The sequence below is a fragment of the Myxococcus sp. CA056 genome (assembly GCF_013336715.1).
Classification (GTDB): domain Bacteria; phylum Myxococcota; class Myxococcia; order Myxococcales; family Myxococcaceae; genus Myxococcus; species Myxococcus llanfairpwllgwyngyllgogerychwyrndrobwllllantysiliogogogochensis.
The window spans coordinates 113,275-306,865 of record NZ_JABUMT010000012.1; the positions used below are offsets into that span (position 1 = coordinate 113,275).

General features: G+C 69.2%; 174 protein-coding genes and 1 pseudogene (1 of these 175 cut by a window edge). 93 read left to right on the forward strand and 82 right to left on the reverse strand.

From position 1 onward, the window contains the following. Both HUA76_RS34000 and HUA76_RS34005 read left to right on the forward strand, forming a co-directional pair. Positions 1–502, forward strand: the 3' portion of a protein-coding gene (locus HUA76_RS34000; protein ID WP_174457610.1) for an ABC transporter substrate-binding protein. Its footprint begins 362 nt before the window's first position; the window shows 502 of its 864 coding nt (coding positions 363–864); its start codon lies beyond the left edge, outside the window; its stop codon occupies positions 500–502. 128 nt (positions 503–630) lie between these two features. Next, a complete protein-coding gene (locus HUA76_RS34005; protein ID WP_174457609.1) occupies positions 631–1,080 on the forward strand; it encodes an OsmC family protein in 450 nt (149 codons plus the stop codon). A 37-nt stretch (positions 1,081–1,117) separates the two neighbouring features. Here the strand turns inward: HUA76_RS34005 and HUA76_RS34010 are convergent, their stop codons facing one another. Next, positions 1,118–1,588, reverse strand: coding sequence for a helix-turn-helix domain-containing protein (locus tag HUA76_RS34010; protein ID WP_174463183.1), 471 nt, complete (start codon positions 1,586–1,588; stop codon positions 1,118–1,120). A gap of 118 nt (positions 1,589–1,706) precedes the next feature. Here HUA76_RS34010 and HUA76_RS34015 point away from each other — a divergent pair, with 118 nt between their 5' ends. Then, positions 1,707–2,927: an MFS transporter gene (locus HUA76_RS34015; RefSeq protein ID WP_371823554.1), complete on the forward strand. Its 1,221-nt coding sequence runs from the start codon at positions 1,707–1,709 to the stop codon at positions 2,925–2,927. A gap of 81 nt (positions 2,928–3,008) precedes the next feature. On the opposite strand, the gene HUA76_RS34020 is transcribed toward HUA76_RS34015, so the two are convergent. The 3 genes from HUA76_RS34020 to HUA76_RS34030 form a co-directional block, all read right to left on the reverse strand. Beyond that, positions 3,009–3,368: a DUF3703 domain-containing protein gene (locus HUA76_RS34020; RefSeq protein WP_174457607.1), complete on the reverse strand. Its 360-nt coding sequence runs from the start codon at positions 3,366–3,368 to the stop codon at positions 3,009–3,011. Positions 3,369–3,384: 16 nt separating this feature from the next. After that, positions 3,385–4,299 (reverse strand): cation diffusion facilitator family transporter, encoded by a 915-nt coding sequence (locus HUA76_RS34025; RefSeq protein ID WP_174463185.1) that lies wholly within the window; start codon positions 4,297–4,299, stop codon positions 3,385–3,387. A 383-nt stretch (positions 4,300–4,682) separates the two neighbouring features. Next, positions 4,683–5,255 (reverse strand): hypothetical protein, encoded by a 573-nt coding sequence (locus HUA76_RS34030; protein WP_174463186.1) that lies wholly within the window; start codon positions 5,253–5,255, stop codon positions 4,683–4,685. Between the two features lie 95 nt (positions 5,256–5,350). Here HUA76_RS34030 and HUA76_RS34035 point away from each other — a divergent pair, with 95 nt between their 5' ends. Beyond that, positions 5,351–7,222, forward strand: coding sequence for a BamA/TamA family outer membrane protein (locus HUA76_RS34035; RefSeq protein ID WP_174463187.1), 1,872 nt, complete (start codon positions 5,351–5,353; stop codon positions 7,220–7,222). 277 nt (positions 7,223–7,499) lie between these two features. Here the strand turns inward: HUA76_RS34035 and HUA76_RS34040 are convergent, their stop codons facing one another. After that, the gene (locus HUA76_RS34040; RefSeq protein ID WP_141648867.1) at positions 7,500–8,276 is read right to left on the reverse strand and encodes a UPF0489 family protein; all 777 of its coding nucleotides are present in this window, start codon (positions 8,274–8,276) and stop codon (positions 7,500–7,502) included. A 117-nt stretch (positions 8,277–8,393) separates the two neighbouring features. On the opposite strand from HUA76_RS34040, the gene HUA76_RS34045 reads away from it, so the two are divergent. After that, the gene (locus tag HUA76_RS34045; protein WP_174457603.1) at positions 8,394–10,601 is read left to right on the forward strand and encodes a S9 family peptidase; all 2,208 of its coding nucleotides are present in this window, start codon (positions 8,394–8,396) and stop codon (positions 10,599–10,601) included. Positions 10,602–10,743: 142 nt separating this feature from the next. Here HUA76_RS34045 and HUA76_RS34050 read toward each other — a convergent pair whose 3' ends face one another. From HUA76_RS34050 to HUA76_RS34060, 3 genes are all read right to left on the reverse strand, one after another. Further along, positions 10,744–10,947, reverse strand: a complete 204-nt coding sequence (locus HUA76_RS34050; protein WP_015352191.1) for a cold-shock protein — start codon at positions 10,945–10,947, stop codon at positions 10,744–10,746. 189 nt (positions 10,948–11,136) lie between these two features. After that, positions 11,137–12,354 (reverse strand): 2-oxoglutarate dehydrogenase complex dihydrolipoyllysine-residue succinyltransferase, encoded by a 1,218-nt coding sequence (gene odhB / locus HUA76_RS34055; RefSeq protein WP_174457602.1) that lies wholly within the window; start codon positions 12,352–12,354, stop codon positions 11,137–11,139. Further along, on the reverse strand, positions 12,344–15,232 hold the full coding sequence (locus HUA76_RS34060; RefSeq protein WP_174457601.1) for a 2-oxoglutarate dehydrogenase E1 component: 2,889 nt from the start codon (positions 15,230–15,232) through the stop codon (positions 12,344–12,346). The genes odhB and HUA76_RS34060 overlap by 11 nt, the downstream gene beginning before the upstream one ends. A gap of 295 nt (positions 15,233–15,527) precedes the next feature. On the opposite strand from HUA76_RS34060, the gene fabI reads away from it, so the two are divergent. The 8 genes from fabI (at position 15,528) to HUA76_RS34100 (ending at position 24,484) form a co-directional block, all read left to right on the forward strand. Next, entirely contained in the window at positions 15,528–16,361 is an 834-nt protein-coding gene (gene fabI / locus HUA76_RS34065) for an enoyl-ACP reductase FabI (RefSeq protein WP_141645697.1), read from the forward strand. Between the two features lie 164 nt (positions 16,362–16,525). After that, positions 16,526–16,912: a response regulator gene (locus HUA76_RS34070; protein WP_141645696.1), complete on the forward strand. Its 387-nt coding sequence runs from the start codon at positions 16,526–16,528 to the stop codon at positions 16,910–16,912. Between the two features lie 4 nt (positions 16,913–16,916). Further along, entirely contained in the window at positions 16,917–17,783 is an 867-nt protein-coding gene (locus tag HUA76_RS34075) for a response regulator (RefSeq protein WP_141645695.1), read from the forward strand. Further along, a complete protein-coding gene (locus HUA76_RS34080; RefSeq protein ID WP_174463188.1) occupies positions 17,780–19,009 on the forward strand; it encodes a protein-glutamate O-methyltransferase CheR in 1,230 nt (409 codons plus the stop codon). Before HUA76_RS34075 ends, HUA76_RS34080 begins: the two co-directional genes overlap by 4 nt. Then, positions 19,006–19,551, forward strand: coding sequence for a chemotaxis protein CheW (locus HUA76_RS34085; protein WP_141645693.1), 546 nt, complete (start codon positions 19,006–19,008; stop codon positions 19,549–19,551). The genes HUA76_RS34080 and HUA76_RS34085 overlap by 4 nt, the downstream gene beginning before the upstream one ends. Further along, positions 19,541–21,712, forward strand: coding sequence for a response regulator (locus HUA76_RS34090; RefSeq protein WP_174463189.1), 2,172 nt, complete (start codon positions 19,541–19,543; stop codon positions 21,710–21,712). The genes HUA76_RS34085 and HUA76_RS34090 overlap by 11 nt, the downstream gene beginning before the upstream one ends. Then, on the forward strand, positions 21,709–22,779 hold the full coding sequence (locus HUA76_RS34095) for a chemotaxis protein CheB (protein WP_174457598.1): 1,071 nt from the start codon (positions 21,709–21,711) through the stop codon (positions 22,777–22,779). Before HUA76_RS34090 ends, HUA76_RS34095 begins: the two co-directional genes overlap by 4 nt. Before the next feature lie 88 nt (positions 22,780–22,867). Next, positions 22,868–24,484 (forward strand): methyl-accepting chemotaxis protein, encoded by a 1,617-nt coding sequence (locus HUA76_RS34100; RefSeq protein ID WP_174457597.1) that lies wholly within the window; start codon positions 22,868–22,870, stop codon positions 24,482–24,484. A gap of 93 nt (positions 24,485–24,577) precedes the next feature. Here HUA76_RS34100 and clpA read toward each other — a convergent pair whose 3' ends face one another. From clpA to HUA76_RS34125, 5 genes are all read right to left on the reverse strand, one after another. Continuing rightward, positions 24,578–26,893, reverse strand: coding sequence for an ATP-dependent Clp protease ATP-binding subunit ClpA (gene clpA / locus HUA76_RS34105; RefSeq protein WP_174457596.1), 2,316 nt, complete (start codon positions 26,891–26,893; stop codon positions 24,578–24,580). Positions 26,894–26,896: 3 nt separating this feature from the next. After that, entirely contained in the window at positions 26,897–27,220 is a 324-nt protein-coding gene (locus HUA76_RS34110; RefSeq protein WP_141645688.1) for an ATP-dependent Clp protease adaptor ClpS, read from the reverse strand. Between the two features lie 43 nt (positions 27,221–27,263). After that, complete coding sequence (locus HUA76_RS34115; RefSeq protein WP_174463190.1) at positions 27,264–28,424, reverse strand: GNAT family N-acetyltransferase; 1,161 nt, start codon at positions 28,422–28,424, stop codon at positions 27,264–27,266. 76 nt (positions 28,425–28,500) lie between these two features. Continuing rightward, on the reverse strand, positions 28,501–28,941 hold the full coding sequence (locus HUA76_RS34120) for a hypothetical protein (RefSeq protein ID WP_141645686.1): 441 nt from the start codon (positions 28,939–28,941) through the stop codon (positions 28,501–28,503). 39 nt (positions 28,942–28,980) lie between these two features. After that, positions 28,981–29,553, reverse strand: a complete 573-nt coding sequence (locus HUA76_RS34125) for a DUF2378 family protein (RefSeq protein WP_141645685.1) — start codon at positions 29,551–29,553, stop codon at positions 28,981–28,983. A gap of 197 nt (positions 29,554–29,750) precedes the next feature. Between HUA76_RS34125 and HUA76_RS34130 the strand changes: the two genes are divergently transcribed. Beyond that, positions 29,751–30,317, forward strand: coding sequence for a NifU family protein (locus HUA76_RS34130; RefSeq protein WP_141645684.1), 567 nt, complete (start codon positions 29,751–29,753; stop codon positions 30,315–30,317). A 17-nt stretch (positions 30,318–30,334) separates the two neighbouring features. Here HUA76_RS34130 and HUA76_RS46160 read toward each other — a convergent pair whose 3' ends face one another. After that, positions 30,335–30,457: a hypothetical protein gene (locus HUA76_RS46160; protein WP_256433652.1), complete on the reverse strand. Its 123-nt coding sequence runs from the start codon at positions 30,455–30,457 to the stop codon at positions 30,335–30,337. A 3-nt stretch (positions 30,458–30,460) separates the two neighbouring features. Between HUA76_RS46160 and HUA76_RS34135 the strand changes: the two genes are divergently transcribed. The 3 genes from HUA76_RS34135 to HUA76_RS34145 all read left to right on the forward strand — a co-directional run bounded on the left by HUA76_RS34135 (position 30,461) and on the right by HUA76_RS34145 (position 33,099). After that, a complete protein-coding gene (locus HUA76_RS34135) occupies positions 30,461–31,243 on the forward strand; it encodes an SAM-dependent methyltransferase (protein ID WP_254614663.1) in 783 nt (260 codons plus the stop codon). 186 nt (positions 31,244–31,429) lie between these two features. Further along, positions 31,430–31,981: a TetR/AcrR family transcriptional regulator gene (locus HUA76_RS34140; RefSeq protein WP_174463191.1), complete on the forward strand. Its 552-nt coding sequence runs from the start codon at positions 31,430–31,432 to the stop codon at positions 31,979–31,981. Next, positions 31,978–33,099 (forward strand): DUF418 domain-containing protein, encoded by a 1,122-nt coding sequence (locus HUA76_RS34145; RefSeq protein ID WP_174463192.1) that lies wholly within the window; start codon positions 31,978–31,980, stop codon positions 33,097–33,099. Before HUA76_RS34140 ends, HUA76_RS34145 begins: the two co-directional genes overlap by 4 nt. Position 33,100: 1 nt before the next feature. On the opposite strand, the gene HUA76_RS34150 is transcribed toward HUA76_RS34145, so the two are convergent. The 4 genes from HUA76_RS34150 to HUA76_RS34165 all read right to left on the reverse strand — a co-directional run bounded on the left by HUA76_RS34150 (position 33,101) and on the right by HUA76_RS34165 (position 38,396). Beyond that, positions 33,101–34,942 (reverse strand): pseudouridine synthase, encoded by a 1,842-nt coding sequence (locus HUA76_RS34150; protein WP_371823555.1) that lies wholly within the window; start codon positions 34,940–34,942, stop codon positions 33,101–33,103. A 66-nt stretch (positions 34,943–35,008) separates the two neighbouring features. After that, entirely contained in the window at positions 35,009–36,286 is a 1,278-nt protein-coding gene (locus tag HUA76_RS34155) for an APC family permease (RefSeq protein WP_217440586.1), read from the reverse strand. Positions 36,287–36,465: 179 nt separating this feature from the next. Further along, positions 36,466–37,602 (reverse strand): class I SAM-dependent RNA methyltransferase, encoded by a 1,137-nt coding sequence (locus tag HUA76_RS34160; RefSeq protein WP_174463193.1) that lies wholly within the window; start codon positions 37,600–37,602, stop codon positions 36,466–36,468. 41 nt (positions 37,603–37,643) lie between these two features. Beyond that, entirely contained in the window at positions 37,644–38,396 is a 753-nt protein-coding gene (locus HUA76_RS34165) for a lysophospholipid acyltransferase family protein (protein ID WP_174463194.1), read from the reverse strand. A 302-nt stretch (positions 38,397–38,698) separates the two neighbouring features. Between HUA76_RS34165 and HUA76_RS34170 the strand changes: the two genes are divergently transcribed. Beyond that, the gene (locus tag HUA76_RS34170) at positions 38,699–39,589 is read left to right on the forward strand and encodes an oxidoreductase (protein WP_141645678.1); all 891 of its coding nucleotides are present in this window, start codon (positions 38,699–38,701) and stop codon (positions 39,587–39,589) included. Here the strand turns inward: HUA76_RS34170 and HUA76_RS34175 are convergent. The 3 genes from HUA76_RS34175 to HUA76_RS34185 form a co-directional block, all read right to left on the reverse strand. Next, complete coding sequence (locus HUA76_RS34175) at positions 39,567–41,207, reverse strand: ATP-binding protein (RefSeq protein ID WP_174463195.1); 1,641 nt, start codon at positions 41,205–41,207, stop codon at positions 39,567–39,569. The two genes, HUA76_RS34170 and HUA76_RS34175, sit on opposite strands and share 23 nt — an antisense overlap. Before the next feature lie 234 nt (positions 41,208–41,441). Next, entirely contained in the window at positions 41,442–42,611 is a 1,170-nt protein-coding gene (locus tag HUA76_RS45770; protein ID WP_174463196.1) for a TIGR02266 family protein, read from the reverse strand. 16 nt (positions 42,612–42,627) lie between these two features. Beyond that, positions 42,628–43,002, reverse strand: coding sequence for a response regulator (locus tag HUA76_RS34185; RefSeq protein ID WP_141645963.1), 375 nt, complete (start codon positions 43,000–43,002; stop codon positions 42,628–42,630). An 82-nt stretch (positions 43,003–43,084) separates the two neighbouring features. Here HUA76_RS34185 and HUA76_RS34190 point away from each other — a divergent pair, with 82 nt between their 5' ends. Then, complete coding sequence (locus HUA76_RS34190; protein ID WP_174463197.1) at positions 43,085–44,476, forward strand: M20/M25/M40 family metallo-hydrolase; 1,392 nt, start codon at positions 43,085–43,087, stop codon at positions 44,474–44,476. 33 nt (positions 44,477–44,509) lie between these two features. Here the strand turns inward: HUA76_RS34190 and HUA76_RS34195 are convergent, their stop codons facing one another. Both HUA76_RS34195 and HUA76_RS34200 read right to left on the reverse strand, forming a co-directional pair. Next, positions 44,510–44,977, reverse strand: a complete 468-nt coding sequence (locus HUA76_RS34195; protein WP_174463198.1) for an NUDIX hydrolase — start codon at positions 44,975–44,977, stop codon at positions 44,510–44,512. After that, complete coding sequence (locus tag HUA76_RS34200; RefSeq protein WP_371823556.1) at positions 44,974–46,407, reverse strand: DUF2380 domain-containing protein; 1,434 nt, start codon at positions 46,405–46,407, stop codon at positions 44,974–44,976. Before HUA76_RS34200 ends, HUA76_RS34195 begins: the two co-directional genes overlap by 4 nt. Positions 46,408–46,878: 471 nt before the next feature. Here HUA76_RS34200 and lepB point away from each other — a divergent pair, with 471 nt between their 5' ends. Continuing rightward, positions 46,879–47,382: a signal peptidase I gene (gene lepB / locus HUA76_RS34205; protein ID WP_174475831.1), complete on the forward strand. Its 504-nt coding sequence runs from the start codon at positions 46,879–46,881 to the stop codon at positions 47,380–47,382. A 197-nt stretch (positions 47,383–47,579) separates the two neighbouring features. Here the strand turns inward: lepB and HUA76_RS34210 are convergent, their stop codons facing one another. Then, a complete protein-coding gene (locus tag HUA76_RS34210) occupies positions 47,580–48,023 on the reverse strand; it encodes a DUF697 domain-containing protein (RefSeq protein ID WP_141645958.1) in 444 nt (147 codons plus the stop codon). A gap of 90 nt (positions 48,024–48,113) precedes the next feature. Here HUA76_RS34210 and HUA76_RS34215 point away from each other — a divergent pair, with 90 nt between their 5' ends. Continuing rightward, a complete protein-coding gene (locus HUA76_RS34215; protein WP_174463199.1) occupies positions 48,114–48,569 on the forward strand; it encodes a MarR family winged helix-turn-helix transcriptional regulator in 456 nt (151 codons plus the stop codon). A gap of 56 nt (positions 48,570–48,625) precedes the next feature. Continuing rightward, positions 48,626–49,510: a CPBP family intramembrane glutamic endopeptidase gene (locus HUA76_RS34220; RefSeq protein ID WP_174463200.1), complete on the forward strand. Its 885-nt coding sequence runs from the start codon at positions 48,626–48,628 to the stop codon at positions 49,508–49,510. Positions 49,511–49,525: 15 nt separating this feature from the next. Here the strand turns inward: HUA76_RS34220 and pip are convergent, their stop codons facing one another. Beyond that, the gene (gene pip / locus HUA76_RS34225) at positions 49,526–50,494 is read right to left on the reverse strand and encodes a prolyl aminopeptidase (protein WP_174457584.1); all 969 of its coding nucleotides are present in this window, start codon (positions 50,492–50,494) and stop codon (positions 49,526–49,528) included. Between the two features lie 252 nt (positions 50,495–50,746). On the opposite strand from pip, the gene HUA76_RS34230 reads away from it, so the two are divergent. After that, a complete protein-coding gene (locus HUA76_RS34230; RefSeq protein ID WP_141645954.1) occupies positions 50,747–50,938 on the forward strand; it encodes a hypothetical protein in 192 nt (63 codons plus the stop codon). A gap of 190 nt (positions 50,939–51,128) precedes the next feature. On the opposite strand, the gene HUA76_RS34235 is transcribed toward HUA76_RS34230, so the two are convergent. After that, positions 51,129–52,343 carry a small ribosomal subunit Rsm22 family protein gene (locus HUA76_RS34235; protein WP_141645953.1) on the reverse strand — a complete coding sequence of 405 codons (1,215 nt, stop codon included), beginning with the start codon at positions 52,341–52,343 and terminating at the stop codon, positions 51,129–51,131. A gap of 124 nt (positions 52,344–52,467) precedes the next feature. On the opposite strand from HUA76_RS34235, the gene HUA76_RS34240 reads away from it, so the two are divergent. From HUA76_RS34240 to HUA76_RS34255, 4 genes are all read left to right on the forward strand, one after another. After that, positions 52,468–53,475, forward strand: a complete 1,008-nt coding sequence (locus tag HUA76_RS34240) for an ATP-binding cassette domain-containing protein (RefSeq protein ID WP_141645952.1) — start codon at positions 52,468–52,470, stop codon at positions 53,473–53,475. Beyond that, a complete protein-coding gene (locus HUA76_RS34245; RefSeq protein WP_141645951.1) occupies positions 53,472–54,278 on the forward strand; it encodes an ABC-2 family transporter protein in 807 nt (268 codons plus the stop codon). Before HUA76_RS34240 ends, HUA76_RS34245 begins: the two co-directional genes overlap by 4 nt. Positions 54,279–54,282: 4 nt before the next feature. Then, entirely contained in the window at positions 54,283–55,086 is an 804-nt protein-coding gene (locus tag HUA76_RS34250; protein WP_174463201.1) for an ABC transporter permease, read from the forward strand. 346 nt (positions 55,087–55,432) lie between these two features. Beyond that, complete coding sequence (locus tag HUA76_RS34255) at positions 55,433–57,460, forward strand: kelch repeat-containing protein (protein WP_254614664.1); 2,028 nt, start codon at positions 55,433–55,435, stop codon at positions 57,458–57,460. Positions 57,461–57,512: 52 nt separating this feature from the next. Here HUA76_RS34255 and HUA76_RS34260 read toward each other — a convergent pair whose 3' ends face one another. The 5 genes from HUA76_RS34260 to HUA76_RS34280 all read right to left on the reverse strand — a co-directional run bounded on the left by HUA76_RS34260 (position 57,513) and on the right by HUA76_RS34280 (position 60,711). Then, positions 57,513–58,247 carry a double-CXXCG motif protein gene (locus tag HUA76_RS34260; RefSeq protein ID WP_174463203.1) on the reverse strand — a complete coding sequence of 245 codons (735 nt, stop codon included), beginning with the start codon at positions 58,245–58,247 and terminating at the stop codon, positions 57,513–57,515. Positions 58,248–58,260: 13 nt separating this feature from the next. Then, positions 58,261–58,929 carry a TIGR02269 family lipoprotein gene (locus HUA76_RS34265; RefSeq protein WP_174457580.1) on the reverse strand — a complete coding sequence of 223 codons (669 nt, stop codon included), beginning with the start codon at positions 58,927–58,929 and terminating at the stop codon, positions 58,261–58,263. Positions 58,930–59,020: 91 nt separating this feature from the next. Next, positions 59,021–59,251 carry an addiction module protein gene (locus tag HUA76_RS34270; protein WP_174457579.1) on the reverse strand — a complete coding sequence of 77 codons (231 nt, stop codon included), beginning with the start codon at positions 59,249–59,251 and terminating at the stop codon, positions 59,021–59,023. Positions 59,252–59,318: 67 nt separating this feature from the next. Next, a complete protein-coding gene (locus HUA76_RS34275) occupies positions 59,319–60,221 on the reverse strand; it encodes a helix-hairpin-helix domain-containing protein (RefSeq protein ID WP_174463204.1) in 903 nt (300 codons plus the stop codon). 82 nt (positions 60,222–60,303) lie between these two features. After that, entirely contained in the window at positions 60,304–60,711 is a 408-nt protein-coding gene (locus HUA76_RS34280; protein ID WP_174457577.1) for a RidA family protein, read from the reverse strand. 116 nt (positions 60,712–60,827) lie between these two features. On the opposite strand from HUA76_RS34280, the gene HUA76_RS34285 reads away from it, so the two are divergent. Next, positions 60,828–62,453, forward strand: a complete 1,626-nt coding sequence (locus HUA76_RS34285) for a peptide chain release factor 3 (protein ID WP_141645946.1) — start codon at positions 60,828–60,830, stop codon at positions 62,451–62,453. Between the two features lie 3 nt (positions 62,454–62,456). On the opposite strand, the gene HUA76_RS34290 is transcribed toward HUA76_RS34285, so the two are convergent. After that, entirely contained in the window at positions 62,457–62,999 is a 543-nt protein-coding gene (locus HUA76_RS34290; protein WP_141645945.1) for a hypothetical protein, read from the reverse strand. A 68-nt stretch (positions 63,000–63,067) separates the two neighbouring features. Here HUA76_RS34290 and HUA76_RS34295 point away from each other — a divergent pair, with 68 nt between their 5' ends. After that, on the forward strand, positions 63,068–64,561 hold the full coding sequence (locus tag HUA76_RS34295) for a carboxypeptidase M32 (protein ID WP_174463205.1): 1,494 nt from the start codon (positions 63,068–63,070) through the stop codon (positions 64,559–64,561). Positions 64,562–64,584: 23 nt separating this feature from the next. Here the strand turns inward: HUA76_RS34295 and HUA76_RS34300 are convergent, their stop codons facing one another. Beyond that, entirely contained in the window at positions 64,585–64,941 is a 357-nt protein-coding gene (locus HUA76_RS34300) for a hypothetical protein (protein ID WP_141645943.1), read from the reverse strand. Positions 64,942–65,035: 94 nt separating this feature from the next. Between HUA76_RS34300 and HUA76_RS34305 the strand changes: the two genes are divergently transcribed. Then, positions 65,036–65,677, forward strand: coding sequence for a class I SAM-dependent methyltransferase (locus HUA76_RS34305; protein WP_174457575.1), 642 nt, complete (start codon positions 65,036–65,038; stop codon positions 65,675–65,677). A 1-nt stretch (position 65,678) separates the two neighbouring features. Here the strand turns inward: HUA76_RS34305 and HUA76_RS34310 are convergent, their stop codons facing one another. Both HUA76_RS34310 and HUA76_RS34315 read right to left on the reverse strand, forming a co-directional pair. Continuing rightward, entirely contained in the window at positions 65,679–68,408 is a 2,730-nt protein-coding gene (locus HUA76_RS34310; RefSeq protein WP_174463206.1) for a M1 family metallopeptidase, read from the reverse strand. Between the two features lie 122 nt (positions 68,409–68,530). Further along, on the reverse strand, positions 68,531–69,697 hold the full coding sequence (locus HUA76_RS34315; protein ID WP_141645940.1) for a ribonuclease D: 1,167 nt from the start codon (positions 69,695–69,697) through the stop codon (positions 68,531–68,533). Between the two features lie 65 nt (positions 69,698–69,762). Between HUA76_RS34315 and ttcA the strand changes: the two genes are divergently transcribed. The 4 genes from ttcA to HUA76_RS34335 all read left to right on the forward strand — a co-directional run bounded on the left by ttcA (position 69,763) and on the right by HUA76_RS34335 (position 72,750). Next, positions 69,763–70,626, forward strand: a complete 864-nt coding sequence (gene ttcA, locus HUA76_RS34320) for a tRNA 2-thiocytidine(32) synthetase TtcA (RefSeq protein WP_174457573.1) — start codon at positions 69,763–69,765, stop codon at positions 70,624–70,626. Beyond that, positions 70,605–71,429, forward strand: coding sequence for a TerB family tellurite resistance protein (locus HUA76_RS34325; protein WP_141645938.1), 825 nt, complete (start codon positions 70,605–70,607; stop codon positions 71,427–71,429). Before ttcA ends, HUA76_RS34325 begins: the two co-directional genes overlap by 22 nt. A 12-nt stretch (positions 71,430–71,441) precedes the next feature. Further along, entirely contained in the window at positions 71,442–72,266 is an 825-nt protein-coding gene (locus tag HUA76_RS34330) for a phosphate/phosphite/phosphonate ABC transporter substrate-binding protein (protein WP_174457572.1), read from the forward strand. Between the two features lie 121 nt (positions 72,267–72,387). Beyond that, positions 72,388–72,750, forward strand: a complete 363-nt coding sequence (locus tag HUA76_RS34335) for a GFA family protein (RefSeq protein WP_174457571.1) — start codon at positions 72,388–72,390, stop codon at positions 72,748–72,750. 113 nt (positions 72,751–72,863) lie between these two features. On the opposite strand, the gene HUA76_RS34340 is transcribed toward HUA76_RS34335, so the two are convergent. The 6 genes from HUA76_RS34340 to HUA76_RS34365 form a co-directional block, all read right to left on the reverse strand. After that, complete coding sequence (locus HUA76_RS34340) at positions 72,864–74,231, reverse strand: serine/threonine protein kinase (RefSeq protein WP_371745503.1); 1,368 nt, start codon at positions 74,229–74,231, stop codon at positions 72,864–72,866. A 106-nt stretch (positions 74,232–74,337) separates the two neighbouring features. Then, on the reverse strand, positions 74,338–77,346 hold the full coding sequence (locus HUA76_RS34345; protein WP_174463207.1) for a choice-of-anchor D domain-containing protein: 3,009 nt from the start codon (positions 77,344–77,346) through the stop codon (positions 74,338–74,340). A gap of 221 nt (positions 77,347–77,567) precedes the next feature. Next, entirely contained in the window at positions 77,568–78,425 is an 858-nt protein-coding gene (locus HUA76_RS34350; RefSeq protein ID WP_174463208.1) for an alpha/beta fold hydrolase, read from the reverse strand. 43 nt (positions 78,426–78,468) lie between these two features. Then, complete coding sequence (locus tag HUA76_RS34355) at positions 78,469–78,648, reverse strand: hypothetical protein (RefSeq protein ID WP_141647550.1); 180 nt, start codon at positions 78,646–78,648, stop codon at positions 78,469–78,471. Between the two features lie 224 nt (positions 78,649–78,872). Further along, the gene (locus HUA76_RS34360; protein WP_174463209.1) at positions 78,873–80,786 is read right to left on the reverse strand and encodes an AAA domain-containing protein; all 1,914 of its coding nucleotides are present in this window, start codon (positions 80,784–80,786) and stop codon (positions 78,873–78,875) included. A 120-nt stretch (positions 80,787–80,906) separates the two neighbouring features. Further along, entirely contained in the window at positions 80,907–83,228 is a 2,322-nt protein-coding gene (locus tag HUA76_RS34365; protein ID WP_174463210.1) for a S8 family serine peptidase, read from the reverse strand. A gap of 303 nt (positions 83,229–83,531) precedes the next feature. On the opposite strand from HUA76_RS34365, the gene HUA76_RS34370 reads away from it, so the two are divergent. Both HUA76_RS34370 and HUA76_RS34375 read left to right on the forward strand, forming a co-directional pair. Next, a complete protein-coding gene (locus HUA76_RS34370; protein ID WP_174463211.1) occupies positions 83,532–84,008 on the forward strand; it encodes an ATP-binding protein in 477 nt (158 codons plus the stop codon). Then, the gene (locus tag HUA76_RS34375) at positions 83,992–84,762 is read left to right on the forward strand and encodes a tRNA(His) guanylyltransferase Thg1 family protein (protein WP_174463212.1); all 771 of its coding nucleotides are present in this window, start codon (positions 83,992–83,994) and stop codon (positions 84,760–84,762) included. Before HUA76_RS34370 ends, HUA76_RS34375 begins: the two co-directional genes overlap by 17 nt. On the opposite strand, the gene HUA76_RS34380 is transcribed toward HUA76_RS34375, so the two are convergent. From HUA76_RS34380 to HUA76_RS34400, 4 genes are all read right to left on the reverse strand, one after another. Further along, positions 84,759–85,631 carry a transglutaminase-like domain-containing protein gene (locus tag HUA76_RS34380; RefSeq protein WP_254614665.1) on the reverse strand — a complete coding sequence of 291 codons (873 nt, stop codon included), beginning with the start codon at positions 85,629–85,631 and terminating at the stop codon, positions 84,759–84,761. The genes HUA76_RS34375 and HUA76_RS34380 overlap by 4 nt on opposite strands. A 21-nt stretch (positions 85,632–85,652) precedes the next feature. Then, positions 85,653–86,195 carry a DUF350 domain-containing protein gene (locus HUA76_RS34385; protein WP_141647555.1) on the reverse strand — a complete coding sequence of 181 codons (543 nt, stop codon included), beginning with the start codon at positions 86,193–86,195 and terminating at the stop codon, positions 85,653–85,655. Positions 86,196–86,257: 62 nt separating this feature from the next. Further along, complete coding sequence (locus HUA76_RS46340) at positions 86,258–86,956, reverse strand: peptidoglycan-binding protein (RefSeq protein ID WP_217440590.1); 699 nt, start codon at positions 86,954–86,956, stop codon at positions 86,258–86,260. 85 nt (positions 86,957–87,041) lie between these two features. After that, positions 87,042–88,412, reverse strand: a complete 1,371-nt coding sequence (locus tag HUA76_RS34400) for a glycosyltransferase family 39 protein (RefSeq protein WP_174463213.1) — start codon at positions 88,410–88,412, stop codon at positions 87,042–87,044. Between the two features lie 124 nt (positions 88,413–88,536). On the opposite strand from HUA76_RS34400, the gene HUA76_RS46345 reads away from it, so the two are divergent. After that, positions 88,537–90,630, forward strand: a complete 2,094-nt coding sequence (locus tag HUA76_RS46345) for a thioredoxin domain-containing protein (protein WP_174463214.1) — start codon at positions 88,537–88,539, stop codon at positions 90,628–90,630. Positions 90,631–90,756: 126 nt separating this feature from the next. Here HUA76_RS46345 and HUA76_RS34410 read toward each other — a convergent pair whose 3' ends face one another. From HUA76_RS34410 to HUA76_RS34420, 3 genes are all read right to left on the reverse strand, one after another. Further along, a complete protein-coding gene (locus tag HUA76_RS34410; RefSeq protein ID WP_174457562.1) occupies positions 90,757–92,247 on the reverse strand; it encodes a transglutaminase family protein in 1,491 nt (496 codons plus the stop codon). Positions 92,248–92,310: 63 nt separating this feature from the next. Further along, a complete protein-coding gene (locus HUA76_RS34415) occupies positions 92,311–92,778 on the reverse strand; it encodes a GNAT family N-acetyltransferase (protein WP_141646654.1) in 468 nt (155 codons plus the stop codon). Beyond that, positions 92,690–93,769, reverse strand: coding sequence for an ATP-grasp domain-containing protein (locus HUA76_RS34420; RefSeq protein ID WP_174463215.1), 1,080 nt, complete (start codon positions 93,767–93,769; stop codon positions 92,690–92,692). Before HUA76_RS34420 ends, HUA76_RS34415 begins: the two co-directional genes overlap by 89 nt. A 148-nt stretch (positions 93,770–93,917) precedes the next feature. Here HUA76_RS34420 and HUA76_RS34425 point away from each other — a divergent pair, with 148 nt between their 5' ends. Together HUA76_RS34425 and HUA76_RS34430 are read left to right on the forward strand one after the other, a co-directional pair. Beyond that, on the forward strand, positions 93,918–95,213 hold the full coding sequence (locus HUA76_RS34425) for an HD domain-containing protein (RefSeq protein WP_141646656.1): 1,296 nt from the start codon (positions 93,918–93,920) through the stop codon (positions 95,211–95,213). Further along, entirely contained in the window at positions 95,210–96,742 is a 1,533-nt protein-coding gene (locus tag HUA76_RS34430; RefSeq protein ID WP_174463216.1) for an MBL fold metallo-hydrolase, read from the forward strand. The genes HUA76_RS34425 and HUA76_RS34430 overlap by 4 nt, the downstream gene beginning before the upstream one ends. A 16-nt stretch (positions 96,743–96,758) precedes the next feature. Here HUA76_RS34430 and HUA76_RS34435 read toward each other — a convergent pair whose 3' ends face one another. The 5 genes from HUA76_RS34435 to HUA76_RS34455 form a co-directional block, all read right to left on the reverse strand. After that, a complete protein-coding gene (locus HUA76_RS34435) occupies positions 96,759–97,520 on the reverse strand; it encodes a GlsB/YeaQ/YmgE family stress response membrane protein (RefSeq protein ID WP_174463217.1) in 762 nt (253 codons plus the stop codon). 37 nt (positions 97,521–97,557) lie between these two features. Beyond that, on the reverse strand, positions 97,558–99,411 hold the full coding sequence (locus HUA76_RS34440) for an FTR1 family protein (protein WP_174463218.1): 1,854 nt from the start codon (positions 99,409–99,411) through the stop codon (positions 97,558–97,560). A 64-nt stretch (positions 99,412–99,475) separates the two neighbouring features. Next, entirely contained in the window at positions 99,476–99,892 is a 417-nt protein-coding gene (locus tag HUA76_RS44955) for a hypothetical protein (protein ID WP_217440592.1), read from the reverse strand. A 76-nt stretch (positions 99,893–99,968) separates the two neighbouring features. Continuing rightward, entirely contained in the window at positions 99,969–100,448 is a 480-nt protein-coding gene (locus tag HUA76_RS34450) for a dihydrofolate reductase (protein WP_174457558.1), read from the reverse strand. Continuing rightward, positions 100,445–101,239: a thymidylate synthase gene (locus HUA76_RS34455; protein WP_174463219.1), complete on the reverse strand. Its 795-nt coding sequence runs from the start codon at positions 101,237–101,239 to the stop codon at positions 100,445–100,447. Before HUA76_RS34455 ends, HUA76_RS34450 begins: the two co-directional genes overlap by 4 nt. Positions 101,240–101,393: 154 nt before the next feature. Between HUA76_RS34455 and HUA76_RS34460 the strand changes: the two genes are divergently transcribed. Genes HUA76_RS34460 through HUA76_RS34470 form a run of 3 tightly spaced genes read left to right on the forward strand, consistent with a single transcriptional unit; the run spans position 101,394 to position 103,928 of the window. Next, a complete protein-coding gene (locus HUA76_RS34460) occupies positions 101,394–101,957 on the forward strand; it encodes a cob(I)yrinic acid a,c-diamide adenosyltransferase (protein WP_141646662.1) in 564 nt (187 codons plus the stop codon). A 19-nt stretch (positions 101,958–101,976) separates the two neighbouring features. Next, positions 101,977–102,990 carry a tRNA epoxyqueuosine(34) reductase QueG gene (queG, locus tag HUA76_RS34465; RefSeq protein ID WP_174463220.1) on the forward strand — a complete coding sequence of 338 codons (1,014 nt, stop codon included), beginning with the start codon at positions 101,977–101,979 and terminating at the stop codon, positions 102,988–102,990. Next, the gene (locus HUA76_RS34470) at positions 102,963–103,928 is read left to right on the forward strand and encodes a DMT family transporter (RefSeq protein ID WP_174457556.1); all 966 of its coding nucleotides are present in this window, start codon (positions 102,963–102,965) and stop codon (positions 103,926–103,928) included. The genes queG and HUA76_RS34470 overlap by 28 nt, the downstream gene beginning before the upstream one ends. Before the next feature lie 4 nt (positions 103,929–103,932). On the opposite strand, the gene HUA76_RS34475 is transcribed toward HUA76_RS34470, so the two are convergent. Beyond that, complete coding sequence (locus HUA76_RS34475; RefSeq protein WP_174463221.1) at positions 103,933–105,432, reverse strand: endo alpha-1,4 polygalactosaminidase; 1,500 nt, start codon at positions 105,430–105,432, stop codon at positions 103,933–103,935. Positions 105,433–105,658: 226 nt separating this feature from the next. Between HUA76_RS34475 and HUA76_RS34480 the strand changes: the two genes are divergently transcribed. Next, positions 105,659–106,498, forward strand: a complete 840-nt coding sequence (locus tag HUA76_RS34480) for an ATP-grasp domain-containing protein (RefSeq protein ID WP_174457554.1) — start codon at positions 105,659–105,661, stop codon at positions 106,496–106,498. Between the two features lie 12 nt (positions 106,499–106,510). Here the strand turns inward: HUA76_RS34480 and HUA76_RS34485 are convergent, their stop codons facing one another. Beyond that, positions 106,511–107,380, reverse strand: a complete 870-nt coding sequence (locus HUA76_RS34485) for a hypothetical protein (protein ID WP_174457553.1) — start codon at positions 107,378–107,380, stop codon at positions 106,511–106,513. A 93-nt stretch (positions 107,381–107,473) separates the two neighbouring features. Between HUA76_RS34485 and HUA76_RS34490 the strand changes: the two genes are divergently transcribed. Together HUA76_RS34490 and HUA76_RS34495 are read left to right on the forward strand one after the other, a co-directional pair. Then, positions 107,474–108,361, forward strand: coding sequence for an MTAP family purine nucleoside phosphorylase (locus tag HUA76_RS34490; RefSeq protein WP_174457552.1), 888 nt, complete (start codon positions 107,474–107,476; stop codon positions 108,359–108,361). Positions 108,362–108,451: 90 nt separating this feature from the next. Further along, the gene (locus HUA76_RS34495; protein ID WP_174457551.1) at positions 108,452–109,501 is read left to right on the forward strand and encodes a YihY/virulence factor BrkB family protein; all 1,050 of its coding nucleotides are present in this window, start codon (positions 108,452–108,454) and stop codon (positions 109,499–109,501) included. 15 nt (positions 109,502–109,516) lie between these two features. Here HUA76_RS34495 and HUA76_RS34500 read toward each other — a convergent pair whose 3' ends face one another. Further along, positions 109,517–110,341, reverse strand: coding sequence for a M48 family metallopeptidase (locus HUA76_RS34500; RefSeq protein WP_141646670.1), 825 nt, complete (start codon positions 110,339–110,341; stop codon positions 109,517–109,519). Between the two features lie 255 nt (positions 110,342–110,596). On the opposite strand from HUA76_RS34500, the gene HUA76_RS34505 reads away from it, so the two are divergent. The 10 genes from HUA76_RS34505 to HUA76_RS34550 all read left to right on the forward strand — a co-directional run bounded on the left by HUA76_RS34505 (position 110,597) and on the right by HUA76_RS34550 (position 120,503). Beyond that, positions 110,597–111,544, forward strand: coding sequence for a Ku protein (locus HUA76_RS34505; protein ID WP_174463222.1), 948 nt, complete (start codon positions 110,597–110,599; stop codon positions 111,542–111,544). A 312-nt stretch (positions 111,545–111,856) separates the two neighbouring features. Next, positions 111,857–112,678 carry a bifunctional DNA-formamidopyrimidine glycosylase/DNA-(apurinic or apyrimidinic site) lyase gene (gene mutM, locus HUA76_RS34510; RefSeq protein ID WP_141649521.1) on the forward strand — a complete coding sequence of 274 codons (822 nt, stop codon included), beginning with the start codon at positions 111,857–111,859 and terminating at the stop codon, positions 112,676–112,678. Between the two features lie 128 nt (positions 112,679–112,806). After that, positions 112,807–114,618, forward strand: a complete 1,812-nt coding sequence (locus HUA76_RS34515) for a TIGR04551 family protein (protein WP_254614666.1) — start codon at positions 112,807–112,809, stop codon at positions 114,616–114,618. A 2-nt stretch (positions 114,619–114,620) separates the two neighbouring features. Beyond that, positions 114,621–114,860 (forward strand): hypothetical protein, encoded by a 240-nt coding sequence (locus tag HUA76_RS34520; protein WP_246137320.1) that lies wholly within the window; start codon positions 114,621–114,623, stop codon positions 114,858–114,860. Next, complete coding sequence (gene lysA / locus HUA76_RS34525) at positions 114,857–116,098, forward strand: diaminopimelate decarboxylase (RefSeq protein WP_141644308.1); 1,242 nt, start codon at positions 114,857–114,859, stop codon at positions 116,096–116,098. Before HUA76_RS34520 ends, lysA begins: the two co-directional genes overlap by 4 nt. 16 nt (positions 116,099–116,114) lie before the next feature. Beyond that, the gene (dapA, locus tag HUA76_RS34530; protein WP_141644307.1) at positions 116,115–117,002 is read left to right on the forward strand and encodes a 4-hydroxy-tetrahydrodipicolinate synthase; all 888 of its coding nucleotides are present in this window, start codon (positions 116,115–116,117) and stop codon (positions 117,000–117,002) included. A gap of 33 nt (positions 117,003–117,035) precedes the next feature. Next, the gene (gene dapB / locus HUA76_RS34535; RefSeq protein WP_174457548.1) at positions 117,036–117,851 is read left to right on the forward strand and encodes a 4-hydroxy-tetrahydrodipicolinate reductase; all 816 of its coding nucleotides are present in this window, start codon (positions 117,036–117,038) and stop codon (positions 117,849–117,851) included. After that, a complete protein-coding gene (locus HUA76_RS34540) occupies positions 117,848–118,621 on the forward strand; it encodes a fumarylacetoacetate hydrolase family protein (RefSeq protein WP_141644305.1) in 774 nt (257 codons plus the stop codon). Before dapB ends, HUA76_RS34540 begins: the two co-directional genes overlap by 4 nt. Continuing rightward, on the forward strand, positions 118,618–119,142 hold the full coding sequence (folK, locus tag HUA76_RS34545; RefSeq protein ID WP_141644304.1) for a 2-amino-4-hydroxy-6-hydroxymethyldihydropteridine diphosphokinase: 525 nt from the start codon (positions 118,618–118,620) through the stop codon (positions 119,140–119,142). Before HUA76_RS34540 ends, folK begins: the two co-directional genes overlap by 4 nt. Beyond that, on the forward strand, positions 119,139–120,503 hold the full coding sequence (locus HUA76_RS34550) for a hypothetical protein (RefSeq protein ID WP_174463224.1): 1,365 nt from the start codon (positions 119,139–119,141) through the stop codon (positions 120,501–120,503). The genes folK and HUA76_RS34550 overlap by 4 nt, the downstream gene beginning before the upstream one ends. A 234-nt stretch (positions 120,504–120,737) precedes the next feature. Here HUA76_RS34550 and HUA76_RS34555 read toward each other — a convergent pair whose 3' ends face one another. Next, positions 120,738–121,802: an SIS domain-containing protein gene (locus HUA76_RS34555; RefSeq protein WP_141644302.1), complete on the reverse strand. Its 1,065-nt coding sequence runs from the start codon at positions 121,800–121,802 to the stop codon at positions 120,738–120,740. Between the two features lie 145 nt (positions 121,803–121,947). Between HUA76_RS34555 and fsa the strand changes: the two genes are divergently transcribed. The 4 genes from fsa to HUA76_RS34575 all read left to right on the forward strand — a co-directional run bounded on the left by fsa (position 121,948) and on the right by HUA76_RS34575 (position 125,837). Beyond that, positions 121,948–122,601 (forward strand): fructose-6-phosphate aldolase, encoded by a 654-nt coding sequence (gene fsa / locus HUA76_RS34560; RefSeq protein WP_174457545.1) that lies wholly within the window; start codon positions 121,948–121,950, stop codon positions 122,599–122,601. Positions 122,602–122,757: 156 nt separating this feature from the next. Beyond that, the gene (locus HUA76_RS34565) at positions 122,758–123,894 is read left to right on the forward strand and encodes an acyl-CoA dehydrogenase family protein (protein ID WP_174463225.1); all 1,137 of its coding nucleotides are present in this window, start codon (positions 122,758–122,760) and stop codon (positions 123,892–123,894) included. A gap of 151 nt (positions 123,895–124,045) precedes the next feature. Then, positions 124,046–124,843 (forward strand): electron transfer flavoprotein subunit beta/FixA family protein, encoded by a 798-nt coding sequence (locus tag HUA76_RS34570; protein WP_141644299.1) that lies wholly within the window; start codon positions 124,046–124,048, stop codon positions 124,841–124,843. Positions 124,844–124,871: 28 nt separating this feature from the next. Continuing rightward, positions 124,872–125,837 (forward strand): electron transfer flavoprotein subunit alpha/FixB family protein, encoded by a 966-nt coding sequence (locus tag HUA76_RS34575; protein ID WP_141644298.1) that lies wholly within the window; start codon positions 124,872–124,874, stop codon positions 125,835–125,837. 86 nt (positions 125,838–125,923) lie between these two features. On the opposite strand, the gene HUA76_RS34580 is transcribed toward HUA76_RS34575, so the two are convergent. After that, the gene (locus tag HUA76_RS34580) at positions 125,924–126,484 is read right to left on the reverse strand and encodes a cytochrome c oxidase assembly factor Coa1 family protein (protein WP_174463226.1); all 561 of its coding nucleotides are present in this window, start codon (positions 126,482–126,484) and stop codon (positions 125,924–125,926) included. Between the two features lie 192 nt (positions 126,485–126,676). Here HUA76_RS34580 and HUA76_RS34585 point away from each other — a divergent pair, with 192 nt between their 5' ends. From HUA76_RS34585 to HUA76_RS34600, 4 genes are all read left to right on the forward strand, one after another. After that, entirely contained in the window at positions 126,677–127,660 is a 984-nt protein-coding gene (locus HUA76_RS34585; protein ID WP_174457543.1) for a GNAT family N-acetyltransferase, read from the forward strand. A gap of 75 nt (positions 127,661–127,735) precedes the next feature. Continuing rightward, positions 127,736–128,689 (forward strand): DMT family transporter, encoded by a 954-nt coding sequence (locus HUA76_RS34590; protein WP_371817333.1) that lies wholly within the window; start codon positions 127,736–127,738, stop codon positions 128,687–128,689. Positions 128,690–128,779: 90 nt separating this feature from the next. Then, a complete protein-coding gene (locus HUA76_RS34595) occupies positions 128,780–129,757 on the forward strand; it encodes an MBL fold metallo-hydrolase (protein WP_174463227.1) in 978 nt (325 codons plus the stop codon). Positions 129,758–129,792: 35 nt separating this feature from the next. Continuing rightward, complete coding sequence (locus tag HUA76_RS34600; protein ID WP_174463228.1) at positions 129,793–130,374, forward strand: MOSC domain-containing protein; 582 nt, start codon at positions 129,793–129,795, stop codon at positions 130,372–130,374. Here the strand turns inward: HUA76_RS34600 and HUA76_RS34605 are convergent. Then, positions 130,371–130,703 carry a hypothetical protein gene (locus HUA76_RS34605; RefSeq protein WP_174463229.1) on the reverse strand — a complete coding sequence of 111 codons (333 nt, stop codon included), beginning with the start codon at positions 130,701–130,703 and terminating at the stop codon, positions 130,371–130,373. The genes HUA76_RS34600 and HUA76_RS34605 overlap by 4 nt on opposite strands. Positions 130,704–131,550: 847 nt before the next feature. Between HUA76_RS34605 and HUA76_RS34610 the strand changes: the two genes are divergently transcribed. Further along, positions 131,551–132,462 (forward strand): hypothetical protein, encoded by a 912-nt coding sequence (locus HUA76_RS34610; RefSeq protein WP_174463230.1) that lies wholly within the window; start codon positions 131,551–131,553, stop codon positions 132,460–132,462. Positions 132,463–132,541: 79 nt separating this feature from the next. Then, a complete protein-coding gene (locus HUA76_RS34615; protein ID WP_174463231.1) occupies positions 132,542–133,138 on the forward strand; it encodes a hypothetical protein in 597 nt (198 codons plus the stop codon). Here HUA76_RS34615 and HUA76_RS34620 read toward each other — a convergent pair. The 3 genes from HUA76_RS34620 to HUA76_RS34630 all read right to left on the reverse strand — a co-directional run bounded on the left by HUA76_RS34620 (position 133,131) and on the right by HUA76_RS34630 (position 136,502). Beyond that, a complete protein-coding gene (locus HUA76_RS34620) occupies positions 133,131–134,030 on the reverse strand; it encodes an alpha/beta fold hydrolase (RefSeq protein ID WP_174463232.1) in 900 nt (299 codons plus the stop codon). The genes HUA76_RS34615 and HUA76_RS34620 overlap by 8 nt on opposite strands. A 229-nt stretch (positions 134,031–134,259) precedes the next feature. Next, the gene (locus tag HUA76_RS34625; RefSeq protein ID WP_174463233.1) at positions 134,260–134,895 is read right to left on the reverse strand and encodes a hypothetical protein; all 636 of its coding nucleotides are present in this window, start codon (positions 134,893–134,895) and stop codon (positions 134,260–134,262) included. 140 nt (positions 134,896–135,035) lie between these two features. After that, positions 135,036–136,502, reverse strand: coding sequence for a pentapeptide repeat-containing protein (locus HUA76_RS34630; RefSeq protein WP_174457538.1), 1,467 nt, complete (start codon positions 136,500–136,502; stop codon positions 135,036–135,038). A gap of 44 nt (positions 136,503–136,546) precedes the next feature. On the opposite strand from HUA76_RS34630, the gene HUA76_RS34635 reads away from it, so the two are divergent. Together HUA76_RS34635 and HUA76_RS34640 are read left to right on the forward strand one after the other, a co-directional pair. After that, positions 136,547–137,503 carry an RluA family pseudouridine synthase gene (locus HUA76_RS34635; protein WP_141644288.1) on the forward strand — a complete coding sequence of 319 codons (957 nt, stop codon included), beginning with the start codon at positions 136,547–136,549 and terminating at the stop codon, positions 137,501–137,503. Between the two features lie 32 nt (positions 137,504–137,535). Continuing rightward, positions 137,536–140,106, forward strand: a complete 2,571-nt coding sequence (locus HUA76_RS34640) for a penicillin-binding protein 1A (protein ID WP_174463234.1) — start codon at positions 137,536–137,538, stop codon at positions 140,104–140,106. A gap of 141 nt (positions 140,107–140,247) precedes the next feature. On the opposite strand, the gene pyrF is transcribed toward HUA76_RS34640, so the two are convergent. Next, complete coding sequence (gene pyrF, locus HUA76_RS34645) at positions 140,248–141,102, reverse strand: orotidine-5'-phosphate decarboxylase (protein WP_174463235.1); 855 nt, start codon at positions 141,100–141,102, stop codon at positions 140,248–140,250. Between the two features lie 28 nt (positions 141,103–141,130). Further along, positions 141,131–141,892, reverse strand: coding sequence for an SDR family NAD(P)-dependent oxidoreductase (locus HUA76_RS34650; protein ID WP_141644285.1), 762 nt, complete (start codon positions 141,890–141,892; stop codon positions 141,131–141,133). A gap of 243 nt (positions 141,893–142,135) precedes the next feature. Between HUA76_RS34650 and HUA76_RS34655 the strand changes: the two genes are divergently transcribed. After that, positions 142,136–142,531 (forward strand): response regulator, encoded by a 396-nt coding sequence (locus HUA76_RS34655; RefSeq protein ID WP_141644284.1) that lies wholly within the window; start codon positions 142,136–142,138, stop codon positions 142,529–142,531. 50 nt (positions 142,532–142,581) lie between these two features. Here HUA76_RS34655 and HUA76_RS34660 read toward each other — a convergent pair whose 3' ends face one another. Then, on the reverse strand, positions 142,582–144,084 hold the full coding sequence (locus HUA76_RS34660; RefSeq protein WP_174463236.1) for an arylsulfatase: 1,503 nt from the start codon (positions 144,082–144,084) through the stop codon (positions 142,582–142,584). 245 nt (positions 144,085–144,329) lie between these two features. Here HUA76_RS34660 and HUA76_RS34665 point away from each other — a divergent pair, with 245 nt between their 5' ends. Then, positions 144,330–145,712: a hypothetical protein gene (locus HUA76_RS34665; RefSeq protein ID WP_174463237.1), complete on the forward strand. Its 1,383-nt coding sequence runs from the start codon at positions 144,330–144,332 to the stop codon at positions 145,710–145,712. A 152-nt stretch (positions 145,713–145,864) separates the two neighbouring features. Continuing rightward, positions 145,865–147,157: a threonine/serine exporter ThrE family protein gene (locus HUA76_RS34670; protein WP_174463238.1), complete on the forward strand. Its 1,293-nt coding sequence runs from the start codon at positions 145,865–145,867 to the stop codon at positions 147,155–147,157. A gap of 17 nt (positions 147,158–147,174) precedes the next feature. Here HUA76_RS34670 and HUA76_RS34675 read toward each other — a convergent pair whose 3' ends face one another. Both HUA76_RS34675 and HUA76_RS34680 read right to left on the reverse strand, forming a co-directional pair. Continuing rightward, complete coding sequence (locus HUA76_RS34675) at positions 147,175–149,004, reverse strand: hypothetical protein (RefSeq protein ID WP_174463239.1); 1,830 nt, start codon at positions 149,002–149,004, stop codon at positions 147,175–147,177. A gap of 93 nt (positions 149,005–149,097) precedes the next feature. Then, positions 149,098–150,126 (reverse strand): histone deacetylase, encoded by a 1,029-nt coding sequence (locus tag HUA76_RS34680; RefSeq protein ID WP_174463240.1) that lies wholly within the window; start codon positions 150,124–150,126, stop codon positions 149,098–149,100. A 120-nt stretch (positions 150,127–150,246) separates the two neighbouring features. On the opposite strand from HUA76_RS34680, the gene HUA76_RS34685 reads away from it, so the two are divergent. The 5 genes from HUA76_RS34685 (at position 150,247) to HUA76_RS34705 (ending at position 156,665) form a co-directional block, all read left to right on the forward strand. Beyond that, a complete protein-coding gene (locus HUA76_RS34685; protein ID WP_174463241.1) occupies positions 150,247–152,304 on the forward strand; it encodes a methyl-accepting chemotaxis protein in 2,058 nt (685 codons plus the stop codon). Between the two features lie 43 nt (positions 152,305–152,347). Next, positions 152,348–153,631 carry an MFS transporter gene (locus HUA76_RS34690; protein ID WP_141644277.1) on the forward strand — a complete coding sequence of 428 codons (1,284 nt, stop codon included), beginning with the start codon at positions 152,348–152,350 and terminating at the stop codon, positions 153,629–153,631. A gap of 131 nt (positions 153,632–153,762) precedes the next feature. After that, positions 153,763–154,314 carry a twin-arginine translocase TatA/TatE family subunit gene (locus tag HUA76_RS34695; protein ID WP_174463242.1) on the forward strand — a complete coding sequence of 184 codons (552 nt, stop codon included), beginning with the start codon at positions 153,763–153,765 and terminating at the stop codon, positions 154,312–154,314. Positions 154,315–154,353: 39 nt separating this feature from the next. Further along, positions 154,354–155,559: a twin-arginine translocase subunit TatC gene (locus HUA76_RS34700; RefSeq protein WP_174457530.1), complete on the forward strand. Its 1,206-nt coding sequence runs from the start codon at positions 154,354–154,356 to the stop codon at positions 155,557–155,559. 14 nt (positions 155,560–155,573) lie between these two features. Then, positions 155,574–156,665, forward strand: coding sequence for a TrkA family potassium uptake protein (locus HUA76_RS34705; protein ID WP_174463243.1), 1,092 nt, complete (start codon positions 155,574–155,576; stop codon positions 156,663–156,665). A gap of 9 nt (positions 156,666–156,674) precedes the next feature. Here the strand turns inward: HUA76_RS34705 and HUA76_RS34710 are convergent, their stop codons facing one another. Continuing rightward, positions 156,675–157,988: an alpha/beta fold hydrolase gene (locus tag HUA76_RS34710; RefSeq protein ID WP_174463244.1), complete on the reverse strand. Its 1,314-nt coding sequence runs from the start codon at positions 157,986–157,988 to the stop codon at positions 156,675–156,677. A gap of 397 nt (positions 157,989–158,385) precedes the next feature. After that, positions 158,386–159,018, reverse strand: coding sequence for a glutathione S-transferase family protein (locus HUA76_RS34715; RefSeq protein ID WP_174463245.1), 633 nt, complete (start codon positions 159,016–159,018; stop codon positions 158,386–158,388). A gap of 173 nt (positions 159,019–159,191) precedes the next feature. Between HUA76_RS34715 and HUA76_RS34720 the strand changes: the two genes are divergently transcribed. Next, the gene (locus HUA76_RS34720) at positions 159,192–160,082 is read left to right on the forward strand and encodes a bifunctional transcriptional activator/DNA repair enzyme AdaA (protein WP_174463246.1); all 891 of its coding nucleotides are present in this window, start codon (positions 159,192–159,194) and stop codon (positions 160,080–160,082) included. 12 nt (positions 160,083–160,094) lie between these two features. Here HUA76_RS34720 and HUA76_RS34725 read toward each other — a convergent pair whose 3' ends face one another. Genes HUA76_RS34725 through HUA76_RS34735 form a run of 3 tightly spaced genes read right to left on the reverse strand, consistent with a single transcriptional unit; the run spans position 160,095 to position 162,641 of the window. After that, on the reverse strand, positions 160,095–160,619 hold the full coding sequence (locus HUA76_RS34725) for a hypothetical protein (protein WP_141640749.1): 525 nt from the start codon (positions 160,617–160,619) through the stop codon (positions 160,095–160,097). 31 nt (positions 160,620–160,650) lie between these two features. Further along, positions 160,651–162,231, reverse strand: a complete 1,581-nt coding sequence (locus HUA76_RS34730) for a hypothetical protein (protein WP_174463247.1) — start codon at positions 162,229–162,231, stop codon at positions 160,651–160,653. Positions 162,232–162,251: 20 nt separating this feature from the next. Beyond that, positions 162,252–162,641, reverse strand: coding sequence for a hypothetical protein (locus HUA76_RS34735; protein ID WP_174457524.1), 390 nt, complete (start codon positions 162,639–162,641; stop codon positions 162,252–162,254). A 258-nt stretch (positions 162,642–162,899) separates the two neighbouring features. On the opposite strand from HUA76_RS34735, the gene HUA76_RS34740 reads away from it, so the two are divergent. Beyond that, positions 162,900–163,724, forward strand: coding sequence for a helix-turn-helix domain-containing protein (locus HUA76_RS34740; RefSeq protein ID WP_174457523.1), 825 nt, complete (start codon positions 162,900–162,902; stop codon positions 163,722–163,724). 115 nt (positions 163,725–163,839) lie between these two features. After that, positions 163,840–164,571: a dienelactone hydrolase family protein gene (locus HUA76_RS34745; protein WP_174463248.1), complete on the forward strand. Its 732-nt coding sequence runs from the start codon at positions 163,840–163,842 to the stop codon at positions 164,569–164,571. Positions 164,572–164,699: 128 nt separating this feature from the next. Here HUA76_RS34745 and HUA76_RS34750 read toward each other — a convergent pair whose 3' ends face one another. Genes HUA76_RS34750 through HUA76_RS34765 form a run of 4 tightly spaced genes read right to left on the reverse strand, consistent with a single transcriptional unit; the run spans position 164,700 to position 168,474 of the window. Continuing rightward, on the reverse strand, positions 164,700–165,446 hold the full coding sequence (locus HUA76_RS34750) for an SDR family oxidoreductase (protein ID WP_174463249.1): 747 nt from the start codon (positions 165,444–165,446) through the stop codon (positions 164,700–164,702). A gap of 11 nt (positions 165,447–165,457) precedes the next feature. Beyond that, entirely contained in the window at positions 165,458–166,147 is a 690-nt protein-coding gene (locus HUA76_RS34755; protein WP_174463250.1) for a histidine phosphatase family protein, read from the reverse strand. Continuing rightward, complete coding sequence (locus HUA76_RS34760; RefSeq protein ID WP_174463251.1) at positions 166,147–167,232, reverse strand: phosphotransferase family protein; 1,086 nt, start codon at positions 167,230–167,232, stop codon at positions 166,147–166,149. Before HUA76_RS34760 ends, HUA76_RS34755 begins: the two co-directional genes overlap by 1 nt. Before the next feature lie 6 nt (positions 167,233–167,238). Next, complete coding sequence (locus HUA76_RS34765; protein ID WP_371745502.1) at positions 167,239–168,474, reverse strand: acyl-CoA dehydrogenase family protein; 1,236 nt, start codon at positions 168,472–168,474, stop codon at positions 167,239–167,241. 82 nt (positions 168,475–168,556) lie between these two features. Between HUA76_RS34765 and HUA76_RS34770 the strand changes: the two genes are divergently transcribed. After that, positions 168,557–169,492, forward strand: coding sequence for a LysR family transcriptional regulator (locus HUA76_RS34770; protein ID WP_174463253.1), 936 nt, complete (start codon positions 168,557–168,559; stop codon positions 169,490–169,492). Between the two features lie 12 nt (positions 169,493–169,504). On the opposite strand, the gene HUA76_RS34775 is transcribed toward HUA76_RS34770, so the two are convergent. From HUA76_RS34775 to pruA, 3 genes are all read right to left on the reverse strand, one after another. Beyond that, entirely contained in the window at positions 169,505–170,716 is a 1,212-nt protein-coding gene (locus HUA76_RS34775; protein WP_174463254.1) for a DUF1444 domain-containing protein, read from the reverse strand. A 514-nt stretch (positions 170,717–171,230) separates the two neighbouring features. Then, entirely contained in the window at positions 171,231–172,079 is an 849-nt protein-coding gene (locus tag HUA76_RS34780) for an aldose epimerase (RefSeq protein WP_174463255.1), read from the reverse strand. Positions 172,080–172,085: 6 nt separating this feature from the next. Continuing rightward, complete coding sequence (gene pruA / locus HUA76_RS34785) at positions 172,086–173,741, reverse strand: L-glutamate gamma-semialdehyde dehydrogenase (protein WP_141640760.1); 1,656 nt, start codon at positions 173,739–173,741, stop codon at positions 172,086–172,088. A 215-nt stretch (positions 173,742–173,956) separates the two neighbouring features. Between pruA and HUA76_RS34790 the strand changes: the two genes are divergently transcribed. The 5 genes from HUA76_RS34790 to uraH are packed head-to-tail and all read left to right on the forward strand — an operon-like array spanning position 173,957 to position 178,657. Beyond that, the gene (locus HUA76_RS34790) at positions 173,957–175,402 is read left to right on the forward strand and encodes an FAD/NAD(P)-binding protein (protein WP_174463256.1); all 1,446 of its coding nucleotides are present in this window, start codon (positions 173,957–173,959) and stop codon (positions 175,400–175,402) included. Continuing rightward, positions 175,399–176,766, forward strand: coding sequence for an allantoinase AllB (allB, locus tag HUA76_RS34795; protein WP_174463257.1), 1,368 nt, complete (start codon positions 175,399–175,401; stop codon positions 176,764–176,766). Before HUA76_RS34790 ends, allB begins: the two co-directional genes overlap by 4 nt. Before the next feature lie 21 nt (positions 176,767–176,787). Further along, positions 176,788–177,810 carry an allantoicase gene (gene alc, locus HUA76_RS34800; RefSeq protein WP_141640737.1) on the forward strand — a complete coding sequence of 341 codons (1,023 nt, stop codon included), beginning with the start codon at positions 176,788–176,790 and terminating at the stop codon, positions 177,808–177,810. After that, positions 177,807–178,316, forward strand: a complete 510-nt coding sequence (uraD, locus tag HUA76_RS34805; RefSeq protein WP_174457514.1) for a 2-oxo-4-hydroxy-4-carboxy-5-ureidoimidazoline decarboxylase — start codon at positions 177,807–177,809, stop codon at positions 178,314–178,316. Before alc ends, uraD begins: the two co-directional genes overlap by 4 nt. Continuing rightward, positions 178,313–178,657, forward strand: a complete 345-nt coding sequence (gene uraH / locus HUA76_RS34810) for a hydroxyisourate hydrolase (protein ID WP_174463258.1) — start codon at positions 178,313–178,315, stop codon at positions 178,655–178,657. Before uraD ends, uraH begins: the two co-directional genes overlap by 4 nt. Before the next feature lie 6 nt (positions 178,658–178,663). Here uraH and HUA76_RS34815 read toward each other — a convergent pair whose 3' ends face one another. Continuing rightward, a complete protein-coding gene (locus HUA76_RS34815) occupies positions 178,664–179,077 on the reverse strand; it encodes a response regulator (protein ID WP_141640734.1) in 414 nt (137 codons plus the stop codon). Positions 179,078–179,752: 675 nt separating this feature from the next. Here HUA76_RS34815 and HUA76_RS34820 point away from each other — a divergent pair. From HUA76_RS34820 to HUA76_RS34850, 7 genes are all read left to right on the forward strand, one after another. Further along, the gene (locus HUA76_RS34820; protein WP_217440634.1) at positions 179,753–183,331 is read left to right on the forward strand and encodes a protein kinase; all 3,579 of its coding nucleotides are present in this window, start codon (positions 179,753–179,755) and stop codon (positions 183,329–183,331) included. 477 nt (positions 183,332–183,808) lie between these two features. Continuing rightward, positions 183,809–184,465: a 2-hydroxychromene-2-carboxylate isomerase gene (locus HUA76_RS34825; protein WP_174463259.1), complete on the forward strand. Its 657-nt coding sequence runs from the start codon at positions 183,809–183,811 to the stop codon at positions 184,463–184,465. A gap of 88 nt (positions 184,466–184,553) precedes the next feature. Further along, positions 184,554–185,201 carry a hypothetical protein gene (locus tag HUA76_RS34830; protein ID WP_174463260.1) on the forward strand — a complete coding sequence of 216 codons (648 nt, stop codon included), beginning with the start codon at positions 184,554–184,556 and terminating at the stop codon, positions 185,199–185,201. Between the two features lie 65 nt (positions 185,202–185,266). Further along, positions 185,267–186,463 carry an acetyl-CoA C-acetyltransferase gene (locus HUA76_RS34835; protein ID WP_174457510.1) on the forward strand — a complete coding sequence of 399 codons (1,197 nt, stop codon included), beginning with the start codon at positions 185,267–185,269 and terminating at the stop codon, positions 186,461–186,463. A 32-nt stretch (positions 186,464–186,495) separates the two neighbouring features. Then, on the forward strand, positions 186,496–186,711 hold the full coding sequence (locus HUA76_RS34840) for a hypothetical protein (protein ID WP_141640758.1): 216 nt from the start codon (positions 186,496–186,498) through the stop codon (positions 186,709–186,711). Positions 186,712–186,930: 219 nt separating this feature from the next. Further along, positions 186,931–187,131 (forward strand): hypothetical protein, encoded by a 201-nt coding sequence (locus tag HUA76_RS34845; RefSeq protein ID WP_141640730.1) that lies wholly within the window; start codon positions 186,931–186,933, stop codon positions 187,129–187,131. 142 nt (positions 187,132–187,273) lie between these two features. After that, positions 187,274–188,014, forward strand: coding sequence for a DUF1751 domain-containing protein (locus HUA76_RS34850; protein WP_141640729.1), 741 nt, complete (start codon positions 187,274–187,276; stop codon positions 188,012–188,014). A 19-nt stretch (positions 188,015–188,033) separates the two neighbouring features. Here the strand turns inward: HUA76_RS34850 and HUA76_RS34855 are convergent, their stop codons facing one another. Beyond that, a complete protein-coding gene (locus tag HUA76_RS34855) occupies positions 188,034–189,674 on the reverse strand; it encodes a sigma-54-dependent Fis family transcriptional regulator (protein WP_141640728.1) in 1,641 nt (546 codons plus the stop codon). A 143-nt stretch (positions 189,675–189,817) separates the two neighbouring features. Here HUA76_RS34855 and HUA76_RS34860 point away from each other — a divergent pair, with 143 nt between their 5' ends. Continuing rightward, a complete protein-coding gene (locus tag HUA76_RS34860; protein ID WP_174457508.1) occupies positions 189,818–190,687 on the forward strand; it encodes a dioxygenase in 870 nt (289 codons plus the stop codon). A gap of 29 nt (positions 190,688–190,716) precedes the next feature. Further along, positions 190,717–191,337, forward strand: a complete 621-nt coding sequence (locus HUA76_RS34865; protein ID WP_141640726.1) for a YceI family protein — start codon at positions 190,717–190,719, stop codon at positions 191,335–191,337. A gap of 100 nt (positions 191,338–191,437) precedes the next feature. On the opposite strand, the pseudogene HUA76_RS34870 reads toward HUA76_RS34865, so the two are convergent. Further along, a pseudogene (locus HUA76_RS34870) lies at positions 191,438–193,591 on the reverse strand (hypothetical protein); the annotation flags it as partial.

Sequence of the window (193,591 nt, forward strand, 5' to 3'; positions counted from 1 at the left end):
GCGCGCGGAGGCGGCGGAGAAGCTGGCCGCCGAGCTGACGGCGAACCTCACGCGACACGCGGAGGCGGCGCAGAAGCTGCCGCGACGGCCGCGCATCTTCTTCGAGGAGTGGCACGAGCCGCTCATCTCCGGCATCCGCTGGTGCTCGGAGCTGGTGGAGCTGGTGGGCGGCGAGGACATCTGCCGCGAGTCGCGGGCGTCGCAAGGCGCGAAGGGCCGCATCTTCGAGCCGGAAGAGGTGGCGCGGCGCAACCCGGACGGCGTCATCGCGAGCTGGTGTGGACGCAAGGCGAAGCGGGACAAGATCGCCGCGCGGCCGGGCTGGGCCCAGGTGCGCGCGGTGCTGGATGACCAGCTCTACGAGGTGAAGAGCAGCCTCATCCTCCAGCCGGGGCCGGCGGCGCTGTCGGACGGCGTGGAGCGCCTGGCGCGCATCGTCGCGGCCGTGGCCCGGGGCGAGAAGCTGCCCGTGCCAAAGGGCGCGGACCTGCGCGGGGCGTGAGTCGCGGGCTCGGACCTGTCGTGACGAAGCGCTCCCTCGATGGAGGGAGTGACACGCGGAAGGCGCCTTCGCGCTCACGTCGAGCGCCTATGCTGGATGCCACAGGACACGCGACTCGGAGGTGTGACGTGGAAGGGTTTCCGCTGCGGCTCAAGTGGCAGGGTTCAACCGCGGGCGAGTACAGCCGCGATGCGGTGGCTGGCACGGACGGCAAGCCGGACCTGCTCGTGAGCTCGGGTACGAATTACGGAGGCAATGACGCGCGCTGGAATCCGGAGGACCTGTTGGGCGCGTCGGTGGCGCAGTGCCACCTGCTCACGTTCCTCGCGCTGGCGAAGAAGCTGCGGCTGGACGTGCGCTCCTACGAGGACCAGGTGACGGTGTTCCTGGACACGGTGGAGAAGGTGAAGCGCGTGAACAAGGTGCGGCTCGCGCCGCTCATCCGTGTGGCGCCCGGCACGGACGTGGAGAAGGTGCGTGAGATGTTCGTGAAGGCGCACAAGTACTGCTTCATCGGGCAGAGCATCACCGCCGAGGTGGTGATGGAGCCGACCATCGAAGTGCAGTCGGAGGGGTAGGGCGTGTCGCGGGCCGTGGCTCCGAGAGGGCCACGGCTCACCGCTTCGCGCGAGGCTTCTTCTCCGCGACCTTCTTCACGACGGTATCGGTCGACGTCACGGGGCGGCCACTCTCCGAGCGCACTTCCAAGGCGCGCACCGGTCGTCCCTGCTCCGTGTCCACCAGGACGGAGTGGGCCTCGTCCGGCTGGAAGCAGTGGTGTTCACCCCACTGCCTCAGTCCGACGAGCACCTGGAACAGGTCCCGCCCCTTCCTCGTCAGGACGTACTCGTGGAACGCGCTGCCGTCCGAGGCGGGAACGACCTCCAGGATGCCGTGCGTGACGAGGTGGCGCAGCCGGGTGGAGAGGATGTTCTTCGCCATGCCCAGGCTCTTCTGGAACTCGCCGAATCGGCGCACGCCGTCGAACGCGTCGCGGATGACCAGCAGCGACCACTCGTCGCCGATGATGTCCACGGACCGCTCGACAGGGCACTCCGCCCGACTGGGAGGCTTCTTCTTCGCCATGTCGGGTTGAAATATCAAAACCCCGTCGCTAATTCCGGGTGGTTTCATTTTGAAACCATATTGCGGCGGGTGGTTCATGCGGAGTGGGGCGGAGGCGCGGAGCGCCGAGGGTGGAGGCGTGCGTCCGGTGGAGGAGGTGGCTGCTCGGTCGGAGGGTGACGCCGCGCCCCCGCTGTCGAGTGCCGTGATGGCGTTGTTCGCGGTGGCTTGCGGGTTGGCGGTCGCCAACGTCTATTTCGCCCAGCCGTTGTTGGATTCGATGGCGCGGGACCTGGGGTTGCGTCCGGCCCTGGTGGGCATCGTGGTGACTGTCACGCAGGTGGGGTACGGCCTGGGGTTGTTGCTGGTGGTGCCGCTGGGAGACCTGGTGGAGCGTCGCCGGCTCGTCGCGGTGCAGATGTCCTTGTCCGTGTTGGCGCTCGTCGTCGTGGGACTCGCGCCCACGGGGGCGGTGTTGCTCACGGGGCTGGCGGTGGTGGGCCTGCTCGCGGTCGTCATCCAGGTGCTGGTGGCCTTCGCCGCGACGCTGGCCGCACCCGCCGAGCGAGGCCGCGTCGTCGGGCTGGTGACGAGCGGTGTGGTGATTGGCATCCTCATGGCGCGCACCGTGGCGGGGTTCCTGTCGGACCTCGCGGGCTGGCGTTCGGTCTATCTGGTCTCGGCGGGGGTCACGCTGTTGCTCGTCGTCGCGCTGGTCCGTGTCCTGCCTCGCGAGCGCGTGAGCACACACCTGTCCTATTCGGCGCTGCTGCGCTCGGTGTTCACGTTGTTCGTGGAGGAGCCCGTCTTGCGTGTGCGGGCGGTGCTCGCGCTGTTGATGTTCGCCTCGTTCAGCACCTTGTGGACGCCGATGGTGTTGCTGCTCGGAGCGCCTCCGTTCTCGCTCTCGCATTCGCAGGTCGGCCTGTTCGGCCTCGTGGGCGTGGCGGGCGCGCTGGGGGCGTCACGGGCGGGGCGACTGGCCGACCGGGGCTGGGGAAACTGGACCACCAGCGTCGGACTCGTCGTCTTGCTGGTCTCGTGGTGGCCCGTCTCGCTGGCGCCGAAGTCACTGTGGGCGCTGGGCGTGGGCATCGTCGCCCTGGACCTCGCCATCCAGGCCTTGCACGTCACCAACCAGAGCGAGCTGTACGCCGTGCGTCCGGAGGCGCGCAGTCGGCTGGTGGCCGGCTACATGGTCTTCTATTCCATCGGCAGTGGCGCCGGGTCCATCACCTCGACCCTGGTGTTCGCGCACGCGGGCTGGAGCGGCGTGTGCGTCCAGGGCGCGGCCATCGCCGCCGTGGCCCTGCTGTTCTGGGGGCTCACACGCTTCAGGGCGAAGGAGCCTGCTCGCTGAACCGGTGCCCCGCGCCTGGGGCGTCCCGCGTCTGTCTCATCGAGGTGGAGGCCGATGGTTCGTTCGCGGGGCACGTTCACCTCACGGGGCGGGAGGAGCTTCGTGACGCAGCATGTCCTGGAGGTCCTCCGGAACGGGCAGGGGCGTGAAGATGCCCACGTTCGCGCCCCCGGTGTTTCCCCGCGGCGCGCGTCCGAGCCAGGACCCGGGCGCAGCCAGCAACAAGCGGGGGAGTTGTCCGAACAGCTCCCGGACGTCACCGTGCCGCCAGGCCCAGACGAACATGGCGCCATGCACCTGGAGGTGGGGCCATGCATGGGCCTGGCTCAGGACATGGGCACGTTCCAGGAAGTGCCACGCCGCCTGGAAGTCGCCCCGGGTCTGGGACTCGGAGGCGCTTTGGAGTTCGTGGTCGAAATGGGCTCGGAGGGTGGGGTGCATGGGGAGCTGGCGTCGTTCACAGGCAGGGGGAGACAGCGTCGTTGGATGCGAGCAGGCGGCAATCCCGGGCCGCGACCGATTCGAGCTGCAGGGTGACGTGCTCGATGCCGAACCGGTCATGGAGCAGGCGCTTGAGGTGGCTCAGGCGCGAGTCGTCCATCGGTTGCTCTGTCACGACGAGATGCGCCGTGAGCGCCGCTTCGGTGGTGCTCATGGCCCAGACGTGGAGGTCATGCACCTCGGCGACGCCGGGTGACTGGGTCAGCTGAAGCCGCACGGAAGGCATGTCGATGTTCGCGGGAACGGCATGCAGGGCCAGGTTGACGGAGTCCCGGAGCAGCCCCCAGGTCCCCACGAGGATGAGGAGCGCGATGCCGAGCGTCACCCCGGAGTCCAACCACATCCAGCCGGTGAAGGAGATGAGGGCGCCGGCCAGGACGACGCCGAGCGACACGCCCGCGTCGGCGGCCATGTGCAGGAAGGCGCCTCGGATGTTGAGGTCGCTCTGGCGCCCCTTCCAGAACAGCAGCGCGGTGGCGGTGTTGATGAGCGTACCCACTCCCGCCACGAGCATGACGGTACCCGTGGCGATGGGAGCGGGTTGCCCCAATCGTTGCACCGCTTCCCAGCCGATGGCGCCCACCGCGACGAGCAGGAGCAGCGCATTGAGGAGCGCGGCCAGGATGGACGCGCCGCGCAGTCCGTAGGTGTAACGCTCCGTGGGCTCGCGACGGGCCAGTAAGCTGACGCCCCAGGCGAGCACCAGCCCGAGCACATCGCTCAGGTTGTGTCCGGCGTCGGCGAGCAATGCAAGCGAGCCCGAAATGAAACCGAAGGTGGCCTCGACGGCGACGAAGGCCAGGTTGAGGCCGATGCCCAGCGCGAAGGCCCGGCCAGGTGTCGAAGGAGTGTGTTGGTGGGAGCCGGACATGGGTGACGACGCCTCCAAGGCTGAGTGCTCGTGGCGGGCCCGCCCTTCGTGATGAGAGGGGCTGTCCGCCTTCACCCAGGAAGACGCCCGCTCCTGGTCGGGATTACACCCGGGTTTTTCGGTGGGGACCTTTCGCCGCGGAAGAGGCGACGCCGCACTCCAGGGACTGCCACTCCGAGCGGCCCGACGAGCGACCGACGGCCGAGCCGGCCCGTGGCTCGGCTTCCTCGTGGACAGGACGCACGAGAGGTTCACTGAGGCGCCATGACGGAGCCGTGGGCCGTGGCTCGGGCAAAGAGGACGCGCGAGGTTCACTGAGGCGCCATGACGGAGCCTCGGGCCGTCGAGGAGCCTCATGGGAGGGCGCGCGGCCCGGGACAGGGTCAGGTGCGGGGGATGTTGTCCTGGAGGTGTTCGAGCGCCGCGTGCCAGCGTGTGAGCTGCTCCGGGGACACGTCGAGTCGCGCGAGCCACGCCTGGAAATAGCGCTCCAGCTCGGCGGACCTGGGATGGCTGCCTCGGTGATGGCGGATGAAGTCCTTGTAGTTCTGGACCTTGTCGGCGCGGAGCATGTCGTTGACCTCGGGCTCGGCGCTGAGCGCGATGTCGTCGGGCCCCTTCAGGTCCGGTCGATGGGACAGCGCGGCATTGGCGGTCTCCCGGTAGTCCAGCGCGAGCGCGAGGACACGCGGCTCATCGCTCACACCGTCGACGGGAGGCCCGGAGAGGTCCGCCCCGGTGGCGAGCGCGTGGGCCCAGGCGGCGGCTCGTACGTCATCCTCCTGAACCAGCGGGTGCAGGCAGTACGCGCGTTGGGCGTGTTCGCTCGCGCCCAGGGCTCGGAGGACCCACAGGCCCTCGTCGATGTGGTGCAGGTATGGGATGCCGGAGCGTCGAGCGCGGCGCTGTCCGTAGAACGTCTGAATCGCGCGGTACTCGCGGGCATCCGCGTCCATCGGGCGAGGATGACAGTCGGCGCTCCACGCCGCAATCCGGAGGACCGTGCGATGAAGATGCTCACGCGGAAGGCCGCGCATGCCAGGATGGCGGCGTGGCGCTCCCGCTGCTCGTGCTCATCGTCGTTCCTCTCACCCTGTCCTCGTTCCAGGCGGAGCCCGTTCCCGAGACGCCGGCTCCCGCCGTCGCGTCTCCTGCTCCATCGCCAGGCGAGGCCCGTGCGACGGAAGAAGGGGAGAAGGCTCCGGCAGGGACCTCCGTGGAGCCCGCGCCAGCGCGTCCCCAGGGCCTCTCCCAGGAGAACTACGAGGAAGCCCTCATCGTCGAGGCGCTGACGCGTCACGGCCGTCAACTGGAGCCGTCACCCGAGGGCATGCCGCTGGCCGAGGTGCTCGTCGACACCGAGGAAGTGGTCGCGGAGAGCGACCCGTATCCGAACTTCCTCAACATCTTCCACATCCGTACCCGCGAGGAGGTCGTCCGACGCGAGGTGTTGCTCCCACCGGGGCAGCCGTATTCCACGCGGCTCGCGGACGAGACGGCGCGCAACCTGCGGGGGCTGCGGTTGTTCTCCGTGGTGCGAGTCGTCCCGGTGAAAGGGAAGGTGCCCGGGACGGTGGCGCTGCTCGTCGTCACCAAGGACATCTGGTCGCTGCGCCTCAACAGTGACTTTTCCGCGGTGGGCTCTCTGCTGCAGTACCTGCGGCTCCAGGGCACGGAGCAGAACTTCCTGGGCCGAGGCAAGAAGCTGGCGCTGGACTTCACCCTCCGCCTGGACACGCTGAGCTTCGGACAGAGCTACACCGACCCGCGCGTGCTGGGCAGCCGCTGGTCCTTGAGTGAGTCCGCCGCGCTCATCATCGGACGCGAGAGCGGCAAGGCCGAGGGCTCGCGGGGAAGTCTCTCCGTCAGCCGTCCGCTCTATTCGTTGTCCACGCCGTGGAGCGTGAGCACGTCCGTCGCGTGGAACGTGGAGACCAATCGCATCTACCGGGGCGCGGAGATATGGCAGCTCCCGTATCCCGACGGCCCGACGGTGCCCTACGTGTACCGGACGGAGGAGGTCGCTGGCGCGGCCTCGTACACGCGCTCGTATGGCCTGCGCTACAAGTGGAACGTGAGTGGCTCGCTGGGCGCGTACCACTACTCCTACGACCCGCCTTCCTCGTCGATGCTGACGGAGGGTCAGTCCGACTGGTTCCGCCGCAACTACCTGCCGCGCGTGGAGGACGCGGGCTACGCCTCGTTGTCCCTGCGTGCCTTCGAGGCGCGGTACGAGGTGCTGCGCGACGTGGACTCGTACGTGCTCTCGGAGGACTACCAGATGGGGCACTGGGTCTCCGCGACGGTGCGCTATGCGCCTCCTGTCTTCGGGGGCGACAACCACTTCACGGAGGCGGGGCTCGCGGCGCGCTACCGCCTTCGCTGGGGCGAGGCGCTCACCACCATGTCCGCGTCAGGCGCCATCCGTCGGCAGCTCGGTGAGGGCGCGACGTGGAACAACCGCCACTGGGCCGCGGAGCTGGCGCAGGTGTCGCCCAAGATTCTCGGGGGACGCTTCGTCGCGCGCGGCCTGCTGGATGTGAACATCGATGACCTGTTCGACCGAATCACGCTGCTGGGCGGTGGCAACGGGCTTCGCGGCGCACCGGCGGATGAGTACTCCGGCAAGCGGATGCTGCTGGTGAACGTGGAGTACCGCACCGCGCCCGTCGTCATCAAAACGGTGCACGTGGGCGGGGTGCTCTTCCTGGACTCGGGCAGCGCGTTCAACGACAGGCCGGACATGGTGACGTCGGTGGGCGTGGGCCTGCGCGTGCTGTTCCCCCAGTTCAACGTCGTGCCGTTCCGCCTCGACTTCGGCTACGTGCTCAACGGAGACCGTCCTCCCGTGGGCAGCCGCTTCTCGCTCGCGGGCGGTCAGGTCACGGACCTGCGACCGAGCTTCCTCGACTCGCCGCTGTAGCGCTTCCAGCGGTGCTGCTCCCGCTCACAGCGGCTCGCTCAGCTTGTCGTGGTAGCGCTGAGTCGCCACGAACGGGTGCCGGCTCGCTCACAGCGGCTCGCTCAGCTTGTCGTTGTCGCGCTGAGTCGCCACGAACGGGTGCCGGCTCGCTCACGGCGGCTCGTTCCGCTTGTCGTTGTAGCGCTGAGTCGCCACGAACGGGTGCCGGCTCGCTCACAGTGGCTCGTTCAGCTCGCCACGTTCGCGCGGAGTCACTCCGAACCGGCGCCGCCGTGCCTCACGGCGGCTCGACGCGCAGTAGCTCGCGGAACAGAACCTCCGCCGCATCGCGGAACAACTCACCGGAGGCGAGCAATCCACCGCAGTGATGCGGCTCGCGCGCCAGCGTCATCGCCACCGTGCGCTTCAGCACCGCGTCCCAGAAATCCTCGGAGCCCTCGGGCAGGAGGAACTCGCGGATGATGGCGCGAGGCCACGGAATCACCGTCGTCGGGTCCGCGTCGCTCAGCGACGTGAAGCAGTCCAGGTCGATGTCGAGCAACACCTGGTCCGCGCGCTCCAGGACATCTCGCACCGCGTCACCGGGCGCGGGGTGATTCCACGCCTCGGACGCGCGGTCCACGGTGGGCACCACCACCAGTCGGTGCGAGCGACCCTTCGTGTCCACGTAGGTCTCGCCCGCGAAGGAGCCCCGGGGCCGAGTCCTGGCCACCAGCAAGGCATCCCCCACCAGCCCCGCCTCCATGGCCGCGAGGATGTGGTCGTAGTTGCGCACGTCCAGCGACCACCGGGCGTGCTCGTCCAGCGCGCGCAGTCCCGCCGAGCGGTCGGGCACCTTCCCGGGCTCTCGCGGCACCACCACGTCCAGGTGCCTGTCGAGCGTCACCAGGAGGGCAGGGGAGCCCGACTCCCCGAGCGCGCACGCCCACGAAGGGAGCGCCAGCCGATGGGGGTCGAAGACATAGGCGTCCGAGGGCCCTCGCCCGCCTCCCAGCCCCAGTCGGATGATGCCCGCCAGCCTCAGGTGCCGCGGGGCGTCGTCTTCGGTCTGCATCCCTCGGGAATCCTCACGTCCGTTGTGGGTTTGCTCAGCTTGCGCGGCGGCCGAGTGTAGGCTCCCCCGCACCTTTCCGTGAAAGGAGCCCCGCCACCGGCGGGATTTCGACGACCCATGCGCCAGGTACTTACCGCCGCGCTCCTCTTCGTGAGCACGTCCGCACTCGCCCAGGAGATGAAGCCCCTACCCATGTCCCAGACGGAGCGGAAGCAAGACACCTTCCTGCGACAGCTCACGGAGACCCGCAACTTCTCGAGCGGTCGCCCGGTGAGCATCAAAATCACCCCCGACGAGAAGCAGGTCCTCTTCCTTCGCACCCAGCCCACCTCCAACGTGCAGACGCTCTACGCGTTCGACGTGGCGTCCGGGCAGACGAAGGAGGTCCTCACTCCCGAGGCGATTCTCAAGGGCTCCGACGAGACGCTCACCCCCGAGGAGAAGGCCCGCCGCGAGCGCATGCGCGTCAGCGCCCGAGGCTTCACCTCGTACCAGGTTTCGGATGACGGCACGCGCCTGCTCGTCCCCTTGTCCGGCCGCCTCTACGTGGTGGAGCGCGCCAGCGGCAAGGTGACGGAGCTCAAGACGGGCCCCGGCGTGCTGGACCCGCGCTTCTCCCTGGACGGCAAGCAGGTGGCCTATGTCCGGGACAATGACGTCTACCGAATCGACGTCGCCGCGAACAAGGAACAGCGGGTCACCAAGGGCGGCTCCGACGCGAAGTCGCACGGCGTGGCCGAGTTCGTCGCCCAGGAGGAGATGAGCCGCTTCTCCGGTTACTGGTGGAGCCCGGACGCGAAGTCGGTGGCCTACACCGAGTCCGATACCGCCGAGGTGGAGAAGCTCACCATCGTCGATGTGATGCACCCCGAGCGCGGCGGCGAAATCTTCGCGTACCCGCGCCCCGGCAAGCCCAACGCCAAGGTGCGCCTGGGTGTCACCCCCGTCACCGGCGGCAAGACGACCTGGGTCCAGTGGGATGCGGCGAAGTACCCGTACCTGGCCACCGTGACGTGGGCGAAGGGCGCCCCGCTCACCATCCTCGTGCAGAACCGGGTGCAGACCGAGCAGCAGCTGCTCGCGGTGGACCCCGCCACGGGCAAGACGCGCGAGCTGCTGGTGGAGAAGGATTCCGCCTGGCTCAACCTGGAGCAGGACTTCCCGCTGTGGCTCGAGGATGGCAGTGGCTTCCTCTGGTACACCGAGCGCAACGGCGGCCCCGAGGTGGAGCAGCGCAAGGCGGACGGCTCGCTGGAGCGCAGCGTGGTGAAGCCGGACGCGGGCTTCCGCGGCATGACGCGCTTCGTCCAGAAGGACCACACCCTGTACTTCAACGGCGGCCCCAACCCCACGCAGAGCGCGCTGTGGCGCGTGAAGGCGGGCGGCGCGCCGGAGCGCGTGACGGGCAACAAGGACGGCGTCGAAGGCGGCTCCGCCTCACGCGACGGCAACGTGCTCGTCGTCAACGGCTCCAGCCTGAAGAGCATGAGCCGCACCCAGGTGCTGCGCGCGGATGGGACGAAGCTGGGCGAGCTGCCCGAAGTCGCGCAGGAGCCGCCCTTCATCCCCAACACCGAGGTGCGGCAGGTGGGCCCCAAGGGCTTCTGGGCCTCCATCACCCGCCCGCGTGACTTCAAGGCGGGCAAGAAGCTGCCCGTCATCGTGGAGGTCTACGGCGGCCCCACCACCACCGTCGTCCACCACAGCATGGCGGCGCACCTGATGCCGCAGTGGATGGCGGACCACGGCTTCATCGTCGTGAAGTTCGACGGGCGCGGCACCCCGCTGCGCGGCGCCGCGTGGGAGCGCGAGGTGAAGTACGACTTCGCCACCATCACGATTGAAGACCAGGCCGCCGCCATCCAGGAGCTGGCGAAGGTGCTGCCGGAAATCGACATCAACCGCGTGGGCATCGAGGGCTGGAGCTTCGGCGGCTACATGGCCGCGCTCGCCGCCCTCCAGCGCCCAGACGTCTTCAAGGCCGCGGTGGCCGGCGCCCCGGTGGTGGACTGGCTCGACTACGACACCCACTACACCGAGCGCTACCTGGGCCTGCCCCAGGAGCACCCGGAGGCGTACGAGAAGAGCTCGCTGCTCACCTACGCGAAGACGGACAAGCCCATTGGCAAGCTGCTGCTCATCCACGGCACCGCGGATGACAACGTGTACTTCTTCCACACGCTCAAGCTCAGCGATGCGCTCTTCCGCGCCGGCAAGCCCCATGAACTCCTGCCGCTCAGCGGCCTGACGCACATGGTGCCGGACCCGCTGGTGAAGGAGCGCCAGTGGGAGCGCGTCATGGAGCACTTCAAGAAGAACCTGTGATGTGATTCCGGGCTCCGGGCGTTCGCGCCCGGGGCCTGTCCCCGTACCCCGCAAAAGCAAGAGGCCCGGTTCCCTCAACTCCAGGGGCGGGCCTCCGTTCATCGGCCCTCCGCGCGGAAGGGCCAGGACCTACGACGACGTTTCAGCCCGCGCGAACGTTCTGCGCCTGCAGACCCTTGGGGCCGCGCGTCACCTCGAACTCCACCTTCTGACCCTCGGCGAGGGTGCGGAAGCCATCCATGTTGATGGCGGTGTGGTGGCAGAAAACGTCCTCACCTCCGCCGTCCTGGGTGATGAAGCCGAAGCCCTTCGCGTCGTTGAACCACTTCACGGTACCGGTTGCCATTGCACTTCCTTCAGTCTCGCGGGGCGACGTGTGAGAGCCGCCCGTTCTTCCCGCCCCCCGACGACCGGGAGACAATGTCCAGTTGTAGTGAAACGCCTGCCTGGAAGTCCAGCCAGCGGCCTGGAATGCCCGAGTTGCACTGAGCTCGGGCCTCCCTGGTAAGTCGCGGCGCGGCGCGTCACCTACAACTCAGACGTCGAGGAGAAGGCGCTCCGGGTCCTCGATGCACTCCTTCACGCGCACGAGGAACTGGACGGCCTCGCGGCCATCGATGAGCCGGTGGTCGTAGGTGAGTGCGACATACATGATGGGGCGGATGACAATCTGCCCGTCGCGGACGACGGCGCGGTCCACGATGTTGTGCATGCCCAGGATGCCCGTCTGCGGCGGGTTGATGATGGGCGTGGACAGCATGGAACCGAAGATGCCGCCGTTGGTGATGGTGAAGGTGCCGCCCTGGAGGTCGGCCAGGCCCAGCTTGTCGTTGCGAGCCCGGGTGCCCAGGTCCGCGACGCCCTTCTCCAGCTCCGCCAGGGACAGCTTGTCCGCGTTGCGCAGGACGGGGACGACGAGGCCGCGGCTGCCGCTCACCGCCACGCCGATGTCGTAGTAGTGCTTGAAGATGACGTCTTCGCCGTCAATCTCCGCGTTGACCTGGGGGAAGGCCTTGAGGGCTTCAATCGACGCGCGGACGAAGAAGCTCATGAAGCCCAGCTTCACGCCGTGCTTCGCCTGGAACTTCTCGTTGTACTTCTTGCGCAGCGCCATCACCTCGCCCATGTCCACCTCGTTGAAGGTGGTGAGCAGGGCGGCGTTGGACTGGGCCTGGATGAGGCGCTCCGCCACGCGCTTGCGCAGGGGCGTCATGCGGACGCGCTCCTCGCGGGCGGCGTTGGGGCGGGGGCCCGAGGGCTGGGCGGGGGCGGCGGGCTGGGAAGGCGCGGCCGGGCGGTTGAGCTGACCGAGCACGTCCTCCTTGGTGATGCGGCCGGCGGTGCCGCTGCCCTTGAGCTGGGTGACGTCCAGCTTGTTGTCCTCCGCCATCTTCCGGGCGGTGGGCGTCATCCGCGCGTCCGCGCCAGCGTCGGCGGGGGCGGCGGCGACAGGGGCCGGGGCAGCAGCCGCGGCGGGAGCCGGAGCGGCGGCGGGCTTCGCGGCGGGAGCGCCGGCACCCGCCTCGATGAGGCCGAGCACGTCACCCACGCGCACCTTGTCGCCCTCCTTGAAGGCGACGCTGGCCAGGGAGCCGGCCGAGGGCGAGGGCACGTCGATGGTGACCTTGTCGGTCTCCAGGACGACGAGCGGCTCGTCCGCGGACACCGCGTCACCCTGCTTCTTGTTCCACTTGCCGACGACTGCTTCGGTGATGGACTCGCCCAGCGGGGGCACTTTCAGTTCAACGGCCATTCTTGGTCCCTCGGAAGATGGCTTCCTCGATGATGAGCTGTTGCTCGATTTCGTGAGTCTTGGGGAAGCCGGTTGCGGGGCTGGCGGCCTCCGCGCGGCCGATGTAGCCCAACTTCACCTGCTGCTGCGAGCGCGACGAAGCCAGGTCGTGCAGTCGCGGGAACATGAAGTGCCACGCGCCGGCGTTCCGGGGCTCCTCCTGCACCCAGAAGATCTCCGCGAGCTTCGGCAGCTTGCCGACCAGGTTGGCCAGCTCGTCGAAGGGGAACGGGTAGAGCTGCTCCAGCCGGACGATGGCGATGCTGTCGTCCTTGCGCTCGTCGCGCGCCTTCACCAGGTCGTAATAGACCTTGCCGCTGCAGAGCAGCAGCCGCGTCACGCCTTCCGGGGCGACCTTGTCCAGGATGACCTCCTGGAAGGAGCCCGTGGCCAGCTCGTCCAGCTTGCTGGTGGCCTCCGGCCGGCGCAGCAGGCTCTTGGGCGACATGATGACCAGGGGCTTGCGCACCGGGCGCAGCACCTGACGGCGCAGGAGGTGGAAGATCTGCGCGGGCGTGGTGGGGTAGCAGACCTGGATGTTGTCCTCGGCGGACAAATCCAGGAAGCGCTCCAGGCGAGCGCTCGAGTGCTCGGGGCCCTGGCCCTCGTAGCTGTGCGGCAAGAGCAGGGTGATGCCGCTGAGCCGGCGCCACTTGCTCTCCGCCGCCGCGATGAACTGGTCGATGATGATTTGCGCGCCGTTGGCGAAGTCACCGAACTGGGCTTCCCAGATGGTGAGGCCGTCCGGCACGTCCAGGCTGTAGCCGTACTCGAAGCCCAACACGCCCATCTCCGACAGGGCGCTGTTGACGACCTGGAAGCTGGCGCGGCCGGTGGCGAACTGCTTGAGCGGCGTGTACTCCTCGCCCGTCTGCACGTCGTGCAGCACCGCGTGGCGGTGGCTGAACGTGCCGCGCTCGCAGTCCTGACCGGACAGGCGCACCGGGTGGCCCTCGGAGAGCAGGGTGGCGTAGGCGAGCGTCTCGCCCTCGCTCCACTGCAGTTCCTCGCTGTCCAGCATGCCCAGGCGCTTCTTGATGACGGTGCGCTCCACGTCGCGGTGGACATGGAAGCCCTCGGGCACCGTGCTCAGTTGCTGGAGCGCGCCGCGCAGCTTCGCCTTGTCCACGCGGGTGGCGACCTGGGGCGCGTTCTTCACCGAGCCGCCCTGGTAGGGCTTCCACAGGCCCTCCAACGCGCTGGGCTCCTTGAACTGGCTCTCCTGCCGTGCGCGGACGAGCGCCGCGTCGAACTCCTGGAGGCAGCGCTGCTTGATGGCCTCCGAGTCCTCCGCGGAGATGCGCGACTGCTCCGCCAGCGCCTTCGCGTAGAGCGTGCGCACCGTCGGGTGCTTGCGGATGAGCTCGTACATCGCCGGCTGGGTGAAGGACGGGTCGTCACCCTCGTTGTGGCCGTAGCGCCGGTAGCAGATGAGGTCGATGACCACGTCGCTGTGGAACGTCTGCCGGTACTCGGCCGCCAGCCGCGCCACGTGGACGCACGCCTCCGGGTCATCCCCGTTCACATGGAAGATGGGGATGTCCAGCATCTGCGCGATGGCCGTGGCGTAGATGGAGGAGCGGGAGTCATGCGGGTCGGTGGTGAAGCCGACCTGGTTGTTGATGACGACGTGGATGGTGCCGCCCGTCGCGTAGCCCTTGAGGCCGGACAGGTTGAGCGTCTCCGCGACGACGCCCTGGCCCATGAAGGCCGCGTCGCCGTGGATGAGCAGGGGCATGACGCCCACGCGCTCGGTGTCCCCGCCGCGCTCCTGCTTGGCGCGCACGCGGCCCTCCACCACTGGATTGACGGCCTCCAGATGGCTGGGATTGAAGGCCAGCGACAGGTGCACGTTCTTGCCCTGGCGCGTGGTGTGGTCCGACGAGAAGCCCATGTGGTACTTCACGTCGCCGCGACCCAGGTACGCCTTGGGGTCCTTGGGGCCGTCGAACTCGCTGAAGATCTGGCTGGGCTGCTTGCCCAGGATGTTCGTCAGCACGTTGAGGCGGCCGCGGTGGGCCATGCCGATGACGATCTCCTTCAGGCCCATGCCCGAGCCGACCTCGGCGATGGCATCCAGCATGGGGATGAGCGCCTCGCCACCGTCCAGGCTGAAGCGCTTGGCGCCCACGTACTTGGTGTGGAGGAAGTTCTCGAAGCCCTCCGCGTAGGAGAGCTTGGTGAGCAGGTGGCGCTGATCCTCCACGGTGAAGTCCGTGCGGTTCTCGCTGTGCTCCATCCGCTGCATCAGCCAGCGGCGGCGCTGGCTGTCGAGGATCTGCATCACCTCCACGCCGATGCTGCCGGTGTAGGTCCTGTGCAGGCGCGTCAGGAGGTCGCCAAGCTTCACGCGCTGCTGCGGGAAGGTGTTGCTGCTCTCCACCTCCTGCTCACGCTCGCGCGCGGAGAAGTGGCTGTCGTCCACCATGCCCACGTCCGCGACGTGCTCCAGCGCGGGGCGCGGGCGGCCGAGCGGATCCAGGTTCGCGCGCAGGTGGCCGCGCAGGCGGAAGGCGAACAGCGCCTGGTCCACCTTCGACTGCAGCTCCAGCGCCTGGGCCTGGGCCGTGCTGGCGGGAGCCACGGGGGCAGCGGCGGCGGGCGCGGGCGTCTGGGCCGCGGCCGGAGCCTTGCCATTGGCCTTGGCCGCGGGTGCGGCCGGCGTGGGGGCCTCCAGCAGCTTCGCGTTGAAGATGGGACGGCCGGCACCATCGTTTCGCTCGAACACCTCGCGCCAGCTTGAATCCACGCTGGCGGGGTCCTCGAGATAGCGGGCGTAGAGCCCCTCGATGAAGTCGATGTTGGCGCCGGAAAGGAACGTGTCCTGGAAGTTCGCCATGGCGGTGTCGTCTTTTACTGGAAGGGCGCCCCGTTGGGGGTTTTTCGCGGCATCTTTGTTGAGCCTCGGGGGGCACCCCAGGGGTATGGCCGCTTCAGGGGAGCAGGAGGATTCATGCCCCTGTTGAGCGCAGCTTCACCCTTGGAATTCCCACGGACCGAAACCCTGCTTCCTCCCCGGGATGGGAAGACCCGGACACCCGGGGACTCCCATCGCCCGTTTCGTCCCGTTTCGGGCGAAAGGAGTGCTAGACAGCCCGCTCCCCACCCCTTCCTCTCCCACGAGGCCGCCGCACATGCTGCTCCAGGGTAAGAAGCTGCTCATCACCGGGGTCCTCACTCCCCAGTCCCTCGCCTTCGGCATCGCCGAGCACGCGCTCGCGCAGGGCGCGGACATCGTCCTGACCGGCTTTGGCCGGGCCAAGTCGCTCACCGAGCGCAGCGCCAAGCGCCTCAAGGCGGGCACCGAGGTGTTGGAGCTGGACGTGACGAACCCCGCCCACTTCACGGCGCTCACGGAGTCGCTCAAGCAGCGCTGGGGCCGGGTGGACGGGGTGCTGCACAGCATCGGCTATGCCCCGGACGACGCGCTGGGCGGCAACTTCCTCAACACGCCCTGGGAGAGTGTCCAGACGGCGTTCCGCATCTCCGCGTTCTCCCTGAAGGAGCTCGCCGTGGCGTGCATGCCGCTGATGCCCCCGGGCGGCTCCATCGTCGCGCTGGACTTCGACAACCAGAACGTGGCGTGGCCCATCTACGACTGGATGGGCGTGTGCAAGGCCGCGCTGGAGTCCACCGCGCGCTACCTGGCGCGCGATTTGGGCCCCAAGGGCATCCGGGTGAACATCCTGGCCGCGGGGCCGCTGGCCACCATGGCGGCGAAGGGCATCCCCGGCTTCAAGGCGCTGGAGCAGGGCTGGGGCAAGCAGGCCCCCCTGGGCTGGAACTCCAAGGACAGCCACGACATGGTCTCCAAGACCGCGTGCGCCTTGTTGTCCGACTGGCTGCCCTCCACCACGGGCGAAATGATCCACGTGGACGGTGGCTACCACGCGATTGGCGCACCGCCGGTGGACCTCAAGGCGGACGAGGGGGCACAGCCCGCAGCATCCAAGCCGGCGAGCGAGTAGGCCGGAGGGGGCGAACCCCGAGGTCATCCGACACCTGCCCGCCCGCTGTCACGGCGGGCGGACCCCCCCGCTATCTACCGTGTGAGGCCTCACGGTAGAGTCTCCAACGTTTCGCAGGGGTATCCCGCCGCGTGGGCGAGCCTTTGCGCAGGAGCCGTGGCACCGTGAGCACCAACAGCACCAAGGTCTTGCTGGTGGACGACAGCCCGACCGTTCGGAACATCGTCAAGATCTACCTCATGAACCTCCGGGTGGAGGCGCTGGAGGCGGACGATGCGACACGCGCACTGAAGATCCTCCAGCTCGTCCCGGTGAACCTGGTCATCGCGGACATCAACATGCCAGGGATGGATGGCATCACCTTCGTCAAGGAGGTGAGGGCCAGCCGCAACGCGCAGCTGCGCACGGTGCCCATCCTGCTGTTGACGGCGGAGAAGAGCGTGGACCTGCGCCAGCGCGGCACGGAGGCGGGCGCCAACGCCTTCATCCAGAAGCCGGTGTCCCACCACGAGCTGACGGAGACCGTCCGTCAGTTCCTGTCCAAGGCCTGATGCCGTGAGCCTGCCGTCCCTGCTGCTCGTCGACGACAGCGACGCCATCCTGGCGCTCGAGCGCGCCATCCTCTCCGGCCACTACACCATCCACACGGCGAGCAACGGCCGCGAGGCGTTGGAGAAGGTCTCCCGCCTGCGGCCCGCCGCGGTGTTGCTGGACCTGTCCATGCCGGAGATGGACGGCGACGAGGTCCTCCAGCGGATGAAGTCCGACTCCGCCACGGTGGACATCCCCGTCATCATCATCTCCTCGGAGAAGTCTCGCGCGGAGGCGTGCATCGGGTTGGGGGCGGAGACGTTCCTGGCCAAGCCCTTCCGCGCCGACGAGCTCCTGCTCGCGGTGGGAGAGGCGCTGGCCAACTCGCGGCGGCGCGCGCGCACCGGCTCGCTGCTGGTGCTGCGGGTGACGGTGGGCACGCTGGAGTTCGCCATTCCCCTGGACTCGGTGCGCGAGGTGCTGCTGCACCCGGCGACGCGGCCGTTGCCCACGGCGCCTTCGTACCTGCGTGAATACGTGGAGGTGCGGGGCGAGGCGCTGTGCGTGCTGGACGTGGCGCGGCGGCTGAGCGTGGAGCACTCGATGCCGCGCGTGGAGCGCATGCTGGTGGTCATCCAGGTGGACGGGGTGGCGCTGGCGCTCGCGGTGGACACGGTGAAGGACCCGGAGGAGTACGCGGCGGCGGACATCGACCGGCGCGAGCGTGTGGGCGGCGCGGACCACGGCCCGCTGCGCGAGGGGCTCATCGGCATGTTGCGCTCGGGTGGCCACCTGCTGCCCATCCTGGACCCGCGGGTGTTCGTCGCGCGCGGCCTGCTGCGGGAGCTGCCTCGGATGGTCGAGGCCGCGGAGGCCAGGCGGAGCGCATGAGCGCAGAGCTCGACCCGCGGCTTTTGACCCGAGCGCGGGAGGTGGTGTCATCCATCACCGGCTTCCGCGACGACGCCATCGCCAACGAGGCGATGGAGCGCGTCGTGCGTGGAGAGCTGGCGCGCGGACGCTCGTCGGCGGACCTGCTGGGGGAGATGCTCTTTCCCCAGTCGACGCTGTCCGGCACGCTGGTGCGCGCGGCCCTGGTGGGGGAGACGTACTTCTTCCGCCAGCCCGAGCACTTCCGCTACCTCTCCCAGGTCGGCGTGCCCGCGGCCCTGCGCCGGGGCTCGCTGGCGCTGCGCGGCTGGAGCGCGGGCTGCGCCACGGGCGAGGAGGCGTACTCGCTGGCCGCCGCGCTGCAAGCCTCCGTGCCCCACGGCTTCCCGGTGGAGGTGCTGGGCACGGACCTGCACGAGGCCAGCCTGGAGACGGCGCGGCGTGCCTCGTACGGCACCTGGTCCCGGCGCGAGTCGGCGCCCCGCCTCTTCCCGCTCTATCTGGACGGCGTGGACCGACAGGTCACCATCCTCCCCGTCGTCCGGCGCATCACCTCCTTCGCGCAGTCCAACCTGCTGGCGCCGCTGCCCGAGCGCTTTGGCCGCTTCGACTTCATCTTCTGCCGCAACGTGCTCACCTACTTCTCCCTGTCCGCGCGGGAAGCGGCCATCGCCCTGCTGGCCCGGGCGCTCAATCCGGGCGGGTTGCTCTTCCTGGGCGCCGTGGAAGCGGACCGGGTGCCCGCGGGCATGGTTCGCGAGGGCACGCCGGAGCTCCAGACGTTCCGTCTGCTGGGGCCGGGCGAGTCCGCCTCGCCCACGCCCGTGCCCCGCTTCGTGGAGCGCGCCGCGCCGCCCGCGCCCCTCATCCGTCGTCCCATGGCCACGCCCGCGCCCGTGCGCGCGCAGGTGACGCCGCCGCCGCCGCCCGCGCGACTCCACCTGGAGGCGCTGGAGCGAATCGAAGGGGGCGACGTGGACGGTGCGTCGGCGGTGCTGGAGTCGCTGGTGCGTCAGGCGCCCGACTATCTGCCGGGCCTGCTGGAGCTGGCGCTCCTGCGCGAGCGCTCCGGGGCTCGCGAGGCGGCGGTGCCGCTGATGCGGGCTCTGCGCATGCGCGCGGAGAGACTTCCTCCGGACCAGCTCGTGGACGGGCCCGAAGCCCTTCCGGCGCGGTTCTATCAGGCGTCCGCTGACGCCTACCTCAACCTGGGGGCGCTCGAATGAAAATCCTTCCTCGGAGCATGGAGGAGGCTCAGGAGCAGGAGGCGGTGGAGCTCCTGGAGCGGCGCGCGTCCCGGCTGCGTGAGCAGGCGGAGACAACCGTCGAGGAGGCGGTGCATTGGATCGCCGAGTTCCCCCTGGGCGAGGAGCGCTACGCGCTCTCCCTGGAGATGCTCCGCGCGGCGCTGCCGCTGCGCATGGTGACGCCGGTGCCGCTGTCCGCCCCCCATGTCGTCGGGGTGCTGCGCTTCCAGGGCCAGGTGCTCTCCGCGCTCAGCCTCGCGTCCATGCTGGGAGGCCATGGCTGGCGGCAGGACCCGGCGGTGCTGCTGGTGGTGGACCGAGGCGACGGCGAGCTGTGCGCGCTGGACTGTGAGGCCATTCCCCGGCCCACCACCCTGCCCATGAGCGTGGTGGAGGCCGCGCGCGTGCGCGCCGAGGGGCCGGTGATGGAGGTCTTCACCCAGGACCGCCAGCTCATCCACCTCATCGACCTCAAGCGCCTGTTCACCACGCGCTCGACGGGAGGACGCAATGCCCGTTGACCCGATGCTGCAGGGGCTCGTCACGGGCTTCGCCGTGGAGGCCCAGGAAGTCATCCAGAAGGTCACCATGGACCTGCTGGAGCTGGAGCGAGAGGGCCTGGATGCGGGCGCGCTCGCCAGGCTCTACGTCCGGCTGGGCCGGCACCTGCACACCCTCAAGGGCAGTGCCTCCAGCCTGGGCCTTCAGGATTTGGGCGACATCGCCCACAAGCTGGAGGACGCGCTGGCTCCGCTGAAGGCGAGCACGCGCAAGATGCCCCGGTCCGTGGTGGACGTGCTGCTGCACGGCCTGGACCTCTTCATGCTGCGCGCCCAGGCCCACGCGGATGGGCGGGGTGACGCGCTGCCCGACCCGGCCGCCGCGCTGGCGCAGTTGGTGGCCGAAGGGCCCCCGCCCGAGACGGTGGGGGCGCTGCTGGCGGGCGCGGCCACCGCGTCGGCCCCCGTCGAGGCCTCCGCGACGCCCGAGGAGAACGCGCTGGTCGAGGCCGCGTCGGCGCTCAATCCGCAGGACGCGGTGCCAGAGTCGGCGGACACGGGCTGGCGGGTCAGCGTGCGGCAGGTGACGTCGCTGATGCGCGAGGTGGAGCGCCTGCGCGAGGTGCGCCTGCGGGTGGAGGAGCGAGGCCGCGAGCTGGACCGCGTGGTGACGGTGCTGGCCAAGCAGGGGCTGCTGGCGGAGACGGCCGAGGCGCGCACGCTGCTGTCCGGCACGTCGCGCTCGCTGCGCACCGATGGCGAGGAGACGAGCGACATCGTCGACGCGCTGGAGGATGGCCTGAAGGCCATCACCACGCGCCCGGTGCGCACGATTCTGGACCCGCTCCAGCGCATGGTGCGAGACCTCTCGCGCCAGCTCGGCAAGGAGGCCCGGCTGTCCGTCGTGGGCTCGGAGCTGTCGCTGGACAGGCGCCTGTTGGAGAAGCTCCAGGGCGCGCTGGTGCACCTGCTGCGAAACGCGGTGGACCACGGCCTGGAGATGCCGTCCCAACGCGAGAAGGCGGGCAAGCACCACGAGGGCGCGCTCACGCTGCGCATCGAGCAGCAGGGCAACCTGCTCTTCCTGGAGTGCTCGGACGACGGCGCGGGCATCGACGTGATTCGCGTGCGCAAGGTGGCCGAGTCGCGCGGGGTCGTCACCTCCGACGAGGCGGAGCGGCTCAACGAGAACCAGGTGCGGGACCTCATCTTCCGCCCCGGCTTCAGCACCCGCTCCGACGTGACGGACACCTCCGGCCGCGGCGTGGGACTGGATGCGGTGCGCGCGTCGGTGGAGGGGCTGCAGGGCCGCATCGAGGTGAACAGCACGCCGGGCCAGGGCACGCGCTTCGTGATGACGCTGCCGGTGGACCTGGGCAGCTCGCCGGTGCTGGTGGTGCGCGCGCTCGAGCAGCTGGTGGGCCTGCCGATGCTGGCGGTGGAGGCCACGCAGCTGGCGCGCGCGGACTCGCTGCGCATCGGCAAGCGCAAGGCGCACCTGGAATACCAGGGGCAGTTGTTGCCGGTGGTGGACCTGGGAGCGCGGCTGGGCCTGCGGGCCCTGGCGCCTCCGGTGGAGGGACAGCCGCTGCTCATCGTCCAGAGTGGCGGCAAGCGCGTGGCGCTGGGCGTGGACGCCGTGGTGGGAGACCGGGACCTGGTCATCCGTCCGCTGCCGTCCGAGGTGCGGGACGTGCCCGCCTGGCAGGGCGCGGCGACGCTGAGCCGGGGTGAGCTGTTGCTCATCTGCCGGCCGGACTGGCTGGTGACGGAGTCGGGGCAGGCCGCGGTGGCCGCGCAGCGCCGGGCGCTGGTGGTGGACGACTCGCTCACCGCGCGCGCGCTGCACCGGGCCATGCTGGAGGCGGGTGGCTTCAGCGTGCATCTGGCGGCCAGTGGCGCACGCGCCCTGGACCGGCTGGCGACGGACACGTACGACGTCGTCATCTGCGACCTGGACATGGAGGAGATGGACGGAACGCAGCTCATCGCCCGCCTGCGCGAGAAGAAGGAGACGTCGTCCTTGCCCGTCATCCTCGTCTCCGCGCATGACAGTGCCGCCGCGCGGGAGCGGGGCATGGCGGCGGGCGCGGATGGCTATCTCAGCAAGCGCGAGTGTGCCGCGGGTCGGCTCCTCGCCGAGGTGCTCGACGTGATGAGTCGCAGGGGAGGGCGCGCATGAACACCCGTCGCCCGATTCGCGTGCTGGTGGTGGACGACTCGCCCACCATGGCCAATACGCTCACGGCCCTGCTCACCGAGGACTCTCGCATCGAGGTCGTCGGTCGGGCTGGGGATGGCAACCGGGCCGTGCAGCTCGCGCGCCTGCTCCGTCCAGACGTCATCACCATGGACCTGCTGTTGCCGGGCCTGGACGGGCCGGCGGCCATCGCGGCCATCATGTCCCAGTCCCCCGCGCGGGTGCTGGTGGTGAGCGCCGTGGCGGAGCAGCGCGGCGTGGACCTGGGCTTCCAGGCGATGAGCGCCGGCGCGCTGGAGCTCATCGGCAAGCCCAACGTCACCAACGTGGAGGAGCTGCGCCGGTGGGGGCGCGACCTGGCCCACTCGGTGTGCCTCATGGCGGAGGTGCCCGTCATCTCCCGCCGCCAGCGCGCCAACTCCGTGACGCCGCCGCCCATCGGCGCGCGGGTGGACGTCTTCGGCGTGGTGGCCTCCACCGGAGGCCCGCCCGCGCTGGCGGAGCTGTTGTCCAAGCTGCCCCGGGACCTGCCGGTGCCGCTGCTCATCGCCCAGCACATCACCGTGGGCTTCACCCAGGGCATGGTGCGCTGGTTGTCCCAGGTGACGCCGCTGACGGTGGACGTGGCCCGGGACGGCGAGCGGCTGGAGCCGGGCAGGGTGTACTTCCCCCAGGATGGGCAGGACTTGCTGGTGGACTCCGCGGGCCTCGCGCGCATGCAGCGCAGCCGGGGAGGGCCCTGTCCCAACGGCGATGTGCTGCTGTCGTCGCTGGCCTCGGCGTTCGGCCGGCGCAGCGGTGGCGTGGTGCTCACGGGCATGGGCGAGGACGGCGCGCGGGGCCTGTTGGCCATCCGCAACGCCGGGGGTGTCACCTTCTCCCAGGACGAGGCCACGTCCGTCGTCTACGGCATGCCGCGCGCGGCGCTGGAGTTGCGCGCCACGGACCAGGGCGTGCCGCTGGCCTCCGTGCCGGACCTCATCCTCCAGAGCTGCATCCCTCCCAACTTCCGCTCCGGTGGGCGCGGAGAGGGCGGAGTGGGCCGATGACCTCGCCCGTGCATGCTAGTCCCGAGTCGTTCGCATTCGCCCCGCGCTCGCGCGGGCGTCGTCCCGAAGTTTTCCGGGTGGTGATGCCGTGAGCACCGAACAGACCTCGTTCACCACGCAGCTTGGCCAGCAGTTCCGTCAGTCGCTCGGACTGGCGCCGAAGCTCGTCCTCGTCACCACGCTCGTCAGCGCCACGGTGGCCGCCATCCTCACCGGCATCGCCACGCGGCGGCTGGAGAGCGACCTCATCGACAGCCACATGGGAGAGGGGCAGCTCTTGTCCCGCAGCCTGGCGGTGGCCGCCGAGCAGGGTGTGACGGCGGGTATCGCCGCGCTCCAGCCCATGCTGGACGTGTCGCGCACCAGCGAGGACATCACGTACGTCTTCCTGGCGGACGCCACCGGCAACGTCCTGGCGCACAGCCTCCCCGGCGCCTTTCCGCAAGCGCTGAAGGAGGCGACGGCGGCGCAGGGCGAGGTGAGCGCGGAGACGGGCTGGGGCGCCGTGCTGGAGGTCGAATCCGAGGGGAAGACGCTCCACGCGATGAACGTGTCGGCGCCAGTGGCCGGTGGCCGGCTGGGCGCGGTGCACGTGGGCATCTCCCGGGACCACATCGACGACCTGGTGTCCGCGCTGCGCTGGCGGATGATGGGCTTCGCGCTCCTCCTGGTCGCCCTGGGCGTGGCGGTGGCGGCGGCCTTCGGGCGCAGCATCGTCCGGCCCATGCGTGAGCTGACGGAGGTCGCCGGCCACATCGTCGAGTCCGGAGACCTCACCCGTCCCATCCAGGTGAAGAGCGGCGACGAGGTGGGCCGGCTGGCCAACTCCTTCGCGCAGATGGTGGCCCGGCTGCGCGAGGTGACGCTCAACCTCCAGCAGGCCGCGCAGGCGCTCACGCAGTCCACCGAGCACCTCAACACCTCCTCCACGGACCAGGCGCAGACCATCTCCCGTCAGGCCGCCGCGCTCCAGGAGACGCAAGTCACGGCGCAGGAAATCAAGCAGACCTCCATGCTGGCCGCGCAGAAGGCGGAGAGCGTGTTGTCCGTGGCGGAGCGCGCGGACGCGCTGGCCCGCTCGGGCGAGGCCGCGATTGAGCAGACGATGGCGGGCCTCAACGACATCCGCGTCCAGGTGGGCGAGATTGCCCAGAAGATTCTCGAGCTGGGCGAGCGCACGCAGCAGATTGGCGGCATCACCCAGACGGTGAAGGACCTGGCGGACCAGTCCAACATGCTCGCGCTCAACGCGGCGATTGAGTCGGTGCGCTCGGGGGAACACGGCAAGGGCTTCGGCGTGGTGGCGCGAGAAATCCGCGCGCTGGCGGACCAGTCCATCCAGGCGACCACGCGGGTGCGCGAGCTCCTGGACGACATCGCCAACTCGGTGACGGCCGCGGTGCGAATCACCGAGCGCGGCGCCGAGCGCATGGAGGCGGGCCTGGCCCAGGTGCGCACCAGCGGGCAGAACCTGCGCGAGCTGTCGTCCATCGTCCAGGACAACGCCGCCGCCGTCCGTCAGATTGCCGCCGCAGTGAGCCAGCAGAACGTGGGCATCAACCAAATCACCCTGGCCGTGAATGACCTCTCCAAGATGATGGATGAGACGGTGGCCCGCATCGGCTCCACGGGTGAGGCGGCCACCACGCTGCAAATCATCTCCGAGCAGCTCTCCAGCGCGGTGAAAATCTACCGCGTCGAGTAGCGCCGCCCGGCGGCACCCTGGATGCGAAGAGGCCCCGACTCCCTCACCTGGGAATCGGGGCCTCTTCATTTCCGGACGTCCGCGCGCGGGCTGCTACGCCAGCGCGGGCTCGGGCTGCACCGCAATCGCCTGGAGCTTGAGCCCCTCGCCACCCGGGTCCACGTCGTAGCGGGCGGTGCCGCCGTTCTTCAGGTCACCGAAGAGCAGCGCCTCCGCGAGGAGCTTCTTTAGCGCGTTGTCCACGAGGCGCGCCATGGGCCGGGCACCGAAGGCCGGGTCATAGCCATGCTCGGCCAGCCACGCGCGGGCGGCCGGCGTCAGCTCCAGCTTCACCTTCTTCTCATCCAGCATCTTCTGGAGGAGGCGGACTTCCTTGTCGACCACCTTGAGGATGATTTCAGGCGGCAGACCGGAGAAGAGAATCCACCCGTCCAGCCGGTTGCGGAACTCCGGCGTGAAGGTGCGCTCAATCGCCTTCTTCGCGCGCATCGCGTCGGCCGGCTTCGTCAAATCGCCGAAGCCGATGGACTTGGTGCTCATCTCCTGGGCACCCGCGTTGGTGGTGAGGATGAGGACGATGTTGCGGAAGTCGGCCTTGCGACCGTTGTTGTCCGTCAGCGTCGCGTGGTCCATCACCTGGAGCAGGATGTTGAAGAGGTCCGGGTGGGCCTTCTCGATTTCATCCAGCACCACCACTGCGTACGGATGCTTGCGCACCGCGTCCGTGAGCAGGCCGCCCTGGTCGAACCCGACGTAGCCCGGAGGCGCGCCGATGAGCCGGCTCACCGTGTGCTTCTCCGAGTACTCGCTCATGTCGTAGCGCAGGAACTCCACGCCCAACGTCTGCGCGAGCTGCTTGGCCAGTTCCGTCTTGCCCACGCCCGTGGGGCCCGAGAAGAGGAACGAGCCGATGGGCTTCTCCGGCGCACGCAGACCCGAGCGCGCCAGTTTGATGGCGCCGACCAGGTCCTTGATGGCGCTGTCCTGCCCGAAGATGACCGCCTGCAGCTCCTTCTCCAGATTCTGGAGCTGGACGCCTTCGCTGGCGGACACGCTCTTGGCGGGAATCTTCGCCATCTTCGCGACGACTGCCTCCACGTCCGCGCCGGTGACGGTGTTGGTGCGCACGCCCTCCGGCTTGAGCTTCTCCGCCGCGCCCGTCTCGTCGATGACGTCGATGGCCTTGTCCGGCAGGAACCGGTCATTGATGTGCTTGGCCGCCAGCTCCGCCGCCGCGCGAATCGCCTCCGGCGTGTACTTCACGCCGTGGTGCTCCTCGTAGCGGCTCTTCAGTCCCTCCAGGATGAGGACGGTGTCCTCGACGGAGGGCTCGGCGACCTCAATCTTCTGGAAGCGCCGCGACAGCGCGCGGTCCTTCTCGAAGGACGACTTGAACTCCTGGTACGTCGTCGAGCCGATGCAGCGCAGCTTCCCGCTCGCGAGCGCCGGCTTGAGGATGTTGGACGCATCCATGGAGCCGCCACTGGTGGCGCCCGCGCCGACAATCGTGTGGATTTCGTCGATGAAGAGGATGGCGTCCTTCTGCTCCTGGAGCGCCTTGAGCACGCCCTTGAGCCGCTCCTCGAACTGGCCGCGGAACTTGGTGCCCGCGAGCAGCGAGCCCATGTCCAGCGAGTAGACGACGGCGTTCTTCAGGGGCTCCGGGACGCGGCCCTCGTGGATGTAGAGCGCCAGGCCTTCGGCGATGGCCGTCTTGCCCACGCCCGCCTCGCCCACGTAGAGCGGGTTGTTCTTCCGGCGGCGGCTGAGCACCTGGATGGTGCGCTCCAGCTCCTTGTCGCGGCCGATGAGCGGGTCGATTCGCCCCTCCTTGGCCTCGATGTTGAGCTGGGTGGTGTACACCTCCAGCGGGTTCTTGCGCGGGGACTCCCCTTCGTCGTCGTCACCCGCGGGCGCGTTTCCGCCCGGGGCGGCCTCGGACGCGTCGTCGTCGCCGGCCTCCTCGTCCTTGGAGATGCCGTGGGAGATGTAGTTGAGCAAATCCAGCCGGGTGACTCCCTCCTGCTGGAGCAGGTAGAGGGCCTGGCTCTCCTCCTCACGGAAGAGGGCCACCAGCACGTCGCCCCCGTCGATGAGCTTCTGCTCGGCGGACAGGGCGTGCATGGCGGCGCGGTGGAGCACGCGCTCCACGCCAATCGTCTGCTGCGGCTCGGCCTCCACCCCGTCCGGCAGGCGTTCGACCGTCTCCTCCAGGAAGGAGACGAGCCGCTCCTGGAGGCGCTTCACGTTGGCCCCACACGCCTTCAGGACCTCGCGCGTGCGCGAGTCCTTGGTGAGCGCGAGGAGCAGGTGTTCCAGCGTCAGGTACTCGTGGCTCATCTTCCGCGCCTCTTCCAGGGCGGTGCGGAAGCTGGCCTGCAACTCTTTGGCAATCAGCGGTCCTGCCACGGTTCAACCTTCCTCGGGTTCCATGGAGAGCCGCAGCGGGAACCCATTGTCCCGAGCCGCGGCCTCCACCGTCTTGAGCTTCGTCTCGGCGACCTCGAACGTATAGACGCCGGCCACTCCGACTCCGTTGTAATGAACGTGCAGCATGATCTGCACGGCATCCGACTCCGACTTGTGGAAGACCTCCCTCAGGACGGCCACCACGAACTCACGCGTCGTGTAATTGTCGTTGTGCAGAAGCACTTTGTAGAGCGTCGGTTTCTTGAGCTTCTGCTTGGGTACGGTCTCCGTGACGACGGAGCTATCGTGCTCGTCCTTCTGCGCCATAGGTTCTTCGGACTCCCTTTGATGACCGCGGAAGCGGGCCGTTTCAGGCCTCTCCCTTGAAACCTGTCTCCGCCCGCCACTGAGGCAGCCCTCCCCGGACGGCTGCCCGCTCGTGCTCCAGGAAGCCACGCACCGCCCGCTCCAGCCCGGGGTGGAGGAGCAGGTGGGCACTGTACGTGAGGCGAGGCTCGAAACCCCGGGTGAGCTTGTGCTCACCCCCCGCGCCAGGTTCGAAACGCGTCAGCCCCTGTCCAATCGCCTCCGTCACGGGGTGGTAGAGGCAGACGTTGAAGTGCAGGAACGGATGCTCCTCGAAGCAGCCCCAATAACGGCCGTAGAGGACCTGTGGCGCCCTGAAGTTGAACGCGCCGGCCACCAGCGCCCCTTCCCTCCGGACCTCCACCAGTTCGCAGCGGTGCCGGAAGTTGGAGAGCATCCGCGCGAAGAAGTCGCGCGTGAGGAAGCGCGCGCCCCACGGGTACTTGTCCACCGTGGAGACGTAGAGGCGGTACAGCGTGTCCACGTCCACCGACTGGAGGGCCTCGCCTCGCAGGGTGCGCAGCGTCAGGCCCTGTTCGGCGGGGGCGCGCATCTCCCGCCGCAGCTGGTTGCGCCGCTTGGAGTGGAAGCGGGCGAGGAAGTCCTCCATCGACTGGTAGCCGGCGTTGCGCCACTGGTACTGGACGCCCAGCCGCAGGGCGAAGCCCTGGGCCTCCAGCGTGGGCAGCTCCTCCTCGGTGGGAAAGAGGACGTGGATGCCGGAGAGGTGCTCGGCGCGGGCGAACTCCAGGGCGCCGGCATACAGCTCCGCCTCGCGGGCCGCGCGGTCCTCGCCGGGCGCCACCAGCACGCGCCGGCCGGTGGCGGGAGTGAAGGGGACGGTGAAGACGAGCTTCGGGTAGTAGCGCAGGCCCGCGCGCTCGGCGGCGGTGGCCCAGGGCGCGTCGAAGATGAACTCCCCCTGGCTGTCGTCCTTGAGGTACGCGGGCGCGGCGGCGACGAGGCGCGAACCCCTCCACAGCGTCAGGTGCCGGGGGTGCCAGCCGCGCTCCGGCACCGCGCTGCCGCTGTCCTCGAGCGCGGCCAGGAAGGCCCACTCCAGGAAGGGCAGGGCCGCCTCGTCCACGAGCCCGTTCCACAGGGACGCGGGCACCTCGTGGATGGAGGGCAGGATGCGCAGGGTGGTGGGCAGCGGGGTGGACATCGGCGTCGGCGCACGGTGGGTTCGTGGGGTCAGCCTATAACGACGGCGGGCCCCCCTTGCCACGGCCGGCCGGCCCCTACTTCCCGCGTGTCAATTCGGCGGCAAGGAAGCGGCCTGCTTCGGCCAGGCCAGCGTCGCCTCGTCGACGTCCCTCCTCGGTCTCCATGACCCGGCGGGCCGCGTCGCTGGCGGTGCCGGCCTCCAGGTCCGCCAGGACGAGGAACGCGCTCCATGCGGGTGACGCGGGCGCCACGCGGCCCGGGCGGGTGGGGCGGTCCGACAGGGTGGTGGCGACCTTCTCCAAGAGCCCGTCGTCATTGAGCCGCTTCGCGGTGCCCTTCATGGAGGCCCACGCGGACTCCAGCAGCGCGGGCAGCATCCTCCCGGCGAGGGCGGCGGACAGCCGCTGTCCGGCCTCCTCCTCGTCGATTTGATGCGCCTGGGCGTAGGTGGGGGCCAGCTTGGCGATCACCACCGCACGGGTGGCGAGATGGGCAAGTCGGGGAGGGTAGGACATGGGCGCTCCAGTGGGCGCCGTCGACGACCCGGGCGCGAGTTACCAGCGGACCAGCAGACGGTAACCGTCCGCGCTGCGCTCCTCTACCGTGATTCGCGGCTGGGCGTTGGCCAACTCCAACATCCGCTCCAGGCCACCGGCCATCAGGTCCGGTCTGTTGTAGCGGTCGGTGATGTGCAGCCGCCGGCCTCGCTCGCCCACCTGGGACATGGTGATTTCGATGTCCGCGCGGCCCATCATCGCCAGGTAGCGGGGGATGCGCTCCGCGGCGCGGGCGGGGCCAATCATGGGCAGGGCCACCGCCGCCACGCGCCCCACCAGCGTCTCCGCGAAGCCGTTGACGAGCGTGCGGCCGACCTGCCGGTAGCCCTCCTCGTCATTCAGCTCTCCGAAGGCCTCCTGCCGGGCGAGGGCCGCCGCGCGCTGCCAGACCTGGACGGGGTAGTCCATCTCCGGCCGCTTGATGTCGTAACCCAGCGCGGCCAGCTCCTCCACCAGCCGTCCCGAGGCCTTCAGGCCCCGCACGAACAGGCCCTCCAGCACGCTTCCGGGGATGCGGGGCGGCGGAGGCTGGACCTGCTCGACGGGTCGGCGCAGCGGACTGATGGCCATGTGAAGCTCCCAGGGGAGCAGAGGTCCGTCCACCATAGTGGAGTTCCGTTTCTGCCGCGAATTCGGGCTGTTCTTTTATTTCCCGATGAGTCACGGGAAGCGGACGTGGCGGGGAGGGGAGCGTCGGTTTGATTCCCCGAGGGTCGGGTTGCTATGGGGCCGCGAGCGCCTTAGAGGAGAGGACCGAGGAGAACTGCATGTCGGTGAACATCCAGCTGGAATGGACCCCCAACCCGAGCACGCTGAAGTACGTGGTGGATCGGCGACTGTTGGCGGGCGGCGCGGTGAGTATCACGAATCCCCAGGATGCCCAGGCGAAGTCGCCCCTGGCGCGCAAGCTCATGGACGTGCGCGGCGTCACGGCGGTGATGATTGGCACCAACTTCGTGACGGTGACGAAGGGTGACGAGGGTGAGTGGGACGAACTGAATGACCAGGTGATGGAGACGCTGGATACGCACCTCACGGCGAACGAGCCGGTGGTGGACGAGGAAGCCATCGCGGCGGCGCGTCAGGCGACCGCGAGCGACGGTGGCGGTTCGGTGGAGGCCCGCATCCGGGACATTCTGGACGCGGAGATTCGTCCGGCGGTCGCGATGGATGGTGGCGACATCACGTTGGACCGCTTCGAGGACGGCATCGTCTACCTGCACATGAAGGGCTCGTGCGCGGGTTGTCCGTCGTCGACGGCGACGCTGAAGATGGGCATCGAGGGGCGCCTTCGGGAAATCATTCCCGAGGTCCTCGAGGTGGTGTCCATCTGAGGCGCAACGTCAAGGCTTCACAGGTCCGGCGGGAGCTCCTGCCGGACCAGTCGCAGGCGCTTCTGCGTGAGCTGCACCTGCTCACGCGCGAGGGTCACCTCAACGCGGATGCGCTGCGCAAGCTCAAGCAGGTCAACCACCTGATGGGCTTGTTGCGTCCGGCGGTGGAGGACGTGAAGGCGCGTCATCCCGAGTCCTCCGTGTTCGTGGACGCGGGCAGCGGCAACGCGTACCTGGGGTTCGTGCTCTACGAGCTGTTCCTGAAGGACGCGGCCACGGGCACGTTGCTGTCGGTGGAGGGGCGGCCGGAGCTGACCGAGCGCGCGAAGGGGCGCGCCGAGCGGCTGGGCTTCTCACGGATGCAGTTCCAGACGGCGCACATCGACCAGGCGGCGTATCCGGAGCGCGTCCATCTGGTGATGGCGCTGCATGCGTGTGACACGGCCACGGACGACGCGCTCATCGCGGCGGTCCGGCATGGCGCGGACCACGTCGCGGTGGTGCCGTGCTGTCAGGCGGAGGTCGCCGCGCAGCTGAAGGAGCACCGGCAGGCGGCCCACGGGAGCATGGGCCTCCTGTACGCGCATGCGTGGCACCGGCGCGAGTTCGGCTCGCACCTGACGAACGTCATCCGCGCGCTGACGCTGGAGTCGTTCGGTTATCAGGTGACGGTGACGGAGCTGACGGGCTGGGAGCACTCGTTGAAGAACGAGTTGATCCTCGCCAGGCGTGTGCACCGGGACAACCGGCGAGCGCGCATCCAGCTCGAGCGACTGCTGGCGGAGACGGGCGTGAATCCGAAGCTGACGCGGGAGCTGGGCGTGAAGCCCGCCGCGTCGGTGGGCGCGGCGTTGCCCGCCGAACCGCTGCCCGAGGCGCCGCAGGCGGTGTCCTCCGAGGAAGCCGCACAGACCGCTGAGAGCTGAGCGTGTGACGAGGAGGCTCGTGAAGGGCCTCCTCGTGGCACGTGGCCGCCGCGCACGGGTGTAGAGCGTGCGCGGGCCCGAGGTTTGCCTCGTGCCTCATGTGAGACTAAGTTGTCTCACATGAGACGGACAAGAGCCGGCGCCCCTCCCTCCGTAGCGTCTGGCTCGGATACTCGAGCGAGCATCTTGAGCGCGGCGGCTCGTGCGTTCGCGGTGGACCCCTCCGCGTCACTCGTCGATGTGGCCCGGTCCGCGGGAGTCGGACGGGCGACGCTTCACCGGTACTTCAGCTCCCGCGAGGAGCTCATCCGCGAGGCGGGGTTGGACTCCCTGGTGCAGCTCGAAAAGGCGTTGAAGGCGCACCGGTTCGAGCGGCTGGCTCCCGATGTGGCCCTGGAGTCCCTGGTGGGCGCGCTGACCCCCTGGGGCGACAGGCTCCGGTTCCTCCTGGTCGTCTCCGAGCTGAGTCAGGAGCCTTCGCTCAAGGCCGCTGAAGCCCGGGTGGACGAACAACTCATGCGCATCCTGCTTCGCGCCAGGGACGAAGGCGTGCTGCGCCAGGACCTGCCGAGTGCGTGGTTGTTCGCCACCTTCGAGGCGCTTCTGTATGCGGCCTGGACGTCGGTCGCCCAGGGTGACCTCGCCGCGAACGATGCCGCTCGAACACTTCACGAGACGCTGCTCCACGGCCATGGCACCGGGCGCCCCGCTGGCGCCAGGAAGGCGCGCCCACGATGACCCCGAATCCCACGGAGCGGCTTCGCGGCATCGATATCGCTCGTGCATGCGCCATCTTCGGGATGTTCGTGGTGCATGCGTTCCTCGTTCTCGGGCCTCCCAGTTCCGGCCTTTCGGGCTGGGAGCGCATCGTGTTCAACCTGACCGAAGGGCGCGCCGCCGCCACCTTCGTCCTCCTGGCGGGCCTGGGGGTGGGCCAGCTTCTCTCGCGACGGGAAACCACCGACTCACGTCGCGTGCTGTGGCGTCGAGCCCTCTTCCTGGGGGGGCTGGGAGTGCTCAACCTCATCGTGTGGCCTGGCGACATCTTGCGGCTCTACGGCGTCGCGCTCTTCGCCGCGCCGTGGTTGCACCGCTGGTCATCCAAGGCCCTCTCGGGGCTCGTGGCCGCGCTCATCCTCGTCTTTCCGCTCGCGGCCTTCCTCGTGGACTGGGATGCCCGTTGGGACTGGGCCACGCTCACCTACCGGGGCCTCTGGACTCCTTCCGGCTTTGTCCTCAACCTGGGGGTCGATGGCTTTCGTCCCTTGCTCCCCTGGTTGGCGTTCTTCGTCCTGGGCCTGCGGCTGGCCCGGCTCGACTGGCGCGACAGGGCCACGCAGCGGCGAATGCTGTGGGCGGGCATCTGGCTGTTCGTCCTGGCGGAGTTCGCCTCGGCGGGGCTGGTGAAGCTCGCGATTCAAAGCGCGATGGGTGAGCGGTTGGGGGCACAAATCGTGACGGCGCTCCTCGGTACGCACTCCATTCCGCCCATGCCGTTGTTCATGCTCTCCGCGCTGGGCATCGCCTGCCTGGTCCTGGGTGGCGGCTTCGTGCTGGGGGACCACCTCCCGCGACGCCTTCAGGAGGCGCTGGTGTCCACGGGGCGCCTGGCGTTGACCTGGTATCTGGGCCATGTGCTGCTGCTGGTGGGGCTCGCCCTCGCTGGATACGGCAACCGCCTCTCCGCGCTTGCCGCCATGGGGGTGGCGTTCGCTGGGTTCGCGGGTGTCGTCGCCGTGTCGACCTTGCGAAGCGGAGCACCCATGTTGCTGGAGCGAATGCTCCGGCGCTTCTCCACACCGAGCCCCCGTGCTGACAAGGCGATGGAGTCACCGCCCGAATCGCCTCGCGAATGAGTCAGAAGGGCGCGGGGCAGTCGAAGGTGATGCTTGCCCCTGTCCCTGGATGTTGGAGGGTGAGCGACTCCGCGTGGAGCATGAGTCGCGCTCCCCCGCGTCCGTAGAGCCGGTCGCCGACGATGGGCGCACCGAGCCCGAGCGGATGCGAGGCATGGACCCGGAGCTGATGAGTCCTTCCCGTGAGCGGAAAGAAGGCCACGCGGGTTCGCCCGTCGCGCCGTTCGAGGACTCGCCACTCCGTCACGGCGGACTTGCCGTGGACGGTGTCGTGAATCTGTCGAGGGCGGTCATTCAGGTCGACGCGCATCGGGAAGTCGATGCGGCCCTGGTCCTCCTGGATGAGTCCCTCCACCCACGCGACGTAGCGCTTGCGCACTTCACGGTGCACGAACTGGCTCTGCAGTGCCGCATGCGTGCGTGAGTCGAGCGCCGCGACAATCAGGCCCGACGTGTCCAGGTCCAGTCGGTGTACCAGGAGCGGGCCGGTGGTCTCGGGATGACGCGCTCGAAGCCGCGTGAGCACGGAGTCCGTGAGCGACTCTTCGCGCCCAGGCACGGACAGCAGCCCATGGGGCTTGTCGATGACAACGAGCCACGGGTCCTCGAACAGGACGGTCAGCGCGTCAGGGGCCGCGGGTGGCGGCACGAAGGTGCGTGGCGGCGCGACCTGAAGTCCTTCCAACATGAAGGGGAGCAGGGGACCGCACTTGTCGCGACAGGCGGCGTAGTACGCGCCAGAGACACGTCCTCCCGCTGGAGGCGGTGCGCCCCACCAGAACTCCGCGAGCGCGATGGGGCGCAGCCCGTGAGCATGCGCGTATGCGAGCAACTTGGGGGCGGCGCAGTCGGCGGCACCGGAAGGCGGCTGGCCGCGCTCGTAGAGGGCTCTCAGGAGGCGACGCTCACCGCGCGCGCTGGTGATGGCGTAGGTGTCGTGGATGCGCCGCATGAGCGCGCGACTCACCATGTGGCGCAGGCGCTCCAGGGCGCGGAGTCGTCGTTCCCGTCGCGCGAGCTGCGGCTCGATTCGCTGTCGCTCCTCCGCGTGGGTGGCTTCCAGACGGCGTCGCTCGGCTTTGTCCCCTCGACTCTCCTGGTCGAGCGTATGGAGCGCGGCGCGTTGCGCGGCCTCGTCCCGCGTATCCGGTGCGTTGGTGTCCATCGAATCGGCTGAACCCCGCCGCTCCCGCGCGGCCGTCTCATCCCGAGCGGGCCACTCGAGAGGCCGCGCTGATTCGGCCGGGCCTCCTCGCTCCCCAGGGGGATGGGAGTCCATGGGAACTCCTGGATGCTCGGGAGATGGCCGCGTCCTCGTGAGCTCCGCCCGACGTGCATGACGCTGCTTTCGACGCGCCTCGTGACGCTCACGCAGCGCCGTGAGCTCCGCGGTGTGTCGAGCCGACTGGGCCTCATGTGCGGCCCGAAGCGCGATGAACTCGGGCTCGGACCCCAGGGCTTCGGAGCGAGCCAGCAGTGCCTTCACCGTCGCCTCGCCCTCGGGCTCCAGGCGTGCTCGGGCCTCACGGTCGAACAGCGGTGGAACGAAGCCCTCGAGGTCCCAGCGTCCGGCGAGCATCCCCGAGAAGGCTCGCAGGAACCCGACGCGTCCATCGGGCCGGCGCACCACCAGCACGCCGAACATCTTCCCGCCTTCGGGACTCTCCAGCAGGGACAGCGGCACGTCCGCGGCGAGGTGCCGCGAGCGGAGCTCCGCCTGGAGGACCTCCGCGGCCTGCCGCGCGAGCGCCGAGGGCCCCAGCTCATCGAAGGGGCTCGGGAAACTTCCCGGTTCATCGGGAAGCTTCGTCCGGGGCTCGAAGAGGGTGACACGCGGGTCCACGTGTCCACCGCTAACATGAAACCCGGGCCCACTGCGAACGGGCCCGGGAGCCGAGCGCTCCCTGCGTTACTGGAGAGCGACCTTCCCATCCGGCTTGCGCTGGAAGCGATACAGCACGAAGCCGACAGCGAGCGCGATGGCACCCGCGATGAGGTTCTTCCGCTGGGCGCTCAGCGCGAACACGACACACAGCGAGGCGGCGGCGATGGGAATCACCGGTCCTCCCGGGATGCGGAACGCATTGGCCGGCTGCTGGAGCTTGCGCCGCAGCACGGGCACGGCCACCGCGGTGCCGAAGTACGTCGCCAGCCGGGCCACCACGGAGAGCGTGGCGAGGAACTCGAACGAACCGGTGAAGGCCAGTGGGAGCGCGATGGCGGTCTGGGTCACGATGGCGACCATCGGCGTGCGGTAGCGCGGGTGCAGCGTGGCGAGCGCCGCCGGACCGAAGCCATCCTGCGCCAGCGCGTAGAGATAGCGAGGCCCCGCGAGCACCGTGTTGCTGTTGGTGCCGAGGATGGACAGCACTCCACCCACCGTCATCAGGAGCCCGCCTCCGTTGCCCAGGAAGCGCGCGGCGGCGTCCGCCAACGGCGTCTTCGAGTCCACGACGCCCGGCAGCGTCCCCAGGGCGACCCACTGCACCGCCGTGTAGATGAGCGTGACGACGCCAATCTGGACGATGAGCGCGAAGGGCACGTCCCGGCGCGGATTCTTGAACTCACCGGCCGGCGCTGCGGTGTTCTCGAAGCCCGCGTAGGCGAACAGGAGCAGCAACACGGCGGCGCCCAGGTCGCCGTCACTCTTCGCCACCACCGAGGTGGCCAGCGGCGCCGACACGAAGAAGATGCCCACGGTGATGAAGACGAGCAGCGGCACCGTCTTGGTGATGGCCAAGAAGACGGCGGTGCGTGCGCCGCCCTTCACGCCGACGACGTTGATGGCGGTGAGCGCGAGCAGGGGTATCGCGATGGCCAGGCCCTGCCCCACGCCCTCGTTGGCTCCAGGCCACAGGTAGCCGAGCGCGCGGGAGAAGCCGACGGACAGCGAGGCCACCGAGGAGACTCGGGCGAGCCACGTCATCCACCCCACCTGGAAGCCCACCAGCTCACCGAAGGCCTCGCGCGTGTAGAGGTACGCGCTGCCGGGCTTGTCGAAGTAGCTGGCGGCTTCCGCGAAACACAGCACGAGCAGCAGCACGGCCAGTCCGGCCACCACCACCGCGCCCGTGCTGGCGGAGCCGAGGTTGGCGGCGGCGGCGGCGGGCAGGAGATATACCCCGCTGCCGATGACGTCGTTGATGGAGAAGCCCACCAGCTCCCAGCGGGAGACAGCGCGCTTCATTCCAAGGTCTTGGGGAGTCGAATCGCTACCAGTCGTCATGGTGGGGTGGGGGAGGCCGGGGTGGACCTGACAGGGAGGACCACTGGAGCATATGCGGGGAGAAACCGCGAATTCAGGGACTCCCGAGCCCCACGCGAGCCGTGACTCCGGCGCGCGAACCTCACCCCTTCAAATACGACTCACGCCGTCAGCAGCAGGCGACACCTCAGCCCGCCATTGCGCACGGGCAGACTGCGCGCGCCGGGCAGCTCCAGCGCCTTCACCAGGGCGGAGTCCTCCGGAACCAGCAGCGCCGCGCGCCAGCCCGCGAAGCCCTTGCGAACCAGGGTGCCGAGCGCGCGGTAGAGGCCGGGCAGGTCCTCCCCTTCGCCCAGGCGCTTGCCATAGGGCGGATTCGCGACCAGCAACCCGGGCCCACCCGGGGGCGCGGTCAACGTGCGCAGGTCCTTGCGCTCCAGCGCGAGCGTCATGCCCGCGCGCCGAGCGTTCCTGCGCGCCGTGCCCAGCGAGCCCGCGTTGATGTCATAGCCATACACGGCCGCGCGCGGTGCCGTCAGCGTCTCCGCCTCCGCGCGCGCCTTGCGAGTGGCCCAGGCGCTCGCGTCGAAGCCCGGGAAGGACTCGAAGGCGAAGCCATGCAGCAACCCTGGCGCGCGACGCATGGACATCCACGCGCCTTCCACCAGGAAGGTGCCCGAGCCGCACATCGGGTCCACCAGTGGCTCCGTGCCGTCATACCCGGCCAGCATCAGGATGCCCGCCGCGAGCGTCTCCCGCAGGGGCGCGCGGCTCACCTCTTGTCGATAACCCCGGCGATGCAGCGGCTCCCCGCTGGTGTCCGCGCTCACGGTGAAGTCATTGCCCTCCACTCGGACCAGCAAGGTGAGCCCCGGACCGCCTTCGTCGTCGAGCGGACCCGCCCGGCCCACCTCGGCCAGTCCCCATGCCTTCGATGCCGCCGAGAAAACAACGCCCTGGCTCGGGACACCCGCGCGGTGCAGCGTCACCGAGAGCCGGGGCGGCGCGCCCCTGTCCCACGTGCGTGACAAATCCAACGCGCGCAGCCCTCGAATCAGCGCGCCCTCGTCACTCGCGTGGAAGGAGCCCAGCCGCAACAGCACCCGGCTCGCGGTGCGCAGGCGCAGGTTGGCTTCCTGATGCAGCCCCGTGGGCCCCTCGAGCTCCACCCCGCCTTCGACGAGGGAGGGCTTCCAGCCCAGCGCGGAGCACTCCGCCTCCAGCGCGGTCTCCAGTCCGGGAAGGGTGGACACGTAGACTTGTTCTTCGGCGCGGGCGGTCGTCACGGGAGGCTCCATTGTCCGTGCTCCTGCGGCGACCGCAACGCTTCATTGCGGAATCACGGCGGTGATGCGGCCGGCGACTCGGACTCCAACGGCCTGGGCACCCGGGGCGGGTCGTCCGCGTAGACGCCCCGATACTCGGGAGGCAGCAGCTTCGCCACCCGGCGCATCATCGCGTCCACCAGCGCCTGCCGCGTGTCCTCCGCGCCAGCGACCTCCGCCTCCAGGTCCTCCATCCGGAACGCGGGGCCCACCCGCACGCGGACGTGGGCGTGGTACAGCCGCTCGCCGCCCATGTCGGAGTCGTTGATGGGCATCAGCTTCTCCGTCCCCATCAACGCGACCGGTACCACCGGCGCACCTCCGCGCTTGGCGATGAGCGCCACGCCCTTCTTCGCCTGGTGCAGCGCCCCATTCCGGCTGCGCGCGCCCTCCGGGAAGATGAGCACCGAGTCGCCGCCCTTGAGCGTCTCCACCGCCCGGCGCACCGCCTCGATGTCCGGCGAGTTGGGCTTGATGGCGATGGTGTCCATCACCTCCGAGGCCAGCCGCGTCATCACCGTGCTCTGCAGCTTCACGCCCGCCAGGAAGTACAGCCGCCGAGGACGGAACGCGCGGAACAGCGTGAAGCCGTCCGCATTGGACAGGTGGTTGCAGATGTAGAGACAGGGCTCGTCGGGGATGTTGCCCCGGCCCTCCACGACTTCGTCGGCCAGCGCATCCCACACGCCGTCCATCAGGGTGCGGACCACATGTCGCCGGACACCTTCCGGCAGTCGGGCCATCAGGGAAAAGAGAATGCGGAGCACGCGTCGGTCGCCTCCACCTCGGGACGGCCCGAGAGCATGGTCCGGTCGGAGCCCACGCGTCCGACCGTTACCGCCAGGGCTTCAGCACCGCCACTGGCCACCAGAAGATGTAGTCCTGTGGGGGCTCCAGGTCAGTGCTCGCGAGGAGTCCGCTTCCTGCCCGCAAGCCGTCCCGTCGTGCAGCCAACGCTCCGGACCGACTCCGGGACGGGGCAAAACCGTCCATGTCACCCACCCGTGACCCCCTGGGCGTGCGCGAACCCATCGGCGAGCACCCCGGGTTTGCGCTAAGGGAGGAAGCCATGAGCGCCGCCGAATCCACCCTCTCGCGCAGCAGGAAGCCCGTGGAGTACGAGGTCACCGTCGCCCACGTGCGGATGGACACGCACGACACCGCGACACTCTTCCTCGACTTCGGCGAGCCCCGTCCGGACTACAAGGCCGGCCAGTTCATCAACATCGACCCGCACCAGTTCCACGCGCTCGGGCGCCTGTCCGCCTACCTGCAGGAACAAAAGGGGCGCAAGGAGCCCCAGCGCTCGTACTCGCTGGCCTCCGCGCCCCATGAGCCCCACGTGGCCATCACCGTGAAGGACGAGGAGTTCATCCCCGGCCTCACCCGCTACCCGCCGCTCCTGTCCCCGTTCCTCGTCCACGGCCGGCTCACCGGCGCGCGACTCAAGGTGCTCGGCTTCATGGGCCCCTATGTGCTGCCGGACGACGTGGACCAGCGCACGGACCACGTCGTCCACATGGTGGCCGGCTCCGGCGCGGTGCCCAACTTCGGCATCATCAAGGATGCGCTCCACCGGAATCTCAAGGTGCGCCACACCTTGCTCATGTCCAACAAGACTTGGAGCGACGTGCTCTACCGGGACGAACTGGAGGCGCTGGAGCGCCAGCACCCGGACCGCGTCCGGCTGGTGCACACCCTCACCCGTGAGCTGGACGAGTCGCGCTTCGGCGCCAACGTGCGCAAGGGCCGCGTCCACCAGGCCCTGCTGGAAGAGCTCATCCCGGACCGGGCCACATGCCTGGTCTACGCGTGTGGCCCCGCGATTACGCCGTGGGACCGCCGCAAGGCGCTGGAGACGCGCACTCCGGCCACGCCGCGCTTCATGGAGACGGTGCTCGGACACCTGCACGCGCTCGGCATCGACGACAAGCGCATCAGGCGGGAAACGTACGGGTAGGCCCCAGCGGGAGCACCACCTCGAAGCGAGCGCCCCGCTTGGGCCGGCCGCTTGCGCGCACCTGCCCACCGTGTGCGAGCACCACGCGCTTGACGATGGCCAGCCCCAGGCCCCGTCCGTTGGCGCGCGTGAGGAAGAAAGGCTCGAAGACGCGGCGCGGGTCCACGTCGGGAATGCCCGGGCCCTCGTCCTCCACCACCAGTCGCACGCCGCCCTCCACGGGCTCCACGTTCAGCCGCACGCGCCCGCCCGGCGGTGAGGCCTGCACCGCGTTGCGCACCAGGTGCGTCGCCGCGAGTTGGAGCAGCGTCTCATCGCCCATGATTTCGGGCACGTCCGGCGCCTCGTCCACGGTGAAGCGCAGCGTGGGCGCATCCGGTGGACCATGTAGCTGGCCCAGCGCGCGCCGCACCAGCTCACCCAGGTGCACCAGCCGCGGGCGCGGCTCCAGCGGACGCACCACGTCCAGCAAATCCCTGACGATGTCCTCCAGCCGGATGGCCTCTTCCTCCAGCATGCCCACCGCGGCCTGTCCCGTGGGGCCCAGGTGCGCCTCGCGGCGCAGCACCGCCACCGCGTTGAGGATGGCGCCCAACGGATTGCGCACCTCGTGCGCCACCACTCCCGCCGCCTCGCCCAGCACCGTCAGCCGCTCGTGCGCGACCAGCTCCTCCTGGAGCCGGGTCACTTCGACCAGTCGCTCCGCCGCCACGCGGTGGTGACGCACGTTCTCCAACGCGCCACCGAGCAACTGCGCGAAGAGCTCCAGCGTGCCCGCGGCGGCCGGCGTGAGGTCCAGGCCCTGTGCGGAGAGGATGCCGAAGGGCTGGCCCTCCACGAAGATGGGCGCATCCAGGGCGCGGATGCCGGGAGGGTAGGCGCGCTGGATGTCCTCGAAGACCTCGCTCGTGTGGACGCGATGGGCCGCGCCGAGCGCGTCCTGATGGAAGGCCGCCTTGCGCCGCGCGAGCACCTCCGCCAGGTGGGGCAGGGTGCCAAGGGGAAGGCGGACCTCGGAGATGGGCATGCCGTACTTGCGCTCGGCCAGCGCGACGATGGCGGGCTCCTGCCGCATGGGGCCGTGCCGGAACGTGTCTCCTTCGACCAGGAGGATGGCCGAATAGAAGCCCTGCCGGTGGACGGCGTCGATGGCCGTCTCGAGGACCTCCTGCTCGTCGCGCGCGCGCAGCATGTCCGCGGCGGCCGCGCCCAGCGCCTCGGTGAGCCGGCGGGTGGTGTCCACGCCTTCGGCGTCGTGCAGCAGCACCACCGTCTCTTCCGCCGTGGCGCCCGGTGCATAGGTCGCCGCCACCGTGCGCTCCTTCCCGTCGGCTCTCCGGATGCGCAGCCACAGCGGGTGCTCCGGCCGGGTGCCGTCCCGGGTGAGGGCCTCGTGGAAGGCCTCCACCCAGCCGCGCTCGGCGGGGATGAAGCGGGCGATGAGCGCGGTGACGGGCGTGGCCTTCAGCTCGTCGAGGGGAATTCCCAGCAGCGAAGCCAGGGCCGCGTTGGCGACCACCACCTGATCGCCTCGGGTGACCGCCGCGGGAGTGGGCAGCCCGGCAAGCAACCAGTAGTCAGAAGGGGCGGCGGAGGCGTCGGGAGGCACGGAAGTCATCCTGGCGGACGGCGCGAGGGGGCCGGGAGGGGGATGCAATCGATTTCGGGGTGTCCCGTAGGAAAGGGGGAGGGGACACAACGAAGGATGGACACCATGAACTTCATGAACGTGATGGGCCGCGATGACCTGGAGCTCAAGGCGGTGATGGCGGTGATGGCGGCCTTCGTCATGACCGGGGCCGTGTTCCTCGGTCAGCTGCTGTAGCAAGCCACCCCGAGCGGGCTCACCCGCTCAGGGCTTCTTCGGAGGCTTGCGGCTCACGAACTGCTGGATGAACTCCCGCTCCTCCTTGCGGAGGCTGCTGAGCCGCAACCCATAACCTCGCGGGTTCTTGCCGTCCTCCAGCGAATTCTCCCAGATGACGGAGCTTCGCAGCGTCATCACGCGCGAAGGGTCATCGAACCGCAACGTCAGCTCCACCAGGGTGCCCAGCCGCAGCGGCTTGTCCGTGGCGATGAAGAGGCCGCCGGAGGAGAGGTTGATGATGCGGTGGTCCGTGAAGATGCCGGTGTTCTGCATCGACACCTTCACGTCCGCGTGGATGCGATCATCCGCGCGGCGCTCCAGTCCCACGAACTCCGCGCTGGAATAGGTGGGCGCGGCGACGGCCTTGCGCAGCGGCACCGCGGGCGGCGGTGGCGCGGGCGGCGGCAGCGTGTGCGTGCGCTGCACTGGCGGCGACACAGGCGCGCGCGCGGCGACGGGCGCGGACGTCGCATGCATCACCGGCGGCGGAGGCCGGGCGGGCATCACCGGCTGCGGCGGTGGCGCGACGGGCGGCGCGATGACGGCCACGGGCGGCGGCGCGACGGTGGGAACGCGCGCGGCCACGGGCGGCACCACGGCGGGCGCCACCGAGGCCACGGGCGGAGGAGGCGGGGGCGGCAGCGGCCCGTCCATGTCCAGCCGGGGAGGCAGCGGCCGGGCCTGCTGGTAGGCGCCCTGCGCGTACAACACCTCCACCTCGCGCATGCAGCGCGACAGGAAGTCGAAGATCTCCGCCGACACCTTGCGCAGCTCCGGATGCGTCTCCGGCGACAGGTGCTCGGGCGAGAAGCGCTTGGCCATGCGGAAGAAGGCCAGGCGCACTTCGTCCAGGCTCGCGTTCGGCTTGGCGCCGAACACCTCGTGGGGCGGCAGGTTCTGAAGACCCCGGAGCTGGGTGCGCAGGCGCTCGGCCTGCTGCTGCTCCACCGAGGGCGAGGGCCGGGTGGCCGCGAACAAGTCACGCAGCTCGGGCAGCTCCTGGACGGCCACCCATTGGGTGCCGTCGCGGGAGGCGCGCACGGCGGCCTTCAGCCTCCCGGAGGAGATCAGCTCTCGAAGGGCCTGGAGGGCGAGGGGGCCCAACACGCGGCCCAGGTTGTCCGCTACCCAGTAACCGACAGCAGGAGACGACACGCAGACACCTCTGAAGTCAGTGAGCGAGCGCCTGGCGCACGGCCGAGGCGATTTCCAGCGGATGGAAGGGCTTTCCCACGAAGCCCACCGCGCCCGCGGCCATGGCCTGCTCCACGACGGGCTCCGCATCCATGCTGCTGATGACGAGCACCCGCGTGTTGGGCGACACCTGCTTGATGGCGCCGAGGACTTCCAGCCCGCTCTTCTTCGGCATGAAGAGGTCCAGGAACATCACCGCGGGCTGCTCGCGCGCTGCCACCGCGAGGCCTTCCTCTCCGTCCGCGGCTTCGAGCAACCGCAGCTCGATGCCCGTGTCGGCGATGACGTCCTTGAGGATGCGGCGCACGAAGCTGTCGTCGTCGACGAGCAGCAGTGTCGGGGTGTCGGACATGGCGCCGCATGATACTTGGACCGCGCAACATCCGCGCGAGGACCTGGAGCGCCTGCCTGCCTTTTTAGGTTAAGGGGTGAGCATGCCCATCGCCCAGGCTCTCTCTCACTTCGAGTCCCAGAAGACCGCCTACCTCGAGGACCTCATGGCCCTCGTGCGCATACCCAGCGTCTCGTTTCCTGGCTTCGACTCCGCCCGGGTGCGTCAGAGCGCTGAGGCGACTTCTCGACTCTTGGGAGACCGTGGGTTTGAAAACATCCAGCTACTCGAAATCGAGGGCGCCCACCCCTACGTCTACGGCGAGGTGTTGCGGGCTCCAGGCGCACCCACGTTGCTGTTGTATGCCCATCACGATGTGCAGCCAGCGGGCGACGAGTCGCTGTGGAAGAGCCCCCCGTTCGAGCCACAACTGCGGGATGGCCGGCTGTACGGGCGTGGCACGGCGGACGACAAGGCGGGCATCGTGGTGCACACGTCGGCGGTGGACGCGTGGCTGAAGGGCTCCGGTCGGCTGCCGCTCAACGTGAAGGTCATCATCGAGGGTGAGGAGGAGATTGGCAGCGGGCATCTGTCCGCATTCCTGCAGAAGCACTCGGCGCTGTTGAAGGCGGACGCCATCGTCCTGACGGACACGGCGAACTTCGACACGGGGCTGCCGTCCATCACCACCGCGCTGCGGGGGCTCGTCACGGTGGACGTGGAGGTGCGCGCGTTGAAGCAGGCGGTGCACTCCGGCATGTGGGGTGGTCCGGTGCCGGACCCGGTGATGGCGCTGTGCAGGATGCTGGCGACGTTGACCCACGCGGACGGCTCCATCGCGATTGAAGGGCTGCGAGAGCAGGTGAAGCCGCTCACGCCGGGCGAGCGCGAGAGCATCCAGTCCCTGCCGGGGAACGAGGCGTCCTTCCGCGAGCAGGTGGGGCTGTTGCCGGGCGTCCAGGTGTTGGGAGGACGGCACCCGTTTGAGATGAACTGGCGGCAGCCGAGCATCGCCATCAACGCCATCCAGGCGAGTACTCGCAAGGACGCGCGCAACATCATCTGCGACGCGGCGTGGGCGCGCGTGGGCATCCGCATCGTCCCGGACCTGGAGGCACAGGACGTGGAGCGGCGGCTGAAGGAGCACCTGAGCAAGGTGTGTCCGTGGGGGCTGGAGGTGAGCTTCCACACGGAGGGGGCTTCGGGGTGGTGGTACACGGACCCGTCGCACCCGGCGTTCCAGGCGGCCTTCCGTGCGCTGGAGAAGGGCTATGGGACGAAGGCGGTGGCCATCGGCTGCGGCGCGTCCATTCCCTTCGTGGAGCCCTTCGCGAAGGAGCTGGGCGGAGTGCCCGCGCTGCTCATCGGCGTGGAGGACCCGTACACGTACGCCCACTCGGAGAACGAGAGCCTGCACGTGGGGGACTGGGAGAAGTCCATCCGCAGCGCCATCCATTTGTACGAGGAGCTGGCGAGCGCGCTCACCGCGCGGTGAGTGGTGGCCTTTCGCTCGGTGGCGTTGGGTGGGTCAGGCTTCGTCGTCGGGCAAGAGCGTGCGGAGCAGTTCGTCGTCGGGACCGAGCGGGCGCCATCCAACAGGAGGCGGCGACACGCGAAGCGCTGCCCTGGCCTGCCTGACCCGCTCCTTGTGCGTATCAGGGGAGTAGGAAGTCCACGAGCCGAGCGCCAGGGCAATTTCACCACGGATTGCGTCGTCCAATGCGTCCGGCCAGCCATTCGGAAATCGTTCGGACAGCTCGCGCACGAGCACGTCGCGCACAAAGCGCGTGACTTGCTTGTGCTGCTCCGCCTCGTTCAGCAAGCCGCTCAACACCTGCACTGCGGCAATGTCATCTCCAAGCTCGTCGGCCAGCGCGTATAGCGGGACAGCAGGGCGCGCAGCGGCAAAGGCAGTGAGCGAGTCGTAGCCGCATGCGCGGACTCGTTCGTACAGGCGTACCCTGATGTTGCCCCGCCAGGCGTCTCCGCCGCTCATCGTTTTCTCCCAGAGGTGAAGCTCATCGGGATTCTGTAGTCCCGCATACGCTTTGCGACTTCTTTCAAGATCTCATTCCGCGTCAACATGCGTCCAGCTTCGACCTCCGCCTCTCGCAGTACCTCCATGAGCCGCTGGTTCCACTCACCGGGCCACGTGCGCCCCAGCTTCCAGTTCCCGCCTCCGTGAATCGACTCGTGGTGGGCTCGCTCCAGCCTCACGCAAAAATGGTCGATGTCCATGGCGCCCGTGAAGCCGCGCTGCTCGAACCATTTACGATGCTCTCGTGGCAGGACATGGTGCTTCGGAGCCTCCGCCATGCCTGCCCCGGCCCTGCCTGTCTCGTGCATTCCGCGCACCTCGGGGCTGTCACCCAGGGCCTCGCGTACGCCCTTGGGCAAGTCCCGGTGCGACTGCGCCATCAGCACCTGTCCAGCGTGGACACGGACAGCCGCGCTAGCGACTGGCATGGAAATGACTCCTGCCTGTACGAGCTGTCGCATCATCTCCACCCACTCCGCGGAGACAACGAGGTGCGAGCCCGCCATCACTCCACCTGGACCCACAGCGAGGCGCGCGCCCACGAGGACGGGCCCTGAGGGAGGCAGCCGGGGGAGTGACACGCGCAGCGTCGAAACCAGGGCCACCATTTCGATGAACTGCGCCGCCGCGATGACTTGCCCTGTACGCTCCATTGCCACGCGCGCACCCTCGCGAATGGTGCTGAACTCCTGGGTCAGTTTCCCCATCAGCTCAGGCATCGCAGCCGCCGTGGCCTCCACGCGTCCTGGCTCCAGGGAGGAGAGCGCCGTCATCGCCGGCCCCAGGCGCTTCTGTACGCGGTCCATGTCCGTGAGCAGTTGCTCCACGCTGTAGTAAGGGCACTGCTGGAGCACGGCATCGGCGAGCTGGAGGACGTCGAACCAGGTCGCCAACAACATGGCGCCAGCCATGGCCGCCTGGAGGCGAGGCCCTGTCATCCTGAGCAGGCCCACCGCCATGTCCGGGTCGTCCACCGACTCGGAGACCTCCACGAGCGTGGCCGTTCCTCGGAGTGCGTCACGAAGCCAGGGCATCTGGTTCGAGCCGTAGTCGAAGTAACGCGTGAAGAGGTCGGCGTTTCCACCAAGGCCCCGCGTGTGAGCCGCGAGCCTGGGGATGGCACTGGAGAGCTCCTCCGTGGAGCCCTTCACTTTGTCCACCGCCGCCACGACTGCTTGCCGGGTCTGTATGGCTCGCTGCTGGCTGTCCGCGATGGCCTCTGCCTCATTCTCGCGAGGGCGGTCGCGTCGTTCCCGTGTGCCAGAGTGGCGCGGACTGGAGTCGTCAGCCAGGCCGTCCCGCTGCGAATAGCGCAGGGGCCTGCCCGCTCCGGAGGCAGGCGACTGGGAGGCACAGCCCGTCACCAGCATCACCAGACTCAACAGCACGGCATGCGTACGCAGGGCCCACCTCCAGCGCCACTTTCCTCATGCGTCCCGGGGGGGCATCTTCCAATGACAACGAGCCGGGGACCTTGCCGTCCCCAGCCCGTCGTCGCTTCAGGTGCCCCTCAGGGCCTCGGCGCTCAGCAGCTCGGGCTACAAATCCGCCAGCAGCGGAGGTCATTATCATCACAGCTCGAGCAGCACGGAGCGGCGACCGTCTCCTCGCTTCCCAACGTCGCGGAACCCACGGCCACAGCAGCTCCCAGCACGAATCCGATGAGCCCCATCTTCAAGGTCTTCTTCATCCGACCTCCTGTGTTGTGCGGTTGTTTGACATGGGGCGGTCCGAAGCCCGTCCCATCCGATAGTGTATAGAGTTCGAGAGGCCCTTGAAAGGGTAGACCCAGACGAATGAGCAATCATTGCCAGGACGCGCCTGCTCACACACAGAAAAAGTGGAAGATTCCGTGGAGGATGGTCATCGGGGTGGGCGCGCTGGTGCTGCTGGCGGTGCTCCTTCGCGGCTTCGTCGTGCACCCGAGGCTCATCGTCTCGGGCTCGATGGAGCCGACGCTGGCAGTGGGTGACCGGCTGGTGGTGGATACCCTGTCCTACCGCGTCCATCCGCCCCAGGCCGGGGACGTCGTCGTCTTCGAGCCGCCTCCCGAGCTCGTGCGCTCCGGTGACCTGCGCCAGCACATCGCCATCAAGCGGGTGATTGCCCTGCCGGGTCAGGAGGTGCGGGTGCGCGACGGGCAGGTGTTCGTGGATGGACGGCTCCTCCAGGAGCCCTACGTCGCGGCGGCGCCCACCTACCAGTGGGGCCCCGCGCGCGTGCCCGAGGACAGGCTCTTCGTCCTGGGTGACAACCGGAACGCCAGCAGCGACTCACATGTCTGGGGTCCCCTGCCGCGACGCTCCGTCACTGGCAAGGCCTGGTTGCGCTTCTGGCCGCCGGAGCGCGCGGGAGCACTGTGACGGGAGCCGGCCTTGCCCCGGTCGGGGGGGCGCCGGCGCCTCAGCCAGACGCGCCCCAATGGAGTCCCTTGTCTGCCTTTGCCAGAGGCCGCTTGAGAGGCTTCATCACCAGACTCAACAACAGGAGATGCCGTTTCCAACGCCGAAGGCGTCTACGAGGACGCCCGCGTGTCGTGGACCCGTGCCTTCCGCCTCGGCTACTTCTTGACGCCGAGCTGCGCGAGCGCGGCCTTCACCCAGTCCTTGATGGACAGGGTGTCGAACGGAATCGCATCGCGGCCCGGGTACTTCTTCTCGAAGTACGTCACCGCCGCCACGCCCATGGCGAACGCGGTGCCACCGCTGGCGGCACCCTTGAGCAGCCAGCCCGCGATGGGAATCCATCCCACCGTCTCTCCGACGATGCTGCTGGCCGCCTTGCGCGCGACGATGCCCGCGCCCAGCGTGGGCACCAGGCCGAGCGCCTCACCGAGGCTGAGCTTCTCTCCGTAGATGCCCGCCACGTGGTAGATCATGTACGCCTCGATGGCGGACGTGAGCGCAGTGTGCGCACCCGGCACCGGGATGGGAATCGCGGCGGCACCCGCGGCGCGCAGGGCGCTCTCCTCGACCCAGCTTCGCGCGGCCTTCTCTGCGGACATGGATGTTCTCCCAATCAGTCGTTCGTTCCCACCTTAAGGACTCCGACCGGGGTTCGAAAGAGGGCGCACCACCGGGGTCTTGGAACGCAGTTGCGACACCTGCTCGAGCTTCTCGACGGAGCGGTCGGCCGGGTCTACGAGGAAGAGGGCTTCGCCTACCGTCCTCGCTACACGCCGTTGGTGCGGGCGCTGATGCAAGACGAGCCGATGACCATCGGTCAGCTCGCCGAGGCGTCCGACACCACCCAGCCCGCCACCACGCAGACGCTGGCGTTGATGGTGAAGGACGGGCTCGTGCTCTCGGAGCCAGGGCCAGTGGATGGGCGTCAGCGGTGGATTCGCCTCAGTCCGTCGGGACGGGCGCTGCTCCCGCGACTCCAGTCGTGTTGGAAGGCCACCGCGAGCGCCGCTGCCAGCCTGGATGCTGAGCTTCCCGTGCCGCTCTCCGAGGTGCTCGAGCGCGCCATCCAAGCCCTCGAAACGAAGTCCTTCGACGAGCGAATCGCCAGTGCGCGGGGACGGCAATCGAAGCGCCGTGGCGCGTAGGTATGATGTCCCCTTGCAGCGCGGAAGAGTCATCTCCGACCGAGAGAAGCAGACCCATGAAATCCATCTTCATCAACAGCGAGCAGCGTCTCCGTAATGGTTGGAAGGTGCTGGGCTCCGTCGCGTTGAGCGTGGCCCTGATACTGGGCCTCGTCCTCCTCCAGAAGCAGCTGCCTGTCGAGCTGCGGCGAATCGTCTCGGGGCCGCTCTGCGCCTTTTTCGGCGTCCTCCTTTCGAGCTGGCTATGCCTTCGACTCGAGCGTGAGCCCCTGTCCTCGCTCGGAATCCTCCCGGCGCGGCGCTCGGCCCGTGACTTCGGGCTCGGGCTCTTGGGCGGCACGGCGCTGGTGGGAGCGGTGGGCGCGGTCGTCTTCGCGCTGGATGGCTTCCATCTGGAGCGAGCCGCGAGCAACGGAGCCGCCGTCATCTTCAAGATCTCCTGGTTCATGCTCTGCGTGGCCCTGTTCGAGGAGACGCTGTTCCACGGCTATGCCTTCCAGCGCGCCATCCGGGGGATGGGTCCCAGGTGGACGCAGCTCGTGTTCGCGGCCGTCTTCAGTCTGGCCCATGCCTTCAATCCCGGCATGGACGGAGGGGCACGCACGGTGGCTTTGACCGCCACCTTCCTGGCCGGATGGATGCTGGGGCTCTGCTACCTGCGCACGGGAGGACTGGCGCTTCCCGTGGGTGTGCACCTGGGCTGGAACGGGTTGCTGGGCCTGCTGGGCTTCGGCGTGAGTGGCGAGGAGTTCAAGGGGATGTGGATGCCTGTCTTCCACGGCCAGCCCGAGTGGCTCACCGGAGGCCGCTACGGGCTGGAGGCCTCCGTCGTCACCCTCGTGGTGCTGGGCTTGTTCATCCTCGCCCTGTCGCGCTGGAAGGGAACGCGACAGAGCGAGGCGCCCACCCCGCTGACAGGCGCACAAGGCCAGGGAGCCTGAGGACCACGCCCTGGCTCACCGCGGACGGAACCGGTCCGTGGCCTCCACGAGCGCGGACGTGGTGCCTGGCTCGTTCGCCGAATGCCCCGCATCCGGAACGATGACCAGCTCCGCCTCCGGCCACGCTTGATGCAGCGCCCACGCGCTCTCCGGCGGGCACACCACGTCGTAGCGTCCCTGGACGATGACCGCGGGGAGATGACGGATGCGCGGCACGTCATCGAGGAGCTGCGTGTCCGAGCGCAGGAACCCGCGGTTGAAGAAGTAGTGGCACTCGATGCGCGCGAAGGCGAGGGCGAAGTCGTCCGCGCTGTTGCGTGCCACCAGCTCCAGGTTCGGATGCAGATAGCTGGTTCGCGCCTCCCACACGCTCCAGGCTCGCGCGGCCTCCTGTCGCGTCGCCGCGTCCGCGCTCGTCAGGCGTCGGTGATACGCGCCGAGCAAGTCCCGTTGCTCCTCCAGGGGGATGGGCGCCAGGTAGTGCTCCCACGCGTCGGGGAACAGGGCGCTGGCGCCGCGCTGGTAGAACCAGTCCAGTTCCTGTTTGCGCAAGAGGAAGATGCCGCGCAGCACCAGCTCCGTGACGCGCTCCGGATGGGCCTGCGCGTAGGCCAGTGACAGCGTGCTGCCCCAGGAGCCGCCAAAGAGCTGCCAGCGCTCGATGCCCAGGTGCTCGCGCAGACGCTCCATGTCGGCCACCAGGTCCCAGGTGGTGTTCTCCTCCAGGCTCGCGTGCGGAGTGCTCCGGCCGCAGCCGCGCTGGTCGAAGAGGACGATGCGATAGGCCGCCGGGTCGAAGAACCGCCGCTGCTTCGCGTCCGTGCCTCCCCCTGGGCCACCATGGACGAAGACCACGGGCTTGCCCTTCGGGTTGCCACACTCCTCGAAGTAGAGCTCGTGGAGCGAGGAGACCCGCAAGCGGCCCATGCGATAGGGCTCCAGCGGGGGGTACAGCATCCGCGACGGCGGGGACTGAACGGACATGCGCCTTCCTGGACAACGAGAGAGTTGCTCACGCTAGCAGACCGGTTCTTCATCGCCGGCCGGCCCGTGTGTCACCGTCCGGAGGTGTTCGCGTGTCCCCTTGCCTGGGGTGGGGACTGTCGGGCAGGGCACATGCCGCACGCCGCGGCCGCGCCCTGAACGCGATGTGACGGCGATGTTGCCCGCGCGCGACGTGGAGGTTGCGGGAGCGGTGGATGCTGCTTCCCGTCTCCTCACACCCCGGAGCGTTCCATGAATCTCGCTTCCCTGATGACGCCCCCTCGGAAGAACGAAGACCACGCCGCGCCCCGTCGCCTCCAGCTGGTTCGAATCCAGGCCACCGTCCTGCTTCAAGGCGCGGTGAGCGCGGCGCAGGACAGCGTGAAGTCCTTCCGCCACATGCGCGACGTGCTCACGGGGGCTTACTCGCAAGCCCGCGCTTGAGCGACGCGAGGACCCGTGGAGCGGGCCTCACTGGGCGCTCACAGGCCCTCGCTCGCCGGCGTGAACCACCGCGCACCGCAGGGTCGCGCGGAGGCGGCATATCGCGGGCCACGCCGAGGCCCGCGCGACGCGGAGTTCACGCGGGGCACTGTGTCGCGGGCCGTGTCGGAGCCCGCGACCTCTCCGCGTGTCAGGAGGGCGCGCCGGGGTTCGGGCTGGTTCCCGGATTCACGGGCGCGTCCTCCTTCGGAGGCGGCGGTGGCACGCCCTTGCCCGCGGGCGCCACCATCCTCACCTCGGAGGCATCGCTCATCGCCAGACCGTCGCCCTTGGGCTCCGTCTCCGTCACCGCGATGACGTCACCTCGGTGCAACTGGAGGAAACGCTCGTTCTTCTCCGTGCGGTGACGCTCCTGCATCGCCAGTCCCACGCGGCCTTCCGGCCCGCAGCCGATGTAGCGGTGCCGTCCCTTGCCCTCCAGCGGCTCGGAGACGATGCGGAACAGCCGACCCGGCGGAAGCTCCGGCCACTCCTCGCCCTTGGGCGCCAGCAGCAGGTAGCTCATCTTCAACGCTTCCTTGTGCAGGCTCGCAGCGCGCGCCAGCTCCTCCACGACGCGAGGCATCGGCCAGGGCCGCTCCGCGTGGCACCAGTCCGTCTCCTTCACCAACGCCGGACACGCACCCCGGTACATGCACGGCGCACGCACCGCATAGCCGCGCGCCACCATCGCATCGCGCACGTGCAGCAGGCCGCGGCTCGTCTCCCGCAGCGCGGGTTCCATCACCAGCAGGCTGCCGCCGCGCTTCACCTTCGCCAGCGCCGCCTCGAGCAGCGCCGCCCGAGGCGTCGTCGCGCTGTCCCCCGTGCCGTACAGCTCGTTGATGACGTGGCCCATCGTAATCAGGTCGTACTGCCCCTCCGGCAGCACGGCGGCCTTCTTCGTCGGGTCCCACTCCCGGGTGGCCAGCGCCTCGCCGGCCTCTGTCGCCAGCGCGCGCGCGAGGTTCAGCGCGGCCTTGCTGCGGTCCGCCGCCGTCACTTCCTTCCCGCCCGCGTCCATCGCCGCGAAGGCCACCGGACCCGGGCCGCTGCCCAAATCCAGCACCTGTCGGGGACGGTTCGGCAGCTCCCCCAGCACCTGCCGGGCCTGCGCATACGAGACCGGCCAGTAGAAGAGGAGGTAGGCGCCCAAAAGCTTCGGGTCGTCCATGTAGCGCGCCCCCGCGAGCTGACGCTCCCGCGTCAGGCCCAGCGAGAGCTGGCGCACGCCGGCGCCCACTTCCTTCACTTCCTGGGGCGTCAGCCGCCCCTCCGGCCCGTCACCCTTGCCGCGTGACGCGCGCCACACGGCGATGAGCCGCGGCATCCACCGCTCCAGGTCCTTGCTGTATCCGTTGCTCATCCCGCCAAGCCTTCGACCGAGGGGCCGCTCCCGGAAGCCGCCCATGTCAACCCGTTGTCACCCCGCCACTTGCTCAACTCCACGGTCGCCACCCGGGGGCGTCCGCGTTAAACCCTTGTCGCACATGATCTCCGTCCACGGGCTGCGCAAGCACTACAAAGTCCACAAGCGCCCGCCAGGCCTCAAGGCGGCCCTCCGCTCGCTCTTCCATCGCACCTACACCTCCGTGAAGGCGGTGGACGGCATCTCCTTCGACATACGTCCGGGAGAGCGCGTGGGCTTCCTGGGCCCCAATGGCGCCGGCAAGACGACAACGCTCAAGGTCCTCTCCGGCCTCCTGCACCCCTCCGAGGGCGAGGTCCGCGTCGACGGGCACGTGCCGCGCCTGCGCGAGGAGGCGTTCCTCAAGAAAATCATGCTCGTCATGGGGCAGAAGCAGCAGCTCCTATGGGACTTGCCTCCGGCGGAGACCTTCGAGCTCAACCGCGCCATCTACGACGTGCCCACGTTGCAATACAAGCAGACGTTGGACGAGCTGGTGGGGCTCCTGGAGATTGGCGACCTCATCGGCAAGCCGACGCGCCAGCTTTCCCTGGGCGAGCGGATGAAGTGCGAGCTGGCGGCGGCCCTCATCCACCGGCCCCGCGTGCTGTTCCTGGACGAGCCCACCATCGGCCTGGACGTGTCCATGCAGGCCACCATGCGCACGTTCATCAAGGACTACAACGAGAAGTACGGCGCCACGCTCATCCTCACCAGCCACTACATGGACGACGTGGCGGCGCTCTGCCCGCGCGTCATCGTCATCGACAAGGGCCTGTTGTCCTACGACGGAAGCCTGGAGGCGCTGGTGCAGCGCGTGCGCCCGGAGAAGCGCGTGGTGCTGCGGCTGTCCGAGCAGGTTGACGCCTCGCGCCTGGAGCCCCTGGGCAAGCTGGTGACGCACGAGGCGGGCACCGCCGTGCTCCAGGTGAAGCAGGACGCGGTCAACGCCACCATCTCCCGCGCCCTGTCCGGACTGCCGGTGACAGACCTCACCGTGGAGAACGCGCCGCTGGAAGAGGTCATGAGCGAGCTCTTCGCGGAGAACAAGGCCCGCAGGCTGCAGGCCGCCGAGTCGGTGACGGCATGAATGCCCGAGGTCTGCTGCGGGCCCTTCCCACCATGCTGCGCGTGAGCTTCGCGGAGTCGGTGGCCTACCGGGCGGAGATGTTCGTCTGGGTGCTGTCCACCACCATGCCGCTGGTCAACATGGTGCTGTGGATGGCGGTGGCCAAGAGCGCCCCGGTGGGCAACTTCGGCCAGGCGGACTTCGTGGGCTACTTCCTGGCCACCTTCGCGGTGCGTCAGCTCACCAGCGCGTGGGCCGCGTGGCTCATCAACTGGGAGGTGAAGCAGGGCACGCTGGCGATGCGGCTCCTACGTCCCATCTCTCCCTTGTGGGGCTACGCGTCCGACAACGTGGCGGGCTTCCCCATGCGCGTCGTGGTGGCCCTGCCCGTGGTGCTCCTGAGCATCGCCCTGGTGGGCGCGGACAAGGCGGTGCCGCAGCATGCGTGGCAGTGGGCGCTGTTCATCCTCGCGGTGCTGGGCGGCTGGGCCATCACCTTCCTGGCCAACGTGGCCATCGGCGCGCTGAGCCTCTTCCTCGACAGCAGCCAGAAGATGATGGAGGTGTGGATGGTCCTCTTCTTCGTCTGCTCCGGCTACATGTACCCGGTGGAGTTCCTACCCGAGGGCCTGCGCACCGTCATCGACTGGCTGCCCTTCCGCTACCAGATGGGGCTGCCAGTGGAGTTGATGACGAACGCGCATGACCTGCCCACCGCGCTGGGGCTCCTGGCGAGGCAGTGGGCGTGGGTGCTGGGCATGGGCGCGCTCGCGGTGGGGCTCTGGAAGCAGGGCGTGAAGCGCTTCGCGGCGTTCGGAGGGTAGGGGCATGGTGCGGCGATATCTGCGACTGCTGACAGTGCAGCTCAAGGCGTCCGGCCTCCAGGCGCTCCAGTACCGGGCGGACTTCTTCACCGATGGCTTCACGTCGCTGTGCTGGGTCTTCACCGCGCTGGCGCCGCTGTTCGTCGTCTACGGCAGCCGGCCGGAAGTCGAGGGCTGGAGCTTCGGCGAGGCGCTGCTCGTGGTGGGCTGGTTCACCCTGCTGCAAGGCATCCTCGAGGGCGCCATCAACCCGAGCCTCACCGGCGTGGTGGAGCACATCCGCAAGGGCACGCTGGACTTCGTGCTGCTCAAGCCCGCGGATGCGCAGTTCCTCGTGTCGACGCAGCGCTTCCTGCCGTGGCGCGCGTTCAACGTGCTCACCGGCCTGGGGCTCTTCCTCTACGCCTTCATGCTGCTGGGACGCGGGCCGTCTCCCTTGGGGCTCCTGACGTCCGTGCTGCTCCTGGGCACCAGCACGCTGCTCTTGTATTCGCTGTGGATATTGACGGTGAGCGCCGCGTTCTTCGTCGTCCGGGTGGACAACCTCACCTACCTCTTCACGTCCATCTTTGACTTCGCGCGTTGGCCTTCATCCGTGTTCAAGGGCGTGGCGAAGGGGGCGTTGACCCTGGTCTTCACCTACGTGATTCCCCTCGCCTTGATGACCACCTTCCCGGCGGAGGCCATGCTGGGCCGGCTGCCAGCGCAGTCCCTGGTGGGGGCGGTGGTGGGCTCGGCCATCTTCGCGTGGGTGGCGCGGCGCGTCTGGATTCGCTCCATCGGCCACTACACCTCCGCCAGCAGCTAATCCCTTTCATCTCGACCGAGTCTTTCGAGCCGGCGAGCGCTCGCTGACTCGGTGGTGGGGTGTATCAACCCCACCTGTCTCATCTGGTGTCGACACATCTTTTCAAGGGCGGAATTGGCCTCCTTCCTCGGGACTGGGGTAAGGGCCGCCGCGTGCGGCTCGTCGGGCGCACACCCCAAGGAAAGGACCCCCACCCATGAATCGATGTATCGGGCTCGGCCGACTGGCCGCGCTTGTGTCGGCGCTTGTCCTAGCGGGATGCTCACACGAGGAATTTGCAGAAACGTCGGAAGCACAGGCGACTGCGGGCTTGGAGGCGAGCCAGGGTTGGACGCCCACGCCGAGCATGTTGCTCCAGCGGATGGACCACACGGCGACGTTGCTGCGCACCGGGCAGGTGCTGGTGGTGGGTGGGCAGTCCTCGTCGAGCGCGGAGCTGTACGACCCGAAGGGCGTGCGTTGGCTGCCCGGGGGCTCGCTGGGCGCCGCGCGGCGTCGACACAGCGCGACACTCCTGAACAACGGCAAGGTGCTCGTCGCTGGCGGTGACTCCGGCGCGTCGTCCACGGGCACCGCGGAGCTGTATGACCCCACCGCAGGGACCTGGGTCGCGACGGGGAATCTGGACTCGCTGCGCTCCGGCCACACGGCGACGTTGCTGTCGAGCGGGAAGGTGCTGGTGGTGGGCGGAGAGAACGGCGCGGGCGCGGGGCTGGCCACTGCCCAGCTCTATGACCCGGCCACGGGGACGTGGTCCGCCACGGGTGCGCTGCGCAGGGCGCGCGTGGGACACACGGCGACGCTCCTGGGCAATGGACGGGTGATGGTCACCGGGGGGCGAGTCGGACCGCGAGGCTCGTTCGTGAATGACGTGGAGCTGTACGAGCCGAGCACGGGGCTCTGGACCCTCGCAGCGGGGATGCTCGGAGTGCGCTCGGGGCACAGCGCGACGCGGCTGCTGTCCGGCAAGGTGCTGGTGGCGGGAGGCTTCATCGATGAACTCACGGCCTCGCGGACCTCGGAGCTGTTCGACCCGGGGACGGGCACCTGGACTTCGGTGGCGCAGGGACTGCCAGGAGAGCGGGCGCAGCACACGGCCACGCTGCTGCACTCGGGCGAGGTGCTCGTCAGTGGTGGCACGGATGGCAACAGCCCGTATCTGCAGAGCGCGGCCATCTTCGACCCGGCGCTGGTGCGCTGGAGCGTGACGTCTTCGATGAGCACGAGTCGGCTGGGGCACACGGCCACACTGTTGCCCCAGGGCGACGTGTTCGTCGCGGGAGGAAGCGCGGAGGGAACGCAGGGGGCCTCGTCGGCCGAGCGCTTCTCGGTGCCCACGCCGCCCTGGCGCCCGACGGCCGTCATGTCGTCGGCGCGGTATCACCACTCGGTGACGTTGCTCGACTCCGGCAAGGTGCTGGTGGCGGGAGGCACGAGCACCGGCGGCAGCGGGCTGTCGGGCGCGGAGCTGTACGACGAGCACCTGGTGACGTGGACGCAGACGGGGAGCCTGGTCGCGCCGCGCTTCCTGCATGGGGCGGCCGAGCTTCCCTCGGGCAACGTGCTGGTCGCTGGCGGGCAGGCCAGTTCCTCGTCCTATCTGTCGTCCGCGGAGGTGTATGACCTGGCCACGGGGCAGTGGAGCAGCACCGGCGCGCTGGCGGGGGCCCGTTCGCGGCACACCACCACGTTGCTGGAGTCGGGGCAGGTGTTGGTGACGGGAGGGCGGATGTCCTCCAGCTTCAGCAGCATCCTCGCCACGGCGGAGTTGTATGACCCGCCTTCCGGCACCTGGCGCACGACGGGCGCGATGAACGTGCGTCGCGTCAACCACACCGCGACGATGCTGTTGTCCGGGCAGGTGCTGGTGGTGGGCGGCACGACGCCCACGGGCGACACGGCCACCGCCGAGCTCTACAACATGCACACGGGCCAGTGGACGCAGACGGGCTCCATGTCGGGCACGCGTTATGGACACATCGCGGTGGCGCTCCCCGGAGGCAAGGTGCTGGTGGCGGGCGGCTGGGGCCTGGGCGGCGCGCTGGCCACGGCGGAAATCTATGACCCGGCGCAGGGCGGCTGGACGACGGTGGCGCCCATGACGAGCAGCCGCTACGGCGCGCTGGCGTCGGTGTTGTCCTCGGGCCGCGTGCTGGTGCTGGGCGGGGACGCCGGGGCGGGCACGGGCCTGTTGTCCACGACGGAGGTGTTCGACCCGGCGCTCGGTCAGTGGACGTCCGCGGGCACCATGTCCAACGCGCTGTCGAGCGGCACGGTGACTCGGCTGGCCATCTCCGGGCGACTGCTCGTCGCGGGAGGATTGGGGACCAGCGGAGCGCTGTCCTCGGCGGAGCTGTACACGCCAGCGCTCTGACGATGAGGCTCCTGTCGCCCGCGTCCCGGTGTGGACGCGGGCGGCAGGGGCATCAGCTCACGGCGGAGCGGACTGGCAGCTCGTGGAAGGCGATTCCTGGGAGTTCCATGAGGCGCACTGCCTCCATGAGGCGCTGAGTGCCGATGAGCATCGTCGCGAAGTTTCCGACCCGGAACAGGTCCACGTCTGAGGGCATGGAGTCCGCATCAAGGACGGGCGCATCGGGTCGCGAGAGCGCGAAGCGGCCACACGTCGGGCAGGGTGGAGGCACATCCGGTGGGACACAGTCGGGATGGAGTCGACCGCGTGGCTCGATTTGAAGGTCGAGCAGCTCGGGCGCGGTCTTCTGGCGAAACCGCAGCTCTGTCCGGCACCCTGTCAATCCACGGAGGCCCTGCGCCTGGAGTTGCTCCAGTGCGTCGCGGCGAACGAGCAGAATCGAAGTCCCTTGCCAGGTGAACGGTCCGAAAGCTCCCGAGGCTCGGCCGACCCTGGGGCCAAACTCGGTGCCAGGTGGCAGCTCGGAGTTCGCTGGGGCCAGGGGGCGCACCAGAGCCCGCAGACGTGCGAACTCGGTGAAGGGCTCGGGGCGGGGCTGCTCGAAGAGAGCGTGCTCGGGCAGCGAGGATAGGTCCACGCAAGGATAGTGGTGACCCCACGAGCTCCAGGTCACGCCGCACTCCGAGCACTTCGCACCGGGCAGGGCCCACTTGAGAGCCCCGTCGAACGAGCCGCTGAAGGCGCTCGTCGCGGCCTCGTCCTCCCGCAGCCAGAAGTACCGAGTCATGTGTTCGAAGCCCTCATGCTCCCGGGCGAGAATAGTAGGGTTGAACGGGGCCACCGATGAGCTGGAATCGGTGGATGAGTTCGCCCGCGTGTTTGTAGATGTCCTCGGGACTCGCGCTCTGATTCAGGTCTCGATACTGGCGCCAGGCCTTGTTCCACGGGCCTCCGCGACCGTCATTCCCATGAATGCGGCGATGGAGGTCGCGGGGGATGGGCATCGTGTAGTCGTGGATCTTCACGCCCTGGCGCTCGAACCATCTCGCGAGGTCCTCTGCCTGGGGAAAAATGTGGTGCTTCTCCCAACGCCCTGGCGTGAGCTGGTGCGAAGGAGGAATGACTCGCTCGGGCGCGCCATTCCAGTGCGGGAAGACCATGATGGCCCCGCGAGGGAGGCCCTGGCGACCGCCCCAGTTCCTCCGGGGACCACTTCCCGGTGCGGCAGCGGCGGCAGGGGGACGTGCCGGAGGAAAACGCACCCGCTCAACCTCGCTGGGCAGGTCCTCGCAACGATAGAGGCCGCACATGTCATCCGAACACAGGACCGTGACGCAGCGGTCCTCCTCGGGGCGAGCGCACTCCACCTCGGCTTCATCCCAAGCGGGATGAATCGGGTGCTGTGCAGCGGAAGCGCAGCCCAGCACGTGGACGACCCATAAAAGCCAGAGCCCTCGCAGAATTCGCATGCGCCGCGAAGCCTAGCACTCAGAATTGCCGGAGTTTTACGTGCAGTTGCGCCTGGGCTTCCTCGTGATGAGAGGCCGATGCTACGCGTCGCTACTTCAGGCGAGCAACAACCTGACGCTCCACGTCCTCCCAGGGGACTGTCTCCACGCGGCCTTCGCGGATGTCCGTGGCGCGACGCTCCAGCTCTTGTGCCCACTCTGAACCGGAAGCTTCCTGTGCGGGCTCGTCGTCGAGACTGAGCAGGAGCTTGTGCGCGACCTCGGCGCGCTCCTCGGGAGGAAGGCTCAGGACCCGTGTGAGCAAATCGTCCTTGGTGGCCATGAGGTGAATCCTACTCGTCGGCGTCGTTGTTGGCGGCAGGGACTGTTTCCGACTCGACCTCCTGTTTTCACGCCCCGGGCTGATGCGCCTCCGCCTCCTCGGACTCCACGCCGTAATAGGCCAGGCACTCCACCTCGCGACCTCTCACCACGCGCCGACCGTCCAGCGGTCCACCGTGCGCGGTGACGATGGTGCACTGTCCCTCGTCGCCTTCCTGGTCGAAGTACAGCACCACCCAGTCGTGCGTCGCTTTCTGCTGATGTGCCATCGCTGTGTTGGAGAACAGCGCCCGCACGTTCCACCCGTCCAGCTTGCGCCGCATCACCGGCAACCACGCCTCACCCGATGGATTGAACCGCCGAGGCGCGATGGTCCGCAGCTCTCCCGTGTCCGCCTTCCGGCGGTACTCCTCATCCACCTGGAGCAACACCCCCACGTCGGGCCGAGGCCCTTCATCCTGGCTCTCGCGCTTGCGCGCCGCTCCTCGCCGGTTCCGCCCCAGCCGCGCCTCGAGCAGGTCCCGCACCTGCTGCCCGCGTCGCGGTCCAAAGCCCTCCACCGCTTCGAGCCTGCCGTCGTGCGCCGCCTGCTCCAACTCCTCCAGCGAGCGCACACCCAGCTCTTCATGAATCCGCCGCGCCAGCTCCGGACCGATGCCCGGCACACTGGCAAGCAACTGCTCGGGCGACGACTCATCCTCCAGCCGCTGCAACAACCCGAGCTGCCCCGTGCGCACCAGCTCCGCTACCGCCGCGGCGATGCTCTTGCCCACCCCGGGCAGCTCCCGCAGCCCCGCCTCGCCCTTCGACGCCAGCAGCTCCGCCACGGACTCCGGCCATTGGCCAATCGACCCCGCCGCCTTGCGGTAGGCCGTCACCCGGAAGGGCATCGCGTCCTGCTCCTCCAGCAGGTCCGCCACCCGCTCCAGCGCATCCGCGATGCCGATGTTGTCCTTCCATTCGACGCCCATGGCTCCCTCGAACTTGGAGCGTCGGGCGCGAGGCGACCACCCCCGGCGATGCAATCCAAGCGGGCAGGGGGGCCCTCGTTCCTCAGGGTGCCTTGTCGAGCGCGTCCGCGACGATGGCGTCCGCCTCGATTTCCACCAGAATCTCCGGGGAGATGAGCTTGCTCACCTCCACCATCGACGTCACCGGACGGATGCTGGCGAAGAACTCCCCATGCGCCCGGCCCACCTGCTCCCAGCGGGAGATGTCCGTGACGTACATCCGCGTGCGCACCACGTCCTTCAGGCCCGCGCCCACGGCCAGGAGCGCGGATTCGATGTTCCGGAGCGCCTGGACGGCCTGCAGGTAGGCATCCCCGGCCCCGACAATCTGCCCCGACGCGTCGGTGGCCGTGGTGCCCGAGATGGAGACGAAGGGCCCCACCCGCACCGCGCGCGAGTAGCCCACGACGGGCTCCCAGGGGGTACCCGTGGAGTGATGGGTCCGCTGCATGGCTGCCTCCGAAGGCGAAAAAGTGTGAGCAGACCCTCCCACGGGCCTCGGGCGAACCGCCAGGGGCTCCTTGTTGGCTGCAAGGAAACACGGCCCGTGGTAGTTGGCCCCGGGTCATGACGAACGAGCTCGACAGGGAGGTCGCCCGGCGGCGCACCTTCGCGATCATCTCCCACCCCGACGCGGGCAAGACGACGCTGACGGAGAAGCTGCTGCTTTACGGCGGCGCCATCCATCTGGCCGGCAGCGTCAAGGCCAAGCGCGCGCGGCGCCACGCCACCAGCGACTGGATGGAGCTGGAGAAGGAGCGCGGCATCTCCGTCACCTCGTCCGTCCTCCAGTTCGTGTACCGGGACCACGCCGTCAACCTGCTGGACACCCCGGGCCACCAGGACTTCTCCGAGGACACCTACCGCACCCTGGCCGCGGCCGACGCGGCGGTGATGCTCATCGACGCCGCCAAGGGCGTCGAGCCCCAGACGAAGAAGCTCTTCAAGGTGTGCCGCCTGCGCGGCATCCCCATCTTCACCTTCGTCAACAAGCTGGACCGCTACGGCCGCGAGCCGCTCGAACTCATGAACGAGCTGGAGCAGGTGCTCGGCATCCGCTCCTATCCGATGAACTGGCCCATTGGCATGGGGCCGGAGTTCCGTGGCGTCTACGACCGGCAGGCCCGCGTCGTCCACGTCTTCTCCGCCGAGGGCACCCACGGCGAGTCGGAGGTCGGCGAGCGCTCGGTCTCCATCGACTCGGAGGACATCAAGTCGGTGCTCACCGAGTCGGAGCTGGCCAAGCTCCACGAGGACATCGAGCTGCTCGACATCGGAGGTGACGAGTTCACCCGCGAGAAGAGCGACTCGGGCCAGCTGACGCCCATGTTCTTCGGCAGCGCGATGACGAACTTCGGCGTGCGCCCGTTCCTCGATGCCTTCCTGGACCTGGCCCCCGCGCCCACCTCGCGTCTGACGACGCTGGGCCCGCGCGAGCCCAACAACCCCAAGTTCGCCGGCTTCGTGTTCAAGATTCAGGCGAACATGGACCCCGCCCACAGAGACCGCATCGCCTTCATGCGCGTGGTGAGCGGCCGGTACGTGAAGGGCATGAACGCGTTCCACTCGCGCCTGGGCAAGGAAGTGCGTCTGGCCAAGCCGAGCCAGTTCATGGCCGCCGAACGCACCGCGATTGAAGACGCCTGGCCCGGAGACGTCATCGGCTTGTTCGACCCGGGGCAGTACCGCATCGGCGACACGCTGGCGGAGGGCACCGACGTGGAGTTCGAGGGCGTGCCGCGCTTCAGCCCCGAATACTTCGCGGTGGTGCGCTCCAAGGACCCCTTGCGCCGCAAGCAGATGGAGAAGGGCCTGGAGCAGCTCTCGGAAGAGGGCACCGTGCAAATCTTCCAGCAGCTCAGCATGGGCATGAAGGACCCGATTGTCGGCGTGGTGGGCGCCCTCCAGTTCGAGGTCCTCCAGTACCGGCTCGAGCACGAGTACGGGGCGAAGATTGCCCTGGACCGGCTGCCCTTCAGCCACGCGCGCTGGGTGGTGGGGCCGAACTTCGACCCCAAGTCCTTCGACTGGGAAGGCAACCGTCAGACGGTGCAGGACCGCGACGGTCTGCCGCTGGTCCTCTTCCGCGACGACTGGGCGCTCCAGCACGCCGAGGACAAGCACCCGGACCTGAAGTTCCTCAACGAGGCGCCCATGCTGCGCAAGCTGACGGCGGTCGCCTCGGGGAGCTGAGCGCTACTTGTAGACGTTCACGGTGCCGCCCCGGAAGGCGGAGTCGCGCAGGACGAGGCCTTCCTTGTAGAGGCGGGCCGTCTTGGGGCCGACGAAGAAGTCCTTCGGCTGGCCCCGGCGGAACGTCTTCTTCACGTGCTCCTCGATGTCCATGAACAGGCGCCGGAAGCGGTCCGGCGCCGCGTTCTTCCGGCCCGTCTGCGCGGTGATGTCCAGCTCCGCCCAGAGCTTGCCGCTGAGCAGTTCGCCCTCCTCGTTGGTGCGGCAGCGCTCCAGGAAGATGACGGGGGAGCGCACCTCGTCCACGCGCCAGTAGCCCTTGTCCGGGCCGCGCTTCATCTTGTCGACGATGGCGGGGCCCAGGTCGCTGGCCACCAGGTACATCTCGTCCTCGGGCAGTCGCGCCATGTTGTCCTGATGGGCGCGGAACGTCGTCCAGTCCGCTGGAACGCGCCGGGGGTACACCTCCAGCACGAAGCGCTCCAGGAAGCGGAAGAAGGCGAGCTCGTCGTCGGGAATCATGAAGAACTGAAGGACATTGGCCATTGCCCGGCCCTCATACCCTTGTGTTCCTCCCCGCGAAAGCCCGGGGTGCGGCGGGTTATAGAGACTTCATGGATACCTGGCTGCTTTCCCGGATGCAGGAGCTGAAGGACCTCCAGGGGCTCATTGGCCTCGCCACGTGGGACCAGGAGACGTACCTGCCCGCCAAGGCGGGCCCCGCGCGAGCCCACCAGCTGTCCACCCTGCAGGGCATCCACCACGAGCGCCTCGTGGACCCTCGGCTGGGGGATGCGCTCGCCAGGGCGGCCACGGAGGCGGGCCTGTCCGACGACGAGCGCGCCATGGTGACCGTGCTTCAGCGCGAGCGGGAGCGCGAGGTGCGCGTGCCCGCCGCCCTGGTGCGCGCCCTGGCCGAGGCCCAGAGTCACGGCCTCCATGCCTGGCGCGAGGCCCGCAAGGAGCGCCGCTTCGCCCGCTTCCAGCCCGCCCTCCAACGCCTGCTGGAGCTGCGTCGCGAGCAGGCGGATGCGTACGGCCATGATGGCGAGCGCTATGACGGCCTGCTGGAGGGCTACGAGCCCGGCATGCGTGCCTCCCGGCTGACCCCCGTGCTGACCACGTTGCGCGAGCAGCTCATCCCCATGGTGGGCAAGCTCTCGGGCGCGAAGCGACAGGTGCCGGCCCTCTTCGACGGGCGTCGCTACGACAAGGACGCGCAGTGGCGCTTCACGCTGCGGTTGCTCGGGGACCTGGGGTTCGACCTGGAGGCGGGCCGACAGGACGTGAGCATCCATCCGTTCACCGGAGGCACGCACGCGCTCGACGTGAGGCTCACCACGCACGTGGACGAGTCGAACCCGTTGTCCGCCATCTTCAGCACCATCCACGAGGCGGGGCACGGCCTGTTCGAACAGGGCTTCTCGCCCGAGCATTACCGCACGCCGCTGGCGGCCTCGCCGTCCATGGGGCTGCACGAGTCACAGTCGCGGCTCTGGGAGAACCTCGTGGGCCGGAGTCGCCCCTTCTGGGAGCACTACTTCCCGCTGCTGCGCGAGAGCTTCCCCGACGCGCTGGCCCAGGTGGACCTGGATGCGTTCCACACCGTCGTCAACGACGTGCGCCCGTCGCTCATCCGCACCGAGTCCGACGAGGTGACGTACAACCTCCACATCGCCGTGCGCTACGAGCTGGAGCTGCTGCTCATCCGCGACGAGCTTCCGCTGGAGGAGCTGCCCGCCGCGTGGAACGCGCGCATGGAGCGCTACCTCGGCGTCACTCCGCCCGATGACACGCAGGGCGTGCTCCAGGACATCCACTGGGCCTGGGGCGAGCTGGGCTACTTCCCGACGTACTCGTTGGGCAATCTCTACTCGGCCTCGCTCTATCGCGCCGCCGGGCGGGAGCTGCCGGACCTCGAGGGGCAGCTGCGACGGGGACAGATGCTGCCGCTGCGCGACTGGCTGCGTGAGCGCATCCACCGTCAGGGCTTCCGCCTGCCCGCCGAGGAGCGGGTGCGCGAGGTGACGGGACAGGGCCTCACCGACGCGGACTTCCTGGGGTACCTGCGCGCGAAGTACGGCGCGCTCTACGGCATCTCGCTCTGACCGCCGTCACACGACGCGCGGACTCAGAACGAGAACAGGAGCGGATGGCACGAACGGGCCAGCCGCAGCGCGTCCTTCGCGAGCGTGTATGAACCTGGATCATCCGCGTCCAACCATGCCGTGCGCGCGACGAGGCTGCTCAGCTCGAAGCACAGGCTGGTGGTGCGCCGCGCCAGCCGGCTCTCCTTGCGCAGCGCGCGCACGTTGAGCTCGCACAGCTCCGCGCACTGCCGCAGCACGCGCACCGAGGCGCTGCTCAGCGTCTGTCCCTGCGCCACCATCCGCGCCATGCCTGCTTCGCAGGCCGCCTGGCACTGGAGGCTCGCATCAATGCAGCGCGACACGTCCGCGCGAGCACCGCCCAGTCTCGCTCCAGTCATCGCTCGCACCTCCGAACCGCTAACCAGGGTATGCACGCCGAGCAGGGGGGCAACTGGAAGTGAGGCATGAGATGCCCGATGTTAAACGGTCACCATGCCCAAGCTCACGCTCGTCCCTGACGAAATCGAAGAGTACGCCCGCGCGCACACCGCGGCACCCGCGCCACTCTTCGAGGAACTCAAGGACATCACCCACGCACGCACGTCCTCTCCGGGTATGCAGGTCGGACCCGTCGAAGGCGCCTTCCTGAGAATGCTCGTCTCGCTCACGAGTGCGAGGCGCGTCCTGGAAATCGGGACCTTCACGGGATACTCGGCGTTGATGATGGCGGAGGGGCTTTCCGACGACGGAGAGCTCATCACCTGTGACATCAACCCGGAGACAGCTGAGATTGCCCGCTCCTTCTTCGCGCGCAGTCCGCATGGCCGGAAAATCCAGCTCCGGCTCGGGCCTGCCCTGGAAACCCTGAAGACGTTGCGGGGTCCGTTCGACCTGGTCTTCATCGACGCGGACAAGGGGGGCTACAGCGCGTACTGGGACGCGGTGGTGCCGCTGGTGCGTCCCGGAGGGCTGCTCGTCGCGGACAACGTGTTGTGGTCCGGGCGCGTGCTGAGTCCCGAGTCCGCGCAGGACCACGCGGTGGTGGACTTCAACGCGAAGGTCGTCGCGGATGCGCGCGTGGAGCCCGTGCTGCTGACGGTGCGCGACGGGATGATGCTCGCGCGCAAGCGGTGACTCAGTAGCGCGCGAGGAAGCGCGTCAGCCCGGGCCGCAGGGCCTCGCGCTGGGCGATGCACTGGTCCACGCGCTCCAGGGACTGTGCCAGCGCACGCTCGCCGCCCTCGAAGTCTCGCGCGCGCGGACCGAAGAAGCGCGCCACCTCTTCACGGTGCTCGGCGTCGCAGAAGAAGCCGCCACCCGAGAGCAGCCACGTGGAGAGGTCCCTGGGCAGTCGCTCGCGCAGGGTGTCGAAGTGCTCGCGCAGGAAGCCGAACGCCACCTCGCGCGTGTGCGCCTCCGAGAGCTGTCCGAAGAGGATGGCCAGCGCCTCGCGCGTGTCCACCTTCGCGTCCAGCAGCAGCTCCAGGCTGGCGCGCGCCAGCGCCGCATCGCGAAAGCTGCCCAGGGCACCGAAGAGCAATCCGCGCTCCTGCTCCGTGGCGGCGGCGCGCGCGGCGTCTCGCAGGCGTTGGTGCAGGGCGGCGTCTCCCGCCACCGCGGCGGACTGAAGCACCGTGGCGGCGTCCTCGGGTGGCAGCGCGGTCCGGTCCTCAAGCCAGCGCAGCGTGAGGCGGCGAGCCTCCGCGCGCAGCTTCGGGTCTTCGCCCTCGGTGGCCGCCATCCACATCAGGGTGGGGCGCATCAGTCGCAGGTCCTCGCTCTCGCCGGGACGGGAGACGAAGCCCACCGAACGCGCGCGGCTTCCGAAGAGTCCGCGCACGAAGCGCGCCCGGTGCGGACGGAGTGCATCCGGAACCAGGTCCGTGTGCACGCTGCCCACCACGCCCGCCGCGCTGTTCACCAGGTCCGAACCCCCTTCGCCCAGCCGAGCCACCAGCGTGAGCGCCTGGCTGACGTCCAGCTCGCCACTGGAGAGCAGCGCCTGCGCGTCCGCCATCAACACCAGTCGCTCGGGGATGGTGAGCTGCCTTCCTCCCTGGCGCGTGAGGCGCTCCAGCCCGTCTCCGCGCAGCAGCGCATGGTAGTAGCCGCGCGCGTCCGCGTTCGGGTGGACCCAGTCGGGACACCCCTTCGCCTCGGTCAGCTCCAGTGTGCCCGTGGGCTCGGTGAGCACCGTGCAGACGCGGCCTTCCTTCGCGCCGACGGCGTAGCGCACGCACAGCGGCACCTGCCAGGGCCGTGAGCCCGCCGCGTCCCGGGCCCCGAGCGGCAGGTAGCGCCGCTGCTCCAGCGCGAGGCGCGGCGCTCCCTCCTTGGGACACTGGAGCGTCATCGCCACGAGCGGCACACCGGGCTGGTCCAGGAACGACGAGAACACGGGCGCGACGTCCCGCCCGGCCGCGAGTGACAGCGCCTGGAAGAAGTCCTCGGTGGTGGCGGTGCCGCGCGCGTGGGCCTGCAGGTAGTGGCGAACGCCGCGCTGGAATGTGTCGGCTCCCACCCAGGACTCGAACATGGCGAGCACGGCGGCGCCCTTGCCGTAGGTGATGCCGTCGAAGGCGCTGTGGATATCACCGGGCGCTTCGATGGGCTGGCGGATGCTGCGCGCGGTGACGAGCCAGTCCTCGCGCATGGCGTGGCCTCGGGCCTCCACGCGGCGGATGTCTCCACGCCACTCCGGACGCCAGCGCTTCACCACCTTGAAGGCGAGCCAGTCCGCGAAGGACTCGTTGAGCCACAGGTCGTCCCACCACGCGGGGGTGACGAGGTTGCCGAACCACTGGTGCGCGAGCTCATGTGCCTGCGTCTCCGCGAAGCCGCGCTGGCGCCACACGGTGTCCTTGCCCGGCTCCGCGAGCACCAGCGGCGCGCCGAAGGTGACGAGGCCCGGATGTTCCATCGCGCCCCCCAGAAGCCCCGGCACCGCGAGCACGTCCAGCTTCGGGTAGGGGTAGGGCGTGCCGAACCACGTCTCCAGCTCCGCGAGCAGGGGCGGGGTGACGGACGCGGCCCAGGTCGTCTCGGCCGCGCGGCCCTTGGGCACCACGATGCGCACCGGCACGCCGTTCTGTCCGGCCCGCCCCGCGTCCACCGCCTCGAAGGGGCCCACCGCGAAGGCCACCAGGTACGTGGGCAACGGCGGCGTTGTCTGGAAGCGCACCGTCTTCCAGCCGTCCGTCCCCGCCTCCTCGGCGCGCACGGGCGTGTTGGCGAAGGCGGAGTCCTCCGTGCGCACGCGCAACGTCAGGACCCAGGGAATCTTGAACGCGGGTTCATCGAAGCAGGGAAACGCGCGCCGCGCGTACAGCGGCTGGAACTGCGTCATTGCGTACCAGTGGCCGTTGTCCTGCTCGCGGAAGACGCCGCTGTCTTCCTTGTCGTACGCGCGGCCCGTGTACTCGACGTGCAGCGTGACGGGGCCGGGCTGGAGCGGCTCGCGCGGGATGAAGGCGAGCAGGTCCTCCCCGACGGGCAGCGCCTCCGCGGACACCCGCGTGTCCCCTACGCGGAAGTGGCTCTGGCTCACGGTCAGCTCCGAGGCGTGGAGCCACAGCGCGCGCGTGGGCTCGGACAGCGACAGCTCCACGTCCACGGTGCCTCGGAAGGTCTCCTGGCGAGGGTCCAGCTCCAGCGTCACCGCCTGCCGCGTGGGCCGCGCGTGCCAGTCCAGCCGCAGGCCCGGCGGCGTGAGGACGCGGGCGTCTTCCACGGGCGGAGGCACGACGCGCGGGCGAGGCATGGGTGGGGGCGTCAGCGCCGCGGCTTCACGGGCGCCGCCCGTGCAGCCCGCGAGGAGGAGCGCCAGCAACAGGGCGATGACCGCGCCAGGGTGTCCGAACCGCATCGGGAAGCTCCGTCCGCCAGACCAAGGGCGACTCGTGACGGAGGTCATTCCATCACCGCCTCCGCCGCGACGGTAGCGCTTAGACGCGGTGTCAGATGTGACGCGGTGGCGCGGTGGGGCCCTCAGCCGACGACGGGGAAGGCGGCCAGCAGCTCGATGAGGGCGGGGCCGTACAACTGCAGCCGCTTGTCACCGAAGTAGGGCACCTGGCCGAGCTCCTCCAGGTTCCGGGGCGGCTGCGCGAGCAGCGCGTCCATCAGCGGGTTGGTGAGCACCACGCTGGGCGTCACCTTGCGCTCGGTGGCCTTCTCCACGCGGAACGCCTTGAGCGCGTCCTCGCGCTTGCGGCGGTTGGTGTCCTTGGGGCCCTTGTTCTCGCGCTCCTGGGGCAGCTCTCCATTGCGCGACTTCTCCAACTGCGCGCGGACGATGGCGAGCACCTCGTCGCCATGGGCGCGCACGAAGGCGCCTCGCACGCCCGCCGCGCGCGCCAGGTCCTTGGGCGTGGAGGGCAGCCGCGTGGCGATATCCGCCAGCGCCATGTTGGAGAGCATGCGCCCCATGGGGACGTTCTCCTGCTCCGCCCACTCCAGCCGCTTGCGGTGCAGCGCATGGGCAATCGCGTTCGCCAGCGTCAGCTGCGTGGGGGACAGCCCGGAGCGCGGCAGCTTGGGCTTGAAGTCCGCGCCCACGTCGGGCCGGGCCACGGCCTCGTCACAGAGCCGGTCGCAGTCCAGCACCACTTCTTCCAGGATGCCCGCCTCGCGGCATGACTCGCGCACCTGCCGGCCCAGCTCGCACAGGTAGCGCACGTCGTTGGCGATGTAGGTGTGCATGCCCGGGGGCAGGGGGCGCAGCGAGAAGTCGGACTGCTGATGCTCCTTCGGCAGCTCCACGCCCAGCTTCTCCCGGGCCACGTCCGCCAGTCCCACCTTGGGCCAGCCCAGCAGGGTGGCGGCGCGGTGCGTGTCGAACAGGCCCCGCACCCGCACCCCGCCCTCGGCCAGGAACTGCAGGTCGCCCTGGGCGGCATGGAAGTACTTGGTGCGTTCCGGGTCGGCCAGCAGCGGGGCGAGCAGCCGGGCCTCCACGCCGGGCTGGAGCGTGTCGAAGAGGAAGACATCGTCGTCGGTGGCGACCTGGAGGAAGCACAGCCGGGCGCGGAAGGCGTGCATGGAGTCGGCCTCCAGGTCCACGGCCAGCTCGCGGGCCGCCTCCAGCTTCTGGAGGGCGCTCTGGGCCCCGGCGGAATCCACCACGTCCACGTCACCCTGCGGGTAGGTAGGCATCGAGCTGAGCAGGCTAGCGGACCGGACCGCCTGAATGACGTGTTTTTTCCCGGGCCGCCGCTAGGATGGCCACGCCGATGAATGACGTCCAGCGCCTGGAAAAGAGTCTGCTTGGCCACATGGGCCGGGCCATCGCGGACCACCGCCTCATCGAGGACGGGGACCGCATCATGGTGGGTGTGTCCGGAGGCAAGGACTCCTACACCATGCTCTACCTGCTCAGGGAGCTGCAGCGCCGCGCGCCGGTGAAGTTCGACCTGCTCGCGGTGAACCTGGACCAGGGACATCCCGGTTTTCCGGGGCACATCCTGGAGGAGTACTTCCAGCGCGAGGGCTACGCGTACAAGCTCCTCAAGGAGGACACGTACAGCATCGTCCTGGAGAAGACGCCCCCCGGCAAGACGCAGTGCTCGGTCTGCTCGCGCATGCGGCGGGGCATCCTCTACACGGCGGCGGTGGAGCTGGGCTGCACCAAGATTGCCCTGGGCCACCACCGCGACGACCTCATCCACACGCTGTTGCTCAACATGTTCTTCGCCGGCTCCATCAAGGCGATGCCGCCCTTGCTCAAGAGCGATGATGGGCGCAACGTGGTCATCCGGCCGCTGTGCTACGCGCCGGAGAAGGACATCGCGAAGTTCGCGGAGCTGAAGGCCTTCCCCATCATCCCCTGCGATTTGTGCGGCACGCAGGAGAACCTCCAGCGCAAGCGGATGCAGCGGCTGGTGGAGGACCTGGGCAAGGAGATTCCCAACGTCCGGCAGAGCCTTCTCAACGCGATGGCCAACGTGCGGCCGTCGCACCTGCTGGACCGGGCGCTCAACCCCGACCCGCTGAACGCGAGCGAGGCGGAAGTCGCGGCGGCGCCCACTCAAGACACGCAGGACACGCAAGGGGGAGCCAGTCCATGGCTCGAGAGCAGGCAGTGAGCGCGCGCAAGGAACGTAACGCCGCGCTGGTGGAGGCGATGTTGCTGGCGGCGATGGCCGACGGCCGTGTGTCTCAGCGGGAGATGCAGACGTTGCTCAGCCGCGTGCTGGAGCGGCCGGAGTTCGAGGGCACGCGTCCCGAGGAGCTCAACGCGCTGGTGGAGACCAGCGCCGCGCGGCTGTCCGAAGCGCGCAACCTGGAGGACGTGCTCGCGTCGCTCAGGCGCAGGCTTCCGGACCACAAGAACCGGATGCTGGCCTTCGGCCTGGCGGCGGCGGTGGCGCTGGCGGACCAGCGGGCGACTCGCACGGAGCTGGGGCTGCTCAAGACGTTCCAGGCCGCGCTGGGCATCTCCGAGGACGAGGTCGCCCAGATCATCGACGTCATCGAGAACGGCGGCAGCCTGGCGGAGGCCCTGGGAGAGCCGCTGGAGCGGCTGTACGCGGAGGTCATGGTGCTGGTGAGCGCGGCGGACGGGCGGCTGAAGGAGGCCGAGGCCCGGGCGCTGGTGGAGAGCTTCGCGGCGGACCCCCTCTTCGAGAACGTCAGCCCGGAGCGCGCGCAGAACTTCGTGAGCGAGTCGGTGGCGGCGCTGTCCGCCGAGGGGCTGCCCCAGCGACTCCACGTCCTGGCGCACGGCCTGACGACGCACACCCAGCGGGTGAAGGCGTTCCGGCTGGCCACGAAAATCGCCCACGCGGGGGGCGAGCCCAGTCTGCCGGAGCAGCGCATCCTGGACATGCTCCAGGCGACGTTCGGTCTTGCTGACGACGAAGTGGCGCGACTGGGCAGGGAGGGGTAATCAGGGGGCAGAATGACCCTTCAAGTCCCTTCCACCTCCAGGCACTCCTTCCGTTTCGGTCTGCCGCCGTCCCTGGGCAACGAGACGGCGCGAGAGCGCGCGGACCGGCTGGCGGCCTTTCTCCAGAGGGCGCTGGGCAAGCTGGTGGAGGTGAGCGTCGCGTCCAGCTACGAGACGCTCGCCAAGGATTTGCTCTCCGGGCGCGCGGACGCGGCCTGGGCGCCTCCGTTCGTGTGCGCGCGGATGGAGGCCATGGGGGTGCGGGTGGTGGTGCGCGGGGTGCGCCGGGGCATGTCCTCCTACCGTTCAGCGCTGGTGTGCCGGGCGGGGGCGGGGCTGACGGTGGAGCGCCTCAAGGGCACCACGGCGGCGTGGGTGGACCGGGATTCGGTGGCGGGCTACCTGCTGCCCACGGCCTACCTGAAGGCGCAGGGTTTGGAGCCCGCGCGGGCCTTCTTCGCGCAGCACTTCACGGGCTCCTACCGGGGCGCGCTGGAGTCGGTGCTGGACGGCAAGGCGGACGTGACGAGCGTCTTCTGCCCGCCGTCTTCCACGGGGCTGACGTACGGCACGGGCGTGGAGGATGTGCTGGGGGCGGGCGCGGGGCGCCGCTTCGAGCTCATCGCCTACACGGACGAGGCGCCCAATGACGGGGTGCCGGTGGCCATGGGGCTTCAGCCGCAGCTGGTGACGGCGCTGGAGTCGTCGCTCCTGGCCTTGCAGTCCTCGCCGGACGGGGTGTCGCTGTTGAAGGACATCTTCAACGCGGAGCGCTTCGAGCCCGCGCCGCGCATGGGCTACCGCGCGCTGTACCGCGTGGCGCTCGCGAGCCTGTAGCAGGCCGTTTCACGGACGGCCGCACGGCACGTGAAGGAGTCGTTTCGCGGCTCGCGTTTGGCGCGGCGCGGCGCGCGATTTCGCGTGGGTGGCTCCGGGGAGGCGGTGCAGGATGCCGCGCATGAGCGACCTCAAGAGCTACGAAGGCGGCTGTCACTGTGGGCAGGTTCGGTACGAGGTGAAGCTGGACCTCTCCCAGCCCGCGGTGACGTGTAACTGTTCCATCTGTCAGAAGACGGGCTCCATGCTGAGCTTCACCCCGATTGCGCAGTTCACGCTGCGCTCCGGGGAGGCGGCCCTCACGGACTACCAGTTCAACAAGAAGGTCATCCACCACGTCTTCTGCTCGAAGTGTGGCGTGCGCTCCTTCGCGCGCGGCGTGGGCCCGGACGGCTCGGAGATGGCGGCCATCAACGTGCGTTGCCTGGACGGAGTCGACCTGGGCGACGTGAAGACGATGCAGTTCGACGGCAAGAACCGCTGAGCGGGTGAGTGGAACCCTCGGGCACGGGCTTCCCGTGTCCCGATGGGTCGAAGCAAGTGGGTGTCTCAGACGGGTCCGGCGTTCACCCCGGGCCCGGACTCACCCGCCGCTGGCTACGAGTCTTCAGGCTCACCCTGAGGGTCTGGGCGGGTCGGCACGCGCTTGGGCGCGGAACCCGTTCGGCCGGGAGGAGGCGAGGGCGCCTTGCCGGAGCCCGTGCCGCCCCTGGCCGGAGCAACCGGAGCCGGCGAGCCGCCACTGGTGCCCTGGCTTCGCGGAACAGGCGCGGCGGTCGTCGAGGAAACCGCCCCCGCGCGTCGAGGCCCCATGGGCGAGGTCGACGACGAGGACACGCTCCCCTGAGGCTTCGACGGCAAGGCCGGCGCGGAGGGCGATGAGCTCCCCGGCTTGCGCGGAGGCACTTGCGCCGCACGCGGCGCGGCCTTCTGCGCATGGTTGCCCGTGTCACCCGCCGCCGCTGCCGCCGCCGCGGCCTGCTGCCGTGCGGCGATGCGCGGGTCGTAGTGGATGACGGTGGGCTCGGCGGCGAGCCGCTCCTCCTCCAGCTCCTCCGAATACGTGTCCTGCATGAAGGCCGCGAGGTGCGCCGGCGTCGCGTGCAGTTTGTGCTGCACGAGGAACTCATCCAACGCGAGCTGGACCTCACCGGCCGACGCGAAGCGCTCGTCGCGCTTGCGCGCCAGCGCCTTGAGCACAATCGCGTCCAGCTCCTTGGGGATGTCCGACGACAGCTCCGACGGGGGAACAATCTTCGTCCCCACCACCGCCTTGAGCGTGGCGATCTCCGTGTCGCGCTTGAACAGCCGCTGGTGCGTCAACAGCTCGTAGAACACCGTCCCCAGCCCGAAGATGTCGGAGCGATGGTCCAGCGGCTCGCCCCGCGCCTGCTCCGGGGACATGTACGCGTGCTTGCCCTTGATGGTGCCGACCACCGTCTGGGAGAACTTCCCGGACGCCTTCGCCACCCCGAAGTCGATGATCTTGACGCCGCCGTTGTAGCCGACGAGCACGTTCTGCGGAGACACGTCCCGGTGGATCAACGCCAGCTTGCGGCCCGACGGGCTGCGCGCGTTGTGCGCCGCATCCAACCCCGCCGCCGCGTCCGCGATGATGCGGCACTTAAGGGCCAGCGGAATCGACAGCTTGCGCTGCTGGGCCCTGAGTCCCAGGGGCCCCACCGCTTCGCCATGCACGTACTCCATGGCGATGAAGTACTGCCCGTCCACGTCACCCAAGTCGTAAATCTGGGCGATGTTCGGGTGGTTGAGGTGCGCGGCGATGCGCCCCTCGTCGAGGAACATCTCGATGAACTCGTCGTCCTCGGACAGGTGGGGCAACAGCCGCTTCACCACCAGCAGCTTCTGGAAGCCCACCGGCCCCTTCTGCCGCGCGAGATAGACGGCGCCCATCCCGCCGATGGCGATTTTCCGCAACAGCTCGTAGCGGCCGAATGTCTCCACGTCCGCGCCAGGATAGCCGTGCCGGGGCCACGTGCGGAAGCCCGCGCCGCGTCATTTCCCCGCGACGACAGCGCCCCGCATCCAGACGGATGCGGGGCGCCATACCTCAGGGAGCGGCGGGCGGTACCTTGCACACGCTGCGGTAGCGCACCTCCACCGTCTGTCCGGGCCTCGGCACCGCCGCGCCTCCGAAGACGATGGCGTTCGCATCCTCGTCATACGACCACTGGGCCTCCGGCACCGACTGGCCCTGCACGCGCACTGTCATCTCCGCGGCTCCCGCGGGCTCCGCCGTCAGCGGGAAGTCCGCCTGCAGGTCCCCCGCGCGCTGGATGACCGAGTCCAGCAGGGGGCGGTAGTCGCCCTCGCAGATGGACTCCGCCCGTCCGCCCGTGCCACGCGCCACCGCCACGAAGCGGTCCGCGTCACTGCCCGCCGTGGTGCAGCGGCTGTCGGTGGGCACCAGCGCGTAGAGCTGGCTGCGGTGTGACATGCCCGTGCCCTTCAACGTCTGGAGGAACTGGATGTAGCTGTCCGGCACGAAGCCCGAGTTGTCGTCCTCGTCCGCCAGCACCACCACCGCCATTCTCGCCGCTGGCCGCGTGAAGCCCCAGTTGCCGTCGTTGGGCTGCGCGGTGCGCGGGTCGTCCGTCTGCTCGGACAGGGGCGCGGAGAGCGCCTGGCGCATCGTCTCCAGGCCCTGCACCAGGTTGTGGCACAGGCCCACGTCGATGTTGGACTGGAGCCCCGCCGCCGCGTTGGGGCTGTTGCTGGAGAGCACCCGCGCGCGGTTGCCGTCCACCGGGAACAACCGGCCCGCCTCGCCGCCGTTGGCGCCACCCCCACACTGTGGCCCGCGCTGCACGAGGCCCGTGCTGGTGACACCCACGCGCACGTCCACGTTCTGCTGCCGCGCGTAGTCCAGCCAGCCGGGAATCGCCGACTTCAGGCGCTCCTGGTACGGGTCCATGGTCGTCGTGTTGGAGACCACGAAGAGCACGTCGAGCTGGCTGTCGGTGCCCTGCGTGTAGCGGTCCACCTGGATGCCCTCGTGGTTCGTCTCGCCAATCAGCGGCACCAGGAAGGGCGCGGCCTCGTTCGCGGCGCGCAGGTACATGGGCGTGTAGTGCTGACCCAGCACGTTGCGCGCGTAGTCCACCTCCAGCTCGAAGCCCTCGCCCGCCAGCAGCGTGCGCGGCTGGGTGATGGGCGTCAGCAGGGAGAACTGGGTGCTGGTGCCATTGCCGATGTCGGCGCCCGTGACGGTGACAGGCTCGCTGCACCGGTTGGCGATGTACGTCTTGCGCGGCGCCGCGGCGCAGTCGTAGCGGATGGGGCCGAAGTCCACGTAGGCGGGCGTGGCGACGAGGCAGCTCGCCTTCGACACGCCCTTGAGGGGCAATGTCACGGTGGGCGCCGCCGGGTTGTTCACCGTCAGCTTCAGTTCGCCCGTGTACTCACCCTCGGCCGAGGGCCGGAAGGCCACCATGGCGCTGAAGGCCGTGTCGTAGAGCACGACGCCACCGGTGAGCTTGCCGCCCGGCATGAAGAAGGCGCCATTCGCGTCGTTGGAGAGATGCACGTCCTTCACCGCGCACTCCGCGCGGCCCGGGTTGCGGAAGTAGAAGCCCAGCACCGCGCCTCGGCCCGGCACCACGTTGCCAAAGTCCATCACCGGCTGGGGCCGCAGCTCGTACACGCACGGTCCGCTGGTGCGCGCCCGACCCGTCAGGATGACCTCTCGCTCCGGGTTGAACACGTCGTCGGAGCGCACGCGCAGCCGCGCCTGGAAGCTGCCTTCCGACGTCGGCTCGAAGTAGACCTTCAGCTCCAGCGCGTCGTTGCCCGGCGCGATTTCCAGACCGCCGGATTCGAACGCGGGCCACGCGCCCGCCGTCCACGGATAGCGCTGCGTGCCGCGCGTGGGCACGTCCACGCTGAACTGGGTGCTGGCGCCATCCGCCGTCACGCCCACGAAGCGCAGCGAGCCGTTGGTGCCCGCGTTGGAGATGCGGATGACCCGCTCCACCTTGCCGCCCACCGGCAGCTCTCCGAAGTCCAGCGCCACCGGCGTCACCGCCAGGGTGGGACGGCCGCCTCGCGCATCCAGGATGACCTCCGACCGCCGAGGCTTGTCGGAGGCGTAGTGCACCTTGAGGTCGCCCACGTTGGGGCCGGAGAAGCGCGCGGCGAACTCCATCTTCAGCTCCACCACCTCGCCCGGCGCCACCGTGGAGCCCTCCGGCTTGGAGAGCGGCACGAAGGCGTGGTCGCTGGTGACGAGCTGGGCGATGGTCACTGGCCGCCAGGTGATGTTGCGCGCCCGCGTGAAGGACTGCGTGCGCTCATGCACCGGAATCAAGTCGAACGGCACCGGCGCCGGGTCGAACACGAAGGCCGTGGCCACCGAGTGGCCCTTGAGGTCCACCACCGACGCGGTACACGTCTCGCACGAGCGCACCTCCAGTCGCGCGTCCATGGCGCCCAGCGCACGCGGCAGGTACTGCGTGCTCACCTTGCGCGAGGACAGGGGAGGAATGGTGATGGTGTCCGGCGTGAAGGGGTCCGGCCAGTCGCCGCGCACCGCCAGCGTCAGCGGCAGGTCCACCGGGTTGGTGATGGTGACCTCCAGGTTGCGCTCGCTGTCCACCTCCAGCGTCTCGTAGTCGAGCACCGGCGGGTCGATGATGATTTGCGTGGGCGTGCCCAGGCCCGTGACGCGCACTTGCGCCTGCGCGCCCTGGTTGGCGTCGGTGGAGACGTACACCGTCTCTTCCGTCACGCCCTCGCCGAGCGGATGGAAGCGCACGCGCACCAGATGGGATTCGCCCGGCATCACCCGGCCGCCACCTTCCGCCAGCTCCACCTCGTAAGAGGGGTTGCCGACAATGGCCAGTGCCTCGATGGCGAAGAAGGGCACATAGCCGACATTGCGGATGCGCACCTCGCGCTCCCGCCACTCGCCCACCGGCACCTCCCCGAAGTCGAGCACGTCCATGTCCACCACCGCTGTCGCATGCACCGCGCGGGTCTCATCACCCTCGTGGCAGCCGACCAGTCCGGTGGCGACGAGCACCGCCAACGCGAGGACTCGCCCCCTCAACCCCATCCCCATTGTCCGCTCCTCACCCTTCTCCCCACACGCACCCGTCTGGGTCCGGTGCGTGATCCGCCGACTTCCCCCTCTCCAATTCGCATACCAACCCGTGGGACCTAGGGTGGTGTCCTGAATTCAAGGGGTTGAGATGCGCAGTCGCCGGAGAGGGCCGTGGAGGGAACGGAGTTACCCTGGAAGGTGAAAGAGTTTTCCAGGGGTTCTGACCGGTGCGGGCCTCTTCAGCGGATGAAGTCGGCCAGTGCGCGGGCGACTTCGGCGGGCTGCTCCATATGCACGTGATGTCCCCCCGGAATCATTTGAGGGGGCGCCACGAGGGTGCGCAGGGCCAGAACCCGGCGATCCAACTTCGGAGCGTCGGGCCACAGGCCCTCCTGGCCCCGGATGAGCTGCACCGGGCAGGTGAGCGCGGCCTGGAGCGCGAGCCACTGTGCTTCGTCGTACCCTTGCGCGAAGCGGCGACGGTGTCGTGAATCGAACGTGAAGGCCACCCCCCCTTCGTACGGCTCGGTGCCGTGCTCGGCCAGATGCAAGGCGGCGGCCTCCGGCAAGGAGGGGTTGTTCTCGCGCAGGCGAGCGGCCGCGGACGCCACATCCGGGTAGCGCTTGCGATTCGGGGGCCGGCGCGAGTCATTCATGAAACCTCGCAGCCGCGCCACCGCGACTTCGGGCGGGCCGCCGGTGGGACCCATGCTTTCGATGAGCGACAGGCCGAGCACCCGCTCCGGCCGCACGGCCGCGTACGTCAGCGCGACGATGCCGCCCAGCGAGTGGCCCACCAGGTGCGCCTTGCCCAGCCCCAGCCCATCCAGTGCGGCCTCCATGTCCAGGAGGTGGTCACCGGACTGGTAGTGGGCCTCGGGCGGCGCGTGCGCGCTCTGTCCCATGCCCCGGAAGTCGAGCAGCGCCAGTCGCCAATGGGCGGGCACATGCTCGATGACGCCATCGAAGCTGTGGGAGTGGTCCAGCCAGCCGTGGAGGAACAGCACGGCGGGCGCTGTGTCGGCGCCCGGGCGCCAGCGCACGTGAAGGCGCAGACCCTGGGCGTCGACGAAGCGGGATTCGAGCGAGGTGGACACGGGCGGCTCCTCCCCGTGGCTTACCCCAGCGCGTGTCCTGTCTCTAGCGCGGCGGCGAGGGAGGCCGTGGCGGCGCCCCGGTATCGGGCTTGGACATCACCAGCGCGAGCTGCCGCGCCTGATTCTCCGTCGCACAGCGATACTCCTGGACCCTCCCGTTCTCCTTCTCGATACGGAGTACCCAGACGTCGTTTTCCTTCGTGACATTCGGCCGCTGAGACATGTGGCGGTTCCTCCCCACCCTGGGGCACAAGCACGTCTCGTGCCCGACAGCGGGTTTGGAGCCAAATGCTCGATATCCGGGCACTGCACCCCGCATGGAGAGGGTCAGGTGACAAATTTGGTTCGCCCAGGCGACAAATTTTGGATCATGACCCTGACAGTCCTTGCGTAGTACCCCAGGGCTGGGTCAGGCGAGACCTGTATCACTGAGAGGGATTGGATGTTTCAGAGGGCGTCCGGCCACTCCCAGGCGGAGCGGTAGCCCTCGGTCGTTTGAGTCCCTTCGATAAAGCGTGCGTAGAAGGGATGCGCGCTGAGGGTGGCGGAGTCGCCCACGACGAAGAGGTGTCGGCGGGCGCGGGTGAGGGCGACGTTCATCCGGCGCAAGTCGTTGAGGAAGCCCACCTGTCCCTCGCTGTTGGAGCGGGTGAGGGAGACGAGGATGGCGTCCTTCTCCCGGCCCTGGAACGCGTCCACCGTGTCCACCTCGACGTCGGGGGCGAAGGACTCCAGCCGCTCGCGCAGGCGGTGGGCCTGGGCGCTGTAGGGGGTAATCACCGCGAGCTCCCGTTGGGACAGGCCGGCCGCGAGCAGCGCGCGGGCGCGAGCCTCCACCAGGTCCGCCTCGCCCGTGTTGAAGAGGCTGCGGGTGGTGGGCTCCACCTCTTCATCGAAGCCCTTGCCCGCGGTGTCGAGGAAGAGGACGGGCGGGGCGTCCAGTTGCGTGTCGGGAGGCAGGACGTCCGCGAGCGTGCGGTCCGCGACGGAGGGGTGGGCGCGCAGCTCGCCGCCGTACATCTCGCGGGAGGGGAAGTCCATGATGCGCGTGTTCATCCGGTACTGCTCGCGCAGCATGCGCTTGACGCCGTCGCCGTGGTCCGCGAGCAGCCGCTCGAAGAGGCTCACCGCGAGGCCCGCGCGGGCGGCCTCCTGGGAGAGCACGGTGGGGGGCAGCTGCTGCGGGTCTCCGGCGAGGATGACGATGGGCGCGCGCAGGAAGCCCAGGAGCGCGAGCGGCTCGGTGGCCTGGGTGGCCTCGTCGAGCAGCGCCAGGTCGAACTTCTCGCCGGAGAGTACGCTCGACTCGAGGCTCGCGAGCGTGACGCAGACGACGTCCGCGTTGGCCAGCACGGAGCGCACCGCCTTGCGCTCCAGCGTGCGGGCCTCGTCGAGCATCGCCTTGGCCTCCGTCGTGGACGAGCGCGCGTTGGAGAAGCGCTCGCGGCTGCGGCCCTGGGTGCGCTGGCGCCGCGCGTAGCCCAGCAGGGAGAACGCCTCGTCGAAGAGGTCCCTGGAGATGATGCGGTCTGGGTGCTCCTCCACGACGATGTCCAGCGTGTGTTCCTGGAGCCGGGCGGCGACGCGGGCGGGGTGGCCCACGCGAATCGCTCGCAGGCCCTGGGCGAGGCACAGGTCCAAGAGGTGGTCCACGGCGGCGTTGCTGGCGGCGGTGCACAGGAGGCGCTGGCCCCGGGCCACGGCTTGCGCGGCGACCTCCGCTAGCACGGTGGACTTGCCGGTGCCCGGCGGGCCGTGAACCAGGAAGAAGTCCTCGGCGGCGAGCGCGCGGCCCACCGCGTCCAGTTGCTCCGGGTTGAGGGGCCGGCCGGCCTCGAAGGGGCGGGGCGTGTCGCCGCGCGGGGGCTCGTTGCCCAGGAGGACCTCGCGCTTGCGGCGCTCCAGGCCCTTGTCCATCGCCTTCACGCGCTGGAGGCCGTTGCGCATCCGCTCGTAGGTGATGTCGTTGGGGACGACGTCCAGTCGCAGCAGGCCCTCGTGGACATACGGCGGAGGCGAGCGGTCGAAGGCGAGCTGGAGGCGCGTGGCGCTGGCGCGTGAGATGAGGGCCTTGGCGGGCTCGCTCACCTCGGCTCGGCGGGGGAACACGGCCACGAGATCGCCGTTGTGGAGCCGGGAGGGCAGTCGCGCGCGGTCGGCCCGGGCCAGCGTGAGCAGGACGCGGCCACCCAGGCCGACCTCCTCCTCGACGGTCTCCAGGTCCAGGACGGACAGGCCCTGCTCCTCGCGCTCATGGAGGGACAGGCCCTCGGCGAGGGTGGCCAGGCGGGCTTTCTCGGCCTCGCGCTCGCGGGCGAGCAGTGAGCCGAGCTGGTCGAAGAAGGAGACGTCACGGGCCATGGGGCCCTGTCATGCCACCCGGGCGCGACGACGGCCAGTGTCTCGGATGGCCCCGTGTCGCGCGGTGGGCGGGCCGGTGCCCCGCGAGGGAACACCGGCCCGCCCGACGTCGGGGGACGACTACGGCTGGATGAGGCCGCCGCTCACCACGAGCGCGTACAAGGCGTCGATGGCGCGCGTCGACAGGTTCGTGTCCTGGACAATCTGGTCGCCCAGCACTTCCACCGTCCAGGTGCCCTCCTCGGGCTCACGGACGAAGACGTTCTCCACGGTGTCCACCGTGTTGGACACGCCGCCGGGCGTGGAGACGTTGCCCGCGGACAGCCCGTTGTTGCCCCAGTAGATGACGCCCGACGGCGACGTCACGCGCACCGACAGGTCATTGATGCGTGCCTGCGCGGCGCCCACGGTGCCCGCCGGGTCCGTGTAGACGAGGGTGACGTTGAACTCCTTCTCACCCTGGGGCACGGCGACCGAGTAGGTGTTGATGCCCAGGGGCAGGAGGTTGTCCGTCTCGTTGATGATGCTCGTCTGCGCGGCGCGCGTGTGCAGACGCTCCAGGTCCGCGTGGCCCCAACCCTGGCGCACGCGCGTCAGGTCGCCGTTGGTGCCACCCAGCGGCCACTCGTAGCGGTTCGCCTGGTTGATCATCAGCGCCTTGGCGGTGGCCATCTTCGGGCGGCTGGCGAAGACGTCCGTTCCGCCACCGAAGCCGGCCCACACGCCCTCATGCCACATCTGGAACATGAGGCCGAAGTGGCCCGCCGTCTGCGGCGTGGCCGCGCTGGTGCCACTGAAGTTGTAGTACGACGTGTTGCTCGAGTTGTTGGCCGCGCGGACCGCGTCATAGAAGAACGAGAGGTCCGGCTTGATGCGGCCGTCGGCCGCCGGGCCGATACTGGCGCCGCCGTTCCACCGGTCATCCCCGGGGTTGGCGTTGTCGTAGTGGTAGAAGCCGCCCACGGAGACGATGTTCTTCGCCCACGCCTGGGGCCTCGAGTTGCGCGTGCCGGAGTTGCTCTGCGACTGCGTGCTCAGGATGGGGTGCTTGAACAGGTAGTCATCCACCTCGGCGGAGATGGTGGTGTACGCGGTGCCCAGCGTGCTGCCCACGCTCGACGTCTGGAACACGGCGCGGTACGGGCCCGCCGGGTCCGTCAGCTCGCGGTTGATGTCGTAGCGGGACTTGGTGCCGCCGAACTGGGTGGACTGGCTGTAGAGGAAGAAGATGCCCTGGCCGTCGGGCAACAGGCCGCGCACGGTGCCGTCCACGCCCCTGGCGAAGTTGATGCTGTAGCAGCTCGTCCCGTGCGCGCTGCCGGCGCTGGACGTGCTGTGGATGAGGGGGGGAGTGGCCCACTCCTGGTGCGTCGTTCGCAACTCGGTGTCGAAGATTTGCCCGCGCACACCCTGGCCCCTCCAACCCTCGTTCGTCTCCAGGTAGTTGGCGCCGCCCACCTCGCGCACGTTGTTCATGTCCACTTCACCAGGCCCACCCCAGCGGTCGATGTATTGCACCGCGTTGGAGCGGACCAGCCGCTCGAGCTGGGGCTGGGTGAGCGTGGCCTCCAGGCGCAGGCCTCCCGCCTCGATGAGCTCCACCGTGCCGCCCAGCTTGCGCACCGCTTCCGCGACTTCTCCCTGCCGCATCGCGCCGCGCTCACCCACCATGATGGAGTAGCGCTGCGGCTCCAGTCGCGCCGCGCGCCCCGTCAGGGCATCGCGCAGCACGCCTTCCACGCGGTACTCGGGATGGTACGGCCCCACCCAGCGCACGAAGGGCAGCTCCGTCACGCGCTTGCGGGTGTCCGCGCTCATCTCCACCAGGAACGTGTGGTCCGTGAGGAAGCGCAGCACCTTGCCGCCCTCTCGCTCCAGGGCCTCACGCAGCTCCGGCAATGGCGTCGCCTGGAGCTGCACGAGCGACAGCGTGTTCTCCGCGTCCGCGGCCAGCAGGCCCGCCACCAGCGGCACCGCCTCGCGCAGCGGGTCGAAGCGCGCATGCTCCAGGCGGACCTGGTACGTCGTGGGCTGCGCGCGGCCCACCAGCTCCGTGCCGCCCCGACTGTAGGCGAAGAAGTCCTGGCGCTGTCCGTCCGCGCCTTCCTCCTCCCAGACGTGCAACTGCAACTGCGTCTTGGGGACCGCCAGCGTCCTCAGCGCATGGATGGTGTTGTCCGTGCGGTGGAAGACGCGGCCTGTTCCCGTGACGAGCGCGTGACGTCCGCTCACCGAGGCCGCGAGGCCCGTGGCGGGCCGCGCCGCGCTCGCAGCCAGCGTGTCGACGATGCGCGCGGGAAGCGCCGCGCCGCGCTCGACTCCCGCGCGTGACGGCTGCTTCGACGCCGCGAGCACCGGCAGCGGTGCGAGGAGGCCCCAGCCCAGGGCCATGACAGAGAGCCGACGCCAGCGTCCCGCATACGACGAGAAGGGGGTTTCCATTCGGTGTCTCCTGTTCGGGTTGCGCTTCGTGCTGCTCCCGCCGCCTGCTGCTCCAGTCCGAGCGGCGGATTACGACAGCTCTTGAATTTGTGTAATTCGAGACTTAATTGTTAATCCGGATAATCGCACCGAATCAACACAATCGGGGTGGCGGGCGTGTGGGCTGTGCAAAGCCACACAGCGCGCGGAGCGTCGGGTAGACGTGCGCGCTAGAGGTGCCGTGCTCTCGGAGGTCGCCCTCACCGGAGCCCGCGTGCCGAGCGTCAGCCGAGGCTCGGGCGTCGCGTCGGGAGGGGCTCCATCATGGAACTCATCCTCTTCATCGGGTTACAGGCCTCCGGCAAGAGCCGCTTCTTCCAGCGCCGCTTCGCGGATACGCACGTGCTGGTGAGCAAGGACCTGTGGCCGCATGCGCGGCGCAAGGAGGCCCGGCAGCGCAGGCTCGTCGTCGAGGCGCTGAGCGCGGGGCGCTCCGTCGTGGTGGACAATACGCACCCCACGTTGGAGCAGCGCGCGCCGCTCATCGCCCTGGGGCACGAGCAGGGTGCGCGTGTTCTCGGCGTCTATTTCGAGTCGCGGCTCGCGGACTGCCTGGCACGGAACGCGAAGCGAGAGGGCCGTGCCAGGGTGCCGGAGGTGGCGCTGTACGCCACGGTGAAGTGCCTGCGGCGGCCAAGCATCGAGGAAGGTTTCGATTCGCTGTCCCACGTGAAGTGGGCCGCCGACGGCGGCTTCATCGTCGAGGACTGGAAGGAGGAGCGAGATGTGGGACCCGGATGAGCTGGCCCAGCGGATGCGACGAGGCGAGATGTTCCACGACTTGCGCCTCCTGCCTGGAGCGTGGGCGGTGGTGCGCGTGGATGGACGTGGTTTCTCCCGCTTCACGCAGGAGCGCTTCGAGAAGCCCTTCGACCCGCTCTTCCACCGGCTGATGGTCCGCACGGCCAGCGCGTTGCTGGAGGAGTTCCAGGGCGCGTACGCGTACACGCAGAGCGACGAAATCTCCGTCCTCTTCCGGCCGGACTGGTCGCTGTACGACCGCGAGGTGGAGAAGTTGGTGTCGCTGTCCGCGAGCCTCGCGAGCGCCACCTTCACGCACGCGCTGGACGTTCCGGCCGTGTTCGACGGGCGCGTGTGGCTGGGCGCGGATGAGCGCTCGGTGCTGGACTACTTCGCGTGGCGCCAGGCGGACGGCACGCGGTGTTCGCTGCACGGCTGGTGCTACTGGACGCTGCGCAAGGAGGGGCTGAGCGCGGCGCAGGCCACGCGAGAGCTGGACGGGCGCCCGGTGTCCTTCAAGCACGAGCTGCTCTTCCAGCGGGGCATCAACTTCAACGAGCTGGCGCTCTGGCAGCGCCGGGGCTCGGCCATCCGCTGGGAGCACTACACGAAGGAAGGCGTGGACCCTCGCGATGGCTCACGCCACCTGACGACGCGCCGCCGGCTCGGGGTGGACTCGGAGCTTCCGATGAAGGAGGCGTACGAGCGGTATCTGCGCGAGGTGCTCGCCGCGCCCCCCGTGGAGGCGCGCTAGCCGGAGGTGTTGGACTCCAGCGCCATCACCCGCCACAGCCGGGGCTTGTCGTACTTGGGCGGAATCATGCCCACCGGCCAGCCCTCGGCCGTGACTTCCGCGTACTGGTAGGTGCGCCCACCGTGACGCATGCGGGTGCCCGTGCCCGGCAGGCCCACGCCCACCGCCGCGTGGGCCAGCGGGTCCGAGTAGAGAATCACCGCGTCGATGCCCACCTGCCGCAGCAGCATCACCGCGAGCACCGCCTTGGAGTCGCAGTCGCCCTTGTTGCGCGCGGGGACCAGCGCGGGGGGGATGATGCCGAAGGGTTCGTCCAGGGGCAGCTCGTACTGGATGCGCTGCACGAAGTTGAGGATGAGCTGCGCGGCCTGCGCGGAGTCCAGGTTCCGCTCGCGCACGGACGTAACGAAGCGCTCGCCCAGCGCCTTCACCGGCCCCTCGTTGCTGCGGATCAGCTCTTCGTAGATGCACCGCATGTCGGCCGAGCAGCCGCGCGGCGGCTGATACGTGAAGCGCTCACCGCCGAGGGAGCGGTAGCGAAGCCTGCGCCCGAAGACCTTGTGCTGGTCCTCCAGCCACGCGTCCAGCGTGTCGCCCAGGCCGTACGTCAGCCGGTTCCCCGGAGGATGGATGCTCTCCGCGTTCCAGTCATACGTGCGCGCGCGCGACAGCGACGTGTCGGCGGGAATCAGCACGGTGCCCAGCTCCACCGCGCCCTCGCCCACGGGCGGGACAGGCACGTTCGAGCGCACGTTCATGTCCGCCAATTGGCCCATCATCCCCAGGCCACAGCAGCACAGGCAGCTCCCCGCGCCGAGCAGCGCGAGGAGCAGCTTGAAAGCCATCTTCATGCCGGAGCTGGTGGACATGGGCTCGACGACGCCCTCCCGCTATCCGGGAGCGACCATCGTCCCCTCGGGAAGCTGGGGGAAGGGGATGAGCCCGTTGAGGGCCGCCTGGAGCCCCGGCGCCGTCAGCAGCGCGAGGACGAGGAGGATGGCGGAGAGGATGAGCGCGGCGGCGATGTTGCCCTTGCGCACCTCCGCCAGCTCATCGATGCCGGGTGTCATCCTGTCAAACAGGAGGATGCCCAGCGCGAGCACCGCGACGCCGACTCCCAGCGACAGGCCCACGTGCAACGCGGCCACCGCGAGCAGCTTGCCCGCCATCATCGGATGGAAGGGCTGGGTGCGCACGGTGAGGTCCACCGCGTCCGACGTGGCCTGCACCGCGTGTTGCACGAGCATGCCCAGCGACACGAGGCTGGTGGCGTGGACGATGCCGGCGGCGGTGTTGCCCTGGCGCAGCTCCTCCACCGGATTGGTGCCGAGGATGCGGCTCAGGCCGCGCAGCGCGAGCCAGATGCCCAGCGCGGCGACGAGGCCGCCCAGTACGACTTTGACGAGACCGACGAGGAAGAGGGCGAGGTCCATGCGGAGCACTTCCGGCGCCATGGGAGCGCCGGTGGCCGCACTCTACACCCGTCGTCCCCGGCTCACCCGTACTTGAGGCCGGGGATGAGCGCGCCGGACGTCCAGCCTCGGCCATTGGCGTTGAAGATGCCCACACCGTACGCGGAGCCTCGCGCTTCAATGGTGCGCCCGTCGCCCAGGCTGATGGCCACGTGGCCGGGCCGGTACAGCAGCGCGCCGCGCGTGCGCAGGGCCTCGTCGACGGAGATGGTGGTGCCCTTCTGCTTGAAGTACGGCACCTGGTTCATCGTGCCGTCGGGGACGGAGACGCCCGCCTGGTGTGCGGCCCACTGCACCAGCTCCGAGCAGTCGAACTTGGACGGGTTGGGGTCGTTCAGGTTTGTCTCCGCGCCGAAGACATACCGGTCTCCCTTCTGCGCGAGCGCCTTCTGGACGAACGCCTCCGCGGTGCCCTTCGTCACTGGCTGCGGCTTGGGTGGAGGCTTCACGCCCCCCGCGTTCAGCGCGCCCCAGGTCTTCGGGCCGACGATTCCGTCCTGTTTCAGGCCCTTCGCCTTCTGGAAGGAAAGCACCGCGGCGCGCGTCTTCGGCCCGAAGTCCCCGTCGATGGGGCCCGGGTTGAAGCCCGCGGCGGCCAGCTTCTTCTGGAGCGTTGTCACCGTCGCGCCCTTGGAGCCCTGACGCACGGTGGGAGGCGTGGCTGCCGCGGCGGTGGTGGCGGTGGCGACTCGGCGCGAACCCGCACTGGACACAGTCGACATGAGGGGGACCCCGCTTATTGAGTAAAGACGGTTTCCCTGGTTATCGATGACTGCGATTGGAAGTTGTCATGCCCTCCGGGGAGGGTCAGGGCTTCTTGCCCCGCACCCACCACACCCGAAAGAAATGCAGACGGCGGCCCTGGAAAGTTCCAACCAGCTCGGCTGGGTCTTCCATTGACTCGTAATGACTGGTCAACGCGGGCGGCGGGAGGGGCCCATCTTCTTCCACCCAGAGCACATCTTTTCCCGGAGGGACGAGCGGTTCGGGCCACACATCGTACTGGCTGAAGCGCACCAGGCCCGCGGTCCCCACGGGGATGCCCGAGTAGTGGGCAATCATTGACGCGAGCTGGTAGTTGCCGGCGTACACGGCGACGACGTCGCCTGGCTTCATTTCGGGGAAGAGCTTCTCGGGTGCGGACAGCGCGCGCAGCACCTCCCAGCCGTGCGTGCGCCACAGGGCCGTATCGCGCTTGAAGCGCAGCATGGGGAAGAACAGGTGCAGCGTCACGGCGAGCACCACCGCGAGGCCTGAGAACGCCGCCGCGAGCTGCCAGGGGCGCCGCATGCCCGCGACGCCCACGCACACGGAGAGGTAGGCCATGGTCGTCCAGTTGACCTCGCCTCGCGCGCGCGACGCCGCGTAGCCGAAGAACAAAAGGGGCACCAGGGCCGCCATGCGCAGCAGGAACTGCTCGCGAGGTCCTCGCAGCGCGTACACCAGCGCGAGCGGGAAGATGACCGGACCGCCGAAGGCGAACTGGCCTCCGAGGAACTCGCCCAGTGTCTTCCACCCGCCCTGTCCCTCCAGGCCATGGCGGAGCTGGAAGGCGATGCCCACCCAGTCGTGCCGTGCGTTCCACAGCAACACCGGCACGAGGAACAGCGCGGCCAGCACGCCGGTGCCCCAGGCGCCTTTGGGCAGGCGTCGGTGCTTCAGCGCGGTGACGAGGAAGGCCACGCCCAGCAGCACCGCGGGGAACTTGGCCAGCACCGCGAGGCCCGAAGCCAGCCCCGCCCAGAGCCAGCGCTCGCGCCACAGCGCCCACAGCGCGAGCGTCCAGAGCAGCAGCATGGCGGTGTCCGGTGTGGCCCAGACGCCGGCCACCATGCCTCCGGGCACCACGCTCCACAGGGCCGCCGCGCGCCAGGCGGCTTCACGGCTCTGGTACACGTCCCGGGCCAGTCCCCACACGGCGACCACGGTGCCGGTGCCGCAGAGGAACGCGGTGCCGTGGATGCCGAGCGCGGCGATGAGCCAGGCGATGAGCGGCGGATGGTCGTAGTAGCCCCAGTCGAGCCGCTGGGCCCACTGCCAGTAGTAGGCGGTGTCGAAGTAGACGTCGGTGCCGAGCGCCAACACGACTCTCACCGCGAGGGCGACGCCCAGCAGGGTGAGACACGTCTTGAGGCCGAGGCCGACGGGGGTGGGCGGGGCGGGGGCGGGGGAAACCATGCTCACGTCTTGGGCCCAGCGTACCTCGCTCCCGTTCTCCAGTGGAGGGTTGTGCCCTTGGGGCTTGCCGTGTTTTCCCGGGCTCCGTATGCCGTGCCGTGGCCGTCCCTTGCTTGGAGTCCGCATGTCCTCCCACCCTCCGTCGTCAGGTTCCTCCAACCGTCTGGCCCAGGAGCCGTCGCCGTACCTGCGCCAGCATGCCGGCAATCCCGTGGACTGGTTTGCCTGGGGGGACGAGGCGCTCGCGCGAGCGCGGGCGGAGGACAAGCCCATCCTGCTCTCCGTGGGCTACTCCGCGTGCCATTGGTGTCACGTGATGGCGCACGAGTCCTTCGAGTCGCCCGAGACGGCGCGGCTGATGAACGAGGGCTTCATCAACATCAAGGTGGACCGCGAGGAGCGGCCGGACCTGGACCAGATCTACCAGGGCGTGGTGCAGCTGTTGGGGCAGGGTGGGGGCTGGCCGCTGACGGTGTTCCTCACGCCGGACCTGAAGCCCTTCTACGGCGGCACCTACTTCCCGCCCGAGGACCGCTACGGGCGCCCCGGCTTCCCCCGGCTGCTGATGGCGCTGCGGGACACGTGGGAGAACAAGCGCGAGGAAGTGAAGCGGCAGGCGGAGCAGTTCGAGGAGGGGTTGGGCGAGCTGGCCGCGTACGGCCTTGATGCGGCACCCGGCGTGTTGACGGCGGCGGACGTGGTGGCGATGGGCAAGCGCATGGTGCAGCAGGTGGACCTGGTGCATGGCGGCTTCGGCGGCGCGCCCAAGTTCCCCAACCCGATGAACTTCTCCCTGCTGCTGCGCGCCTGGAGGCGTGGGGGCGGCGCGCCACTGCGGGACGCGGTGTTCCTCACGCTGGAGCGCATGGCGCTGGGGGGCATCTATGACCAGCTCGGCGGCGGCTTCCATCGCTACTCGGTGGATGCGCGGTGGTTGGTGCCGCACTTCGAGAAGATGCTCTACGACAACGCGCAGCTCGTGCACCTGTACGCGGAGGCGCAGCAGGTGGAGCCTCGGCCGCTGTGGCGCAAGGTGGTGGAGGAGACGGTGGAGTACGTGCGCCGCGAGATGACCGACGCGGGCGGCGCCTTCTACGCCGCGCAGGACGCGGACAGCGAGGGAGAGGAGGGGAAGTTCTTCGTGTGGCGTCCGGAGGAGCTTCAGGCGGTGTTGCCGCCGGCGCGCGCGGAGCTGGTGACGCGTCACTTCCGCGTCACGTCCCAGGGCAACTTCGAGCACGGGGCCACGGTGCTGGAGGTCGTGGTGCCAGCGGAGTTGCTGGCGCGCGAGCGGAGCCTGCCGGTGGAGGAGGTCGAGCGCGAGCTGTCGGAGGCGCGTCGGGTGTTGTTCGAGGCGCGCGAGAAGCGCGTGAAGCCGGGCCGGGATGACAAGCTGCTGGCGGGCTGGAACGGGTTGATGATTCGCGGGCTGGCGCTCGCCTCGCGCGTGTTCGAGCGTCCGGACTGGACGAAGCTCGCGGTGTCCGCCGCGGACTTCGTGCTGGCGAAGATGTGGGACGGGACGCGGCTGGCGCGCTCGTATCAGGAGGGGCAGGCGCGCATCGATGGCTTCCTCGAGGACTACGGGGACCTGGCCTCGGGGCTCACCGCGCTCTATCAGGCCACGTTCGACGTGAAGTACCTGGAGGCGGCCGAGGCGCTGGTGAAGCGCGCGGTGGAGCTGTTCTGGGATGAGGAGAAGCGGGCGTACTTCACCGCGCCACGCGGCCAGAAGGACCTGGTGGTGGCGACGTATGGCCTGTTCGACAACGCGTTTCCGTCCGGGGCGTCCACGCTGACGGAGGCGCAGGTGGCGCTGGCCGCGCTCACGGGGAACGAGCGGCACCTGGAGCTTCCGGCGAAGTACGTGGGGAAGATGCGCGAGGGACTGGTGGCCAATGCGATGGGCTACGGCTACCTGGGGCTCGCGGCGGACTCGCTCTTGGACGGCGCGGCGGGCGTGACGTTTGCTGGGGCGCGCGACGCGGTGGCGCCGCTCTTGAGCGCGGCGAACCATGTCTATGCGCCGACGTTCGCCTTCGGCTGGAAGGAGGCGGGCAAGCCCGCGCCCGCGCTGCTCAAGGAGTTGTTCGAGGGGCGCGAGCCGGTGGGCGGGCAGGGCGCCGCGTACTTGTGCCGGGGCTTTGCTTGCGAGCGGCCCCGTACGGACGCGAAGGAGCTGGCTGAGCGCCTGACGGAGACTCCCCCGGGAACGTAAGCGGCGAGCGCGGAACGTGAGGCCCGCGCTCTGAATGGGCGGGTCCAGCGCTTCACCTCGTAAGGTGGCCCGCTGTGTCTCGGCGGGCGCGGGCCGAGGAGGCCCGCGTGCTTCCGCGAGCCAGGACTACTTGACCTCGGTCACCTTCAGCGTGCCGATGAGGGGCGTGATTTCGGCGTTCCCCTCGTAGCCGAAGGCGAAGTGCGTGGCGTCCGCGACGGGCTGGTTGAACGTCGGGTCCAACTGCGTCCACTCACCCACGAACGCCTCCACCCACTCGTGCCAGTAGAGCGCGGGCACGCCGTCCTGGTTCACCATGTAGATGACCCCATCCACGCGCCGAGCGGGGATGCCCGCCGCGCGCAGCAGCGCCACGGACAACAGCGAGTGCTCCGTGCAGTCCCCACGCTTCTGGCGCAGCACATCCGTGGCCCGGTCCGCGCTGGCCCCGTAGTCCTTCTCCAGATGCGTGGCCACCCACGTGTTCACCTTCTGCGCCGCGCGGTACGCGTCCTTCTCGTCACCGATAATCTTCTTCGACTGCTCGCGGATGGCCGGGGCATCGCTCTCCACGATGAGGTTGGACTTGAGGTTCTCCCCCCCATCCGGGTCCGCCACCGGTCGCGGCTTGCGCGCCGCCGTCGAGGGCGCGGCGGCCTGCAACGTCACCTCCACGCTCCCATCCGGCCGCGCGGCGAACTTCTGCCGGTACGTCCCCACGCGGAACTTCTCCGGCAGGCCCGTCACCACCAGCTTCACATTGCCAGGCACCGCCCGCGCGGACTCCGGCAGCGGCTTGGGCAGCACCACGCGGGTGAGGCCAAACACCTCCACCAAATCCATGCGCTTGGCGACGGCCTCCGTCTCCTTGCGCGCCTGCATCGTCTGGCCAAAGTCCACCAGCACCATCTCCCCGCGCTGGGTGACGTAGGAGACCACCGGCACCTTCTCCTTCTGCGAAATGCTGCTGGCCTTGCCCAGCTTCACCTTCACGCCGTTCACCGTCCGCTGCTCGGCGGGCTCCATGGTGGTGGTGAGGCCGTAGGTCTCCAGGTCCATCCCATCCAGCACGAAGCCGTCCACCTTCGCCTTGCGAGTCAGCGCCACGCGCGCCTGGTCCGCGTCCTCGACGCGCTCCTTCGTCGCGGCCACCGGCAGCACCTCGTCCGCGTGGCCCAGGCGCTTGCGCACCACGCGCATGCCGCCCTCGGGCGTGGCCGTGCCCTCCAGCGTCTGGTCCCCGCCGTCGCCTCGCTGCACCACGCTGAAGGACAGCAGGCGTCCGCCGGGCTTCGCCTCGTAGACGCGCTCCTCGCGGTGGTTGCGCTCCGACAGGCGCGTACCGACGAGGGCCTTGAACACGAGCTGGTTGATGCTCTTCACCCGCGCCGGCTCACCGGGCATCACCACCAGGTCCGTGAAGAGCCAGCCCACCTTCTTGTCCATGAGGTACAGACCGAAGAACTCGCCACCCTGGGGGCGGGGAGCCTTCACCACGTCGGACAACGCGGCGGGCGCGGTGGGAGCGGGGGCCTGGGCCCAGGCGGCGGAGGCGCCCGTCAGCAGGGCGCACAGGGACACGAGGGCCAGGGACATCGGTCGGAGCGTGCGAGTCATCACGCCCCTTCTAACGGGGGAGGCGGTCAAAGTCTTCAACCGCCCCACACCCCGTGCGGTGGCCTACAGCCGCTTGGTGAGGATGATGAGGTCGTCCCCCACCTTGTAGAAGTCGCGGATGCGCGCTTCCTCGCCGTACTTCATGGACGCGTAGAAGCCGCGCGTCGGGCCGTAGGCCTCCGTCGCGCTCGTCTCCACGCGGATGAGCCGGCCGTTGCGCCGACGCAGGTCTCCCTCCATCGCGGACACCAGCGCCGCGCCCACACCCTGACCGCGCACCTCCGGAGAGGACGCAATCCAGTACAGGTCGTAGCAGTCCTCCGTCATCGGCGTGGGGCCGTAACAGACGTAGCCAACCAGCTGGCCGTCCCGGTCCGCGACGATGATGGCGTAGTCCGTGTTGCCCGGCGTAAGCGCGATGCCGACCAGCTCGATGGCGACCTCAACCTCCTGCGGCGAGAAGGTTTCGATCTTTCGAATCAGCGCGGCGAGGGGCTCCCGGTCCTTTCCTTCGATGGGACGGATGTCCATGGGCTCTTTCGGAAGCGACCTCCACCAGTCGGGCGGCGAGGGCTGGGTAGTCCAGGCCCGCGGCGGCAGCGGCTCTGGCGAACCCCGCACCCGGATGAAGGTCGCAGTTGGGGTTGATATCGATGACGTAGGGCACACCCTCCGGAGACACCCGAAGGTCGACCCGTCCATAGTCCTGACAGTCGAGCGCTGCAAAGGCTTCCAGCGCGACCTGCACACAACGAGCTTCCAGCGCCGCATCCACCTGGCACGGCCCGGCGGGCGTATCCCGGTACTCGGGAGAGCCCTCCTCCCACTTGGCGCTGTACGACACGATGTTCGGCCGGTCCTCGAAGGTCCGACCGAAGTGGATTTCAGTCAACGGCAGCGCACGGCGCGGCTGGTTTCCCAACAGCGGCACGTAGATTTCGCGGCCGGGGATGAACTGCTCCACCAACGCGGGCTGGTGGAAGGTGCGCAACACCGCCTCGCAGGCGCGCACCAGCGCGGAGCGCTCGTACACGACGGAGTCTCCCGTCACGCCCATGCTGGCGTCCTCGCGCGCGGGCTTGACGATGAGGGGCCAGGGCAGGTCCACCGCCAGCGCGTCCTCCAGCCGCTCCACCACGCGGAAGGCGGGCGTGGACACGCCGCGCGCGCTGAGCAGCTCCTTCGCCTTGGGCTTGTGCAGCGCGAGCCCCAGCGACAGGGCGGACGAGCCGGTGTAGGCCAGCCCCAGCGCATCCAGCAGGCAGGGGACCGCCATCTCTCCCCGGCTGTCCGCGGCGAGCGACTCGCAGAGGTTGACGACGAGGTCCGGCTGCCGGCGCCGCAGGATGTCCACGAAGTCCAGCCGGTCACCCTCGATGGCGAGCGGCTCGGCGACGGTGTCTGCCTGGGTGAGCGCTTCCGAGAGCGCGGCGGCGACTCGCACCACGTCCTCTCGGGCCTCCCGTCCCGGGTCATCCTGGAGGAGCTCGTGGTCGCGGTTGTGCAGCAGAATGATGTGCATTCGGAGGTGCCGGGAGGGTTACCACGTCCCCCGTTCCGAGCCCAGTCCACTGGTGACGGTTGGTTACCTCCTGGGCTACCTCCCGGAAGGGCTTGCAGTACGGTGGACTACCTCCGATAGGGGTATCCAGGAGTATGGAAAGGGCACCATGCGCATCCGCGACCCCATCCACGGCACCATCCCGGTGAGCGAGTCGGAGAAGGCCGTCATCGACAGCCGCCACTATCAGCGGCTCCGCTACGTGCGACAGCTCGGCTTCGGGGACCTGGCCTTCCCGGGGGCCACGCACACCCGGCACATCCACTCCCTGGGCGCCATGCACGTCGCCTCGCGGGTGTTCGGGGCGGTGGCCGCCCGCTCGTCGCTTCCCGAGGACGTGCGCGAGCGCTTCTGCACCGCCGTCCGCCTGGCCGTCCTCTGTCATGACCTGGGCCACATGCCGCTGTCGCATGCCTCCGAGCGCATCGCCCCGAAGCGCTCACTGCTGCGCCTGCCCGGCTGGCTGGACTCGGTGGCGGAAGGCGAGCAGGCCACCCACGAGGACTACACGGCGAAAATCCTGCTCGACAGCTCCCTGACGCCCATCATCGAGCGCGAGTTCGGCGCCCAGGGCATCACCCCCATGGGCGCGGTGGCGCTGATTACGGGGGCAAAGCCGCCCAAGGACCCGGGCTTCACGTGGGATGGCGTGGACTGGACGCCGCTGCTGCGCGCCATCGTCTCCGGCGAGCTGGACGCGGACCGCATGGACTACCTGCTGCGCGACTCCTTCTACACGGGGGTCAACTACGGCCGGTACGACATGGATTGGATCATCGGCAACCTGAACCCGGCGGTGAAGGACGGGCGGGCCTACCTCGCGCTGAGCCGGGCGGCGGCGTTCGCCTTCGAGGACTTCCTCCTCAGCCGGTACCACATGTTCGTCTCGGTGTACCTGCACCACACGTCGGTCAGCTTCGACTACATGCTGCGGCGCTACTACGAGGAGTCGCCCGGCGAGTTCGAGATTCCGTCGGACCCGGAGGCCTTCCTGCTCTGTGACGACTCCGCGCTCTGGTACACGCTGCGCCGCTCACGCAACAAGTGGGCTCAGCGCATCATCACCCGTCAGGGCTTCAAGCTGCTGGCGCAGTACACGGAGCGGGATGCCGGGTATGACCTGGACGTGCTGCGCAGCGCACTCGTCTCGTCGGGCTTCGAGCACTACGTCGTCGAGTCCGTGAATGTCCTGAGCAAGTACGCCTCCGGGCCCGCGAGCCCGGGGCCGAGCCTGTTCATCATCGACGCGTCCACCGGACGGCTGACGGAAGTGGCGCGCTACACGGCGCTGTACCAGCGCTACAGTGGGGCCGTCCGCCTCACGCGGCTGTTCGTGCGGCCGGACCAGTCGGAAGCAGCGCACGAGCTGATGGGCCAGCTCCTCGGTCAGGCGGTGCAATCATGAGTGAGCGTCTTCCCGGTCTGGGCCTCGGCCTGGACCTGAGCCATGTCCCCGCCGAGCCCCGCGCCTCCGCGGTGGCGCTCCTGTACCGGCGCGTGGGCCCGGGCGTGGAGGTCTACTGGGTGAAGCGCGGCAAGGCGCTGGCGTTCGCGGGCGGCTTCTACGCGTTCCCCGGAGGCAAGCTGGACAAGGCCGACGCGGATGTCCCCGTGCGGGGCGTCAGTGGAGAGGAGGCCGCGTTGCGCTCGGCCGCCGCGCGCGAGCTCTTCGAGGAAGCTGGCGTGCTGATGGCCGAGGGCGCCGAGGCACTTCCCCAGGAGAAGCAGGACGCGCTGCGAAAGGCGCTGCTGGCGGGACAGCGCGGCTGGGGCGAGCTGCTCCAGGGCGAGGGCCTGGCGCTGCGCGCCGAGGACTTCCGTGTCGCGGGGCGGTGGATTACTCCGCACGCGGTACCGGTGCGCTTCGACACGCACTTCTATCTGGTGGAGCTGCCGCCGCACGCCCGCACGGAGCTGTGGCCTGGAGAGCTGTCGGAGGGCGCGTGGGTGTCGCCCGCGCTGGCGCTTGCGCGCTGGGGTGACGGCTCCGCGCTGCTTCATCCTCCCGCGGTGCATGCGCTCCAGGTGCTCGGGACCTTCACGGACGAGGCGGACGCGAGGGCGCGGCTGGCGACGCCGCCGTACTGCCCGGGCTACATCGCGCAGCGCATCGAGTTCCAGCAAGGCGTGCGCGTGGTGGCGTTGGAGACGCCCACGCTGCCGCCCGCCACACACACCAACGCGTACGTGCTGGGCAACGGCGAGCTGCTGCTGGTGGACCCGGGCTCCGGAGACGTGAAGCAGTACGCGAAGCTGCTGTCGCTGGTCGCGGGCTTGAAGGCGGACGGGCTCAAGCCGGTGGCGGTGGTGCTGACGCATCACCATGGCGACCACGTCGGCGGCGCGCGCGCGGTGAAGGAGCGGCTGGGCATTCCGCTGTGGTGCCATGCGAAGACGGCGGAGTGGCTCGACTTCCCCGTGGAGCGGTTGCTGGAGGACGGCGAGGTGCTGGAACTGGCGGGGGAGGTGCCCCAGCGCTGGCGGGTGCTGCACACGCCCGGGCACGCGCGGGGCCACATCTGCCTCGTGGATGAGCGCAGCCGCGCGGCGGTGGTGGGAGACATGGTGGCCGGCGTGGGCTCCATCGTCATCGATCCGCCCGAGGGCAACATGCGCGACTACCTGGCGCAGCTCGCCCGGCTGCGCGACTGGCCCGTCGGCACGCTGTATCCCGCGCATGGCCAGCCGTTGCCGGACGGGCCCGCGAAGCTCCAGGAGTATCTGAATCACCGCGCCCAGCGCGAGGCGCTCATCCTCCAGGCGGTGCCGCCCGAGGGTGTCACGCTGGCGCAGGTGGTGGAGCGGGCCTACGCGGACACGCCGCCGTTGCTGCATCCGGTGGCGGAGCGCAGCGCGTTGGCCACGCTGGAGAAGCTGGTGGCCGAAGGCCGCGTGCGCGAGGAGTCGCTGCAGTACTTCCGCATCGGCGCGTGAGCCCGAGGGGCGGACTTCAGAACCGCCCCATCAGCCCCAGTCGTGGACCGTGCTCGGTCATCCCCGCGACGGGCAGCAGCCTCACGCCGGAGTCATGCCGCGTCTGCGCGGGCGGCGTCACGGGGCGCTGCGACTGGTGGGACAGCTCGTAGCCCGTGGTGGCTCCGGCGACGGGGAGCAGCAACAGGAGCGCGGCGAGCGCCTTGTCGTCATCGTTGGCGCCGAGGATGAGCGAGCCCAGGAGCGCGCCGCCCCAGCCCACCAGGCTTCCTCCGACGGTGGCGAGCAGCGTGCCCTTGCCGTCCATGAGCCGGCCGCCCGCCCAGGTGCCCGCGGGGATGCCGATGACGACGCCGGTGAGGCCACCCACCAGCGAGACGACCTGACACTCGTCGCAGCCCACCGTGGGCGCGCCGAGCAGATAGCCCACCACCAGGCCCACGGCGCCGCCCGCGATTCCGCCCGCGGTTCCTCCCACGAACTCCACCGCGACGCGGGGCACCGGGTCCTCCACGGCGGCCTTGCGGCTGGGCCGGGCCTCTTCCGTCACCTCGGTGCCGGCGGGCGGGGTGGGGGTGGCCTGGGTGTCGTCGTCGCCCTGGTCGTCCCGCGACGTGCTGTCTCCTGGCGAGACGGGGACGAGCGGGGGAGGCGACAGCTCCGGGGCGGGGCGCTGGGCCGGCTCGTCCTCCTGGGGGACGGGCTGACCCCGGGCGGAGCCCGTGCTCGACAGGAGCAGGACGACCAGCCAGGCGGAGAGCGCGCGCGAAAACCTCACCCGCACAAACTACCGCAAGGCCGGGGGTGTCGTCGCGTCAACTGGCGGACACCTCGGTGACGCGGTCGGCGCGAGCCCGGCGCCGCCGCAGCAGCAGGGCCACCGGCGCGGCGGCCAGCAGGGCCTGGGGAAGCAGGGACACGAGGTCCGGGTAGATGCCCAGCAGGTCCAGGGTGAAGAAGCGCACGGGAACCAGCGGCAGCGCCCCCACTTCCTGGAGCGAGTGCAGGCCCTTGCCCAGCAGCATCACCGCCGTGACGACGAGGACCCCCGTGGACACGTTGAACAACGTCTTCATGGGCAGCCGGAAGCCCAGCCGGTTGATGAAGAGGACGAGGATGCCAAGCGCCACCACTCCCACCAGCGAGCCCCAGGCCACGCCCTCGGGCGAGTCCAGCGCCAGGCCCTGGAGGAAGATGGCCGTCTCGAAGCTCTCGCGCAGCACGGCGGTGAAGGCGATGAGGAACAGGCCCACCATGCTGCCGCGGCCGAGCGCGCCCTGCATCTTCTGGCGCAGCTCGCCCATGAACTGGCTCATGTTGGAGCGTGCGTTGAGCCACATCGCGGCGTACACCAGCATGCCCACCGCCACGAGCGCGGCCACGCCCTCCAGCCACTCGCGCTGCGCGCCGGCCAGCAGGTGTCGGCCGAGCAGGTAGGCCCCAGCGCCCACCACCAGCGCGGACATCCAGCCGGCATGCACCACGCGCACGTGCTCGGTGGCCTTCATCTTCTTCAGGGCCGCCAGCAGCGCCGCGACGATGATGGTGGCCTCGAAGCCCTCGCGCAGCAGGATGAACACGGTGAGCCACAGCGTGGACACCAGGTCCGCCGCGGTGCCGCTGCCCCGGCGCGCCTGGTCCAGGAGCGACACCAGCTCACGGCCCTCGTCCTGGAGGCGCGGACTGCCGTTCTCCGCCGCGAGCCGCGCGTTCAGGAACCCCTGCTCCAGCTTGAGCACCAGCGCCGAGTCCCGTGAGCTGAGCTTGGGCTCCACCGGCTCCAGGCCATTGAGGTACGCATCCAACAAGGCCGCCTTCGCCCCGGCCGCGTTGCCCGCCGCGCCCTGCCGCAGCGCCTCCTGCACGCCGTCGCGAGCAATCATCAGCGAGCGCTCCTCGTCCACTTGCGGCAGCTCGCGGCGCAGGCACGCGAGGTGCTCCGCGCCGAACGACTTCACCAGCTCGTCATCCGTGGTGTTCGCCAGCCGCTCCAGCGACGCTCGCGGCGGAGCGCCCTCGCACGGCGGCTGGCGCAGGGTGAAGACGAAGAAGGCCAGCGACCAGCGCTCGTCCTCGCTCAGCGTGGGATAGGCCGGCATCGCGGTGCCCGGCACGCCGAAGCTGGTGGTGTTGAAGGCCTTGTAGGGCGTGAGGCCGCCCATCAATTCCGCGTCGCGGAAGTTGGCGGGCTGGGGCTCCATGGTGGCGGCGATGGGCAGGTTGGCGCTGCCGTCCGCGCCGTGACAGGCCGCGCAGTTCGTCTGGAAGAGCTTCTCGCCGAGCTTCAGGTCCGGCGGGTGACGCGGGCTGCGAGCAAGGCCCCCGGCGAGCACCAGGTCCTCCACCAGCGCGCCGCAGTCCCGGCTCACGCCCTCCGCGTCGCGCGACTGGTCCACGCGCGCCTGGATGGCCTTCACACGTGGGATGAAGACCGCCGCCGCCGCGCCCAGGCCCTGGGCCGCGTCCACCGCCTCGGCCGCGAAGCTCTTCTGCTCCGCCAGTTCGAACGCAGACTGGGACTCGATGGCGGCCGGATAGTCCGCCTCCAGGTACTGGAGGATGCCCACCAATCGGTGCCACGTCCGCTCATCCGCGCCGGCCTCGCCCGCCACGGCCGAAAGAGGCACCGCGAGCACGAGGCACAAGGCGACGGAGACCACACGATTCATGGTCCTCGTCTACCAGCGGGGGATGAGGGTTTCAATTTTGCGAATCAATATCAAAACGGGCGTTTCAAGCGCGCGAAGGGGCGGTGGTGCCGGCAGTGAAGTTGCCAGGGCCTGTCCACTGCTCGACTTCCAGGGAATGGATGCGCAGGCGAGCGAGGCGCCAGTCACCGCCCCGCAGGCAGCCGATGGCGAGGGAGCCGATGGAGAGCGCGCCGATGGCGACGGCTCCGACGGCGAGTGCGCCGAGCGCGGTGGCGCCCAGGGCGCTGGCTCCGACGGCGAGTGCGCGGAGGGCTCGGGCGCGCAGGGGCCTCCGGATTCGCTGGGCGTCGAGCTGACGGGAGAGGCGAGCAAGCGTGGCGGTGTTGGCGAGCGCGAGTCCGGTGGCACCGGCCAGCGACGCCGTGCGCAGGGTGCGGCCCATGAGGTGCTGCGGCAGCGGGAAGGTGAGGGTGGTCCACATGCCGTTGGAGGTGGACACGGCCTCGCGTGGGAGCCACCCGACGGCGCCCGGTGCGCTGCCTGGCGGACGAGCGACGGAAGGAGGGATGTGCCCCTCAGCGCTCGTAGGTGAGGAACGCGTACGGAGGCTCTGACTCCGGGTGCTGCTCTTCCTCGACGAGTCGCCAGCCGGACAGGTCGACCTCCGGGAACAAGATGTCGCCCGGGTAATCGCGAGCGATGCGCGTGAGGTAGAGGCGCTGCACGCGGTCCATCGTCTGGGCGTAGAGGTCCGCGCCGCCCGCGATGAAGACCTCGTCATCGCCTCGGGCCCGCGCCTGTTGGAGCGCCTGCTCCACGGAGTGGGCCACCGTCACACCATCGGGCGCGAAGTCCTGCCGGCGCGTGACGACGATGAAGGCGCGGCCCGGCAGCGGACGGCCAATGGAGTCATACGTCTTGCGGCCCATGATGAGCGTGTGGCCCATGGTGAGTCGCTTGAAGCGCGCGAGGTCCGCGGGCAGTCGCCACGGCAGCTGGTTGTGGGCGCCGATGACGCGGTTGGATGCCAGGGCGACGATGGCAGACAGCTTCATACGGCGACCGGGGCCTTGATGGCGGGGTGCGGCTCGTAGCCTTCGAGCTGGAGGTCCTCGTACTTGAAGGCGAACAGGTCCTTCACGTCCGGGTTGAGACGCAGGCGGGGCAACGGCCGAGGCTCGCGCGAGAGCTGCTCACGGGCCTGTTCGACGTGGTTGAGGTACAGGTGCGCGTCGCCCATCGTGTGGATGAACTCGTGCGCCTCCAGGCCCGTCACCTGCGCCACCATCATCGTCAGCAGCGCGTACGAGGCGATGTTGAAGGGCAGCCCCAGGAAGAGGTCCGCGCTGCGCTGGTAGAGCTGGCAGGACAGACGCCCGTTGGCCACATAGAACTGGAAGAGGACGTGGCACGGCGGCAGCTTCATGTCCGGCAGGTCCGCCACGTTCCACGCGCTGACGAGGTGCCGGCGCGAGTCGGGGTTCTTCTTCAGCCCGTCGACCAGGGCCTTCATCTGGTCGATGTGGGCGCCGTCCGGCGCGTTCCAGGAGCGCCACTGGTGGCCGTAGACAGGCCCCAGCTCGCCGTGTGCGTTGGCCCACTCGTCCCAGATGGTGACGCCGTTGGCCTGGAGCGTGCGCACGTTGGTGTCGCCCGCGAGCATCCACAGCAGCTCGTGGAAGATGGACTTCACGTGCAGCTTCTTCGTGGTGACCAGCGGGAAGCCGCGCGTCAGGTCGAACCGCAGTTGTGGGCCGAAGACACTGAGCGTGCCCGTGCCGGTGCGGTCGCCCTTCTTCGTTCCGTGCTTGAGGACGTGGTCGAGCAGGTTCAGATAGGGCTGCATGGGGCCATGCCGTCTAGGCGCCGCTGCCTCGCGGATCAAGCCCCGTGTCGCGCGAACTGCCAGCTACCCCGCAGAATGTCGCATGTCTCCGCGCATGCACCGACGCGCCTTCTCATTGGACGTGTGGCGCGCACCACCGGTACAAGCCGGAAACATGAAGATTTATACCAAGACGGGTGACGCGGGAGAGACCGGCCTGTTCGGGGGCGGTCGCGTCGCGAAGGATGACGCCCGCGTGGACGCGTACGGCGAGGTGGATGAACTCAACGCGACGCTCGGGCTCGCGAGGGGCTTCACGCTGCCGCAGGAGCTGGACGCGATGCTGCACCGGCTCCAGGACCAGCTCTTCACCGTGGGCGCGGTGATGGCGACGCCGGCGGGCACGAAGGCGTCCGCGCACATCCCGGCGCTCAAGGCGGACTGGGCGGAGGACATGGAGCACGCCATTGACCGCTTCGAGAGCGAGCTGCCGAAGATGACCCACTTCATCCTGCCCGGAGGCACGCAGGGCGCCGCCGCGCTGCACCTGGCGCGCACCGTGTGCCGTCGTGCCGAGCGCCGCGCCGTCCCGCTGCTGCGCGACGGGACGATTCCGAAGGACGTGGTGGTTTTCCTCAACAGGCTCTCCGACCTGCTCTTCGTCATGGCGCGCGTGGCCAACCACCGCGCCAATGTGCAGGACGTGAAGTGGATTCCGGAGAAGCCCTCCGCGTCGTAGCGCTCCCAGGTTCGCCGTCGTGCTGCCCACCGCCCATCTTCGCGACCTCGCCCGGTCCGTTGGCTTCGACCTCGTGGGCTTCGCTCGCGCGGAGCCCATTCCTCCCACCTTCCTCATGGAGTGGCTGGAGGCGGGCTTCGCGGCGGACATGGACTGGATGGGCGAGCGAGCCGCCGAGCGGCTGGACGTGGACAGGCTGCTTCCGGGCGCCAGGACGGTCATCTCCTTCATCAACAACTACTGGCGTGATGACGAGGAGTCGGTGGGCTCACCCATCGCCCGGTATGCGCGGGGACGCGACTACCACTCCACGCTGCGCGACAGGATGAAGGCCTTCCGCAAGGCCGTCACCGTGATGTTCCCCGGCCTGGGGACGTACGGGAGCGTGGACAGCGGCCCGCTGATGGAGAAGGTGTGGGCGGCGCGCGCGGGGCTCGGCTACGTGGGGAAGAATGGCTGCTTCATCACCGAGCCGTATGGCTCGTGGGTGCTGCTGGCCACGCTCATCCTCGATGCCGAGGTCGACGACTATGGGACGGGCCCCGCGGCGGACCGGTGTGGCGCGTGTCGCCGCTGTCTCATGTCCTGTCCCACGGGCGCGCTGGTGGGCAACGGCCGTGTGGACGCGCGGGCGTGCCTGTCCTACCAGACCATCGAGAACCGTGAGCAGCAGGTGCCGGAGGCCTTCCGGCTCAAGTTCGACAACCTCATCTTCGGGTGCGACATCTGCCAGCAGGTGTGTCCGCTCAACCGGCGGCCGGTGTTCGCCGAGCACCCGCGCTTCGCGCCGCGCGCGGTGGCGGAGCTGGGGACGCTGGAGCTGGCGGGGCTGACACCGACACAGTACGAGCAACTCATCCCCGGTACAGCGCTGGCACGTGCACGGTACGATGTGCTTCGCCGCAACGCTGTGTACGCGCTGGGCGTGGCCAGGCAGGCGGACTCGCGATACCTGCTCGAAAAGCTCTGCGGCGATTCGAGCGAATTGGTACGTACCGCGGCGCAATGGGCGCTCTGCAAGCTCGACCCCTGAACTCCTCCGAGTCTTCGCTTCGCGGGGTGTACGCCGCGTTGCTCATCCAGGTCATCATCAGCGCGGGGACCTACCTGGCCGCGAAGCGGGCCATGACGGAGCTGCCGCCGCTCACCGTGGTGTTGTGGCGCTTCTGTCTGAGCGGGTTGGTGTTCGTCGCGCTGCTCCTGGTGCTGCCCGGGCCCAAGCTGCCGCCGCGCGATGCCTGGCGCCGCATCTTCGTCCTGGGACTCCTGGCGGGCCCGGTGAACCAGGTGTTCTTCTTCACCGGCCTGTCACGCTCCACCGCCGCGCATGGCGCGCTCCTCTATGCGCTCACGCCGCTGGGCGTTTATCTCTTGAGCCTGGTGCGAGGACAGGAGCGGGCCTCTACGCGGACGCTGCTGGGCATCGCCACCGCATTCGCGGGCGTCGTGGTGCTGCTGCTGGGACGAGGGCTGGCGGATGCACGCGGCTCCCTGTTGGGGGATGTGCTCATCCTCGGCGCGGTGCTGGCCTGGGTGGCCTACACGACGGAGGGGAAGCCCTTCGTCGCCGTCCACGGTCCGCTGCGCGCGACGGCGTGGTGCATGACGATGGCCACGGTGTTGATGCTGCCCTTCGCTCCGTTCGTGGCGAAGCCCGAGGCGTTGATGGCCGCGAGCCTGGCGGCCAAGGGCTGCATCGTCTACCTGGGGCTGCTCACGTCGGTGGTGGCGTACGTGCTCTGGTACTACGCGCTGTCGAAGGTGTCGGCGTCGAAGGTGGCCATCTTCTCCAACCTCCAGCCCGCGGCGACGGCGCTCGCGGCCTGGGCGCTGCTGGACGAGGCCCTGCACTGGGAAATCGTGGTGGGTGGGTTGCTCGTCCTGGCGGGCGTGCGGCTCACCCAGACGGTGATGGCCCGTGCTCCGCCGACGGCGCCCCTGCCTCCCGTGGCGGGGCGCCCGGCGACCTGAGTGGCTACTGAGGGTCCCAGCCCGCGTTCACCGTCACCCGGTCCAGTGCGCGCACCGTGACGTAGGGGACGAAGCCCGCGGCACGCGAGCGCGTGTACGCGTCCGCGACATGGGCGGACTGGGTGGCGTAGTCGGTGGACAGCACCAGCTTGCCCGCGGCGCGAACCCGGGCGGCGTTGGCGCGGTTCTCCGCGCACCAGGACGCATCACAGGCGACGTCGTCGGACCAGTACATGTCCTCCATGCCCAGGCCGTCGATGACGGGCAGGTACGCCGTGTCGTCGATGAGCTCCGGGGAGTTCTGTGGCACCACCTTGAAGGCCGGGTTGCGCGCCTTCGCGTACTGGCTGATGCGGGCGATGAGGGCCACCATCTTCCGCGCGAGGTCGGCGCGGTTGGTCCCCGCGGAGTTGGCGGGAATCTCCTCGTACGTCACCACCATGTCCAGGTAGCAACCGGTGAAGCCCGCGGCGAGCGCGCGGTCGATACGGCCCTGGACGATGGGCCACCAGCGCTCGTCCCAGTACTTCACGTACTGCTCATCGGGCCAGCCATCCACGGGGCCGAGCTTCAGGTCCGCGGGCACCTGACTCCACTCGGGACGGTACTCCTCGATGGCGCCAATCTCGAAGTAGGCGAGCACCTGCTTGCCGCCGGACTTGAGCGCGGAAATCTCGGCGGCCGTGAAGTAGCCGCTCGAGCCATCCCGCACCAACTCGACGATGGCGAGGTCGAACTTCGAGGCCGCGATGGCGTCAAGCTTGCCCTGGGGATAGTTCGTGAGCTGGTACGTGAAGCTGCTGACGCCCTCCCAGGGGACGGGAGTGCCCGCGTCGGTGGACGTGCCCGCGTCCGTCGGGGTGCCCGCGTCCGTGGGGACTCCCGCATCGGTGGGCGTGCCCGCGTCCGTCGGAGTCCCGGCGTCCGACGCCGCCACTTGCACTCGCACCACGAGCAGGTCCAGCAGCGACGCATCCGCCGAGGACTCCGTGCGGTAGCGCAGCTTCACGGGGCCGCCGGAGAGGAACCTCGCGGGGGAGGGGAGGGCCAGTGACGTGGCGGACCACTTCCACGACAGCGCGAAGGCGTTGTCACCCACGATGACCCAGGTGCTCGTCGTGTAGTCCCACGCCTCGAACAGCCAGCGCATCTCCGACTTCAGGGGGCCCCGGAAGTTCACGCCCACCTCGGCCGCGACGACGGTGTCGGCGCTCACGCCCGCAGGCAGCGGGTAGGTGCACGTGGCGGAGCTGTTGGCGGCGAACTCGACGTACTCCGCCCAGCGGTCCTGCGTGCCTGACAGCGTCTGGGTGTGCAGGCCCTGCACGCCCTGGCCCGAGCCGATGGAGCCGCGCGCGAGCTGGAGGGTGGAGCAGGTGAGGGTCTGCGCATTGGAGAGAATCGCGCCGCGCTCGTCATCGAGCGTGTCACGCGTGTTGCTTCCTCCACAGGCGGTCAGCAGGACAAGACAGGGCCACATCAACCAATTCACGACGACTCGCATGCAACGTCTCCTAGGGGTGTGGGAACGCGGCGGGCATTAACGTCGTGCGCGTGGCACCAGCAAGGCGAAGTGGATGCGAGCACGCTCGATACGCAAGGCCCGCGCTCCCTCGCTGGAACATTCGTTTCCGCCTGGACGGCTCGCATCCGTGGGAGGGGTGGTGCATGGACGGAGCGGTGCTCCGTGGTGCGGTGGCGCACGGCTTCGGTCTGCGTACACTCGCGTGATGCTTCGTGCGGGTGAGGACCTGTTCCAGGTGGAGGAGCGACTGTGGATGCTGACGGCGCCCACGGGCCAGGGCATCTACGACTTCGGCTTCGACAGGTTCTTCCCCTGCCGTCGCCCGTATCAACTTCCCGAATCGCTGGAGGTGGTGGCGCGCGTGGGCGTGTGGAACGACTACGCCGAGCGCCACCGCGAGCTGGCGTCGGAGGGTGTGCGACTGGTGCATTCGCCGGAGCAGCACCTGTTGGCCACGGAGCTGCCGCACTGGTACCCGAGGCTCACGGACCTCACGCCGCGCAGCGTCTGGTACGACGAGCGGCCAGATGCGAAGACGGTGGAGGACGCGCTCGGCTGGCCCGTCTTCGTGAAGGGTGAGCGACAGACGAGCCGCCACCGCAAGTCACTCTCCATCATCGAGGGGCCCGAGCAGTTCGAGCTCGCGATGGCGGCCTATGCGAAGGACCCCATCCTCCACTGGCAGCGCGTGGTGTGTCGCGAGCTGCGCCCGTTGCGCCGGGTGGAAGAGGGCGCGCCGGACCGCATCCCCAGCTCGTTCGAGTTCCGCACCTTCTGGTGGCGCGGTGAGCTGGTGGGGTGGGGGCCCTACTGGTGGCAGGGCTCGCCGTACACGATGAACGAGCTTGAGCAGCGCGAGGCGCTCGCCCTCGGGCGCGAGGTGGCGCGCCGGGTGGACGTCCCGTTCTTGGTGGTGGACGTGGCGCAGGAGGTCTCCGGCCGCTGGATTGTCATCGAGTGCAACGACGGCCAGGAGAGCGGTTACGCGGGCGTCTCACCCTTCGCGCTGTGGCGGAACATCCTGGAGCTGGAGCGCGCGCGCTGACCGGGGCGGAACTCAGTCCCCGTTGGGGTCCCACTCGGAGATATCGGTCTTGGGCTCTGGTGGAACCGAGGGGCGCAGCGGGTTGGACGGCGGGGGCGCGGGCTTCTTCGTGGCGGCGACGGGCGCGGGCGCCGGCTCGTCGTCGAGCAGCGGGTCCTTCTTCTCGTCGTCGCTGGCGGCGATGGTGGGCGCGGGCTTCGCGGGCGCGGGCTTCACGGGCTCCATCCGGGGCGTCGGCTTCGCGGAGGCCGTGGGCGCGGGCGGCGCGTCCAGCGGCTCCAAGTCACTGAAGTCGGGCTCGGCCTCGGGCGCGGGCTTCGCGGGCGCGGGCTTCGGCTCGGAGTCCGCGGCGCGGTAGACACCCTGCCGCGACACCGGGGGCACGGGCGTGGTGTCGACCGGCGCCGCCGGTTGTACTTCCTCTGGGGGGGGACGGGTGTCCTCGGCGGGGATGCTGTCCGCGCGGTAGCCGTCGCGACGCCCCCGGACCGAGTCCCTGTCCGGACGCGCGTCGCCGAACGGGTCTTCCTCACGGTTCGTCGTGCGCCGGGGCTCCGAGTCCGTCGAGTCTCCGAACGGGTCCTCTTCCCGACTCACGGGCTGCTTCGAGGAGGGACGCCTGCGACGAGGCTCGTCCGCCACCACGCTGTCGGGCAGGCCGCGCAGCGACGAGTGCCGGTCGCTGCACTCACCGCGGTTCTCCGTGCAGATGCCCAGGCACTGGGTGAGCTTCTTCACCGTGCGCCCGCTGCCTCCGTACTCGATGGAGCAGTCCTCCTTGCAGGTGGCGTAGTCCTCCTGACAGCCGGAGGGGACGGCGCCGCGCTGGGCGCTGGCGGGGGTGGCGGCGAGCGCCAGAAGCAGGAAGGGCAGGAGACGCATGGCAATTTCGAAAACTACCAGTCTTCGTGCCTCCCGGCTCCAGGGGGGCGCGCTATGGTTCAGGGGCGCGGCCGGAGCGCCAAGAGGAGGAACATGGCTGTCAGGGTGGGCATCATCGGGAGCCATGGTCTGGAGCAACTGTTGGGGCTCTCTGGTCGGTTGGAGACCCACACCCTCGAAACCCCCTTTGGTCCCCATGCGGGCCCCCTCATCTCGGGCGAATTGGACGGCGTCTCCGTCGTCTACGTACCCCGCCACGGCGCGGGTCACGTCTTCAACGCCACCCGGGCCCCCTACCGCGCCAACCTCTTCGCGATGAAGCAGCTGGGCGTCACCCACGTCCTGGCCACGGGCACGGTGGGCAGTCTCCAGGAGCACCTGCCGCCGCTCCAGCTGGTCGTCCCGGACCAGGTCATCGACCGCACCTACCGCCGGCCCTGCACGTTCTACGACGACCTCGCGGTCCACGTGGAGCTGGGGTCTCCCTTCTGCGGCACGCTCCGTCAGGTCCTCGCCAACGCGGCGGCCAGCAGCGGCGCAGTGGTGGCCACCCAGGCGACGTATGTTTGCGTCGAGGGACCCTCGCTCAGCACGCGCGCGGAGAGCCTGCTGTACCGGCAACTGGGCGCGGACCTGGTGGGGATGACGGCCATGCCCGAGGCGCGGCTCGCCCGGGAGGCGGAGCTCCACTACGCGCTGGTGGCGCTGCCCACGGACTACGACTCGTGGCAGCCCCTGCCTCCAGGCCAGGAGCACGAAGCCCTCCTGGCGCGCCTGTCCCACAACGTGCAGGCCGTCACCGCCAAGGGCGCCGCGCTCATCCGCCGCGCGCTGCCCCGTATCGCCGAGGCTCCCTCCGCCTGCCGCTGTGACTCCGCGCTGGCGCTGGCCCTGTGGACCGAGCGCTCCCGCATCCCGGATGAGGTGCGCTCCCGGCTTCGTCCACTGCTGGGCAGATATCTTCCGCCGAACGTCGTCTAGCCGGGCGAGAGCCTGCTCGGCCGCCTGCTGCCGATAGGCGTCGCGAACCCCACCTTCCGTTACCCGAGAGTCGGGAGCGAGGAGGGAAGGATGCGGCTGCCGCGGCTCAAGTACCTGACCTGGCGCGAGTTCACCCGGCGCTTCGTGAAGGAGTTCCAGGAAGACACCGTCACGGACATCGCGGCGCAGCTCTCCTACTACCTGCTGTTCTCGCTGTTCCCGTTCCTCTTCTTCCTCGTCACGCTGGTGGCGTACCTGCCCTTCGCGCCGGGCGCGGTGGACGCGATGTTGGAACGCGTCCGTCCGCTGGTGCCCGGGGATGCGCTGGGCCTGGTGACGCAGCACCTGACGTCGCTGGTGCACCAGCCCCGGCCCAAGCTGCTCACGGTGGGTCTGCTCGTGGCCCTGTGGTCGGCCTCGCGGGGCGTGGACGCCCTGCGCAAGGCGCTCAACCTGGCCTACGACGTGCCCGAGTCGCGCCCCGTGTGGAAGACACAAGGGCTGGCCATGGTGATGACGCTCATCGGCACCCTGCTCATCCCGCTGTCCTTCGCCGTGTTCCTCCTGGGCGGCAAGCTGGGGGCGTGGCTCGCGACGCGGCTGCACGTGCAGGAGGCCTTCTACGTCCTCTGGTCCTGGGTGCGCTGGCCGTTCACCGCGGGGCTGGTGATGCTGGTGCTGTCGCTCTGCTACTACCTGCTGCCGGACGTGAAGCAGCGCTTCAAGTACATCACCCCCGGCTCCATCTTCGGCACGCTGGTGTGGATGGCGAGCACGTGGGGCTTCACGCAGTACGTGGAGCACTTCGGCAAGTACAACGTCACCTATGGCTCCATCGGTGGCGTGGTGGTGCTGCTGTTGTGGCTCTACATCTCCGGGCTGGTGTTCATCCTCGGCGGAGAGCTCAACGCCATCCTCGAGCACGCCTCGGCGGAGGGGAAGGAGAAGGGCGCGCGCCAGTTCGGCGAGCCCGCTCCAGCAGAGCCTCCCATCAAGACGCCGGGGGCCGCCAAGAGCGCGGCCAGTGCGAAGCGCTCCCGGCTGGCCTTCTGGCGCTGGCGGCGGCGCGTGGCCCGGGGGAAGTCCCCCGAGCCCTCCGCGGCGGAGTTGGAGCGCGGGCCTCCGTCCACGCTGCACTGAGCCCGGGCGGGGAGGTTACTTCCCGCCCAGCTTCTGCTTGATGGCGGGCAGCTGGCCCGGGCTGTTGTTGCTGCCGCGCAGGTTCTTCTTGGCGATGAACTCCTGAAGGTCGGAGATGCGCTGCTTGTTGGTGGGGTGGGTGCTCAGCCACTTCATGACGCCCGGCGTATTGCCTTCCTGGGCCTGGAGCTTCTGGAAGAAGCTGATGAGTCCCTTCGGGTCGAAGCCGGCGCCGGAGGAGTAGCGCGCGCCGTACTCGTCGGCCTCCAGTTCCTCGCTGCGGCTGTGGGCCAGCATGGCGCCACCACCGACGAGCTGCGCGGCGACCTGCGCGGCCGCGCCCGGGTTCTGTCCCAGCGCCAGCTGGGTGACGGTCTGCAGACCCATCTGGTTCACCATGGCCCGCGCCGAGTGACGGCCGACGACGTGGCCCGCCTCGTGCGCCATGACGCCCGCAAGCTCCGCCTCCGTGTCGGCGGCGAGGATGAGGCCCGTGTAGACGTAGAGGTAGCCGCCCGGCGTGGCGAACGCGTTCACCGTCTTCGGGTCGTCGATGACGTTGATCTTCCACTTCACGCCCGGCCGGTCCTTGGTGGCCTGCTTGATGATGGGCGCGGAGAGGTTGCGCACGTACTCGACGATGGTCGGGTCCTGCACGTATTTGATCTTCTCCTTCTGCTCGAGCTCCTTCTTCACCTGCTGGCCGATCTCCTCTTCCTGCTCATCGGAGACGAAGGTCTTCGCCAGAGCCTTCTCCGCCTGGACGCGCTGCGTGGTGCAGCCCGTCGTCACTCCCATGAGGAGGGCGAGGCTCCATACCGCCGAGAGAATCCGCTGCATGACCGAGGACGCCTTTCTTTGCCGGTTGATGCGTTGAGAGAGCGACTGCCCGGACTCTTGGGCAGCGTCCACCTCCACGGCAAGTCCCTCGTGTGGGTTCCGGCGGAATGAGTGAGGCTCGGGACTCCTGGCTCACGGGGGCGGGAGGGCTCGTGCGCCTCGCGGTACACCCGCCGAGCCTTGTCGTGTCATGCGAGCAGCCGGAGATTTCGGGGTGGCGGGTGTCGAAAGGAATGGGCACCCGAGGAGGTCGTGATGTCGCGTCCGGTCTGGGTGGGCTCGCTGAGCTTCGGCCCCGTGACGCTCCCGGTGAGGGTGCACGGCGCCGTCGTGTCCCGGCAGGTCCAGTTCCATCTGCGGCACGACGCGGACGGCGCGCGCATCCAGAACAAACGGGTGTGCTCCGCGGACGGTGAGGAGGTGCCGCTGGAGCACGTGGTGCGGGGCTACACGCTGGCGGACGGCCGGCAGGTCACCGTGACGAGCGGGGAGCTGGAGGCGCTGGACCCCATGGCCAGTCAGGTCATCGCGCTGGAGGAGTTCGTGGACCCCGCGCGGGTGGACTCGCTGTTGGTGGATACGTCGTTTCATCTGATGCCCGCGAAGGGCGCGGAGCACGCGCACGCGCTGCTGGCTGCTGCGCTGCGGGAGTCGGGCCGCGTGGGCGTGGGACGGTGGGTGCTGTACCAGAAGGGGCACCTGTGTCTCGTGCGGCCGCATGCGCGGGGGCTCGTGTTGTCCACGCTGCACGCCGTGGACGAAGTGGTGTCGCGGGAGCAGCTCTCCGAGCAGGGGATGGCGGAGGCCGCCGTCGAGCCCGGGGAACTGGAGGCGACGCTGCGACTCATCGAGGCGCGCTCCGCCGACTTCGAGCCCGGGCGCTACCCGGATGTCCACCGCGAGCGGGTGCTGGCGTTCCTGGAGCGCAGGGCTCGTGCGCAGGCGCGGACGCGACGTGGGCCTCGGCCCGCTCCCGAGGTGACTCCGCGCGAAGCCGAGACGGGGGCATTGTTGGGGGTGCTGGAGCGCGGGGTGGCCGCGCTTCGGGCGGGACAGCCGCTGCCGTCAGTGGAAGGGGCGCTGAGGCTGCGCCCCCGGGTGGCGGCCCGCGAGGTCCGGGAACGGGGAGGAGACACCCCGACCCCCGAACGGGAGTCGACCCCAGACGGGGTGGATGACGAGGGCGGTGAGCCCGCGCCCTGAGGAGATGGCTCGATGGATGCGTGCCGCGTCGCACGGTCCTCCGGGGGCCACCTGCCCTGACCTGATGGGTCCATGCCGTTTCGAGCGGCGCCCCGGAAACCCAGGACTGCTGATCGCCGCCCGGATGCGTCCCTCTTCTTGCCCGGGCCCACCGGGGTCGTTCCGCTCCCAGGCCCGTCCGAGAACCTGTCGCCGGGGCCTGGGGTGGGGGTGCTCGGGGCACCGCCGCCAGCGCCCCGGGGCATGTGCGCGAGACGACAGGCGCAAGAAATGCGTGGGCTGGGAGGGCGCCGGTGCTATGTGCCCGAGCGGATGCCTGAGTTACCCGAAGTGGAAATCGCCCGGCGCAATCTGGTGCGCTGGTTCGATGGACGACGCCTCGTGCGCGCGGATGCGGATGACACCCGCGTCTTTCGCGGCGCCGAGCGCGGCCACTTCGCGTTGCTTCACGGCCGGCTGGAGTCCCTCGTCCGGCGGGGCAAGTACCTCCTCTTCGCCTTCGAGGAAGGCCGAGGACTCCTCGGCCACCTGGGCATGACGGGCAAGTTCGTCCGGCGCTCCGAAGGCGATGTCGTCCCCTACAGCCGCGCCCGCTTCCACCTGGACAACGGGCAGGTGCTCCATTTCGCCGACGCGCGCATGTTCGGCCGCATGGAGCCGACGCCCTCCGCGGGCCTGCGCTCCCTGGACGTCGTGAAGGCCCTGGGCCGAGACCCGCTGGCGGATGGCCTCACCTCCGGCCAGCTCGAACAGGCCGTGGCGTCCTCGAAGCAGGACCTGAAGATCGCCCTGATGGACCAGGCGCGCATCGCCGGCCTGGGCAACATCCACGCCGCGGAGGCCCTGTTTCGCGCCGGCCTCCACCCCGCCCGGAAGCCCTCCACCCTCACCCCGGACGACTGGAAGCGGCTGGTCCAGGCCATCCGGGCCAGCATCGATTTCGGCCTCGAGGAGCAGCAGGGCGAGGAGCCCGTGTACCTCGAGGATGGAGGCTCCGAGAACCCGTTCCTGGTGTATGGGCGCGGTGGCGGCCCGTGCTCCAAGTGCGCCTCGCCGGTGGAGTCCTTCACCCAGGCCGGACGCACCACTTATGCCTGTCCGAAGTGCCAACCCCGGGGGAGGACAGGGAAATGACCCTGGACGTCCTGTCGTTGACGGCGCGAACTCGCGTCCCGGTTGGCGTTGACACCCCCCTGTCCCGTGGCTTGAATCGCCCGCCTTTCCGACCCGGCCGCCCCGAGCGGCCCTGGAGATCGTTGCCCATGTCTCACGTCCTGCTGGCGGCGCTGCTCGTCGCTTCCTCCACGGCCACCGCCCAGGTGCCGGCTGGGGGCACGCCTCCGCCCGCGCCCGCGGAGGCCGCGCCCGCCCCCGCCCCCGCCGAGCCGCCGGTTGTCGCTCCCGCGGCGCCCGCCGCCGTGCAGCCCCCCGCCGCCGAGGGCGAGTCCGTTACCCGTGACGACCTGGAGGCCACCAAGCAGGAGCTGCGCGGAGAGATTCGCGCGGAGGCCGCCAAGCAGTCCCTCAACGGCGAGGAGTGGAGCGAGGAGTACCCGGAGGAGAAGCGCAAGCTGGAGGTCTTCACGCTCGACGGCTACTTCCGCCTGCGCCCCACGCTCTTCTACAAGTTCGACCTGGGCAAGGTCCCCGGCCAGGAGATCTTCCCCGCCGTGTCGGGCCGCCGGGGCGAGAACACCCAGTCCTTCGCGACCATGCGCCTGCGCCTGGACCCCACGTTCAACGTGTCCGAGCAGGTGAAGATCAAGCTCCAGGTGGATGGCCTGGACAACGTGGTGATGGGCTCCACGCCGGACTCGCTCTACCCGGGCGACCAGCGCAACCTGTTCACCATCTTCTCCGAGGACCAGGAGTCGCTGGGCGACACGCTGTCGGACTCCATCAAGCTGCGCCGCGCCTATGGCGAGGTGAACACGCCGGTGGGCATCCTGCGCTTCGGTCGCATGGGCAGCCAATGGGGTCTGGGCATGCTGCGCAACGACGGCAACTGCTTCGACTGCGACTACGGCGACACGGTGGACCGCATCCAGTTCGTCACCGAGCCCTTCGCGGGCTGGTACGTGACGCCCATGCTGGACTTCAACTCCGAGGGCTCGCAGTACCGGGGCGGCGCCCAGGGTGAGCCGGTGGACCTGACGCAGGCCGATGACGCCCACAGCTGGGTGCTGGCCATCGCCCGCCGGGACACGGATGCGCAGATCCGCTCCAAGCTGGACAACAACCAGGGCGTGCTCCAGTACGGCCTGCACTTCGCGTGGCGTACGCAGAACTACGACAACGTGAAGGACGCCAACAACCAGCCCACGGGCGCCTTCATCCCCCGCGATGCCTCGCTGTACATCCCGGACCTGTGGCTGCGCTACGAGGAGCGCAACTGGCGCCTGGAGTTCGAACTGGCGGCGGTGCTCGGCACCATCGGCAACCGCGCGCTCGCGGCGAATCAGACGACGTTCGACCAGAGCCTGCGCGTCGCGCAGTTCGGCGGCGTGGCCCAGGGCGAAGTGAAGGTGGCGGACAACAAGCTGACGCTGGGGCTGGAGCTGGGCTTCGCCTCTGGTGACAAGGCGCCGGGCTTCGGCAACTACCCGGGGCGTAAAGGCTCGGGCACCAACGACTACACCAACCCGGGTGACGTGGAAGGTCCTCAGTACCGCTGCGACGGCGGCGGCTGCTCCGACTCCGCCATCCGCAACTTCCGCTTCAACCGCGACTACCGCATCGACCTCATCCTCTGGCGCGAGCTGATTGGCGGCGTCACCGACGCGTTCTACGTGCGCCCGTCCGTGAAGTACGCGGTGGCGCCGGGCATCGATCTGTATGGCCGCCTCATCTACTCGCAGGCGCTCTACGCGGAGTCGACGCCGTCCTTCACCAGCAAGTCGCTGGGCGTGGAGGTGAACGCGGGCGTGGACTACACCACCGAGGACGGCTTCCTCGCGGGTATCGCCTACGGCATCCTCTTCCCCATGGGCGGTCTGCAGGCCTACACGGATGCCCTGAAGGCGGATCTTGAGACGCCGCACAGCATCCGCGGCTGGCTGGGCGTGAAGTTCTAGCCATGAAGCGCGCCCTCACGTCGCTCGGGGTCGCCACCGTCCTGGTGTTGGGGATGGTGGCGTGCGGCATCAAGGGTCCGGCCAAGCCGCCTCTGGCGGCGCCGGTGCCGGCGACGGAGACCCCTCCGCCGCCGTCGGACACCGCGCCCGTAAGCGTGGAGTCCTCGGGGCCGTCGATTACTCCGACGACGGACGGCGGGGTCCTGACCCCCACCACCATCGTCGACGCTGGGACACCGTGAGCTCCTTTCCGTATCGCAAGGGCGTACTGCACGCGGAGGCGGTGCCGCTGCCCGCCATCGCCGACGCGGTGGGCACGCCCACCTATGTCTATTCCACCGCCGCGCTGACCCAGCACTTCCGCGCGGTGACGGACGCGTTCGCCGACGCACGGCCCCTGGTCTGCTACTCGGTGAAGGCCAACTCCAACCTCGCCATCCTCCGGCTGTTCGCGGGGCTGGGCGGGGGCTTCGACATCGTCTCCGGCGGCGAGCTGGCCCGGGTGCGGCACGCTGGCGGCGAGGCGGCGAAGACGGTGTTCGCGGGCGTGGGCAAGACACCGGAGGAGATGGAGGCCGCGCTCGCCGCCGGAATCCTCCTCTTCAACGTGGAGAGCGCCGAGGAGCTGGAGGCGCTGGACGCCGTGGGCCGTCGCCTGGGACGCCGCGCGCCGTTCGCGTTGCGCGTCAACCCGGAGGTGGACCCGCGCACGCACCGCTACATCGCCACCGGGTTGAAGACGTCCAAGTTCGGCGTCCCCTTCGAGGAGGCGGTGGACCTCTACGCGCGCTCGAAGAAGATGAAGGGCGTGCGGGCCGCGGGCCTGGACTGCCACATCGGCTCGCAGCTCACCCAGAGCTCGCCCCTGCGCGCGGCGCTCACCAAGGTGGCGGGGCTGTACCAGGCGCTGAAGGCCCAGAAGCACGCGCTGGAGTACCTGGACGTGGGCGGGGGCCTGGGAATCACCTACTCGGACGAGACGCCCCCCTCGGCGGCGGAGTACGCGCGCGTCGTGCTGGACGCGACCAAGGACACCGGCGCGCGGCTGGTGCTGGAGCCGGGACGTTCGCTGGTGGGCAACGCGGGGGTGCTGCTCACGCGCGTGCTCTACCGCAAACAGACGCCCGCCAAACGCTTCGCCGTGGTGGACGCGGGCATGAACGATTTGCTCCGTCCGGCGCTCTACGAAGCCCACCACGCCTTCGTTCCGCTCCTGAAGCGGCGGGGCAAGGCGGTGGAGGTGGACGTCGTGGGGCCGGTGTGTGAGTCCACCGACGTGTTGGCCAGGGCCCGTCCCCTGGTCCTCCCCCAGCCGGGCGAGCTGTATGCCTTCCTCAGCGCCGGGGCTTACGGGATGAGCATGGCTTCTAACTACAATTCCCGTCCCCGCCCGGCCGAGGTGCTGGTGGACGCAGAGGCGTGGCGGGTGGTGAGGGAGCGCGAGCGCACCGAGGATCTCTGGCGCGGCGAGCGGGCCTGAACATATAAGCGCCGGAATGAAGACCTTCGAAGGTTCCATGACGGCGCTCGCGACTCCGTTCCGGAACGGCGCGCTCGACGAGTCGGCTTACCGGGCGCTGGTGCGCCAGCAGATTGAAGGCGGCACCAGCGTGCTCGTGCCCATGGGCACCACGGGCGAATCCGTCACCATGTCGGCCGATGAGCAGGCCCGCGCGGTGCGTGTGGTGGTGGAGGAGGCGAAAGGCCGCGTGCAGGTGCTGGGCGGCGCCGGCTCCAACAACACCGCGGAGGTGATTGCGAGCGTGGGGCGCGTGCGCGACGCGGGAGCGGATGGCTCGCTCATCGTCACGCCGTACTACAACAGGCCCACGCAGGCGGGGCTGGTGGAGCACTTCCGCGCGGTGGCTCGCGCGCATCCGGGCTTCCCGATTGTCGCCTACAACGTCCCGGGCCGCACGGGCGTGGACCTGCTGCCGGAGACGGTGCAGCGGCTGTGCGACTTCCCGGAAGTGGTCGCCATCAAGGAGGCCACCGGCAACATGGCCCGGGCGGTGGACATCCTGGAGAAGTGCGGAGACCGGCTGACGCTCCTGTCCGGCGACGACTTCACCGTGCTGCCCTTCATCGCGTGCGGTGGCAAGGGCGTCATCTCCGTGTCCTCCAACGTCGCGCCCCGGCTGATGGCGGACCTGGTGGCCGCGGGTCGCGCGGGTGACTTCGCCAAGGCGCGTGAGCTGCAGGTGAAGATGAACAACCTGCACCGGCTGCTCTTCGTGGAGTCCAGCCCCATCCCCGTGAAGTGGGGGTTGCACCTGTTGGGCCTCTTCGGGCCGGAAGTCCGCCTGCCGCTGGTGCCGATGACCGCGCCCAACGCGGAGAAGCTCGGCGACGAGCTGCGACTGCTGGGCCTGCTGAAGCACTGAGCGCCACGACACGACACCGAGGAGCGCGGCCACATGATTCGCACCGTCATCACCGGCATCACCGGTCGCATGGGCAGCACGTTGCTGCGTCTGACGCGTGACGCGGAGGACCTCCAGGTGGTGGGCGCCACGGAGCGGCCGGGCAGCGCCGCGGTGGGCCTGGACGCGGGCCTGGCCGCCCGGCTGGGCGCGCTGGAGGTTCAGGTGGTGGATGACCTGGCCCGCGCGCTCGACACGGCGACGGCGGACGTCGTCATCGACTTCACCAGCGCCGAGGTGAGCGTGGCCCACGCGAAGATGTGCGCGGCGCGCGGCGTGGCCTTCGTGTGCGGCTCCACGGGCTTCTCGCCGGAGGCCACGGCGCTCTTGGTGGAGAGCGCGAAGGCGATTCCCATCGTCGCGGCGCCGAACATGTCCGTGGGCGTCAACGTGGTCATCCGCGTGGCCGCGGAGCTGGCGCGGGTGCTGGGACCTGGCTTCGACGTGGAGGTCCTGGAGGCGCACCACCGGATGAAGAAGGACGCGCCCAGCGGCACCGCGCTGCGGCTGGCGGAAGTGCTCGCCTCCGCGCTGGGGCGCACGCAGGACGACCTGGCGTTCGCCCGTCACGGACAGATTGGGGCTCGGCCCCCCAGCGAGATTGGCGTGCAGACGTTGCGGGGCGGGGATGTGGTGGGCGAGCACACCGTGTACTTCTTCGGTGAGGGCGAGCGCATCGAGCTGACGCATCGGGCCACCAGCCGAGACCAGTTCGGCCTGGGAGCGCTGCGCGCGGCGCGCTGGGTGGTGGGCCGCCCTCCGGGGCTGTATGACATGGCCGACGTACTCGGCTTCCAGAGGACTTCATGACGACCGCCCGCTACTGCCGCTTCCTCCACGAAGGCCGTGCGAACCATGGCCGCGTCGAGGGCTCCGAGGTGGTGGTGCTCTCCTCGGCCCCCTGGGTGGGCGGGGTCAAGGACACGGGCATCCGCCGTTCGCTGTCGGCGGTGACGCTGCTGGTTCCCTCGGACGCGTCGAAGGTCGTCTGCATCGGTCAGAACTACCGCAAGCACGCGGAGGAGATGGGCAAGCCCGTCCCCACCGAGCCGCTCATCTTCACCAAGCCCTCCACCGCGCTCAACGGCCCGGGCTCGCCCATCCGCATCCCCAAGGCGAGCCAGGAAGTGCACTACGAGGCGGAGCTGGCGCTCGTCATCGGCGAGCGGCTGAAGAACGCGGACGAGACGACGGCCGCGCGCGCCATCTGGGGCCTGACGTGCTTCAACGACGTCACCGCGCGCGACATCCAGAAGCGTGAGACGCAGCACACCCGCGCCAAGGGCTACGACACCTTCGCGTGCGCGGGCCCGTGGGCGGTGACGGGGCTGTCCCCGTCGGACCTCCAGATTTCCTGCCGGGTGAACGGGCAGGTGCGCCAGGACAGCCGCACGTCGGACATGGTGTTCAGCCCCGCTCGCCTGGTGGCGTTCATCTCCCACATCATGACGCTGCTGCCGGGGGACCTCATCAGCACCGGCACGCCGTCGGGGGTAGGGAAGCTGTCGGCCGGCGACTCGGTCGAGGTCGAAATCGAGGGAATCGGGACGCTGCTCAATCCAGTTGAGATGGAGCCGTGAGCACCATCATCTATGTCGGGTTGGGCTCGAACGAGGGGGACCGCGAATCCCACCTCGTCGCCGCTCTCACCGCGCTGTCCCGCATCGATGCGGTGGCCGTGCTTCGTTGTTCCTCACTCTTCGACAGCGCCCCGGTGGGGCCGCCGCAGCCGCGCTATCTGAACGCCGTGGTGGCGTTGGACTGCGATTTGTCGCCGCAGCGACTGCTGGTCATCCTTCAGCAGATTGAAAAGGACCTGGGGCGGCGGCGCGAGCAGCGTTGGGGCCCGCGCACCATCGACCTGGACATCCTCTTCTGCGAGGGCCAGGTGGTGGCCGACCCGCACCTTCAGGTCCCCCATCTGGAATTGCACAAGCGTCGCTTCGCCCTGGAGCCGTTGGCGGAGCTGTCGCCTGCCTTGCAGCACCCCGTGCTGGGAATGACGGTGAAGGAGCTCCTCGGGAAACTCGCCCCGCAGGATGTCCGCAGGAGTGAGGCCACCGCGTGGCCCGAAGCGAGCCTGCCGAGCAACGAGACATGAACCTTTCCCTGGCCCTGGCCACCGCGGCGCTGCTCGCCGCCGAGCCTTCCCCGTTGCCCCCTGGTCACCCGCCCGTCCCTCCGGGGACCCAGGTGTCGCCCGCGAAGCCGTCCGCTCCCTCGGGAGGAGCGCTTCCCGAAGGCCATCCGGCCGTGGAAGGTGGCGCGTCGCCCACCGCGGCGCCCTCGGGGGAGCTGCCCTCGGGTCATCCTCCGTTGTCCGGCACCGGCAAGGCGCCGCCGTCCGCGGAGGACCTGCTGCGACAGCTCGACTCGACGGAGGGGCTGCAGGGGCGGGAGAAGACCTTTGAAATCGCGGCGTCGCTGGGGCGCCTGTACTACCTGAACGGCCGCAACGCGGAGGCGGGCACGTACCTGCTCCAGGCGGACGAGCGCGCGAAGCCGGTGCGCGACGTGTTCCTCGCGCAGCGCAAGAAGCTGGGCAAGGCGGCGCTGGCCACGGCGGAGGCGGCGGGCTGTGGCTTCACGCCCGGGCAGGCGCTGGAGGCGATGGGTGCGGTGGCGCAGGAGCGCGCGAAGAAGGGCGACGTGGCGGGTGCGGCGGCGTGTGCTCGCGCGGCGTTGGAGCCCGTGCTGGAGACGGGCGTGATGCGCGCCAATGCGCTCTTCCTGTCGGGAAACGCGGCGGGCGCGCTGGTGGCGTACGGCGCGGTGCTGGAGGTGGAGCCCCGGCACGAGGAGGCGCTCTACGGTCGCTCGGCGGTGTTGTTCGAGACGAAGGGCGAGGACCTGACGGCGCTGAAGCAGGCGCGCGAGGGCTTCGAGGCGGTGCAGGCGATGAATCCGGCCTCATCCCGCGCGGCGGCGGCGAAGCGGCTGGTGACGCTGGTGGATGAGACGGTGAAGGCGGGGGGCCGGGCGAAGCTGCTCGCGTCGCGTGCCGAGGACCGTCGCATCCGGTTGGCGCAGGCTCCGGCGGCGCAGGGGCCGGACGCGCCGCGCCCGCTGACGCGGGAGATGGTGGACGCGGTGCAGAACACCGAGCGCACGCCGGAGCTGGAGCAGGGCCTGGCGAAGCTGGTGGACGAGGGCGAGGAGCACCTGTCGAAGGGGCGCTTCCAGGAAGCGCTCGGCAACTACACGCGCGTGGTGCCCTTCCAGCCGGAGAATGGCCGCGCGAAGGCGGGCATGGCCTGGGCGCTGACGGGCCTGGGACGTCCCATGGCCGCACGCGTGTGGGGCGTGGCGGTGCAGACGGACCCGGCGTCGGTGGAGAAGCTGGGCGACACCCTCAAGGCCAAGGGCGACGACAAGGGCGCCAAGGCCCTGTGGGAGAAGCTGGCCACGGACGCGCCGGACTACGCCAACAAGGCGGGGCTCCAGGCGAAGCTCACTCAGTAGGTGCCAAATCGAGCACGGGCGTCACGCGACGCCCGATGCTCAGAGTCCCCCGTCTGCTCCGTGGCACGCCATCGAGTCCGGCGCGCTGGGAGCCTCCGTCGGAGTGAGCCACTGGGAAGCCGCCGCCCGATGCTCCGAGTCGCTCGTCTGCTCCGTGGCACGACGTCGAGTCCGGCGCGCGGGAGCCTCCGTCGGAGTGAGCCACCCGGAAGCAGCCACGCGCCGCCCGAGTGCTCAGACGAACTTCGCGGCGAGCAGGTCCTGTACGTCGAGCAGGCCCACGGCGCGGCCCTCGACGTCGACCACGGGGAGTTGGTCCACGCGCAGCTCGCGCATCTGCGCGGTGGCGGCGATGACCAGGGTGTCCGGCGTCACGCACCGCGGCTGCTTCCCCATGATGTCGCGCACGGGGATGGCGAAGTCGGTGAGGCCCTGCTCCACGCGGCGGCGCAAGTCGCCGTCCGTGAAAATGCCCACCAGCCGTCCCCTTCGGTCCACCACGCACGCGGCTCCCGGACGTCCCGGCGTCTTCGTCATCACCCCGACGACCTCCGACAGCGGGGCGATGTCGCGCACCAGCGGGTTGGCCGGGCCGGTGCGCATCAGCTCGAAGACGCGCTGCACGGAGCGGCCCAGCTTCCCACCGGGATGCAGGAGCGCGTAGTCATCCGTGCCGAAAGGGCGCGAGCGCATCACCGCCATGGTGAGTGCGTCGCCCAAGGCGTGCAGCGCGGCGGTGGACGCGGTGGGCACCATGCCCATGGGGCACGCCTCCGCGATGCGGCCGATGTCCAGCACCACGTCCGAGCCCTTCGCCAGCGGACTCTGAGCATCCCCCGTCAGCGCGATGACCGGCGTGGCCATACGCTTGAAAGCGGGCATCAGGCGCAGCAGTTCCTCGGTGGAGCCGCTGTTGGACAGGGCGAGGATGACGTCTCCGCGCGCCACGCGGCCCAGGTCCCCATGCACGGCCTCCGCGGGGTGCAGGAAGACGGAGCGGATGCCGGTGGAGGCCAGCGTGGCGGAGAGCTTCTGGCCGATGTGGCCCGCCTTGCCCATGCCCGTGACAATCACCTGGCCCGCGCACGCGCGCACCAGCCGCACGGCCTTGAGGAAGGGCGCGCCCAGCCGCGTCGTCACGCCAAGGATGGCGTTCGCCTCCGCCTCCAGCACATCGCGTGCGCATGCGAGCAGCGCCTCGTCGTCCGGCTCGGGCTCGGACGAAGGGGCTGGCGTGGAGCGGCCGGGGAGGGCGCGCAGACGGGGCTTCTTGACGGCGGAGCGAGGGGAGCGGGCCATGGCGTCGGCTTCGCCTTGTACCTGCCGGACACCACCGTGGCCACCCTTGACGCGTGGGGGGGCATCGGTTACGCGCCTGCTCGCCCGGCCCCCCAGGCCGATTCCTTTTCCAGCCCTTCACCGGGCCACCCAGGAGAGTGACGAGATGAAGTTCTTCATCGACAGCGCGGACGTCGAGGAAATCCGCAAGGCCCACGCCATGGGCTGCGTGGACGGCGTCACCACGAACCCGTCCCTGCTGGCCAAGGTCGGCCGCGGACTGGAAGAGACCATCCGGGAGATCTGCTCCATCGTCGACGGCCCCATCAGCGCGGAGGCCGTGTCCCTGGACGCCGACGGGCTCATCGCCGAGGGCCGCGTGCTGGCGAAGATTCACGACAACGTCGTCGTGAAGATTCCCATGGGCGTCGAGGGCGTGAAGGCCGTCAAGGCGCTGACCGCCGAGGGCATCCGCACCAACGTCACCCTCATCTTCTCCGCCAACCAGGCCCTGCTGTGCGCCAAGGCCGGCGCCACCTACGTGTCGCCCTTCGTCGGACGGCTGGACGACATCTCCCAGGACGGCATGGAGCTCATCTCCAACATCCTGGAGATCTACCAGAACTACGATTTCGACACGCAGGTGCTGGTCGCCAGCGTGCGCAACCCCGTGCACGTGCTCCAGTCCGCCCGCATGGGCGCTCATGTCGCCACGCTGCCCTACAGCGTCATCACCCAACTGGCGAACCACCCGCTCACCGACGCGGGCATCAAGAAGTTCCTCGCGGATTGGGAAAAGGTCCCCAAGGCGAAGAAGTAGACGCACCCTGGGTCCCCGGAGGGCCTTCGTGGCCCCCGGGGTGTCGCCCGCCCCCCTGGGCTCCACTTTCCCAGGCGGGTTGGGCTGGAGATTTCGCGGCGCGGCATGTATTCGTTGACTTCCGAATCAACACGTCGACGCACCCCGAGGAATCTCATGGAATTCCAGCTCACCGAGGACCAGCGCGCGCTCCAGCAGGCGGCGCGCAAGTATGCCCGCGAGGTGGTTCGCCCCAAGGCGGCGCACTACGACGAGACGGCCACCTTCCCCCGGGACCTTCTCGCCACGGCCTTCGAGCTGGGCCTGCTCAACATGGCTGCCCCCGCGGAGTACGGCGGCGTGGGCCTGTCGCACCTGGACCAGACGATTGTCGCGGAGGAGCTGAGCTGGGGCTGTGCGGGCGTGGCCACGTCCATCATCGCCAACGACCTGGCCAACCTCCCCATCATCCTCCACGGCTCCGAGGACCAGAAGAAGCGCCTCTTGAGCCACTTCGCCGAGCGGCTGAAGTTCTCCTCCTTCTGTCTCACCGAGCCGGAGGCCGGCAGCGACGTCGCCAACATGCAGACGACGGCGCGCCGCGAGGGTGACGAGTACGTCATCAACGGCGCCAAGTGCTTCATCACCAACGGTGGCCACGCCGAGCAGTACACGGTGTTCGCCACGCTGGACAAGACGAAGAAGCACAAGGGCATCACCTGCTTCGTCGTGGAAGGTCGCCCCGCGGGGCTGACCGTCAGCAAGCACGAGAACAAGATGGGCCAGCGCGCCAGCGACACCGTGTCGCTGACGTTCGAGGACGTGCGCGTCCCGGTGAAGAACCGCATCGGTGAAGAGGGCCAGGGCTTCGCCATCGCCATGGCGACCCTGGACAACAGCCGCCCGCTCACCGCCATGTTCTCCGTGGGCATCGCCCGCGCCGCGCTCGAGCACTCCATGGAGTACGCCTCGCAGCGCAAGACGTTCGGCAAGCCCATCATCGAGCACCAGGCCATCCAGTTCATGATCGCCGACATGGCCATGAACACCCACGCGGCCCGCATGCTCACCTACGAGAGCGCGTGGCTGTTGGACCAGGGTCAGCGCAACACCCTGCAGTCCAGCTATGCCAAGTCCTTCGCCGCGGACATGGCCATGAAGGTCGCCACCGACGCGGTCCAGGTCTACGGCGGCTACGGCTACATCAAGGAGTACCCCGTCGAGAAGCTGATGAGAGACGCCAAGCTCATCCAGGTCTACGAGGGCACCAGTCAGGTCCAGCGGCTCGTCATCGCGAAGGAACTGTTCAGGTAGAAAAGCAGAACTGTGTCCGGCGGCCGTTTCCCATTGCCGCCGTGACACCCGGATGCCTATTAACCCAGACCGTTCGCGCGTCGCGTCAATGCGGACCGCACGGACTGTTTTCCAGCCTTCATAAACGCCTCCCGCAAGGAGAAGCCCAGCCGTGAAGATCCTCGTCACCGCCAAGCGCGTGGAAGACCCCGAGTCCAAAATCAAGGTGAAGCCCGACGGCTCGGGCATCGTGCAGGAGGGGCTCAAGTACAAGATCAACCCCTTCGACGAGATTGGCGTGGAGGAAGGTCTCCGGCTCGTCGCCAAGCACCAGGGTGAAGTGGTGGTGGTGTCCATCGGTGGCAAGGAAGTGCAGGAGCAGCTCCGGCACGCCCTGGCCATGGGTGCTCACCGCGCCGTGTGGGTGAACCACACCGGTCCGTTGGACCAGTTCGGCATCGCCGCCCTGCTCCAGAAGGTGACGGAGAAGGAGAAGCCGGACCTCGTCATCCTGGGCAAGCAGTCCATCGACGACGACCAGAACCAGGTGGGCCAGTACCTGGCCGAGTTCCTGGGCTGGGGTCAGGCCACGTTCGCCTCCAAGGTGGAGTCGATGGAGAGCGAGCAGGAGAAGAACAAGGTCCCCGCCGTGACGCTGACCGCGGACGGCAAGGCCGTGCGAGTGATTCGCGAGGTCGACAACGGGCTTGCGACGCTGGAGTGCCAGCTGCCCGCCGTCGTGACGACGGACCTGCGCCTCAACACGCCGCGCTACGCCAGCCTCCCGGGCATCATGAAGGCGAAGAGCAAGCCCATCGAGGAGCTGACGCCGGAGAAGCTGGGCGTGGATGTCGCCCCGAAGATCCAGATCGTGAAGCTTTCGTCCCCGCCCGCGCGCAAGGCCGGCATCAAGGTGCCGGACGTGGCCACGCTGGTGGACAAGCTGCGCAACGAGGCGAAGGTCGTCTAACCCTCTCGGAAGATACGGAGACACTCCCATGCCAATCGTTCTCATCGTCGCCGAGCAGCAGCCGGACGGGCACCTTCGCAAGGCCTCTCTCAACGCCATCACCGCGGGCAAGCAGCTGGCCGACAAGGCCGGCGCGGAGCTGCACATCGCCCTCATCGGCAAGGACCCCGCGAAGGTCGCCGACGAACTCAAGGGCACCGGCGCCAAGGCCGTCCATGTGGGCGCCGCCGCGGAGCTGGAGCACTACCTCGCGGAGACCTACGCCCCCGTTCTCGCCACGCTCGCCACCGAGCTGAAGGCGGACTACGTGGGCATGGCGTCCACCGCCCAGGGTAAGGACCTGCTGCCCCGCCTCGCCGCGCGTCTGAAGGCCGCCATGGCCACGGACATCACCGGCCTGAACGGCTCGGGCGCGGATATCACCTTCAACCGTCCCATGTGGGCCGGCAACGTGTTCGCCGAGGTGAAGCTCACCACGCCGGTGAAGGTGTTCACCGTGCGCGCCACGGAGTTCGCCGCCGCCGGTACGGGCGAGGGCGCCGCCGAGGTGAAGGCCTTCGCGCCGAAGGTCGAAGCGTCGAAGACGAAGTTCGTCGAGTTCAAGGAAGTGAAGAGCGCTCGCCCGGAGCTGACCGAGGCGCGCGTCGTCATCTCCGGTGGCCGTGGCACCAAGGGCGACTTCAAGGAGATTGAAGCGCTGGCGGACGAACTGGGCGCCGCGGTGGGCGCGTCCCGCGCGGTGTGTGACGCGGGTTGGGTTCCCAACGACCTGCAGGTCGGCCAGACGGGCAAGGTGGTCGCTCCGTCGCTGTACATCGCCGCGGGCATCAGCGGCGCCATCCAGCACCTGGCGGGCATGAAGAGCTCGAAGACCATCGTCGCCATCAACAAGGACGCCGAGGCTCCCATCTTCCAGGTGGCCGACTACGGCATCGTCGCGGACCTCTTCAAGGTCCTCCCCGAGCTGCGCACGGAGCTGCACAAGCTGAAGTAGCACTCCGGCCCGCCGAGGGCTCAAGACGAGGGGCGACGTGGGGCAGTGTCCCCGCGCCGCCCCTTCGTCGTTTCTGGTGTTCGCGCCTACAGCTCGATGTCGCTGTCGCGTCCGCGCTCCGGGGCGTCTTCGTCCCCACCGGGTGGCTCCGTTGGAGGTGGCAGGGGCGCCTCTTCCGCGCCTTCGTCCTCGGGGAACGCGTCGGGCGCTTGGGGTGCGTCGTCGCGCAGGTCGATGCGCGTGCCGTCCTCCAGCTCCACCGCGAGGGTGTCGTACCGCCACTCGCCCTCGCCCTGCTTCTTGGCGTCGACGTGCAGCATGCCGTCGGCCTGGGGCCCGTCGAGGGGAATGGCCAGCCGCGCGTGCGTCACGCCGTTGACGGTCCGCACCGACGTCTGTTTGGGCAGTCCGTTGTCGATGGGCGAGCCCAGCGCGGTGCGCACCTCCGCGTCGGAGCGGGCAATGGCCACCGCCTCCGTGAAGGCGTCCATGTTCTTCAACGACGAGTAGCCGAGCCCCACGAGCGCGAAGCCCAGGCAGCCGCACGAGGCCAGCACGCCCAGGCAGCCCACCGGCACGAACCACTTCCAGTTGCGGCTCCACCACCCCTGCTGTGGCACCAGCGAGCCCTCGGGCGTCGCGTCCATGACCTCACTCCTCCTTGAGCCACCTCCCGGCGGGGCGGCGCTCCTCTCTTAGCGAGCCCGGAGCGCGCGGGATAGGGCCCCGGGTTCCAGGCGCCTCGCGTCGGTTGGTGTGGGAGAGGGGAGCGGCTAGATTCTGGCGGACGAGCGACAGGGGAAGGCTCGTGTGGGGCCGGACTTCCCTGGAGGTGGCGCGTGCCGCCGCGGAAGACGCCGTCCACCGAGGTGCTGCTGGACGTGCTGGAGGCGCTGCCTCCGGGCCAGAAGCTCTGGGTGCGAGGTGTAAGCCAGGACCTGTATCCCCTGCTGCGCGTCGGTGACGCGGTGAGGGTGCTGCGCTGTGGGCCTGGCGCGACGTCGCGCGGGGACGTGGTGCTGGTGCGTCAGGCGCGGATGCTGACGGCGCGGGTGGTGGTGTCCACCCGTCCGTGGCGGACGGCCACGCTGCTGGGCGCGGAGGAGCGCTCGGGTGGGGAAGTGCTCGGCCGGGTGGTGGCGCTGCGGCGCGGCCGGTGGCGGGTGCCGTTGCCCAGGCCCTTCCGTCCGGCGCTCTGGGTGGCCCAGCGGACCCTGGCGACCGCGTGGGCGAGGCCCGAGACACGGCTAGTCTATCGGGGTGTGAGGGACTTCTTCTTCTCCGGCTGGTCGAAACCGCTGCGGCGCCACCTGGTGGGGCCGCTGGCGGTCCGACTGCTGCGGGCGGAGGACCAGGACGCCCTGCTCCTCTTCGCGAGCGAGCGACTGGTGGTGTCCGCCAGCTTCCTGCGCCGGCAGCTTCGCGAGCGTTGGGGGCTGGAGGACTCCGAACGCCGTGGCGCGGCGGCGGGTGCGCTGGACGCGAAGGGGAGGCTTCACGGCTTCGCCTGGGTGGACTCGTATCGGCAGGAGGGGTTGCCGCTGGAGGGCGTCTGGGTGCGTTCGCTGGTGGTGGCGCCTCAGGCCCGGCGGATGGGCGTGGCCACGCAGCTGTTGGCCTGTCTGCTGGTGGAGGCACACCGACAAGGGGAGCCGAGCGTCCAGGCGGATGTGGACGAAGACAACGCCGCGTCGCTGCGAACGTTCGAGAGGGTGGGCTTTCGTCGGTCATCGGACGCACTGACCCGGCGGACGAACGAGGCCTGGGACGCCGCGGGGCGCTCCAAGCGATTGGTGGTCCTGGAGCGGGACTCCGGGCGCTGAAGTCGCCGGGGTTGCGTGAGGGCTCGCGGTGAGTCAAAAGCACCCGCGCCGCGCCTTCGCGTCGTGAGGACTTCCGTGAGCATCTCCACTCCCGACAGCATGGGGCGCGGGCCAACACGCCTGGAGCGACTCAAGGGCCTCCAGGCGGACGGCGCGCTGCTCTTCATCACCCTCATCTGGGGCGTCACCTTCGTGGTGGTGAAGGACGCCCTGAGCTTCGCGGACCCTTTCACCTTCCTCGCGCTTCGCTTCGGGGTGGGCGCGCTGGTGCTGAGCGCGTTGGCGGGGCGACAGGTGTTCTCCCCGACGAACCTGCGCCATGGCTCGGTGCTGGCCACCTTCCTGTTCCTGGGCTTCGCGCTCCAGACGTGGGGGCTGACGCTCACCACGCCGTCGCGTTCGGCGTTCATCACCGGGATGGCGGTGCTGTTCGTCCCGCTGTTGTCGCTGTTGGTGTTCCGGCGGATGCCGAAGCCCGCGGCGCTGATGGGCGTGGCGTTGTCGGCGGTGGGGCTCTACCTGCTCACGCGGCCCGCGCCGGGCGAGGGGGGCGGCTGGCTGAGCGTGGGAGAGCTGCTGTCGTTGGGTTGTGCGGTGGCGTACGCGGGGCACATCACCCTCACGGAGCGCTACGCGTCGAAGGAGGGCGTGCTGGGGATGGTGGCGGTCCAGTTGTGGGGCGTGGCGCTGTTATCGGCGGCGTGCCTGCCCTTCGTGACGCGCAAGGTGGAGTGGAATCCGTCGCTGGTGACGGCGGTGCTGGTGTGCGGGCTGTTGCCGAGCGCGCTGGCCATCAGCATCCAGACGTGGGCGCAGGCACGGACGTCGGCGGTGCGCGCGGCGGTCATCTACGCGTTGGAGCCGGTGTTCGCGTCGATGTACTCGGTGGTGTTGGGCTACGAGGTGCTGGGCGCGCCGGAGGCGATGGGCGGTGGGCTCATCCTGACGGGGGTGCTGGTGGCGGAGCTGGGGTCGCCGGCCTGGACGTGGTGGAAGTCAAGGCGACGGGGAGTGCAGGGGACGGGCTGACACCGGGGGCTGCTCCCCGGGCGGACAGGCGGAGGTCGCGAGAGAAGCGGCCCACGGGTGGGTGGACGCGCTATATCCGGGGCCCTTCTCATGAGCGTGGAGCTGCGTCGAAACGGGTTGCACCTGACGGGCACCCTCCTGTCCCTGGATGCGAAGCGCAAGTCGCCGCTGAGCTTCGTGAGCCACGGACATTCGGACCACATCGCCAGGCATGAGCGCACCATCGCCACGACGGCGACGCTGCGCTTCATGGAGCATCGGCTGGGGCCGGTGAGTGCGCCGCTGGCCGCGCCGTATCGCCGTCCGTTCGAGTTGGGGCCGTTGGTGCTGGAGCTGTTGCCGGCGGGGCACATCCTGGGCAGCGCGCAGCTTCGAGTCATCCGCGCGGATGGGCGGCGCATCGTCTACACGGGGGATTTGAACGTGGTGCCGTCGCTGACGGCGGAGGCGACGGAGGTGGCGGAGTGCGACACGCTCGTCATCGAGTCGACCTTCGGTCATCCGCGCTACCGCTTCCCGCCGCGCGACGAGGTGTGGGGGCAGGTGGAGGCGTGGATTCGGCGGCAGCTCGAGCGGGACGCGGTGCCGGTGGTGCTGGGCTATCCGCTGGGCAAGAGCCAGGAGGCGATGAAGTTTCTGGCGGGCAAGGGCTTCCCGCTGGTGGCGCACTCGTCGATTTTCGAGGTGGCGCAGCTCTACGCGGAGCTGGGCGTGCCGATTGAAAACCTGCGGTGCTTCCACGGGAAGGTGGAGCCGGGCGAGGTGCTGTTCTTCCCGCCGCATCAGGCGCGGGGCGGAGCGCTGGCGCATCTGTGGCCACGAGGCACGGCGGTGCTGACGGGATGGGCGATGGACCCGGGCGCGGCGCGGCGGTACGGCGCGGACGTGGCGTTTCCGGTGTCGGACCACGCGGACTTCCCATCGCTGATGGCCTACGTGAAGGCGACGGGGGCGAGCGAGGTGATTACGTGTCACGGCTTCGCGGAGGAGCTGGCGCAGGCGCTGCGGGACGCGGGCGTGGATGCCCGGCCGCTGGGAGGCAAGCCGCAGCAACTGTCGCTGCTGTGAGGCGGCGAGGGCGTGGACTGGAGTAGAACGGGGCCATGCCTTCCCGTTCTCCGCAGCTCGTGGGCCGTGCGGTCCGCGTCCTGGTGTGCACCGAGAAGAAGACCTTCGTGACTCGGGAGTTGTCCGAGGTGCGGGTGACGTTCGAGGGAATCGAAGGGGACCGGCACGCGGGGCACACGAGGCCTGCGGACGTGCGCACGCCGTGGTACCCGAAGGGGACGCCCATCCGGAACACGCGGCAGCTCTCGCTGGTGTCGACGGAGGAGCTGGCGTTGGTGGCGGAGACGCTCGGAGTGCCGAAGGTGCTCGCGTCGTGGCTGGGTGCGAACCTGGAATTGACGGGAGTGCCAAGGCTGACGCACGTGCCGCCAGGGACGCGGCTGTTCTTTCCCGACGACGCGGTGCTCGCGGTGGAAGGGGAGAACGAGCCGTGCATCGGACCGGGGAAGGTCATCGAGGAGCACCATCCGGACCGGGTGAAGCTGGCGAGTCGCTTCGTGAAGTCCGCGTGGGAGCGCCGGGGCCTGGTGGCCTGGGTGGACCGGCCCGGTGTCATCCGCGCGGGAGATGACGTCCGCGTGATGTTGCCGAAGCCGGTGACGTACGTGCTGCCCTAGTCAGCGGGAAGGTTCAGGGACTTTTCAAATTCCCAGAGGAGGGGCCAGAACCGTTCCCAGGCTGCGTCCGCAGTGGGGCTTTCCCCGATGATGGCCCCGATGGCTCCGCCCGATGTGCTCCATCCGAATCGAGTTCGAAGATATCGGGCGAACTCGCCATTGAAGTCGATGAACGGCTCTTTGATGCCATGGGCCCTGACTGCCTCTGTATATCCGGTGATGAGGACCATGAGGCTGCGGAGCTGCAGGCCACGCTCCTCTTCGAGATAGGTGAGGTAAATCTCGGGGGATTTTTCGACGAGTCGAAGCATGTCGAAGATGGAGGCCATGAAGTTCCCTAGAGGTCATGCCGAGGGCGACTGAATGCGGCTGCCTGTCATGCGGTGTCGTGGAGATGGTGAGCGTACCAACGAGAGTCCTGTCAGAGGGGCTGGACGGCTCGGTGTTTCGGCTGACCCGATGGGCTGGTTGATGATGCTGTCCATCCTGCTCGCGGTGTCGGGCTGCGCGACGACCCCCGAAGGTTCGGGTGGCAATGTCTGGCTGGGTCGTGGAGCGGTTCCGGCGCAGAACGAGTCCGAGATGCAGCGGGCCGCCGAGGCAGAGGTCGCCCGGGTCGTCGAGCAGGTAGGCGCGATTGCTCGCGATATCGACTCGGCAGGGGCTCGCCTGACACTGACGTTCTGGTCGGAGCGAGGTGCGCTCACCTGGACTGGCTACGACTCGCATGAGCGCGTGGGCCATCGAGGAGGTCTGGCAGGAGCGGCGGATACTCGGGACGCGCTGAGAGAGGTGCTCTCTGGCTATGGACTGGAGCGTACGGGGCAGGTGGTGTTGTCGCTGCGCCGGGACGAGACGACGTGGTCGGTGGACTATGCGTTCTATCGCCACGCGGAGCGCCCACTCGAGGCCAGGACGCTTCCGGTGCAGTGGGCTGATGGCACTGGGCCCGACGAGGTTCCATCGGGGCTGGCACGTCTCCTGGCTGGGGTAGGTGTTCCCAACGGGGGCGAGGCCTGGCTGGAGGCAGACGCAGTGCTGGACGACGGCCGCGTGGTCGGGTGGGAACTGCACCGTTTCCAGGTGGTTCGGAGCGGAGCAGGTGGTTCTCCACTGGCCCCGGCGTCACGAGTCGGTCGTGAGGTGGTTCGGCTCACACGCGCCTTCCAGGACGGCATGGGGCCGCGCACGGTTCGGTTCGGAATCCGGCTGACCCACGGTCGGGGTGAAGGTGACGGTTGGGTGGAGTCCGTGCGAGTCGTCGGTTTCGAGACGCCGGCGGGGCTCGAACCGGAGGTCGCCGCTGAGTACCGCGCGATGCACGAGGACATCGTGCGGCGCTGGCGCGAAGGTGTCGTGGAGGGCTTCACTTGGCTGGCTCAGCGCGGCGCGCAGGAGCTGGCGCTCTGGTACGTGGGCGCTGTCGCCATCAGGGGCGCGGGCTTCCTCGCGGTTCGAGGTGGTGGCATCGTTCGGAAGGCGCTGGGTCAGGGCAAAGAGGCTGCGAGCGGCTGGTTGCGGACCATGCTGTCCCGTGTGTCCCAGAGCGAGGGCCGTGCCTTCGAGCGTCTGTGGGCGAAGGTTCAGCTCGAAGGAGAGCGAGCGCTCACCACCAGCGAACGGAGCGAGTTGCGTGCGCTCATGGCTCGCATCGAGAAATTGGCGTCAACGCCGCTCGATTTTGGGGAGAAGCATGGGCTGCGGAAGGCCGCGCGAGCCGCTTACAAGAATGTCCATTCGGACCTGGCCCGCACCATGGACGCATTTCCGGAGCGGTACCCGGTCCACCATCGACGTCCCCTGGAATATGCACACCTGTTCCCCGAGCAGGACGTCAATGCTTCGAGCAGGCTCGCCGTGGTCCAGGACTTCATTCACGAGCGAGTGAGTCGTGTCTGGACGAAATTTCGGACTGCCCAGCGAACCGCGACGCGTGACGAGGTTGATGCCGCGACGCGAATCATCGACTCGCATTTCGAGTCCTGGTACCACCGTGTCGAAGTTCCACGGGGTGAGCAGGCTTTCATCGAGCGGGCCGAGCAGGCCGCGCTTGAGGCGTTGAGGGCACGTTTCCCGAAGGTGAACTGAGCGGAGTTCGACGATGGAGCATCTGCCACTGCCTGGGTTCGACCGATTGCTCTCCGTGTGCGAGCGGGAGTCCATTGAGATGCGCCTGACCTCTGCCGCCCAGCGTCCTCTCAAGGCAGGGCAGAGCGTGGGTGGGCACCTTCTGGACCCGATGTTGGCGGCCTTCTATTCGAGGTCGGGCAGCGCGAGGTTCGCGGATAACGCTTATCTCCTCCGCGTCAATGACGACGAGAACCAGCTCGAGGAGAAGAACCACTGGTGGCGCGAGAGTTGGCAGAAGAGCCTGGGCTTGACGGTCTGCGTCTTCGGCGGGGAAGCCAATCTTGCCTACTACTTCGCCACGGTCCCTGGCCTGGCGGATGCGCAAGGATGTCAGCCCGTCGTTGAAGTGGACACCTACGAGCTCGACGGGCCGGTCGTGATGCCGCTCGCCTCGAATGTGGACCGCTTCTTCGACCTGTACGCGCGCTATCTGGAAGCGCTCGTCGCCCACGAGGACTACGCGGAGCGGGGTTCGGCGGCGCTCGGCTTTCCCTGGAAGGTTCCGCACCTGGTCGCGCGTGACGACCGCCTCGTCCAGCTCATCGAGGAAGGCCGCTTCGACTTCCCCCAGGCTGGCCACGACGCCCGCACCTGGGCCCACCAGGTCAGCGAAGCCCGCCGACGCATCATGTGACGTAGGCCGCGTCCTCCGCCCGCGACGCATGCACACGCTGAAGAAAGCGCCGCATGAGGAACGCGATTTCATCCAGGTGCGTCTCCAGCGCCCAGTGTCCCGCGTCGAGCAGGTGCAGCTCCGCATCTGGCAAGTCTCGCAAGTACGCCCGCGCTGACTCCTCGGGCATGTACCCGTCGTGCGGCCCCCACACAATCAACGTCGGCGGATGGAACTCACGCAGGTACGCCTGGAACCTCGGCATCCACGCCAGCGTCGTGCGCTGATCCGCGAGCAGTTGGACCCAGTGTTCCTTGCGCCGCTCCCGCTGCACCAGCAGCCAGGACAGCGTCCACAGGTCCGGGCTCACGCGGTCGACCAGAGACTCCGGAATCTCTCCAATGAACTCGCCCCGGAAGCCCTCCTCGCTCACCGCCGCGGCGAGCTTCTCTCGCCCCTTCGCCGTCGGATTCTCCCAGTACTCCCGAAGCGGTTGGTACTTCGGCCCGAACGCGTCCTCGTAGATGTCACCGTTCTGGATGACGAGCGCCGCCACGCGCTCCGGCGCCTTCAACGCGAGCCGGAACCCGAACTGCGAGCCGTAGTCATGCAGGTACAGCGCATAGCGCGTGAGCCCCAGCGTCTCCACGAACCGCTCCAGGTACCGCGCGTAACCGTCGAACGTGTAGTCGAACCGACTCGCGTCCGGAGTCTCGCTGTACCCGAAGCCCGGATGGTCCGGCGCAATCAACCGCCACGAATCCCCCAGCGCGGGCAACAGGTTCCGGAACTGGAACGACGAGCACGGATAGCCATGCGGCAGCAGCACCACGGGGGCATCCTCGGGACCGGCCTCGCGATAGAAGATGTCGATGCCGTCCACCTTCACCGTCCTGTGATGGACCCCTGGCATGAGCACACCTCCTCGTACGAGCCCTCGCGTCGTGTACGCGGAAGTCGGGACGCGAGGGCCTGCTGTGTCCTCAGCCAAGCTGCGCATCCACGGGCCGCCGGGAGAGCACCTGCCGCGCCTCGCCGCAGGGACGCCTCCAGACCATCCGGGCTGGCGCGAGGCCGCTGTCTTCCAGGCTCACCCCAAGGCCCCCGCGTGCCTTCGCGGAACGGCCTCCGAGCGTGGCTGCTCAGTCCATGAACCAGAACATGTATTTCGGTGTGCTGGCGAACGCGAGCACCGTCGTGGCGAGGCTGAGCAGCACGCCGATGGCGAACGCACGCGTCATCCGCTTCTTCTCATGGAAGAGCCGATAACCGATGCGAGGCACCGCCACTGCCGCGATGGGGTAGAGGAGAAGAACGCCCACTTCGAACGGCAGGCAGCGGGCATCGCGGAATGGATAGAGTCCGACCGGGTCGAAATCGTGGACCCGTGCTTCGCCGAGATAGGCCCGGTAGATGCCCAGCGCATAGTAGGGATAGTTCCGCCACCCGATGACGAAGGCGCTGAGTAGCAGGCTCAGCTGAAGCATCGCGGGCCCCGGATGTGTCTGCCTCCGCCTCCAGCCGATGAAGGCGAAGGGCAGCGCGAGGACCGGAATCACGAGCCCGGCGACAATCAGCGCCGTGCGGACCGGATACAGCGGGTCCTGCTCATGCGGGGCATTGTAGGGACCGTCGATGTAGATGCGCTCGAACGGCACCATCGACGCCGCATACGGCACCGCGGCGAACAGGGCGCCCGTGAGCAGCACCTGCGCCATGAGGGCCCACGAAGCACTCCGCTCCAGCGGTGCCGCCGTCACCTGACCGTGGTCGACCATGCCCTAGCGTGGGCTCACGCCCGCTTCGACGTCAACGCGCGCCCCCATGCGTCGGCGCCTGGACTCCAGAAACACCTCGGGGCCGCCGAGTCCCGAAGAGGACTCCAGCGGCCCCGAGGGCCCCACCGTTCAACTCGCCGTCACTCCGCGTCGGGCGACTGAACGATGAGCTTCTCCTTGCCACACACGTCACAGCGCAGGTGGATGAACAAATCCCCGTCGCTCTCCTCGGGCACCGAGCCCTCGGGAACGCCGAGCTCCGCCTTCGCCAGCGCCGCCACCTTCGTCGGGATGTCCTCGGCCTTCAGCGACTGGACGTAGGTCATCTCCCGCTCGTGGCACTCGCGCGTCTCCGGCCCGTGCAGCCACGCCGGCTCCATCCCCTCCGGCAGCCGGCTGACCAGCTCCAGGTTGGACACCGACTCGGCCAGATACGCCAGCCGGCGCAACCGCGCCTCCTCGGGCAGCGCCGAGAAGACCTGGAAGCCCTCGAACAGCGTGTCGCGGTTGTCGCCCGTGGCCAGATGCGCCAGCTCCAGCGCCGCCTCGCTCGACTCCAGCGCCTCATCCCAGTTGTTGTCCGGGTTGAAGCCCGCCTCCAGCAGCGACGTGTACAGCTGCGTCGCCGCCAGCCGCCGCCGAGCCTCCTGCAGGTGCTCCACCACCTCGTGCGTCAGCCGCAGCTCCAACAGCGCGCCTGTCGTCCGAGGGTCGATGGACCCCGTCAGGTCATCCACGTCCACTTCTTCGCGCAGCGCCGCCTTCAACACCTGCGCCGCGGAGAAGCGGAACAGCGGCAACACGCCCACTTCGCGCAGGTACATGGCCGACACGGCCGCGTCCTTGGCACCCATCCGCAGCGCCTTCTGCGCCTTCTCCACCACGCCCGGGTCCGCCGACGGCTTCTTGTTCTCCAGCCGCGTCTTCACCGCCTCGCGGTAGAGCGTCTCCAGCGAGCTGCCCGGAGGCATCCGCTGCGGCACCAGCGGCCTCAAGCCCGGCACGTCCAACACCCACAACGGCGGCATCGCCAGGCGCTTCAGGCCCCGGAAGAAGAGCGAGCCGGGCGGGTCCTGCGGCTTGAACGGCGGCAGCTCCTCCGCCGGCTCTCCCATCATGAGCGCCGCGGCCTGCACGCCCAACGCCTTCTCCCGCTGTTCGCGGGTGAACGCGGTGATGCCCTGGGCGGGAGGCGGAGGCGGCGGAGGCGCTTCCTCTCCGTCCAGACCGACCACCCGGTCCATGTCCACATCGTCCATCTCCACGTCGTCCAGACCCTTGGCGCCCGTGAAGTCACAGCGGAGCAGCTTCAGCTTCTCGAAGGTGGCCCCTTCGAGGTTGGCCCCCCGGAAGTCACAGTCCTGCAGCCGTCCGCCGTGGAAATAGGCGTTCGACAGGTCCGTGTCCCGGAAGTTGATTTTCGACAGATCGCACCGCTCCCACTCGGAGCCGACGAGCCCGAGGCCCGACAAGTCCGCGTTGGCGGAGAAAAGTTGCGTGAAGGTGGCGCCAGTGTGCTCGGTCGGGACCTGACCGCCCTTGCGCAGTCGGTTCCACTCGGCCGACCCGTTCTGGAGGAGCTTCTCGATACTGGGGGCTTTCGGCATGGACCGGGGATTATTCGTATGGTCTGGTCCGCGCGCCAGCACAAATGATCGAGTACCGAATCGAGACCGACACCGCCGGGATGCGCCTGGACAAGCTCCTGCGCAAACGGCTCCCCACTGTCCCCGTGAGCCACCTGTTCAAGATGATTCGCACCAAGAAGGTGCGGGTGAACGGGAAACGTGCCCAGCCCGAGCAGTTGCTCGCGGACGGAGACGTGCTCACCATCCGTGGAGACGAGCAGACGCTCAGGGGAGAGGACCGTCCGAAAGTGGACCGTCCCCCCCCGCCGGTGGACCCCAGCCGGCTGGTCATTCTGAGAGAGGACGACTGGTTGATGGCCGTGGACAAGCCCAGCGGGATGGCCGTCCATACCGGAAGCGGCATCACCGGCGGCACGCTGGTGGACTACGTGCGCGCCTATCTGGGACCCAAGGCCGTCCGAAACGACTTCACGGCGTCACCCGCCCACCGCCTGGACCGGGAGACCTCCGGCGTCATCCTGGTCGCCAAGCGGCGCCCGGCGATGGTGCACTTCACGGAGGTCTTCACCCATGGCCTCTCCAAGAAGCGCTACATCACCCTGGTGAAGGGGAAGATGCCCAAGGAGTCCGGGGTCATCGACCTGCCCCTGTCGGAGCACCAGCAGACGGCCGAGTCCAAGGCCCGTCGCGGGGTGAACATGCAGGAGGCCCTCACCCGATGGAAGGTCGTCAAGCAGTCGGGCGAGGTGGCGCTCCTGTCCTGCTCCATCGAGACCGGGCGCACCCATCAGATAAGAAGGCACCTGGCCTCCATTGGCCACCCCGTGGTCGGGGACAAGAAATACGGTGACTTCGCCTTCAATCGCGACGTGCAGGCGCGCTGGGGGCTCAAGCGGTTGTTCCTGCACGCCGAGCGCATCGAATTTCCCCACCCCGAAGGCGGGGCGAAGGTGGCCGTGGAAGCCCCCATCCCCCCCGAGCTCCGAGACGTGCTCAAGCGGGCCGCATTGCTGCCCTGAGGCCGTGACGCCCGCGAGGTTCCGATACACGTATGTCCGACTCCAAGACGACTGACCGAAGCCGCTCGAAGCTGGTGCTCAAGGGGGTTCCCCCCGGGCGCTGGTGGAAGGTGCTGCTGAAGCTGGGTGGGTGGCTGGCCCTCACGGGCGCCACGGCGGGCGCGGTGGGCCTGGTGGCCATCTACTACGTGTACTCGGACGGACTGCCGGCCATCCCCAAGGTGGACGAGTACTGGCCGCCCATCGTCACCGAGGTCTACACGGACGACGCGGTGCTCGCGGGCGAGTTCTACAACGAGCGGCGCAAGGTCGTCCCCTACGAGCGGATTCCGAAGCGGCTGGTGCAGGCGTTCATCGCCAGCGAGGACTCCAGCTTCTTCGACCACTTCGGCGTGGACATCCTGGGCACCTCGCGCGCGGCCTTCAAGACGATTGGCTCGAAGCTGGGCCTGCGCTCCGGCGGCATCCAGGGTGGCTCCACCCTGACGCAGCAGACGGCGAAGGCGGTGCTCATCTCCGCGGAGGGCTACAAGTCCGCCACGGCGAAGACGCTCACCCGCAAGATTCGCGAGGCCATCCTCGCCCTGCGGCTGGAGCAGTCGCTCACCAAGGAGGAGATTCTCTACCTCTACCTGAACAACGTCTTCCTCGGGCACCACAGCTACGGCGTGCAGAGCGCGGCGGAGAACTACTACCGCAAGGACGTGCGCGATTTGACGCTCGGGGAGATGACGCTCATCGCGGGTCTTCCCCAGGCGCCCAGCCGCTACTCACCCTTCCTGCGTCCGGACGCCGCTCGCAAGCGCCGCGCCTACGTGCTGCGCCGCATGCTGGTGGAGGGGATGATTTCGCAGGCCGAGCACGACACGGCCAACGCGGAAGTGGTGAACGTGTTCCCCGTGGAGGACGTCTTCCACGAGTTCGCCCCGTACTTCGTGGAGCAGGTGCGCAAGGACGTGGTGGAACGGTACGGCAACCCCGTGCTGCTCAAGGACGGCCTCAAGATTTTCACCACCATGGACAGCGAGCGCCAGCGCGCCGCGCAGGACGCGGTGATGGATGGCCTGCTCTCCGTGGACAAGCGCCAGGGCTGGCGCGGGCCGGTGCAGCAGCTCACGCCGGGGGCGCTCAAGGCCTTCATCGACCGCGCGAAGAGGTCCATGGGCAAGGAGGACCTCACCGAGGGCCGGCTCTATGTGGCCGCCGTCACGCAGCTTGACTCGGACGGCAGGGGCGCGGACATCCAGGTGGGCCCGCATGCGGGGCGGCTGCCGCTGCTCGGCATGCGCTGGGCGCGCAAGGTGAACCCGGAGGGCTACTACCCGGCGATGATGATTTCGTCGGTGAAGAAGGCCATCGCCGTGGGCGACCTCGTCGTCGTGCGTCACGTGACGAAGAAGGACCTCACGGACGACAAGGAGCAGTGGGACAAGAAGCTGGCCGAGGACATCCCCGAGGAGGGCGTGAAGCTCTTCCGGCTGGAGCAGACGCCCGAGGCCCAGAGCGCGCTCGTCTCCGTGGACCCCCACCGCCAGTACCTCACGGCCATGGTGGGCGGGTACGACTTCGACGACAACGAGTTCAACCGCGCCTTCCAGGCGTGCCGTCAGCCGGGCAGCTCGTTCAAGCCCTTCGTGTACTCGGCGGCGCTGGAGCAGCTGAACTGGACGGAGGCGTCCGTCATCGTCGACTCGCCGATTGTCGAGCACGACCCGGACAACAAGGTGTCCTGGAAGCCGGCGAACTACAGCGAGGAGTTCGTGGGCGACGTGCTCTTGCGCACCGCGCTCGTCAACTCGATGAACATCCCCGCGGTGAAGACGTTCGGCGCGGTGGGCGTGAAGAACATGGCGGCGTGGAGCACGAAGCTGGGCATCACCACGCCCATGAACATGGACTTCTCCGCGGCGCTCGGCTCCTCGTGCGTGTACCCGGTGGACCTGGCCAACGCCTACGCGACGTTCAACCGCTACGGCCGCAAGAAGCCCACGTACTTCGTGCGCAAGGTGGAGGACCGCTTTGGCCGCACGCTGGAGGACCACACCGCGTTCGACGACGCGTGGGCGCCGCTGCAGGACCGCGTGGCCGCCGGCTACGCGCGCCTCTTCGAGCCCGGTGAACAGGTGATGAGCGCGGAGGTCGGCTTCATCCTCACGCACCTGCTTCGCGGCGTGGTGCTCCAGGGAACGGGTGGCCCGGCCACGCGCCTGGGCAAGCCCGCGGCTGGCAAGACGGGGACGACGAACGACTCCTTCGACGCGTGGTTCGCGGCGTACACGCGGGACCTCGTGACGGTGGCGTGGGTGGGTTACGACTTGAACCCGCATCCGCTCGGTCGCTACGAGACGGGTGGCCGCGCGGCGTTGCCCATCTGGCTCAACTACATGAAGCGCGCGCTGGAGGGCCGGCCGCAGTCGGAGTTCTACCCGTGGCAGTCGATGGACCTGGTGCGGCTCCACATCGACAAGAAGACGGGCAAGATCGCGAGCCCCGGCGCGAAGGGCTCCGAGCTGATGTTCTTCAAGAAGGGCACCGAGCCGAAGGACGCCGTGCCCGACAAGAACACTGTCGACGTGGACCAGTTCATGATGGGCGCGCAGTAGCGCTCACCGCCGTGGACCTCCGGGCCCCGTGCGCCTCCCTCGGGAGGACGCGGGGCCCGAGTCGTTTCAGGCTCCCGCGCGGTGCTGATAGTGGGCATCCCCGCGACGCGTCAGCGTGGCGAGGAGGGCGCCTCTTCCTCGTCAGGCGCCCATGCGGAAGCGGCGCGCGGGCTCCACGTGGCGCTGGATGGCCGCTCGGAGGGAGGCGATATCGGGCCCCGCTTCCAGCACGGAGCGCGTGGCGGTGGGGATGACCTGCGCCTCGCGCCCGGCGAACAGGCTCTTGAGGTCGTCGAAGCCCGCGCCCTGCGCGCCGATTCCTGGCGTCAGCATCAGCGCGCCGCCCAGCCGCTTCACGACGCCCCGGTCCGAAGCGGGCAGGGTGGCGCCCATCACCGCGCCAGCGGGCAGTTCGCCCGGCCCCGCCTTCTCGTTCAGCTCGCGCAGGCCATCCGCGAGCACCTCCGCCACGGTGCGGCCATCGGCGCCCATGGACGTCTGGAGCGACGTGCCCTCCGGGTTGGAGGAGCGCACGACGAGGAACGCACAGGCACCGGACGCCCGCGCCCGCTCAATCGTCTTCACCAGCGCGCCCAGGCCCAGGTACGCGGTGAAGGTGGCCGCGTCCGCCTCGTACGGACTGCCCGCGCCGAAGACGGTCTCCGCGTAGGCGTCCATGGTGGTGCCGATATCACCGCGCTTCACGTCGAGCAGCGTGAGCGTCCCCGCATCCTTGAAGCGATACATCAGCGACTGGAGCACCAGGAGTCCCGAGGGGCCGTGGCGCTCGAAGAACGCGCTCTGCGGCTTCACCACCGCGACGCTGTCACCGGCCGCATCCAAGATGCGCTCGCAGAAGTCGGAGAGGCCCTTCGCGGTGTCGGGCAGCCCCCAGCGCGCGAGCAGGTCCTTCGACGGGTCGACGCCGAGGCAGAACGGGGAGCGCTCGTCGGCGAGGCGGGCGAAGCGCTGGGCGAAGGATTGAGGGGACGTCATCGTTCCAGCTCCTGGCTAAGAGGAAGGGTCAGCGCAGCCGACGGGCGGCGGCGTCGAAGAGGGGATTGGGCAGCACCTTCGCCAGCCGCGAGGGAAGGGCCAGCTGCCACGGGAAGGACAGCTCCGTCTCGCCGCGCAGGATGGCCGTGCCCATCAGCTCCACGGCCGCGTCCGTCTCCATCAGGAAGGGCATGGGGAAGTGGTTGTCCGCGGTCATCTCGCTCTTCACGAAGCCCGGGTAGATGCAGGTGACGCGCACGCCGGTGCTGCTCAGGTCCACGCGCAGGCTCTCCATGAACGTGGCGAGGAACGCCTTCGAGGCGGAGTACGCGGCGTGGCCCGCCAGCCCCCGGTGGGCCGCGAGGCTGGAGATGCCCACCACGTGTCCGCGGCGGCGCTCCACCATGCGCGGCAGCACGGCCGTCAGCGTGGCGGCGGCGCCCGTGACGTTGGTGTCGATGATGGCGCGCACCTTGTCCCAGTCCAGGCGCTTGCCGTGCGTGACTCCGCCGACGCCGGCGTTGGCCACGACCAGGTCCAGGCCGCCACACTCCGAGTCGAGCTCGCGCAGGCGCTCCAGATGGGCCTCCGTGCGCGTGACATCCAGCTCCAGCGGCTCCACCGTCGCGCCAGCGGCCTGGGCCTCGGCGGCGAGGGCTTGCAGCTGCGGCAGCCGGCGCCCGGCGGCGAAGACGCGCAGGCCTCGCTTGGCCAGCCACAGCGCCAGGCCCCGTCCCAGCCCGCTCGAGGCGCCCGTCACCAGCGCCGTCCGGTAGCTCATCTCCGCCATGGTGTCTCCTCCTGGCTGCGTGGCTGCTTCTCGCACGGTTGGCGGCGGAATTGGGACACAAATCCATGCCGCGCGGCGGCCCCGGCGATGGGGCGGGGCCTCGTCTGTCCGGTTGGAACCGGGGCGCCGCGTTGTTGACGAGCGTGCACGCACTGGCCCCGCCGGGCGTGCCTCGCCAGGCAGCGGGGCGATGACGCGGGGCCTGTTCGTCCGCACCTTGTCTACACGAGGAGAGACTCGGACATGACGCCCTCGAACTACGTGCTCGCGGTAGACGACGACCCCGACATCCTGCTGGCCTTCAAGGACGTGCTGGAGCTGGAGGGGCATCGCGTGCTGCTGGCGCGAGGAGGGCGCGAGGCCTTGGAGTTGCTGCGCCATGGCGCGCGCCCCTCCGTGATTCTGTTGGACTTGATGATGCCGGACGTCAATGGCTGGGAGTTTCGCGACAGGCAGCTCGCCGACGCCTCGCTGGCGCCCATCCCGGTCGTCGTCATCTCCGGACAGGGCGTGAGCGCGCGCGAGGTGGCCGCGCTCGGCGTGGAGGACTACCTGCGCAAGCCCGTGGACGTGGAGCAGCTGCTCGGCGCCATCTCGCGCTACGTGCTCGCCGAGCAGGAGCACCCCCAGCCCGTGTGAGCCGGAGGCGCGCGCCGTCGCACTGGACGACGCGGGCCTGGCTCATGCGCTCAGTGCATGCCGGAGGGCGCGCTCTCCAGCTTCGCGACGACCTGATCCACGGAGAAGCTCGACGGACGCTGACGCGGCGGGAACTCTCGGAAGCTCGAGAGGAACCGGGCCACGGCCTGCTGCGCGGGCACGAAGTAGAAGGCGTGGTCGATGAGCCAGGACTGGTAGCCGACGGCGTCCTGCGAGCGCTCCAGCGGGTCGGCGCGCAGGTCGAAGGCGAGCGGCGCGCGGCGGATGGTGAAGGGCTCACCCCAGGCCTCGATGCCCTTGGCGTTCTGCTCCGCGAAGACGAGCTTCATGCGCCCGTGGCGCACGGCGACCAGCTCTCCGTCGTCACCGAAGTAGAAGAACTCCGTGCGCGCGGAGGGCCCCTTGCCGGACAGCAGCTCCCGCTGGTCATAGCCATCCAGGTGGACCTTGAAGCTCTTGTCGTTGGCCTCATGGCCGCTCTTGAGCTTGTCCACGATGTCCGGGTCGCCCGCGGCCGCGAGGAACGTGGGCAGCCAGTCCTCGGAAGAGAACAGCTCGTTGATTTGCGTGCCGGGCTCAATCACGCCGGGCCAGCGCACGACACACGGCGCGCGGAAGGCGCCCTCCCAGTTGGTGTCCTTCTCGCCGCGGAAGGGCGTCATGCCGCCGTCGGGCCACATGCACGTCATCGCGCCGTTGTCCGTGGTGTAGACGACGATGGTGTCCTCCGACAGGCCCACTGAGTCGAGCTTGTCGAGGAGCTGCCCGACCATGCCGTCATGCTCCACCATGCCGTCCGGGTAGAGGCCGAGCCCCGTCTTGCCGCGCGACTCCGGCTTCAGGTGCGTGTGGACGTGCATGCGCGTGGTGTTGAACCACATGAAGAAGGGCTGGTCGGACTTCTTCGCGTCGTCCAGGTAGTCCATGGCGGCGGAGAGGAACTCCTCGTCCACCGTCTCCATCCGCTTCTTGGTGAGCGGGCCCGTGTCCTCCACCTTCTGGCCGCCCTTGCCATCCGACTTGCACCGCAGCACGCCGCGCGGACCGAAGCGCTTCCTGAACGCCGGGTCCTTGGGGTAGTCCGGGTTCTCCGGCTCCTCCTCCGCGTTGAGGTGGTAGAGGTTGCCGAAGAACTGGTCGAAGCCGTGGACGGTGGGCAGGAACTCGTCGCGGTCTCCCAGGTGGTTCTTGCCGAACTGCGCGGTCCGGTAGCCCTGGGCCTTGAGCAGGTCCGCGATGGTCGGGTCCTCGGCCTGCAGGCCGACCTTGGCGCCCGGCATGCCGACCTTGGTGAGCCCCGTGCGGAACGGACACTGGCCGGTGATGAACGCCGCGCGCCCCGCCGTGCAGCTCTGCTGCGCGTAGTAGTCGGTGAGGAGAGCGCCTTGCTTCGCCAGCCGGTCGATGTTCGGCGTGCGGTACCCCATCACCCCGAGGTTGTAGGCACTGACGTTCCAGTAGCCGATATCGTCACCGAAGATGACGAGGATGTTGGGTTGCTTCTTCGCTTCCTTCTTCTTCTGGGCCGCCATCGAATCCCCCGGACGTGAATGTGGAATAGGAGTGAGCGTGGCGGCCCCGGGGAACAAGACGGGGCGGACGGGGGAACAGGCCGACGGTGCGACGGCCCGGCCCGACTTCGTGGCTCGTGGACACCGGACTGCGTTCGGAGGGCGATGGCACGGGCGCTGGCCCGTGGTCACCTTGCGACGTTCCGCGAGTCCCGGGTGGATGGATGCCAGGCGTCAGGCCGTGGGGGTTGTTGCTGCTTCTCCTGATGTCGCCCCCGGCACGGGCGCAGGACGCGCACTACTGGACGCGACAGTTCGGCAACCGGGCGTGGTTGCTCGGCGGCGCGTTCATCGCGAACCCGGGTGACATCAGCGCCGTGTATTACAATCCAGGTGCGCTCGCGCTCCTGCACACGCCGGAGCTGGAGCTGACGGGAACCGTCTTCGAGTCCACGCGCCTCTCCGTCCAGAACGGCCTGGGCAACGGTGAGGGCCTCACCGAGTCGAGGGTCGACGTGCTGCCCTCCCTCATCGCGGGTTCGCTGCGCTGGGGCTTCCTGGGCAGGTCGCGGCTCGCCTATTCGCTGCTGACGCGGCAGGGGTTCATCGCGTCGCTGGAGTCTCGCGAGCAGGGCACGGGTACGGACCTGGGTGGGGTGCCAGGCATGGACCAGCTCGCGGCGGACGTGCGGTTGGACCAGGACGTGGGGGAGTACTGGGCGGGGCTCACGTGGTCCTTTCCCCTAGGACGACACGTGGGCGTGGGCGTCAGCCCCTTCGTGGCGGTGAGGGACCAGGAGACGAACATCCAGGTGCTGGCGCAGGGCTCGGGCCCCGGAGGCAGCGCGCTGCTGTCCACGCTCGGCCGCGACTTCCACCTGCGCCACGTGCGCCTGCTCGCGAAGCTGGGGGTGAGCTACCAGCGGGAGTCCATGTCCGCGGGCCTCACCGTGACGACGCCGAGCGTGGCGCTGTGGGGGGAGGGCGAATCGAGCTTTGAGCGCGCGGTGCTGGAGCGGGGCTTCGGGCTGTCGTCGACGCCCGCGTCCGCCTTCGACTTCCAGGAGGGGCTCGCCGCGAGGTTCCAGTCGAACTGGGCGGTGGGGCTCGGCGTGAGTGGGACGCTGGGGAGCACGTCCGTGTATCTGGCGGCGGAAGGCTTCGCCCGGGTGAAGCCCTTCACGCTGGTCGATGCCGCGTCGTTCTCTCCCCGAGACTCCCAGGAGGTCATCGACCCGGACGTCGACTTCGCGCTCGCGCCGCTGGTCAACGTGGCGCTGGGCGTGGAGCAGCGGCTGGGGTCCCGGCTGCGCGCCTACGTGAGCGCGCACACGGACTTCAGCGCCGTGACAGCGACACCTCGCATGAACGCGCTGCTGGCGGGCTGGGACCTCTACCATGTCGCCACCGGACTGCACTTCACGGTGGGCCGCGCCCGCTTCACGGTGGGCGGCAACGTGGCCTGGGGCCAGGAGGTCACCGAGCGCCTTGCCGACGCTCTTCAGCGAGCGGGCCTCCAGCCCCTGTCCCCGAGCCAGAAGGTCCGCTTCCTCCAGCTCAGCGTCATCATCGGCGCGAGCTTCGCGCTGGCGCAGCAGGACGAGAGTCCCGACGAGGACGCCGACGACGAGGCCCCGTCGATGCGGTGACGCGGCTTCGCATGGAGCGCGACACGGCGTCGCCCCGGAGGGCTGCTTTCCGCGTGCCTGACGGGTCCCCACCTCCAGGTGCGGGCGGTTCGGGTTCGTCGAAGGGAGACGGGCTTCCGTCGGAAGGACAGGTCGCCAGGAGGGCGGCGCGCATGAGCGAGGCACCAGAGTCCGGGGCGCTGCTCGACGAGGACGCGACCGTGGCCTTGCTGCTCGACCTCGCGCGGGCGCTGCACCTGTCCTACGTGCCTTCCTTCGGCGTGGAGAATCGCGTGAAGAAGGCGGCGCGGGCCTGGGGGCTGGAGGTGGAGGTCTTCACCCTCCAGACGCTCGCGCTGACGGAGGTGCGCTCGGGCGCGAGTCGCCGCGTCGACTTCCACCGGCTGCCCTTCAATCCGCATTGGAACCTGACGCGTGCCGCCTCGCTGCTCCTGCTGTCGGAGTCCATCGCACGAGGGAAGCGCACGGTGGCCGAGGCCCGCGCCGAGCTGGACCGCATCATGGCGTCCCATCAGCTGCACCCCGAGTGGCTCGTCTACCTCGCATATGGCGTGTACGGCGCGGCGGTCGCCGCCCGTGTCGGCGGCGGCTGGTGGGAGCTGGTGGCGGCGCTCGTGGTGGGGGTGCTCGCGGGTGGCATTCACTTCGGCACGCTCAAGTCCGAGCGCATGGACCTGCAGAAGAGTTTCCTCGCCGCGTTTCTAGGGACACTGCTCGCGTTCGGGCTGACCTTCGTGCTGCCGAGGTTCGATGCGGCGCGTGCCCTCTTCGGGGGCGTGACGCTGCTCGTGCCGGCGATGGTGGTGACGCTGGGCTCGGCGGAGCTGGTGGGCGAGTCGGTGGAGGCGGGGATGTCACGGCTCACCTATGGGCTGCTGCGCTTCCTCATGCTGGCGGTGGGCATCGGCGCCGCGGGAACGCTCTGGAGATTGTTCGGGCCGCTTCCGGTGCAACTGCATGCGAACGCGCTCCCTGAGCCCGTGGTGCTGGTCATCATCGCAGCGGGGGGCCTGGCGCTGACGGTCTGCATGTCCGCGAGGCGGCGCGATACGCCGTGGATTGTCGGCGCGGTGCTGCTGGCCTGGGGCGTTCAGGAGCTCACCAAGGGCGTGTTCGGCAACAATGGCAGCCCGCTCATCTCCGCCTTCGTGCTGGGCGTGGCGGGCCAGCTCTACAGCCGACTGCCGGAGCGACTCCCGTCGACCATCATCATGCCCGGTCTGCTCCAGCTCGCGCCGGGCTTCGTCGGCACGCGGGCCATCCTGGCGCTGCTCGGTGTGCCGGGGCAGGGCGACGACGCCCGCGTGTTCCAGGTGCTCCTCGTGGCCTTGCAACTGGTGATGGGCCTGCTGTTCGCCTTCATGCTCGGGTTGTCGCATGACGCCCGGGCGCGCACGGAAGACGCCAGTCGCGCGAAGCCGGCGGAGTCCTCCCGGCACGTGTGACGGCTTGACGTGCTCCCTCAGTCAGAGGGCGTCGGGAGCCGCTCCTCGTACCAGCGCCGTGCATCCTTGAGCTGCACATGGGTGTCACCGGGCTTCACTTCGATGGCCCCCGAGAGGATTCCCACCTTCGCGTAGATGAGCGCGTGCGTGGTTCCCCGTGCCGTATCCAGGCGGCCCTCCAGTTCGAGCCCGTCCGCCTTCGCGTGCAGCGCGCGTACCTGAAATCCCGCGTCGCTCATCCGCGCCTGCCCGGTGACCCTCAAGTCCCGTGCCTCCAGCAAGGGCGAGAGGAACCCCGGGAGCTTCTTCTCGGCCGTGAGCAGCGCGACGAACGGGTCCGCGTTGGAGAAGTGCGCGGAGAAGTGAGCCTCCAACTCGACGGGCTCCAGGGTCAACCGCGCGTGGGGCAGGTCGAAGCGCCCACTCCATCCGCGAATCGTGATGTGCGGTACGTCCGCTGAAACGTGGTTCAGGTGAAGCGCCGAGCCATCCAGGCCCAGGCTCTTGCCGTGCAGGCGCAGACGCCGCGCGTCGATTTCGGCGGAGGCCTTGCCGAGCATGAGGATTCCCGCCCACCGTCCCTCCACGAGGTTCGAAGAGAGGTCCAGGCGCAATCGCTGTGAGTCCTCGTGTCCGCTCGTGCTGTCCGATGCCTCCAGCGTGGCGTGACCCGACTCCACGTGGAAGGTCTTCCCCATCCACGCGTTGAGCATCCGCAGGTCCACGGGCCGACTGCGCATCACGCGCAGTTCGTGCTTCACCTGGGGCTTCGCGTCGGGGGCATCCGTCTTCGCCCGCAGCGTGAGCGAGACCTCCGGTATCTCGAGCACGCGTCCCGCCTTGCCCTCCACGTGGACAGGGGCGAAGCGCATCTTCAGCACGCTGTGAGCCCCGGTGCCTCCGTCCTCCGTCACCTCGCCGTGAACACTCCAGGGGGCACGCGCGCGCACGGGGCCCACCCGCAGCTCCAGCGGAGCACCGCTCGCATCCACGCGACTGCCCGCGGCCAGGTGTCCTCCCTGGATGCGCACCTCCGCGTCGAGCTGTCCGGCGCCCTCACGCAGCAGGTCAGGATGCTCCCGGGACACCAGCGCCCCGAGCCACGCGAGGTCGAGGATCTCCAGGCGCACGCCCAGCCGTCCGTCGAACTTCGCCACCCGGCGCGGCTCCTCCGGAGCGGCTCGGATGGCATCGAGGTCCAGCACGCCCGACACCTCCCTCACGCGCGCCACGGTCCGTCCCTCCTGCTCCAGCGCGCCGTCCTCCAGGTGGAGCGTGTCGAGCGTCACGGTGAGTCGTTGGCCGGTGACCAGCCGCACCGAGCCCTTCGCCTGACCCGGGCCCACGTAGCGCACCGGCTTCAACGTCAGCTCGTGCAGGTCCTCCAGCTCGATGTCCCGCAGCTCGATTTCCCACGGATGCGAGTGCCGGCGTCTCGTGGGCGTGGTCTCCATCGCGGGCATGGGCTCCGCGTGCACGCTCACACCTCGGGCACGCACCCCTTGCGCGTGGACCCGCCGGGACAGGAGCGCGAAGAGGGACGCGTGGGCTTCCACGGTCTCCGCGTCGATGCGCCACTCCGCGCGAGCATCCCGCTGCCACACGGAGAAGCCTCGGAGGTGCACGGGCCTGGGCCACAACCACCAGCCTCCGCGCCACTCCACCCGCGTCCTCGGCGTGGCCCTGGCGAGCTGCGCGGGCACCAGCCCGACATTGAGCACCAGGTTCAACAGCCCTTCGAGGGCCAGCACCAACACGAGCCCCCAGCCCAGGAGGAGGCGCCACCGGCCTCGCCGCGCGCGAAACCAGGGCGGGGCGCGCGACGCCCGGGGCGCTTCGACGGACATGAAGCCCTCCCGGGCACGGCGGGTCCGTCAGGAGGTAGCCACGCGCGCGCTTCCAGGCATCGCACCCGGGGGCAGCGTCACGTCGACATCCGACTACGACAGCGCGCTCCAATACTGCTTCATCACCTGACGGCTCGCGGCCAGCGCGTCCTTCGCGTCCGTGTGGACGTCGCCCGTGGGGAAGCTGTCGGTGCGTCCGGCGAGCACCTCGATGCAGGCATGCACGGACTGCGACAGGCCCTCCAGCGAGTAGCCCCCTTCGAGCAGCAGCACCAGCTTGCCGTCACAGACGCGCTCGGCGAGCGCGCGCATCGCGGAGCACATGGCGGCGAAGCCCCGCTCCGTGACGTCCATGCCGCCAATCGGGTCGTGCTGATGCGGGTCGAAGCCCGCCGACACCAGCACCAACTGGGGACGGTAGGCCTCGGCCACAGGCAGGAGCAGCTCCTCGAAGAGCATCCCGTAGTCCGCGTCCGAGTTGCCGCCCGGCAGGCCCACGTTCACGGTGTAGCCCTCACCCGCGCCCCGGCCCACCTCGGGCGTGGCACCGGTGCCCGGGTAGTAGGGGAACTGGTGCACCGACTGGTACATCACGTCGCGGCGCCCCCAGAAGGCCGCCTGCGTGCCGTTGCCGTGGTGGACGTCCCAGTCGAGCACGAGGACGCGCTCGGCGCCCAGCCGTCGCCCCGCCTCCGCCGCGATGGCCGCGTTGTTCAGCAGGCAGAAGCCCATGGCGCGGTCCGGCTCCGCGTGGTGTCCGGGAGGACGCACCAGCGCGAAGGCGTTGCGCGCCTGTCCCGCCATGACGGCCTCCACGGCCTGCACCGAGGCGCCCGCGGCCAGCCGTGCCGCATCCACGCTGTCCGGAGAGACGTGGGTGTCCGCGTCAATCTGGGCCTGGTGTCCGCTGAGCTTGCGCAGGCGCGTGAGCAGCTCCGGGGTGTGGACCGCCGTCAGCTCCGCGTCCGTCGCGGAGCGGGGGGACGCCATCACCGTGCCCCGCACCGGCGCGCGCGCGAGCACCCCGAGGATGCGCTGCAGGCGCGCGGGGGATTCCGGGTGTCCCTCTCCCGGGTCGTGCTGGAGGAAGAGGGGGTCGGTCAGCAGCAGGGTGGGCTTCATCGGGTATGACCTTACGCATCCAGACGGGGGGAAGTCAGGCTCCCGCCGGGCGGAGGGGCGGACGAGGGCTCCACCCCGGTTCTTGCCCTGTCGGTGTTTCCATTCCTACAGTGCCTCGCCTTGGCTCCGCGCTTCAAGAAACCCGGCCTGCGCAGCATCCTGCTCGGCTCCTTCGCCGTGGTGCTCGCTATCATCCTCGGGACGCTCTTCTTCGTCGTCCCCGCCCGGGTGGAGGACTTCCTGGAGACGCGCCTGACGAAGCACGGCGACGACAAGGCCCTCCAGGCCGCGCGAGATCTGGCCAACACCTCCGTCTCCGTGCTCCCTCCGCTGCTGGAGGCCCTGCACGGAGGAGACGACGACTTCGCGCTCATCGCCGTCCTCGGCGCCGACGGCCGGATGCAGGCCGTCCATCCCCCTGGCGCGGAGGCGTGGCTGCTGAAGAACCTGAGGCAGCGGCTGGAGGGCAGTCCCGGCGCGCCCCTGGATGGCGCCCTGTTCGACAATGGCAACCGGGCGATTGTGCGCCCGGTGGTGCTGCGCGAGGGCCCAGGCCAGGTGCTGGTGGCGGTGAACTTCTCGTCGCTGGACGAGGTCGTCACCTCGCTGCGCCACGTGGTGCTGCTGGCGTTCGGCATCGGCCTGGCGCTCTTCCTCGTCGTGGCCTTCTTCATCTCCCGCACGTTCATCCTCGTGCCGCTGGACGCGATGATGACCATGGCGCGGAGGCTCGCGGAGGCGGACCTCACCGGCCGCGTGGACATCAGCTCGCGAGACGAGCTGGGCCTCCTTGCGGAAGCGCTCAACCGCATCGCCCAGAGCTGGCGCGACACGCTGGGCCGGGTGCGCGGCGTGTCAGACGTGGTGGCCGGGGTCATCGAGCAGATCCACCGCACCGGCACCACCGTGTCCTCTGGCGCGAGCACCGTCCAGGCCCGCGTGGAGGAGACGTCCTCCTCCATGGTGGAGATGATGGCCTCGCTGCGCGGAATCGCGGAGAACGTGGAGGTCCTCTACCAGAGCGCGGAGGAGAGCAGCTCCTCCATCATGGAGATGGCCGCCACCAATGACGAGGTGGCGGAGAACGTCACGGCGATGGCCGCCAGCGTGGAGGAGACCACCAGCGCGATTGAGGAGATGACGTTCTCCATCAAGGAGGTCGCCAAGAACATCCAGGAGCTGTCGTCCTCCACGGAGGAGACGTCCTCGGCCATCAGCCAGATGGATGCGGCCATCGGTCAGGTGGAGGCGAACGCGAAGGAGACGGCGCGCCTGTCCGAGCAGGTCTTCGACGACGCGCAGACGGGCGTGGAGGCGCTGCGCAAGACGCTCACCGGCATCGACCGCATCAAGGACACCAGCCGGGCGACGGCGGACGTCATCGACAGCCTGGGCCGGCGCATCTCCGAGATTGGCAACATCCTCAACGTCATCGACGACGTGGCCGAGCAGACCAACCTGTTGGCCCTCAATGCCGCCATCATCGCCGCGCAGGCGGGAGACCACGGCAAGGGCTTCGCGGTGGTGGCCGAGGAAATCAAGGACCTGGCCGAGCGCACCGGTGCGTCCACCAAGGAAATCGCCGAGCTCATCCGCAGCATCCAGGAGGAGAGCCGCAACGCCGTGGTGGTGATGAACCAGGGCGCGCGCAACGTGGACGAGGGCGTGCAACTGGGCCGCGAGGCCGAAGGGGCGCTGCGCAAAATCAACGACAGCACCCAGAAGTCCACGCAGATGGTGAAGGCCATTGCTCGCGCCACCGTGGAGCAGGCGCGCGGCAGCAAGCAGGTGACGGCCTCCATCCACCGCATCAGCGAGACGGTGCAGCAGATTTCCAAGGCCTCCAACGAGCAGGCCAAGGGCGGCGAGCAGATCATGAAGAGCGCGGAGAAGATGAAGGCGCTCACCGCCCACGTGCAGCGCAGCAGCCAGGAGCAGGCGCACGGCAGCAAGCAGATCACCCGCTCCATCGAGAGCATCAACGAGATGGTGACGCACCTGAACCGCGCCCAGAAGGAGCAGACCAAGGGCAGCGAGCAGGTGCTCAAGGCCGTGGAGACCATCAAGGGCGTGTCCGAGCACCAGACACGCTCCGTCAAGCAACTGGAGGAGGCCATCGACAACCTCCAGCGGCAGGCGGAGATCCTCCGGGGCGAGGTGCGTCGCTTCCGCGTGTAGGAGTCGTGCGCTGCGCCCGCGAATGGCTTAGGACTGGGTCGGCATGCCGACAGAGCGACAGGTTTCCGAGCGCTGGGTGGTCTTCCTGATTGGCGCGGTCCAGTTCGTCAACATCCTGGACTTCGTGATGGTGATGCCGCTGGGCCCGGACTTCGCGAAGGGGCTGGGCATCGCCTCCTCTCACATCGGCACCATCGGCGGCGCGTACACGGCGGCGGCCAGCGTGGCGGGGCTCGCGGGCGGCTACTTCCTGGACAGGTTCGACCGGCGCAAGGCGCTGGCGGTGTCCATGCTGGGCCTGGTCCTCGCCACGGCGGCCGGAGGGCTGGCCACGGGCATGTCCACGCTGCTCATGGCGCGCGTCGTCGCGGGCATCTTCGGTGGGCCCGCCACGTCGCTGTCCCTGTCCATCATCGCGGACCTGATTCCAGTGGAGCGGCGGGGCAGGGCGCTGGGCGCGGTGATGGGGGCCTTCTCCATCGCCTCGGTGGCGGGGGTGCCCATGGCGCTGAAGCTGGCCGAGCACGGAGGCTGGCGTCTGCCCTTCTTCGTGGTGGCGGGCCTGGGCCTGCTGGTGGCGCTGGGCGCCATCTTCTTCCTGCCACCGGTGCGAGGACACCTGGTGAACGGTCGCGGGCCGGTGCAGACGGTGGGCGTGCTGGAGCTGCTCGGTCGCCGCGAGGTGCAGCTGTCCTACCTCATGACGGCGGTGGTGATGATGGCGGGCTTCGTCCTCATCCCCAACATCTCCGCCTACCTCCAGCAGAACCTGGGCTACCCGCGCGACCTGCTGTGGCTGCCGTACTTCGTCGGCGGCATCGTGAGCTTCATCACCCTGCGACTGGCGGGGCCGCTGGTGGACAGGCTCGGGGCCTTCAAGGTCGGCACGGCCGGCTCGCTGCTGGTGCTGGTCGCCACCTACGTGGGCTTCGTGCGCTACCCTCAGTGGCTGCCGATTCCGCTGCTCTTCGTGCTCTTCATGACGGCGATGGGCGTGCGCAACGTGTCCTACAACACGCTCACCTCGCGCGTGCCGGACAACCCGGTGCGCGCGCGCTTCATGTCGTTGCAGTCCGCCGTCCAGCACATGGCCGCGGCCCTGGGCGCCTTTCTCAGCGCGCAGCTCCTGACGGACCTGCCGGACGGCACGCTGGGCGGAATGGGGCTCGTGGCCGGGGTGTCCATGGGCATGTCGCTCTTGCTGCCGCCGGTGTTGTGGGTGGTGGAGCGTCAGGTCCGCTCGAAGGAGCAGGCCCGGGCGCTGGCGGTGCCTGCCGAGCAGGGCCTGGCCGTCCCCTTGTCGCCCCAGGCACACCCACACCAGTAGTGTGTGGGCCCGGTGGTGGGCCCGGTTGCCCCCCGCCCACGGTGACGGGCGGACGTCCGGAAGCGTCGAGCGGTTGCGCCAGGGGGCCCGGGGCGCGATAAACCGGGCTGCTTCGGGGAGCCCGTCAGGACATGTTCAACATCGGCGCAGGCGAAATGGTGCTCATCGCGGTGGCCGCGCTGCTCATCCTCGGGCCGCAGCGGCTGCCCGAGCTGGCGCGTGCCATCGGCAAGTTCATGCGGGAGTTCCGTCGCCAGACGGACGAGGTCCGCAACGTGGTGGAGCGCGAGTTCTACACCATGGACCACGAGCTGAACCGCGACCCCACCCCGCCCATCCGCCCCGGGACGGCCTTCGCGCACTCGCCCGCCCCCCAGGCGCTGCCGCCGGACACGCACCTCGCGCCGCCCCCCGACTCTGTCTCCGAGTCCACGGAGCCCACGCCGGAAGCGCGGCATCCGCGCGCGCCGCTGGGCCTGGATGGCGTGGACCTCCCCGAGCCCGCCCCCTCGCCCGTGTCCGAGCCTGGGGCGCCCACGGCCGTCTCCGAGCCCGTCGCGCCCACCGAGACGCCTTCCTCCACCCCTTCTTCCGACGCCGCCGAGAGCGTGGGCGCGGATGGCCTGCCCCGCCTCGCGCCGCTGCCTGGAACCGTGGCGCGCAACGCGCCGAAACGGAGCTGACCCCTGAGTTCCCAGACTGCCGCTGACTCCGACCTGCGGATGAGCTTGATGGAGCACCTGTCGGAGCTCCGCGGGCGCCTCTTCAAGTGCACCCTGGCCGTCTTCATCCTGGGGACGGTGTCGCTGTTGTTCGCCAAGCCCATCTTCGGCGTGCTGATGCGGCCGGTGCTGGACGCGCTCCCGGAGGGCAACCGCGCCCTCATCTACACGTCCGGCATCGAGGAGCTGAACGTCCTGATGAAGGTGGGCGTGTACTGCGGCATCTTCCTCACCACGCCCGTCATCCTCTGGCAGATCTGGGGCTTCGTCTCGCCCGGACTGTTCCCGGAGGAGCGGCGCTACGCGGCGCCCTTCGTCATGTTCGGCTCGCTCGCCTTCATCGCGGGCGCGTGCTTCTGCTACTTCGCGGTGCTGCCCTCCATGTTCAAGTTCCTCCTCAACGAGGAGGAGACGCTCGCGTTGGAGCAGCGGCTGGACACGGCCCGACTGCGCGCGGATGACGCCCTGCGCTTCCTGCGCGTGGGCGACGCGGAGCGGGCGGGCGCGCTGGCGAAGGAGACCAGCGCTTCGCTGCGCGCGGATGGAGAAGGTCAGTCACCGGCCCCCGAGCGGGCGCCCTCGCAGTCCGTGGAGCTGAAGTCCCGGCTGGCCGGACTGGGCAAGCTGGTGGACGCGGCGGCGGACGGCTACGGCGTCCAGTCGCGCGGCGTGTTGCGGCAGGCGGTGGAGAAGAAGGTGGTGGCGGTGACGGCCTACGCGAAGCAGGACTACGCGGCGGCGTCGGTGGCCATGGACGAGGCGGCGAGCCTGCTGGCGGGCGTGGCGCCCACGCGCACCGAGGAGCTGTCCGGCCTGTGGAAGCTGGAGAAGGAGCTGTCCGCGGGCGAGGCGCGGCACGAGGCGGCGCGGTGGACGCGGCCCATGCTGACGATGCACGAGCAGCTGTCGCTGGTGCTGCTGCTCATCCTCGCCTTCGGCATCATCTTCGAGCTGCCGCTGGTGATGGCGCTGCTCGGCGTGGTGGGCGTGGTGCAGTCGAAGTGGCTGTTCAAGTACCAGCGCCACGCCTTCGTGGTGTGCCTCATCGCGGCGGCCATCATCACCCCGACGGGTGACGTGGTGAACCTGTCGCTGATGGCGGGGCCCATGTTGCTCTGCTACGAGCTGGGCGTCCTGCTGGTGTGGTTGGTGGAGCGGCGGCGGGCGCGGAACGCGGCCGAGACGGGCATCACCCCGGCGTCGTAGTAGGGTCCGCGACCATGGTGGGCTCCCGCCGGCACTTCCGGGCCAACGTCCGATATCTGCGCGCGCTGCTGCGCCGCTTCCGCACCACGATGGGGCTGGCCGTGGCCCTGTTCGTGGTGGGGCCACTGATGTTCCATTGGCGCTACAAGGGAGCGGACGGGGACCCGATTTCCTTCGGCGAGGCCCTGCACCACGTCTACTTCCTGCTCTATGGCCAGCCGTCGCTGCCCTACGTGCACGACTGGCTCATCGAGCTTTTGAACGTCGTGATTCCCCCGGCGGGAATCGCCCTGGTGGCGGATGGCGTCGTGCGCTTCGCCTACCTCTTCTTCGCCCGGCACAAGAACGACAAGGAGTGGATTGAAGTGGTCACCGAGACGATGAAGGGCCACGTCGTGGTGTGCGGGGCGGGGCGGGTGGGCTACCGCGTGGTGGCGCAGTTGAGGGAGATGGAGAAGGACGTGGTGGTGGTGGAGAAGCGCGAGGACGCGGCCTTCGTCTCCGCCCTGCGGGACGAGAACGTGCCGCTGCTCATCGACGACACGCGCAGCCCGCTGTGCCTGCCGCGCACCAACGTGAAGGACGCGTCCGCCATCGTCTGCGCGACGGACGATGACCTGGCCAACCTCAACATCGCGCTGGATGCACGGAGGATGAACCCGAACATCCGCGTCGTCATCCGGCTGTTCGACGAGGACCTGAGCGGCAAGGTGCGCGACACCTTCAAGGCGGAGGCGCTCTCCAGCTCGTCGCTCGCCGCGCCCGCCATGGCGCTGGCGGCCCTGGACCCGCGCATCATCCACTCGTTCCACCTGGGCAAGCACCTGATGGTGGTGTCCAACTTCGAGGCGCGCGAGGGCCTGCCCGGCCTGACCATCTCCGACATCCGGGACAGGTTCGGCGGGCTGGCGCTGTCGCTGCTGCGCGGCAGCCACGAGCGGCTGCACCCGGTGGGCGAGGAGGTCATCCGCCCCGGTGACATCCTGGCCATCCAGGCGTCGTATCCGGAGTACCGCCGCCTGCGCGCCTTCGCGTGCGAGGCGGAGCCGCCCACCTGGTCCCACCAGGACCCGCCGCCGCTCCCGGGGCAGCGCAAGGTGGGCTGAGTCCCGGCGTCACACCGTCCTCGCTGTCGCGGGGCGGGTGGCGCTGGTGGAAGCGAGCGCGGCGCCGCCGTGCTCCAGCGCCGAGGGAAGCGCGAGGGCTCGGGTGAGCAGGGCCGCGAGGGGTTCCCACTCGACGAGGAAGCCGTCGTGGCCGTACAGGCTGGACAGCTCCGCGTGCTCCGCATGGCGTCCGAGCGCGCGCAGTCGCTGGGCCAGGGCCTCCATGTGCTCGGGGAAGAAGAGCTGGTCCCTGTCGATGCCCACGCACAGGGCGCTCGCGCGGATGCGCTCCAGCCCACCGTGCGGCGCACGAGCGAGGTCGTGGTGGTCCATGGCGCCCAGCTGCGCGAGGTAGGCGCGCGCGTCGAAGCGGGCCTCCAGCTTGCGCCCCTGGTGCTCCAGGTAGCTCTGCACGGGGTAGAGCGCGCGGGAGGACCACGTGGGTGGACGCTGCTGACTGGCTTCGAGTCCGGGCTCGGCGCGGTAGGTGAGCATCGCGAGCTGTCGTGCCAGCTCGAGGCCGCGGTGGGGTGCCTCGGGGAAGCCGGGGTCCAGGAGCAGCGCCTGCCGCGCGACGTGGTTGAGGCCCACCACCCATGAGGACGCGGCTTCGGCGGTGGCGATGGGGGCCATGCGCGCGAAGCGCTCGGGAGCGAGGGCGGCGAGGCAGAGGACAATCATCCCGCCCAGCGAGCCGCCGGTGACGAGGTCCACCTCCTGGATGCCCAACGCGTCGAGCGCGAGGAGGATGCTGCGGGCCTGGTCCCACGGCGTGACGGTGGCGGGGAGGTGTTGCTCGTCTTGTCGGAGGTCCCCCTTGGCGAGCGCGGGCGCGGGGCCGAAGCGCGTGTCGTCCGCGCGGCGGGGGAAGCCTTCGTCGGCGGGGCCCGTGGTGCCGTAGCAGGAGCCGAGGTTGTTGAAGCACAACAGCCGCACGCGCGTCGGGTCCAACGCGCGGCCGGGGCCGATGACGGGCTCCCACCAGCCGCCTTCGCCTCCCGCGCGCATGTCTCCGGTGAGCGCGTGCACGAGCAGCACGGTGGGCACGCGCGCGGAGGGGCGGGTGGTGCTTCGACGGCGGGCGCGTTCGACGGCGTGGTGTTGCTCGGCGAGGGTGCGACGGACGACGCGCGGCGAGGTGGCCTGGGCCTCTTCATCCGGGAGGAGCCGGGCGCGTGCGTGGAGCCACGGCAGGTCGTCCTCGGGGCCCCACCACCAGCCGCGCACGAGGTGGGGTGTGAGGCGGGCGCCTGCTTCCAGCGTCAGGTCCGGCGTGGTCACTTCAAGGAGGCGCGGCGTGGGCGCGCAGGGGAGGGAGGCCAAGGGAGACTCCGGACAAGCGGGTGTTGTCGCGGGCGCGCGGGGGCGTCCGGGAGGGAACGAGGTTCAGCTCGGGCGTGACGGGCTTCGCTCGGCTCCTACGGGGTGGAGCGAGGGCGCTGAAGGAGGGCCAGAAACGACGAAGCCCACCGACCCTCGCGGGGTGGGTGGGCTCGGTGGCTCGCCAGGGTCGGATGGACGTCAGCCGACACGGGCGGGCGGGAGCCCACCTGTCATCGACATTCGACGCATGGCGAGAAGGGACGTCATCGCCGCTAGGGATAAACGCTCGCCCCACGCGAGTCAAGCCGACCCACCGTGCCAGGGCGCGGCGTGAGAGGCGTGTGACACTCGCAGCGCCACGGTGTCGTGGGATTCCACGACGGCGCGGGAATCCCTCTCACGGGTTCGTGACGTGGGCGTTCGCGGTGTACGGGGCGAGCGCGCCGATGTGGCCGGGGCGGGCCTTCACGCGCGCGAGCCAGGCGGACACGGCGGGGAAGTCCCCCAGGTCCAGGCCCACGTCAGGGGCGACGTGGGTATAGGCATACAGGCCGATGTCGGCGACGGTGGGGCGCTCGCCCACGAGGAAGGTGCGGTGCTGGAGGTGGCGCTCCAGGGACTTGAGGGCGTTGCGACCCGCCTCGATGCGCAGGAGGAAGGTCTCCGGGTGGCGAGGGGCTCGGCCCGTGAGCTTCCAGAAGCGCGCGGTGCCGATGTTGGGCTCCACGGCGTTCTGCTCGAAGAAGAGCCACTGGTGGACCTGCGCGCGCTCGAAGGCGTCTTGAGGGAGCAGCGGCGTGCCCTCGGCGAGGAAGAGGAGGATGGCGTTGGATTCGGCGAGGAAGCGCCCCGGTTCGGGCTCCAGGACGGGGATGCGGCCATCCGGGTTCTTGTGGCGGAGGAAGTCCTCCGTGCGGCTCTCGCCCGCGAAGATGTCCACGGGGACCAGCTCGTAGGGTCTGTCGAGCCAGGACAAGAGGAGGCGCAGCTTGTAGCCGTTGGCGGAAGGCGCGTAGTCGTAGAGGCGCATGCGGGGCTCCGGGTGGGGGGCTGATGGGTGGCAGCGTAGGCCCCTGCCTCCAGGCGAGCGACCCGGTCCTTGCGGCCCGTGGCGTTCCGAGAGGGCGCAAGAACCGGGTTGAAGGGGCGGGGTCCGGGGGCCATACCGAGGGGAGGACACACCTTTCAGCCAGGAGCCGGGACATGGCGACCAGCGACTACGCCCGAATCGAGCAGGCGATTCTCTATCTCGATGCGCATGCGCGCGAGCAGCCGTCCCTGGACGACGTCGCGGCGCACGTGGGGCTCAGCCCCTTCCACTTCCAGCGCCTCTTCACCCGCTGGGCGGGCATCAGCCCGAAGCGCTTCCTTCAGGTGCACACCCTCAGCTCGGCGCGTCGGCTGCTGGCCGAGCGGCGCAGCGTGCTCGACACGTCGTTCGCCGTGGGGCTGTCGGGGGGCGGGCGACTGCACGAGCTCTTCGTCACGCTGACGGCGATGACGCCGGGGGAGTTCAAGCTCGGGGGCGAGGGGCTCACGGTGCACCACGGGGTGCATGTGTCGCCCTTCGGAGAGTGCCTGATTGCCGTGTGTGAGCGGGGCATCTGCGGACTGCACTTCCTCACGGGGGCGTCGGAAGCGCAGGCGCTGGCGGAGCTGCGAGCGCAGTGGCCGAAGGCGACCTTCGTGGAGTCCATTCGGGAGACAGCGCCGTGGGTGGAGCGCATCTTCCCGGAGGCGCCGCCGAGTGGGCACACGCCGCTGTCGGTGCTGGTGAAGGGGACGCCGTTCCAGGTGCAGGTGTGGCAGGCGCTGCTGCGCGTGGCGCCGGGAGAGGTGGCGACGTACGAGGACCTTGCCCGGGCCATTGGCAAGCCGAAGGCGGTGCGCGCGGTGGGCACGGCGGTGGGAGGCAACTCCGTGGCGTTGCTGATTCCCTGCCACCGCGTGCTGCGCAAGACGGGTGTCTTCGGGGACTATCGCTGGGGACCCGCGCGCAAGCAGGTGATGCTCGCGTGGGAGTCGCTCCGGTACGGGGCGGAGAACGAGGACGGCGAGTTCCGCGTCGAGGCCGCCCGGTCCGAACTGGCTTGAGTCGACGGGGAGCTAGGCGGCTTCGTCGAGCGGCAGCTTCTCCGCGAGCTCCTCGATGAAGTCGTCGATGACGTAGGGCACCGATGCGTCGCGCTCGGGGCCCTTCCGCGAGGGATGGTCGAACTCACCGGCGAGATGGCCAACGACCTCATGTCCGAGATGCGAGGCCAGCTCCGAAGGGCTCATCGAGTCGAAGGCGTCCACGTACGTATAGACGTCGTTGGTTTCCGGAATGCGCCACCCGCGAACGGATGACAGCTTCTTCCAGATGGGCCGCTGCACGAGCTCGTAGTCGAAGAAGACGAGTCGCGGCACGGCGAGGGCACCCAGCGGCGGCGTGGGTTGCCCCCAGATGAGCCGGTTGAGAATCTGCTCGTTCGTGAGTCCTTCGTTCCAGGTGTAGGCGGAGTGCTCCAGGACCCGGCGACGGAACGACTGGGAGTTCACGATGCGCTCGAGGATGTCGAGGGCCTCGCGCAGTCTGGCTCCGCGAGAAGCGTCGATGTTCACCTGCCGCTTGACCTGAAAACGCACCATGTTTCCTCCTGGGTTCTTTCAGCGAGAGGGCTCAGCCCAGCGCCGCGAGCGCCGAGACCTTGGCGATGATTTCGGGCGCCGAATGCACCAGGCTGGCAATCAAGGTGATCCACCCGATGACGCCCGTGGCCGCGCTTGCGACCAGTCGGATGACCAGTGACAGGACGGCCCCCGCCAGCCCCAGCGCGGCCGTCACCCGCTCCAGGCGCCGCAAGAGGCTTCGCGCCTCCTCCAACGGAGCCTCCTGGTCGATGAGCAGGACGGTGTCGCAGTCCATGTTGAGCCGGCAGCCCATGTTCAGCCGTGGGGCAGGGGGGAGCAGCTCTCCGCCCAGGAAGATGCCGATGCCGTCCACGAAGGCCGTGGCGGCTCGGCTCACCGCGCCGAGCACCTCGTTGGCGACGCGGAAGAGTGAGCGAAAGACATTGCGCGCCAGGGTCCTGACGAAGTCACCGACGGCCTCGAAGATGGTCGACAGGGACTGTCCGAGTCGCACGACCTGCCGCTTCAGCCATTTGAAGGTGCGCTTGATGCCGTCCCAGAGAAAGAAGTCCGAGTTGTCGACCTCGCTCGTCCAGTAGTCCTGGAGCTCGGCTTCGTTGGCCCGGACGAAGCCGAGGATGTCGTCGCGAGAGACATCCTCTTCGCGCTGCTGGCGTGCGAAGTCCTCGAACAGCTCCGGGGTGACCTGGTGGGTGGCGCTCTCCATGGCGGCCACGGTGAGGGGCCTCTTCGGATTGTTTCGCCAGTAGAGGTCCAGCGCCTTGAGCATCTTCTGCTGGGTGGCGGGCTCCCGAATGTCGCCCAGGGGATAGCCGTTCAGCCACAGCTCGTTGCGCGCGAGTCGCAGGAGAAAACGCCGTGCGGCGGAGAGGTTCTGTTCGGACAGTGCCAGCCCCTCCAGCGCCTGACGCACGGGAGGGGCGGCCTTCGCCACCTTGTCCACGAGGGCATCGTGAGACAGCACCAGCTCCATGGCCTGGCGCTCGGAGATGTTGCTGGAGGGGATGAGTCCCAGCTCGGCGGCGACGGCGCGGAAACGGGCGAGCTGGATGCGCAGGTTGTTCGTGTCGCTCGGGTCGACGGGGACGTTGGGGCGCAGGCCCAGCGTCGTCAGGCGGAGCTGGACGGCGCGCACGAGCACGGGACGCGCCATTCCACCGACGGGGTACCACTTGTCGATCTGGAGCGGGTCCTCCAGCGTGACGAACTCCTGGAGCGCATCCCACGTGGCCTGCTCGATGGTGGCGCCACTCGCCTCCAGCCCGATGTCCCTGCGAAAGACGTTGAGCCCCTTGAGGAGCTCCGCATTCATCTTGTCGCTCGTGGGGTCTCCCACGGCGTAGCCGAGGTGGCTCAGGCGCAGACGGACGGCGCGCACCACGAGCTGGTACCGCTCGTAGTTGGCTCCCTGCGACGAGGGCGTCAGGGCGGAGAGCGGGACGAGCCCCGTTCGCTGCTCCAGAATCTGGAGGTTCTCTTCCAGGTTCAATGCGTTCGCGAGGGGCTCTTCCCCACCGGCTCTCAGCGGCACGCCCTGCGCCGCGGAGAGTCTGCGGGGGCCATTGAACAGGGCCGCGACATGACCCTGTGTCGTCGATGGAGGCGGCATGTGGGAGCTCGGCCGGGGGCTCAGGTCTTGGAGACAATCTCCTTGAGGGTGTCGGCGAAGAAGTCCACGACGGCCTTCCGGGCAGCGAGGCTGGTCTCCACGGACTTGCGGTGCACGTCCAGCAGCTCCTGAAGCCGGGGAATGTCCTGCTCATCCGTCTGGAAGAGCTTCGTGTCTCCGTCGAACTTGATTTGAGTCGCCGCGACCAGCTTGATGACGGCCTCTGTCGTCACGCCGTTGACTGTCTTGGGCAGCGCGCTCTGCGTCAGGCTGTCCCAATTGATGACAGGATTGCCTTTGCTGTCGTTCTGGATGACGTGTTTGACCTGGCCTGTGTAGGTGATGACCTCCAGCGTCACGAGGTCATCGACCGCCGCATTGAGCTTCTCGAGCGCTTGCCTGAGTCCCATGTGTTTTCCCCCAATAAAGCTCGCGTCGACTCGCGGAGCCTGATGCTGGGATTCTACAGCGAGTCCGAACAGCGCCGTCAAGGCGAGGACTCAGGGGGCTTGTAGCGCACGGGTCGCGAAAGACCTTTCCGGTGGCCCGCATGGCGTTGAGCCGAGGGTGGGGATTTTCGCGGGCTTGTCTGTATTTGGAGTCCGTCGACGGGCGCGTTCTTGGGTGCGGTCGGACCCCATGAGGTGTCAGGATGGAGCGGCTTCGTCATGGCGTTCCTGGCCCTTCCTCCGCATGCCGCGCTCTCTCCCCTGGTGATGGGGTACTGGTTCATCGAGGACCTGGAGGGTTCGTACGAGGGCAAGCCCATCCGGACGACGCCTCACGCGGGCGCCGTGCTGACGCTCAACTTCGGTCGGCCCTGTGCGAGTGAGTTCGCCGCGGGAGCGCCCCGCGCCTCGCTGCTGGGCATCCAGAGTCATCCCCGGAACTGGAGCTCCGGAGAGGGCTGCTCCTTCGTGATGGTGATGCTGCGACCACCGGGGCTCGCGCGTCTCTTTCCCTCCTTGGGGAAGGACAGCCGCGACGACATGTTGGAACTCGGTGGCGTCCTGGGGGATGGCGCCGCGCGGCGGCTCTGCGATGACCTCGCCGCCGCGTGGGCTCCACGTCGTGTCGCCGCGCGCCTCGATGACTGGCTGCTGCGACGCTTGTCCGCGAGCCGCGCCCTCGTCGGTGTGAGCCAGTTGGGACATGCCTGGGCGACCCTGCTGCGGACTTCGCGCGTGGACGAGGCCGCGAGAGATGTGTCTGTGTCCAGACGGCAGCTCGAGCGCTGGTTCAGCCTGTACGCGGGGCACACGCCCAAGCAACTGCTCGGGCTCGACCGGATTCAATCCAGTCTCCACGCGGCCCAGACGGGGAAGGGAGACCCGCTCCAGGGCTTCAGCGACCAGGCCCATCAGATTCGACAGTGGCGTCGCCACCTGGGGATGACGCCAGGAAGGTACTCGCGCGCTTCGAAGTCGATTCTCGCCGAGTACTTCGCCCAGGCCCGGGATGCCGCACCCGAAGGACTGGCCCACTTCTTCTGACGGATGCTCTCTCGCTCCACCGTGGCAAGTGCGGGGGCTTGTCGCATTCGTTCAATACGCTCGCGGGACGGCGCTCCAGACTGTCTTTCCTCTGGATGAGAGAGGAGCCAGCGCGATGGGGCAGGGGACGTTCGTCGAGTATCGAGAAGGCGGGACTGACTGTGAGGCGTACGTCACCTGGGACTCGCGAAGCGATGCCCGTCGACCTTGCGTCCTGCTCGCACACGCGTGGGATGGGCTGAACGCCCCGATGCGAGAGAAGGCGGAGGAGCTCGCGGCGCTCGGCTACGTGTGCTTTGCCCTGGACGTCTATGGCAAGGGCGTGAGGGGAGGCGTGGCCGATGACAACTCCCGCCTGATGGCTCCGTTCATGGCGGACCGCGCGCTCTTGCGCAGGAGGCTGGTGGCGGGATTCGAAGCGGCGCTCCGTCATCCCCTCGTGGATGCCGACCGGGTCGCCATCATTGGTTACTGCTTCGGTGGCCTGTGCGCCCTGGACCTGGCGAGGAGCGCCGTGCCGGGCCTGAAGGCCGCGGTGAGCTTCCACGGTGTCCTCAAGCCACCGCGGCTCGAACCTCAGGCGCCCATCTCCGCCAAGGTCCTCATCCTCCATGGCTGGGAAGACCCGACCGGCCCGTCTCCCGACGTGCTGGCCGTGGCGCGCGAGCTGACCGAGGCCGGAGCCGACTGGCAGCTCCATGCCCATGGCCACGCCATGCACGCCTTCACCTATCCGGGGCTGCACAACCCCCAGGCGGGGCTTCAGTACCACCCGGCCGCGGCGAGGCGTTCGTGGGCCGCCATGCGGACCTTCCTCGACGAAGTCTTCGAGCCCGCGCCACGGTAGGTCCTGCCGTGGGGCTATGAGCGGCTCACGGAGCGAGGAGCCCGGCGGCAGGAATTGCTTCGCCGACCCTGGGCGCTCGCTTCGCGATTCAGTCGGTGCTTGCTGGAAGGACTTCCCACTCGGTCCGCTCAGGACATCCGGGCGACGAGCTTGAGTGGCAGGTTGCGCAGGAAGAATCCCACCACGGTCCACGGCCAGCCGGGGACGTAGGCGCTCACCGGCTCGCGCTCAATCGCCTTCACCAGCGCACGAGAGCCCGTCGCGGAGTCCACGGCGAAAGGCAGGTTCTTCGCCCCCGCGTTCAGCTCCGTGTGGATGTAGCCGGGATAAATCGTCGACACCTTGATGGGCGTGTTCATCAGCTCCGCGCGGATGCCCTCCGTCAGCGTCGCGAGGCCCGCCTTCGTCGCCGCGTACACGGTGAGATGCTTAGGCAGCCCTCGCATCGCGCTCATGGACGAGATGGTGACCAGATGCCCCTGGCCCTGCTTGCGCAGGATGCCCACGGCCGCTTCGCACTGTGCGACCGCGGCCACGAAGTTCGTCTGCGCCGTCTTCGCGTTGGTGGCGAAGTTCCCGGTGCCAATCCGCTTCCCCACGCCGATGCCCGCGTTGATGATGATGCGGTCCAGGCTGCCGAGGTCCTTCGCGAACGCCTCGAAGACCTCGAACACCTGCTCGTGCTCGTTCACATCCAGCGCACGCACGGAGATGTGGAGGTCCGGATGCTTCGCCAGCAGCTCCGAGCGCAGCGCCTCCAGCCGGTCCGTGCGCCGGGCACACAGAGCGAGGTTGCGCCCCCGCGCCGCGAACTCGCGGGCCATGCCCTCACCCAGTCCGGAGCTGGCGCCGGTAATCAGGATGTTCTTGCGCATGGCGGTGTTCCTCAGCGGTAGGTGATGAGGGCGCGCTGAGGGCCCTCGAAGTGGGCGTGCTCGTTGAGCGTCGACATGTAGCGGCCCCGGTCACTGTAGATGACCTTGGTGATGCCACAGTTGGCGAGCGTCCAGTTCAACCGGAACGCGTGCTCATCTGGAATCTGGAGCAGGTGCTGGCAGATGGCCGTGACCGGGCCGCCCGAGGTGAACACCAGCGCCGTCTTCGACGGCCCCAGACCCTGGATGAGCGCGTCCAGCGCTCGCACACAGCGCTCCCGGAACTTGGGCCAGGGCTCCGTGTACTCCGCGTCGTGTTTACCGGCGACCCAGCGCCCCACGGCCTGGGTGAAGAGCTCCTGGAACGCCCGGCGCGGGTCCGCGGCTCCCAGGAGGTCCTCCGCCAGGGCCGCGTGATTCGCGTAGCGCGGCGTGTGCCGGGCCACGAGCTCATCGTGGTCGAACTCGTTGAAGCCCGGCGTGCGCGTGGGCAGGAGGCTCGTGCCCATCGCGGTGAGGCACGTCTCCGCCGTCTGCCGGTGGCGGGTGAGCGTGCCGGTGACGACCGCGTCCACGGTCAGCCGTGGCTTGAGCGCCTCACCGAGTACTCGCGCCTGGATGTAGCCCGTCTCGGAGAGCTGGTCATAGTTCTCCGCGCCGAAGGACGCCTGACCATGACGGATGAGATACACGACGCCCATCAGCGGCCACCCTTCCGGATGAGGCGCTTGCAGCGCCAGTCGAAGTACGTCACCAGCGACCAGAAGTTCTTGAACGCCGGATTGCGCGTCTGCTTGTGGTGATAGCGGTAATAGATTTGCTGGATGATGCCGGCGAGCCGGAAGATTCCGAAGACCTCATAGAACGTCCAGTTGGCGGGCTTCAGGCCGGAGCGCTGGAGGTAGTAGTCGACGACCTCCTGCCGGCGCAGCATGCCGGGTACGTGCGTGGGCTGGCGCCGCGTGGCGCGCATGAAGAAGTCGTCATCGGCCTGGACCCAGTAGGCCAGCGCGCTGCCCAGGTCCATCAGCGGGTCGCCCAGCGTAGCCATCTCCCAGTCGAGCACGCCGATGACATGCGTGGGGTCTCCCGGGTCCAACACCACGTTGTCGAAGCGCCAGTCATTGTGGATGACGCAGGTGGCGACGTCGTCGGGGATGTGGTCCTTGAGCCAGGCGCGCACGTACTTGAAGCTCGGCACGTTCCACGTCCGGGCCTTCTCGTAGCGGTCCGACCAACCCTCCACCTGGCGCCTCGGGTAGCCGGCCCCTTTGCCGAGCGACGACAGGCCCACGGCCTGGGCGTCCACGGCGTGCAGCTCCAGCAGCCGGTCAACGACGTTGAGGCAGAGCTTGCGCGTCTCCGCGGGGCTGAGGTTCATGCCCCGGGGCATGTTGGCGCGAGGGATGATGCCCTCGATGCGCTCCATGACGTAGAAGTCCGCGCCGATGATGGCGGGGTCCTGGCACAGGCCCACCATCTCCGGCACCCACGGGTAGGTGGGCTTGAGCGCCTTCTGCACGCGGAACTCGCGCGACATGTCGTGCGCGGACTTCGCCTTCGTTCCCGCGGGCGGCCGGCGAAGGATGAGGTCGCGGTTCGGATACTTGAGGCGGTACGTCCAGTTGGACGCGCCCCCCGAGAACTGCGTCACCGTGGGCGAGCCCTCGAGCGTGGGTACCTGCTGCTTGAGCCAGGCATCGACGGCGGCGACGTTCAACTCCTCACCGGCGCGAATGGAGCCGGGTGCGTCGAGCGAAGTGGAAGGCGTGGCGTGGGTTGCCATGGTGGGTCACTTCCTGGAGAAGCCGCGCTTGGCCAGTTCGATTCGGGCGATGACGCCCTTGTGCACCTCGTCCGGACCGTCCGCGAGCCGCAGCGTGCGCGCCTGTCCGAAGAAGCCCGCGAGCGCCGTGTCGTTGGAGACGCCCGCGCCGCCGTGAATCTGGATGGCGTCGTCGACGATGCGCTGGAGCATGCTCGGGGCGACGACCTTGATGGCGGAAATCTCGGTCATCGCGCCCAGGGGGCCCACCTGGTCCATCTTCCACGCGGCATAGAGCGTGAGCAGGCGGGCCTGGTCGATGGCGATGCGGGCCTCGGCCACGCGCTCGCGGTTGCCACCCAGGTTCATGATGGGCTTGCCGAAGGCCGTGCGGTTCATGCCCCGGTCAATCATCAACTCGAGTGCCCGCTCCGCCGCGCCGACACAGCGCATGCAGTGGTGGATGCGGCCGGGGCCCAGTCTGCCCTGGGCAATCTCGAAGCCCATGCCCGGACCGCCGATGATGTTGGAGAGCGGCACGCGCACGTTGTCGAAGCGCACCTCGCCGTGGCCGTGGGGCGCGTCGTACTCGCCGAAGACGGGCAGCATGCGCTTGATGGTGACGCCCGGCGCGTCCAGGGGCACGAGCACCATGGAGTGCTGGTGGTGACGGTCGCCCCCGGCGTCGGGCGTGCGCGCCATGAAGATGGTGACCTTGGCGTTGGGGTGCCCCAGGCCGGTGGACCACCACTTGGTGCCGTTGAGGATGACCTCGTCGCCTTCGACGACGGCGGTGGCCTCCATGTTGGTGGCGTCCGAGGAGGCCACTCCAGGCTCCGTCATGCAGAACACCGAGCGGATTTCACCCGCGAGCAGCGGCTTGAGCCAGCGCTCCTGCTGGGCGGGGGTGCCGTACTTCCACAGCACCTCCATGTTGCCGGTGTCGGGGGCGTTGCAGTTGAAGACCTCGGGGGCCATCAGGCTGCGCCCGGTCTCCTCGGCGATGGGGGCGTATTCGAGCGTGGTGAGGCCCGGGGCCAGCTTCTCGTCCGGGAGGAAGAGGTTCCAGAGTCCCTTCGCCTTGGCGCGAGCCTTGAGGTCTTCCATGACGGAGGACACCGGCCACGTCTTCCAGTCACCGCCACGGGAGGCCTCCATGACCTCCTGGTAGTAGCGCTCCTCGGCGGGCTCGATGTGCTCGCGCATGAACTGCTTCACGCGCTCCAGGTAGTCCTTGGCTTTGGCGCTCGGCTCGAAGTTCACGGTGCAGCCTCCTCTCACGAGAGGAGGCCATCCTTGGCACCCGTCTCTTGTTGAATCCACTGAATGTTGGTCATGTGTCGTCATGAGCCCAGTTCACGATTCAGCGCGACGGCAGGGGGCCCCCGACCTCAACCTCTTCAGGGTGTTCGACGTCGTCTACCGGGAGCGCAACCTGACGCGCGCGGCGGAGGTGCTGTTCCTCAGCCAGTCCGCGGTGAGCCATGCGCTGACGCGCCTGCGCGAGCAATTGGGGGCTCCCTTATTCGTCCGGGAGGGGCGCGGGGTGGCGCCCACGCCGCTGGCGGAGCGACTGGCACCGGAGATTCGCGAGGCGCTGGCCCTGCTGCAGCAGGCGGTGCATCACACCCGGGGCTTCGAGCCCACGCGGGACGTGGGCACCTTCACGCTGGCGATGAGCGACATGCTGGAGCCGTCCATCGTCCCCCGGCTCGTGGCTCGGCTCCGGGAGCACAGTCCCAAGGCCCGCATCAGCAGTGTGCGGCTGGAGCGGACGCGGCTGGAGCGAGACCTCGCCTCCGGCAAGTTGGACCTGGCCATCGACGTGGAGCAACCCACCAGCGCTCAGTTGCGGCACACGGCCTTTACCCATGACGCGTTCTGCGTGGTGAGCCGCAAGCGCAGGCGATTGGACGTGGCGGCGTACATGGGCGCGCGACATGTCACGGTGTCCTCGCGGCGCACGGGGTTGGCGGTGGAGGACCTGGTGCTCAGCCGTCTGGGATACCAGCGCGAGGTGACGGTGCGCTGCCGGCACTACGAGACGGCCTGCCGCATCGTGTCCGGCTCAGACTTGATGTTGACGATGCCCCGGCGCCGCGCGGAGGAGATCAACGCGGAGCTCGACAACCACCTGTTGCCCATGCCGCTCGCGCTGCCCCGACTGGAGCTGCACCTGTACTGGCACCGCTCCGAGGACAGCGAACCGCGCAGTCAGTGGTTGCGAGCGGAGCTTCAATCCCTGGCGAAGGTGTTGATGGACGCGAGGCGTGGCGCGTGAGTGGATGACGGCTTACTCCGCTTCGAACGTCGCGAGGTCGACCGTCGCGGCGCGCAGTTGTTCGACGACCCGGGGTTCGGGCCACGCGACGGTGCGATAGCGCGTCGGCCACAGGTCCGGCACCAGCTCAAAGCACTCGGGCGCCAAGCGCCTCGCCAGGGGGAAGGACACGATGAAGGGGGCCCCCTCGTCGTCGTCGATGCTCACCAGGTCCGCTTCGGGAAGCAGCATGTCCTGGTCCTTGATCCACATCGTCCAGGCGAGGGGATACCCATCCGTGTTGCGGGTGTTGAGCGTGAAGTCGGAGAGGAGCGTGTCCACGCCCTCCGCCTCATGCCAGGCCTGGAGGCTCTCCTTCTGGAGTTCGTACTCCCTCAGCGCGAACAACGCGTGTCCGTGGCGCACGCGTCGCGCGAGCTCATTATTGCCACGGCGGAGATAGGGAGCCACGCGGCCCGCGCTGTCCAGGGTGTAGAGCGCGGGTGAGATGGCGTGTGGGTTGGACTCGAACTCCAACTGCGCCTGCTCGCACAACTGGGTGACCCTGGCTTCATCCTGACCACCCGTGAAGATGAATCTGGAGCGTGTGGGAACGCTGATGACGGGACGTCCGCTGACCTTGCCAGCGCAAGACGCGAGGAAGCCAGGGTCCAGCAGCCGCGAGGATTCGTAGACGTCATCTTCTGAGTCAGCGACACGGGCGAGGTTGGCGAAGGCGGCCGCGAAGGCCTCCTCCTCGGAGATCTCCCACCTCGCCAGGTGCTCATGCCACATATGCGAGGTGGAGTTGGGCAGCTCCATCACCAGCAGCACCCGCAGGAAAGGGATGGGACGTCGCTCCACCAGGGCGTTGGCCACCTCCCTCGAGGCCCTGGGACCAAAAGAGGCCGGGCGAACCACGGGCATCACCTTCTCCCGGACGTCCGCCCAGGAGTCCGGGAGCGACGCTGGCATCGTGAGGGCGGTGAAGAACTGCCGGACATGGTGGGAGCGCTCTTCCGGCGTCATGTCTTGCGTGGCCAGCAAGAGGCTCTCCAGGTTCATCCGGGTGGAGGATCCATTCACCCGGAACCCCACGGCAAACTCATCCACCACTCGTTTGACGCTGAGCACATAGGGGAGGGAATACAACACCGCCTCCACCTCGAGCAGCAGCACCTCACGGGTGCGCGAGGTCGCGGAGGCTTTCTTCTCCAATCCCAGAAGTCTTTTGAAGAACTCCATGGCGGAGGGTTATAGCGCACCGGACTCCATCCGCGGCCACAGGAGCCAATCACTGTCGATGCCAGGCTCCGTCATGGGGGCTGGTCGGACGACCAGTGATCGTCGGACCTGCCTGGGAGCAGCTTCATCCCGCGGAGCTTCCGGAACCAACCCCAATCACCCTCCTTCATTTCGAAGACCTCCCCCGTCCACTCCCCCAGCACGACCTGCGCACAGCCGGCCAGCTCCACCTCCGCATAGGCGACAGCCGCCTTCGAGCATCGCTCCCCGAGCACGGACAGGTCGGTCACGAGAGAGATGAGCTTGTGGCAGGGGCCCGTGCCCAGACCTCCATCCGACGCCAGCTGGCCCCGTCCGTCTCGGCCCCTCTCCGAACCTCACCCCTGCGATGCAGGAGCTGAAGCGCATCGGCTGAACTCTCTCACGCGACAACTACCTTGACGCTCACCGGCAGTGGCCTCAGCCATGCGCGAGTTCGCCGCTCGGCTGATGCCACTACCGTGAGCACCCGAGGTCACGCCTCGATGTCGAACGCGAGTGACGCGCGCTCACCGGGCTCCACGTGCAGCAGGCCCTCACCGGTAGCCAGTGCTCCGGCGGCGGCCGTCCACGGCTCCACACAGACGAAGTCCTTGCCGCGCAGGGTCCACACCACCAGCATCTTGAACTCCGGGCTCCACGACAGGTGCACGGGCCTCAAGCCCGGTCCACGTCCCAGAATCGTCCCCGGGCCCGAGTAGTCCCTCAGGTGCAGGTCCACCTCGTCCAGCGTCAGGTCGAACCCGGTGAAGGGCACCTCGCGCTTGTTCCGGTTGTCCCACGCGTGTGTCGCGTCCGTGTCCACCGTGGCCACGGCCTTCGCCGCGTCCGGCACCCGGAAGTACGGATGGAAGCCCAGGTGCAGGGGCAGGGGACGCGTGTCGCGGTTCTCCACGTCGAAGTCCAACGTGAGCCGCGTGCCCACCAGGGAGAAGGTGAGCTGCGCGTCGAAGGCCCACGGGAACTGGCGCAGCGTCTCCTCGGTGGAGGACAGCCCCAGCACCAGCAGCGAGTCCTCCGCCTGGCGCACGGTCCACGGCAGCCTGCGCGCGAAGCCGTGCTGCGACATCGTGAAGGACTTGCGGTCCGCCGGGTACGTGTCACCCGGAAGGGGCCCGGCGATGGGGAACAGCACGGGGATGCCACCGCGCACGTTCTTCGCCGGGTCCGCCACGGTGGCCTCGTCGAGGTAGAGCACCTCGTCGCCGTCCACTGTCATCCTCGAGACGAGGGCCCCGCGTGAAGGAATCACCTCCACGCGGCACCCACCGTCCACCAACGCGTACGTCTCCAACCCGGCGATGCCGGGGAACACTCGGCTCATACGAGCCTAGATACCCCCATCGTGGGGGTCGCTGTCCATGAAGGGATACGGCACCTTCACGGGCGGCGCGAAGTTCTCCTTCACCGTGCGAGGGCTGGTCCACCGGATGAGGTTGAGCAGTGAGCCCGCCTTGTCGTTGGTGCCCGACGCGCGCGAGCCGCCGAAGGGCTGCTGGCCCACCACCGCGCCCGTGGGCTTGTCGTTGATGTAGATGTTGCCCGCGGCGTGGCGCAGCTCGCTCATCGCCGTGTCGATGGCCTTCCTGTCACGGCCGAAGATGGCGCCCGTCAGCGCGTACGTCGCGCTCTGGTCCACCTCGCGCAGCGTCTCCACGTACTTCGCGTCGGGATACACATACACGCCGACCAGCGGCGCGAAGATTTCCTCGCGCAGGATGCGGTGACGCGGGTTGGTGAGCTGCACCAGCGTGGGCTTGACGAACCAGCCTTCCTTCCGGTCCGCCTCGCCACCCGCGACGATGCTCGCCTCGCCGTCCTGCTTCGCCAGGTCGATGTACGAGGAGACCTTCTTGAAGGACTTCTCGTCGATGACGGCGCCCATGAAGTTGCGGAAGTCCGTCACGTCGCCCATGCGGATGTCGCCGATGAGCCCCTGGAGGCGGGACTTGAGCTTGGGCCACAGGGACTCGGGGACGTAGACGCGGCTGGCCGCCGAGCACTTCTGCCCCTGGTACTCGAAGCCGCCCCGGACGATGGCCACCGCGAGCGCGTCCACATCGTCCGCCGCCGACGCGTGCGCCACGATGAAGTCCTTGCCGCCCGTCTCTCCCACCAGTCGCGGGTACTGCTTGTACCTGCCGATGTTCTCTCCCACCGTCTTCCACATGGAGTTGAACGTCGGCGTGGAGCCGGTGAAGTGGATGCCGCCCAGGTGGGGGCTCGCCAGCGTCGGGTTTCCCACGGTGGGGCCGTCGCCGTTGAGCATGTTGATGACGCCGTCGGGCAGGCCCGCCTCGCGCAGCAGCTCCATGAAGTACCAGGCGCTCAGCGCGGCCGTGGAGGACGGCTTGAACAGCACCACGTTGCCCATGATGGCCGGCGCGGTGCAGAGGTTCATCGCGATGGACGTGAAGTTGAACGGCGCCACCGCGAACACGAAGCCGTCCAGCGGACGGTAGTCCAGCATGTTCCACGTCTGCGGCGAGGACTCCGGCTGGATGGCGAGAATCTGCTCGGCGAAGTGGACGTTGTAGCGCAGGAAGTCGATGGCCTCGCACGCCGCGTCGATCTCCGCCTGGTGGGCCGTCTTGGACTGACCCAGCATGGTGGACGCGTTGATGAGCGGGCGGTAGCGCGTGGCGAGCAGCTCCGCGGCGCGCAGGAAGATGGCGGCGCGCGAGGTGAACGACATGCGCGCCCAGTCCTCCTTCACGGCCAGGGCGGCCTGGATGGCCTGCTCCACGTGGCTGGCGTCCGCCTCGTGCAGCGTGGCCAGCACGTGCGAGTGCCGGTGCGGCATGCGGACGGTGTCCGTCTTGCCGCTGCGCACCTGCTTGCCGCCGATGAGCAGCGGGATGTCAATCTGCTCACCGGCCATGCGCTTGAGCGTGGCCTGGAGTTCACGGCGCTCGGGCGCACCGGGCGCGTAGGGCAGGATGGGCTCGTTTCGGGGAGCCGGGACGCGGGGGATGGCGTTGATCACGCGGAAGACCTCGGGACGGGGCGAAGAAAAAGGGCGGGCGAGCATTAACCAACCCGCTCCACCGGGGAAGCGTGGAAGCGGGCCGTCGTCAGCGCCCGGACACCCGCTGTCAACCCCCAGGCAGGCCGGGTATTTCCCACCACCCCGCCTGGCGGCTCATACCGCGCGAGGGGGGCACATTGACCGCGCGACACAGCGCGCGGTTACGATGGGGCATGCGCATCCCGCCCCCGAGCCCCGTGATGCCGCCTGTTCCTGGCCTCGTCGCCCTGGAAGAGGCGCTCCGGAAGGACCTCGAGCGGTTGGAGTATCCCCGGCGCTCCTGGGTGCTCCCTCGCCGCACCCGCGCCGGCAAGGCCGTGCTGGATGTCCTCATCATCGGCGGAGGGCAGAGCGGCCTCACCGCCGCCTTCGGGTTGATGCGCGAGAAGGTGACGAACCTGCGCGTCGTCGATGACGGAGAGCAGGACCTCGCCGGACCGTGGAAGACCTTCGCGCGCATGCACACGCTGCGCACGCCCAAGCACCTCACCGGCCCCGACCACAACCTCCCCAACCTCTGCTTCCAGTCCTGGTTCGAGGCCCAGTACGGCGAGGCCGCCTGGACCTCCCTGGAGCGCATCCCCAAGGAGCTGTGGGCGGACTTCCTCGGGTGGTATCGGCGCACGCTGGGCATCCCCGTGCGCTGCCGCTCGCGCGCGGGTGCGCTGACGTGGAGCGCGGAGGACGACTGCTTCCAGGTGCCGCTGGAGGACCTGCGCACCGGGCAGGTCGAGGTGCTCCCTGCGCGAAAAATCGTGCTGGCCACGGGCATCGACGGCTCGGGACGCTGGGAAGTCCCGGCGGTGGTGGCGGGGCTGCCGCGCGAGTTGTACGCGCAGACGCGCGAGGACATCGACTTCGAGGCGCTCCGGGGGCGCAAGCTGGGCGTGCTCGGCGCGGGGGCCTCCGCGTTCGACAACGCCTCCGTCGCGCTGGAGCACGGCGCGGGCGAGGTGCACCTCTTCTACCGGCGCAAGACGCTGCCCACCGTCAACCCGTATCGCTGGGCGGAGTTCGTCGGTTTCCTCAAGCACCACGCGGACCTGCCGGACGCGGACAAGTGGCGCTTCATCCACCGCATCTTCGAGATGGGTCAACTGCCTCCCGCCGACACGTACCGCCGCGCCCGCGCGTATCCCCAGTTCCACCTGCACGCGGAGAGCCCGTGGGTGGGCGCCGAGGAAGTGGACGGACAGGTCCGCGTCACCACGCCGCGGGGGCACTACACCTTCGACAAGCTCATCGTCGGCAGCGGCACCGTGACGGACCTCTCGCTGCGGCCGGAGCTGGCGAACCTGCACCAGGACATCGCGCTCTGGAAGGACCGCTTCACGCCGCCCTCGGGCCAGGCGCACACGGACCTGCTGCGTCATCCATACCTGGGGCCGGGCTTCGAGTTGCAGGAGAAGCACCCGGGCCGCGCGCCTCACCTGTCGTCCATCTTCAACTACACCTTCGGGTGTCTGCTCTCGCTGGGCTTCGGTGGCGCGAGCATCTCTGGCATGAAGTACAGCCTGCCTCGACTGACGGCGGGCGTGACGCGGCAGCTCTACGTGGATGACCGGGACGCGTTCTTCAGCGCCCTGGAGTGCTTCGACGAGAAGGAATTCGAACCATGAGCAGTGGTGAGTTCGGGCTGCGCAGCCGTCGCGTCCTCGCGGCGGGAGGGATGCGCGAGGCCGTGGTGGTGGTGAAGGACGGGCGCGTGGAGCAGGTGGCGGGGCCGGGAGAGGCCCTCGGCGCCCTGCCGGTGACGGACGTGGGCAACCACGTGGTGATGCCCGGCGTGGTGGACTGCCACGCGCACATCAACGAGCCCGGCCGCACGGAGTGGGAAGGCTTCGCGACAGCCACGCGCGCCGCGGCGGCCGGAGGCATCACCACCGTCGTGGACATGCCGCTCAACTCGCTGCCGCCCACCACCACGCTGGAGGCGCTGAATCTCAAGGCGAGCGCGGCGCGTGAGTCCAGCCAGGTGGACCACGGCTTCTGGGGCGGCGTGATTCCAGGCAACGCGAACGAGCTGGAGGCGCTCATCGACGCGGGCGTCGCGGGCTTCAAGTGTTTCCTGTGTCCCTCCGGCGTGGACGAGTTTCCCCCGGCGGACCGCGCGGTGCTCGACGTGGCGATGCCGATTCTCGCGCGGCGGGGCATTCCGCTCATCGTCCACGCGGAGCTGGAGTCTCCGCTGGCGGAGGCGGACGCGGGGGGCCCTCGCACGTACCGCGCCTATCTGGAGTCCCGGCCTCGACGCTGGGAGCAGGATGCCATCCGGATGATGGTGGAGCTGGCGCGTCAGCACCGCTGCCGGGTCCACATCGTCCATCTGTCGTCGGCGGATGCGCTGCCGTTGCTGGCGGACGCGCGCCGGGAGGGTCTGGATGTCTCGGTGGAGACGTGTCCGCACTACCTCAGCTTCACCGCCGAGGAAATCGAAGACGGGGCGACGCACTTCAAGTGCGCGCCACCCATCCGCGAGGCTGAGAACCGTGAGCGGCTCTGGGCCGGGCTGGCGCGGGGCGACATCGAGCTGGTCGTGTCGGACCACTCGCCCTGCACGCCGGCGCTGAAACTCCTGGAGCGTGGCGACTTCAGCGCGGCGTGGGGCGGAATCGCATCGCTCCAGCTCAGCCTGTCGGCCGTGTGGACGGAGGCGCGCAAGCGAGGACATTGCCTGGAGACGTTGGCGCGCTGGATGTGTGAAGCCCCGGCCCGGCTGGTGGGACTGCACGGCACGAAGGGGACGCTCGCGCCCGGCGCGGACGCGGACCTGCTGGTGTTCGACCCCGAGGCCACCTTCATCGTGGAGCCCACGCGGCTCCAGCACCGTCATCCCCTGACGCCGTACGCGGGCCGCACGCTCTCGGGGGTGGTGGAGACGACGTTCCTGCGCGGGACGAAAATCTACGAGCGAGGACAGCCGTTCCCTCGCCCGAGTGGAACCTGGGTGCGTCGCCCGTCCTCGGCGCGCATCGCCGCTTGAAGCCTCTGGAGAGTACACACCATGCATGCACCGGAAGAGGGGAAGCTGCGCGTCGGCTTCACCGAGCTCATCGATTTGGCCGCGGAGAAGGTTGGCGGCAAGGCCCTGCTGGCCAGTGACGAGTTCTTCGCCGGCAAGGAGAACCTGCTCAAGCCCGGCCGGGGCGTCTTCATCCCCGACAAGTACACCGAGCAGGGCAAGTGGATGGACGGCTGGGAGTCGCGCCGCAAGCGCGTGCCCGGCCACGACTGGTGCATCCTCCAGCTCGGCCTGCCCGGCGTGCTGCGTGGCGTGGACGTCGACACCAACCATTTCGTGGGCAACTTCCCCGAGTACGCCTCCGTGGACGCGCTGGAGGTCGAAGGCTCGCCCTCCGCGCAGTCGCTGGTGGACGCGAAGTGGACGCGCATCCTTCCGCAGCTCCGGCTGCAGGGCGGCTCGCGCAACCTCTTCCCCATCCTGAGCGAGCAGCGCTGGACGCACCTGCGCCTCAACATCTACCCGGACGGCGGCGTGGCGCGTTTTCGCGTCCATGGCGAGGTGCGGCCGGACCTGACGCGGCTGACGCATGCGAATGGCTCGGTGGACCTGGCGGCGGCGGAGAACGGCGGCACGGTGTCCGCGTGCAACGACGCCTTCTTCGGGCCGAAGGACAACCTCATCCTGCCGGGCCGCGCGGCGAACATGGGCGAGGGCTGGGAGACGCGCCGCAAGCGCCTGCTGCCGGGCTTCGACTGGATTGTGGTGAAGCTGGCCGTGCCCGGCTCCGTGGAGCGCGTGGAGGTGGACACCGCGCACTACAAGGGCAACTTCCCGGAGAGCGCGTCCCTGGAGGGCATCACTCTGCGCGAGCCGGTGGTGGACTTCGCCAACGCGCATGACCTCGTCTGGACGGAGCTGCTGCCGCGCACGAAGCTGCAGGCGGACCACCGGCATGACTTCGAGTCCGAGCTGAAGGCGAAGGGGCCCTTCACCCACGTGCGGCTGAAAATCTTCCCCGACGGTGGTGTCAGCCGGCTGCGCGTCCACGGGCGGCCGGCATGAGCGCGCTGCACCGGCTCAACACGCTGGCCCCCGAGGCGGCCAGGGAGGAGCTCTTGCGCTGCTGTGGCTCCTCGCGCTGGGTGGAGGCCATGGTGCGCGCGCGGCCCTTCCGTGACGTGGAGCACGTGTTGTCGGAGGCCGGGTGGTTGTGGGAGCAGACGGGGCCCGACGACTGGCAGGAGGCCTTCAAGCACCACCCGCGCATCGGGGATGTGTCCTCGCTGCGCGCGAAGTTCGCGTCCACCGCCACCTGGTCCTCGCAGGAGCAGGGCGGGGTGAACGGCGCCGCCGAGGCGGTGATTCAGGGCCTGGCCGACGGGAACAAGGCCTACGAGGAGCGCTTCGGCTTCATCTTCCTGGTCTGCGCGACGGGCAAGAGCGCGGAGGAGATGCTGGGGCTTTTGCGCGCGCGCCTGGGCAATCCTCCGGACGAGGAGCTGCGCATCGCCGCTGGCGAGCAGGCGAAAATCACCCGCATCCGATTGGAGAAGCTGCTGGCGTCATGAGCACACTTTCCACCCATGTCCTCGACACGCACCGCGGCCGTCCAGCCTCTGGTGTCCCCATTGCCCTGGAAGTCCAGGTGTCCTCCGGCGAGTGGAAGGAGCTGGCTCGCGGCGTCACCAATGACGATGGCCGCGTGCGCGACTTCCTGCCCGCCGGCGCGCGCGTCGAGCCCGGCGTGTACCGGATGTCGTTCGACACCGGGACGTACTTCCGCTCGCTCGGTGTGAAGGGATTCTACCCGTCGGTGTCGGTGGTGTTCGAGCTGGCCGCGCCCGACGAGCACTACCACGTGCCCTTGCTGCTCAGCCCCTTCGGCTACTCCACGTACCGGGGGAGCTGAGGGGCTTCAGGCCTTGTTGGCGGCCTGCGCGGAGGCAGCGGCCTGGACGGGGCTGCTTCCGCGCCGCAGCAGGGCGTGGATTTCGGCGATGAGCAGCGCCGGCTTCACGGGCTTGACGAGATACGCGTCGGGCACGGGCAGGCTCGGGTCGCTGTCCGAGCGGGGCGCGTAGCCACTGACGAAGACGACGGGGATGTGCTGGAGCGCGGGCTCCTGGCGGCAGCGGCGGCACAGCTCGTAGCCGTCCATGCCCTCCATGTTCACATCCGAGAGGAGCAGGTCGGGCGGCTGGCTCAACGCCAACGCCAGCCCGGCCTCGCCATTGGCCGCCACGGCGCAGTCGAAGTCGCCGGACAGCAGGAGGCGCAGCGTCTCGCGCATCGTCCAGGAGTTTTCGACGATGAGGACCTTGGGCTTCACGATGCTCGGGCTCCTCCGGTGATGGTATCGGCCCCGTGGGAGACGGCCTCGGGTGGAGCATCACCGCTCGGCGCCCGCCGTAGCAAGGGGTCCTCCCTCACCCCCAGACCCAGGTACAAGGTGGATGCCGACAGGTGCTCCCGGAGCGGTGCGTCGAGGGCAACTCCCCGGGTGGCGGAGCTTCACCAGTCCACGTCGGGATGCCTCCGGGTCGGAGCCTGGGAACCGCTCGCGCGCGGGGACCTGCTCGGACGTGCACGCATCGCCCCGCTCCACGCGCACGTGGTCCCGTGGGTAGCCCGGAGGGCGCGAGGATTGGATGCGTGGCCACCATGCTTCATGCCCGCGCGTCGTGTGGGTGTCGCCTGTCCGACGGGCGCGCGGAACTGACGGTGCGCTGGACTCGTGTTGGCGAATATCAGGCGGCCTGGTTCGGACGGCGGAGGAAAGGGGTTTCCTCCGTTCCAACGGAGTGTGTCCGATACATGGAAACGTGATATTCCATCGACTTCTGGATTCTGCCGACCTTCCGGTCCCGCCTTCGTGAGCGACGAAGAGAAGACAACCGTCCTTGACGAGCGCAGCCCTCCTCCGAGCTCCTGGGGGGACCGCATCCGCACGCCCGTCACCCTGCCAGGAGACGCGGCCGGAGCGCGCCGCTCGCTGGAAGTGGGGATGGTGGTGACGGGGCGCTACCGGGTGGAGGGACTGCTCGGTGAAGGCGGCATGGGCCGCATCTGGCTGGCGGAGGACCTGCACGAGAAGCGCCGGGTGGCGCTCAAGGAGATGCAGGTCCCCGCGGGGCTGACGGCGGGGAAGACGGAGGAGCTGGTGCTGATGTTCCGGCACGAGTTCTTCGCGATGAAGAAGCTCCAGCACCCGGGCACGTTGAAGGTGTTCGACTGGGGCATGACGGAGGCCGGCAACCGCTTCATCACGATGGAGGTGGTGGACGGGCAGGACCTGAGCACGCTGGCGCGCGAGGCACCGCTGGACACGCGCACGCTGTACCGGGTCCTGCTGCAGATGGCGCAGGTGCTCGCGTTCATCCACTCGCGCCTGTACGTGCACTGCGACATCAAGGCGAGCAACGTGCGCATCACCCGCTCCGGCGCGGTGAAGCTGATGGACTTCGGGGTGATGCACCAATTGGGCACCCCGAGCCCCGGCAAGCTCAAGGGCACGCTCGAGTATCTGGCCCCCGAGTGGCAGCGCGGCGCGAGCATCGACGGGCGCGCGGACCTCTACTCGCTGGGCGTCATGGCGTACTACCTGGTGACGCGCAGGCTGCCCTTCAAGCGCAACACCCCGGCGGCGCTGTTGGCGGACCACCTGACGCGGCCGCCGCCTCGTCCCTCCACGCTGTGTCCGGTGGACCCGCAGTTGGAGGAAATCATCCTGCTGTTGCTGGCGAAGGACCCGCGCGAGCGCTTCCAGGACGCGAGCGAGCTGATGGAGGCGCTCTGCCACGCCAGCGGTGAGCCGATGCCGGAGGAGCCCCTGTCGGCGCGCTCCAGCTACCTGCACGTGCCGGAGGTCGTCGGGCGCGCGGCGGAGCTGGAGGCGCTGATGAACGGGCTCGCGGAGGCGGACTGGGGACAGTCGCGCGCGGTGCTCCTGGGCGCGCCCGCGGGCGTGGGCAAGACGCGGCTGCTCCAGGAGTTCGAGCTGCAGGCGAAGCTCGCGGAGCTGCCCTTTGGCCGGGGACAGTGTCGCGCGGAGGGGCAGGCGCCGCTGACGCCGATTGCCCAGGCGCTGCGCGCGCTGATGCCGCACACGCCGACGGAGGTGATGGAGCGGCTGTCCCCGCGCCTGTCTCGGCTGTTGCCCTCGCTGTCGTCGGCGGAGTCCGCGGGCGTGGCGCAGGTGCCCGGCGAGGAGAAGCTGGGGTTCTTCGGGGCGCTGGCGGAGTGGGTCCAGGCGCTCGGCAAGCGGATGACGTTCGTGCTGTGCTTCGAGGACCTCCACTGGGCGGACACCGCCTCGCTGGAGGTGCTCAACGTGCTGATTCGCGCGCTGCAGGGCACGCGCGGCATGGTGGTGGGCACGTTCCGCTCGGGAGAGCTGAGCCGGCTGAGCCTGGCGTTCCAGACGGTGGACGAGAAGCTCACCTGGCGCATGGACCTGGAGCCGCTGGCCGCCGAGCACGTGGGCACGCTGGTGGGCCTGGCGCTGCCGGGCCTGCAGGTCCCCGAGGGCTTCGTCGCGCGGCTGCACGAGACGACGGGGGGCAACGCCTTCTTCGCCACCGAGTGTCTGCGCGCGCTGGTGGAGGAGGGCGCGCTGACGCGCGTGGGCGGCCGGTGGACGGCGGAGGCGGGGCTGGACACCCGGCCCCTGCCGGAGAGCATCCAGGCCGTGGTGCTGGAGCGGTTGTCGTCCGCGCCCGTGGAGCAGGTGTCGCTCTTGCGCAGGTTGGCTCCGGCGGGACGAAGCCTGGAGCTGCCCATGGTGCGGGCGCTGGCGGAGCTGCCGGAGTCGGAGCTGTTCGCCGTCCTGGACGGCATCGTCGAGCGGCAGTTCCTCCAGGAGGAAGAGGGCCGGTACGTCTTCACGCACGACACCGTGCACCAGGCCATCTACGACAGCACCCAGGACGAGGAGCGGCGGGCCGCGCATGCGCGGGTGGCGCTGGCGCTCCAGACGCTCTACTCGCAGCGGCCGGACCTGTCCCGCACGGTGGGCTGGCACTACCTGCGCTCGTCGGAGCCGGAGCTGGCCATTGGCCCGTTGCTGGACGCGGGCCGCGCGGCCATGGAGGCGCAGGCGCTGCTGGAGGCGACGCTGTTGTTGAAGGAGGCGTCCACGCTGCTGGAGGCCGCGCCGGACTTCCCAGGACGCGACAGGCTGCTGTTGCGCATCTGGGTGACGCTGGTGGAGGTGGGCTACGCGAGCGACCCGCCCAGCTCCCTGGCCTTCTCGGAAAAGCTCTTCGCACACTGGGCGGCGACGGTGGACCTGGTGGAGGGCCGCAGGCTCGCGCTGGCGCAGTTGGACGCGGCGTGCGCGGCGCCGGAGGATGAACGGCCCGCGCGGCTGCGTGAGTTGTTCCGCGAGCGCGCGGCGGACGCGCAGTCGTCGCCCGAGGACATCTTCTGGAAGCAGGCGGAGCTGCGCATCCTCCAGGCGATGGCGCTGGCCATCGTCGGGCGCACGAAGGACCTGGACGTGCTGCTGGAGCGCGTGCGGGCGGAGCAGCCCGAGGTGTCGCCGTACCGTGCGGGCGCGTTGCTGGCTCCGGCGGTGCTCAGCGCGTACACGGGTCGCTCGGCGGGCGTGGTCGAGGCGCAGTTCGAGCAGCTCGCCCGGCTGCGGGGGATGCGCGAGGTGATGGGCCGGCTGCCGAGGCGCCTGGCGTGGGCGCTGGGCATGGGCGGCTACATGATGAACATGAACCTCGCGTTGCGCGGCGAACCGCTGGACGCCCAGGCGACGCGGGACGGCTACGCTGTGGCGGAGGCCCACGGCTTCACCGACGTGCGCGCGTTCCACCTGTTCTCCGTGGTGACTCGCGCGGCGTTCACGGGAGACGGCGCGGCCTTCGTCCCGGCCTTCACCGAGAAGACGGACCTGGTGCGCAGGCTGGGCAACCCCCGGTTGATGGAGCGCAACCTGGCCATCTTCACGCCGCCCTACTACCTGGAGCGCGGCGAGCACGAGCATGTGGCCGCCGTGGTGGCGCGCGCGGAGTCGCTGGCGCGGGTGCTCCCGGAGGACCGGTGGTTGCAGTGCCACGTGCAGACGTATCAGGCGTGTCGGGACGTGCTCTTCGAGGACGCGGCGGCGGTGCGTCAGTCGTTGCCCCGGGCCCTGAGCTCGGCGCGCGAGGGTGGCATCCGGATGGAGACGCTGCTGCGCGTCTACCAGTCCCGCTTCGAGCGGGAGCAGGGGAACCTGGAGGCCGCGCGCGAGGCGGCACAGACGGCGCTCTCCCGCGCGGTGGACCCGGTGCTGGCGAATCCCTGGGATGAAGTGCTGGCGCGGCGCGCGATGGCCGTGCTGCTGCCGGGCGAGGAAGGGTTCACGCACCTGCGTCGTGCGCTGGCGCTGGCGGAGCTGACGGGCAACGTGCTGCAGGTGGGGCTCGTGCATCTGGCGCTCGCGGAGCGTGCGGTGTCCGCGGACGCGGCCGTCGTGGAGCTGGAGGCGGCGGAATCGGCCTTCACGGAGGCGCGGGCGTCCAACCTGCTCGCGCAGGCGACGTCGCTGCGAGGTGCGCTCCAGCGGAGCGCGGAGTCCCGGCAGAGCGCCTGAACGTGGGTCGAGGCGACGTCGCTGCGAGGTGCGCTCCAGCGGAGCGCGGAGTCTCGGCAGAGCGCCTGAACGTGGGTCGAGGCGACGTCGCTGCGAGGGGCGCTCCAGCGGAGCGCGGAGTCCCGGCAGAGCGCCTGAACGTGGGTCGAGGCGACGTCGCTGCGGGGTGCGCTCCAGCGGAGCGCGGAGTCCCGGCAGAGCGCCTGAACGCGGGTCGAGGCGACGTCGCTGCGAGGTGCGCTCCAGCGGCGCGCGGAGTCCCGGCAGAGCGCCCTGAGCGCGGGTCGAGGCGACGTCGCCTTCGAGCGCGCTTCAGCGCGGAGGCGACACGGTGTGCCTGAGGGAGCTCCCGCGTTGGTGCGTGAGCCCTCCCTCCATGTGTGAGGTGTTCGGGGACCCCGAGGCGCACTTGAGAAGTCGCTCTTTCCGCCAGCCTCCCCCGAGAACGCGGTGCGCGAGGGCGTTAGAGTTCCGCTCATGGCCCTCGCACCCCTGCGCTTCTGTTTCGACTATCTGTCTCCCTACGCCTATCTCGCGTGGACGCGCATGCCCGCGCTCGCCGCCCGCCATGGTCGCGTGGTGGAGCCCGTGCCGGTGCTGCTCGCCGCCGTCCTCAACGCCACCGGCAACATCGGCCCGGCCGAGGTTCCCGCCAAGCGTGGCTACGTCTTCAAGCACACCTTCCGCATCGCTCACGAGCTGGGCGTACCCTTCGGTCCACCCCCCACGCACCCCTTCGTCCCGCTGCTCCCCCTGCGCGTGACGGCCGCGGTGGACGACCTGGAGGCCCGGAGCCGGCTGGTGTCCGCCCTCTACGCGGAGGTCTGGGGCGGAGGGAAGGGCGCCGAGTCGCCCGAGCAGGTGGCCGTGGCCATCCAGGCCGCCGGGCTGGACGCCCCCACGCTGCTCGCCGCCGCCCAGCGGCAGGACATCAAGGATCGTGTGCGCCGGAACACGGACGAGGCCATCGCCGCGGGTGCGTTCGGCGTGCCCACCATCTTCGCGGACGGGGAGCTGTTCTTCGGCGTGGACTCGCTGGGCCACCTGGAGCGCTTCCTCCGGGGCGAGGACCCGCTGGCGTCGGTGGACCTGGCCCGGTGGAAGGATTTGCCGGCCACCGCGTCCCGACGCTGAAGGGGGGCCCTGGGAGCGCCGGTTTCCGCTAGGGTGCCCCGGGTGGATGGGCCGCTGGTCGCCCGCCACGTTCCCAGGTGCTCACCGCATGAACGTTCTCGCCGAGCTGGGCATCGTCGTCGCTGGCCTCGTGCTCGCCATCGTCCTGCTGGCGCTCAACTTCTGGCGCGCCATCCTCTTCCTGTTTCCCCACAGCGTCCGCGTGGAGCCGGAGGCCCCGGCCGACCAGATGGACATCCCCTTGGAGCTGGCCCAACTGGCCATCCAGCTCCAGGGCCTGGGCTTCGTGGCGCTCGGCAGTCACGAGGAGAAGCCCCGCCTGCGGAAGGCCACGCTCTCCTACGACTGGGCCCACCCCATCGAGAGGGTCTTCGCCACCATCTACCAGACCCCGGACGGCGAGCCCCGGCTCTACTTCCTCACCCCCCTGGCGCCGGAAGGCTTCGTCATCACCGCCGGTTATCGCCGCCCCGCCCTGGACGTCCCCGGGGTGTACCGGAGCGGTTCACTGGCGGACGCTTCGCCCGAGCGCCTGCTGCGCGCCCACCTGCGCCGCATGGAGGGCGTCGCGCCCGCCGGGGACTTCTCCTGGGAAGGTCGGGTGGAGGCCGGGCGTTCCTGGTACCGCGGGCTCGGCCGGAAGGAGATACGTCGGCAGAACCTGCAAGGGCTGTTGTGGACGGTGATGGCGCTTGCCATCGTCGCCAGCGCCTTCCTGGGGCGGCGCGCGTCCTGAATCCCCGCCACCCCGTCACTGCGCGCGTGCACCGCGCGCCCCTTGAGAGTAGGTAGACGAGCACCATGAAGAGCGTGTCCAAGACCGAGGAAATCTTCTTTCTTTCCGGCAAGCGCACCCCGTTTGGGACTTATGGCGGCAGCCTGAAGGACCTCAGCGCCACCGACCTCGCTGTGGAATCGGCGAAGGCCGCCTTCGCCCAGGCGAAGGTGTCCCCGGAGCTCGTGCAGCACGTCGTGTACGGCAACGTGGTGCAGACGAGCGCGGATGCCATCTATCTGCCCCGCCACGTGGGCCTGCGCACGGGCGTGCCCATCGCCGTGCCCGCGCTGGGCGTCAACCGGCTGTGTGGCTCCGGCTTCCAGGCCTTCACCACCGCCGCGGAGCTGATGCTCACCGAGCAGGCGAGCTGCGTGCTCGCCGGTGGCACCGAGTCCATGAGCCAGGCGCCCCACGTCATCCGGGGCGCGCGCTGGGGCCTGCCCCTGGGCAAGGGCAACCTGGAGGACATGCTCTGGACGGCGCTGACGGACAGCTACACCGGCCAGCCCATGGCCATGACGGCCGAGCAGCTCGCGATGGACTACTCGCTCACGCAGGAGCAGGTGGACGAGTACGCGGTGCTCACCCAGAAGCGCTTCGCCGCCGCGCAGGAGGCGGGCCGCTTCCAGGACGAAATCGCGCCCGTGACGCTCAAGGGCAAGAAGGGCGACACCGTCTTCGCCAGGGACGAGCACAACCGTCCGGAGACGACGGTGGAGGGGCTGCGCAAGCTGCCCAAGGTCTTCAAGAAGGACGGCGTGGTGCACGCGGGCGCCGCCAGCGGCATCTGCGACGGCGCGGGCAGCATGGTGATGGCCACGCGGAGCTTCGTGGAGAAGCACGGCCTGAAGCCCATCGCCCGGCTGGTGAACTGGGGCGTGTCCGGGTGTGACCCCAAGGTGATGGGTATCGGTCCCGCGCCCGCCATCCGCCAGCTGCTGGAGCGCGCGCAGGCGAAGCTCGCCGACGTGGACCTGTTCGAGGTGAACGAGGCCTTCGCGCCGCAGTACCTGGCGGTGGAGAAGGAGCTGGGCCTGCCGCGCGAGCAGACCAACGTCAATGGCGGCGCCATCGCCGTGGGGCACCCGCTGGGCGCTTCTGGCGCGCGCATCACCACCACGCTCGTCTATGAGCTCAAGCGCCGTGGTGGACGCTATGGTATCGGCTCCGCCTGCATTGGCGGCGGCCAGGGCATCGCGGTGCTGGTCGAGGCGCTCTGATGCCTGCACACGACTTCCAACCGGGACGCGAGATGAGCAACGAGGTGGACGCGAAGACGGCCCGTGAGCGGGCCAAGGCCATCGCCGAGCAGCGCCGCGCGGAGCGCCGCAACCGCAAGCGCAAGTGCGTGGTGTGCGGCGTGGAGGAGAGCGACAAGACGCCGCTCACCGCCCACCCGGAAGGCATTGGCCCGGCCTGCAAGGACGAGGTCTCCTGCCAGAGCCGCAGGGCCGCCGCGGGGCGGTGAACTTCCTGGGGCCTCGCGTCAGTGGACGCGCGAGGCTCCTGGCCCGCAAAGCGCCGGTGTCGGCTGCGCGACTGTGGGAGATGTGCCCCTGGACGTGGGGCCGGGCCTGGGTGGCCCGGATTCGCCCGAGGCCGGTAAATCGGGCCCGTTTCTTGATAGCGGAATCGTCTCGGGGTAAACGTCCAGAATCTCAGCTTGAGACTTGAGACGAGGGTCGGAATGGGCGTTACGAGCTTCACGGGAGTCAAGGTGTTCTCCACCACGCTCGCGCGTGATCGCGAGAACATGGGTGAGAACATCACCAAGTGGCTCAAGGAGAATTTGAACAACGTCGACGTGGTGGACAAGGTGGTGACCCAGTCCTCGGACAAGGAGTTCCACTGTCTGACCATCACGATTTTCTACCGCGCGAAGGCCTGACTCGTCGGCCATCAACGCGCGGAGTCGATGTGCGAGGGCGCTCTCCCGGGACCGGGTGGGGCGCCCTTCGTCGTTTGGGGTTGCGAAGCGGAGAGGGTTCCACCACCTTTGGTCGGCTGTTGAGCCCGTAGTGGAGGATTGAATGCGACCGATGCGCAGCTTCGGCGGCAGGGGTGGCGGAGGCTGGGGCCTGCCCGGTCTGGAGTCCATGTCGTCCAAGCTGGCGGTGGGGCTGGTCGCGGGGTCCGTCCTGTACCTGCTGCTGCGCTACCAGGGGTCCACGCAGGGCGTGTTGCTGCTGCTGTCGCCCAACACCGTCTTCGGCAACCTCTTCCTCTGGCAGCCGCTCACCTACGGCTTCATCGAGAGCGAGCCCATCAGCATCCTCTTCGGAGCGCTGCTGCTGTGGAGCATTGGCGGCTCGCTGGAGAGCTCCTGGGGCTCGAAGCGGCTGCTCATGGTGGCGGTGGGCTGCACGGCGCTCGCGGGCTACGTGCTCGGCGTGGTGGGCCTCTTCATGCCGCTGCCCATGGGGTATCAGGGCGGCTGGGTGATGGGCACGGTGCTCTGGGTCGCCTACGGCCTGTCGATGGGCCGGGGGCAGACGAACTTCTGGGGCATCCCGCTGTCGGGCAACGCGTTCGCCGGCATTGGCGCGGGCTTCGTCGTGCTGCGCATCCTCACGGCGGGCCTGGCCAGCCAGCTGCCGCACGTCATCGCGATGGTGCTGGTGTTCGCCTACGTGCGCGGCGCCAGCCCCAAGCGGTTCATGCTGCACTTCCAGCACTGGCGCCTGCAGCGTCAGCTGCGAGGCAGGTCCAAGCACCTGAACGTGGTGCCCAAGGACAAGGACCGGCCGGACCGGGATCAGTTCCTCAACTGACCCCCCGTCGTGCCGTGCCTCAGTGGGCCGCCTCCGGGTGGCCGTACTGCTTCAGCTTCCGGTAGAGCGTGGCCACGCCGATGTCGAGCTGTTCGGCGGTGCGCGCCCGGTTGCCCGCGTTCTGCGCCAGCACCGCGAGGATGTAGTCCTTCTCCATGTCCTCGAGCCGGCGCGGGTTGCCGGCGGGGATGAGGCTGGGCGGCGCGGCGCGCACTTCCTCGGGCAGGTCATCGCGCTCCACGCGGCTGCCCTCGCACAGGGCCACCGCGCGCTCCAGCGCGTTGCCCAGCTCGCGCACGTTGCCCGGCCAGTCGTAGCGCAAGAGCTGGTCCGCCGCGTCGGGCGCGAGTCCGGACACCTTGCGGCCCAGGCGCTCCGCGGCCTCGGCGAGCAGCAGCCGGGCCAGGGGCAGGATGTCCTCGCGCCGCTCACGCAGCGGAGGGATGCGCAGCTCGATGACGCGCAGGCGGTAGTAGAGGTCCTGGCGGAAGCGGCCCGTGCGCACCTCCTCGCTCAAGTCGCGGTTGGTGGCGGCCACCACGCGCACGTCCACCTTGCGGCTGGTGTTCTCGCCCACGCGCCGGACTTCCTTCTCCTGGAGCGCGCGCAAAAGCTTGGCCTGCATGGAGGCCGGCACCTCGCCCACCTCATCCAGGAAGAGGGTGCCGCCGTGCGCGGCCTCGAAGAGTCCGGGCCTGTCGTTCGTCGCGCCGGTGAATGCGCCGCGCGCATGGCCGAACAGCTCGCTCTCCAGCAGGCTCTCCGTGACGGCCGCGCAGTTGACGGCGATGAAGGCCTTGTGCGCGCGCGTGGACTCGTCGTGGATGAGGCGGGCGATGCGCTCCTTGCCCACGCCGCTCTCTCCGGTGACGAGCACCGTGGAGTCCACCTTCGCCGCGCGGCGCCCCAGGTTGATGACGCGCAGCATGGCCTCCGCGCGCGCCACCATGCCCGCCGGGTCCTCCGTCACGCCCGCGCGCGCCAGCGACTGCCGCTTCGCGCGCAGCTTGCGCTCGGCCTGCTTCAGCGCGTCCGTCACCTGGCCCAGCACGCCCTCCATGCACTGCGTTTCATAGAAGCGCAGCACCTCCTTGCACTCGGTGCTCCACTCCTCGGAAGGACGGCCGACGATGTGGCACGCCGCGTCCCCCTGGCCCACGCAGCGCACCTCCGTGCAGTAGATTTCCCGCCCGTTGACGTAGCTCATGTAGCCGGAAGCGAAGCCGGTGAGGCTCCAGCACACGGGATGGTCCGCGCGGCCCAGGTGCAGCAGGTGCTGCTCGGCTTCATACGAGTCGCGCCACTGCGCCTCGGCGAAGGGCTCCGGGCCCTCCTCGGGCTTGCGCTCCACGCGCTCCACCCGCACCTGCCCCTGCAGCGTGTGCAGCCGTCCGCCCGCGCGGCGCCACAGCGACTCGTCCTTCCACGGCACCGCGCCCTTCATCGCCTCCGCGGTGCGCCAGCCGTGCGCGTAGCCCAACCGCGTGAAGATGCCGCGCGCGGCCGTCACCCCCATCAGCTCCACCAGCTCCTTGCGCAACAGCCCCAGCGCCACCGGGTCCATGAGGAGCACCCGCTGCCCCGCGAAGTGGATGAGTCCGCCCCCTGGCTCGAAGGACAGCAGCTCCCCCAGCTCCAACGCGTCGAATGGCCCCGCCACGGTGTCCCGCTCCCTTCCAAAGTGATGTCTCTCTCTATCGTTTTGAGAGGCTCCGCGCACGCAAGGATGTTGAGAAGTCGTTATTTCAAGGGGTTGGAATGAGCTGGGCCCTGGTCCTGGGGTTGCAGTAGAAGGCCCCCATCATGGGAGACGGACTGGACAGGCGGGAGGTCTTGCAGGGCGCGGCGGCGGCCGGCGTGGCGGGCGTCCTGGGCGCTGGCTCGAAGGGCGGACGGGCTGCCGCGCTCTTCGTGTCGCACGGCTCGCCCATGGTGGCGCTGGACGCGGATGCGTATCCGCGCGCGCTGAAGACCTTTGGCGACGGCGTGGCGACGGCGCGGGCCGTCGTCGTGGTGTCCGCGCACTGGGAGACGCCGGGCGAGGTGCGCGTCACCGCGAGCGCGAAGCCTCCGCTCGTCTATGACTTCTCCGGCTTTCCGGAGGCGCTGTACCGGCTGCGGTACGCGGCGCCGGGCGCACCGGACGTGGCCTCCGACGTGGTGGCCCGATTGGGCGCGGCGGGGCTGAAGGCCGTCGCGGATACGGAGCGCGGCCTGGACCACGGTGCGTGGGTACCGCTGCTTCATACGTTTCCACAGGCAACGTTGCCGGTGGTGCAGGTGTCGATGCCGCTGGGCGCGAGCGCGGCGGACGTGGCGAAGATGGGCGAGGCCTTGCGGCCGCTGCGCGCCGAAGGCGTGCTGTTGATGGGAAGTGGTGGCATCGTCCACAACCTGCGCCGTGTGAATTTCCATCAGAAGGATGCGTCCCCGGAGCCGTGGGCGCAGTCCTTCGACACCTGGGTGGCGCAGAAGCTGGAGGCGCGGGATTTCGTGGGCCTCCAGTCATGGTTGGATGCACCGAATGCGAAGCTCGCGCATCCGAGAGCCGAGCATTTGTTGCCGCTGTACTTCGTCCTCGGAGCGGCCCTCCCCGAAGACCGTCTCACTTCAGTTTTCGAGGGCTTCCATCACGGAACCTTGTCCATGCGCAGCTTCGCGCTGCGCGCCTGAACCCGTAGTTCATCGAGGAGCACACCCCTATGAAGACGACCCTGAAGAGCGCGATTGCCCTGCTGGTGGCCCTGCCGTCCCTCGCCCTGGCTTCCACGTGGGACGTTGACACGGCCCACTCCGGCGCCGAGTTCTCCGTGAAGCACATGATGGTGACGAACGTGAAGGGCTCCTTCGGCAACGTGAAGGGCACCATCAACCTGGACGACAAGGACATCACCAAGTCCACCGTCGAGGCCACCATCGACGCGACGACCATCAACACGAACAACGCCAAGCGCGATGAGCACCTGAAGGCGCCGGACTTCTTTGACACGGCGAAGTTCCCGACCATCACCTTCAAGTCCACGAAGGTGGAGAAGGCGGGCGAGGGCAAGCTGAAGGTCACCGGCAACCTGACCATGCACGGCGTCACCAAGCCCGTCGTCCTGGACGTCACGGGCCCGACGAAGGAGTCGAAGGACCCCTGGGGCAACACCCGCACGGGCGTGGAGGCCACCACGAAGCTGAACCGCAAGGACTTCGGCCTGACCTACAACCAGGCGCTGGAGACGGGCGGCGTGGCGGTCGGTGAGGAAGTCACCGTGAACCTGGACCTGGCTCTGACGAAGAAGGCGGACGCCGCGGCTCCTGCCCCGGCGAAGAAGTAGTCGTCGCTTCGTTCATCGACGCTGAATGAAAGAGGGGCTCCCACGGTGGTGGGGGCCCCTCTGTCGTTTCAGGGTGTGCCGCGTGCCTGCCGTGTGGCGCTCAGCCCTCGGCGACGGCCTGCACGCTGGAGCGGTAGATGAAGATGCGGGCGGTGTTGGTGCGCTGGTCCGCGGGGACGACGAAGAAGCCGGGCGTCGTTCCCTTGAAGTCCTGCGAGAAGCCGGCGACCTGGCGTCCGTCGTTGAAGGTGACGCGAATCTTCTGGCCCTCGGCCTGGGGCTGACGCGCGCCCGCGGCGAGCATGAAGAAGATGGCCTTCACGCGCTTGCCGGGAATCTGCTCCGGCGCGTAGCCGCTCTGCTGCTCCAGGGAGATGACCTCGTCGAGCAGGTCCGCGTCGCGGATGGTGCCGCGCTTCACCTGTCCTTCGACGGTGTGGATGATGACGCGATGCTCACCTTCGATGAACGAGGTGATGGGCTCGGTGTGCATCGGCGGGGTGACCGCGAAGAGCGGCTCCCGTGAGGCGGCGAGTGTCTGCGTGCGCTCGGCCAGGGACGCGGAGGCCCGCGCGGTGGGGAGCGGGCTGGCCGTGTAGGGATTCGGCTGGGCCGGTGCGGGGCTTCTGAGCGCGGAGCTCAGCGCCGCCGCGGCCACGGCGGTGGCGGCGAGTGGAGGCGTGGCCTCGGGAGGCTCGACGGCCTCTTCCACCAGTTCGATTTCGGCGAGGTCCTGCTCGAGTTCGACGGGGACCTCCTCCTCTTCGAGGGGCACAGGCGGCGTGTCGAGGCCGGACTCGGTGGAGGAGAAGTCGTTCACCGGGGCGCCGAACGGATGCGCTTCCTGGGCCTGCCAAGGCGTGGTGGCCGGGGGAGGGGACTCCTCGGACCAGGAGGCGTCTTCGGTTTGGACCTGCTCGGTGGGGAGCGCGTCCTCGGAGGACAGCTCGACCATGGGCTCCACGTCGACGGACGCGTTGCTCCACTCGGTCTGTTGGGCGGTGGCCTCGGCGTAGTGGCCTTCGTGGGCTGTGGGCTCACTGCTCCACGTCGAGGTCGGAGTGGCGGAGTCGGGAGAGCCGCTCCACTCGGACTGGGGGACGGGCTGCTGCTCGGACCACTCGGCGGTGGGCTCGGGCTCCGCTGAGACCCACTCGGGTTGGAGTTCGACGGGAGCGGCTTCGGCCGTGTTCCAGGCGGACGAGGGTTGCGTGCCGGGCGCGGACCACTCGGACTGCGCGGGGGCCACTTCCTCCGGGGTTCCAGACCACTCGGCCTGGACCGCGTCGGCGGGGAGTTCTTCCGTGGAAGCCCACTCGGGCTGAGCGGTGGCGGTGGCTGCGTCGCCCGTGGTGGCGGACCATTCGGTCTGGACCGCGTCGGCGGGGAGTTCTTCCGTGGAGGCCCACTCGGACTGCGACGCGGGAGTGCCGGCTGTGTCCGTGGTGGCCCACTCAGCCTGGACGGCGTCGGCGGGGAGTTCTTCCGTGGTGGCCCATTCAGGCTGAGCGGTGGCGGTGGCTACCTCGCCCGTGGATGCAGACCAGTCGGTCTGGACTGCGTCGGCGGGGAGTTCCTCCGTCGCGGCCCACTCGGCTTGTGCTTCCGTCGAGGCGGCGTGCTCTCCCGGAGTCTCCGTCGTGGCCCATTCGGCCTGGACGGCGTCGGGTGCGAGCTCTTCGGCCGTGGCCGCCCACTCAGGCTGGGCCGTGGCAACCGGCTCGCCTGTGGACTCCGCGGACCACTCTGATTGAACAGCGTCGGGAGCTAGCTCCTCCATCGCGGCCCATTCAGGCTGCGCGGTGGCGGTGGCGGTGTCACCCGTGGACGCGGACCATTCGGCCTGGACCGCGTCGGCGGGGAGTTCTTCCGTGGCGGCCCACTCGGGCTGCGCGGTGGCGGTGGGTGCTTCGCCCGTGGATGTGGTCCACTCGGTCTGCACCGCTTCGGGCGCAATCTCTTCCGTCGTGGCGGCCCACTCGGGCTGCGCGGTGGCAACCGCTGCGTCGCCGGTGGCTGCGGCCCACTCGGTCTGGACGGCGTCGGCGGGGAGTTCCTCCGTCGCGGCCCACTCAGGCTGAGCAGGGGTGGCTTCGCCAGGAGAGGTGGCCCACTCGGCCTGGACGGCGTCGGCGGGGAGTTCTTCCGTTGTGGCCCACTCGGGCTGCTGAGCAGGAGTGCCGGTTGTGTCCGTGGTGGCCCACTCGGCCTGGACAGCGTCGGCGGGGAGTTCTTCCGTGGTGGCCCACTCAGG

Excerpts from the sequence above, each read along its gene's own strand:
- HUA76_RS34010 (WP_174463183.1), bottom strand. The coding sequence starts at position 1,588 with ATGGCGAAGAAGAAGCCTCCCAGTCGGGCGGAGTGCCCTGTCGAGCGG.
- HUA76_RS34020 (WP_174457607.1), bottom strand. The coding sequence starts at position 3,368 with ATGCACCCCACCCTCCGAGCCCATTTCGACCACGAACTCCAAAGCGCC.
- HUA76_RS34025 (WP_174463185.1), bottom strand. The coding sequence starts at position 4,299 with ATGTCCGGCTCCCACCAACACACTCCTTCGACACCTGGCCGGGCCTTC.
- HUA76_RS34030 (WP_174463186.1), bottom strand. The coding sequence starts at position 5,255 with ATGGACGCGGATGCCCGCGAGTACCGCGCGATTCAGACGTTCTACGGA.
- HUA76_RS34040 (WP_141648867.1), bottom strand. The coding sequence starts at position 8,276 with ATGCAGACCGAAGACGACGCCCCGCGGCACCTGAGGCTGGCGGGCATC.
- HUA76_RS34045 (WP_174457603.1), top strand. The coding sequence starts at position 8,394 with ATGCGCCAGGTACTTACCGCCGCGCTCCTCTTCGTGAGCACGTCCGCA.
- HUA76_RS34050 (WP_015352191.1), bottom strand. The coding sequence starts at position 10,947 with ATGGCAACCGGTACCGTGAAGTGGTTCAACGACGCGAAGGGCTTCGGC.
- odhB (WP_174457602.1), bottom strand. The coding sequence starts at position 12,354 with ATGGCCGTTGAACTGAAAGTGCCCCCGCTGGGCGAGTCCATCACCGAA.
- HUA76_RS34060 (WP_174457601.1), bottom strand. The coding sequence starts at position 15,232 with ATGGCGAACTTCCAGGACACGTTCCTTTCCGGCGCCAACATCGACTTC.
- fabI (WP_141645697.1), top strand. The coding sequence starts at position 15,528 with ATGCTGCTCCAGGGTAAGAAGCTGCTCATCACCGGGGTCCTCACTCCC.
- HUA76_RS34080 (WP_174463188.1), top strand. The coding sequence starts at position 17,780 with ATGAGCGCAGAGCTCGACCCGCGGCTTTTGACCCGAGCGCGGGAGGTG.
- HUA76_RS34085 (WP_141645693.1), top strand. The coding sequence starts at position 19,006 with ATGAAAATCCTTCCTCGGAGCATGGAGGAGGCTCAGGAGCAGGAGGCG.
- HUA76_RS34090 (WP_174463189.1), top strand. The coding sequence starts at position 19,541 with ATGCCCGTTGACCCGATGCTGCAGGGGCTCGTCACGGGCTTCGCCGTG.
- HUA76_RS34095 (WP_174457598.1), top strand. The coding sequence starts at position 21,709 with ATGAACACCCGTCGCCCGATTCGCGTGCTGGTGGTGGACGACTCGCCC.
- HUA76_RS34110 (WP_141645688.1), bottom strand. The coding sequence starts at position 27,220 with ATGGCGCAGAAGGACGAGCACGATAGCTCCGTCGTCACGGAGACCGTA.
- HUA76_RS34115 (WP_174463190.1), bottom strand. The coding sequence starts at position 28,424 with ATGTCCACCCCGCTGCCCACCACCCTGCGCATCCTGCCCTCCATCCAC.
- HUA76_RS34120 (WP_141645686.1), bottom strand. The coding sequence starts at position 28,941 with ATGTCCTACCCTCCCCGACTTGCCCATCTCGCCACCCGTGCGGTGGTG.
- HUA76_RS34125 (WP_141645685.1), bottom strand. The coding sequence starts at position 29,553 with ATGGCCATCAGTCCGCTGCGCCGACCCGTCGAGCAGGTCCAGCCTCCG.
- HUA76_RS34130 (WP_141645684.1), top strand. The coding sequence starts at position 29,751 with ATGTCGGTGAACATCCAGCTGGAATGGACCCCCAACCCGAGCACGCTG.
- HUA76_RS34135 (WP_254614663.1), top strand. The coding sequence starts at position 30,461 with ATGGGCTTGTTGCGTCCGGCGGTGGAGGACGTGAAGGCGCGTCATCCC.
- HUA76_RS34145 (WP_174463192.1), top strand. The coding sequence starts at position 31,978 with ATGACCCCGAATCCCACGGAGCGGCTTCGCGGCATCGATATCGCTCGT.
- HUA76_RS34155 (WP_217440586.1), bottom strand. The coding sequence starts at position 36,286 with ATGAAGCGCGCTGTCTCCCGCTGGGAGCTGGTGGGCTTCTCCATCAAC.
- HUA76_RS34160 (WP_174463193.1), bottom strand. The coding sequence starts at position 37,602 with ATGGAGCCTCCCGTGACGACCGCCCGCGCCGAAGAACAAGTCTACGTG.
- HUA76_RS34170 (WP_141645678.1), top strand. The coding sequence starts at position 38,699 with ATGAGCGCCGCCGAATCCACCCTCTCGCGCAGCAGGAAGCCCGTGGAG.
- HUA76_RS34175 (WP_174463195.1), bottom strand. The coding sequence starts at position 41,207 with ATGACTTCCGTGCCTCCCGACGCCTCCGCCGCCCCTTCTGACTACTGG.
- HUA76_RS34185 (WP_141645963.1), bottom strand. The coding sequence starts at position 43,002 with ATGTCCGACACCCCGACACTGCTGCTCGTCGACGACGACAGCTTCGTG.
- HUA76_RS34190 (WP_174463197.1), top strand. The coding sequence starts at position 43,085 with ATGCCCATCGCCCAGGCTCTCTCTCACTTCGAGTCCCAGAAGACCGCC.
- HUA76_RS34195 (WP_174463198.1), bottom strand. The coding sequence starts at position 44,977 with ATGAGCGGCGGAGACGCCTGGCGGGGCAACATCAGGGTACGCCTGTAC.
- lepB (WP_174475831.1), top strand. The coding sequence starts at position 46,879 with ATGGTCATCGGGGTGGGCGCGCTGGTGCTGCTGGCGGTGCTCCTTCGC.
- HUA76_RS34210 (WP_141645958.1), bottom strand. The coding sequence starts at position 48,023 with ATGTCCGCAGAGAAGGCCGCGCGAAGCTGGGTCGAGGAGAGCGCCCTG.
- HUA76_RS34220 (WP_174463200.1), top strand. The coding sequence starts at position 48,626 with ATGAAATCCATCTTCATCAACAGCGAGCAGCGTCTCCGTAATGGTTGG.
- pip (WP_174457584.1), bottom strand. The coding sequence starts at position 50,494 with ATGTCCGTTCAGTCCCCGCCGTCGCGGATGCTGTACCCCCCGCTGGAG.
- HUA76_RS34230 (WP_141645954.1), top strand. The coding sequence starts at position 50,747 with ATGAATCTCGCTTCCCTGATGACGCCCCCTCGGAAGAACGAAGACCAC.
- HUA76_RS34235 (WP_141645953.1), bottom strand. The coding sequence starts at position 52,343 with ATGAGCAACGGATACAGCAAGGACCTGGAGCGGTGGATGCCGCGGCTC.
- HUA76_RS34240 (WP_141645952.1), top strand. The coding sequence starts at position 52,468 with ATGATCTCCGTCCACGGGCTGCGCAAGCACTACAAAGTCCACAAGCGC.
- HUA76_RS34245 (WP_141645951.1), top strand. The coding sequence starts at position 53,472 with ATGAATGCCCGAGGTCTGCTGCGGGCCCTTCCCACCATGCTGCGCGTG.
- HUA76_RS34250 (WP_174463201.1), top strand. The coding sequence starts at position 54,283 with ATGGTGCGGCGATATCTGCGACTGCTGACAGTGCAGCTCAAGGCGTCC.
- HUA76_RS34255 (WP_254614664.1), top strand. The coding sequence starts at position 55,433 with ATGTTGCTCCAGCGGATGGACCACACGGCGACGTTGCTGCGCACCGGG.
- HUA76_RS34260 (WP_174463203.1), bottom strand. The coding sequence starts at position 58,247 with ATGACTCGGTACTTCTGGCTGCGGGAGGACGAGGCCGCGACGAGCGCC.
- HUA76_RS34265 (WP_174457580.1), bottom strand. The coding sequence starts at position 58,929 with ATGCGAATTCTGCGAGGGCTCTGGCTTTTATGGGTCGTCCACGTGCTG.
- HUA76_RS34270 (WP_174457579.1), bottom strand. The coding sequence starts at position 59,251 with ATGGCCACCAAGGACGATTTGCTCACACGGGTCCTGAGCCTTCCTCCC.
- HUA76_RS34275 (WP_174463204.1), bottom strand. The coding sequence starts at position 60,221 with ATGGGCGTCGAATGGAAGGACAACATCGGCATCGCGGATGCGCTGGAG.
- HUA76_RS34280 (WP_174457577.1), bottom strand. The coding sequence starts at position 60,711 with ATGCAGCGGACCCATCACTCCACGGGTACCCCCTGGGAGCCCGTCGTG.
- HUA76_RS34285 (WP_141645946.1), top strand. The coding sequence starts at position 60,828 with ATGACGAACGAGCTCGACAGGGAGGTCGCCCGGCGGCGCACCTTCGCG.
- HUA76_RS34290 (WP_141645945.1), bottom strand. The coding sequence starts at position 62,999 with ATGGCCAATGTCCTTCAGTTCTTCATGATTCCCGACGACGAGCTCGCC.
- HUA76_RS34295 (WP_174463205.1), top strand. The coding sequence starts at position 63,068 with ATGGATACCTGGCTGCTTTCCCGGATGCAGGAGCTGAAGGACCTCCAG.
- HUA76_RS34300 (WP_141645943.1), bottom strand. The coding sequence starts at position 64,941 with ATGACTGGAGCGAGACTGGGCGGTGCTCGCGCGGACGTGTCGCGCTGC.
- HUA76_RS34305 (WP_174457575.1), top strand. The coding sequence starts at position 65,036 with ATGCCCAAGCTCACGCTCGTCCCTGACGAAATCGAAGAGTACGCCCGC.
- HUA76_RS34310 (WP_174463206.1), bottom strand. The coding sequence starts at position 68,408 with ATGCGGTTCGGACACCCTGGCGCGGTCATCGCCCTGTTGCTGGCGCTC.
- HUA76_RS34315 (WP_141645940.1), bottom strand. The coding sequence starts at position 69,697 with ATGCCTACCTACCCGCAGGGTGACGTGGACGTGGTGGATTCCGCCGGG.
- ttcA (WP_174457573.1), top strand. The coding sequence starts at position 69,763 with ATGGCCACGCCGATGAATGACGTCCAGCGCCTGGAAAAGAGTCTGCTT.
- HUA76_RS34325 (WP_141645938.1), top strand. The coding sequence starts at position 70,605 with ATGGCTCGAGAGCAGGCAGTGAGCGCGCGCAAGGAACGTAACGCCGCG.
- HUA76_RS34330 (WP_174457572.1), top strand. The coding sequence starts at position 71,442 with ATGACCCTTCAAGTCCCTTCCACCTCCAGGCACTCCTTCCGTTTCGGT.
- HUA76_RS34335 (WP_174457571.1), top strand. The coding sequence starts at position 72,388 with ATGAGCGACCTCAAGAGCTACGAAGGCGGCTGTCACTGTGGGCAGGTT.
- HUA76_RS34345 (WP_174463207.1), bottom strand. The coding sequence starts at position 77,346 with ATGGGGATGGGGTTGAGGGGGCGAGTCCTCGCGTTGGCGGTGCTCGTC.
- HUA76_RS34355 (WP_141647550.1), bottom strand. The coding sequence starts at position 78,648 with ATGTCTCAGCGGCCGAATGTCACGAAGGAAAACGACGTCTGGGTACTC.
- HUA76_RS34360 (WP_174463209.1), bottom strand. The coding sequence starts at position 80,786 with ATGGCCCGTGACGTCTCCTTCTTCGACCAGCTCGGCTCACTGCTCGCC.
- HUA76_RS34365 (WP_174463210.1), bottom strand. The coding sequence starts at position 83,228 with ATGGAAACCCCCTTCTCGTCGTATGCGGGACGCTGGCGTCGGCTCTCT.
- HUA76_RS34370 (WP_174463211.1), top strand. The coding sequence starts at position 83,532 with ATGGAACTCATCCTCTTCATCGGGTTACAGGCCTCCGGCAAGAGCCGC.
- HUA76_RS34375 (WP_174463212.1), top strand. The coding sequence starts at position 83,992 with ATGTGGGACCCGGATGAGCTGGCCCAGCGGATGCGACGAGGCGAGATG.
- HUA76_RS34380 (WP_254614665.1), bottom strand. The coding sequence starts at position 85,631 with ATGTCCACCAGCTCCGGCATGAAGATGGCTTTCAAGCTGCTCCTCGCG.
- HUA76_RS34385 (WP_141647555.1), bottom strand. The coding sequence starts at position 86,195 with ATGGACCTCGCCCTCTTCCTCGTCGGTCTCGTCAAAGTCGTACTGGGC.
- HUA76_RS46340 (WP_217440590.1), bottom strand. The coding sequence starts at position 86,956 with ATGTCGACTGTGTCCAGTGCGGGTTCGCGCCGAGTCGCCACCGCCACC.
- HUA76_RS34400 (WP_174463213.1), bottom strand. The coding sequence starts at position 88,412 with ATGGTTTCCCCCGCCCCCGCCCCGCCCACCCCCGTCGGCCTCGGCCTC.
- HUA76_RS46345 (WP_174463214.1), top strand. The coding sequence starts at position 88,537 with ATGTCCTCCCACCCTCCGTCGTCAGGTTCCTCCAACCGTCTGGCCCAG.
- HUA76_RS34410 (WP_174457562.1), bottom strand. The coding sequence starts at position 92,247 with ATGACTCGCACGCTCCGACCGATGTCCCTGGCCCTCGTGTCCCTGTGC.
- HUA76_RS34415 (WP_141646654.1), bottom strand. The coding sequence starts at position 92,778 with ATGGACATCCGTCCCATCGAAGGAAAGGACCGGGAGCCCCTCGCCGCG.
- HUA76_RS34420 (WP_174463215.1), bottom strand. The coding sequence starts at position 93,769 with ATGCACATCATTCTGCTGCACAACCGCGACCACGAGCTCCTCCAGGAT.
- HUA76_RS34425 (WP_141646656.1), top strand. The coding sequence starts at position 93,918 with ATGCGCATCCGCGACCCCATCCACGGCACCATCCCGGTGAGCGAGTCG.
- HUA76_RS34430 (WP_174463216.1), top strand. The coding sequence starts at position 95,210 with ATGAGTGAGCGTCTTCCCGGTCTGGGCCTCGGCCTGGACCTGAGCCAT.
- HUA76_RS34440 (WP_174463218.1), bottom strand. The coding sequence starts at position 99,411 with ATGAATCGTGTGGTCTCCGTCGCCTTGTGCCTCGTGCTCGCGGTGCCT.
- HUA76_RS34450 (WP_174457558.1), bottom strand. The coding sequence starts at position 100,448 with ATGAAGCTGTCTGCCATCGTCGCCCTGGCATCCAACCGCGTCATCGGC.
- HUA76_RS34455 (WP_174463219.1), bottom strand. The coding sequence starts at position 101,239 with ATGCAGCCCTATCTGAACCTGCTCGACCACGTCCTCAAGCACGGAACG.
- HUA76_RS34460 (WP_141646662.1), top strand. The coding sequence starts at position 101,394 with ATGAAGATTTATACCAAGACGGGTGACGCGGGAGAGACCGGCCTGTTC.
- HUA76_RS34470 (WP_174457556.1), top strand. The coding sequence starts at position 102,963 with ATGGGCGCTCTGCAAGCTCGACCCCTGAACTCCTCCGAGTCTTCGCTT.
- HUA76_RS34475 (WP_174463221.1), bottom strand. The coding sequence starts at position 105,432 with ATGCGAGTCGTCGTGAATTGGTTGATGTGGCCCTGTCTTGTCCTGCTG.
- HUA76_RS34480 (WP_174457554.1), top strand. The coding sequence starts at position 105,659 with ATGCTTCGTGCGGGTGAGGACCTGTTCCAGGTGGAGGAGCGACTGTGG.
- HUA76_RS34485 (WP_174457553.1), bottom strand. The coding sequence starts at position 107,380 with ATGCGTCTCCTGCCCTTCCTGCTTCTGGCGCTCGCCGCCACCCCCGCC.
- HUA76_RS34490 (WP_174457552.1), top strand. The coding sequence starts at position 107,474 with ATGGCTGTCAGGGTGGGCATCATCGGGAGCCATGGTCTGGAGCAACTG.
- HUA76_RS34495 (WP_174457551.1), top strand. The coding sequence starts at position 108,452 with ATGCGGCTGCCGCGGCTCAAGTACCTGACCTGGCGCGAGTTCACCCGG.
- HUA76_RS34500 (WP_141646670.1), bottom strand. The coding sequence starts at position 110,341 with ATGCAGCGGATTCTCTCGGCGGTATGGAGCCTCGCCCTCCTCATGGGA.
- HUA76_RS34505 (WP_174463222.1), top strand. The coding sequence starts at position 110,597 with ATGTCGCGTCCGGTCTGGGTGGGCTCGCTGAGCTTCGGCCCCGTGACG.
- mutM (WP_141649521.1), top strand. The coding sequence starts at position 111,857 with ATGCCTGAGTTACCCGAAGTGGAAATCGCCCGGCGCAATCTGGTGCGC.
- HUA76_RS34515 (WP_254614666.1), top strand. The coding sequence starts at position 112,807 with ATGTCTCACGTCCTGCTGGCGGCGCTGCTCGTCGCTTCCTCCACGGCC.
- HUA76_RS34520 (WP_246137320.1), top strand. The coding sequence starts at position 114,621 with ATGAAGCGCGCCCTCACGTCGCTCGGGGTCGCCACCGTCCTGGTGTTG.
- dapA (WP_141644307.1), top strand. The coding sequence starts at position 116,115 with ATGAAGACCTTCGAAGGTTCCATGACGGCGCTCGCGACTCCGTTCCGG.
- dapB (WP_174457548.1), top strand. The coding sequence starts at position 117,036 with ATGATTCGCACCGTCATCACCGGCATCACCGGTCGCATGGGCAGCACG.
- HUA76_RS34540 (WP_141644305.1), top strand. The coding sequence starts at position 117,848 with ATGACGACCGCCCGCTACTGCCGCTTCCTCCACGAAGGCCGTGCGAAC.
- HUA76_RS34550 (WP_174463224.1), top strand. The coding sequence starts at position 119,139 with ATGAACCTTTCCCTGGCCCTGGCCACCGCGGCGCTGCTCGCCGCCGAG.
- HUA76_RS34555 (WP_141644302.1), bottom strand. The coding sequence starts at position 121,802 with ATGGCCCGCTCCCCTCGCTCCGCCGTCAAGAAGCCCCGTCTGCGCGCC.
- fsa (WP_174457545.1), top strand. The coding sequence starts at position 121,948 with ATGAAGTTCTTCATCGACAGCGCGGACGTCGAGGAAATCCGCAAGGCC.
- HUA76_RS34565 (WP_174463225.1), top strand. The coding sequence starts at position 122,758 with ATGGAATTCCAGCTCACCGAGGACCAGCGCGCGCTCCAGCAGGCGGCG.
- HUA76_RS34575 (WP_141644298.1), top strand. The coding sequence starts at position 124,872 with ATGCCAATCGTTCTCATCGTCGCCGAGCAGCAGCCGGACGGGCACCTT.
- HUA76_RS34580 (WP_174463226.1), bottom strand. The coding sequence starts at position 126,484 with ATGGACGCGACGCCCGAGGGCTCGCTGGTGCCACAGCAGGGGTGGTGG.
- HUA76_RS34595 (WP_174463227.1), top strand. The coding sequence starts at position 128,780 with ATGAGCGTGGAGCTGCGTCGAAACGGGTTGCACCTGACGGGCACCCTC.
- HUA76_RS34600 (WP_174463228.1), top strand. The coding sequence starts at position 129,793 with ATGCCTTCCCGTTCTCCGCAGCTCGTGGGCCGTGCGGTCCGCGTCCTG.
- HUA76_RS34605 (WP_174463229.1), bottom strand. The coding sequence starts at position 130,703 with ATGGCCTCCATCTTCGACATGCTTCGACTCGTCGAAAAATCCCCCGAG.
- HUA76_RS34610 (WP_174463230.1), top strand. The coding sequence starts at position 131,551 with ATGGGGCCGCGCACGGTTCGGTTCGGAATCCGGCTGACCCACGGTCGG.
- HUA76_RS34615 (WP_174463231.1), top strand. The coding sequence starts at position 132,542 with ATGCGCCTGACCTCTGCCGCCCAGCGTCCTCTCAAGGCAGGGCAGAGC.
- HUA76_RS34620 (WP_174463232.1), bottom strand. The coding sequence starts at position 134,030 with ATGCCAGGGGTCCATCACAGGACGGTGAAGGTGGACGGCATCGACATC.
- HUA76_RS34625 (WP_174463233.1), bottom strand. The coding sequence starts at position 134,895 with ATGGTCGACCACGGTCAGGTGACGGCGGCACCGCTGGAGCGGAGTGCT.
- HUA76_RS34630 (WP_174457538.1), bottom strand. The coding sequence starts at position 136,502 with ATGCCGAAAGCCCCCAGTATCGAGAAGCTCCTCCAGAACGGGTCGGCC.
- HUA76_RS34635 (WP_141644288.1), top strand. The coding sequence starts at position 136,547 with ATGATCGAGTACCGAATCGAGACCGACACCGCCGGGATGCGCCTGGAC.
- HUA76_RS34640 (WP_174463234.1), top strand. The coding sequence starts at position 137,536 with ATGTCCGACTCCAAGACGACTGACCGAAGCCGCTCGAAGCTGGTGCTC.
- pyrF (WP_174463235.1), bottom strand. The coding sequence starts at position 141,102 with ATGACGTCCCCTCAATCCTTCGCCCAGCGCTTCGCCCGCCTCGCCGAC.
- HUA76_RS34650 (WP_141644285.1), bottom strand. The coding sequence starts at position 141,892 with ATGGCGGAGATGAGCTACCGGACGGCGCTGGTGACGGGCGCCTCGAGC.
- HUA76_RS34655 (WP_141644284.1), top strand. The coding sequence starts at position 142,136 with ATGACGCCCTCGAACTACGTGCTCGCGGTAGACGACGACCCCGACATC.
- HUA76_RS34660 (WP_174463236.1), bottom strand. The coding sequence starts at position 144,084 with ATGGCGGCCCAGAAGAAGAAGGAAGCGAAGAAGCAACCCAACATCCTC.
- HUA76_RS34665 (WP_174463237.1), top strand. The coding sequence starts at position 144,330 with ATGTCGCCCCCGGCACGGGCGCAGGACGCGCACTACTGGACGCGACAG.
- HUA76_RS34670 (WP_174463238.1), top strand. The coding sequence starts at position 145,865 with ATGAGCGAGGCACCAGAGTCCGGGGCGCTGCTCGACGAGGACGCGACC.
- HUA76_RS34675 (WP_174463239.1), bottom strand. The coding sequence starts at position 149,004 with ATGTCCGTCGAAGCGCCCCGGGCGTCGCGCGCCCCGCCCTGGTTTCGC.
- HUA76_RS34680 (WP_174463240.1), bottom strand. The coding sequence starts at position 150,126 with ATGAAGCCCACCCTGCTGCTGACCGACCCCCTCTTCCTCCAGCACGAC.
- HUA76_RS34690 (WP_141644277.1), top strand. The coding sequence starts at position 152,348 with ATGCCGACAGAGCGACAGGTTTCCGAGCGCTGGGTGGTCTTCCTGATT.
- HUA76_RS34695 (WP_174463242.1), top strand. The coding sequence starts at position 153,763 with ATGTTCAACATCGGCGCAGGCGAAATGGTGCTCATCGCGGTGGCCGCG.
- HUA76_RS34700 (WP_174457530.1), top strand. The coding sequence starts at position 154,354 with ATGAGCTTGATGGAGCACCTGTCGGAGCTCCGCGGGCGCCTCTTCAAG.
- HUA76_RS34705 (WP_174463243.1), top strand. The coding sequence starts at position 155,574 with ATGGTGGGCTCCCGCCGGCACTTCCGGGCCAACGTCCGATATCTGCGC.
- HUA76_RS34715 (WP_174463245.1), bottom strand. The coding sequence starts at position 159,018 with ATGCGCCTCTACGACTACGCGCCTTCCGCCAACGGCTACAAGCTGCGC.
- HUA76_RS34720 (WP_174463246.1), top strand. The coding sequence starts at position 159,192 with ATGGCGACCAGCGACTACGCCCGAATCGAGCAGGCGATTCTCTATCTC.
- HUA76_RS34725 (WP_141640749.1), bottom strand. The coding sequence starts at position 160,619 with ATGGTGCGTTTTCAGGTCAAGCGGCAGGTGAACATCGACGCTTCTCGC.
- HUA76_RS34730 (WP_174463247.1), bottom strand. The coding sequence starts at position 162,231 with ATGCCGCCTCCATCGACGACACAGGGTCATGTCGCGGCCCTGTTCAAT.
- HUA76_RS34735 (WP_174457524.1), bottom strand. The coding sequence starts at position 162,641 with ATGGGACTCAGGCAAGCGCTCGAGAAGCTCAATGCGGCGGTCGATGAC.
- HUA76_RS34740 (WP_174457523.1), top strand. The coding sequence starts at position 162,900 with ATGGCGTTCCTGGCCCTTCCTCCGCATGCCGCGCTCTCTCCCCTGGTG.
- HUA76_RS34745 (WP_174463248.1), top strand. The coding sequence starts at position 163,840 with ATGGGGCAGGGGACGTTCGTCGAGTATCGAGAAGGCGGGACTGACTGT.
- HUA76_RS34750 (WP_174463249.1), bottom strand. The coding sequence starts at position 165,446 with ATGCGCAAGAACATCCTGATTACCGGCGCCAGCTCCGGACTGGGTGAG.
- HUA76_RS34755 (WP_174463250.1), bottom strand. The coding sequence starts at position 166,147 with ATGGGCGTCGTGTATCTCATCCGTCATGGTCAGGCGTCCTTCGGCGCG.
- HUA76_RS34760 (WP_174463251.1), bottom strand. The coding sequence starts at position 167,232 with ATGGCAACCCACGCCACGCCTTCCACTTCGCTCGACGCACCCGGCTCC.
- HUA76_RS34770 (WP_174463253.1), top strand. The coding sequence starts at position 168,557 with ATGAGCCCAGTTCACGATTCAGCGCGACGGCAGGGGGCCCCCGACCTC.
- HUA76_RS34775 (WP_174463254.1), bottom strand. The coding sequence starts at position 170,716 with ATGGAGTTCTTCAAAAGACTTCTGGGATTGGAGAAGAAAGCCTCCGCG.
- HUA76_RS34780 (WP_174463255.1), bottom strand. The coding sequence starts at position 172,079 with ATGAGCCGAGTGTTCCCCGGCATCGCCGGGTTGGAGACGTACGCGTTG.
- HUA76_RS34790 (WP_174463256.1), top strand. The coding sequence starts at position 173,957 with ATGCGCATCCCGCCCCCGAGCCCCGTGATGCCGCCTGTTCCTGGCCTC.
- allB (WP_174463257.1), top strand. The coding sequence starts at position 175,399 with ATGAGCAGTGGTGAGTTCGGGCTGCGCAGCCGTCGCGTCCTCGCGGCG.
- alc (WP_141640737.1), top strand. The coding sequence starts at position 176,788 with ATGCATGCACCGGAAGAGGGGAAGCTGCGCGTCGGCTTCACCGAGCTC.
- uraD (WP_174457514.1), top strand. The coding sequence starts at position 177,807 with ATGAGCGCGCTGCACCGGCTCAACACGCTGGCCCCCGAGGCGGCCAGG.
- uraH (WP_174463258.1), top strand. The coding sequence starts at position 178,313 with ATGAGCACACTTTCCACCCATGTCCTCGACACGCACCGCGGCCGTCCA.
- HUA76_RS34820 (WP_217440634.1), top strand. The coding sequence starts at position 179,753 with ATGGTGGTGACGGGGCGCTACCGGGTGGAGGGACTGCTCGGTGAAGGC.
- HUA76_RS34825 (WP_174463259.1), top strand. The coding sequence starts at position 183,809 with ATGGCCCTCGCACCCCTGCGCTTCTGTTTCGACTATCTGTCTCCCTAC.
- HUA76_RS34830 (WP_174463260.1), top strand. The coding sequence starts at position 184,554 with ATGAACGTTCTCGCCGAGCTGGGCATCGTCGTCGCTGGCCTCGTGCTC.
- HUA76_RS34835 (WP_174457510.1), top strand. The coding sequence starts at position 185,267 with ATGAAGAGCGTGTCCAAGACCGAGGAAATCTTCTTTCTTTCCGGCAAG.
- HUA76_RS34840 (WP_141640758.1), top strand. The coding sequence starts at position 186,496 with ATGAGCAACGAGGTGGACGCGAAGACGGCCCGTGAGCGGGCCAAGGCC.
- HUA76_RS34845 (WP_141640730.1), top strand. The coding sequence starts at position 186,931 with ATGGGCGTTACGAGCTTCACGGGAGTCAAGGTGTTCTCCACCACGCTC.
- HUA76_RS34850 (WP_141640729.1), top strand. The coding sequence starts at position 187,274 with ATGCGACCGATGCGCAGCTTCGGCGGCAGGGGTGGCGGAGGCTGGGGC.
- HUA76_RS34860 (WP_174457508.1), top strand. The coding sequence starts at position 189,818 with ATGGGAGACGGACTGGACAGGCGGGAGGTCTTGCAGGGCGCGGCGGCG.
- HUA76_RS34865 (WP_141640726.1), top strand. The coding sequence starts at position 190,717 with ATGAAGACGACCCTGAAGAGCGCGATTGCCCTGCTGGTGGCCCTGCCG.